This window comes from Rhodococcus sp. YH3-3 (assembly GCF_001653035.1).
GTDB classification, from domain to species: Bacteria; Actinomycetota; Actinomycetes; order Mycobacteriales; family Mycobacteriaceae; genus Rhodococcus_F; species Rhodococcus_F qingshengii.
This window is the reverse complement of the sequence record NZ_BCWH01000001.1, coordinates 1,659,786-1,823,516: the sequence shown is the minus strand read 5'-3', so window position 1 is coordinate 1,823,516 and position 163,731 is coordinate 1,659,786. Positions and strand designations below refer to the sequence as shown.

The following is a 163,731-nucleotide window of genomic DNA, read 5'->3' as shown; positions in this document are numbered from 1 at the left end:
CGGACGCACCGGCGTTGACGATCGCGGACAGGTCGGCGCCACCACCGGCAAAGAGTCCGGACTCGGCGACCAGCGGAGCGACCGCGACGATGTCGGCGGGGCTGACCAGCGGACGCACCGGCGTTGACGATCGCGGACAGGTCGGCGCCACCACCGGCAAAGAGTCCGGACTCGGCGACCAGCGGAGCGACCGCGACGATGTCGGCGGGGCTGACGTCGCACAGACCGGCAGCATCGAGTGCCGCGGTCGGGTTGGCGCAGTAGTTGGCAGCTGCCTCGTCGTCACGAAGTAGCCCGAGGATGAATTCGAGTACGGCGTTCGTTGCCATGGCGGGTTCTCCTGAAGTTCGTTGACCGGGTTGTTGCCGGTGGGTAGTTGCCGGTGGTCCGGAAACTGGTGCGCTGCCAGAGGTAGCGAGTGGAATCAACGCTAAGAACTTTTGCGACTGGGGCCAACGGGGAGCACCCCCCTCTTCTCCAGGGACAGGTGGGGAAGCCCCCCCATTGGGCTACGCCCGGTCGGAATAGGGGATTTGCCCCGATTAGGGGATCGGTCCCCTACTTCGTCGCGACGCCTCCGATCCGGTAACGATCTAGGTCCTGAAACCGACATCGCAGACAACCGCGACAGTCCTTCTGTCGCCCACGACCAGGGGAGTTCGTTCATGGCGGCAGGGCTCGGCATCAGCATCGGTTCGGCCACTCTCGTAGCTGTCACCGACGGCTCGACCGGTGAAACGCAACAGGTCCGCTTACCCAGTGCGCTGCAATTGGACGACGGATCCGTCATCACCGGATTTGTCGAGCGCGTCGGAGACCCGATTCCGATACTTGCGGCCGACGGTACCGAGTACCGCGGCGAGGCTCTCGCGGCGACAGCGGTCGGCGCACTGGTAGACCAGGCAGGCGGTAACGAAGGGCCAACTGTCGTCCTGGCTCACCCGGTGGGGTGGAACCGCCACACGGCACGCACCATGGAGTCCGCTCTGGACCACGTCGGAATTCACGGGGCGACTCTCGTCGCCGAACCCGCAGCCGTCATGGCGTGGCTCGCCGCTTCCGGAACTGTCGTCAGCGACGGTCTGACCGTCGTCTACGACCTCGGTGCTCGCTCGCTCGACGTCACGATGATGTCCACGACCGACGGACGAAGCGAGATCTTCGGTAAGCCGCTGCGCAGCGAGGACATCGGCGGCGACGAATTCGATCACCTCGTCACCGTTCACCTGCTCGATGCGGTTTCCGACCAGTTCGCAACCCTTGATCCCTTTGCACCCGAGACGATTGCAGCGCTGGAAACTCTGCGCGAGCATGCCCGCGCAGCCAAGGAGGAACTTTCCACCGAGACGGAAACCGTTGCCCGCGTGGCGCTTCCCGGTGCCGTCAGCGACGTTCGACTCGTTCGTTCCGAACTCGAAGATCTGATCCGGCCCGCCCTCACCGAATCGGTGGCATTGGTTCGCGAAAGCCTGCGATCTGCCGGCGTCGAGTCCAGTGACGTCAATCAGGTTGTCCTGGCCGGCGGAAGCTCGTCCATTCCCCTTGTCGCCGAACTACTGTCCGCGGAGCTTCGTGTCCCGGTGATCGCCGACGCCGATCCAGCGTCGTGCGCGGCGTCCGGCGCCGCGGCCCTCGCACTCGACGCCAGAGACTCGCAAGTGCCGGCCGCTGCCACTGCAGTGATTCCCGCCGAGCCGTCTCGCAAGCCCGCACCGGTTCCCGCCTTCTCCACTCCGTTGCTTGCCGAGCCGACCGAAGAAGAGAACACGGCGACTCGACGCTCGTCGAGGGTCGGCGTAGTTGCTGCAGTGGTGGGAGCATTCATCGTGCTCGCCGCAGGCGGGCTCGGAATCGGAACTGCCATGGACAAGATCAACGTTCCGTCCAGTTCGGCGAACACCACCAGCGAGTCCACCTCCTCGACCGCATCGACCACCGCGGGCTCTACTCCCGGCAGCACCACGGCAGCGGAAGCGGCAGGCACCGGATCCACGACTGCGAACAACGGCACTCGAAGCAATCAGCCCGGTTCTCCTGCTGCCGCAGGCGGCTCTACGACGGCGCCGGGGGCAGTTCCGGTTGCCGGCGCACCGGCACCAGCACCCGCACCCGCGCCTGGAGCCGGCGTCGGGACCGGTGTCGGTGACGCTGCGACCGGCATCGGAAACGGAGTCGGCGGTCTGGTCGACGGTGTCGGCAACGGAGTCGGCGGCGTGGTCGGAGGTCTCGGTAACGTCGTCGGTGGTGTCGGAAACGTGGTCGGTGGTGTCGTCGGCGGCGTCACCGCACCGATCCGCTGACCGGCGGTCTTTCGATGAACCGTGACAACGGCACCGAATCGTCGTTCATCGCAGGACTTTTGCGCGACGTCGACCTGACTGCATCGCCACTGCGCCTGTTCGTCACCGGGACCGATGCCAGCGCTCGGCCCCAAGTGACGAGGGTTGTACGGAAGCGAATCGAATCGGGTGACAAGCCCGTGGTCACCGCAGTCACGCATGACGTCCCCGCCGACGCGATTGTGTTGATCGCGGACACGCAAGCTCTGACCTCCGATGAAATCCGTGCCCTGAAAGAGCTTGTCCAACGTGACGACCTCGGAGTTGTCATCGCCTCCGATCGGATCGATCCACCACTCGCACCGATCTACTCGAACATCTCGAGTTTCGGCACCGTGTTGCATCTGAACCCGTTGAACCGAAACGATATTCGGAAGATCGCGGCCGAGCGAAGAGTCCCGCTCGACGACCGCGCCGTGGTGGCGCTCGAGCATCTGTCCGGTGGTTCCTTCGGGGCGATCGAAGCGTACTTCGCCGCCGCCTCGGCAGGCCGCCCGGAAATGCCGAACGCCATACGCACACACATCCTCCACCAGGTCACCGCTCTGCATCCGATCGAGCGCGAGATCCTCGAAGTTTCACTCGCCATCCCGGACATCGACGCCTTCGAGCTCGATCTGGGACAGGAGAAGTTCAGCCTCACAGCTGCATTCGACCGGGCACTGGCGACCGGACTGTTCGGTTCGCGATCACCACTCGTCGCGAGCGTGCTCGCCGAGTCGACGAGCACCGGGCGTATCCGCAGCGAGCTGATCAGAATCGTCGAATCACGCGCACACACGAGAACCCTCGATATCGACACAGCACGAAGACTTTTCGACTCCGGCATCCGCCACCGCGATCTCACGGGTGTACTACGAGACGCCGTCGAGGCGAGCACGCCGGCGGTCGCGGCAGATCTCTTTCGCCGCGTGAATTCGATCGAGCCTCTCGGCGTGGCCGACACGCTGCTGTACGCCCAGGTCTCGGCTCGCAGTGGTGACCTCGACACTGCCTGCCGTCTGGCCGATTCCGTCATCGCCGCACCCGATCTCGACGACGCGAGATTGGCTGCGGCGGTGCGAATCCGCGCAGCTTCGTCCGCAGCATGCGGCCAACTCGGCGCCGCTGCAGATCTCTACACCTGGCTGGGGCCAGGGCGCACCGGAAACGAATCCCCCTTCGCCGCAATCACTTTCCTCGGCATCGGCAAGGTCGATGACGCGAACGCGGCGCTCACCGGGCACACCGGATCACCGTCGAGCTCGACGGTCGGCGCTACCACACTGGCCAACGGACTGATGCAATCGGTCACCGGGAGCGCACCGAGTGCGCTCAACACGATGTCGCGCGCACTCTCGCTCCCCGGCGGAGCCGACACATCTGAATTCCAGCCTGATTCCGCCCCGGCGCTGGTAGCTCTCGCACTCCTGCACAACGGCGCCCATGAACGGGCCGCCGCTGTCGTCACGTCCGCGATCGCCGCCGACGACGCAAGCAGTCACACGTGGGCACGACTTCACCTTCTCGGCGCCTGGATCGCGATGGTCCGCGGGCAGGACGCGATTCTCGAAGACCTACCGCAGGAGGTAGTCTGCGGCCCCCTCCGTGAGCGTGACGCACTGTTTCTGCATGCTCTGATCGTGGGTCTCGCTCGGCGTTCCGGCGATCTCGCCCAGCTGCGTCGAGCTTGGTCGGGCGCGGCAGGCACCCTCTCGTCCTGCAGCGTTGATCTGTTCAATCTGCTTCCCATCGGCGAACTGTGGCTCGCGGCAGTACGGCTCGAGGAGACCGAGCAGGTCGAGCATCTCGTCGACGACGCGCGCTCACTCCTCCGCGCGCTCGGCGAGCCGCCGCTGTGGTCGTCGCCGCTGCATTGGTACGGCGTCCAGGCGTCGATCCTCTCGCAGTCGCCGGCCGATCTCCTCCCACACGCCCATACACTCGCCGAATCAGCCAAAACTCACACTTACGCAGCCGGTTTGGCGATCGCCGGACGCCAGTGGCTCCTACTCATGCAAGGCAACGTCGACGCAGACGATGTCGAAGCCGCCGCACGAACGCTCAGTCGGATCGGACTCCCGTGGGACGCCGCTCGCCTCGCCGGCGAAGCAGCGCTGCGCACCCCGGACACCAAATCGGCCACGGCACTGCTCCACGTTGCGCGCTCGCTACGCACAACGTCGACGGCCGAGACAAGTGCAACCGATACCGCCACAAGTGCGGCGCCACCGTCGGTGTTGACCGAGCGCGAACAAGAAGTTGCCGAACTCGTCGTCGTCGGACTGACGTATCGGGAAATCGGCGAACGCCTCTACATCTCCGCTAAAACCGTCGAGCACCATGTCGCACGCATCAAGCGGCGCGTCGGGGCGCAGTCTCGTTCGGAACTGCTCACCATCCTTCGCAGCATGACACCGTCGAACAAGTAGTTAGCTGCATATTGTCCATAGGGTTGCTTATATCCGTTTAAGTGATAGTTTTCACAGGAATCAGGACATGCCTGCCGAGCAAAGTTCGGTAACTGTGAAACGGGGATCGCTATGAAGTGGGGAGTCGGACTCGCCGTCGGCAACAAACGAAGCATTGCTGCGATCGCGAGACCTGACTCGGAGCTGGTGACCCTCGAACGCGAATCGGTTCTGCACCACGCCCCCGACGGCACCGTGCAGCTAGGCGGAACCGCGGCGGGGTCCACCGGGTTGCGCGGGTTCCTCGACAGGGTCGGCACCGACGATACCGACAACTTCTCCGAGCACATGACGCGAGGGGAGGAACTGGTAGCGACAGCGATGTATTGCCTGGTCAAGGAAGTCCGAACACTCACCGATCAGAACCTGAACATCTCTGCGGTGATCCCCGCGGGTTGGTCGAGCGATTCCGTCGACGTACTGCGCGGCGCACTCGACAGCATGAATCTCGACGGCGTCGAACTGATTTCAGAAGATGAAGCCTCTGCGGCTTGGCTCGCGGATCCTGACGCCGACGACCGTGCTGCTCGCGGAGCCGCAGCGTTGGCCGCACCCTTCTCGATCACCTCTACCTGTCCCGAACCCCAGCCAACCGATTTTGCCGAGCCAGAGGACACCCCCGAAGAGTTTCCGCCGTTCGTTCTGATCGAACCGGAGCCGGAATCCGGCGTGGAGGCACCGGTCACGAAAGAACCGAGCATCGACGGTTGGCTGAATCGCCAGTGGCGGTCGGAGCGCCGACCGATCATCGCCGCAGCAGCCGCCGCAGTCTTTCTGACGGTGTCGGGTTGCGCGGCCGCGGTCATCATCGGACACACTCCGACCATTTCAGCACCCAGGATTCTCGACGCACAATCTTCCCTGTCCCCCGGGACGGACACAGCTGCCACCCCGACGAGTTCATCCGGGACAGGCACGCAATCAGCGACCTCACCTCCACCGGAAGTACCCGCTCTCGGCGCGCAGCCGACGGCGCAGTCGTGGGCATCCGAAGCAGAATCGACCTCATCCGAATCCCAGCCCATTCCGGTGAGTCCGGGCACCGGTACAGAGAAATCCACTACGGCGAACGTCCCCGCGCAACAGGGATCGCCGATCACCATCCAGATCGATCCCCTTCGGATCGAGAACCTGCCGCCGGTCGTCGGACCGCTGGATCCGGTCGATCCGGATACCCCGGACACTCCCGCCGTGACCGACCCCACTGATACACAGACAACGCCGACGCAGCCGTCCAACGCGACCGACACAACCGATCCGGTGGTTCCGAATCCCGACATGCCCGTCATGCCATCGGCCCCGAGACCCGGAATGCCAAGTTAGACAGAATAATTCGACTTGCCGACAACAGGCACATATTCCTCGTCGAAACTTTTCCCCTATGGTGGGTGCGGTACCTACCGGCTCGGTGCCGGGGACTTGAAGGGATTTCATGCGTAACTCGTTGGCGATCCGCACCGCTGTGGTCGGCGCCTCGGCACTACTGCTCGCAGCTCCATTCACCACGACGGCATCGGCAGAGCCCGCCTCCGACACGCATGTCGAACAGCTCGGGGCAGATCAGCTTCCGGCTGAGCTGATCGAGGCGATCACACGCGATCTGAAGATCTCCCCACAGGAGTATCTGGACCGCGCTGCCAAAGCTCAGGAACTCGGTGCATACGCCCAGGAATTCAAGTCCGAGCGCCCTGGCGACTACGCCGGCTCGTGGATGGGACTCGACGGTCAACCCGTCGTAGCCGTCACCACCACCGAAGCTGCACGCATCGCGGCCGACGACGGTTACCGCACGCACGTCGCCCCCGTCTCCGCCGACACCCTCGAGAAGACGCTGGCCGACGTCAACGGATGGATTGCCGGGCTGCCCAAGGAAATCTCACGCGCAGTCAATTCGGCGACTATCGACGTCCTGAACAACCAGGTCGTCATCGACGTCGCGAACAGCCCCGTCGGGCAGGCGCTCAATCTTCCGACCCTGCTCGAGAACACCAAGATCGTTCTCAGCCCGGACGGTGGCGGATCGGTTGATCCCGGAGCACTCGGCGGCGACACCTACATCACGTCGACAGGCCCCATTCGCGAGACACCGACCGAGAACATCTCGGTCTGCTCGTTCGGGTTCAACGCCGTCGACGATCAGAACAATACTCTCAATATCAGTGCCGGACACTGCAATCCGGCCGAGGGTTCGAAGTCGCCCGTCTACCTGCCGAATCACGCGAACGTCGACGACAGTCAGTTGATCGGAGCATTCTCACAGTCTTCCGTCGGCAACAACGCCGGCGATCTCGATTACTCGGTCATCAAGTTCGACCAGTCCGGCATCGACGCGGGCCTCGACCGTGCTGCCGTCCGCGGTGCCAACGGGACCACCCTCGCGATCACCGGAACGGCACGTCCCGTGATCGGCGCTCCCATCTGCAAGTCCGGCCAGACGTCGTCCTTCACCTGTGGTGTCGTGGCAGCCGATCGCGTCGAAACTCAACTGGTCATGGCGGACGGTGATTCACGAACCGTTCGCGGATTCGCCGGCACCGCGTGCACCCTCGCCGGGGACAGTGGCGGCGCCATCGTCTCCGGAACCTTGGCTCTGGGCATCACCAGCGGCTCCAACAGCAGCGGAGCACCCAGTTGCAACGAAGCGAACCTGGTACTGGCGACCTCCGGTGGAACCTCGAATCTGGGTATTCCGGTCGGAGACATCCTCGACGCGGCAGATCGCGCTTCCGGTGGCGGTGTCGGTGCCGGAATCCGCGTCCGCACTGCAGGTTGACCAACCACTGATTCACGCACTGTGCCCGCCGATCCGTTTCGCGATCGGCGGGCACAGTGCTGTTGTCGGTCGGGGGCAGCGCTGTCTGCTCATGTAACGGGTGGGAATAGCGCGTTCGAACCCATATAGTCATGGTCGACTGTGATCGGCTCACCACAAGTCCGTGAGCCGTATCCGTGTGCTCCCAGGGGGGTGGTACGCGGTCAACGAAGTGGAAAGGCCCACATGCGAAGCTCCATCGCACGTCGCGCCGCAGTGTTCGGTTCGGCCGCGCTGCTGCTCCTCGGACCGATTACCGCGGTCGCGAACGCAGAACCGAACGAATCCGGGGTATCCGATCAGGCAGCCCATCTGCCCGTCGAACTCGCCGAAGCCCTACAGCACGACTTGGCGCTGACGCCCGACCAGTTCGTCTCGCGTTCCGAACTCGCGCAGAAGCTCGCGGAGTTCGCCGCCATCGCGCGCGTCCAGTTTCCCGACTCTTTTGCCGGAGTGTGGCTCGACGACCTCGGCAAGGGCATCGTCGCTCTCGCCGACGGTCGCGACAAGGATGCTGCCCGCGAGGCCGCCGAGAAGGCCGGTTTCGAGGTCAAGGACGTCGCGCAGAGCGAGCAGGCTCTGCAAGGTCAACTCTCGGCACTCAACACCTGGCTCGATTCGCAGCCTGCCGAGGTCGCAGACCTCGTGCGTGGCATCGCCGTCGACGTCGTCGGCAACGGAGTCGCCCTCACGGCCGATCCTGCCGCCGGCATCGAATTGCCTGAATTCCTGAAGCGGACCGTCGTCCATACCGCTGCTCCGCTACTGGTTCCCCCGATCGTCGCGGACCTCATCCCCGCAACCGGATCCGCAACCGGCGACGCTGCACTGGGCGGAGACGCCTTCGGCGCAACCTCCGGTAACACAGGACTGCGTTGTTCATTCGGCTTCAACGGCACCGACGGTTCAGGACGCACAGTCAACATCAGCGCCGGTCACTGCGATCCCAACCGTGCCGCTGCCGGCACCTCGAACTCCAGCCAGGTCTTCCCGATGGTGAACAACCAGACCGGGCCCCGCGTCGGGTACTTCGCCAAGAGCAGCTTCGACGGGCGCGACTACTCGATCATCAACATCGACGACAACGCGAAGTACCGCTTCGAGAACAACAGCGTGCGGGTCCCGTTCAACCGCTCGGTCAACATCACCGGTACCGCCGATCCTGTCGTGGGCGCCCCGGTCTGCAAGGCAGGATCGACCACAGGCTTCAGCTGCGGCGTCGTCACTGGCGTCAACCGCGTCGCAAAGGTTTTGGATCACACCCTCGACAACGGCTTCACCACCAACATCTGCGTCCTGCAGGGTGACAGCGGTGGCCCGATCGTCTCCGGAACGTTGGCAGTGGGCATCACGAGTGCGTCCAACGTCGCCACCTCTCCCCTGTGCGAGATCGCTCAGGCAGAGACACTGTTCGGGCAAGAAGCCCCGACCCAGTACGCGACGCCGATCAACGACATCCTCGCCGCCAACCCAGGCCTGAAGGTTCGCGACTTCTGATCACACGCATTCCTCGAGACAGCAAAACGGGCGCCACACCTTCTGAAGGTGTGGCGCCCGTTTCGGCGTTCGTGACGTTCTACTGGAAGAGAGTTGTTCCAGCCGGAGCGTTCAGAACCTTGATCAGGTCCAAGCCCGCGACGACGGCGGTTCCGCCGCCGGCGAGGATGGTACCGGCGACTCCACCGATACCGGCCCCTGTGACAAAGCCGGGCAGGCAGCCGACGACCAGGCCGGCCAGACCCACGATGCAACCGATGACCGCCCCGACGATCGTGCCGGTGAGGCTACCGATCTGCGTGGCAAGCCCGAGCTGTGACTGGAACTTCTCGATTGCCTTCTGATCCTCGTCAGGCGAAGCAACCGGGGTGAACTCGGCAGCGACCGGCTTCGGCTTGGAGCTGGCCGGGTCCAGGTTCGGCTTGAGGGTGAGGGTCTTGCCGTCCTCACTGACGGTCTCGTCGAACGGGAACTGAACGTCGCCGAGGTTGAACGCGAGCGGAAGGCTCACGAGAGTTGCGCCCTGGCTGTTCTGCAAGTCGACGTGAGTTCCGTCGCCCGAGACCCGGAATGCTCCGGCGTCGATGGTGGTGACAACGGCCTGGTCGACGACCTCGGCGGTGTACGAAACGTCGGGTGACGTCTCCGGAGCTGCGTAAGAAGTACCTGCAGCGATGCCCGTAGCGGCAATGGTCATCGCTGCGACGGCCGCAGCTTTTCGAATGAACATTTTTGATCCTCCCCGGGATCGGGCGGGCGTCAGTCGATGACTCACACCACCCGTTTCCCCTGTGCGTGACGGGCGTAACGATAACAGCCGGTCGGTTGTTCTCACCTGCTCAGAACCCGAGTTAGGGCTGCCTGACAGATGGACACCTGACGGGCACCGCCTAACGTGACGACCAGACATGTCTGCGTCTGGCCCAGCCCGTCCGACGCAGAAGATTGATCTCTCCAGGCCACGAGCGGTTACCAGCCGGTACCTATAGGCTGGTAATGCTAGTTACTGGCGGGTAACATAACGCAGGTTAGTATCAGTGGGCTGTCCCGAGGTGGCCGACGCGTCGCCCTGAAACGAAAGGCCGCGACATGAATGCCCTGACGATTACGTTGGGCACGATTGGTGCTCTGCTGAGCTTGGTGTGTTGGTACATCTTCCTCTCAGGCGCGCTGAGGATGTTCAACACCGTGCGCATCGGCCAGTCGGCACCCGATCGATGGCGCCCGTTCTTCCCTCGCTTCAAGCAGATGATCATCGAGTTCATCGCGCACACGCGCATGAACAAGTTCCGCAGCGTCGGCTGGGCCCACTGGCTCGTCATGGTCGGCTTCCTCGGTGGGTTCCTGCTGTGGTTCGAGGCCTACGGCCAGACGTTCAACCCCGAGTTCCACTGGCCCATCTTCGGTAACACGTGGGCGTGGCACCTGTGGGACGAGATCCTCGGCCTGGGCACCGTCATCGGTATCACCACGCTGATCGTGATCCGTCAGCTCAACCACCCGCGTCTGCCCGCGCGCCTGTCCCGTTTCGGCGGCTCCAACTTCAAGGCTGCCTACGTCATCGAAGGCATCGTCCTGCTCGAGGGCCTGGGCATGATCATGGTCAAGGCAGGCAAGATCGCGACCTACGGTCACGCCAACCCGTGGACCGACTTCTTCACCATGCAGGTCGCGAAACTGCTTCCCGCCAGCCCCGTCATGATCTCGGTGTTCGCATTCGTGAAGCTGATGACCGGCATGATCTGGCTCGCGATCGTGGGCCGCAACATCACCTGGGGCGTCGCGTGGCACCGCTTCTCGGCGTTCTTCAACATCTACTTCAAGCGTGAAGACGACGGCACCGTCGCGCTCGGCGCGGCAAAGCCCATGATGTCCAAGGGCAAAGTCCTGACGATGGAGAACGTCGACCCCGACACCGACACTCTCGGCGCCGGAAACATCGAAGACTTCTCCTGGAAGGGCTGGCTGGACTTCACCACCTGCACCGAGTGCGGGCGTTGCCAGTCCCAGTGCCCTGCTTGGAACACCGGAAAGCCGCTCTCGCCCAAGCTGCTCATCATGTCGCTGCGTGACCACGGCTACGCCAAGGCCCCGTACCTGCTCGCTGGTGGACGCAAGGACATGGGCGGCGACGAGATCGGTCTCGTCGACAGCGAAGGCAATATCAAGGAAGCCGCACTCGCAGCCATCCCCGAGGCCGCACGTCTCGAGGCCGACCGCAAGCTCGTCGGTGAAACCGTCGAAGGTGAGATGGCCCCGGTCATCGACGCCGAAACCTTGTGGAGCTGCACCAACTGCGGTGCCTGCGTCGAACAGTGCCCCGTCGACATCGAACACGTCGACCACATCATCGACATGCGTCGCTACCAGGTCCTGATCGAATCGGAGTTCCCCTCCGAGCTCGCCGGCCTGTTCAAGAACCTCGAGAACAAGGGCAACCCCTGGGGTCAGAACTCCAAGGACCGTCTCAACTGGATCAACGAGATGGACTTCGAGATCCCTGTCTTCGGCAAGGACGCCGACAGCTTCGAGGACTACGAGTACCTCTTCTGGGTCGGCTGCGCCGGCGCCTACGAAGACCGTGCCAAGAAGACCACCAAGGCTGTCGCCGAACTCCTCGCCACCGCGGGAGTGAAGTTCATGGTCCTCGGCGCCGACGAAACCTGCACCGGCGACTCCGCACGTCGTGCCGGCAACGAGTTCTTGTTCCAGCAGCTCGCGATGCAGAACATCGAGATGCTCAATTCGGTCTTCGACGGTATCGAGCAGAAGAAGCGCAAGATCGTCGTCACCTGTGCGCACTGCTTCAACGCCCTCGGCAACGAGTACCCGGAGGTGGGCGGCGACTACGAGGTCGTGCACCACACTCAGCTGCTCAACCGTCTGGTGCGCCAGAAGAAGCTGATCCCGGTTGCGTCCGTGAGCGAAGACGTCACCTACCACGACCCGTGCTTCCTCGGACGCCACAACAAGGTTTACGACGCTCCCCGTGAACTCATGGAAGCCTCAGGCTCCAAGCTCGTCGAAATGCCGCGTCACGGCGAACGTTCCATGTGCTGTGGTGCCGGTGGTGCTCGCATGTGGATGGAAGAGAACATCGGCAAGCGCATCAACGTCGACCGCGTCGACGAAGCGCTCTCCACCAACCCCAAGAAGATCGCCACGGGTTGCCCGTTCTGCCGCGTCATGCTCACCGACGGCGTCACTGCCCGCCAGGAGCAAGGCCAGGGCGAAGGCGTCGAGGTCGTCGACGTCGCGCAGCTGATGCTGAACTCCGTCACTCGTCTCGATCCCGCCCAGCTCGGCGAGAACATCAAGGTGATCCCACGCGAGAAGGCACCGGTCGCTGCTGAGGCAAAGGCCGAGACCGTCGAGCAGGATCGGGTCGCCGAAGTCGAGGAAGCTGCCGCGACTCCGGAAGCCAAGGCTGCACCGGCAGGCAAGGGTCTGGCCATGAAGGGCCTCGCCAAAGCACCAGGTGCAAAAGCTCCCGGTGCCAAGGCACCCGGCAAGGGGCTCGGAATGGCCGGCGGGGCAAAGGCTCCCGGCGCCAAGAAAGCGGCTCCCGCCGCAAGCGCGGAAGCTCCCGCTGACGAAGCTGCTGCACCGGCAGCACCTGTCGCAAAGCCCAAGGGTCTCGGCTTGGCAGGCGGGGCCAAGGCTCCCGGCGGCAAGGGACTGCAGATGAAGGGTGGGGCCAAGGCTCCTGGTGCAAAGGCTGCTCCTGCTTCTGAAGCACCTGCTGCTGCTCCGGCAGAGGCTCTGGCAGAGGCTCCGGCTGCACCGGCAGAGGCTCCGGCCGCCGAGGCGGAAGCCCCGAAGGCTCCGCCTGCTGCCAAGGCCGGCGGACTCGGATTCAAGTCGGGCGCAAAGGCTCCCGGTGCCCGGAAGGCAGCTCCCGCTGCGGCCCCGGCGCCGGCTGCAGAGGCCCCGGCTCCCGAGGCCGAACCTGTGAAGGCAGAACCCGCTGAAGCGCCTGCTGAGGCGTCCGCACCCGCGGAAGCTCCGGCGCCTGCTGCCGCGCCGCCCGCCCCCAAGGCAGGCGGACTCGGATTCAAGGCCGGCGCGAAGGCTCCTGGCCGCAAGAAGTAAGCGCACCACACGCGAATGCCCTCACCGTCACGGTGAGGGCATTCGTGTTTGTGCGGGAGCCTTTGCCGACCGAGCACCCTTTCCCTCGACCCGACACACCGTCCAGCACACGGAAACCGGTGCTCGCCCTGTGCAAGTGGTGCTCACTCCCCCGCCAACTCGAGGCCGGCGTGTCAATCGGCGACAAGCATCACCGCACCGCGCGCACGCCCGACGCCCCTTTCCTGCTGCCGGCCGATGACGTATCGTCCCGGAGCGATGCCGGTCGCGCCGTGCTCCGGGTGGATGAGGTACGCGGTCACTCGGGTGTCGAGCATGCCGAGTGCAAGGCCCCGAGCATCTTTCACCGGCGTCGACCACGTGCACTCCCCTTCGTCTGCAACCAGACTGTGGGGGTTCCCTCCCGCCGCACTTCGCAGCAGTTCCACGCCGGAGAGCGGCACTCTCACAGAGCGTGTCCATGGCAGAGGCGCCACGATATTTGCGAGCAGCGAAAACGGGATCCCGATGAGATCGCCTTGCGCCTGAAGTCCGTCGATCACAGGAATGGACACTTCCTGGTCCAGGTAGTCGAAGACATCGAGGCCGGTGAGGCTGGTGAGAGCGGACAAGGTCATGTTCGAGTTCATAAGTATCACCCAGGGTTTGAGGATTGAGGGTAGAGGGTTCGAGATTCAGGTTCGACGAACGAGACGGGAATAGTCGGTACCGGTGATGCCGTAAGTCCATCCGGCGGCATCCAACGCGGAGGTAAACCATCCGGGTACGTGAAGGCCGTATCGACGCCGATGCCCGTCGCGTTCGAGAGAACCGTTGACCGCGAGGAGAATCCGTCCACTTCGATCCCAGCCCTCCGGCGACGCGTAGAGCTGCAGGAGGCAACCGGCGTTACCGGGATCGTCGGTTTGGTCGACCAGTGTCAGGTCCGCCAGCTCGATGTAGGAATCCCACCCGATCCGCTCGATTGCACATCGACGGATCTCGACGTTGCGCTCGTGTGCGATGCGTTCGGCGGTGGGATCGAGCACCACCCAGTCGGGAACGATCGCTCCGTGTAGAACGAACGCCTTTGTACCGTCTACGAATTCGATTGCGGGGGAATCAGAATGATGCAAGCGTCGTGCCCCCTGCGCGCTGCCCGGTATCGGTTCGGCATGTAAGGCGGTGGGTCGTTCCGCCATGATGCATGCGTCGTCGAACGCCCACCACCACCCGGTCGAGTCAGCCAGTGCGGTCTGCACGTCGAGGAGTTCACGGTCTTCCGAGCGGAAGGTCGCAAGACCGAATCGATGGCATGTGTCGTAGTACGCGATTCGATGTGCGTCCTGCTGCCCGTACCAGGTCACTTCCCCGGCCACCGGGGTCAACATCGTTCGTATCGCAGCTGCGACGCCGTCGAACAGCGTGGTGTGCAACGATTCCCAAATGGACGCCCTGATCAGGCGCTCCCCCTGCCGGCGTTCCATCTGCCAGCCAGTTCTCCGACATTCGATTCGCGCGTCCATGCGTCGGCGCGAAGCCGCAAACATGCTCGCGATATACCCGGAAGCGCAGTCGAGGCCGGTGCCGTCCAATGACATCTTGGTCGACAGTCCTTCGGTGACGATCAGGTCCGAACCAGCAGACGGCGACGGGACCCAGACGAACTCCGGTTTCGGGAGCCCGGAGCGTCGATACAGTTGCGCGACAGAGGCTTCTGCGGTGTTTCGATCAGCAGGACGAGTACACAATCCGCGTTCGAGCCACACGTCGCGGATCTTTTCCAGGGCCAGACTGTCTTCATCGAAGAGATTGAAGTTCTCGGGCAATGTCGCTCGATGTGATGCCGACGAGCGAATCGGTGCGGCGCTCACGCGACGGTGGCGGAGTCCGCCTTTCCTGTAGTCATAGTTGAACAGCCTGGCACGCGAACGCTCCGGACGCAAGGGTTTCCTAGAGCGCGACACCGGGAACCTGCCACCGTTTCCCCATACCGAACACCCCCTCCAGCGACGCGAAACCGGTTCGAACTGTGGACAAGTGGTGTTCACTCACGGCTATCCACACCCCCGGGGTCACGGCTTCCTTTCCAGCGCCGGGCGCAGCAAGATCGATCGACATGGGGGAACAGACACATATCATCCGCAGGCCGGACCAACTGTCGATCGGTCGCACCGATGCCGAGATCCGACAGGCCTGCGCTAGTGGAACCTGGGCCAGAATCCATCGTGGTGCGTACGTGGACAGCGGCCACCTGTCCCGCCTCGACGCATACGGACGACATCGATTGCGGGCAGAGGCCGTGGCCTGCGCCGCTTCACCCGGTGCCACTGTCAGCCACGTCTCGGCTGCGGTTCTGCACGGTTTCGAACTCTGGAACACTCCGCTCGACGTCGTTCACCTGTCCCGGAACCGGCGAGGTGGTGGCCGAAAGTCCGCTCGACGTCATGTGCACTCGACATGGCTGGCGGACAACGAGATCACCGAAGTCGATGGGCTGCGCGTCACGACTCCGGCACGAACTGTTGCGGATCTCGCGAGGACACTCACTTTCGAACAGGCTCTCGTCGTGGGCAATTCAGCGTTGCACCGTTCAAGGTTGACCAAGGACGCGGTTGCAGCCTCGCTGGCACTCAGCCCGAACCATCCGCGCCATCGACATGCGCTCCACGCGCTCACCGCGATGGACTCCCGTATCGAAAGCGTCGGTGAATCACGGAGCCTCGCATTGTTCCTGCACGAACCCCTGCCGCTCCCCGAACCCCAGGTCGACATCCACGACGCTCGAGGGTTTGCCGGCCGCGTCGACTTCCTGTGGCGTGAGCAGCGCACCATCGGAGAGTTCGACGGCCGCATCAAGTACGGCCGACTGGTGCCCGCCGGTCGCAGCCCCGAGGACGCGCTCTGGAACGAGAAGCTCCGCGAAGACCGACTCCGTGACGCAGGGTGGGAGGTCGCGAGGTGGACGTGGGCCGACCTGTCGACCCCGTCACTGGTGGCAAGCCGGATCCTGGCGGCCTTCGCGCGCAGCCACGGGGCCGTCAGCTACTGATCGCAGGCTTCCACAGCTCGAGCGTCGGAATGCCGGGTGGAGTGAATCCGAGCACCTGCCCGTAGAAGGACAGCTCGGCGTTGCGTGAGCTGATGATGGTCGACTGCTTGCGGAATCCGTGAGATTCACCCTCGTAGGCCAGGTACGCGTGCGGAATGCCCTTGGCCACCAGAGCATCCCGGAATCGCTCCGCCTGCGAGGGTGGCACGATCGGATCGTCGAGACCCTGGAGAAGCAACACCGGGCAGTTCAACCCGTCGACGTTGTTGAGTGGAGCACGTTCCGCGTACAGGTCGGCAGATTCCGGCAGCGGGCCGATCAAACCGTCGACGTAACGCGATTCGAAATCGTGAGTTTCCTGCACGAACAGGTCCAGTTCAGCCACGCCGAAATAGGAAGCACCACAAGCGAACACGTCGGACGTCGTCAGTGCGGCCAGAACGGTCCAACCACCGGCGGATCCGCCTTCGATGGCAAGGCGGGCCGGATCGGCAAGCCCCTGCTCGGCCAACCCGTTGACGGCGGTGACGACGTCCTGCACGTCGACGACACCCCACTGACCACGCAATCGATTACGGTACTCACGTCCGTAACCGGTCGACCCGCCGTAGTTCACGTCGACGACGCCGATTCCGCGGCTGGTGAAGAAGGCGTAGACGAGGTTGAGGGCCGGTGCGACGTGCGCCGTCGGCCCACCGTGAACAAACGCGACATACGGCGGCAGTTCATCGTCGGGCCCTTTGTATCGCGGACTGCGCGGCGGATAAGCAACGGCGTGAACTTCTCGCCCGTGTCCGTGAGCCACGACGGCTCGCGCTTCCGGAAGATAGGCAGACTCGGGCAATTCTTCGACCGACGAACGGATTTCGGTGAGTTCGCCGGTACCGAGGTCCAGTTCACGTAGCGCGCCCGCCAGTTTCGCGCCTCCCGAGATGAGCAGTAACCGATCTCCGCGAACCTGCATGAGGCCGATGCTGGTGACACCCGGGGTCGCGATGTCGCGCAGTTCCCCCGACGCCGGGTCGAGTACCGCCAGCGTGTCGGTTCCGACGGTGCGTGCGGTGAGAAGGTGCCCGTTGCCGAGTTCGACGAACCAGCGCCCACCGAAGCGCCACTGCGGGCCACCGAAATCCGCGTTCACCGGGCAAATCGGGCTGATCTTGCCGCCGACGCGATAGATGTTCCACCAGCCGCTGCGATCGCTGATTGCGTAGAGTTCGTCGTCGGTGATCCACTCCGGCTGCAGGACGGACTCTTCAAGTCCGCCGATCAGCACGGAATACGCCTGAGCGACGCCGTCGACGAGTGGAGCTACCCTCAGTTCGGTACCGTCCCAGGGCATTTGCGGATGGTTCCATGCGATCCAGGCGATCTTGGTTCCACTCGGCGAAAGCCTCGGTGACGAGAGGAAGTCCGAGCCGCCGACGATCGAGCGGATGTTGCCGGAACCGTCCAGCGGAATCGCGCAGATATCGCGAGTGATCGCCCCGTCCTCCGCGTGCGCTTCCCGAACCGCCCACACCTCGCCGTTCACGATCTGCAGGTCTGCGTATCGCAATGCGGCCGGCGACGCCGGTTCGGGCGTCAGAGCCCGTGGAGTGACTCCTTCGAGGATGTACACCCGCTGATCGGAGAATTCACTGAAGACCAGTTTTCCGGACTCGGTGACCGTCCAGGCGCCACCGCCGTACTCGTGAACCCTGGTACGCGCGTTCCACGGCGCGGGGAGGATGTCGACGGGTTGGTTGTCGAGACCAGATCGACGGATCGAGGTCCGACCACCCTCGGTCGGACGAAGTTCAGCCCACCAGATCTCGTCACCGACGTATCGTCCACCCTCGACAGGGTGCCCACCTGCAGCCAGATCAGCTGCTCCGATCGGAGAAGTCCACGATCCGTACGGGGCTGCAATCTGCTCGCTGGGGGTCATCGCTCGACAATAGCCAACGGGGCGTGCGACACGGTCCCCGACAATGCACTTGCACAGTGGTGGAATCATGTAACTCGTGAGCACACCAGAACCCGTCCGCCACCGTCAGCCGCAGCGCGAGCTGGAGCAGTCGTCGAAGCTCCAGAACGTCCTGTACGAAATCCGTGGACCGGTGCACGCGCATGCCGCCCGGTTGGAGGCGGAAGGACACCGGATCCTCAAGCTCAACATCGGCAACCCGGCACCGTTCGGATTCGACGCCCCCGATGTGATCATGCGGGACATGATCGCCGCCCTGCCCTATGCACAGGGCTATTCGGAGTCGAAGGGCATTCTGTCGGCGCGGCGCGCAATCGTGACGCGTTACGAGCTGGTTCCCGGCTTCCCCGAGCTCGACGTCGACGACATCTACCTCGGCAACGGTGTTTCCGAGCTGATCACGATGACCATGCAGGCCCTCCTCAACAACGGCGACGAGGTTCTGATCCCAGCACCGGACTACCCCCTGTGGACTGCGATGACGAGCTTGTCCGGAGGGACGCCCGTCCACTATCTCTGCGACGAGGCCAACGACTGGAATCCCGATATCGCCGATATCGAATCCAAGATCACCGACAAGACCAAGGCTCTCCTCGTCATCAACCCGAACAACCCCACGGGTGCGGTGTACTCGATGGAGGTTCTGCAGCAGTTGGTCGATCTGGCACGCAAGCATCAGCTTCTGCTGCTCGCCGACGAGATCTACGACAAGATCCTCTACGACGACGCCAAGCACATCTCGCTGGCAACACTTGCCCCTGATCTGCTGTGCCTGACGTTCAACGGCCTCTCGAAGGCCTACCGCGTCGCCGGCTACCGCTCCGGCTGGGTGGCGATCACGGGCCCGAAGGATCACGCGGCCGGCTTCCTCGAGGGACTCGATCTCTTGGCGTCGACCCGTCTGTGCCCCAACGTCCCCGGACAGCACGCCATTCAGGTCGCCCTCGGCGGTCACCAGAGCATCGAAGACCTGATCCTGCCCGGCGGCCGCCTGCTCGAGCAGCGCGACGTCGCTTGGGAGCGATTGAACATGATTCCGGGCGTTTCGTGTGTGAAGCCTCGCGGCGCGCTCTACGCGTTCCCTCGTCTGGATCCGAACGTCTACGAGATCCACGACGACGAGAAATTGGTTCAGGACCTGCTTCTCCAGGAGAAGATCCTGATGGTTCAAGGCACCGGGTTCAATTGGCCGAATCACGATCACCTTCGGATCGTCACCCTTCCGTGGGCCCGAGATCTCGCCGTGGCCATCGAGCGATTCGGCAACTTCCTCACCAGTTACAAACAGTAGATTCTCACGCTGAATCCGGCTGAAATCGAGTAAACAATTCGTTGTACAAATGCCCCGTAAACGTAAAACTGCGGGGCATTTGTGCGACCTTGGTCACATTTTTCGCAAACCAGGCGGTTTGATTGACTCTTTAACTATTTAGTGACCTGCCCCGATGTGAAAACGGTCCAACCGGTACGTGATTCGTTGTGAAATTGGTAGTTGGACAACGCGCCAAATCGGTTTGAAATTGGGTACATTAGTTAGCAGCACTTCGGTGCCGCGAGCACCTGGTATCCCTCCCCCCCCTGTGGATACCAGGTTGGTGGCGGGGACAACCCCCCCTGTTCCCCGCCACCCAGCTCGACCAATCCCAGTTTCACAACCCCTCATCGGTAGCACCGGTTTTCGCCGACTCTGCCTTGCAGCGACACTGCCTTTCACCGACACTGCCGTCAGAAGCTGACCATTCGCTTCGGAGCCGATAACATTGCACCGGTGCAAATCCCCAGTCCGACACTCAGTTTCCGATGAGTCACGGCCATGGCCACGGTGGCCCCATTCAGATCGGCCCCACCGCATCACGCGTCGTCATCGGGTTGCTCGTCGTCATCGGCATGGTCGTCGTCGCGGCAGCTGTCGCACTGTGGCCGGACAAGAACACCATTCCCGTCCCACTCCCCTTCCAGAATGCCGACGGCAGCTCGGTGGAAACCGAGGCGGGCACCGTCACGATGCAGGATCTCGGTGACTGCGGAAGTTCCTCTGCCGGAAGGGTATTCGTCGGTGCCCCGCAACCGCCGCCTACCTCCGCCTACCAGTGCCAGCGAAGTATCGTCGATATCGAATCCGGGCCGAATGCCGGAACGAAGACATTGCTCGAGGTCATTCCGGGCGCCGGTCAGCCGGACCTTCGCGTGGGTGACCACATTCGCCTGGTGCGTCAGACCGACCCGAACGGAAACACGCAGTACTCCTTCGAAGACTATTCGCGTGGGCTCCCGCTGGCGTTGATCGTCATCGCGTTCGCCGTCGTCATCATCGCAGTCGCACGGTGGAGAGGGCTGCGCGCACTCGTCGGCCTGGTGATCGCCTTCGGCGTAGTCGTCGGGTTTCTCCTACCCGCTCTGCTCGACGGCAAGCCTGCGATACCGGTTGCGCTGGTCGCCGGGGCGGTGATCTTGTACGCGGTTCTCTATCTGGCGCACGGGGTCTCACTCAAGACCAGTTCTGCTTTGCTCGGCACCCTTGCCGCCATGGTGCTCGCCGCGGTTCTCTCCTACCTCTGCATTGAACTGACACACCTCACCGGTTTGTCTGAAGAGCAGAACACCAATGTTCAGACCTATATCGAGCACATAGACATCACCGGCCTGCTGCTGGCGGGCTTCATCATCGGCTCGCTCGGCGTTCTCAACGACGTCACCATCACCCAGGCATCCTCGGCATTCGAGTTGGCCGAACTCGACAAGCATGCGTCCCGTCGAAAAGTCTTCGGCGGTGCGATGCGGGTCGGACGTGATCACATCGCCAGCACGGTCTACACCTTGGTTCTCGCGTACGCGGGTGGGGCGCTGCCACTGCTACTGCTCTTCAGCGTCAGCGGGCGCCCTCTTCAGGACGTCCTGGTCGGTGACGCCGTCGCAATCGAGATCGTAAGGTCCGCTGTCGGCGGAATAGCCCTGGCGCTTTCGGTTCCACTCACCACTGCCATCGCCGTGATTCTCGCCCGTCCGCCCGGTAGCGCGGTCAAGGCCGGCCCCACGTCAGGTGGCCGACACTCCAAACGCTGAAAGCGAGCCTCAGAGTCCGGGAATCGGTGGGAGGACCGGCAGCAGAATCGGCGGAAGCCCCGGGATGTAGATCGCCGGCGGTGGCGGCGCGGGCGCGGGCGCGGGAGGCACGTAAGTGTCCTGCACGACTGGCGGAGCCTCGACGACCGGAGGGGCTTCCTCCGTCGTCGTCGGGGGCGGGGTCGTTGTGGTCGTAGGCGGCGGAGTAGTCGTGGTCGTCGGTGCCGTCGTGGTCACCTCGGTTGCCACGGGTCCGGCGTCCTCGGAATCGAAGACCTTTCCTCCGTAGCCCAATCCCAGCCCCACGATCACGATCGCCGCGATCACACCGGCGCCGAGGCCCGCGAACCGTAGCGGGTTTCTCGGCTCTTTGGATGTCGATTCAACGGGTTGTGTCCCGGCGAGCCAGGACGGGTGTGCGGTTCCTGCCCCGGGTCCCTCGCCTTCGTACATCGCCGAGTACGCCTGGGCGTCAACCATCACGGCCTCGGTGTCGGCGTCACGTTCTGTGCCGAATCCGTCCGTGGCCGGGTCGCTGTCGGCGACCACGAGATCTGCGGCCGGATCGAATCGTTGCTCGTGTCGGTTCGGTCGCGGCTGAGGCAGTTCCGCCGCGTAAGGGCTCGGCACCTGTTCCTGCGGAACGGACTTCGTACCGGAAGCGGCTTCGGACAAGGCATTCGGCCGCTCCGATTCCGCGAGCGTTGCCACCCCTCCGTGGCTGAACGCCTGAACCGGAACGGGTACCTCCGCCGGGGTGTGGATCGGATACGGCGCAAAGATCGGCGCTACAGCCGGAACCTGAACCGGGGCAGATACCGCGCGCGCCGATGGCGTCATCGACGACTCCGCGATCAGCGCAGCGCCTTGCGCAGTCACGAGTTCCGGCTGCTCGGGCGCGATGAGGGGGCACTCCAGCCACGCGGCGAGGGTCGCCCGCACGATCGGAATGCGTGCACCGCCACCGATCAGGAGAATCGCGTCGGGGTTACGGCCGGACGTTGCGATGACCTCTCGTATCTCGCGTGCGAAGGCCTCCACCGACGTGACGACCAACGAATCGAAAACTTCCCGCGACAGCAGGAGAAGCCCGCCGGGGCCGGGCAGGCACACCGCACTTCGTGAGGACAGCTGTTCCTTCGCGAGTCGGCATCGCGCCTGCAGTTCGGCATCGCCGCCCGGGTCGGCCGGCGTAGCTATACGGCGACGCACGGTCTGATCCGAGTAGACGAGCTCGTCGAAGTGATCTCCACTGACCCGCGTCGACCGGGCGGTGACGACGGTAGACCGCATCTGCCTGTCCACGATGCTGATCGTCGATCCAGAACTACCGATGTCGACGACGACGAGTGTGCTCTGGTCGGTCAACGCACCGGACTCCTCGAGCATTCGAAGCGTCGCGACTACTTCGGGAACCAGCTCGAAGTTGTCGATGCCTTTCTGTTCGAACGCTGCTTGGAGTGCTCCGGCCTGTGCTTGATCCCGGTAGGCGACGACCGTATTGCTGCCGAGGTCGGCATTCTCGGTCAAGGCCACGCCGGTTGCCTCCGCTGCGACTTCCTCCGGAATCTCGCGGCCTCGATCGACCGCTCTGGATCGGAACACCGGACCACTGTGGTCGGGCGTCCCCGGGCGCGCCAAACGCACAGCGCTGGCTCCCACCGTCACACCCAAAACCAAGTTCATGATCCACCTTCGTCGACCGTCGACGGGTTCCGTCACCAGACCCCGTCATTCCCCGGCCGGAAGTCTACCCACTGGGCATGGTCTGCGAGGTTCGCGCATCTCACCTAAGGCCTTCTCGCAGCTATTTTTTCGCTACCTGGACGTTCGACCTACCGCCCCAATCCGCGATAGTTCCAACCGGCGGCGCGCCACAGGTCCGGATCGAGGCAATTTCTGGCGTCAACGATCACCCGCCGCCGAACGAGCGGTTCCAAATCGCCGGGCACGAGTGAGGCGAACTCGTCCCATTCAGTGGCGATCAAGACCACATCAGCATTCCTGCAAGCTTCTGACGTGGAGGTTGCGTAGTGAAGGGTGGGAAACAGTCGGCGAGAATTATCCATTGCCTTCGGATCGAAAACGGTGACCGCCGCCCCGTGCAACTGCATCATTCCTGCAACGTTGAGCGCAGGCGAATCGCGCACATCGTCGGATTCGGGTTTGAACGCGGCTCCCAGCACCGACACGTTAGCTCCCAGCAAACTGCCATCGCAGGCTGCCGTCACCAGTTCCACAGCTTTTGTCCGTCGTCGCATGTTTATGCTGTCGACCTCGCGGAGGAAGTACAGCGCCTGGTCGACACCCAACTCCCCGGCGCGTGCCATGAACGCCCGAATGTCCTTCGGCAGGCAACCACCGCCGAACCCCAAGCCCGCATTGAGGAACCGTCTACCGATCCGAGCGTCGTACCCGAGAGCGTCGGCCAACATCGTGACGTCGGCCCCGGTCGCCTCGCACACCTCCGCAATCGCATTGATGAAGGACACCTTGGTCGCGAGAAACGCATTCGCAGATCCTTTGACCAACTCGGACGTCGCCAGATCGGTCACGAGGAAGGGCACCCCCGCGTCCAGTATCTCGGCATACACCTCGCGAAGAACGCCTTCGGCGTTTCCCGGCCGGTCACGATCGATCCCCAGAACCAACCGGTCAGGGCTCAAGGTGTCCGCGATCGCGTGTCCTTCACGCAGGAACTCCGGATTCCAGGCCACCTCTACCGAGCCACCCGCCGGCGCAGTCGCTCGGAGTCGCTCGCCGAGAGCCGCTGCCGTGCCTACCGGCACCGTCGACTTCCCGACTATCAGCGAAGGCTTTCGCAACAACGGCGCCAACATGTCGATCACCGAATGAACATGACTCAGATCTGCGGCGTACTCCCCCTTCTTCTGGGGCGTCCCCACACCGACGAAATGGATGTCCGCAAAATCCGCGGCATCGGAGTAGGAAGTCGTGAACTGCAGCCGACCCGACGCCAGATTCTTCTCCAGCATGTCGGTCAGACCCGGCTCGAAGAACGGGACCTCCCCACGAGACAACTTGTCGACCTTGGACTGGTCGATGTCGACTCCCAGCACGTCGTGGCCAAGTTCGGCCATACACACTGCGTGGGTCGCCCCCAGGTATCCCGTTCCGAACACGGTCATCTTCATGTGTTGTTGGTATGCGTCCGAACTTTCCGAAACGCGTACGCCAGGTGGGCGCGAAACCAACATCGGGCGTACGACGAGTGCGTCGCGTGTGCAACCTATGCTTCTGCCATGCACGTTCTCTTCGTTTGTACGGGAAACATCTGCCGATCACCCACGGGCGAACGCCTTGCACGTGCTTATGCCGCCGAAGCCGGGGTCACCGGATTCACCGCGTCGAGTGCCGGAACCCGGGCGATGGTCGGACACCCGATCGAGCCGACTGCTGCGAGGGTTCTCGCGGGGCTCGGCGGCGACCCCACGGAGTTTCAAGCCCGACGCATGACAACAGCGCTGGCCTCGGACGCCGACCTCATTCTCACGATGACCGAAAGTCAGCGAGACAAAGTCCTGGCGATGGCTCCGGCGCGGCTCAAGCGCACGTTCACACTTCGAGAAGCCGCACGGTTGGGCTCGCTCGCAGATGCAGGAACTGTCGAGGACCTCGCCGCCGCCAGACCCCGATTTCGTGCCACCGAACCCGAGGACGTCATGGATCCGATGGGTAAGGAAGAGAACGTGTTTCACGAGATCGGACTCGAGATCGCCGATCTCCTCGGCCCGCTGCTCAGCCGACTTCGCTTCGGTGAGCGTTGAGCGCGGGCACCGCGGTCAACTGCGGTAGCGACTTGTCCGACTCGTAGTAGTAGCTGTACTCGTACGCATTGCCTCCGCGAGACGGCGTCATCGTGATGACAGTGCCCAGGACGTGCGCACCCACACTCTGTAGGTTTCCGACCGCGCGCGCCAGTTGATCGCGTTTCGTGGAGCCGTGTCGGGCGATCACCAGGGCACCGTCCGACATCGCGGCCAGGACCGCGGCATCCGTGACGGGTAGCAACGGCGAGGCGTCGATGATGACGTAGTCGTATCGCGCCCGCAGTTCCTCGAGAACATGTTTGGCCGTGTCCGTGCCGAGTAGTTCGCTCGGGTTCGGCGGGATCGGTCCGGAGGCGAGCACTGTCAGCCCGTCGAACTCGGTCGGCTGAAGCACATCGTCCAGCGTCGCTTGACCGGAGAGCACCGAACTGACGCCGACACTTCCGAGCAATCCCAAATACTTCGATACTCGCGGCTTCCGGAGGTCGCCTTCCATCAGGCACACTGATTTGCCGGCCTCCGCCAAGACGAGAGCGATGTTCACGGCCGTGGTCGTCTTACCTTCGGAGGGAAGCGAACTCGTGACGACGATGACACGCGGTGGATGGTCCACCTCGAGGAACTGAAGGTTGGTGCGCAACTCACGGAAGGCTTCGGCACTCACGGAACTTCCGTCACTGAAAGCGATCGCGTGATTGACTTCGACGTCCTTGTCGAACGGGATCGTGCCCACCATCGCCGAACCCGCGATCTCTTCTACAGTTCGACGATCTTTCACCGTGTTGTCGAGTCGATCACGAATCAACGCAAGCGCGATCCCCACAACCAGTCCCGCCACCGCGCCGAGCGCGAGGTTGCGCGAAGTCTTGGGTGACACCGGAACAGTCGGCTGTTGAGCCTGCTGTTCGACGACCACACGTGCAGGCGGTGTTCCGCCGTTCTCGGGTGTCTCCAGTTCCTTTGCCAATGCCACGAATTCGGATGAGAGAGTGTTCGCGATCTCGCGTGCGAGTTCCGGTGACGCGTCCTTGACTGCGAGGTCGATCAACACAGTGTCGGGCGCCGACGTCGCAGTGACCTTGGAGGCCAACTCGTCAGCCGACATCCCGCCGACCACCCTCCGTCCCAGTTCGTCGATCGTCCGCTGTGCGAGTGTTCGGCCGGTCAGGAGTTTTGTATAGGACAGAACTCGCTGCTGTGAAAGTTGACTGCCCTGTAGTGCCTCGTTGACCGAGGTACCCGCCGACGTCGAAACGAACAGCCTCGTCGAGGCCTGGTAAACGGGCGTCGAAAGAAGAGAAGCGCAAAGGGCTCCCAGGATTCCGAGCACGGTTACAGCAGCGACTATTCGCCATCTGGCTTGCAATATCTTCAGGTAGTCGACAATTTCCATCTTGATGTCTCCTTCGGCTCACGCATGTCCACTGCGGGTCTGAGCGGTCTTTGCCGGTCGGACCGCGAGGGCGAACCGGGCTTTCTCATTTCGATATAGATCAGCTGCGACGGACGAGACGTCCTGTGCTCACGGGCGTCCCAGTCCGCGGTAGTTCCAACCTGCGCCTCGCCACTCGTCGTGGGAAAGGCAATTGCGCCCGTCGACGATCACTTTCTTGCGAACCACCGAATCGAGATCGGACGGCTGCAACTTCAAGAATTCGGGCCACTCGGTCAATACCAGGACGACATCGGCACCTTCGCAGGCCTCCAATGCATTTGCCGAGTAGGTCAGCGTCGGGAACAGCGCGCGCGAATTGTCCATGGCCTTTGGGTCGTACACGTTCACTGCAGCACCTTGGAGCTGAATCTGACCCGCGACGTTGAGCGCCGGCGAATCACGAACGTCGTCCGAGTCCGGTTTGAACGCGGCACCCAGAACTGCGACTCTCGCACCGAGAAGCGATCCGCATGCCTCCCGCGCCAGTTCGACCATGCGTGTACGTCTGCGCATATTGATGTTGTCGACTTCGCGCAGGAACGTCAGTGCTTGATCGGCACCGAGTTCACCGGCGCGAGCCATGAAGGCGCGGATGTCCTTCGGCAAACACCCTCCGCCGAAACCAATTCCCGCGTTGAGGAATCGACGTCCGATCCGAACGTCGTGCCCGATCGCGTCGGCAAGCACTGTGACGTCGGCGCCAGCGGCCTCGCACACTTCGGAGATGGCGTTGATGAACGAGATCTTGGTGGCCAGGAAAGCGTTCGCTGACGCTTTCACCAACTCCGCCGTCGCAAGGTCCGTGACGAGAAACGGAATCTCCGCATCGATGAGCTCTGCATAAACTTCGCGCGCAACAGATTCCGCTCGACCGCGGACATTTCGATCGACTCCGAGCACAAGTCGGTCCGGGTGCAACGTGTCCTGGACGGCAAATCCTTCACGCAGAAACTCGGGATTCCACGCGACTTCGACGCTGTCACCGATCGGTGCCAGTTCCCGCGCGCGCTTACCGAGCCGTTCCGCGGTTCCCACCGGTACCGTGGACTTGCCGAAGATGACCGCGGGCTTGGTGAGCAGCGGCGCCAAAGTCTCGATCACGGCATCCACGTAGACCATGTCCGCGGCGAACTCACCCTTCTTCTGCGGCGTCCCGACCCCGAGGAAGAACACGTCCGCAAATTCTGCGGCTTCCTCGTACGACGACGTGAACTTCAGTCGCCCTCGATCGATGTTGTTTCGTAGGACCTCGCCCAACCCTGGCTCGTAGAACGGAACTTCACCTGCTGCCAGTTTCTCCAGCTTTGCCGCATCGACATCCACTCCGAGGACCTCGTGACCGAGTTCGGCCATACAGGCCGCGTGTGTCGCGCCCAGGTATCCCGTGCCGAATACTGCTATGCGAGTGCTCATGTTGCTCGATCTGCTTTCTCGAGAGTGTGCGAAGTGTGTTGATGGGAAAAGTGATTCAGGTACGTACGGCACCGATGTTGTCGCGGTACCACGAGATCGTCGACGCGATTCCTTCGCGCAATCCGATTGTCGGCCGCCATCCGAGTTTCCGAATCATGCTCACGTCCAGCAGTTTCTGCATCGTTCCGTCCGGCTTCGAGGTGTCCCACCGCGTCTCTCCGGTGTATCCGACCTCCGTGGCGACTATCGAAGCGATCTCACGAATTGTGTGGTCCTCGCCGGTTCCGACGTTGACATGCGATGCACCGTCGTAGTTGTCGAGCAGATGCAGACACGCCGACGCCAAGTCGTCGACATGCAGGAATTCACGTCGCGGATTGCCACTCCCCCAGTTGACAACCGACTGGACTGCCGACGACTGCGCCTCGTCGTAACGCCGAACGAGGGCGGGAAGTACGTGCGATCCGTGCGGCGAAAAATTGTCTCCCGGGCCGTACAGGTTGGTGGGCATAGCTGAGATCCAGGGGCGACCATGCTGCCGCCTGGCAGCTTGAACATGGAGTATTCCCGCGATCTTTGCTATTGCATAGGCGTCGTTGGTCGGCTCGAGATGCCCGGTGAGCAGGTATTCCTCCTTGATCGGTTGCGGTGCCAATTTCGGGTAGATGCAAGATGATCCGAGGAACAGGAGACGCTCGACGCCGTGTGCGAGGGCAGCGTCGAGCACGTTCACCTGGATGCGCAGATTCTCCGACAGGAAGTCGACGAGGAAAGTGCTGTTCGCCGCAATCCCCCCAACTTTTGCTGCTGCGAGGATCACGTTGGTCGGCTTTTCGCGGGCGAAGAAATCGAAAGCAGCTTCCCGGTCACGTAGATCGAGTTCGGCCGACGTCTTTCCGAGCAACCTGGTGAAGCCCGCAGATTCCAGGTGTCGCCACACCGAAGAGCCGACCAGACCTCGGTGGCCGGCCACGTAGAACGGTGCGCCTCGATCGAGTGGTCGCGCTGCGAATGAATCACTCATCGCGTCGCCGACCAGTCGGGAAGTGCCGGAGTGTCGATCCACGGTCGCCCTTCGTGTTCGAGCGCTTCGATGTCTGCCTCGACCATGATCCGGGCCAGTTCGGGTGTGTGCACGCCGGCCTTCCAACCGAGTTTGCGCTCGGCATGACTCGGATCCCCGATCAGTGCGTCCACCTCGGTCGGCCGAAGATACCGTTCGTCGAATCGAACGTGGTTTTCCCAGTTCAGACCTGCATGTTCGAACGCGACGGTCAGGAAGTCGCGCACCGAGTAGTTGCCACCGGTGGCGAGCACAAAATCCTCAGGCTCGTCGACCTGCAGCATGCGCCACATTCCCTCCACGTACTCCGGCGCATATCCCCAGTCGCGAATCGCATCGAGATTGCCCATGTACAGATGATCCTCGATACCTGCCTGGATGCGTGCGACCGCGCGCGTGATCTTCCGCGTCACGAATGTCTCACCACGCCTCGGGGATTCGTGATTGAACAGAATTCCGTTCACAGCGAAGATCCCGTATGCCTCACGATAGTTCTTGGTGATCCAGTACGAGTACACCTTCGCTGCACCGTAGGGCGAACGTGGGTAGAACGGTGTCTCCTCGTTCTGCGGTGGCGGTGTGGCACCGAACATCTCGGAACTCGACGCCTGGTAGAACCGGCAGTCGAGTCCGGCCATCCGAACCGCTTCGAGTAGTCGGATCGACCCGACGCCAGTGGTGTTCCCGGTGTGTTCGGGTTCGTCGAAGCTGACCCTGACGTGAGACTGCGCAGCGAGGTTGTACACCTCGTCCGGCTTGATCTGCGCGAGTAGTGTCACCAGGCGCGCTCCGTCACTGAGGTCACCGTAGTGAAGAAAAAGTCGAGCATCCGCATCGTGCGGGTCAACGTAGATGTGGTTGATCCTCGAAGTGTTGAACGTCGAGGATCGACGGATCAGTCCGTGAACCTCGTAGCCTTTGGAGAGCAGCAACTCGGCAAGGTAAGAGCCGTCCTGCCCCGTGATTCCGGTAATCAGTGCGCGTTTCATCCTGCGTTCCTTCCGTTGCGGGACAGCCCGCCTGATAGTTGCGAAACCACGGTTGTGGTCCGTAGTCCTCCGAATCGCTCGGCAGTCTTGATCTCGCTCATGCGCGTCCCCCCAAACGGCCGAAGACTTTTCGTATGTCACGTGATGCCAGCCGTATGAATGTCGAGTTACCGAACAGGTAGCGCCGCCACAGACGTTTGGGTTCGGATACAAGTCGATACAACCACTCGAAACCCGAGTTCTGGACGAAAGATGGTGCCTCCGAAACAGTTCCGGCCAAGAAGTCGAAGGCCGCGCCGACACCGACGGCCACGTAGTCGGTTCGATCCGCTATCGCCTTCGTAACAAAGTCCTGCTTCGGCGCACCCAGACCGACCCACACGATGTCCGGTGACGTCGGATCGACCTTCGTGATGATGTCGTCGACGAACTCCTTGCTGAACCCGGCAAACGGCGGGGCATATGTGCCGGCCACCTTGATTCCCGGGTATAACTCCTCGACTCGATCCGTCAAGAGACTCAACGTCTCTTCTGTCGTGCCGACAAAATGGTGACGAAGGCTGTAGCGGCGTCCCTTGTCCAGGGTGGCCTCGAAGAACGACGGACCCCGGACTGGTCGAACACCGACGTGATCGGCGGTGCCGCCGATCAGGCGCATCACCCAGCTGACCGGGGTTCCGTCTGCGAAGTTCACACCGGGACCCTTCAAAACCGCGGAGTAGTCGCGATCACTGTGCGCCGCCGACACGCAGTAGGAATTCGACAACCTCACGGAGACTCCGGTTCCGGCTCCCTCTCGTCTGTCGTTGACCACCCAATCGGTAGCTCTCTCGAGATTGGTCGCGGCAAACGGAATGCCACCCACCTCGATGACCTCGAACGGACTGCTCATCTGTCTCACCACTTTTCCGAGTTCGTTTGTCGACGTTCATTGCACTGGCCGTAGCTGCGCGACAAGACCGATGTCAACCGGGACCGAGTCCAATCACGTTGCGGTTCAAAGAGAGAAAGCTCGGTCTCGACAATCGATCGAGCGATACGAGAGGCGAGAGTCGACGCCGGAGCAACCGGGATCGTCACGGCGTTCCTACCTGCCAGTGTCGGCACACCGCCGAGATCCAAACAGACCACCGGCAGGCCCACCGCAGCCGCTTCGGCCGCCACCCAGCCGCCCGAATCGTGCATGCTCGGGAAGAGCAGAGCGGAGGAGGCCCCCATCTCGCCCACCACTTCCGATCTGTCGCGCCATCCGCGAAGCGTGATCTGACCGCGCCGATACGGAAGCGACTTCTCGATCCGCCCGCGGGCGGGTCCCTCCCCGACAAAGGTCATGGACCACTCGGTACCCAGCTGCTCGAGCGCATCCAGAATCAGGTCGATTCCTTTGTATTGCAACAGTCTTCCTACGAACAAGAGTCTTCGTTTCGGTCTGGGTACCGCTTGCTTCTCGATTCCGTCGTAGCCCAGAACACAATTGGGTTGGACGACGACGTTGCGTGCCCGCGGTGCGCCACGTCCGCTGTCGGAGTTCATCGCGATGAAAGTGTCAACTCGTCCGGACATGAAGATGTGTGTCAGTGACCGAACGGCTTTCGTCGAGCAGGTTCGAACTACCGTGGATGCCAGATACCGCATACCGATGCGCTTGGCGAGCCGCATCGGCGGGTAGGTGTTGCCCCCAGCAGGCCCCCATACCAGTCGTACTCCGCCGGCTCCACCGAACAGCACCGGTGGGGGCAGCCAGTCGGAGGCGAAAGTTGCATGGTGCAGGACGTCGAAGTTTGCCGCTTCACGCCGAACGAACAGTGAAGTGTGCCAGAGCCATCGGAGGTATCGACCGTACGATCCGGCTTCTTCCGCGGGCAAAGTCGCTATTCGCACGACACGAACTTCGCAACCGAGCTGTTCACACTCTGATTCCAATGCGGGAGCCTCACCGGAGCGAGTCACCACCGTGATCGACTCACACAGTTCGGAAGCTGCCGAGAGAAGCGCCCAACCCGCACCGGACTCACTCCCCTGATTCGGATCGCAGGCGTATGCCGTCATCAACAACCGTGTCATCGCGCTACCACCAGCCTCTGTGCGCGCGGCGTCCGAGAATCGCTGCGGCTGAATCGCTCTGAGAACCAACCGATGTTGCGTGCACCGTTGTCGAGAACCACGCGCTTGATCCGTGGACTGATCAAGGCAACGGGGATCAACGTCGCCGACGCGAGGACGAGCAGAGCGCGTTTGGCACTCTGAGCCGCCAACAGTGGCAGCTCGAGCTGTCCCTGACAGACCGCGAGGATTCGTCCGTTGTTGACATACCGGGCGAAGAGCCAGGAATCCCGACGCCGATCCTCGCCTACGGGTTCGTACGCAAGCGCCTCGTCGCACCACAACAACCGGACACCGCCGGCGCTCATCCTGAGCGTGAACTCGGTGTCCTCGCCGCCAGGTAGATCCCAGTCGTCACTGAAGTTCAAGCCGTTCAAAGCCTTCAGGTCCAACAACAGATTTCCAGCGCCTGCAGACGCAACCGGGGTGCCGGTCGAATGGCGAACGCGAGTGTGCAATGGAAGTTCCGAGGCAGGCAGACCCACCGGAATCACAGGACCGGCCACAGCACCTGCGTCGAAATCTGCTGCGCAGGTGAGGAGATTCGACAGCCAGTCGACATCGACGTACTCGTCGTCGTCGACGAAGACGATGTAACGACGATCTCGTGCACGGGCGAGATCGACGAACGCACGTCGCGCCGGAGATACCCCGCCGAATCCGAGATGCAGTCGTTCGATCCCGTCGGCAACACACGTCGGCGTGGTGGATTCCGGATCGTTGTCGCCTACTACGACCTGGGCGGAGGCACCGGAAGCCTGGATCGATGCCCGGACGCTGTCGATGCAGACAGCCAGTTCCGATTCACGACGGAAGGTCAGAATCGCCACTACGACGCCGCTGGGATTCTTCATGAGAGGTCAACTTTCGGTCGGGCGTCACGGTTCATCGAAACCAGAAGTGCGACGCTCGCGCTGACGCACGCCGACGCGGCCAATGCTCCTGCGACGGGTACGGCGCTGTCGGTCAGTCCCGCCCCGAGAACGATCAGAAACTGCAGAGGTAACAGCAAGGCGCGAAATCTGTTGAGGTTTCCCGTCTTGTCCACGACGCGGATCGACGTGCCGACTCCCAGCAGAATCCCGTTGAACGCCACCGCCAACCCGCACAGCAGAATGACCGGTATCAAGTTCGGAAAGTGCGACCCGACCAGATGATCCATCAATCGCACTCCCGAGAATCGAATCTCGAGCGTAAGACAGATCAGCGAAACGCAGATGATCGAAACCCAGAAGATCTGCAAGCCCACTCGGCGGCCGAGTGCCATGCACTCGCTCGGGCTCATCGCTTCGACACCACTGCCGAACTTACGCATCAGAATTGGCGAGATGCCCGCGAACATCAAGGACAGCGGACCGAGCAGTGTCTGGGCAGTTCTGATCTCACCGATCATCGAGATCGACGCCACCACAGTGAGTATCAAGAACATCGCCTGCTGCGCAGCTGATCCCATCAATATCTCGATCGCAAACGGCACGGATCTATATCGGTGAGTGCGCGAGTACCTGATCGACGGTACCGGCGGTACCAGACGCATGGATGCGTGACCGAGAGCGAGCGCGACGAAGACACCGACCGTATAGGTCACGAGTGCAAGTGTCAGATTCTCGACCAGGAAAGCTGCAATAAGGACGAACGAGAGTGTCACGATCTGTATCGACACAGAGATCCAACTCGCACCGTCGTGCATCAGCATCGTGCGTATCACGTCCAACACCACGAAACCAGCTGCAGCCAAGGCGTATACCGTGAGATTCATCGAGTCCGAGCCGGCGATCACGAACAGTGCCCACACCGATGTCACCGATACCGCCGCCAGCACGATCGTGGGCGCCAACGCCGGTCCACGCTCGTCAGACCCCGCCCCTCGCGACAGCCAGACGTCGACGCCGATCGCTCTCCCCAGTGCCAGTGCCAACAGACCCGCCGATTGAATCACGGCAACCTGGCCGACTTCGATCGGACCACCGAGTCGTGCCACCGAGGTGAGAACGACAAAAGTGAGGACGCTCGAAAGCCCTTGATCGGCCATGAATGTCACATGCCGAGTGCGATCTTTCACGATCTCACCTCGTCGATGAGCTCACGCATCGACGTCGCCGCTTTGCGCGATGTGAAGCGATTCGAGTAGTGACGATAAGCGGATCTGCGTATCGCCGATCGATCGTCCGCTCCGAAGATTCGATCGAGGGCCTCGCGTATCGACGACTCTTCCAAGGTATTGAGAGGCGTTCCGCCCGGTCCGACGATGTCCGCGAGTGCACCGTTGGTTGCGTAGATGACCGGGGTGCCAACCGACATCGATTCGATCGCAACGCGTCCGAACGGTTCTGCCCATTGAGACGGCACCACGGACGCCGCACTGTCGCGAAGTATCTCGATCACATCTTCGTGCGAAGTGAATCCGGCCAGCGTGACGTTGTCGAGAGCTGCGCTTATGCTGGAGATCTCGCCGTACTGCGGTCCGTCACCGAGAACTGTGAGCGAGGGACTTCCAGCGCCCTGCGGCCAGTTGCGCACCAAATCCAGGACGCCCTTCTCCGGTGTCAGTCGGCTGACGCACACAACCGAATCAGTGCTCCGAAACTCGGGTTCATTTTCTTCGAATCCGAAGTTCGGACGAACCACGACGCGGCCAGAACTGATCAGTCGTCCTTCGACCAGACGTGCTGTCATCGCGCTCGTTGCGACGAACCTGTGCTGCTTCCACCCCAAGACGCTCAGCTTGACCGCCGTAGCGCTCAGGTAGCAGACAAGGCTCTGCAGTCGGCTGTTTCCGTAGCATCCGTTGCGGACACAACTCGTGAAGTATTTGGTGGAACCGCATTCGGTGCACGTGCCATCTGCGCGCAACTTGGCTGACGGTGTGGCGAGGCGATAGTTTCGAACCGCCTGCAACGTAGGAATTGCGGCGGCTCTTGCGGCCACGAGCAACGAAGCCGAGAACGCCGGCCAGAGATTGTTCACGTAGATGACGTCGGGGCGCTCCGAACGGATGATGCGCAACGCATCGACGAGTACGCGAGGACTGAACACTGCGGTGACTGCCGCCCACGGTCCCCGGGAGATCTTGGAATTCTCGGTGGTGCACTGAACCGTCTCGTATCCGATCGATTTCAGGAGCTTGGATTCGTTGGCGAAGCTCTGCTCCTCACCACCCGGATTCCGATAGATCGCATGGAACATCAAGGCTTTCGGCGGCGTGAATCCACCGGCGGACGTCGGGTTCACTTCGGGCTTCGAACGCGCTACATCGAACGACTTGTACATCTCAGTGACCTCCTCTTCGCTCCGGAGCGAACCTGTACGCGTCGTTCTTGTCGGCACGAACCCCACGGATCGACAACTCGGCGTTGCCCGCATTGTGGGAGCGGCGGGTCGAGGGTCCGTACGGCGCCAGGAAGACCCATGCGATCAGCCACATGGCGCCGAAGAAGAGCGTCGACTCCGTCAAGTCCATCGAGAAGACGAGAACCATGATCGCGACGACGGCGATGTACTCCGTTCTGCTGCGGGCTCGCCCGAGCGCCGTGCTCAGAAGCAGGTAATAGCCGGCCAACAGCAGCAGGAATCCGATCCAACCGATCTGCAGCCGAATGTCGAGCATTCCGTTGTGTGCGCTGGTCGCCGGAAAGGACAGCTTTGACCGAATCATCTGCCCCACTGCACTGTCCGGCGCCCACACCGAGCCGAAGCCCCATCCGAGCAGAGGCCGCTGTTCGGCGTAGTAGTCGGATACCGTCCAGAGATGTAACCGGCCGGTCAGCGTGACATCTCGCGAGAGTAGCGCCGCGACATCGGGTCCGAGCACCTTCATCGCGCCGGACACCCCGAGGTACAGGCCGATGATCACAGTCGAGGCGAGGTGAGCGTTCGGTGTCCGTCGAAAGCACCTCAGAGCAACCATTGTCGCCAGCGCAATCCCCGCAGCAACGAGACCGGTCTGGCTCCGGGCCTCGAACAACACGATGCCGGCGACAGCCAGCGCCGCCACCCACGGAATACGCTTGACGTCGGGAAGCATGAGCATGACACCGACAAGTACAACTTCGATGGCAGCCATTCGTCCCAAAGTGTTCTTGTGCGTGAAGATTCCGCGATAAGCAACGGCGCGGGTGTCCACGTCGATGCCAGTCGAAGGATCGAGGAACACGACCATCAACGACAGCACGAGAAGTACCAGCAAGGTGAGGGCAACAGTCCGCACTCGCACCGCGAAGGTCAACTCACGGGCGACGATGATTCCCGTGATCGCCAGGCACACGACGACGATGCCGGCGACGGCGGAGTTCCGGGGCAGTGTCGACCAGTACCAGCTGGTTGCCGGGACGCCGGCCGAGATCATAAGCGTGAAGACAGGCCACGTCGTATTGCGTGAGTATCGCCGGTCGAGGAAGTAGACCAACGCAAGTGTCGCCGAAAGAACGGCCGAACCGTGTACGAGCAACGATCCGAGCGCTGTCCTCTGCGTGTACGCCTGAAAGGCTCCGCTCGCGCCGATGACCGCGATCACCAATGCCGTTCGCAAGATCAGCGGATTGTTCGGCGCCTCATTTTCGCAAGGCGCCGGTACCGCCTTCTTGTCAGTAGGCGCCATCACTTCCCACCACCGCCTTGAGCGTCTTCGCGACGATCATGACGTCACCCATCATCGACCAGTTGTCGACGTAGGAAAGGTCCAGGCGGACAGTGTCTTCCCACGAAAGATCAGAACGTCCACTGACCTGCCACAGGCCGGTGACACCGGGCTTGACCAGTAGCCGACGACTGACCGCGTCGTCGTACATCTCGACCTCGCGCCGAAGCGGTGGCCGCGGTCCTACAACACTCATCTCTCGCCGGAGGACATTGACGAACTGGGGCAACTCGTCGATCGAGTATCGGCGCATGAATCGACCTACCGTCGTCACACGCGGATCGTCTCGCATCTTGAAAAGCACTCCGGCGCCTTCGTTCTCCTTCATCAGTGCCGTGACCTGTGAATCCGCATTCTGGACCATCGAGCGGAACTTGAGCATGGGGAACGGCTGACCGTCCAACCCCATCCGCTCCGACTTGTACAGAACCGGACCCTTGCTCGTGAGCTTGACGGCGATCGCAGCCGCCAGAAGCACCGGACTGATCACGGCCAGCACGAGCGCCGCGAAAGCAACGTCGAAGGTCGTCTTCGAGAACTTCTGTGCGCCGTGATAGCGCGGACGCTCGACATGAATCAGCGGAAATCCTGCGACCGGGCGCATCGAGAGCCTCGGCCCGGACACATCCAGAATCCCCGGTGCGACAACAAGGTCCACATGATCGCGCTCGAGATCCCAGGCCAGCTTGCGCAGCCCTTCCGGTCCGAGTCGCTCCGACGCCGTCACCGCCACCGTGTCGGCACCGACCTGTTCGAGTGCGTCGGTGACACTGTGCTCGTCTCCGAGCACCGGAATGTCCCGACCGTTCACTGTGACAACTTCGCCCACGTCTCCTCCGTAGCCGGGTACGCAGACTCCGACAACTCGGTATCCATGGGCATCGTCGCGCTCGAGGTTGCGTGCAAGATCGACAACCGCCCCTCGCACACCGACCACAAGTACGGCAGTTCGAAATTCACCTCGGGCTCGCTCACGAGCAATCACCCGTCGCCAGATCCAACGACTCGCGATCAAGGCGGTCAATCCCATCGGAAACGCCACGGCAAGGTACAGGCGCGCGATCTCCAGGTGAAGGAGAAGGCTGGCGATCGCAATCAGTCCGAACAGGCGGAGCGTTCCGACAGCGATCAATCGGTACTCTTCAGGGCCGCTTCCGATCACACGAGGAGATCTGGTCCGAAATACCCTCAGTACGGCAAACCAGCCGATAATCAGGGCGAAAGACAGTGCGGTGTAGCTGAAATGGCCGAATGCTTCACCGTCGACGACATCCGCGTCGCTACCGAATCGCCACCATTGAGCCAGAAACACAACTGCCGCAACGATGATCGTGTCGGTGATCGCCAGACGACGAAGATACGCAGATTGCCATTTCCTGCGTGCGGAAACTCCACCGGCCCTCTCCGGCGTTACTCGTCGGTGTTGTTGTGGCCGCTCTTTCGTGGGCGCGGCCATCTCGAGAACCGTCATGTGTTCAGAAACCTTTCCCCATGCACAGAATTCGGCCTGAAGATGTTCACCGGCCGAGGTCCATCGGACCGCCTTGCCGATTCCCGAAACTTCGACAGCGAAGCAACTGCTCCGCATTGCTGCGTTCAGTGCGTATGGTCGCATTACGTGCGCCTTGCAGTTAACCCGGCGACTATTATCAGGCCTCGGCCCAACTGTCGATTATTGCGGCATTGCCGCAGCTCACACCCCATGATTGAAGCAGAGTCCACTAACAACCCAAACACAGGACGATCGGCGATTTCTCCTCGCCCGCTGACGTCGCCGGCCTCGATATTGCCAGGACTCACATCATGGCAACTCTTCGGCTAGCTGGTCAGTACCAGTGAGGAGTTTGCCACATTCCGGACAGCGTGGCAATAGCGCTTTCCGAAGTTCTTCCCGACGCCAGCATTGACGTCAGTTATTCACCCTCCGACAAGAAGGAGTGAACATTGCTCACCATTACCATTGCGTACCTATAGTTTTCATCGCCTAGCCCATTTGGGCTCCGCGTTTGGACGGAAACCAGCACGCGGTTGGTAAACACTCTGCAATCCATACTTTGATGCGCTCAGCGTCGACTCAGCCCTGGACGATTGTTCGACACTTCGCCTCTGGGCGTCTTACCTACTCCTGGCCGGCATTGCGCGAACCTACGATCGGGCGACACCGAGAGTTCAGACATGCAAAAGGAGGAGTGTGGACCGCCAGCGATCGCCGGTGATGTCCTGAAATAGTTGCAGCACAGCCCAATTAGGGACATGCGAGTTGCGCAGCCGCTCGGCTGCAAAGCGGGGCGACTGCTACCGATGGCTATGGCTATGGCTATGGCAAACGTGTGTGGCCGTGTAGGGTCAACGGACGCTCGACACGCTCGTTCGCACCCAGTAGCGGAGCGTGTCTCTCGAACAACCGACATTGCGGGACAACTGATCAGCTGGGCGCACGCTCTCGAGTAAACCCCCGCACGCTTCGATTGCCTTACGCGAAACCGGGTTCCTTTCGTCGCAGGTAACCAGGACGCGACTGAGCCCCACCGGGTCGCCGACATACGCGAGCGCCTCACCCAGAGCAGTCGACGCTATCCCTTTCCGGCCCTCCGACCGACGGACCCGTGGCCGATATGACCACCGACATCGGCCAAGAACTCGTTCATGCTGAGTCGCAGCTGGCCGACAACCCCCGCACCCGCTGTCCAAATCCATCGAGGGATGCCAGATCGACATCTAGGCGTTGCGAAACTCTCGAGGCCGAATCGGGCTGGTCCGCCTGCGGTCCGCCACACTCGCTACGCGATTCCAACCAAGACGCCCAAGGCCCCGTCGGGCGCAACCAGATCGACAGTCATAGAGGCACTGGTCAAGCAGGGACAGCTCAGACCGCAGCGTCACATCCCGCATGCCCGTGCCTACCCAATTACTGCGACGGCCGATGAACCCGTATTCCGCACTGCGCGTCGCAGACTCAGAGGACCCGACTAGAGAATTGCGTCCGATTCACCACACAGAGAAGGGCCCTCGAGCATTGCTCGAGGGCCCTGTGAGGCGTCGGGATTTACCGTACGACCAGGTCAGATGACTGTCGACGTGACCTTTCGTTCGCCGACTGGATTGCTGTCCACGGACCCTTCCACGGCCACGTCAGCGACAACCGGATCGGAATCGTAGTAGTACTTGTACTCGTAGACACCACGACCGTTCAGCGGGGTCATCGTGATGACAGTACCGAGAATCGTCGCGCCCACACTGTGGAGATTGCCGACCGCCCTGCTCAGCTGTTCCCTCTTCGTCGTGCCGTGACGAGCAATCACTAGCGCACCGTCCGCCAGCGCTGAAAGAACTGCAGCATCCGTAACCGGAAGCAACGGCGAGGCGTCGATGATGACGTAGTCGAACCTTCTGCGGAGATCGGTAAAGACCGCATGGGCAGTGTCAGTGCCCAGAAGTTCGCTCGGGTTCGGGGGAATCGGACCTGAGGCAAGAACCGTCAGGTCAGCATTGCTCGTGACTTGAAGTACGTCGTCGAGATCTGCTTGCCCGGCCAGGACCGAGCTCAGACCAACGCTTCCGATAAGTCCCAGATACTTCGAAACGCGAGGCTTACGGAGGTCACCTTCGACGAGACACACCTTCTTGCCTGCCTCGGCTAACACGAGTGCGATGTTCACCGCAGTCGTGGTCTTTCCCTCGGAGGGAAGAGAACTCGTAACGACGATGACACTCGGTGGGCGATCCACGGCCAGGAACTGCAGATTGGTTCGCAGCTCGCGGTACGCCTCGGCACTTGCGGAGTTGCCCTCGTGGAAGTTGATCGCTTGATGAACTTCGCGTTCCTTGTCGAACGGAATTGTTCCCACCATCGCCGCGCCGGCGATGTCTTCGACCACCTTGCGCTCTTTGACGGTGTTGTCCAGGCGATCACGCACCACAGCCAACCCGATCCCCAGCAGAAGCCCGATCGCGGCACCGAGCGCCACGTTCCGCGAAGTCTTCGGCGACACCGGTTCCGCGGGAGTTTGTGCTCGCTGTTCGACAACGACGCGCGCAGGTGCTGTGCCACCATTTGCGGGCGTACCCAGATCTTTGACCATCACGACAAACTCGTCCGAGAGCGCATTTGCGATTTCACGTGCCAGTTCAGGCGACGCATCTTGCACGCTCAAATCGAGCAGTACTGTATCCGGCGCCGATGTGGCGGTCACCTTGGACGAAATCTCCGCAGCGGAAAGCCCGCCGAGTCGATCGGGCCCGACTGAATCGATCGTTCTCTGTGCCAGTGTCTCGCCGGTAAGGAGCTTGGCGTAGGAAGTGACCAACTGCTGTGAGAGCTGGTTACCTTGGTAAGCCTCGTTCACGGTTGTTCCGGTAGAAGTCGACACGAACAGGCGCGTGGAAGCCTGGTAGATCGGCGTGGCAATCAACGAGGCGCCCAATGCGCCCAAGATCACGACCACAGTGACGACAGCGACTATCTTCCACCGTGCCTGCAAAATCTTCAGGTAGTCCCGTACATCCATCGTCGAATCTCCTTCGGCTCGAACACGTATCACGTCTTCGAGTAGTAATCGACAGCCGCTGTCGAGCCGCTGCACTCAATGCAGGCTGAACGAGGCAGCCAATCTTCTATCGCGTGTCCCTGCGTCACAGCGCGAGGTATTTGCCGAAACAGCCAGGGGGGAGAGGCCTTCACGGCATCTCACACATCTCACTTCCTGGCCGATGCATGATCGGGAAGTGGCGAACACGCGACACTGACAAACCCGCGACACTGACATCGGGCCCACTCACACATCGCGCAGAGCAGACACAACGTGCAGCCAGGCTGAACTCTACTGCGTCATTGGTCTTTTCACCACCGCAACGGAGCCTCGAAACTTCCTAGACATCGTCAGTCGACTGTGCCGACCATGAAAGGGTCACATACCACAGCGGGCCGTAGGACCAACGTCCGTCGACGACCAACTACGCAACTTGCCGCCGGAAGTTGATGCATACCAACCGAACAAGGCAACATGCCCCTCACCCTGTGATGCACGAGCGGCTATCCCAGCATCTCCCCCGGCCACAGCTCGCTCGCTGACGGACTTTGGTCCCGGGCACACGGCCACTTCCCCTCGATGCCTACAACACCCACCCTCCGTGAAGGTTTCACCGGTTTACGGCCTTCCGAGACCTCGGTAGGTCCACCCTGCGTCGCGCCAGGTGGTCGGTTCCAGACAGTTACGTCCGTCGATGATGACCTTCTTGCGGACGACAGGTTCGAGGTCCGACGGCAACAACTTTCGAAACTCGGCCCACTCGGTCAGAACCAAGACGACATCAGCGCCTGCACACGCTTCAAGTGCGCTCGAAGTGTAAGTGAGGGTGGGGAACAACGCCTTCGAGTTTCCCATCGCCTTCGGGTCATAGACATTGACGGCAGCGCCTTGCAGCTGAATCTGCCCGGCAACGTTCAGCGCAGGTGAGTCGCGCACGTCGTCGGAGTCAGGCTTGAAGGCTGCACCGAGAACCGCCACATTGGCTCCGAGTAGAGAACCACACGCTTCTCGAGCCAGTTCGACCATCCGAGTACGACGACGCATGTTGATATTGTCGACTTCGCGTAGGAATGTGAGTGCTTGATCTGCTCCCAGCTCACCAGCACGTGCCATGAAAGCACGGATGTCCTTCGGTAAGCAGCCCCCACCGAAACCGATTCCGGCGTTGAGGAATCGCCTACCAATTCTCTCGTCATGGCCGATGGCATCGGCAAGAACGGTCACATCCGCACCTGAAGCCTCGCACACCTCCGAGATCGCATTGATGAACGAGATCTTCGTTGCCAGAAATGCATTGGCTGATGCTTTGACCAACTCCGAAGTCGCAAGGTCGGTCACAACAAAGGGAATACCTTCGTTCAAGAGTTGCTCGTACACTTCACGCGCAATCGATTCCGCACGTCCGGGTCGATTGCGGTCGACCCCGAGCACAAGCCGGTCCGGGTGAAGCGTGTCTTTCACCGCGTAGCCTTCCCGGAGAAATTCCGGGTTCCACGCCACCTCCACGTCTTGTCCGGCAGGCGCCAGTTCCCGTGCCCGCGCACCCAATCGCTCTGCTGTACCGACTGGCACAGTTGATTTCCCGAAGATTACGGTCGGCCTGGTCAAGAGGGGTGCGAGTGTCTCGATCACCGAATCGACAAAACGCATGTCGGCCGCGAACTCCCCCTTCTTCTGCGGCGTACCGACGCCGAGGAAGTGGATGTCGGCGAACTCTGCGGCCTCCTCGTAGGAAGCCGTGAATCGAAGACGTCCCGCGGCTATGTTGCGGCGCAGTACTTCCTCGAGTCCCGGTTCGTAGAAAGGAACCTCCCCAGCTTCGAGCATAGCGAGCTTGTTCGGATCAACATCCACCCCGAGAACCTCGTGACCCAACTCGGCCATGCAAGCTGCGTGTGTCGCCCCGAGGTAGCCTGTGCCGAATACCGCAATACGAGAAGTCATAACGATGTCTGCCTGTCGAAGTCGAGTTTACGTCGAATAATGCTGTAGTACTTCATGTCCTGATCGAATCGACGTTCTGTCGATACCACTCCACGGTCGATGCGATCCCCGCACGAAGATCAATCTTGGGCTGCCACCCCAAATCTCGAAGCTTCCCGATGTCAAGCAACTTCCGCGGCGTCCCGTCAGGTTTCGAATGATCCCATTCGATCTCGCCGTCGAACCCGATCTCGTCCGCCACGATCGCAGAGATCTCCGCGATGCTCTGGTCCTCGCCTGTACCAACATTGACGTGTTCTGCTCCGTCATAGTGGTCGAGCAAATGAAGGCAGGCATCCGCCATGTCGTCGACGTGGAGAAACTCGCGCCTCGGCGTCCCGCTGCCCCAGTTCACGACTGAAGCAGCTCCATCACGGCGCGCGTCGTCGAAGCGTCTGATGAGGGCTGGCAGCACATGAGAGCCCTTGGCAGAGAAGTTGTCACCCGGGCCGTAGAGATTGGTCGGCATCGCGGAGATCCACGGACGCCCGAACTGCTTTCGAACAGCCTGTACCTGCAGGATTCCCGCGATCTTGGCGATGGCATATGCATCGTTCGTCGGTTCCAAATGACCGGTCAGCAAATATTCTTCGCGAATCGGTTGAGGAGCGAATTTCGGGTAGATGCAGGATGATCCGAGGAACAGCAGGCGATCTACGTCGAACTCGGCCGCCGCGTCCATCACGTTCACCTGGATGCGAAGGTTGTCGGAGATGAAGTCCACCGGCAGTGTGCTGTTCGCCAGTATCCCGCCCACCTTGGCTGCCGCGAGGACCACGTTCTTCGGCCTCTCGGCGGCGAAGAACTCGAACACGGCACCGCGGTCGCGAAGATCGAGTTCGGCGGACGTGCGACCGACAAGGCGATTGAAACCGTCGGCCTCCAAACGACGCCAGATCGCTGAACCCACGAGTCCACGATGGCCCGCGACGTACACCGCATCGTTCCGATCGAGGGACTTCTGCGCGTACTCCCCCGTCATCGAGCGTGCTCCCAATCCACCAGGTTCGGGCGGTCGATCCAGGGCTTGCCCTCACACTTCAGAGCCTCGATGTCCGCATCGACCATGATTCGAGCCAGCTCGGGAGTATGTACAGTCGCCTTCCAGCCGAGCTTCTGCTCCGCCTTACCTGCATCTCCGATCAACGCATCTACTTCCGTCGGCCGCAGATAGCGCTCGTCGAAGCGCACATGATCTTCCCAGTTCAAACCGGCGTGCTCGAAGGCCACCGTCAGGAAATCCTTGACCGAGTAGTTACCGCCTGTCGCGAGCACGTAATCGTCCGGCTCGTCGGCCTGAAGCATCCTCCACATTCCCTCCACGTACTCCGGCGCGTAGCCCCAGTCGCGGATTGCATCGAGATTACCCATGTACAAATCGTTTTCCAGGCCGGCCTTGATCCGCGCCACCGCTCGCGTGATCTTGCGAGTTACGAATGTTTCGCCTCGCCGCGGAGATTCGTGGTTGAACAGAATTCCGTTCACGGCAAAGATCCCGTACGCCTCGCGGTAGTTCTTGGTGATCCAGTACGAGTACACCTTCGCCGCACCGTACGGCGATCGCGGATAGAAGGGAGTCTGCTCGTCCTGCGGAGGCGGTGTCGCACCGAACATCTCGGAGCTGGACGCCTGGTAGAACCTGCATTCGAGACCAGCCATCCGGACTGCTTCGAGCAGCCTGATCGACCCGATTCCCGTCGTGTCACCGGTATGTTCGGGCTCGTCGAAACTTACCCGTACATGGGACTGCGCTGCGAGGTTGTAGACCTCGTCCGGGCGTATCTGTGCGAGAAGAGTGACCAAACGCGCCCCGTCGCTGAGATCTCCGTAATGAAGGAACAGTTTTGCATCCGGCGTGTGGGGATCCACATACATGTGATCGATTCGAGCCGTATTGAACGTGGACGATCTACGAATAAGTCCGTGGACCTCGTATCCCTTGCTCAACAACAGCTCGGCCAGGTATGAACCGTCTTGGCCTGTAATTCCGGTAATCAGTGCACGTTTCACTTGAAACTCCGTCCTCGAAGCAGATACTTGTCTGCGAGTAGTCATCGGCCGAATTGTGTTGTGTGGGAGCAGCGAACCCACAACCAGAACTGAGAAACCCTCACGGCATTACTGCCTCCTTGATCCGCGATCTCAGATCCTCCAGTTCCGCGGCAGCGGAGTCCATTCCGCGAGAGATTCGGGTAGATTCGTCGTGCCCTAGATTCAAGCTGCCACCCGTCGCATCGTCCATCCAGGAGGCCTGCGGTGCGAGTACCGGTTCCAGCGAATCCCTCAGCTTCGGTACCGAACTACTACCCGACATCACCGGTATCGATCCGCCTCGAGCGCTCAGGATCAAAACATGGAGGCGGTCACTGACGGTTACGGCGGCGCGCTCGTACAGGGCGCGGACAGCCGACTCCTGTTGCCGATGGGTCGTGTCATCGTCCCATCCCACGTAGGGAATACCCAGCGTCGCAGCAACTTCGCGGTTGTGGCTGTCGTCCTCGACAACCTGGCAACAGGCCATCAAATCCAAACCATTTGCCGAGAACTGACTTTGGATCGACCGAAGGGACGCGTAGTTCACCGGTCGGTCATGCCGAAGTGAAAGCAAGGCTATTTCTCGGCGCGCAGATTCTCGGCCAGCAGACTTCGCTCCGTCGGATACACCGGCCCCGAACGCGAGATCGGGATAGAACCGACTCTTACCTCGCAGGTACTCACACGTCCTTTTGTCACGTGCCGCGTAGACGTCGGCTACGCCGACGAGGATCTTCTCGGGTACTGCCGCCATTGGGCTTCGTACCTCGATCGACCGTCCCAAAACGAGGACTCGTGTACCGAACATGCGAAGCACCGCAAAGACTGTCACCAACAACGAGTGCTTGACGACGCTTGCTGCTGATGCCCCCAGAACCGCCGGCCCAGGTGCCATCACGATCACTGCCCGCTTTCGGCGCACTGTATCGGACAAAATCGCTCGCCAGAAGTTGATACCCGAATCCATCACCTCGTCGGTTGGTTCCCAATCGAAGGCATCGACGTACTCCGCGCTCATACTGCCCGAAAATACAACGGGTCTGAACCCCAGTTCACGCATGTAGTCGACTGCTGTTCGGCGTATCTCGATGTCACCCAGATTGCCCTGAGCTGCTGCGATACTCATGAAGAACCTACGCATGGGGATCCCTCCTCATTGCAACGACAACGACACAGGTCAGCAATGCGGTTTGAAGTACATAGCTGAGCGAGAGCGACCACCCCGCTCCGAGCGCCCCGTAACGGGGGGCAGCCAGCACGATTCCGACGAGGCAGATCGAGGTGCTCACAACCGTTATGTAGGAGACGATTTCAACTCTGCCCGTACCTTGCAGGATCGCATTCAATTGGGACGAGATCGCTGCGAAGATCAAACTGAAGCAGACGACCTGCATTACCGGTACCGCGTCTACGTACGCATCGCCCAAAATCGGTGGAACGAGTACAGGGATGACAGCTGCGATCACACCGAAGATCACCGCGCTTGCGATGCATACGTACATCGCGGGTCGCAGAATGCCCTGGGTGATTCGCCCGGTCGTCGAGCGCGCCGCCGCAGGCATGAGAACTGCCGCAAACGATGTGGGAATCAGCCGCAACGGAGTGGTGATACGACTCGTCACGCCGTAGATTCCGGAGACGGCCGGTGACGTGACAAGTCCAACCAGCAGTACGTCGAAGTTGCGCGTCTGAGTAGCAACGGAATTCAACCAGAAGTGCGAGGACTTGCCGATGATCGACTTGTACGAGCGTCTCGATCTGACACGAGTGATCGCCGGTCCGAGCCGAATGGCCACGAAGACAGCGATCATCGAAGAGAACGCGAGGCCCACGGAATACCAGAACACTGCGTCGACTCCTGCGAGCCAAGCGGCCGCAACAAAAACGAGAGCAAGTGCTCGCCGGAGGAGCAACGACACCGCGTTCTGCCAGGTATTCCCGTCAGCGAGTGGTAGCGAGAGCAGCGTCTCGACGTAATTGTCCAGAACAACCCAAGCTGTCAACGGCACTACGAACCAAAGCTTCGGCTCGAAGACCGCGGCTACCGCCGCGGTAAATGCCAGCAATGCACCGACGGCCAGGTTGGCGCGGCGCGAGAACTCCAAGGTCGACGCGATGAGGGGTTCCTGGTCACCCAACGCACGGATCCGAACCAGAAATGGGGTGAACCCGAAGTTCAGAATGGTCTGAAGCACCAGTCCGACACCATAAGCCGCAGCGAAGATTCCAAAGCCGGACGGACCGGAGATACGCGCGAGTAGGACCATACTCAGTGCCTGAATCAACGCACCGACAAGACGTCCGCCGGCGATTCCCGTGAACTGAACCACCAAGGGGTTCGTCATCACCTTCATGTTCCACCACCCGGGCACTCGAACGCGTGCGGAACCCCGGCGCAGCGCGGTCGTGCGCCCTTCATGGTCGTCCGATCGACGAAACCGGGGCGCGGACGATCGAACTCGCCGGAACATCGGATGTAACAAGGCAATTTGCGCCGATAACCGAGTGGTCACCGACCGACGTGCCGCGGAGAATTGTGGACCTGGCCGCAATCCACACTCCGTTGCCGATGACGATCGGTCCGTTGTCGAACTCGAAAGTCCGTGACTGTCTGCTGTGACTGCCCGCGCACAGAAAGACGTCCTGCGAGACACAACTGTTCGACCCGATACTCACCGGTTCGAGATTGAGGATCCATGCTCCCTCACCCACCCAAGTGTTATCACCGATCGACAGTTTCCACGGCCAATGGATCTTCACGCCGTGCCGAATCAGGACTCCATCACCGATCTCAGCGCCGAACAGTCTGAGAATGGCAACTCGTATGCGTGCCGGCACGAACCAGGCCCGGAACAGTGGTGCCACCGCGAGCCAGGCGACCTGCACTGATGCCGGACGTCCCTTGTCGTATCCTGCCCCGGTGAATTCGCCGAGGGAGAGCTGCGGGTGTGTCATCGCGCTCGGGCTTGCGTCGGTCGAGTCGGCAAACTGTCTCGATTGATGAGTCCGTCGAAGAGGTCACCGAACGCGGTGGTGGCAGAGCCGGGAGACAAGGTTTCGTGCACGTACTCCCCCCCGTTTCGCGCGAGTTGAGCGGCACGGACGGGGTCGGAAACCAGCATCTCTATTTCACGTACCAATGCTTCCGGATTTCCGGCGTCAACACGTACTCCCGCCCCGGACAGGGCGATCTCCTCGCCGGAGGCACTGTCCGAAGATGTAGCCGCGACGACAGGTACCCCTGAAGCGAAATACGATGTAAGTTTGCTCGGAACGGCCATACTGCGAAGATCGGCCAACTCGTTGAGAAGTAATGCGTCCGCTGCTCGCAGCACATCGGTGAAGTCCTCGCCGCCAACAGGATCCATGAATTCGATCCCGGTGCATCCCTCGGACAGCTCTTCGAGATGGGCCCGCTGATTCCCATCCCCCATCAGTACGAATTTGATGTCGGACTGGCGCGGCCCAAGTAAATGCGCGGCGTTCACCACGTTCTCGAGCCCTTGCTTTGCACCCATATTGCCGGCATGCAGAACTATCTTCTGTTCCGGCCCCCAGCCCAATCGCTTTCGCGAATCTTCTCGGGTGCAGGCAGACTGGGAGAGATCCAGGTGGGTCCAGTTCCTGATGACTGTGACGCTGCTCGAGTCGACTCCGAGGTTGTCCTGCGCATGCTTCGCGAACCGCGGGTGGATCACGACGACGTGATCGGACTTTCGCAAGATCCAGGATTCGGCTCGATCGACGAGAGACGACAGGCCTCCGCTCAGCTGACCGGTCTCGGACGCGCCCAGTCCGTAGAAGTCCTGCACCCACAGCACCACGGGTGTGCGCGATCGAAGGAGCCTGGTCCTGATGACAAATGCCGCCGAGGACAAAAGTGTAGGACTTAAACACAGTATGAGGTCTGCTCGATGGAAAAGAGTCGCCCAGGTCGCCCTCAAAGCGAAACTTGCCTCCATCAGAATTCTTCGCAGGAAGCTGGGATTCCGGGGGATGTAATGACGAAGTCTTTGAACCGTCAGATTTTCTGACTGCTCTACGGAAGACAGACCTGAGAAGCCATCCATCTTTCGCCAGAATGGATAGTGCGGATACCCTGTCACTACCCTGACGTCAGCACCGGCATCCGCTATCGCATTTGCCAAACCCTCCGTGTACGGAGCGATACCGGTTGGCTCAGGAGAATAGTTGATTCCCACGATCAGGATTTTATTTCCCTGATTATCCATCGTGCTCATTTCCCTTTTCAGCTAACTCAGGACGGCAGTCCGTGCACAGCTTGCAGGTGTGCACTTCTCTGCGTGTCACTCTCGAATCGTTCGGCGACTTTCCGTGCCGGAACTCCGACATTCACCGAGAAACTCTCGACGTCGTTCGTCACGACCGAACCGGCTCCGATAACCGCACCGTCACCGATCTTCACACCGCTCAATATCACCGAACAGGCGCCTATCCATACGTCTGTTCCAATTTCGACAGAATCGCGTGCACCAGACTGACGGTCCCCCACCCACGTCGACGCGAGCATCGGAATACCCACCTCGTCGATCGCGTGGTCTTCGCGCCCCACGATGTAGACGTTCATTCCGATCATGACGTGGGATCCGATGGAGCCGTCTACCTGAATAACGGTTCGGGGTCCGACGCTGACATTATCGCCGATATTCAGCCGGTGAGGCGCACTGATGATGGCTCCACGGCCGGCGTTGAAGTCGCGCCCTACTGAAACATTCCCGTTCGATATTGCGAGTCCATTCATTATTCCGCGAAGGGCTCGCCTGACACCTGACGGTAGGCGTGATCGGTTGCTCATCGTACGACCATCTCCTTGGGCCATCCCTCATTGTCGAATTCGACGACCTGACCTCGCAACGCAGCAGAGATCCCCGATGCCATGGTTTCGGCGGAATAGAGATCCCCTACCTTCGCTGAAACTTTCTCCGCTGGAACGGGATTGGAGACAAGATGCAAGAAGTAGTCTCGCAGCGCCGCAGCCAGCGACTCCTCGGTCGTCGGTGAGTAACTCTGCATAGGACCGACAGCAGCAAGTTCGATCTCGGGGGCGTGCGGGGCGTCCTCGGGGTACAGCATCGGGACTCCGAATCCCAAACTCTGAGTGACACTCAACCCGACGTATCCGGGAGAGATCGACATGATTGAGCGTGCGTAGATTTCAGCAAGTTCGATCGGACGTTCAATGCGTCCGTGTACCACAACGGACTCTTCCAGACCTAAATCGAGAATTTGCCGTTCTATCGTTTCCACCGCATTGCCGAAACCCACGATTTCCAACACGGCACCCTCGTCGACGAGGCCTGATTGGTGGAAAGCCGGAACCAATTGATCGACGTTCTTCTCGGCAACCAATCGGCCGACATAGACAATTGATTTACGCGATTCACCGGTGTTACCAGCGTTGATGTCAGCGCGTTTGTACAAAGAATTGGGTGCAACCCAAACTGGTTGGCCTGGAACCTCGAGCTTGGCTGGGACCACACTGGCGTACCCGTAAAGAATGGTCCCCTGAGACAAGCGGCGCATCGTTCTCCGAAGGAAAGCCGTCTTCGACGAAGAACCTTGCCTGGGATGCAAATGGCCCCAAAGAAGAGTACGGCGACGCGCTATTCGTCGAAGGACCAAAATACTCCACGATGTGAGACTACGGGGGTTCAAATCCAGGATAGTCACGGACGCTGAAAGCGGATTTTTCCAAGAACCCACCTGAAGAAGAACCTTGTCACCGAAGATTCCGATCCGTCGAACGCGGTCGTAGAAATCCGTGTCGATGCCAGTTCGTACCGTGGAATCCAACCCGTAGTCCGAAGCCAGAATATCGAGATTTCCTTCCTCCATCTCACGCAACACCTCGATGCACGGATTCCGATACGTTGGAATCACCGCCAAATACATCGAGTATTTTTTTGATGACATCGAGCCTGCTCCCCCAAAGTTCTCATCGAGCACCACCGATTGGCCAGTGTGCATTGCGCAGTTCCCTTACTTCGGATCCCAGGCAGGGTTCGCCGGGAATGGCGAATCGGATTCGCGATACGAATACGAAAGACTGACTGACTGACTGACTGAACGGATCAGTATGCGCCGTCACTAGCCATTACGGCTTTGAGCGTCTTCACGACGATCATCACGTCCCCGACCATCGACCAGTTGTCGACATAGGACAGATCCAGCCGAACGGTTTCTTCCCACGAAAGATCCGAGCGCCCGCTCACCTGCCACAAACCGGTGATACCCGGTTTGACCAGCAGTCGCCTTTTCACGGCCCCGTCGTATGCCTCTACCTCACGCCTCAACGGCGGTCTCGGACCAACTACGCTCATCTCGCGCCGGAGCACATTGACGAACTGAGGCAACTCGTCAATCGAAAACTTTCGAATGACGCGCCCCACCTTGGTAACCCGAGGATCGTCACGCATCTTGAACAGGACACCGGCGCCCTCGTTATCCGACAGCAGGCTGTCGACCTGCGTATCTGCGTTCTGAACCATCGATCGGAACTTCAGCATCGGAAAGGGAACCCCGTCCAATCCCATTCGCTCCGACCGATAGAGCACAGGACCCCGACTGGTGAACTTGACTGCCAACGCCGTCACGATCAAAACGGGACTGATCAAAATGAGAATTACAGATGCGAAAACGACGTCGAAGGCTGTCTTGGCGAACCGTTGAGCACCGTGGTATCGCGGACGTTCGACGTGAATCAGTGGAAGGCCCGCCACCGGCCGCATCGACAGTCGCGGACCGGAAACATCCAGGATTCCCGGTGCCACAACAAGATCGACGTCCTTACACTCCAGATCCCAGGCCAGTTTCCGCATACCGTCGTAGCCGAGGTGTTCCGTCGCCGTAACCGCCACCGCATCGGCTCCGACCAAGTCGAGTGCGTCGGTCACATCGTGCTCGTCCCCGAGGACCGGTATTTCGTTGCCGTCGACCACGATGACTCTGTCGCGACGACCTAGTTGACTGGGTTGGCAGACGCCCACGACCCGGTACCCGTCACCGGGAGCTCGTTCGAAGGTTTGGGCCATTTTCTTGACTGCAACCGGGCTTCCCACGACTAAGACGGACGTCTGGAAATCGCCGCGCGAGCGCTTCCTCGCAATCACCTTTCGCCAGATCCAGCGGCTCGCCATCAGCGCGGTCAGACCGACAGGAAATGCGAAGGCCAGATAGAGCCGCGCGATGTCCAACTGCAACAGCAAGCTGACAATCGCAATGAGTCCGAAGAGGCGAACTGTCGCGACGAAGATTCGCCTGTACTCTTCGGGTCCGCTGCCGATCACACGAATCGAGCGAGTGCGAAAGATCCCCAACGACGATAACCACATCGCCGCCAATGCAATTGACACACCGGTGTAGCTGAGTTGCCCGAGGATTCCGGGGCTCACTGCGCGGCTGTCTCCACCGAATCGCAGCCATTGAGCCAGGAAAACCGTCGCCACGATGATCACCGAATCGCCCAGGAACAGCCTTCTGCGGTACGCCGTTTCCCATTCCCTCCGAGAAGTCGATCCGCGGCGGAGGTCGGGCACTGCGCGGGGAAGCGTGTGCTTGGTCTTGCCCAGTGTGGACACGTCGAGCGCCGTCACGTGATCAGTCCCTTCCTCATTCGTGGAATCCGTGTGTCGTTGAATCCGTGTGTCGTTGACAGGTGTTGAGCGTGATTCACCAGATTTGAGCAATCCACTGGAACAGCAAATTGCTCGCTTCGATCCGAAGAGTGCAATTGTTCGAGAATCGGAACGCTCTCACGCTCCGAGTGGATTACATTTCAGCACTGTCCGCGCGCAGGATCAAACGCAAAGTCGCCCCAGTTCAGGCCTGTAGTCGCCCGCACCCCTACCTATTCCAATGTGGCCGCAACGCAAGCGCTTTGCCTCTCACCGTTCGGAGGCGGAGCGCCTGGAACAACAGAACGAAAGATCGATTCAGAGGCAACTATCGCGTTACTTCGACGAAAGTGCGGCAAAGCGAAGGACCTTACTCGTCAGTAGGCGGTTGCCACAGGGCAACGCATTACCGATACGGCCTGAATAGAGGATCATTTCCATTGGTAACCAACGCAATGACTTTCGCCGACATAAGGTGCCTGCGCCGTTGGGGACCTACGTCCCCGGCAGGGATCTTGGTCCCTATTGCCGATTCGATGTGCAATTCGAAGGCGAATAGCCCTACAGCCCTTGCTGATACAGGCTTCAACATCGAAACAAGATCAGGTCACTCGTCCAGTTCGCAACAAGCAAGCTCCGAAAAGAAAATTTTCCTTCGTCTCAATATGTGGGATTTCTGCCCCGCTTCGGCCGTTCCGCAGCGGCCGGTGCTCGGATTCGCACCTTGTGATCGATCACGTAAGGTCGACCAAAGTCGGGTTCGCTGACACAACCTCGCTGCAGCCGACACAGCCGGAGTGGACGACCAGTTCGAATAGGACTACATATCTTGAAGATTCGCGACCTACGCACGCAGTCGGGAATTATCCCCCGCCTCACAGTACGTTGGCTGATGATTGCAGCCGCGACAATCTTTGCTTTCTGGCCCACCTGGACCAATTTGTGGAGGAGCACCGCGAGCGGTACCGCCATCGGATACGTTTTTGTCCTCCCTTTGCTCTGCCTGATAGCCGCCGTCGGAACAGATTTGCGACGCGGCCCGGACCTTCCGATCCACGACCGTGAGACGGACAAGATTGTCGGTGGTATCGGCTTACTTGTTTCTCTGGGTTTACAGGCACTCCTCATGCCACGTTTTGCCGAGAACTATGAATTGATGCATATCGATGTAATCGCGGCATGGGTATTTGTCTGGAGCGCAGCGGTTCTCATGTTCGGGCTGCGTCCGGTGAACCGCTACTGGGCAATCTGGGTTGTTCCGATCGTCCTGGCGCCGCTCATCTACCGCACGCTGGCGACCGAACTCGGCGGCACGCGATTCGACTACAGCATCATCATGGTGCTGGTCGCCTCGGCCGCAACGACGATCGCCGTCAGTAGGACCTGGAGACGGGGATTCGCCGGGTTCGTCGCTTCGTCCGTCCTGGGTGCTGCCTTGGTCTACTACCTCTCGCGGCAGTACCCGACTGCACCCTTGTTCAGCGTCCAGCTGCTACCAGCAATAGGTAGTGCGTTACTGGTAGGCGGGTTCTTCTACCTGTACGAGCGACGTGGAAGGTCATGGAAGCCGTTCGACCGTCCGCTCCGGAATCCCTCGACGTCAACCAGCAACTGGACGATCCTGGTGGTGTTCGCCGCGGCAATCGTGATGTTTTTTACGCCAGTGCCCACCACTCAGGGCGTTCCGGTCTCAGTAGGTCCGCCGGCGACTGCTGATCCACGCCTCATCGTCCCCGCCGGTTGGCGTGAGATCTCAACCGACGAATACGATTGGCCGAGAAAATACTTCGGTTCCACCTCGGCACTCACTCGCCAGACAATTCGTGCTGACACACCCAACCCTGCCTGGGACACCCAGATGCGACCACGCACCGTCCAAATGGACGTTGTTCAAGTGCGTCGCCCGTCTACTCTGTCTGTCTATCCGAGCAATACAACCTATGATCTCCAGAACGCACGTGTCAGCCCCACCGTACGAGTTGAGTTGACTCGTGGAGTTGTCGCGGAAATGTACACAGTTGTCGACGACTCCCTCCTACTCACCTGGAGCAACCTCAATTTCGTGTGGACACGCGGCGACGGTGCCGCACAACGCGTCACACTCTTGACAGTGGACAATCATGAACCGAATGCCTTGTTCCCCGAACCGAAACCATCGATGGCTTCGAATGGAAGCAACACCTTGGCAGTTCTACTCAGAGGCAGGATATCTACTGTCGACAGCGAATCTCAGTACAAGGATCTAGGTATGCTCCAGTCCCTCGGAAGGCTTGTCGTGGAGGCACAGAAGTGGTAGATCCCGATCTCTCGGTTGAGGACGAAAGCTCGGAAGAATTCAAACGAGTTGCACTTCACGATGCTGTGAACGGACTGCGTGAACGTAAACCGATTTCGTCGGCATCAGTTGCGTTCTATCCGTGGCAGCGCAACATCCTGTTCCTGATTCTCGTGATCACCGTTGTGTGTCTGGTCTTCTTCCTTACTCCCACGCTCATCGTTCTCACATTGGCATGCACGCTCGGGTACGTATGGGCGATGGTGGATCGCCTAGTGCTGTTCACACGAGGTCTGGATGCCTCCTCGATCGTGACGATCAGCGATCAGGAGGCAAGCTCGCTTTCCGATGAAGAACTACCGCACTACACAATCCTTGTGCCGGCGTACAACGAGCCGGAAGTAGTCGGAGACCTGATTTCCGCTATGCGTGCGATCGACTACCCCTCGAACAAATTGCAGGTGCTGTTGCTCCTCGAAGAGGATGACACCGTCACCATCGACGCGGCGACTGCCGCCGGAGTCGATGCCGTGGTGAGTATCTTGAAGGTCCCTGCTGCAGATCCGCGCACCAAACCCAAAGCCTGCAACTACGGATTGCACTTCTCTACGGGCGAGATAATCACCATCTACGACGCCGAGGACTCACCGGATCCGCTCCAGTTACGCCGTGTGGTGGCAACCTTCGCGAAGCTTCCATCGAATACCGCGTGCGTTCAGGCGAAACTCGCATTTCACAACGGGACTCAGAATTTGTTGACCGCGTGGTTCACGGCCGACTACGCCCTCTGGTTCAATTTCATCCTCCCAGGACTGATGCGCAGTCAGTCACCGATTCCCTTGGGAGGCACGTCCAATCACCTTCGACGAAGTGTGCTCGACGAGATCGGCGCCTGGGACCCCTTCAACGTCACGGAGGACGCAGATCTCGGAGTTCGCATCGCGGAGAGCGGCTACCGGACCGCTGTTCTGAACTCGACGACGCTGGAGGAGGCCAACAGCGACACGATCAACTGGATCCGACAACGCTCACGCTGGTACAAGGGTTACCTGCAGACTTGGTTGGTTCACATGCGTCAACCTGTGAAACTGTGGCGCGGACTCGGCACGGTCGGATTTCTACGCTTCACCATCTTGATGGCGGGGACACCCATTGTGGCGACACTGAACATGGCGTTCTGGCTGATCAGTCTGGGTTGGATTCTCGGCCAGCCCGAGGTCATCCACGACGTGTTTCCCAACTACGTCTATTTTCCCGCCCTCGTGTCACTCGTATTCGGTAACGCCGCAGTCCTTTACATGAACCTGGTGGCATGCCGAGAGACGCGAAATCCTATGCTGCTGATAGCTTGCCTGACCGCTCCGCTTTACTGGGTCTTGATGAGCATCGCAGCCATCAAAGGCACATATCAGTTGATACGCAACCCGTCTTACTGGGAGAAGACCTTCCATGGCTTGAACACGTAAGCTCAATTCCCGATCAACTCTTGTTGCGCGGGTGAGCTTTGAAGCTTGCGGTCCGATCACTGCCGGCCGAAAGACATGCAAACGCGAGTACGACCGGTAGCCAGTAGTACGCCTGCTCGAAAAATGCCGAGGTCAGTGCGAATGTCATCATCGCGACCAGCACGCCGGCCGCGGCGGCGTTCTTGCCGGACTTCATCGATCTGAACGCAACCAATGCCGTCGCGCAGATGATGAGTCCCACAGCCAGGGCAAGCACCACCCCGCCTTGGTACCAAGACCGTAGAAACACATTGTGGACGACTGTGACGTTGTCGAACGAGGCCGCATTGGCAGCGTTCAGACCCACCCCGGACAGCGGATGCGCGCGAATAGCATCCCAAGCGAATCCGTAAGTGTCGTTACGGATCTCGAGTGTGCTGACGGCTTTGGTCTGCCCTGTGACCTGAAGGTATCGATCGGCCGGCGTCTCCAGGTGCTTTCCGAACTCGGTGTAGGTGATTGCGACCCAGAAGAGAACAGAGGCGCCGACAAAACTCTTGACGATGGTGGTGATCTTCACTCGCGAAGAAATCGCCACGACGATCAATCCGATCGCGCATGCCGACAACGAACTCAAACTACCGGTTGCCAGCAGTCCCACCGCGTTCACAATCGATATCAGCACCAGAACGACCCGATTTCCTACCTTTCGCACTGCAGCCCCCAGGCACAGAATCAGCGCAAGCGAGGACATGATGCCCAGAACGTTCGGGTGACCTGCCAGACCTGGAGCACGACCGTTCACAACACCGAAACCGAAGACGGATGAACCGGCCAATTGGATAGCGGCGGCCAGAGCAGAAACCGATTGGCTTGCTATGAACGCAATGCATACACGCCTGACAAAACCCGGATCACGCCGGACATTGGCGACCATCACAAATATTCCGAGCCCGAGAACTATGAAAAGTTGGATTCCAACATAAAGATTTCCGCCGATATCATTGCCACGCGTCGCTGTTACCGTTGCGACGAGAGCGGCGTAGCCGGCGGTCAACCAGACGCCGACAAACTGCGGCCGAGCAACTCGTCCCAGCGCTACTGACGCCACGATGACCGCAAGCACTGCCATCGCCCACAACTGCGTGACGGCGCCGGGCAACGAGCGGTATATCGGAACTGCGATCGCGATCGCCATCCACACAGCGGTAGTCGGCGACAAAGGAATTCTGCCTGTTCGCCCTGCCGTCGAAGCGGCATCATTCCGAAGACCTTGAGGTCTGACTTGACTCGGCGTTGTCATTGAGTTCCTGCTTCCGACAATCGAATTTTTTGCATTTCACCCTCGATTTCACCCTTCGCCGACGCCGGGCTGAATAATCCCCGCTCAGCGCAGAAGTCATCCTCTGTCGGCAACGTCGCGTAACTGCAAATAAGCGAATCGTCGACGCAAAACTTTGCCACGACATGGCAGATATCCAATTGTCCTCGACTCGTGGCCGAAAGGAAGTGGCATATACGTCTCGGCTCAGGCAATATGACCGCTATGAGTGGTTTCTCCGCATGGGTCGAGAATCAACTGGAACTTCGCTCGTTCGGCGACATCCAGGAAGCTGCGCGTGCGCTGAAGATTCGACCTTCCGAGCTGAGTCGATGGCTGTCGGCTAAACGCCCTCCCACGCAGGACACGATGCGGACGGCATGTCAGGTCTTCGACGCTCCGATCATGGAGGTCCTCGTAGCCGCCGGTTATCTGACCTCTGAGGAAGCGGAGCCGGGGATGACTCCACCGTCGATCGTCGCGACGATTTCGACACAGTCCCTGGTGGACGAACTCACCCGACGCGGTATCGACCGACAAAGTGAATGAATCCGGGCTACCGACATTCACATACGCGCTAGCCGAACATGGTGCAGATTCTCGTGCACCAAAACATATTTCGACCTCAGCTGTCATGGACGGCATTATTCAGTACGTCAACTGCGGATCCGGCTGATCCAATCGTTCCTTGAGCCAGACTCGCAACTCCGGTCCGTACTCGGTGCGACTGAGCGCATGGTCGAGAGATGCTCGCAGAAAGCCTCCCGGGTTACCAAGATCGTGGCGGGTTCCGTGATGGACGACGACGTGAACCGGATGCCCCTCCGCGATCAACAGCGCTATCGCATCCGTCAGTTGTAGTTCGCCACCCTGCCCGGGTGAGATTCGTCTGAGCGCGTCGAACACGGCGCGATCGAGAAGGTATCGTCCGGCCGCGGCGAGAGTGGACGGAGCATCCTCAGGAGCCGGCTTCTCGACCATGCCGACGACGGCAAGTACATCGGGATCGCTGCCCTCCACAGGTGTTTGGACGTCGAATACTCCGTAGGCCCCAACACGATCGGGCGCGACGTCGAACGCGCACAGCACAGAACCACCACGCTCGACACGTACCTTCGCCATCGCGTCGAGAATGCCGCAGGGGTGGACCAGATCGTCGGGAAGCAGCACCGCGAACGAGTCCTCGTCCGCATCCAGCACCGATTCGACCAGACCGACAGCGTGTCCCAATCCCAGCGGAGACTCTTGCACAACCGGCTCCACCGAGATCAGGCCCGGGGCCCGACGCACACGCTCGAGTAGATGGTGCTTCCCGCTGGCGGCGAGCTTGCCCTCGAGCACCAGGTCCTCGACGAAATGCCCGACGACCGATGCCTTGCCCGGCGCAGTGACAATTACCAGACGTTCCGCGCCTGCTTGCGCCGCTTCGCTTGCGACCAGCTCGATCCCGGGTGTATCGACCACGGGGAGCAACTCTTTCGGAACCGTCTTGGTGGCCGGGAGGAAACGAGTCCCCATCCCGGCAGCCGGCACCACAGCAGTCTTGAAAGGCCGTTCAGCGCACCCAGTCATCGTTCACCTCTCCGCTCACACGATGCTCCACACACTTACCGTTACGCGCATGCAGCGGTCGTCCCCTCATTTCGACGACCGAAAGCTCACATCGCATGTACAGCCTGCGCACAAGGTCTACCGGGCGGCCGATGCCGCCGCAAGTTGACTCGAACTCGGAATTCGTTGCGCGCGAGAGCTACACACCACCCCTCGATGTCACTTCCACGAGGGGCACGCCGCACTCCGCGCACTACCCGTTACCGCGGCGAACGGTTGTGATCGTATTTCGACGTTGACCACGGCGGGACGTAGCAACTGGCCAAAGAGACAGGTACGACACAACTTCCGAACTCAGCACCTCAACCGGACCGTCCCCAGCCGACCCGGACGAAGGTCCTGGAAGCGTCGCATCGATGGTCCCGTGCGACTTCACCCGTCTTCAAGTTCGGTTATCCACAGGTGAATGCCACTGAATACCATTGAATACGAACGAAATACGGTCATCACGCCACAACACCAGATTCAGGTTGTTATCAAATCGTGACCATACTCCCACTGGATGGAACTCCCAGTGGACTACTAGCAGTGTCCTAACTTGCCAGTGAAGCAATCACGTCGAAGAGTGGATCGTCAGGCCCGATATCCATTGTGCATTCGTTCGGCCGTGGATCCGGCACGAATGCCCACAGGAGAGCTCCGGCCGTACCGGCCACCTTCTGCCCCGTCAGCTTCGTCTCGATATTCGTGGCTCTGGTCGCCAGTGATTCACAACTGCCTGCCAATTCGCCTGTCTCGGCGACCAACAACGGCTTCCCGACGTTCGCGGCCTGTTCGATGCGACGCGCCAGTCCGTTCCACTGGTCGCCCGGAAGCGGAACCCCGTCTGCTCCGTAGTCGTGATACTGCAGAACGTCGACGAAGTCGGACTCGCTCACGTACTGGTAGTCGTCACCCGCAGTGCCGCACTGACCGCCCCCGACGTATCCGGCCGTGATCAGGGTGTTCGGATCGATCGCCCGAAGTTCGGCGCCTGCCGTGTCGAAGAACTCCCGCAACACCTGCGCGGAATCAGACGGGCACGTTCTTGTCCACCAATTGCAGGCGGCATCGGTACACAGGCTCGGTTCCGGCTCCCCCACCAATTCCCACGCCGCGACGGAAGGCTCGTTCTTCCAACGGTCGACGGCGGTGTGCATCCAGTCCTGGAAGCTCATGGTGGCTCGACCTGGGATCAGGTTCGCGACCTTCCACTCGTCGGTGTACCAGTCCCTGGATTTGAACAGCCCGTCATCACACCCGCTGTCCTGGGGTGAGAGCACCGGAATCGTGAACTGATTGTGTCGCGCCGCAGCGTCGAACACCGCGTCCATCGGGCCGAAATCCATCTCCCCGGACACCTTGTTCACCGCGAGCGCCTGGAACGCGTTGAAACGCGTGACGGAGTTCGGTGGCAGAGAACCGAAGTAGGCATCGAGATCGACCATGGCGCCACAGCCGAAGTTCACCGACCAATCAGTGGCCAGTTGATAAGCATTCAGCCCGGTAGGCCACCATGGCTGTCCGTCGAGCGTCAGTCCGCTCGACGACGCTCCCACCCGAACCGTCTTGGGCGAATCGGCAACCACCGGCGTCGTGAACATTCCTGTCACCACCGCGACGGTTGCAAAGCTGACTACAGCGGCAGCGATACGGCGACGCACTGTGCCAGGCACACGCGGACGCACTTCTTCAGAAGACATCTACAACCATCCACGTCATACGGACAATCCTCCCACACGAATTGCCTCATCGACCCGTTTGCCGTTCACCGGTGACGCGATACAAACGCCAGGCCGAAGGGTCCATGCCGCCGTCGTTGGGAACCTCGAGTACCAGCGCTCCCACACCGCCGGCCCCGGTGTCGTACATCGTCGGATAGCGCCGATTGACCGCGTCCGACACACCGCGACCGGTGTTCGGCACCGACAGGATGTATTCGACGTGATGTTCGGCGGGGTTGTTCAGTACGCGCACGAAGTCCGCATCGGAAGGCACGACGAATTGCCGAGGGTTGTTCGACGACGCCACGACGGCATAGCTCTGCACGGTGTCGAGCAGAACCGACCCCTCCGGCAGAGCCAAGTCGTCCAGGTATCTGGCGATGCGACGCTCGGCCGCAAACGTGCGCAGATTCGTCTGCTCCTCCAGGTTCTGCCGGCCCGGAATGATCGCACTGGCAATGGAATGCTCGAGCACTGCGATCCGCGCATTACCCATCGCGACAAACGTGACCAGCGTCGACCCGACCAGCAAGCACAGAGAGATCACAAGGGGCAGAGAGGGTCCCGACTGCTCGGGGTACGTCGATACCGAGCGTGACGCAGCAGCCCCCGGTCGACGCGTGACGACCGGCGCTCCGCGAGGTGCGATCAGGACGACCAACACGAAACACAGCGGAATGATCGAAATGTAGAAGCGCAGAAGGGGAAACGTCGATCCCATCACGTAGAGCAAGGTTTGGGCACCGAGGATGGCGCCGAACAACACAAGAGGCACGACCACTTCGGTGTCGCGCCGCCGAAGTGCGTAGATGATTGCAAGGACCGCGAGCACCGGGAGCGCCGGGCCGAGTACGGCCATTTCGGTAATCGAGAACGCAAGACGGGCGATCGGTGAGTCGGTTCCGGCACCAGCCTGCTCCAGGATGGAACTGTTCCCGTAGACCGACGAGAACTGTTGGAACGCTTGACCTGTGATGAGCCAACTGGCAAACGACCACAAGGCGAAGGCAAGGAATCCCGGCATCAGCACTACGGCACCGTCGAGGGCTGCTGCCCAGAGCCGCAAGCCAGGCCCCGCGCCCTCGCCGCGCTCCTCAGCAGTCGGGCGGAAACGAAGCCAACTCACCACGGTCACCAGCACCACCGCGACGAACAGCGGGGCCAATGCGTCGTATCTGGTGAGGTACGCCAGAGCGAAAGCGAGGCCGGCACCGATGAGGTCGTGTACGTCGTCGCTTCGCATCCACCGAATCAATCGACGTGTCGCCCACAGAACGAAGAAGAGGAACGGAGCTTCGCTCATTCCGCTCGCCGCGTACATGACGATCATCGGGTTGACAGCGAACAGCACGGTCAGGACGACGGTGACCCATCGCGCACACCCACGGTCGCGGCTGATCCCACGTACCTGAATCACAGCACCAGCCATGAAGGCCGCGGACATCACGACCGCAGTGATGTTCCACCGCAGCAGATCCGGCCACCAATGACCCATCAGGCCCATCGGAATCTGGACTGCCGCCGTCAACGGGGTGAACACGAACCCGATCGCCGCGAAGTGCGGATCACGGCTGAGCAGCATCGCCGACACCGCGGCGACGCGGCTGAGCGAATCAGTGAAGATGAACCCGATACCCGCGTTCATCCACACGCCCAACGCGGTGTAGACCGCGAAGAGCGCGACGAACATCCGCCATGGCTTGCGGCCCGGTAGATCGTGGACCGCGACGGACAGGGCCGGGCGATCGGTGACGGTCACTGTCCGCGACGCCGAGCCACGAGCACACCACCGACGGCAACAGCGATCAGAACCACGGTCCCGAATCCGATCCAGCCGATCGTGACCGCGCTCAGTCCGGTCTCCTCTTCGGCCGAGGTCGCGGTGCCCAACGGGGCGACGTTGACTCCGACATCGAAGGGCTCACCTCCCCGAGGCGCGACCAGGAGATCGCCGGTCAGTTCTGCGAACCGGTCCTTCCCACTTTCCAACCAGTTGAGCAGACCGTCGGCATCGGCCGCATCACCCTCAGAGGTCAGCGCCACCACTTCGTTGTGCGAACCCGAAACCACCTGCAAGGCACCGTATTGTCCACCGAATTCCAGACCCTGCAAGCGCAGGAGCCCTTGATCTGCTGTGTCCATGGGTAGGGCCACCGGAGTGGGGAGCGTCCCGTCCGCCGCGATCAACAACGCCGGCAGAGAACTGGTCGCCGCGTCGCCGAACGGGAGCACACGCGGTTGCAGCGGCAGATAGCTCAACCGCTGCATCGCCACAACGAGGCGCTGCGCTCGAACGAGATCTGCGAAATCACCGTGACTCAAACCGACATCGAGTGTGGGCAGCATCGACTGCGGTAATGCCTGGAAGCCTCCAGGCGTCGGCGGGAATCCGGTAGTGGACGTGATGGTGCTTGCCGGATCGACAGTGAGCGAAGACGGGCTACTGGTGCCGCATTGGAAGTCGCCGGTCACATCCATCGAGACCTCGAAGGTCAGGTCGCGACGCAGGAGTTCGTTCGGAACATCGACGCCGATGTCGAAGCGCCCTGTCTCGTTCACCGTCTGCGAAGCAAGCCGTGAGTCCCCCAGCGAAATCGACAGTTCTCCGTTGCGTGAATTCGGCAGCGGTACATAGGATCCGATCATTCGGATCGACACGTCCTTCATCGGACGCCCCAGTTGCGACTGGCTGAACGGGACGTCGACCTCGATGTGATTGAGACCGGAAGCCGTCAACGTTCCGAGCTTCAGCTCACCGACGGTGATGGCGTCCTGGGAAATCTGGGCAACTGTGTTGTCCGGTGACGCGAGCGCCCTGCTCGCCGCCCAGTAGCCGTCGAAGTTCGCCGCCAACAGACTGACCTGAGGAACGAGGGTCTTGTCGTCCCCTGAAATTCGCAGCACTGGTGCACCATTCGGAGCAGCCGCGAGATCGATGCCGGCGTCCCCACTGTTGCCGAGTACTACAGCTCTCTCGAACAGTCCCGGCTCAGCGGACGGCAGACTCTGGCCGTTCGGCAGTTGTTCCACCACCACGGCGTCAGGCTGACTTCCGTACTTGTTGACAATCGCTGCACTCAGCTGCAGAGCCGCACTCTGCTGTGACCGTGACGAACCATCCGTGACGTAGATGGTTGCCTTCCTCAAAATCGGCGGAAAGAAGGTTGCAACAGTCGTGGGCTGCTGCTCGGCACCGTCGTAGGCGACAAAGGCATCCCGGAGCGCAAGGGGCTGGTATCTCGTTCGGTCGTAGCAGCGGTCGTCGACGGGAACGAGGTGAGCGATCATCGACACGGTCACGCTCCGGTCGACCACTTCGAGACCTTGCAACGGAACCGAAATCGGTAGGCCGGTTCCGGCCTGCCCGGCGTCGAAGTCGACGCGGCTCACCAATCTGCCGTCCGCAGTCACTTCGAGCCAACCCCTACTGAAGTCGGTCGGGGCAGTCAGGATTCCGGTCACGGCTGTTGCGGTGAGTCCGTCCGGCACCGGCACGGTCACCAAGACGGGTGCGTCATCGGAGGAGAACACGATGTCTGTTCCTCGTCCGAGTTCGGTGAAGGAGATCGGAGTTGTGGCTGCGGCGGCCACCGAAGTATCTGCGTCGTCCTCGAAATCCTGGGCGGAGGCGACACTGCCGAGCGGAAGCAACAAAGTGACCGCGACAGCCACCGGCATTGCCAGCGCGCGCGTCAGCCAGGTTCGAGAGTGGCCCATCAGCGTGTCTCCTCGACATTTCTTGTTTCCGCGCAATCACCAAACACAAATCACGAGTAGCAATCTCGCCAGTTCGCGACGGTCGCAGGTCCGATCGCACCGTTACGGACAAACAAACCATAACGACCAATTTATGCGTTTGGCTAATTATCCCGGCGGGCGAGACTTTTGTTACGGCATGTCACATGATTAGCAATCACCACCACTGGGAAGTCGAAAGACGCCACTGAAAAGCCCGTCAATACGCCTGAACGTCCGTCCAGTCCGGGCGCTTCACGGGCGGAGAATTCTCAGATAAAGGAAGCTGTGACGATCAATTCGATCATCCCCGCCGGCAAGAGTGCGATCGGGAAGCTGGTCGGTGCGCCGTTCCACTTCGCATCATCGCTGCGCATGGCCAGGGTTTTTCACCCTCACGGGATCGAGCTGAAGGGAACATTGAAGCCGGCCACCCCATGGTGGCCGGTATCGGAGTCGTCGACGATTACCGTCACCGCTCGAATGTCGAAAGCCCTCGGAACACCCGGAGACCTACCCGACGTACTCGGCCTGGCGCTTCGGTTGCACGATGTCGGCGCAGATGAAAACCCGTGGGACATTCTTCTCGCAACATCAGGACTTTCTACCTTCTCGAAAATGTTTCCAGCTCCGGCTTTCTCGTGGAACGGCGCGAGATACAGCACACTGGTTCCTTACTCACGCGCGGGCGGTGCCGCGGCGTGGCTGATCGTGACACCGCGCGGTGTCCATCCGGCCGGCACTTCTTTGTCTGCATTGAAAGCTGCGGTCGATCATTCCCCGCTGCACTTCTCCGTGTACCTCGCGAGAATTCAACTTCAGTTGATACCGATCGGGCATCTCTGTCTCGACGAAGTCGAGGACCACCCGGATTGCCTCCAGCCGTCCTTCGATCCGATTCTGAACACACCGGCCCACATGCGCATGCTTCCGGAGTGGCTCGCAGAAACGCGCAAGTTCGCGTATCGCGGTAGCCGCAACGGCCGGGGAGGCACACAAAAGCGCGGTTGACCGGACGTGCCGATCAACCGCGCTGAAGCTCACTCAGCTTGTGAACTTGTCCTTGATATCCGAGACCTTGTCACTGACAGTGTCTCCGGCCTTCTTGACCTTCGCCTCGCCCTGATCGGCAACACCCTCGGCAGCCAGATCATCGTTGCCCGTGGCGTTTCCGAACTTTTCCTTCGCCTCGCCGATGAGATCCTCAGCGCGGTGCTTTGCCTTGTCGATGAAGTCAGACATGTATTTCTCCTTCTTGGGTTCGGTCGTGCGTTCGGCCGTGGAATTCGGTCGTGGATTCAGTCGAACTCGAACTGCGTGGACAAATGTGTCAGCGTTTTCCGGTGACTGCCTTGACCAGGAACAGCAAGATGACAGCGCCGAGGAGGCAAGTGAGGAAGCTGAAGATCCAGCCCGCGCCCTCGACATCGACGCCGAAGACTCGAAGCAGGAAACCACCGATCAGGCCGCCGATCACACCGACAACGATGTTGAGGAAGATCCCCTGCTGCGCATCGGTTTTCATGATCTTGCTGCCGATCCAACCCGCTAGTCCACCGATGATGATCCAGGCGATGATTCCGAGTGAGAGCATTGTGACTCCTTGAGGTAAGGGACGGCGCAATGAGAGACTGCCGGTGAAGGGAGAGTTCCGAGCGATCGGCCCGCGCAACTAGACCGTGATCGCGGGTTGTGTTTGCACACAACCGGACTCTCCGCCGCACGACGCGGGGGATCGTGCACTCAGTAGCAGCCACATTGTCTGCTTACCTTTCTATCAGGTGTTCACGACAGAACCAAAATGACTGGCGATTCACCACATACGAGAAACGACACTCACCGACGCGCACATGATCAGCGTCACTACGATCGCGATCGCCATCGAAGTGACGGTCGCAAGGAGCACCGTGACGCACAGTGCCACAGCAACATCCATGACTCTGTGCACGATCGGGAGGTCTACCAATACCCGGCCGTCGGGAGGCTCAAACCTCGATTGATCAGAGAGTTCTCGGCTCATCGCGTTTCGCGCTTTCCACGGCGATGTGAGTTCTGGTCGCGACGGATGGATCACCGACCACCGCAGCGACTTGATCCCCCGTGTCAGTGACGCGAGAAATCAACTCGGACAACGTTTCCGATCCGGATACGACGCTACGTCTCAATGTCACTCGCAAATCGATCGTGCGAACTCCACGATCGAGCACCGCTTTTCCTCGGACACGCGACACTTCGTCGAAGTCCTCCAGTGATGCGCTCGCCCCTTCCGCCACCGCACCCAGATCCGCGGTGATGGAATTGTGCGAGTTCGACCCAGGGACCGTGATCTCCTTCACCCGACGCAGCGGCACATGCGCGATCAACCACCGCAACGCGAGGAGGACTAGCAATACTCCCCCAGCTCCGACAGCCCATGGCCACCACGAGTGATCGACAAGATCTTCAGCCCACGGGATCTCGATACGCGCCGGGAAATCCTTGATCACGTCGCGATTCCACAGGATCGCTGCAACTCCCACCGCTATCGCGAGCATCCCCACGACGCATGTCGCCACGCGATCCATCGCCGTCGCCGTCCGAGTCATGACAGCGATCCCGTCTGGATACGAACCTTGATTCGCGGCGATGGTGACAGCGACCCGGCCAAGTCCCCCAGCACCGCACGGATTTCCGATTCAGCGGTGGCGGCTCCATCGGGCGTGACCGAGGCCTTCACTTCCAGCTTGCGCCGGGTCGCGTGTGACGAAGCGGATCGAACCTGGGCCAGTGACTCGACGCGAACAGACGCTATCGCCGCTACATCGGCGGGATCGATCCACGTATTCGCGACTCCGACCAAGGCATTGGCAGTCTTTCGTCGCGGTTTGAGTCCGAGGATGACGAACCACAGGCCGAGAACGACGGCTGCGATCCCCGCCGGGAACATCCAACCCTGGTACGCGAGCCCGTCCACATATGCGGCAGCACTTGGTATCCACTGCGACCCGGTGATCACGCCGGTATCCACCAGCGCGTCGCGGACGCCGACCACGCCGAGCGCAAGTAGCGCCGCGGCGATGAGGAATCCCGTGACGGCCGATCCGGGCGCCGCAAGGGGAACAGGAGCAGCAGCCCTCGAGGCAGTGGGTGGTGCGACCTTGTCGGCGGTCATCGCACTTTCCTTCCCGCGTCACGCGTGGTCGATGCCAAGAGAACGCTCACGATCGCCACGTCCACGCCGTCTACGTCCAGGCCCGATACAGACTGCAACTGGGTTGTCACGTTCTCTCGCACCGCGGTACCGATGACCGACAAGGATCCGGGCCACTCGATCGCGATGTCCACCTTGGCCCGTACCCGCTTGCCGGATACCAGCACTCGCGCCCTCGGCAGTTCACGCCCGGTCAGTTTGTCCATGCCGCCGGCGTGATGACGCACCCCCGGGGTCCCGCGCGTCGCCTCGAGAACCAACTTCTGCGCGACTCTGTCTCGAATCGTCAGCGTTCCGCGATCGCCCGGCTCGGCAAGCACAGACGACTCCGGTCGAGCTGTCTCAGCCACGTCCGCGACCCTTCAGCATCACACCGAGATCGAACTCGCCGTCACGCTGACCACCGACGAGGTATCCGATCACACCGAGAACCAGAGCGATGAGGAATCCGGTGAAACCGCCTGCAGCAGCTGCGACTCCGAGAAGTAGTCCTGCCAGTAGGCCGACAGTCGAGGTGGTCATGTGAATCCTCCGTTGTGGATGATGTTCGTTGGTGCCTGTCAGATCTCGGTGTAGGTCTTTGCACCCGGAAACCGAGCGCGCAAACGCGTGTACTGGGTCCGAGCGGGTTTCGCTATCTGCCGCATCGTGCCGCGCAGTGTCCTGCGCACACCCACACCGATCGGGGACGCGAAGTCCCGGTCGACGCGTTCGAGCGCTCGATTGAGCGCGTCGGCAGATCCGCCCACGTCGGGGTGGTAGCTCCTGATCGCCTCTCGGCGTGCGGATCGGCGATCAGGAACTGGACCACGAGAGTGCTCAGGCATCGTGCGCACGACCGACTACGTCTTCCACTGTCACGTTCACGGGGCCTGTAACGATTCCTGAAACCGCTTGGCGGATACGTAAAGCCGTATCTCGAACGGCGGCGTCGGCGAAGATGCACACATGGATGTCTGTCGACGACTCCGTCACCCGCACGCCGACGACGCGGCGGCCGGGGAGGTACGTGCCAACCTCGCCGAACATTCCGGCATGAAGCGAGGCGACCCCAGGTATCCCCGTCACAGCCGCCGCGATGGTGTCGGCGATTTCGGAACTCACTGCACCCGTGCAGTCTTGGGCTCGCCGGTTTCGTCGTCACTGCCCTCGTCGAGGTGAACGTCGTGAACCGTGATGTTCACCTCGGTCACTTCGAGACCCGTCATCCGTTCGAGCGCCGCAATGACGTTGCGGCGAATGCCGGTGGCCAGATCGGCGAGCGATACGCCGTACTCGGCCACGATGTCGATGTCGACCGCTGCCTGCTTTTCGCCGACCTCGACCGATACTCCCTGGGAGTGGTTGACACTCGCGCCGGGGATCCGCTCGCGCAGTGCCCCGACAACCCGCGACGCTCCGCCGCCGACGTCGTACACGCCGCTCACCTCTCGCGTGGCGATGCCGGCAATCTTCGAGACAACGGTGTCGGCGATCGACGTCTTTCCTTGCGAACTCACGAGAGCCGAGTCGTTCGATGATGCAACATCCTTCGTAGATGCTGTCGCAACCTGCGTGCTGACCATTGTCATCTCCTCCTGTTGATCGATCTACCTGTGTAGTCGTCACTCGAAGGCAAAACCGAATGCCCCAGTCAGGTGACGTGCATCACTGACACTTGTTAGTTACTGTCCGTAACATTCAACGCCCCGGCCGGGCGAACAATCTTCGAACGCAGCCGAGTTTTCCGCATTTCCGCGAGAGGAGCGACTGTGGCGTTACCGCATACACAGGGGCTCACCGAAGCACCTGACGGTTTGGACACCGCGACAGTGAACGCTGCGATACTCGGCGACCGAGAAGCATTCGAGTCACTGGTGCACTACTACGGACCTGCACTTCACCGCTATGCGCGTCGCATGCTCGCAGACGAAGGTGACATTCTCGAGGTAGTCCAGGACACCTTCGTGGCCGCCTGGCGTCGACTCGATTCGTTTCGTGGCGAATCGTCGATGCGAACATGGCTTTTCGCGATCTGTTCCCGAAAGATCGTGGACAGCTATCGAATCAAGAGAGCTCAACCGATCGACGACAGATTGCTCGATCCTCTCGTGCCGTCTCCCGAGGCCGGCCCGTTCGACACGACCTCGAACTCCGCGTTCCTCGAGGCACTGGAAGAAGCGTTGGGTGAACTGCCTTATCGCCAGCGTGCGGCATGGACGCTGCGAGAGGTGGAGATGCTCACGTTCGTTCAAATCGGCAAGATTCTAAGACTCACCCCGGATGCGGTGCGCGGGCATCACCATCGTGCACGGGCTAACCTGAGTGAACGAATGACGAGGTGGCGATGACTGAATCACGAACCGACGCATTGATGGCGCACGCATCCGACGTCCTGCGGAACGCTCCCGAGCCGGGCTGGGATCGAATCAGCGACAAGGTGATCCGGGCGCTACGGTCGACCTCGGCGTCCGGTTGGCCGCTCGACGCACACGCGTCGGAAGGTCCACGTCTAGGCACTGTGTCGGTGAGCGATCACGTACTCCGCACCCACTTGGCCGCCGAGATACGTTCTCGGCACCACTGCTCGCCGAGCAGCATCGAGTTCTTCGTCGACGGCCACGAAATACGTTCACTACGTATCGAACTGGCAGCGCCATACGGAGTGGATCTGGCCGAACTGTCGGACCGGGTTCGGTTCACCGTCGTGGACGTCGTTCACCTGATCCTCGGCGACACGGACCCACCGGTCTCTGCAGAGAGCATCCACGTCGCCGTAGTCGACATCGTAGATGATCTACCTGCCGAAGGGAACACCAAAAGCCACTCCGAACACTAGGTGTTTGTTCGGCAAGTGTTTGGGAACCCGGCACTCATGACCACTCCCCCACCACCGGATCCGGGCCCCGCCCCCGACCCGGGGCCGCCGACACCACCGGCGCCGACACCACCCGATCCGATGAATCCGCCGCCCGTGCCACCGACTCCGACGCCACCGAACCCGTACCCTCCGGATCCGATCCCGCAGATCTGACGTCGGCTGCCCCGAACTTCGGAGTTCAACCGCCGAGTTCGGCGATCATCTCGCTCAACGATTCTGCGGCGATACGTAGTTCACCTTCGTCGGGATTGTCGGGTGAGGACGGTAGACGTTCGGCCAACTGCTCGCGAGTGACAAGCGAGATACCCTCGAGACCGAACCCTTCTTCATCGGGGACGTAGATCTCGATCTCGCCCCCGACCGCTACCAGTTCCGAATGGGGGCCACTGCCCAGCAGTGCACGCAGGTGTTCGGTCGTCACGGTCATATGGTTCACGTGAAATCTCCTGCTTCGGTGACAGCTGACTTTGCCGGTATGGACTCGACGTGACGTACTGGCTCGACGTGACGCACTACCCCCTACTGAGTACCCCTCGCGGGTGAGCAGGAAACGACAAGTACATGAACAACGACTTCCCGAAGGAAACGCGCACCATGAGTGAACAGAATTCCACCGACCGCACGGATCAGACGGACGAGCCGCAGACCACCGGCACCGACCACGGTCCGGGAACCGGCTCCGACACCGCACCCAAGGACGTTCAGACCGATCCGTCGGGCGAACGTACGTGGGCCGACGAGGGCGGAGCCTCGAGCACCGGCCCGGCGACTGACACCGACTGATCCCGGAAGGTCTGAACCATCGGGACCAAGGTCCCGTGGGCCGACGCTCACGGGACCTTGAAATCCGTACGGATCTAACGCTTTTCACCTGGGTTTTCGCGATGCGGTAAGGTAGGCACTCAGCACGGTTGAGTACCCAGCCGTTGAAGACGAGCACGGTTCGTGCGTTGCTTCCCGTGCCGTTTCCCGGTTTCGAACGAAACCGTTTCGAACCAGACCGTTCGAACGAACCGTTTCGAGCAATCCGTCAGGAGTTTCGATGAACGAGTTTTCGAGAACTACAGATGAGCGTACGGACAGTCCCCCCACCTTCACGACGACCTGTGCCGAAAACATTCAGTCGCTCGTGGTCAGCGGCGAGATCGACGTCCGGTCCCGAGCTGATTTCGCTGCCTGCGTCGACGACCTGATCGGTGAGCGACACCCGTTCGTACTCGACTGCTCGGACGTCCAGTTCATCTCCGTCGGAGGTCTTTCCATCATCGAGACTCTGTCGGCCAAGGCACGGAGGCTCGGCGTGCCTTGGCCGCTCGTCGCAGCGCACCCTGTCAGGCGTCCGCTGTCTCTTCTGAAGATGGACACCGACATCGTGTACACCGACTCGACAGCCGATGCAGTCGCGTACCTGTCCTCGACCTCCGTCCTGGACGAGACCCTGGCGGAGCCGATGTCGGCGTGAGTACCGATCTCGAAAATCTCTCCGAATTCGTCGTCGTCGCAAACCGACTGCCGGTCGATCTCGAAACCGACGAAGACGGAAGCAAGAACTGGAAGCGAAGTCCGGGTGGGCTCGTCACTGCGCTCGAACCCATCCTCCGACAGCGGGATGGCGCCTGGGTCGGCTGGCCGGGGGTCGCGGACGAGAAGGTCGATCCGATAGTGGTTGACGGCCTTCGTCTGTTTCCCGTCGAGCTGACCTCTCAGGACCTCGCCGAGTACTACGAGGGGTTCTCCAACGACACGTTGTGGCCGCTCTACCACGACGTTCTGGTGGCTCCGACGTTCGAGCGGTCGTGGTGGCACACCTACGTCGCAGTCAACCAGCGGTTCGCCGAGGAAACCGCGCGTTGCGCCGCGGACGGAGCGACTGTCTGGGTGCAGGACTATCAGTTGCAACTTGTGCCGGCGATGCTGCGCGAGCTGCGGCCAGATCTGACGATCGGGTTCTTTCTTCATATCCCGTTCCCTCCGGTCGAGCTCTTCATGCAGCTTCCGTGGCGCAAGGAGATCGTCAGGGGAATGCTGGGCGCCGATCTGATCGGCTTCCACTTACCTGGTGGCGCAAACAATTTCCTGTTCTTGGCCCGCAAACTTCTCGGCCTCAAGACGACGACCGCGGGCGTCGGTGTTCGAAGTGCGCTCGGGCATGTGGATTTCGATTCTCGCGTCGTCAAGGTGGGCGCCTTTCCCATCTCCGTCGATTCTGCCGAACTCGAGCGCCAGTCGAAAAGCGATTCGGTCCTGCGTCGCGCGCGCGAATTGAAGGAAGAGCTGGGAAATCCCGAGAAAATCCTGCTGGGAGTCGACCGGCTGGACTACACCAAGGGTATCGACCTGCGGCTTCAAGCCTTGAAGGAACTCCTCGACGAGGATCGTCTGGATCCGGAGAAGTACACGATGGTGCAGCTCGCGACGCCCAGTCGTGAACGCGTGCAGCACTACATCGACCTGCGTAGCGTCATCGAAGAGCAGGTGGGCCGCATCAACGGTGACCACAGTCAGATCGGCCGCCCCGTCGTACACTACCTGTATCAGCCGGTCGACCGTGAAGAACTGATCGCACTGTTCGTCGCTGCCGACGTCATGCTCGTGACGCCGATGCGCGACGGGATGAATCTGGTGGCCAAGGAGTACGTGGCCTGTCGTGGCGACCTCGGAGGTGCTCTCGTTCTCAGCGAGTTCACCGGTGCCGCAATGGAATTACGACAGTCATACCTGGTCAACCCGCACGATTTGGACGGCGTGAAGAATACGATCCTGACCGCGGTTCATCAGGATCCGAAGGAAGGCCGTCGCCGTATGGCTGCGCTGCATCGACAGGTCATGACACACGATGTGCATCAGTGGGCCGAGTCGTTCCTGACTGCGCTTGCCCCACCCGGACCGCTTCCGGACGATCAGTTCGTCACGGAGCGTGAGTCGAACTTTGCGCGCAACAACTGACCCTCACGGGCTTGCGTCAGTGCGCTCGGAGACTCGAGCTAGGATTGGTTTCAGTTCATCGTCAAGCAGCGGCTGCGAACTGATCTCCTCGACATAGCCGTGCAATGCTGCATCGGCCCAGAAAGACAGGCCGACCATGCCCCTCACGATGAAGTACTCCGAAACCTACAACGACGCTCTCATTGCGCTCGCTGCCGCTACTCATCGGCCGGCCAACGTGGTGAACCTGTTCGGCGAGTACGCCATTCGTGTTGACCTCGAATACAACCGGTTCCTTCTGGCGACCAATACCGCGGCTGGACTCTCCGATCGACCCGACAACGGAGAATCATGGCTGGTGCGGTTCTTCCAATCCGAGAACACCGACACTCCGGATCGCCTCCTCGCGGAGGCGTCGCATCAATGGTTGGTCGATGCGTTGGACGCCGCGCTCGAACAGATCGCAGCGGCAGGGAACAAAATCTCCGCCGACGCGGACTTCGGCGACCCTACCCGCACCGAAACTCCATCCTGAACGGCATCGTCTCGAGCAGCACCACTAGTCCCCCTCGGCGGTCAACTGGCTGATTCGAGCCGCTAAGACTGCATTCTCGGCCTCGAGGGACAGAATCAGACGAATACCGACGAGATTGACTCCGTCGTCGATCAGCGCGGTGATTCGTCCGAGCGTATCCAGGTCGGCCTCGCTGTACCGGCGCGTACCGCCATCGGTGCGGGTTGGTGTGAGCAAGCCCCTTCGCTCGTAAAGGCGCAGCGTCTGAGGTCCTACCCCGGACAGTTCAGACATCACTGAGATCCCGTACACGCCGCGCAGCGCCCGGGTCTGGGATTCCGACGTCACTGGAACCTCCTAGTTCGGTGTGGGCTGTCTCAATCGGCGTCACCCGACCTTAGCACCATCACGCAGTGAATCTGACGCCCAGGACATAGATTCAAGCGTGTCCAGGACCACTGACAACAAGAATCGTCGAGCAGAAAAGGCGTGAAATGGCAGATCAAAGCCGATTTCGACAAGATTGCACAATGCGCTTCCTTCGCCCGCGTATCGAAGTAGCCTTGCCAATTATCTACATCGGCTGATATAGATTTTGTAGCACCTGAAAGCGCCATAACTGGAGCTCGAAGGCGCAGAACACCCAGACGTCGGAGTCGGTGGTTCAGCCGACTCCCTCACGGCACACTCTTCACCGGGAGCAAGATGACGACGATCGACATCCCGCCCACACAGGGCGAGAGCACCACCGGCATCGGAATCACTGTCGCAAGTGCGACTTTGACAACCGAAGAGGTCAAGCGCCGAATCGCGATGATGTACGGCGACCCGGTGACAGAGGAGCCAGTAGCACTCGCGCACTGAACCTGACCGACACGCGATCCGATTGACGATGGCGCGAGACCGCCCCACTGGAGGGCGATCCCCATCAAGACGAGAGGAAAACATATGTCCGAGTTCACCGTACCGGGACTGAGCAGCGCAGACGGTTCGTCCGTCGCCGATATTCTGCAGGAACGCCTCAGCGCCTACAACGATCTTCACCTCACGCTCAAGCACGTTCACTGGAACGTCGTGGGCCCCAACTTCATCGGCGTGCACGAGATGATCGACCCTCAGGTGGAGTTGGTTCGCGGCTACGCCGACGATGTGGCCGAACGTATCGCGGCACTGGGTAACTCACCCAAGGGCACCGCGGGAGCAATCGAGCGCGATCGAACGTGGGACGACTACTCCGTCGGCCGCGACGACGCTCGTGCGCACCTCGCTGCGCTCGACCTCGTCTACACCGGGATCATCACCGACAGTCGCACCGCAATCGACAGTGTCGGCAAGATCGATCCGATCACCGAGGACATGTTGATCGGCCAGACGGCGCAGTTGGAAAAGTTCCAGTGGTTCGTTCGTGCTCACCTCGAGAACTCGGGTGGCAGCCTCGTACACGAAGGCGCGTCCACCGAGCAGGATGCCGCAAATGAGGCGCGTCAGAACTGATGCACCGTCCGCGGTTTCGGCCGATCGGGGGTCGGCCGAAACCGCACTCCCCACAACAGGAAAGGGCAAGAGCATGTCTGCGGACTCGCGCGGCACCTCGACACAAACACGTCGCGAGTATCAGATGTTCGTGTTGCAGCAGCGTTTGTTGTTCGGATCGATCCTGGCAGGCACCGCCCTTGGAGTTCTCGCGATCACCTACTTCTGAAATATCAGGGGCCGCAACCGTCGAAGACAGGACAGAAACGACACAATCATGAGTTCGAGCACTCTCCGCTCGATCGTTCGTAGCGATCGATTTGCGGCAAGCAGTTCTTCTCTTCTGCTCGTGGACAGCGATTTTCGTATCCAGGGCGCAAACGACGAATACCTTGCCGTATCCGGTCGCAGCCTCGATCAATTGCACCGAGTGGAAGTGTTCGAAGCCTTCCCCGACAATCCCGACGACTCGTTTGCCGATGGAATCTTCTCGTTGACAGCGTCATTCGAGCGCACGATGCGGTCCCGAACTCGGGACACACTGCCGACTCAGCGTTACGACGTGCGCGACGAGCGCGGGAGCGGGATGTTTGTCACCCGATATTGGAATACGGTGAATTCCGCCGTCACCGATGATGACGGCAGAGTCATCGGTGTGCTTCATCGTGTATACGAGGTTCAACGACCGCTGGCTCAGCAGTCCAGTTCGGCGTCAGACGTCCTCACCCGCCTTCGCGCGGAAAATGACGAACTGAGAAGAGCTTTGGATTCTCGGCCCTTGATCGAGCAGGCCAAGGGATTACTGATGGCCGAGCGTGAGTGCTCGGCCGACCAAGCCTTCGACTTTCTGGTCCAGATGTCGCAGGAATGGAACGTCAAGGTGCGCGACATCGCCGGTGGTCTTGTCGCCGCAGCAGAACGACGTGCCGTGGATCAAAAGAATTCCTGACGACCGGGATTCAAAAGTTGTACGGCTGGGTAATGACCGACCAGAGGTACCCCCGAAATCTTCCCCCTCGAGGGAGGAGCCTCGAAGGTCCCGCCGGTTCAGGCCGGCGGGACCGAGCTTTGCCTTAACACCCGACCTGGATCCGCGATCCGAGTCGAGTTCGTCACGCAGCGAAGGGAACGTCCATGTTCATGCGCTCCTACACATCTCCCAGGCCCCTTGCCGACGAGTGGGATTGGCAACTGTCCGGCACCTGCCGCGACACCGACCCCGCTCTGTTCTACGACGACACGAACGAGCGCGGCTCCAGGCGAGCGAAGCGCGAGAGTTCGGCGAAGCTGGTGTGCGCCAGATGCCCTGTCGTGCAGAGATGCCTGGTGCACGCCATCCAGACCGGGGAACCCCACGGTATCTGGGGCGGCATGACGGCGACCGAGCGAGAATCGTTGCGCAAAGCTCGAACTGAACCACTGATCAGTGCCGCGACGAGCTCACGAGAGTAGACAGGAACCTCAGGGCCTGGCCTCGTGGTGCCGCAAACCGTGCGTGCGGCGTCGCTCCTTCATCTCGGCTTCGAAGAGGTGCGGCACTCCGCCTGCCAGCTTGTCGCGCACCACTTTCTCGCATTCACGAAAAAACGACCAGTAGTTCTCGTCGAACTCTTCGACCAACTGGAAAGTCCAGCGCCCCTCGACCACGTTCCGGCCCATCAACTCGCCCTCGACCTGATCGGCCAGGTCGTCGTTGCCGCTGGATCGCAGTAGCTCGACGACCTCGTCGAGCATCAGATCGGCATGCCCTATCAGCTGATGGAAGTCGTACAGAGCACCGCGTGCCCGTTCCACCGTTTCAAGGGCGTTCGACAGCACTCCTGCCGCCTTCACCTCGTCATCAGTGACACCTTCCGGTCGTATGTGTACGGGGATCTGTCTGTCCGAATGGGTGTCCATGAAGCGGCTGTACCCGAACGACGCGAAAATGAAAGATGAGGATTCGGTACGTCCGCACCACAGGTGATGTGTCTCACAATTCATCCTCTAGTTCGGGTAAAGAGGGTTAGTTCGCCGGGCGAAGGGTAATCCAAGGCCATGAATACTTCCGGGGTAGAGATGGCTGGCACGCACGGCCGGTACCGGTCCTTGCCTCGGTCCGCCGGAATTACGCCACATCTACCTACAGGAAGCCCCTTGATCCCTCTGTCGAGTCCGACCGAAACCGAACTAACTCACGACTCCATCGCCTCGCTCCGCGTCCGCGCGTCGTACTCTCAACTTCCCACTCTGCGCGGAATCACCCGAACGGTTGCCAACAACACCGGACTCGATGTCGACGGAACAGCCGACCTTGCTCTGGCGATGGACGAAGTCGCGAGCATCCTCATCGGCCACGCGATACCGTCCAGCGACTTGACCTGCCGATTCGACACCGTCGGCCGCACACTTCGGACCGTCGTGTCCGTGATCGCGCACTCCGAGATACCCGACAAGTCGCACAGCTTCGGATGGTTCGTTCTCGAAGCGCTGGTCGATTCCGTCCGCTTGGAACAGTCGGAAATCGACGCGGACGGTCACATCACCCTGACGATGACGCTTGAAAAGGGCTTGCCCCAGGAGCGTGCGTGACCGCTGTCCCACCGGACAAGAAGGACCAGTACGAAACAGCTGTCGAACTGTTCGTCTCGATGGCCTCGCTTCCGCCGAATGATCCCAGCCGAGAAAAGATCACCACCTCGATCATCGAACTGTGCCTACCCCTGGCCACACACGTCGCTCGCCGGTACCAGGGGCGTGGCCAGCCTTTCGAGGACTTGGAGCAAGTTGCTCGCGTCGGGCTCATACAGGCCGTGCAGCGATTCGACGTCGACAAAGGATCGGATTTCCTGTCGTTCGCCGTCCCGACCGTCATGGGTGAGGTTCGCAAGCATTTTCGCGATCACGGCTGGTCCGTGCGAGTGCCTCGTAGCCTTCAGGAACGGCACCTTGCCCTCAACCGGGCGCTCACGACTTTGTCCCAGACGCTCGGCCGTGCACCGACAGTCGCGGAACTCGCCAAGGAACTCGACATCGAACCGGACGAGGTCGAACAAGGTTTGACCGCCGGTAATTCGTACCGAACCACACCGCTCGACACCGCGTCCGCCGGCGACGGGAGTGGTCTGACTCTGATAGACACTTTGGGACAGTACGACGAAGCGATCAGTCGGATCGACAATCACGAAACCCTGCGGCCCGCGCTCCTGGCACTACCGGAGCGCGAGCGCACGATCGTCGTTCTCAGATTCTTCGGCCATCTCACCCAATCCCAGATTGCCGAAAAGGTCGGCATCTCTCAGATGCATGTATCCAGAATCCTCACTCAGTCACTGAAGCAGCTACGCACCGAGATGGGTGAAATCTTCTGAAGGTACGTCTCGAGGATCAGATGTATTCCTGTGCAAGACGTTCCAGCTCGTCTCGATCGATGAGACCGGGCTGGCCGATGTCGAGGGCCTCGAGATACTTGTTGGCGAGGCGGTAATCGTGCCCCCACCGGCCGTGCTCGCCGTCCTGCTCGGTGCGCTGCACACTGGAACCGGGCGGAACCTCGTCCCGCAAACCGTTGGTCTCCGCGCCGATCAGTGTGTCGAGCTTGGTCGAGATGGCCGTGAGTGCATCGCGGTCGTTCATCTGATTCCCTTCGTCCGGTGACGCTGATCTTCCACCATACCGAAGCGTCGAGCCAAAAACATTGCACCGCTTAATATTCGACCTCTCACCTGGACCGATTCACGCCCTCGAGCTACACTGAACGGTACCGAGGTTGAGAATACAGCCGGGGTTGAAGCCACTGGCGCTCGGTTCGCATCAAGGCTCTGGATCAGGTGAGCATTTCCTGCGCACATCTGTACTGTTCATTTCCATTGAGCTCTAAAGCTTTCCACGCCTGGACGCATTAACTTTCCGCGCCGCCAGATCGGTCGTCAGCCTTTCGATGAAAGCACACAGACCGGATCTGCCATGAATCTGAATGAACTCGACCACACACCGATCGATTCCATCGATCCCTCAACACAATTGGGGCCGATCGTGGAAACGCATGGTTTCGCGGCCTGGCGGATAGCGCCCTCGACAGTCCTGATCCAGGTCGAGGTCGACCTCGACAAACTCTCCGCCCCAGCACTACGAGAACTTCTCAACTCGTACGCTGCGGAGTGGTCTCGCGTCATTCTGGACTTGTCCAACTCACTGTTCGTCGGTGCGGTCTGCCTCGAACTGTTCGCCGAGCTGAACTCCCGTTCGCGAGCCAACGACTTCCAGTGGGCCGCGATCGGGTCACACCCGCTTCGACGCTTGCTTCGCGCGGCGCGGGCGGAAGAGGAATTCCCGGTCACCAACTCTGTCGAGGGAGCAATGCGCGCGCTCGACGAAGCAGAGAAGTCACTCGAAGCCTCCTGACGCGACGGCTGCACCGGCGTCGAGCGCCGGGCGCTCGCAGCGACTAAGGTTCGTCGGGCTGTCCGACGAGCTGAGAGAGACCGAGAATGACAATCGCCAAGCGCCTCGATGCCTTGCAACAGAAGCATCCGGCCCTGGGGTTCCCGATAGCGGTCCTCTACAAGTTCCTCGACGATCAAGGTGTTTATCTAGCCGCGCTGATCGCTTACTACGGCTTCGTCTCGCTCTTTCCTCTTCTTCTGTTGCTCTCGACCATTCTCGGCTTCGTGCTGTCGGGCAACCCTGAGCTTCAGCAACAGATCTTGGACTCCGCGCTGCATCAGTTTCCGGTGATCGGTGACGACCTGGGCAATGCGCAACAGATCGGCGGCGGTGTCACGGGTCTGGTGATCGGAATCGTCGGTGGTCTCTACGGTGGCCTCGGTGTCGCTCTGGCTTGCCAGAACGCGATGAACACGGTGTGGTCGGTGCCCCGAAACATGCGACCGGATCCCATCCGCGGGCGTCTCCAAGGGCTACTACTCCTCGGCACGATCGGTCTCGCGATCTTGGGGACCACCGCTGTCTCCAACATCGGCGGTGCGCTTCATCTGGGCGGTTCGTTCAGCTTCCTGCTGACCCTTGCGGTAGTCGTCTTGAATGCGGGCATCTTCATCGTCGCTTTCCGGCTCACCTGCGCCCGCCCGCTCTCGGTAGCCGATGTGGCACCTGGAGCGATCGCCGCTGCTGTTCTCTGGCAAGCACTTCAGTCCTTCGGTGCCCTCTATGTGACCTCTGTGGTGCGGGGTGCCTCCACCACCAATGGCGTCTTTGCCATCGTTCTGGGTTTGTTGGCCTTCTTGTTCCTCGCTGCAGCCTCGATCGTCATGTGTGCGGAAATCAACGTCGTGCGAGTCGACAAACTCCATCCGCGGGCGTTGTTGGCTCCGTTCACCGACAACACCGAACTCATCGAAGGCGATCGGCGCACCTTCGCCGATCAAGCAAAAGCACAACGCGCGGTTCCCCACGAGAACATCCATGTGACGTTCGACGGGCACACCAAACCCGACGATTCGGACTGATCTCGACCCCGATCGAGTTGGGTATTTGGTCCCCTCCTCGGTATCGGGGTGGCATTCTGCGCCGCGAATCCAGATTTAACACAGGTGTTGTCATTTCGCGCTGCATCGAAGGGACGAATACATCACAGCAGGTAAACGCGCATAGTTGAACAATCACCTGCTTCCGACGTGGTCCCGGAACGGGACAAAGCCGTCAAATACTGCAACTCGCCATGCATCTAATTGGAGACAGAAAAAGAAGAGCATGGCAGGATCAGGTGTGAGACCGGACTCTCGATGGGAGGGCTCGGCTCGATGGATCCAGGAGAATTTGGTTATGGCTCAGGGCAGTGTCAAGTGGTTCAACGGTGAAAAGGGCTTCGGATTCATCGAGCAGGAAGGTGGCGGACCGGATGTGTTCGTTCACTACTCGGAGATCCAGGGCAGCGGCTACAAGTCCCTCGACGAGGGCCAGAAGGTCGAGTTCGAGATCGGACAGGGCCAGAAGGGCCCCCAGGCTCAGAATGTTCGCGCCATCTGAGTTCGATCCCAGTCTGACTTCAGACTGAAAAGGCTGGACGCTGCACCGCATGGTGCCGGCATCCAGCCTTTTCTTGGTTTCCGGGTCGTCTCGGTTCACGGGTCGGGCTTGTTCCGAATATTGGCACCGGTTACGTCGCTCGCGCCCGCTTCTTCTTGTGGGAGCTGTCGCAGAACGGCGCGATGCCGGTCCGCCCACATCGACACAATGCAACCGTAGAGCGCTTGTTCTCTATCGGAGTGCCGTCGTCACGGAGCAACTCGAAGTCACCACGCACCAGCAGCGGGCCGTCCGTGCAGGCGGTTATGGTGGTGTTGTTACCGGGAACACTCGGTGTTTCGGCAGATGACGATTCGGGAAACGCGGTCATATGTCCTCTTCAGTTCTCGATTCGGCCACTGGTGTGCCCACTTCCATGCCTGTTCCACAGGCCCGCGGCCCACTGAGCGCCACTCTCGTTTCCATTCTGCGCTCCTCGGCCGATCCGAGGGAGATTACGGCTGCCGCTGACGCGTACGAGGATGCACAGTCCACCGACCTCACCTACGACATTCTTCGTGACGACGACGCTCAGCTGACCCTGACGCTCCTCTACGAGCTTCATTTGCAGGGAATCGAGAACGTCTCGGACAAATGGGAGTGGAATCCGGACCTGCTCGCGGTGCGGTCTCGGCTCGAGGAGCGTTTCGAGTCCGCCATCGCGCAACTCGTGGGGACAGTGGAGTCGTCTGGCGACGTCGTGGCCGACCTCTGGTCGATGACCGCCCCCAGTGCAGGCCCAGGTCTTGCGTCCTTCATGGCGAAAGATGCAACGATCGATCAGTTCTCGGAGGTGCTGATTCACCGTTCGCTCAATCAGCTCCGCGAGGCGGATGTGCACACCCTCGGAATTTCGCGCCTCTCCGGTGCCGTCAAGGCCGCCCTCGTCGAAGTGCAGAGCGACGAGTACGGAGGCGGCCGCGCAGAGCGAATGCATTCGCGTCTTTTTGCCGACACCATGCGGGCTGTGGGTCTTTCGGACCGCTACGGCCACTACATCGATTCTGTTCCCGCGGTAACGTTGGCGTCGTTGAATGCTCTCTCGCTCTTCGGTTTTCATCGCCGCCATCTCGGAACGCTGGTCGGGCACCTGTGCGCTGTCGAGACCACGTCTGCGCTGCCGAGCAAACGATACAGCGCAGGACTGCGCCGACTCGGATTCGGTTCGGGCGCGACACTGTTCTACGACGAGCACGTGGAAGCGGATTCCGTTCACGAACAGATCGCCGTTCGGGATCTTGCCGGCGGTCTCGCTTCTTCGCAGCCGCACCGCACTGATGACATCTTGTTCGGCGCCGCAGCGTGCCTGGCGTTCGACGATCTTCTCGGCGATCACCTCACATCGAGTTGGGAGAAGGGCAAGACTTCGTTGCGCGAATGATCACGAGTTGTTCGATTTCCTGACCGGTGGTGATCAACCCTCGTGCCTCGAGCATGGTGCGCCTCTCGCGCATCACGGGCCCGAAGGGAACGTACTTCCGGGCTGAAATCTCTACGGCCATACCGTGTTCTTCGAGTATCGCCTCGGTCTTGTCGACCCCACACAGCACCGATTGCAAGAGAAGCAGTGTGCCGCCCGGGACGAGCACCTCGTGCACGGTGGCTGCGATCCTGTCGATGAGGGCGCGTCCGTCCTTTCCTGCGTCCCAAGCACGTTCGATTCCAGCGGTAGGGAGATCATCTGCAAGAGCAGGGACGTACGGCGGGTTGGAGATCACCAGATCGAAGAGTTCGCCGTGCACCGCCTCGGTGAGGTCGCCACGACGGGAGTCGATCGAGGTTCCGTTGAGGATCCCGTTGAGACGAGCATTGGCACACGCGCGGCGAGATATGTCGACCGCGACGACGTGGCCTGCGCCTGCCGCGGATGCCGCGACAGCGAGGGCGCCGGTCCCCGTGCACAGATCCAGCACCCGACTGCGAGCGGTGAGGCGCTCGAACAGCAGCGCATCCGCCAGTAACGACGTGTCGTGTTGCGGTGGATACACACCAGGTAAACGCAGGATCATCATCGGCTCCTCTTTTTCAGGCGACATCGCACATCGCTGCGTGCGGCTACCCAAGAACCTCGGATTTCATGCAACATCGAAGCAAAGACCGCCTGGAACGGTTACATCGCCGCACTTTGCGGAGTAGACCTGAATCATGACAGGCAATGCGGACACCCCACAGGGAGCCGCGGCGTTTGCTTCCGCAGCAGATTCGCTCGACACCCTCGCCGAAGCGATTGCCGGACTCCGGTCCACTCTGAACACGGACGCGCATCTCGACTCCATGCTCCAACGTCTGGCCGAGACGGCGGTCAAAGCGCTGCCGGATGCCGATGCTGTCAGCGTGACGGTGCTGTCCGCCGATGGCCCACGAACTGCTGCATCTACCGCGGACTACCTTTCCGCGATAGACGATGCCCAGCATTCCGCCGATCGTGGTCCGTGCGTTGACGCCGCGCGCACCATGTCGTCGGTTCGGTCGAAGGTGGGTGATCACGACGACAAATGGCCGGAATTCACCGCCGAGGCCCGGAAACAAGGTGTCCGGTCCTACTTGTCCGTGCCGCTCACCATGGGCGAAGGAAGCACCGAACTTCTCGGCGCGTTCAACGTCTACGGATTCGCCTCGACAGAGTTCAAGCCCTTCGACGAAGAGTTGATGAAATTGTTCACCGCCGGTGCGGGCGCGGCGATCGCAGATTCACGACGCTGGCGTCAGGCACACGAGCACATCGAACAGTTGCACTGCGCCATGGAATCTCGTGCCGAGATCGAACAAGCCAAGGGCGTGCTGATCGCCATCCACGGCATCGACGCCGAAGAAGCATTCAGCCGACTCGTTCAGCAATCGCAGCACACCAACGTGAAACTGCACGAGGTGGCCCGGATGCTCGTCGATTCGGTGCGCCACCGCCGGTTCTGAAGATTCTTCGGTGCAAAACCCCGTTTTGCACCCGAAAGCACAGTCGCAAAACCCCGTCTTGTACCCCGCCGGCACATCTCTCAAACGTATCCAGAGATGTTTCACCGAAACAGTTTTCGACCTGCACGGCTGCTGGCGGTCGCGCGGCGGCACCCGTCCGAAATGTGGTTATCTGTTGAGAACCGGGACGAAAGAAGACCCGACCGTACCAGGGTGAGGAAAGGATCGTCACTGTGCCAATCGACCAGGTTCTTGTCGTAGTTCCCGCCCACAACGAAGCCGAAGACCTCCCCAATTGCCTTCGTGCACTCGCAACAGCGGCGTCGGCTTGCGTTGTCCCCGTCCGAGTGGTTGCCGTCCTCGACAACTGTTCGGACGGAACCGCGGGGGTCATCCCCGACGGGGTGGAAGTACTCCGCGTCGAGCATCAGAACGTCGGCCGTTCGCGAGCGACGGGTTTCTCTGCGTTCGGCTCGGATTTGGGGGCCTCAGCGTGGTTCGCCACGACCGATGCCGATTCGGTGGTCGGCCCCACCTGGATTGCGCGCCAATTGGAGTATGCGCGTACTGCGGACGTCGTCGCGGGCACCGTTCGCATCGCGGACTGGGAAGGCCATCCGCACTCCGTTCGCGAACGGTACGAACGTATGTACCACGCACATCCCTATGGTCGACACGGTCACGTCCACGGTGCCAACCTCGGTGTCCGCGCCGATATGTACTGGGACGTCGGAGGATTCTGCGATCTCGAAGAAGACGAGGATGTCGATCTCGTCCGGCGGTTGAGCGAGGCCGGTGCCTGTATCGCGTGGGCAGAGGACATTGCGGTCACCACGTCTGCGCGTCTCGACGGCCGAACCCCGGGCGGCTTTGCCGGACATATCCGTAACCTGGGTGGTACGACCGCCGATAACGAAGAAGCGGAGCTGGCACGATGAAACGACTACACACACTCCTGGACGCAGGTGGACTGTACTTGCCGCTGCCCGGCGGCGGCGCGACGGCCGCACGGTGGACCTCCCTGGCAGAGCTCACACGGGAGAATGTGGTTCTCGGCCGGATGGCTGAGGCTCACACCGATGCCGTCGCGATACTCACCGAACTCGACGGACCGGATCCCGAACCCGGGCAGCTGTGGGGAGTGTGGGCGGCCGAGCCACCCCAACCTGTGGTGAATGCGTCTGAGCACGTGGGGATCTGGACGCTCACCGGTCGCAAGTTGTGGTGTTCCGGCGCCAACACCTGCACGCATGCACTGATCACCGCCTTGGTCGACGGTGTCCCCTCCCTCTTCGCGGTCGAGCTCGGACTACCTGGGGTGCATCCCGTTCCCGATTCGTGGAAGGCCGTCGGTATGGCCGAAAGCGACTCCAGCGCGGTCGACTTCGACATGGTTCCGGCCATACCGGTCGGGACGGCAGGCGACTACCTGAGCCGCCCGGGGTTCTGGCACGGCGCGATCGGCGTGGCTGCATGCTGGTACGGCGGCGCCTGCGGCGTCGCTGATCCGTTGTACGACAAGGCTGCAAGCAGCGAAGACCCCTACGTACTCGCACACCTCGGTGCGGTCGATGCAGCGCTCGCCGCAGCGCGCAACGCGCTCGCAGTCGCGGCGGCCGAGGTCGATGCGGATCCCTTCGACGAAAATGCCGAGGCCATGCAGCGGGCACTCCGTGTGCGCGCAATTGTCGAGCGCGCCGCTACCGAGACCCTGGATCGGGTGGGACGCGCTCTCGGCGCCGCACCGCTCTGCATGGACGCCGCGCACGCCGCACGGGTAGCCGATCTCACCGTCTACTTGCGGCAGAGTCACGCCGAGAAGGATCTCGCCGAGCTGGGCCGGATTGCAGCCAAGGGGAAACGGCCGTGGTGAACTCGAAACTGTTCGCGCAGAAGCCTGTCGACGACGGCGGTACTCCCGAATCGACATGGCGGGAGTGGGGAAGAAGTTTTCCGGAACTGGATCTCACCGGATGCTCACGATTGATCATCGTCGCTCCCCATCCCGACGACGAAATACTCGGTCTGGGCGGAACCGCTCTTCTGGCAATACTTTCCGGCATCAGTGTTCAGGTCGTATCTGTCACCGACGGCGGAGCTTCGCATCCCGATTCACCGACCGTGACTCAGCCCGAGATGGAACGCCGTCGACGGTCCGAGTCGGATCGGGCAGCGCGTGTCCTCGGAATTCCCACACCGGTTCGATTGAGCATCCCGGACGGAAAGATCGGCGAGAACCGACAGGAGTTGACCGACCGCCTCAGCTCGATTCTCGGTGATTCCTCGGCGGATACCTGGTGCGCCTCCACGTGGCGCGGGGACGGCCACCCGGACCACGAAGCCACCGGAGACGCGGCGGCGAGGGCGTGCGCGGACACTGGATCGCGCTTGATCGAGTATCCCATCTGGGCGTGGCATTGGGCCGCGCCGGATCATGCGGCAGTCCCATGGGAAAGAGCACGAAAGGTGACCTTGCCCTCCGACGTTCAGGCTGCGAAATCTGCTGCCACCAATGAGTTCACTTCACAGATCGCTCCGCTTTCCGATCATCCCGCGGATGCACCCATCCTCCCCCGCCACGCGATGGAACGACTACTGAGGCCGTACGAGACGGTGTTCGTATGAGCGATCGTGAACTCCCCGCGGATTACTTCGCCAAGATGTATGCCGCACAGTCCGACCCATGGGATTTCGAATCCCGCTGGTACGAGCAGCGGAAGTACGCACTCAGTGTCGCTATGCTCCCGAAACCTCGATACCGTCGCGCATTCGAACCGGGGTGCTCGATCGGGGTTCTCACCGAGAAGTTGTCCGAGCGCTGCGACAGCGTTCTCGCCACCGACATCGTCCCGACCGCACTCGAGAGCGCTCGTGCGAGGCTTACCGGACATGACTCCGAATTTCGGCTCTGGGCGTTGGGTGACGACTGGTCCGACGAAACCTTCGACCTCGTCGTCATCAGCGAAGTCGGCTACTACCTGACCTTCGAAAAGCTCATCGAGGCAATGCTGCAGGTCGTCGAGCATCTCGAGCCTGGCGGAACGCTGCTGTGCGCCCATTGGCGTCACGTCGTACCGGAGTATCCGCAAAACGGTGACGCTGTTCATTCGGCTGTGCGCCAGACCCCGGGGTTGGCGCAGTTCGCGTCGTACCAGGACGAGGACGTGCTGATCGATGTCTTCGTGAAGGGTCCGCCGTCACCACCGTCGGTAGCTCGTTCCGAAGGTCTGATCTAGTAGACCTGTGCGCGGTTGAGGAGTGTGGGGACTCCTCGACCGCGCACGGGGGTCAGTCTCGCTGCTCCAACGCGAGGTCCGTATCCGACTGCAGTTCACCGACTTCGGACTTCAGGATCCGCATCGACCTGCCGAGGCCCCGGGCCGCGTCGGGCAGCTTCTTCGAACCGAACAGCACCACGAGCACTACTGCGACGATCGCCCAGTGAGTCGGGCTGAGCGCGCCCATCAGGCGGGTTCCTTGCCGTCGGGGTACACCGCATCGACCTCTACCTCGACGAGCCAACCGGCAACGGGCAGTCCGGCAACCTCGAGGGCGAAGCGGGTGGGCCGGGCGCTGTTTCGCTCGATCGGAGCGATCGGCTCGGCCGTGCCCATCGGCACCAACTCGGTGTCACCCGTGTCGAGATTGGTGTTGGCGAAGAACTGCCGGTACGCGCGATTCCATCCGGTGTAGTCGGCCTTGTCCGATCCCGGCGCGTTGTCGAGGAAGACGCGCATCGTCACGACGTCTTCGAGACTCAATCCCTGAGCTTCGAGGTTGTCGCGGATCTTCTTGAGTACATTGATGCCCTGCGCCTCGGTGACGGTGACACCGGTCGGCAGAACACCGCCGGAGAACTGACCGTCGATGTACGACTCCGGCGAACCTTCCGGCGCCGCCTTGTTTCCTGCCGACGGACCGATGCCGCTGGTCTTGTAGATTGCGGTGTCGCCGCCGATCGCGACTCCCTGAGCGATCATCGGGTTTGCCTGCCCCGCTTCGAGAATCGATTTCGAGACGAACGAACTCGATGTGGTCTCGGCGTCCGCCTCGTCAGACGAGCAGGCAGTGGCGAAGCCCAGTAGCGTGGTGGCGGCGAATGCCGCTGCAAGGACCTTGGTGCTGCGAGATTTCATGATTAGACCTCCAGAAAAAGTGATGGGAAACGAAGCACGTCAGGCAGTTTGCGCAACACGCTGATGCAGGTGGGTCACGACGTCCTGCGCGGACGTGAAGGCCCCGTGCTGCCAGGCGATGGCGTTGGAGAGGTGATCGCCGGCGAAGTAGATCCGGTCGACGGGTTCGAGCAGCTTGGTGTACTCGGGAGTTGCCATGCCGCCGTGGGAATCTCCCGCGCCGGCCCATGATGCCCAGGCGGATTCCGAATACTTGGTGCGACGCCAGCTTCCGGAGAAGGACGACGAGATGTCGCGAGTGTATTTGTCGCCGTGAATTTCTGCGCCTTCGGCGATGGCCTTTGCCAGCCGCTGACGGTGGGTGAGCGATTCGAAAGCCTGTTGACGCTTACCCGAGCTGTAGTACGCGACGACGACGCCGCGGTCGGAGTTGTAGTGATCGTAGGGGAACATGATCTGGGAGATGTCGCGGTCGGTGTTGGACGCGCCACCGTAGATGCGGTCCTCGGTCTCCCACCACCGACGCGAGTATTCGATACCGAGCTTGCCCGACGACGACGGCTTGGCTGCATCCAACGCGAGCAGGATGTCGGAGGGCAGATTGTTGTTCAGCCGCTTGATCAAGTGCGGCGGGATCGTGCAGATTGCGTAGTCGGCGGTGATCGACTTGGATTTGCCGTCGACGACGTAGTCGACGGTGACGCCGTCCGGCACGTTCTTCATGCCGCTGACCTCGGCGCCGAACTCGATGTTGTCCATCCCGATCGCGTCCTGGAACTTGTAGTAGATCCGGTCCATGCCACCGACGGGGGTCATCATCGTCATGGCCTGGTCGTAACCGAACTCGAAGGAGAATGCACGCCCGATGCCGCCCTGGATGACATCGCTCATCCCGAATGGTTCGATCTCGGTTCCGAAGTTGAGGCCGGCGCCCGGCTCCGCGGAGTGCCCTCGACGCGAGGATCCGACATAGCGGCCGTCGCTGGAGAGATCGCCGAAGTCGGTGAGGAAGGACGAGAGTGCTTCTTTGTCTTCCTTGCTCAAGACCTGGTCGAGAGCGCCCTGATTGGTGGCCTTCTGCAGCAGCTCGGACATGTATCCGTAGGTGTCGGCTTTGGCTGCTCGGTAGGTGATCGACTGATTCGCCAGCGGCTTGTTGCCGGTGTAGTTGACGAAGGTGTTCGCGTTCTGGTTTCCGAACATCTGCAGTTCGACGCCCAGTTCGCGGCAGTAGTCGATGGTGTTGTGATTTTGCGGAATACGCGTCGCACCGAGGTTGTAGAAGTGCCCCTCGGAGAACGAACAGGTCTGTGTCTCACCGTTCAGGTCGGTTTCTTCGGTGCCGTTGCGGATCGACCACACCCGACCACCCGGGCGGTTGCGTGCTTCGAGGACGGTGACCTTGTATCCGGCCTTCTGCAGTTCGTAGGCAGAGCACAGCCCGGACGGTCCGCCGCCGAGGATCACGACGGAGTGATTTCCCTTGACCTTTCCGATCAGGTCACCCGCAGCAGGTGCCTGAAATCGCCTCGGCGTCGACGCCACTGCCGGCGCCAGGCCGATGGACGACATAGCACCGAGTGCCAGGCCGGCGCCGCCGGTGATTCCCAGGCTGCGCATGAAAGATCTACGTGTGTATGGCATTCGAGCTCCCCAGTGTGCTCCCGGTGACCCGGGTGGTTGGTGTTGAACACAGACTTCAGGAGCGTTGGGTCCGGAACTTGACGCGCAGGAAACAGTCGGTGGGGACCGAGTGAGAAACGTGCGAGCGTTCGCATCTTGCTCTCTCACCCGAGTGCGATCAGCGGAAGCATGCCCGCAATATCGGCGTTACAGAACCGGACTAGCGTGACGCGACATGTCCGCTCTCACCGAAGCCATCGCGCGGTCCTTCACCACGCGCGAGAAGCAGCCCCCGGCGCGATCACCGCTGCGGGCGTTGGGCCGTCGGCAACTCTCGGGCGCCGAAGTGCTGGCCCAGTCGGTGGCAACCACTGCCCCTGCTGTGTCGATGGTCGTTCTGCCCGTCACCATGCTGACACACGGCCGATTGTTGAGCGGGATGATCACCATCATCGCGGCCACCGTGCTGGTGACGCTCATAGCCTTCTGCGTTTCGCAGTTCACTCGCCGAATGGCTGCGTCGGGCGGATTGCACAGCTTCGTCTTTCGTGGCCTGGGCACCCGGGCAGCATTGACCACCGGCATCGCCATGCTGGTCAAGTACGTCGGCAGCGCGGTGATGACGCTCTATCACGGCGGACAGGCCGCAATCGCATTGCTCGGCTTCGCGGGTGTGCACGTGGACAAGACTTTTCACGTCATCGCGCTCTATCTGGGGATAGCCTTGCTGATTCTCGGCGCTCTCGTGCGAAGTGTCAGATTTGCCGCGCTCGCGATCCTCGTCGTCGAAAGCTGTTCACTTCTGTTCATCGTCGGGCTCATGATCCTGGGCGGTTCCGGAAGTCAACAAGCACAGATCGTTCCACCCACCTCCGGCCACGGGTTGTTACTCACCGCCCTGGCTGCCGTGTTCGCTCTCGCCGGATTCGAGAGCGCGGCCTTCTTCGGCCCCGAGGCCCGTCGTCCGCTGGTAACCGTCACCCGCACAGTCCTTCTCACTCCGGTCATCTGTGGATCGCTCTTCATCTTCGCGGGCTGGGCCGCTTGGTCCGGGCGCAGTGACACCCTCGTCAACGCCTATCTCCACGGAACGGCGACGGGCGTGAGCCCCGGTGTCGTGATCGCGCTCAACGTCGGTCTGGGGTGCTCGTGGCTGGCGTCCTCGATGGCGTCGTCCAATGCTGCGTCACGCCTGGTCTATTCGTTCGGTGTCGAGCGCCTACTCCCCCGCCGGTTCGCCTCGGTTCACAGTGCCTTCCGTACGCCCTACTTCGCATTGACTACCGTGGTCTGCACCGTCCTGCTGGGCGGCGGAACCTTTGCCGTTCTCGGGCGCGGAGAAATCTTCGACGACGTTCGACTGACTGTTCGCGGCGCCGTCATCGTGGCCTATGCACTGACGGCTATCGCATCCGTTGTCTTCCTGACACGGATCGGCGAGCACACTCCCGGAGTTCTCGCGGCCGCGTCGTGTGGCAGTGGTGCCGGAGCGATAGTCCTCGGTTACCTGGTTTATGCCAACACGATCGACCACGCGTACGTTGCACCGATCGCCGTGCTCGTGATCCTGACTTCGGGCACACTCTGGCAGTTCTACCTGCGACGCCGAAGCCCCGAAAGTCTGCTGCACGTCGGAGCTTTCGACAGTCCCGAAACCGAGGACGTACTACCAGGAGCTGGGGTGTTCGCCACCGACGCAGCCGGAAACATCGTGCTGGTGGGCGAGCCGACTGCCGGCGCCCGCTGATGGTGGGCCGACCACGCGACCTCGGTGGGCACGAACCCCGAGCGGTTCAGCGCGCCCTTGCCCTCCTCGAGTCGGCGGCCAGGCTCGGATCGGGAGCCACCGCCAAGGACATTGCCGCCCTGGCCGACATCCCACCTGCCACTGCGTATCGGTTACTCAACATCCTTGTCGCCGACGGTTACCTGGTTCGGATCGCCGACCTCTCCGGCTTCGCACTAGGCCGACGCACCCGTGAATTAGCCGGGGCTGCCGCCGAACCCACACCCATCGACAATTCGGTGCTCCTCGAAGAACTCCGCGAACAGCTACGGTTCGGCGTCTACCTCGCGTCGTTTGCAGAAAACAGAATTCGGCTCGTCGATCGCGATCCCGACCACGAACTCAGTGGTGAACGGACACTGGTCACAGCCGTTCACGCGTCGGCTATCGGGAAGCTGCTCCTCGCCAACCGACCCGAATTGGCCGAGGCCCCACTGCGAAAGGTCACCGCACACACCATCACTGACGGCGACGCGTTGGAACTCGAGCTCTCGCGGATCCGGCGCGGTGAGGCCGCCCGTGAGGTCGACGAGATTCGTGTCGGACGCTCCGCCGTCGCCGTCCCGATCCACGACGCGGAAAGGTGTGTCGTCGGTGCCTTGGCTGCGATAGGTCCGACCGGCAGACTTTCCGTCGACGACGCAGACCTGGTGGCACTGCTGCGGGAGTACGCGGAACGCATCGTTGCACCGACGATGTCGAAGGCAAGCTGAAAGTCAGAGGCCGAACACACGTTTGGCAAAGCCGAGATGCTCGTCGGCCCAGCCGATGACGCCGAGCGTGGAATCGAGATTCTGCGGCGGAGTGCGCACCAAGGTGTCGCGTCGGACGAGTCGGTCGAAATCGATCTGAGCGCGGTCGAACTGGACCCCTGCCGTGACCATGATGTTCGCCAGTTCTTGCGCCATCACCCCGTACGCGACTGTCGTGGGATGAACGCCGTCGAGCGAGAAGAGGCCGCCCGAAGCGCGGCCGCCGCGACCGTCGGCGGAGAGGAACAGCGAGTCCGGCACGGGTTGCAAGTCGGTCAGCGCCTTGGGAAGGGGGTACGGCGTCCACCATGACGGCCGCGCATTGACGTCGGTGACGTAGCGCCGTGAGGCCACGCGCTCGAGCAACCCGGCAATATCGCAGAGGTACCAGTCCTTCCCCACCCGACGGGCATTCGCGACGGCTTGCTCGATTCCGTCGTTGTACATGTCGATTGCGGTGTCGACGGCCCACGCCTGCGCGCCGGTGATGTGCTGATCGCGTTGTGGGTCGAAGTCGGTGTCGCGCACCCACGGTCGTGCGTAGTACGGGAAGTAGCGGGATCCGATTTCGATCTTCCCCCCGAGCCCGTGGGCGATCGGTGCGATGGTCACGTGTGGGACGGTGCAGAGGATGACGTGCTGGGCGTTGATCTTGCGGATCGCGGCCAGCACCTCGGCGTACTCCGACGCGAAGTGCTCAGGCCGCCACACCGTGTAGTCGCGCTTGCCGCCCGGATCACGGAAGTTGTTGCCGCTCCACTCGACTCGAAGTTCGGTGACGGTGCGGAGCGCGTTGTTGGCACCGAGGAAGACGATCAGAGTTTCGATGCCTTCCTTGCCCAACTCCGCTGCTGCGTCGAACGCGGTCATACGCTTCTCGGCGTCGGAGCCTCGCGGCAGAACTCGCAGTGCGGCGCGCTCACCGTTGTTCTCGACGATCTGGCTGATCAAATCGTCGTGCGGTTGGTGAAGAGCGTCCTCACAGCCCTGCGCCGTCTTGGTCAGAGCGTCACGAAGATCCCACCCGTACACCGAGAGGTTGTGGGTGATTGCCGAGAACGTCGGCGCTTCGCTGCCCGGTCCGCGTTCCCAGTAGTCCTCTACCTGATCCATGAACGCACGTGCAGCAAAGAGTGCGAGCGGAACCTCCCAGAGGTCGAGCCGTGGGCCGAAGCGCTCCTCGAGGGTGCGGAGCAACAGTTCGATGTTGAGCGGAAGCCCGCCCGGGCCGCCGTAACGGGGAAAGCGGAACTGGTCGAGCCGGCCCAGCTGGTGAGCAATGATCGCCGGATACGACAGATCGGTATTGAAGATCGCCCCGCTCTGGAATCCCTGCGACAGCGAATCGCCGATGACCACCAACCGGTGGGGAGCATCTCCCCCTGGCGGAACTACCGGAATCCCCACTGTGGGATCGAACTGCGGAACCCTTGGTCCGCCGGCGGCCGCGGCCACGACGTCGTCGGGAGTATCGGATGGAAGTTCCATGCCCACTCACCTCCGGAAAAGTCCAGCTGGTCAGCTTATCAGTGGTGGCTTACGCCGATCGGAATTGTCCTGCTCCGATTGCTTCTCGATCGACCTGACAACCTCGTCGGCCCACTGTTGATTTCGCCCGTCGAATTCCGCGCGGTCCCGACGCGCGATACCCCGCCCCACCAGGATGGCAATCGGAATGGAACACACGACCCATACGAGTAGTACGCCTCCGACAATCCACCACATAACCAGTAATTGTGCCCGATTCGACGACTGTTGTGCTCCAGGTCGAAACATCTGTCCGAATCGTGGCGGTCAATCCAGGTGAGCGCGCAGGTCAGAAACGATCTGCGTCGACGGTTTCACGGGCTTTGCGAACCTGATTCCAACCACGAGCGGCGATGCCGAAGGCAACAAGCGACATCAGATCCGAGACCGTCAGACCGTGTTCTCTGTTCAACGACCACAAGACCTGACCTTCCAGCGGTCCATTGAAGAACAGCCACGCCACCCCTGCACAGACGGTCGCAACAACACTGGCTTTGGACGGCTTCATCAAACACACGGTGCTGGTCACGAACAACAAGTTCATGAAAACCAGACCGTAGAAAATTCCGATCATGCGACTCCCCCCGAAGTTCGTTCGTTCAGCCGCGGTTGAAGTTCAGGTACGCCTTCGACGGTGTCGGGCCGCGCTGGCCCTGGTATTTGGATCCGGCCTCGGAGCTTCCGTAGGGGAACTCTGCAGCGCTCGAGAGCTTGAGCAGGCAGAGCTGTCCGATCTTCATTCCCGGCCAGAGCGTGATCGGCAGGTTTGCGACATTGGACAGCTCCAGTGTGATGTGGCCGCTGAAACCCGGGTCGATGAAGCCGGCGGTGGAGTGCGTCAAAAGGCCCAGGCGCCCGAGGCTCGACTTACCTTCGAGGCGGCCGGCGAGGTCGTTCGGCAGTGAGCACACTTCGAGAGTCGAACCGAGAACGAACTCGCCGGGATGAAGCACAAACGGCTCGCCCTCTGCCGGTTCGACCAGGCTGGTCAGCTCGTCCTGGCGCAGTGCCGGGTCGATGTGCGTGTACCGCGTGTTGTTGAAAACCCGAAAAAGACCGTCGAGGCGCACGTCGACGCTCGACGGTTGCACCATGGAATCGTCGAAAGGGTCGATACCCAGACGTCCAACGGAGATTTCGGCACGGATGTCACGATCGGAGAGCAGCACAGGTAGAGGTTACCGGTTCTGCGGGCAGTGCCGGCCCATCGCCGGGGCGATCACACTGTGGTTACCGAACACGATGCGCGGGTTCTGGACTCCCACGGGAGAGCCCAGCCCCACCTGTCTCAAGTTCTCCATGCCGAAAGGCTTTCCCGCGCAGAACTTGTGGGCAAATCATTTACCGATGGCGCCGACTTCCACACGCCTGTGTTGATCAATGACGGCCGGGGACACCGCTGCTTGAAAGCTCGTCTGATAATGTTCGGAAAGCACGTTGATCGGCGGTGAAAACACGTCCGGTCGGCTGCGACGCCGATGTAGTTCAATGGTAGAACATCAGCTTCCCAAGCTGAATACGCGGGTTCGATTCCCGTCATCGGCTCCACAGATTTTCCGCAGTTCAGAGCCCTTTTGGGGCAGTCGAACTTCGCTTGTTTGGGTCCCAATCCTGTGACAGGTACACGGCAGGTACACAACCCCCTCCATTCAGTGATCAGTCAATGTGAATCCAACGAAAATGGGGGTGCTAGAGGACCGCGTCTCGGAATTCTGCAGTTCATCGATGCCGTCCGACTGGTCGTGCCCCGGCCTGAATCGGTGTCCATTGCGCGCACTGTCAGGAGAGTGCTGTCGACCTCGAAGCCGATGGTCGCCGGTACCTCGGTTCGTTTGCCGTCCATCAGTGATTCGAGCGCGACTACCAACAAATGGGTTTGGAAACTGTCTCCGCTCGGACTCCGCGCAGCTTGTCAGTTGAATATTGCAAAAACGATCTGCCGTAGCGCACCCATACGCCGAGGACCACAACTCACGCACGAATGCAGGTCTTCTCACAATCACAACTGTGAAAGGACCCAAGTGCGTCAAAAATCACCTTCGAAAAGAATCAAGTACGTATTCTTCCTAAGTATCGGACGCCCTAACCGTAAGTGCCAATGTAAGACCATCGCTCTGCACGGATCCGGAGAGCCGGATAAAGCTCGAAGAAATACCCCAGTTTCGAGGAATGTCACATTAGCGTCGTGCTACCTTCCCGACAATCTTTAGAAACCGGCAGATTGGCCCCAATTGGATAGAAGGCCGTAGGTGTCCAGAGTCGAAACCTTATTCCCCGCAAGCATCGCAGCGCCTTCCCTGGTTATGACGTTCGGAGCTACGGCTTCTCACGCAACTCCCAAACCGGGCAACTTTGGCGCAGGTGCTTCTGGTGGACCTTGGTTGGTGGACTACAACTCCTCGAATCGCCTCGGATATATCAGGACAGTCACCTCATTCGGTCCAGGCTCGCCCGCTTACATTGCAGGTCCCAATTTCGATAGCAGGACATCTGCCCTGTATGCAGTAGCGAATCTTGCCGGGCCCTAGACGGAGCGAGGAGGTGAATTCAAATGGATAACGTCCTCTTTGCTATCGTCAACATGATCGTGGCGATGGCGAACGGTTCCACGATCCCCTTCTCATTAGAAGGCGCAGGGCCACTAACCGCTCCCGACTTGTAGAGAAGATCGGCCGACCGCATGTGGATGACATTTTCAGCTCTGCCTGAAACCTGCATATCAGAAGATGCGTGGATCGTGCGGTGGTCACAAACATAAGCTCCCCTACCTGGCCAGGAAGGGGAGCTTATGTTTGACAGGTCTCAAATAGTCGGTCGAGGCCGCCCCGAATAGGATCAGCAACCGAATGTCACAGCGCCGACTGGTTTGATCACGCGAGTGTGCACCGTGAGCAGAATTCACACAGAGGTCGATTAATGTGCATCTGCTGAATCAGCCTTCTCAGCTCCGTTTGATCGAATACGTCTGCTGGCTCGAGTGCCCTTGCCACGGTGAGGCAAGCTACCAATCTCGGACGCGGGCGGGCGCTGTCTCTTGATGTTGATGTTGACCACGATGGACCTGTACCTAGTTGGCACTGACCAATTTAGGTCGTCGAACAGGTAGCCGGTGGAAGCGCTTCGGTCTTCGGCCTGATCACGAGCGGCCGCTATGTGGTGAGAATTGGTCGGTCTCCTCTTGAAATGTAGTCGGCGAATCGTTCAATTCCTGCTTGTGAGAAGCTTCCTCGACCTGCGCGTCTAAGTGCGGCTTCGACGAATGGTAGCGGTTTCCTGCGGTACGTGCGGTAGATGCTGTCTAGTACTGGTTGCAGTGCCCGGCGTGCGAGGTCTGCTGTTTCCGGGTCTGAACCCCCGAATTTCACTGTCACATTCGGCATAGATACCCCTGCTGGTCGAGTGTCCGATTCCCTGGCCGGAAGCGTACGTATCGGGATTGCAAATCAGTACAGAAACACCAAAACGGGGCGCTAAGTCCCTACTTGCGGTGGATACGACTCCGTCTTTGGGTTGACGAAAAGGGGCCCGACCGCGGCGTGCGGTCCGGCTTCTGTTCTACGACTGCGGGTTGCGACCGGAAGCCGAGGCTTCTGGTTTCTCCGGCTTCACGTTGGGTGGCGAACTGCCGATGCTTACTGGCGTTTGCGTCAACGCATAGCGAACTCCCATCTACAACGTCCATGCAGAATGTCCCCCGCTACATAGTTGCCGCCTTCGACGAGGTGGCCGAATTCATTGAGGCGATATCTGCCGGCCACCCGAAGGTGCCCCGTCCCGTGGTCGACCACCTAGATCGGCGGTTCCATGGTTCCGAAGAAGCTCAATGCCTGTGCGCAACGCCCCGGGATCTGGAAGTCGTAGCCGGTCTGCATCCAAGCTGTTCCATCAGCCTCTGCGATGAATGTCCCGATAGGCAGCGCTCGGAGACCCAAGTCATCGGTGCCAGATTCCGCGATCTCATTGCCAACATGCCCCACGACGTTCTATGGTTCATTACATGAGTAATGAACCAGTGAACATCGGGCGTCGATCATCGTGATCGACGACGGACGACCACTGTTCCAGCAGATCGCCGAGCAGATCGAAGGCTCGATCATCGACGGCTCCCTGCCGGAAGACGGGCAGGTGCCCTCAACCAACGAACTGGCGGCGTTCCACCGAATCAATCCGGCGACGGCAGCCAAGGGCCTCAATCAGCTCGTAGGCGAGGGGATCCTCTACAAGAAACGGGGAATCGGAATGTTCGTCACGGTCGGTGCCCGCGACGCACTCAGGTTCAGACGCCGAGAAGCGTTCGCGCGCCAGTACATCGAGCCGCTGGTCGCGGAGGCCGACCGGCTCCAGATTTCCCTCGGCGAACTCAAATCCATGCTGGACGACAGGAAGGCGGACCGATGAACGCAAGCACGACAACGACCGAGTCGCACGTCAGGCGTTTCGACGAAACTGAACTTGTCGCCTCGATGCGCTCCGTGGACAGAAAGTACGGGGATGTCGACGCGCTCGCGGACGTCTCGTTCGAGATCAGCCGCAACAAGATCTACGGCCTACTCGGCCGTAACGGCGCAGGCAAGACGACGATCATGCAGATACTGACCGGGCAGGACCTGCACACCCGCGGCGACGTCGAGGTATTCGGCGCTGCCCCTTTCGAAAATGCCGACGTCCTGGCAAACGTGTGCTTCGTCAAGGAAAGCCAGACGTACCCCGAAGACCTCAAGGTCAAGCACGTACTCGTCGCCGCCGGCCATCTACTCCCGAATTGGGACCACGCGTTCGCCGAGACACTGCTCGACGACTTCCAACTTCCCCTCTGTCGCAAGGTGAAGAAGCTTTCACGCGGCATGCGGTCGGCATTGGGGGTGATCATCGGACTCGCCTCCCGCGCGCCCCTGACGCTTTTCGACGAGCCGTATCTCGGTCTCGATGCCGTTGCACGCCAACTGTTCTACGATCGCCTGCTTGCGGACTACGCCGAACATCCTCGCACTGTGGTGCTTTCGACTCATCTGATCGACGAGGTAGCCAATCTACTCGAGCACGTGATTGTCGTCGACGGCGGCCGGATTGTCGTCGACGCAGACGCGGATGCACTGCGTAGCCGCGCCGTGGTGGTATCCGGTCCCATTGATGCGGTGGATGCCGTTGCTGCGTCCGGCAGGGTCCTGCGCCGGGAGACACTGGGCGCCCACAGCCGAATCATGTTGCAGGCCGATGTGACAGAGACCGAGCGAAACCGACTGCGGGAGGCTGGAGTCCAAGTGGAACCGGCATCTTTGCAGGAACTTGTCATCGCGACTTCGACGCAGCGCAAGGAGATCACCGTATGAGTATCGCAACGACAGAGCCACGGACGGTCCCGAAGACGCCCGCTCGGTCCAGGATCGGTGCCGTCCTACAACTGCACACGGTCGCGTGGCCGTTGCTGATCGCCTGGCCGGTGGGCATCCTGTTGATCTCGTTCCTGATCAGCTTCACTATCTACGCGATCGTCGGGAACGAGGAGGGTGAAGGATTCACCGGCAGTGTGTTCTCGGTCTACGGTTTCGTGCTGGCGTTCTACCTCCAGTCGATGACGCAGACGTTCCCATTCGCGCTCGGACTGAGCGTGACCCGCCGCGAGTTCTTCACTGCCACCACGGTTATGGCGCTGGCACAGTCCGCAGTCTTCGCAATCGCGCTGCAACTGCTGTCCGTGCTGGAGTCCGCCACCAACGGCTGGGGTGTGCACATGCGCATGTTCGGCATCGCACGCTATTTCACCGACAACACCGCCGTACAGTTGCTCGCACTGTTCGCGACGCTGCTGCTGACCAGTTCGATCGCAATGCTGGCAGGTGCTATCTACCAGCGGTGGAGGATCACCGGTCTACTCGCCTCCCTCACCGGGCTTTTCGGCTTGCTCGGCTTGTCAGCGATCGCGATCACCTGGGCTGGGTGGTGGCCGGCGATCGGTTCGTGGTTTGTCGATACTCCCCGAGTGGTACCGATGGCGCTACTCCCTCTGGCCCTTGCCATCGCGTGCATCGCCGGAGCCTGGGCGACGTTGCGTCGAGCAACGCCGTGACCGCGCAATCATGTGCGACGCCACATGTCGCGTCGTTTCGAAGTGCTCGTCGGATCAAACCCGTCTAGACAGCTCGTCCCCCTCCCTGAGTCAGGAAGGGGGACGAACGTCGCAACAGGGTGCTACCTCGTCCCCGATTTGGTCCGCTCTACTGCCGAGCCACCCGCTCGACAAAACTCGAAGCCCGCAGCACCAGTTCATCTTTCCGGTTCTGGCGCGCAGCGGCGGCATCGTAGCCGGCATACGGGAGCGGGGGGTCGTTACGAACATTGGACGAGCACTGGAAGTCTCGGCAGATCAGTGTTCCGACCGTGCTGCCACGTCGACCGGCGGGCCCGGCCAACTTGGCGCCGTAGAAGACGACCTCGTTGGGGAGTCGCGTGTCGCGGCACCAGGAGCACTGGGCGCGCGATCGCGGAGTGGCCTCGGCTTGAACGAGCAAGACTCCGATGGTCTCCCCGTCGAGTGTCGGGACGATCGCGTAGGCGCGTCGGCCCATTTTCGGATCTCGCCAGCCCAGGTAGTCGAGAGCGTCGAAGTCGATGGTGCCGAAGCCGTCCGGCAGGGTGAGATCGGACTTCTCCTTACGACTCGCGTTGACGAGGCTGGAACGAATAGATGTATCGGTCAAAATGATCATGGGTGTATACCAATCGTGGCTCGGTGAAGGTGGGTACAGCTCATGGCCCGATCAGCACCAAGTGCTGTCGGGTCCGAAATGCGCTATCTGTCGCCGGCGAAGACGACGCCGACAACCCCCTCACGCCCATGGGGCGTCACCGTGTACGTATCCACACCGCGATGGTAGCTACAGGCCTGCGTTACAGGCCACTCGATTTGTCAGTCACGCCATACCGCCGTGAACTCGTACCAAGGTCCGCCGAGGTGAGTTGCGGAGAAATCATCGAACCCCGATGGTGGGCCGCTGGGCGAGTACACCCACCCACTCGAGGTGATGAACATGCTGTCGTTGTCGATGAAGTAGACCTCATCCGGCCGCACGACATGGGCACTACTGATATCGAACTGGCCGATCTCGAGCTCTTCCACGGTCGATTCAGGCTGCTCCAAAAGACCAATCGCGATGGTCTCGAACTCTCCGCTCTTGTCGAGGAAAGTTGCCGGCGGCATCAACAACACCAGAGCTACTGCAGCGATGACGGCGATCGGGGAGGACAGAATCCACCACGACCACCGCCGGTCCTGGCCAAGGACATAGAGGGTGCGGATCGCCCACACCAGACCGACCACGATCAAGATGAGCAGAGCCGCGGCGCTGACGAGGAAGGGATCCAACCATCTGTACTCCCCGAACGGCGAAGGCCACCAACCGTAATGCCGGCAGACCAACGCAATGAGCGGAACAACGGTGAATGCCAAAAGAATCGGCCCCGGTGGCTTGGACGACTCCGGAGGGTCAGCTACCAACCATTCACCCAGCGACTTCGGCCTTCTCATCACCCCACCGTATCTGCAGGTCATGGCAAACTCAGCTACACGGCGAATCCCTTTGCAGTACAATCACTCTCGTTCCACTCACAACAACCAACGCAGCGATCGGCACTCTCGCCGCAACCGACACAGATGGACAAACCTCACAATTCTCAGATTCAACGTGCCGATCATGCGACAATCGGACGGTGAACGAGACCGCGAGTGGAGTTTCGCACCCGCACCGACCGCGACTGCTGAGCGTCGGCGTCCTACTCTCCGCCGCCCTCCTGTGGTCCACTCCCCTCGCCGCTGCCGCGCCCACCGAACCTGGGCCGGCCAGTTGCATATCATTCGGAACCGCCCAACTGCCACCAGGTGCGCCCTCCGGTGGAGGTCGAGTCGGGTTGGCAAACCTACCGACATTCACCGGTTCGACCGCCCCCAGCTCGGTCCAGATCCGCACGCCAACTACGCAATTCAATCGTTTCTGGGACTTCGCGCTAGTCGACCACGACTTACTCGCTCGGCCGCGAGAGACAGGCGCATCAACGGCTCAACCGTGGCGTTTCGTGCCGATGCCCGAGTGCCTGCGTGGACGACTGGTCGGGATATCACTGGACGACGACGAACTCGTCGCGGTCGACGACAACGGCTGGATCTACACGATGGACAACGCATCCCAGGATCCGCTGGTGTGGAATTGGACCTCGGCATGGGGCGCACCGCTGTGGAGCGGTCCCGGCCGACAACTCCCCGGAGACCACCCGAACGGGTGGGCACTGAGCGTCTCGTCGCCTTGGGACAACCAAACTTTCACCGACGTCGCAGGACGGATTCACTTCGTCGGACTCGCCAAGATGACGATGATCCCCACGTTGACCGGGGACGGCAGCCGGATAACCTACGCGGACCCGTGGCTGCCCAACGACGACAGCTACGAGATCGGCGGCCCGCTCGGCGGGCGATTCCAGGCGGACTCGCTGTCGGCGGCCGGATCAACCACTTTCGTGATGAACAAGTACGGCGACATATACACCCGCACATTTGATTTCGATTCTTCGGGATCGGACTCGATCTTCTTCCGCTACAGCTGGGAAGATCAGTCGGACAAGCCGTCGGCACCCAACCTCGTGGCCGAAACACTCGACCGCAGCACCGCCGCGATCCGACTTCCGGCCCCAGACTGGGTGCACCAGCCCAAAATTCCCGGTGAAGTCACATCCGCGATCAGTGTGCACTCACTCGGTCCCGGCCCGAACCGGCGGGAGTTGCGCGTCGAGGGTCTCCGCGGCGCCGAATCCGGCTTCTGGCACAAGGATCTCGTCGGGGATGCCTGGGAGTTCACGCCGACCGGCGCGTCCCTCCTCGGCACACTGATCGAAAACGCGCCGACAGACCGGTCGACGGATACCCTGTCCCCCGCTGCCCCCTGGCACTTGTCCACGACCCTGCCCGCCCGCGACGGTGCCATCGACGGTCAGACTCTGATCGACATCGGGTTTCCGTACTCTGTGGTGGATCCGCGCATGCTCGACGCGATCGGCCAGCACGCACAACCGTCCGGATACCGACTGGGCGTGGACCATTTCGACCCGGTCGCCACCACGCGGACCGCGACCGTGACTGCACCGGATGGCACGGTTCTTCCGGTCGTCCTGCACACCGCCGACGGACTACGGATGGCTCCCCGCGCATCCGGCCTCGATGCCGATCCGCGCCACCTCGTCGGGGCAATCGAGATCCCGTCGGACGCGTACGCGGATCGGGCATCGAACCCCGCTCTGGACGCGTTCGTGCAGGACTGGATGCGCGGAAACCCCATTGCCGCGATCACGCTCAGCGCCACCGACCACGACTTGGTGATCCGCTAGCCGAAACCAGCGCCGTCCACCGTGTCGCCTCGATTAGGCTCAGCAGATGGTCGACACCACACCCGACGTGCCGATATCACCCGTCGACGCTGCGAGCCTCCAGCTCGGTGTGCACGTCCAGCCCTACCTGGTCACTATTGCCGGACTGCTCGCTCCTGGTGGCTTCGTCGATCGAGACGGTCGACCTGATCTAGTGCGACTTCACCGCACTCTCGCCGCTCACATCGCGCAGGAGCCGTTACTGCGGCAGCGACCGATCATGCGGAACGGGTCATGGTGGTGGACGGAAAACGACATCGACTTCGACCTCCATCTCTCGCTTGACGAACGCGGGCCTACAGAACCCGACTTCGAATCCGTCTGTGGTCGACTCGTGATGCAACCCCTCGACACCACCCGACCGTTGTGGCACATCGCCTTCGTTCCTGCAGCTCGACCGGGTCTGTGCGGCATTGTGATCCGAGTGCATCACGCGGTTCTCGACGGCGCCAGAGCCAGCGACCTTTTCGAGCGCTTGTTCGCCTCACCTGATTCGAAAAGTACCGACCCGGGCGCTCCCGTGCCGAACATCCCTCCGAAGGCCGCCGGTTCCCTCGACCTCCTCCGATTTCGAATCGGTACTTTCCTGCACCGGCCAATCCGATCACGGGTGTTACTGGGCGCCATTGGTCCCACGAGATCGATCTCGTCCGTCAACGTCCGCACCTCTCTGATCGAGCATGCCGCGCAGCAAGCGGGAGGCACTTTGAACGATGCCTATCTCGTTGCGGTGGGCGGCGGACTACGATTCATCCTCCAAGAATGCGGCGAGCCCATCCCCAAGTCGATTGCGGTATCGGTACCCGTCGCAGTCACAGCGATCGGTAGCGCACGCAATGCCGTCGGGTTCATGATCATCGACCTTCCACTTCGTGAAACCGACCCACAACGCACAGTCGCGATCGTCGCGAAGCAAACCGCTGCGGCCAAACCTTCCGCACGCGCTGCGGGAACAACCTTTCGGTCACCGCGTATCGCCGGCGTTTTCGACAAGCTCGCAAAGCGGCAGCACATGATCGGTGCAGTCGTGTCCAACGTCCATGGACCGCGCGGCCCGCTCACGCTCGACGGGGCAGCGCTAGTCGAACTCTGGCCTCTGGGCCCGTTGGCGGGCAATGTCCGCGTCGGCTTCACCGCAGCGTCCTACAACGACACATTCTGGATCGGAATCCAGGCCGATGCCGAGCATCTCCCACCTGCAAGCAAGATCGCCCGAGCCGTCGAACGGACTCTCGACGAAATAGCCGGCACTGCACACTGACTGGATCTACTGCCACTATCCGATGCACCTCGCCGCTTGGGCAACGGATACTGTCGAGACGTCTCGACAACATCTCCACTGATTCGAGCCTGCAAGCCGGTGTCGTCACGACACGATCGTCACGAGGAAGGCGAAAGATGTTCACACCTGCAGAATTCGGCAAGGTCTCGGTACTGGTTCCTGAGAACGGTGGTGCCGTCCCCTACGGGAACACCGTGGTAGTGCACGGATCTGAAAGCACGCTCGTGATCGACCCTTCGCTCTCCCTCGACCGCGATCCCGTCGGCGCAGACCTCGTATTCGTCAGCCACGGGCACGAGGACCACATCGCCGGACTACGCCATTTCGACACCCCGGCCTATGCGCACCATCTCGACGCACCCGCAGTCGCATCCCTCGACACGATGCTCACCAATTACGGCCTTCCTCCGAACGAACGAGTCGAGGTCCAGCAGTCGATCGCTACGCAATACGGCATACCCCCGACCCACGAGAACGTGTCGGGGATCGCGGGCGGCCACGTCTTCGACCTCGGCGACCGCACTGCGACAGTCATTCATTTGCCAGGGCACACCCGCGGACACTGCGGGGTCCTCGTCGAACCCGACGGCTTCTTCTACGTCGCCGACATCGACCTCACCTCCTTCGGCCCGATGTACGGCGACCTGGGTAGCAGCGTCAACGACTTCCTCGACTCCATCGACCACGTCGCAACGATCGACGCACGCTGGTACGGAACATTCCATCAGAAGGGCGTGGTCGAGGGCAGCGACGAGTTCCGTCGCCGGTTGTCCGCATACCGCGACAAATTACTGAGCCGCGAAGACCGTCTCATCCAATTCCTCGGCGAACCAAAACTCTTGGAAGACATAGTCGCTCATCGACTCGTCTACCGCCCCCACGTATCGGCCCCGTACGTCGACGCCGTCGAACGACGGACAGCTCAGCTACACCTCGAACGACTCATCGCATCCGGTGCCGTCACAGTCGACGAAGACAAGGTGTTTCGCCGGACCCTCTGACATCCCTGGCGAACTGATCGCGCCATTTCGGATACTTCCGAAAATCGGACCGAAGTTCACCGAAAAAATCTGGCACTCGAGGTTGCAGAGTGCCAGTTTGGCTGGTTATCATGTTCTCGCACAGTAAGTTCGGTCGCCGTCGAGGTGACGGTGACCTTTCTTAGACGATACGGGAGGTGTGTTGCTGTGCTTCGTTTCGATCCTTTCACCGACATCGACGCGATCACCAAGTCCCTGCTTGCCACCGGAACCGGCAGCAGCCGAAGTCCACGCTTCATGCCGATGGACCTCTACAAGATCGATGACCACTACGTCCTTCACGCCGATCTTCCCGGCGTCGACCCAGGATCAGTGGACGTACAGGTAGACGGCTCGACCCTCACCCTGACCGCGCACCGCAGCGCCATTTCCGAAGAGGGAGTGACGTGGCTGGCCGGTGAGCGTTTCACAGGAACATACAGAAGGCAGCTGTCCATCAGTGAGGACATCGATTCCGAACGGATCGTCGCCTCATACGACAACGGCCTGTTGACCGTGACCTTACCGATCGCAGAGAAGGCGAAACCGCGGCGGATCGAAATCTCGTCGGGGCCGCCGTCCCGCACCGCAAACTCCGAGGTGAAAACCCAAGGACAGATCGAAGCCTGACCTGAACGGCTTGGCACGAAATCGACTGTACGAGAGCCTTTCATCCAGGAGGTCCACTATGCTCGCGCCAATCATGGCCCCCGCCGCAGCTCTGGCTGAACCGGTCGTCTGGAACGAAGACCCGCAGCGGCAAGGCTGGTGGAAGCGCATCCTCGCGGCCACCCCGCCCGAGAACCCCACCAACGAAGAATTTCAACCCTGACAAAACCAGACCGTGTTCGCCGAATACGGTCACCCACAAATGAATTGATGCCTTCCGTCCGTCCACCGAGGCGGACGGACGGCATTTACAGGCGCTCTACACACGTTCAGCTCGATGAAGCATTCCGGCCGAACCGAAGAGCCATCACCTGCAGCAGGTCAGGAACCGCCCGAAATGGGCGAAGCAGGACGAAACACTCACACAACAAGGACGAAGCTCGCCGCCACCTGCCAACCGTGACTCGTACGGTTGAAATGTAGACGTCAGTGACTGCGCTGACGCTTACCGACCTCGTCGGTCCCCTGAATTGTGTGGCCGTCGAGGTCGTCTCATGTCTATACCCAAACTGAAAGTGGTCAGCCCTCAACCCTCGTCGGAGGAGATGCCGTCGCCAGACCCTCCAGAAGGATTGCCAGACCGCGCTCGAGTTCGTCCTGCCCGTCGTAGTGAGCCATGATCGTAGCCATCGACCGCAGTCTCGGAAACTCGGCAAGCGCAAGCCGATGCAGACCGAGCCGCAAGAGATCGTCCGTCTCCTCGGGATTTTCGACTATTTCCTGAAGCTCGTTGAGAATGTGCCCGTTGAGGAAGCCGAACACTGCTCGGTAGATGTGTAATGCGTCTTCAGGAGTGAAACCGGCCCGTATCAGCAGTTCGAGAATCGCTTCGACGTAGCGCAACGTCCCGGGAGGACGCAATCCGAGCGGGGTGGACAGCGGCCGAGTGACCAGCAAAGGAACCACGTTGGGGTGCGCGAGCGCGAGGCGGCGATACCCGTACGCAACTGCGTGCAGCTGCCCCCTCCAGTCGCGATCGGACGGGTCGACGACCAGTTGTTCGAGCACGGTCTCGACGACCCCGTCCAGCAGGGCCGCCTTGTTGGCCGCGTACCTGTAGAGAGTCATCGGATTTCTGTCGAGCGCTTTGCCCAGTCGGCGCATGGAGAGGCCGTCGGCACCTTCCTCGTCGATGATCGCCAACGCCGTCGAGAGTACGAGCGCCCTGGTGAGGGGCTCCTCGCGGTCCGCGACGGGAATCAAACCCTTAGTGCGATCTGGCGAGTGTCCGGTCATTCACAAAACATACATCGTATGCCTACGCGTTGACAGAACAGTACGGCTGGTTTACTGTTCGGATACGCCCTATGCATACAACGTATACACACATCGTATACCCGGAATGTCCGGATTTACGTGGGCGCTCATCGATACGTCCCGGCGCCGGAGTCGGCGCGGACGTACGGACTCACTTTCGTCGCATGAGTCCCTTCTTCAAAGGATCGAAGATGAACAGAACATGACAGCACCCACCGCAACACGACGCTCGCGGTTCTTTCAATTCTCGGGTATTGCAACGATTTCCGTTTTCTCCGTCGGCATTCTCGTCTTGCCGGCCGGCACTGCCGGCGCGGAAGCGACTGCTGTCGGACTCGGCACCGCTGAGCCCTTTGCAGTCCTTGCCGGAGCAGGAATCACCAACACCGGACCGACAACCCTCGGCGGCGATATCGGCACGTATCCGACTCCAACCATCACCGGTGTATCGGACCTGACGATTACCGGCACCAATCATGGTGGCGACGCGGTATCGCAGGGAGCGAAACCCGACGTGTTGACTGCCTACAACACTCTTGCCGGTCAGGGACCCACACAACCGACGGGAGCCGACTTGACCGGTCGGACACTGGTTTCGGGTGTCTACAACTCCGGTTCGTCGATCGCACTGTCGGGAACCGTCACCCTCGACGCGCAAGGTGACCCCGATGCAGTCTTCGTCTTCCAAGCGGGATCAACGCTGATCACATCGTCGTCCAGCACCGTTGCACTGATCAACGGAACGCAGGCGTGCAATGTTTTCTGGCAGGTTGGAAGTTCCGCCACCCTGGGTACAAACTCCGTCTTCCGAGGAAACCTCTTGGCGCTGACAGACATTACTGCCACAACCGAGGCAACCGTCGAGGGTCGACTGTTGGCGATCAATGGCGCGGTCACTCTGGATACGAACACCGTTACGATCCCGACCTGTACGCCTCCTGTCACGACCACGACTCCGACCACTACGACGACTACAATCCCGCCTGACACCGCGACGACTACCACCACGACTGTGGTCCCGCCGGTGGTGACTACAACCACGACGGTCGTCCCGCCGGAGGTGACTACAACCACGACGGTCGTCCCGCCGGAGGTGACTACAACCACGACTGGTACACCGGTGGAAGCGACGACCACCACACCAGGGCCGAACGGCACGACTACAACCACTGTGGACGTACCGCCGATCATCACGACCAGCCGAAACATTCCGTCCATACCCGAGATTCCCGGTCTCCCACCACTGCCGGGAATACCTCCCACCGTTCCCGGGACGGTAACCGTCCCGTCTCGGGTGCCGACGACGTCAGCTTCTCGAACGGGTACCCCGACCACTCAACCGGTAGGCCCGGAATCCCCGAATGTTCGAGCCCCTCAGGTGCAGCAGGTACCACGAGGGTCGGTCGACACCGGTGACGGAAGCACACAATCCCAACGCGGCGGACAGTCCAGTGGAGGGTGGATCGCCCTGCTCGTCGGCTTCTTCAGCGTCGTGGCTATGTCGGCCCTCGTCATCCGTCGGACAAGTCGATAGATGAAAGACGAAAACTCCGTGATGGCTCCGCGAACTCGCCGAGCCATCACGGCTCTCGCCCTTACTGTTTCAGTACTCGTAACGGTGGTCGGATGCGCCGGTGGACAATCCGACAGCGGAAATTCACAACCACACTCGTCGCCTCGACAAGACACCACATCCGCGCCACGCGCCACTGACTCTGCACTGCCCGAAAGGGCGCCGGTAACTGCTGAACACCGCCCCGCGCGCCTCGAAATCCCGTCCATCGGCGTCGACACCGACATCATCGATCTCGGACTCGATACCGATGGAGCACTCGAGGTCCCACCGGATGGGAAGGACGCAGGGTGGTACACCGGCGCTCCCGCACCCGGTGAGGTCGGACCGGCAATCATCGCCGGCCACGTCGACTGGCAAGGCACCGACGGGGTCTTCTTCGATCTGCGGAATCTCGAAACAGGAGCCGACATCATCGTCACCCGCGAAGACGGAAGTCGCGCAGTGTTCACCGCTACCAGTGTCGAACACTTCCCCAAAGAGGACTTTCCCACCGACGTCGTATACGGCGACATCGACCACCCCGGACTCCGGATCATCACGTGCGGTGGATCCTTCGACGAAACCGCACGCAGTTACAACGACAACATCATCGCATTCGCCGACCTGGCCTAACCGCCTGAGACGCCGCAGCACACCACTTCGAAAGTCCGCACGAACCGTTGGAGAGCAATGACCGTATTCCACTTTCCCGTGCTCGAGAAGTTTCGATGACAGACACCGACGACATTCGAGCGAGCGCCGAAGCAGGTGTCGACGCTCCTGCATGGCGGGATCGGAAGCGTTACTGGTGGCCGTTGGGATTGCTGATCCCGCTGAGTCCCTTCCTGTCCTGGCTGCTGGTCGAATATTTGCACCTCGGCCTGTTCTGGGCGACCGGTGCCTGGATCCTGATTCTCGTCATCCCGATCGTCGACGTCGCAGTCGGCGCAGATGGCCGCAGCCCACCCGACAACGTGATCGCGGCATTGCAGGACGACCGCTACTACCGCTGGTGTACCTACCTGTTCGTGCCACTTCAATACGCTGGCCTCGTCTTCGCCGCATGGTGTTGGGCGCACGCCCCGATGGCAACCGGAGAGAAGATCGCACTGGCGATGACCGTCGGCGTCGTTGCGGGCGTCGGTATCAATGCCGCACACGAACTAGGCCACAAGAGCAGCCGCCTCGAGCGGCGGTTGGCGAAAATTGTGCTCGCTCAATCGTTCTACGGGCACTTCTACATCGAGCACAATCACGGTCACCACGTCAACGTTGCGACGCCGCGCGATCCCGCCAGTGCTCGTTTCGGGGAATCGTTCTGGATATTCCTGCCCCGCAGCGTATTCGGAGGTCTGAAATCGGGCTGGCGGATCGAATCAGCACGCCTGCGCCGGCAGGGTTCACCCGCACTGTCGCCTCGAAACAACATCTTGCAGGCATGGTCGCTGAGCGCCGCACTGTTCGGGACGTTGATCACCTTATTCGGGTGGCAGATACTGCCCTGGCTGCTCCTGCAAGCCTTGGCCGGGATCACGTTCCTCGAGGCCGCAAACTACCTCGAACACTACGGATTGCTCCGTGCGCGAAGACAAGACGGCAGCTTTGTCAAAGCCCGGCCCGAAGACAGTTGGAACAGTGATCATCTCTTGTCCAATTTGTTCCTGTACCAATTACAACGACACAGTGACCATCACGCGAATCCGCGTCTGCGCTACCAATCTCTGCGCAGCGCTCCAACCGCTCCGCAACTCCCTGCCGGATACGCGGTGATGATCGTCTGCGCTGCCGTACCACCACTGTGGCGGCGGATGATGGATCACCGTGTCCTCGGCTACTACAACGGCAACGTCGAGCTCATTCACACCAAGGCGACGATATGAATGACAATGCCCGAGACGACGACCACAGCGACGGGCACTACACGGCCACCGGGCCGACCAAACACGCCAGAGCTGCGTACCAGCCGGCGCGCACCCGGCTCAGACGAGCCGCACCGAGCCTGGACGTCGTCGCTGCCGCGGAGTACCTGTTGACCCAGCCCGACGCATACCTCTATCGCCGCCGATACCTCGACCTGATCACTCAAACCCCCGGGCCCGACGGAACATCGATCACCGACTACGCCGCAGCTGAACGCTACCTACTTGTCACCGCTACCGCGCACCGCAGAACTCATAGTGAGGTTCGTCCATTGCCGGCACCCGGCGATTTTCTGTGAAGTGGTCACCGCAGTGTTTGATGCCAGAGAGTGACAACAGCCTGACGAATTCGGGAGCGCAGCATTTGTCATTTGCCATCACAGCTTTGATTCGCGCTCGCCAATGTCATCGAGGATCAAGAACTCGATCTTCGCTCGCTCCCCGTCCGCATCGAAGTCGTTGTCGCGGTCTGAGACACGCGTGATCAGTTCCGTCAGTGCCGCATGGATCGTCGTGTACAGAAATGCACGCGGGTCGGGCACCCCCATCACGTCGTCAGTGTTCATCTGTACCTGCGCCGTAGCGGTACGCCTGCCCAGAAATACACGCGGAAGCCGGATCCCGGTCGGATCGGTCACCACGGAGATGTCGCCACCAACGACAACAAACAGATCGAAGTCGTACTGCATCGCGATGCCCCTCAGCCGGTGTCTGAGCCGAGTCAACTCCTCGATGAAGTCAAGCGGCACCGACGGTCCACCGAATACTGTCCTGAACGTGACCCCGCGAGTCATCGATCTGCCCCCTTTACGAATCATCCATTTCAGGATCGAGGGCCATACCCTCTGTGTCCCCCACGCCAAGTGCTCGGGCATATCGACCGGCATACCGCTCCAGTGCGACTGCTGAATCGGCCTCACCTTCCCATTGATCCGGAATCGCGGTGCCGTCACACGTTGTTCGCGACACTTGCGCCTCGGAGAACTCGACAGCGGTCCGGGTGAAGGAACACCGCACAAAACTCGTGGCCGCCGAGAATCGTGCGCCGCCGAAAGTGCACTCCACGAATGAGGTATCGGCGAACTGCGCACCAGTCAGGTCTGTGTCGTCGAATGCGCATCGTTCGAACACAGTATTGGGCACGGAGCGGAGCCCGCGTGCTTTGGCTCCAGTGAAATCGCAATCGACGACCCTCGGTCCGAGCGCCAGACGAGAGAGCGTCGCACCCCGGAAACTGCACCGTTCGAATCGGCGATTGAAACGGGGCTGTCCGGTCAGTGCCACGAAATCGAAACGGCAGTCGAATAATTCGGATTCGAAGACGGAGATCGGACCCCGAGCGAAACTCAGATCAATCCGTTCCAACGTGAGATACCGGATGTCCAATCCAGCGCTACCCGCTGTCAGGCCACGCACATCGATCAGCCCGTCATCGGTCTCCGCCCATGGGGAGACGAGAGTGTGGGGCGGCTTGACGATCCGCGACTGATCGAGCAGCTGCGCCCGTAAATTATCGACGCCCTCATCTGACCAACGTCGACGTAGGGAGGTGATCGCGGACCGGTTCACGGGCTCAATAGTATCGGCAAGATCCCCAGCGATTGGCCGTGGCTGCCCAAGAAGCGAACCACCACACATCAGTACTTCGGTAGGAATCACTTCTCGGAGCGCGCAAAACAGCCGGACCGTGAAATGCGCGGCCCGGCTGCAGCGCTTACGCGCACGAAGTGGAACTCGGAGTCAACTGGGGTACTGAAACCGGTCGTGTACGAGCCGTTGACTCACCCCCGGATCAGTATCGAATTATCAACTCTCACAAGTTGATCACGTCGCCCACAAGGATCTGATCGGGATTGACGATCTGCGGATTCATGTCCCACACCTGCTGCCAGGTGAGACCTCGTTCTGTCGCGAGGTCGAACAATGTATCACCGGCTGCAACGACTACCTCTGAGCCGGGCGCTGGAGTCTCCGACTCCGGAATGCTTTCTACCGGTACAGATTCGGATGCCTCAGAGTAGACAACGGGAGCAGGCGCCGGTTCCGGTGCAAATTCGGGTGCTACGTCCTGTGCCGGCGCGGGCGCGGGAACAATACTCGACCCGGTATCGCACGCCCCGATCGAACTCAGGAAGGACATGGGATCGACGGCGCCTCCACTGTGAATGCGGAGATGCAGATGTGGGCCGGTGGAGCTACCGGTGTTACCCGTTGCCCCGATCTCGTCGCCTACCTCGACGTGTTGCCCCACACCGACCCATGTTTCGGAGAGGTGGCCCATCTGAATCTGCTCGCCACTGTCCGCTTCCAACTGGATGTACGTTCCATATCCACCCGGATCATTGGGTCCGGCAACAGAAATCGTGCCCGATGTGGGCGCGTGGAGCGCGGTGCCGACGTTGACAGCGAAGTCGACTCCGTCATGTCCCGCGTGGTAACCCTGCGAAAGTGATCCGCTTACCGGCCACTCCCAATTGCAACTCGCCGACCAGCCCTGCGCACCGGCGGTACCTGCATTGGCTACTGCTCCGGCCCCCACAAGGGCGCCCAGTCCCGCAGTTACGGCGATGAATCGTTTTGTGCTGGAAGGCTTGTGTTTTCTGTGCTTACTCATGTTTTCCTTGACTGATGTGCTCGGAGCAGGTGCAGGCTCTACCCGCAGACAGCACTCAATACGTGCTGAGCTACTCGGTGTATCGCACCAAGACTCCGTTGGAGTTAGATGTTCGGATCGCGCCATGGAGAGAGGTACGGTGACCGCTCTCGAACGCGAGCGCGCGCATAGACCCGCAGGTCTGCATCTCCTGGTGACAGCACAGGAGATACGGGTTCTACATCGAGGCAGTGCCTGAATCGATCGTTGATCGAGGACTACGAATGCCGGAACAAACCGAAGGCTTCTCATTCGAAGATCGACAGGGTGGGTGTCTACCCGGATGGTCGGAAAGGGGGTGGAACATGGAGATCCTTGCGTTGCGGATGAGGAATCACCTCATACGCTGTCGCTTCACGACGCTCCACACCACGGTTGAATTACCTGGGTACATACCTGTTTTTGCGCATTCGACCCGACCGGTCGATATCAGGCGCGCCTTCGGTAGATGGCATCTGGTCGCACAATCGCCAGTGCCCCATGTCACTTCTGGAGACGATACCGCGTCTTGGTCACCTGGCGCGTCAGCGTTACCGAGATGGGACATACAGGTGGCATTGCTCCTACAAGCCGAACGGGAGACCAGTGCACGTTCCCGGCATCGGAAACGCGTGCTGATCTCCCGTTCGGCGATCTGTTGCCTAGTGGATCTACTGCTGAGTCGAAGCTACTTTCTCGGCTGCGTGGTGGGCGGCAATGTATCCGTAAACCAGCCCCTGGCCGATCGTCGCACCGGCGCCCGGGTAGGTGTGACCGAATGCGTTGGCCGCAGTATTGCCGATCGCGTACAGGCCGTCGATCACGCTGCCGTCCTCACGAAGCACGCGTGCATGCTCGTCCGCCTGCACACCGCCGCAGGTGCCGAGGTCGCTGAGCGTCATCTTCACCGCGTAGAGGGCACTCGTGTCGAGCTTCCTCAGGTTCGGGTTCGGGGACACTGTCGGGTCGCCGTAGTACCGATCGTATGCACTTCCGCCGCGACCAAATTCCGCATCGCTACCGGCAGCAGCGGCCTCGTTGAACTTCTCGAAGGACTCGGCAAAAGCCTCCTCGGGAAGACCGACCTTGCGGGCAAGCTCGACCGGACTGCTCGCCTTGTGCGCGATGCCGGAGTCGAAGAATGCCTGCGGAAGCGGCTGACGAGGGAAGATACCGCCTGCGAACACGTAGCTGTTGCGGTACTCCTGGTCGAAAACAAACCACATCGACTCGGCCGGATCTCCGGCCTTTTCCCGTTCGAGCACGCGCTGGCCGAACGACATGTAGTCCGTCGCCTCGTTCACGAATCGACGACCGGTCTGGTCGACGATGAACGAGCCTGGCAGCGCACGCTCTGCGAGCATCACCATCGGCGGGCGGCCCTTGATGCTTGCCACCGCCGGGAACCACCACGACTGATCCATCGATCCGATACCTGCGCCGAGCTCTTGTGCTGCCTCGATCGCTTCGCCGGTGTTGCCCTCTGCGCCCAGGCTCTCGTGCTCACCGAGGCTCTCCGACTGGTACTTGTGGCGCCACTCCATGTTGTGGTCGAACCCGCCGGCTGCCAGAACGACACCACGCCGAGCCGTCACCGTCACTTCACGTCCGTCTTGCACTACAACTGCACCCGTTACGCGGCCATCTTCGGTGATGAGCCGAACCAACGACGTTTCCGTCCACACCGGGATACCGGCCTGGACCACACCTGCGAACAGGCCGGCGGCGAGCGCCTGACCGCCTGCGATGTATTCACGCTTGAGTACGTACTTGCCGTAAACGCCCTGCGCCAGGCGGCGGATGATGCGAGGGAAAGCCTTGCTCGGCTTCTTCACCATCAGGTTCATCCACTTGTAGTCCGCACCTGTCACCGGCATCGGCAGTCCGGCTTCCATCAAACCGGGCCGCAGGCGACCGCGTTCCGCGCCGAGTACCGACGCGTCGAACGGCACGCACTCGCAGGTACGTCCGGCGGCGCTACCTCCCGGCAGTTCGGGGTGGTAATCGGAGTATTCCTTGGCCCAGAAGAACTTCATGGGCGTCGTGCGGTAAAGCATGTCGACGGTGGCCGCACCGTTGTCGACGAATGCCTCCCCACGTTGGGCAGGGGCAGTATCACCGACCACCGAACGCACGTATGTCTTCGCGCGCTCAACGGTGTCGCCCGCACCGGCTTTCGCCAGGATCGGGTTGGCAGGCATCCAGAACGCTCCACCGGACCGCGCCGTCGAACCGCCAACGTACTGCGTCTTCTCCACGATCAGCGTGGACAAGCCGAGCTCGTTCGCGGTGAGGGCGGCAGCCATGCCGGTACCGGACCCGATCACCAGTAGATCGACAACGATGTCCTTGGCTTGTGTCGCGGGGGGTGCCTGATTCTTCGCCATTGAACAAATCCCTTCACGTGGTTATCGACGTAGAACGCTAAGGCAGTCGCGGCGCAGAAGGTTCCGGATGCCCAGTCAGCGGGACATTGCGAGTGGATTGGCGAAGAACGGCTCCTGCCACGGTTCGGGCGTTGTGCCCGCCCCAGCAGAATCGCGGCTTGCCTTCTTCGATGTCTACGCTGCTCACGTGAGGACAAATCCCAGCTTCGGCATCGTCGACGAAACGCTCGGCACCCTTGCACGCGGCATGCTTCCCCGCCTACGCCACGTCTTCGAGCAGCACCAGGCTCTTCACCGTCTGGCCGTCGAAGCGATTGTCAACGTCTGACAGACTCGTGCGGTTTGCATTTCATGGACGGGTACTGGCCGGCAGTTCGCTTCAACGGCGACGATGGCGTCGTCGAGGTGACTGTCGAATCCTGACCGCGATCCTCGTCTCGGGCTGTCGGCTGATGTTCCTCGGCACTGATGAAGAATAATCATCTACATGAAATGGAACACCCCTACAGAGACCGGCTGGTTCGTCAACCTCGCCGAAGGTGGTTCGGCCGTATCGATATTCGATCCGTCGGGGAACGTTCAAGGCGAACTGATTCCCGCATCCGACGACGGATCTGAGAGCGTTGCCGGCGGGCGGAAGAGGAAATCGTCAACAGCCGAGCAGGATCGATCCAGGCTCACATTCCGTAAAGGCCGACCTGCATCACTTCGATTGTCCGACGGAACGATCGGGACCCTGATCGACCAGAAGCCCAAGGCCATGCGCCGCAAGAACAAGCTGTGCGAAGTCGATATCGCGGGCAGAACATACCTCTTCGTTCATTCATCGGGCCGAAAGGCAACAGCCCGGCGTGACGGAATCGCATTGGCACACATGGAACGTGGCCGATGGTCCGCTAGAAGCACCGTCGCCAGAAGAACCCTCACGGCAACGGACGCCCTTGACGAATGTGTCCTGACACTGTTTCAGAAGGTAGTGACACCTGGACGTACCGGCGCCTTCGATCAGGTACTGACCGACCTCAGCAACATATGACGTACGCCATATTCGGTGGATCTCAACCGCACTCGAGATACTGACTTTCAACTCTCAGGTCCACGGACATGCCTTGGACACAATGAGTTTCACATCTCGGAGCGGAAGGCTGAAACCAGATCATGGTCAATGTCGACGCTTTGAACACGCTCGCCCAGCGATTGTCGCCAGGTGCGATGATCACAGATCCAGATCTACTCCAGTCCTATCGGCAGGACTGGAGTTTCGATCCCGCAGCCGGAACACCGGTTGCCGTAGTACGTGCTTCGACGACGGCAGAGGCGGTTCGACGGACGGCATCTGAGGCCGCCACATGTAGCGAATAGCGACGAGTACCTGAATTCTCCTGTGCAACCGGATATGGTGAGGCTGTCGTCTTCAATGCGGCGATGCAAGAAGGGAAGCTACGACCAAAACGTTACGTCGGGGAAGACAAGCAAATCACCTGGACATGGCTGGAGGCCTCCGTGATGAATCTCGTTCGCCGACTGAGCGTCTGCACATCCGTCGTGATCGCTTCTACTCTGACGTCGGTAGCGCTCGCATCCGCCGCGGTGACCATTCCATTCCAGATCAACCCTGCGCCGTACGGCAACCCGAACGGCAGCTTCGACGCGCCGGCCGTCCGCTGCGTAGCTGTCGTCGGTGAACAACCCGGCACGGTGACGATCACCGGAGGCCAGGAAGGCCGGTGGGGATGCCTGCTCTCGTCCGAAGTGCGCTGGCTGAACCTTTCGACCGGGGCCTCCGGCTCCGCTCGGCTCTCGGACGGTCTCAACGGAGTCCCAGCAGAGGCGATCGTGCAGACCGGGACCGGTCAAGTCGCTGTTGCCGTGCTGTCCGTGGCCGGATCCATCATCACCCCAGGTGTCACATCGTTCTACGTGCCGTAGCACCAGACTCCGCATCACCGGCACCGTGGGACCTAAGGTCCTGTTTACCGACCCGTCATCCCGGTTAGCCTGAAAAGACGCTACCGAGAGGACACTCATGACCTCGTCAGTGCACGAAACGATCGCCGTGGATCTGGATTTGATCGACCTGTACAAGGACCTCCACAGCCATCCGGAACTGGGGTTTCACGAGCAACGAACATCCAGTCTGGTGGAAAGACATTTAACAGCACTTGGATTCGACACCACCACCGGTGTCGGGACTACCGGAGTCGTCGGAGTCCTGAAGAACGGAGCGGGCCCCACAGCGCTGCTGCGTGCGGATATGGACGCCCTCCCGGTTCGGGAAGAAACCGGATTGGACTACGCCAGTACCGTGACAACGACCGACGATCAGGGAAAGACCGTCTCGGTCAGCCACGCGTGCGGCCATGACCTGCATACGACCTGCTTACTCGGTGCGGCCCGGATCCTCTCTCAGGATACGACGACCTGGTCTGGCACTCTTGTCCTCGTCTTCCAACCGGCTGAGGAACTTGGCGCGGGTGCGCAAGCCATGGTCGACGACGGACTGTTCGAGCGATTCCCGAGGCCCGACATCGTTCTCGGACAACATGTATCGCCGCTACCGGCAGGCACGATCGCCGGGCACGCCGGCCCCTCGTATGCGGGATCGGACTCACTTCGTGTGAGACTGGTCGGAAAGGGCGCCCACGGATCTATGCCGGAGAACTCGGTCGATCCCGTGGTCATGGCAGCCGAAACCGTGTTGCGTTTGCAAACTGTCATCTCACGCGAGGTCCCGAGCACTGCAACAGCTGTCCTCACCGTCGGCTCCATCCATGCTGGAGATGCCGCCAACGTCATTCCCGGCGAAGCAGAACTGCAACTCAACATCCGCAGCTACGACGCAGGTGTGCGTCAGCGCATCCTGGACAGCGTCGACCGCATCGTCCGGGGCGAAGCGGCCACCGCCGGTGCACCCACCTCACCGACCATCACCGAGACGGAGCACTTTCCGATCGTCGTCAATGATCCGGCAGCGCTGGACAAGACACTCGATGCGTTTGCCGAATGGTTGGGGACGAACAAGATTCTCGATCCCGGTGCGGGAGCAGGTAGTGAAGACGTCGGCATTCTCGCGACCAGTGCCGGTGCGCCACTGTCGTACTGGCTGTTGGGCGGTACCGACCCTTCACTGTTCACGACAGGTGACATGACTGATCCGGCTTTGCGAACCGTGCCGTCGAACCACTCTCCGCACTACGCTCCCGTGATCGAGCCGACCCTGACCATCGGTGTGAACGCCTTGGTCGTCGCGGCCAGGACGTGGCTCCCAACTCCCTAGAGTGTTGCGGGTCCGCAATCGATCGATCGTCCATGCGATCAAGGCTGCAAACGCGTAGGCGCCGCCGAGAATACTTGCAGCGCCCCACCCTGCCGCGTCGAAAACCATAGTGGTGGAAACCGCCCCAGCCGCGCTGCCCAACGAATAGAACACCATGTAACTACCGATGATCTGCCCCGACGATTCCGGTGTGTTCGCGACGATCAGATTCTGGCTCGTGACATGAACAGCCTGCACGGCGAAGTCCAACGCAACAACACCGACAACGAGTAACACCAGCGAGTGCGTCGCCTGCGCGTTGAATACCCACGACAGCAAGAGAACGACTAACGACGCCCCGGTGACGCGTTGCGCTTTGCCTTGATCGGCCCACCGACCGGCACCGACCGCGCCCAATGCTCCGACCAATCCTGCGATTCCGAAGAGCCCGATCTGTGTGGTCGACAACCGCCATGGTTCCTCACTCAACGGCAGGGCCATTCCGCTCCACAAAGCACCAAAGGACGCGAAAAGGAACAAGGCGATCAGGGCCCGGGTGCGAAACAGTCGGTTCGTAAGCGTCAACGTCACGACAGACCCCATTGCACGCACGTACGAACGCCTATCGGGTTGCAAACGAGGATCTTTCGGCAGCATCGTCAGCGCGACGGCCGCGACCAGTACCGAAATGAAAGTGGATCCCGCGTAGACCGCCCGCCAGCCTGCCAGATCCGCAACTGCGCCGGCGACAGTCCGAGCGAGGATGATGCCGACGACAACGCCGCTGGTGATGACACCGATGTTTGCGCCCCGCTCGTCCGGGTCACTGATTGCCGCACCATAGGCAACTATGACTTGAACAACTACCGAGAACGTGCCTGCGACCGCCATCCCGATCAACAGCTGCAGATTCGTGGTGGCCAGAGCAACAAGCATCGTTCCCGTTGCAGCAGCGACGATCTGGATTGCGATCAATTTCTTTCGATTCACGAGATCGCTCAATGGCACCAACACGATCAACCCCACCACATAACCGAGTTGGGCGAGTGCGACTACGAAACCGAGGCCGGCCGGAGGAATGGAAAGATCCGAGCCTATTTGCCCGAGGAGCGGCTGTGCGTAGTAGATGTTGGCTACCGAGACCCCGCAGAGCACTGCGAGCAATAGGCGAAGTCCGCGAGACATTTTCAACTTGCCCCGCGCGTTCTCGACAGCATGACGTGCAGTCACTTCCACCTCAACTTGGTTGCGTTTTGATACCATTTGGAGGTTACGTCAATACAGTTTCAAAACGCAACCAATGAGGAACTCGATGCCGGATCGCGCACAATGGACGGACCCGCACTGCCCGACGGCCCGAGCGGCCGACATCATCGGCGACAGATGGTCGCTGCTGATCGTGCGTGACGCCTTCGACGGGTCATCGAGATTCAGTCAGTTTCAACGAAACCTGGGCATCGCAAAGAACATTCTCACGGACAGGCTCAAAGTCCTTGTCGAGCAGGGAATCTTCGAAGTCCAACCGAACGCGCAAGGTACCCGCAACGAGTACATCCTGACCGAACGCGGTATGGATCTGTTCATCGTGATCATTAGCCTGCGACAGTGGGGAGAGCGCCACGCCTTCGATGACGGTGAGCCACACTCGATCTTGATCGACGACACCACGGGCGATCCGGTTCCCAGGCTTCGACTGATCAACACACGGAATATCGACCTGGACCCTACAAGTACACATGTGGAGAAGGTCGAGGAAGGTTGACCCGCAACTCGCCAGATTGACAGATGGGCGCACATGATTCGAAGTACGCGCATACTCCGACCATGACTGTCGATCTCGAGTTCTCCTGGCCGCAGTTTCTCTGGATTGCATTCATCTTCGTCGGCGTGCCCGCAACTATCGGCGCGAGCATCATCTGGACAATCTGGCGTTCGGAACGAACTGGCCTGGAGCACTCCACGACCGCCCTCGGCGGCGGGCACACGGGATCGGGCTCACTCGGACTGTGGAGCACCGGCCTGTTGGCCTTTGCACTGGGCTTTCTGTCTTGCGTGGGCTGGCTCAGCTGGTCAGCCGACTACAAAGGCGGATTCCGCGGCCCCGGCCTGCCTGCCCCGACACAGTTCCCCACCTGGCAGGTCGTCGCCTGTGGACTGACAGTGATTCTGGCGTGTTTCGGTTCCGCCCATTGCTCGCGATGGATGAAGGCCGGCGGTATGACGGCCGCTGCCGGCACTGCTGCAGGATTCACCACCGCATTCAGCATCGACGCCAGTACTGATGTCACCGGACAGGCAGGCGTGGGCGTCGCACTGTCCACGATCGGATGGGGCCTCACCCTTACCGCACTGATGCTTCTGCGCGGCAAGTGGTCGCGACGAGGATGAATCATTACCGGATCATCCATACTCCGAGTAAAGAATTCGATAAGCGGACCTAACACGTTTTGAAATTCATTAAGAAGAAAATCGATTCCAGATACAGGATCGCCTGATTGCCGAACCTCCACGAGATCCTCGAAAAATATGAGACAGAAGCCTTATCGCTTCCGTGCCAACCCTTTGACGCATGCGGATCATAATATTCTTCGAACATCACGCGGAAGTGCACACAAGTCTGTGACTCACGGCATTATCCGATTTATCACGGGAAATCGTGATAAATCATCACCGTCTCTGAACTGCAACAACGCCTTAAGTTACAGATTCAACTAGTTCCAAACCATAGGGTTTCTTCCTTTTTCTCGGCGTCTCGATTCCGTAATGCTTGACATCGAATTGTCTTTCGTTCTCAATGAGCGATGTCAACTGACGATGATGCATCTCAGTGCATCAACGCAGTAATTCCGCTATCGAATCCAGTGAAGGGACCAGCCGCGAAATGACGGTTGCCGAGAGCTTGAAAGATAGGAATCTGTACTCCAACCTCAGGCGTGCTGCTGATTTGAGCAACCCATTCTGGGATCGCGCAGTCAGTGAGGGTCTGGCCGATATCACCGCCGATCGCGTCGCAGGTTTCGAACACCGGACGATCCAAGGATACGAATTCGAGAACTTCTCCACGTACTCGTATCTGGGGCTCGACACCGACGACCGAATTCGTTCGGGTGCGATCGCCGCTCTCGAGCGCGAACGAACGTTGAACAGTTCCATCTCGCGGATGAGAGTCCACTCCAGCCTTCTCGACGACACAGAGGCCGCGTTGAGCGAACTGCTTGACGCACATGTGCTCACCCTCGGATCCGCCGCAAACGCTGCGTGGAGCTTGCTCCCCCTCGTCGCGTCCGGGTTGCTCACCGGCGGTGAACCTCCCCTCATGGTGTTCGACAAGAACGCACACTTCTGCCTCAATGCCATGAAGGCGAGCGTCGCCGACGAAACGACGATCGTGACCATTCGGCACGACGACGTCGATGAACTCGAAAGTCTTTGCCGAACAAATTCTCAGGTGGCATACGTGGCGGACACCGTCTACAGCACAGGCGGGAAGGCGCCCCTGAACGAACTGTTTGCATTACAGGCCAAATACGGACTGATTCTCGTTCTCGACGAGGCGCACAGCACCTCGGTCATCGGACACAACGGGCGTGGCGCGGTCCTGGATCTCATCGGCAGCCTCAATGATCGAACATTCTTGCTGACATCACTGAACAAGGGATTCGGTGCTTCCGGCGGTGCGATCGCACTCGGCCGCAACGGGGGCAGTCGAAATCGTGATCTCGCACTTCGCTACGGCGGCCCGTTGACGTGGTCGCAGCGTGTGAACGTAGCCGGGCTGGGTGCTATTGCGGCCTCCGTGGAGCTCCACCGCAGCGGAGAGGTCGACAAGCGGCAGCGGCAACTCCGCACGGTTGTCGAACTGTTCGATTCGCTCGTCGACACGCCGGCATCGGGCGATGGACTCCCGATCCGCTTCGTCACGCTCCACGAGGAAGAACAAACCATCACCGCAGCACAGAAACTGCTGGCTAGCGGTTTCTACACATCGGCGGTCTTCTTCCCTGTCATCGGCCGGGGCAAAGCCGGGCTGAGACTGATGCTTCGGGCGGACCTTCCACATGCAACGATCGAGCGCTTCGCCGACGTCCTACGAAGTGTCACGGAATGAGCGACGACCGCACTGTCGCAGTGACACCGCTGGCTTGTGCCGTCGTGTTGACAGCACAAATGGCCACGACCATCTACCTCCCTTCACTGCCGAAGATCGCGACGGATCTGGGCATCGAAGATTCCGTGGTGAAGTGGTCGGTGACACTCTTCGTGATCAGTGCCGCACTTCCGGTGGTCGTGTGGGGGCGGTTGGCAGATCGACTCGGACGCAGGACGGCACTGTTGTCCAGCTTGGTATTGTTCGTGATCGCCTGCATTGCATTGGCTTTGGTCCAGAGCGCCGCCGTACTACTGATCGGCCGGATCGTTCAAGGCATCGGAGCAGGAGGTGCGGCCATCATCGTGCGAATGATGGTGAAGGACAAGTTCACCGGTTCGGAGTTGGCTAGCCGCTTGTCGCTGTTGTCGATGGCATTTGTGGTGGCACTGGGCGGTGGCCAACTGATCGGCGGCGCTCTTGCGTCGTTCACCTCGTGGCGAACCGGCTTCGGCGTGCTCGGAGTACTCGGAGCAGCACTCGCTGCGGTGGCACTGAGGACCGAGAACACCACAGTCCGCGACAACAACGAACGCGTTGTTCGGTGGAATGCCATAGTCCTGACACCCCGGTTCTACAAACCAGCCATTGCGGGGGGCCTGGGTTTCGGCGCGATAGTCCTTGTGCAGCAATCGAGCCCCTTCCTGTTCAGCGATCGATTCGACTTGCAACCGTGGGCATTCGGAGCCTTCGGAATCCTCTACGGAACCGCCTACTTCAGCGGCGCGCTTTACGTCAATCGAAGGGCCACAACCGTCGGTTCAGAGAAGTTGATGCGTCGAGGTGCGCTGTGCATGCTGCTTGCCGGCCTCGTCCTCATGCTCTGCTGGTATCCCCCACTCGGTTCCACGCCGTTGCTCGCGGTCTTCCTGCTCGGATACATCGCATTGACATTTGGGCAATCGCTTCTCTTCCCGAACTCGGCAGCATCAGCAGTGACGCATTTTGCTGAAGGCGGAGCCATCGCCGTCGCGTACTGCGGACTCGTACAGCAGGGAATTGCCGGCTTCGCCTCTGTAGTCGGACCTCTCGCATCCGATGAACGCGTGTGGTCAGCAATCGTCGCACTGATCACTGCAGCAGCGACTGCGCTCGTATTCTCCCTCCGCACAGCTTCCTCCGAACCGACAGTAGGTACGTCCCATGCCCGTCATTGAACGCACCGCACAACTCGACCCCGGTACCCGCGAGCAAAACTTACTGGCATACAAGGAAATTCGCGAGCGAGTTGCGGACGCGCAACACTTGTCCGTTCACGGGGCACCCGAGCGGTCGGTTGCCAAGCACCGGGCTCGCGGCAAATTGCCCGCTCGCGAACGCATCGATGCTCTTCTCGACGTGCAGTCCCCGTTCTTCGAGATCGGACAACTGGCCGGATTCGAGGTGTACGACGAGCAACTCCCGTCGGCTGGTCTGGTCACGGGCGTAGGGCTCATCCGCGGCTCACTCTGCGCCGTCTTCGCGAACGACGCCACCGTCAAGGGCGGCACCTACTACCCGCTGACCGTCAAGAAGCAACTGCGATTGCAATCCGTCGCTCGTCGGCTGAGGCTGCCGTGTGTCTATCTCGTCGATTCCGGAGGTGTTTTCCTTCCGATGCAGGACGAGATCTTCCCCGACGAGCACCATTTCGGCGAGATGTTCAAGAACATCGCCGAAATGTCGGCAGACGGCATCGTTCAGATCGCAGCAGTCATGGGTTCCTGCACGGCTGGAGGTGCATACATCCCAGCGATGTGCGACGAGACCGTCATCGTCCGCGGTACCGGCACCGTCTATCTGGGCGGCCCTCAGTTGGTCAAGGCTGCAACCGGTGTCGACGTCGAACCGCAAGAGCTCGGCGGCGCCGACGTGCACGGGGTGATCAGCGGCGTCGTCGATCACATCGCCAACGACGACATCGAGGCTCTGAGCATGATCGCCGACATCGTCGCCCGCGGTCATCGACGGGAGGTACGGGCGCCGTCACGATCTCCGCGACCACCTCTTCACTCCCCCGAGCAGCTCGACACGGTGATCCCGGCTTCCTCGAAAACCCCGATCGTCGCGCGCGACGTTCTGGCCCACCTGCTCGATGCCAGCGAATTAGTCGAGTACCGAGCGAATTACGGCCGAACCATCGTCTGCGGGACCGGCCACATCGAGGGGTACACCGTCGGGGTCATCATGAACGACGGTGTGCTCTTTTCGGAGGACTCCCTCAAGGCCGCGAACTTCGTCGAACTGTGCTCACAACGAGACATCCCATTGTTGTTCCTGCACAACGTCAACGGATTCATGGTCGGGAAGCAGTACGAGGCGGAAGGTATCGCCAAACACGGCGCGAAACTGGTCAATGCCGTTGCCTGCGCCAGGGTTCCCAAGCTCAGCATCGTCATCGGCGGAAGCTACGGGGCGGGAAATCTCGCGATGTGCGGACGCTCGATAGGTCCTGACTTCATGGCCGTGTGGCCGAACGCGAAGACCACCGTGGTCGGTTCCGAGCAAGCAGCGTCGGTGATGGCATTGATGAAGATCGAATCTGCGCGCACACGCGGAACTCCGCTCACGGAAGAGGAAATCGAGGAAATCAAACGGCCGATACGCGAAGGTTACGACCGGCAGGGCGAGTCGGTGTACGTCGCATCCAGGCTATGGGTTGACGCGATCGTCGACCCGGTCGACACGCGATCCTGGGTTTCACTCGCGCTGTCCATGCTTCCCCGCAATCACGGAACAACGCGCTTCGGCGTCTTCAGGATGTGAGAACATGACTCGACTTCTCATCGCCAATCGGGGTGAAATCGTCACGCGCATCGCGCGCACGGCCCGTCGTCTCGGCATGTCGGTAGTGACGATCTCCTCCCCCGTCGATTCACACGCACAGTGGCATCGCCTCGCCGATCACACCGTGCTTCTGGACGGAGACATCCCCTCGGAGTCCTACACCAATTCGGATCAAATCATTGCGGCCGCGCTGGCCGCGGATTGCGATGCCGTGCACCCGGGTTACGGATTCCTCTCCGAAGACTCCGATTTCGCTGAAGCCGTCGTCGCTGCAGGTCTGACATTCGTCGGTCCGGCCGCTGAATCCATCGCTCTACTCGGAGACAAGGCAAGAGCGAAGAAGGCCGCCGCTGACGCCGGCATCCCGACTCTCACCGCGTGGGGCGAGGCAAGCGCCGATCCCGATACCGTCCTCGGTCACGTTCGATCTCTCGACGTGCCGGTGCTGCTGAAACCGGTGTTCGGGGGCGGCGGCAAGGGGATGGTTCGACTACATCCGGGTGATGACGCACGAGAGGTCATCACCTCTGCAATCGGTTTGAACGAAAGGAACTTCGGCCGCGGCGACCTGATGATCGAAACGCTGGTGGAGCGTCCGCGTCACATCGAAGTTCAGGTCCTCTTCGATTCCTTCGGTACAGGAGTTCACTTCTTCACCCGTGAATGCTCCCTACAGCGTCGGAACCAGAAGATAATCGAGCAGGCACCGGCAAGTTCTGTCCCCGAATCGGTCCTGGGAGCCATGCAGCACGACGCTCTGCGACTACTCGGAGGCGTCGGCTACGCGAATGCGGCAACCGTCGAATTTCTGGTTGACGCCGAAAACCGCTACTACTTTCTCGAAGTCAACACGCGCCTACAAGTCGAACACACGGTCACCGAGGAAGTGACCGGCGTCGATCTCGTCGAACTGCAACTCGACATCGCCCTCGGCGCCCGTTTGCCGTTACAGCAGCGCCATATCGCGCTGCGGGGTTTCGCGGTGCAAGCCAGAATCTACGCCGAGGATCCGTCGAACGGGTTTCGGCCCGCACCTTCACATTCCGTGGACATAGCCTGGCCGTCGGGGGTTCGCATCGACAGTGCTTTCGAGGGTGCCGGCAGCATTCCGCCGTTCTACGATCCGATGATCGCAAAGGTCATAGCAAGCGGTCCGACGCGGTCAACCGCACTGGAATCATTGGACCGAGCTTTGGCCGACTCGAGTTACTTCGGTGGAACCTCGAATATCGGTTTCCTCCGACTTCTCTTGGCGACACCGGCTGTGCGCGCGGATGACATTCACACTTCCTTCGTCGACGAGCACCTCACTCGGTTGATCCCGGATTCTGCAGAGCTCCAGGCCACCGCCGCTGCTGTTGCGATGGTGTGGACTTCCGTCGAGGAACAATCGCCGGTCACCGGGTCGTCGTGGACCGGCCCCCACGGACTACATCGAGAGACATTGCGCAAGTTGGGATCCGACCCGATCGGACGCGAACTCATTGCCGACGGCCGCGTCGTGCCGACAACCGTCATCTCACAACGAAGCAACCACTGGATTGTCGCCGCCGACGGCCGGAACATTTCGGTGGTCGTCAGAAGTGGAACCGACGAGGTGACACTCAGTCTGGTCGCCGATGGTTTGACAACCACCGCTGGGCGCCTCGGAGTCGGCACCGGTACATGGGTGTGCGTTGGTGGCTGGACCGTGAAGGTGGACGAGAAAGTCTATACAGCAAAGGATTCCGATCTCAGCGACGGAGAGATCACATCGAAGATGCCGGGAACCGTGCTGGCAGTGCTGCAGACTGGAACGCGGGTGTCGGAAGGTGATGTCGTCGCGGTCGTAGAAGCAATGAAGATGGAGACTGCCCTTCGTGCTTCCTCACCCGGAATCGTCTCGGCGGTGACAGTAACGGTGGGAGATGTCATCGATGCCGGACAAGTGCTGGCAGCCGTGGCGCCATGAGTAAAGATTGCCACGATCTTATCTCTTTCTTGACTGAAGCAATTGTTACACAATATCTTTCATGTCAGAAGCAGGGGGAATCGAGCGTCGCGCAGTCATTGTTTCCGCAACCGAACTCCGCGAACTCATTCGTTCCGATCGGACGCTCGTCGTCGTCAACGTGGTGCGAGACAACAGCGAGGGCGGAGCCGGAATCATTACTGCGCCGCAGTCCATCACATTGTCGATCAACAACTTTCAAAGCAGTGGAGGCGGGACTGACGGGAATCGACCGCTGCCAGACCTCGACGCATTCGGAAGAACACTGAACGATCTGAAAGTATCCGCCGATGCTCACATCGTGGTCTACAGTTCGGACAGCCCCCTGCTTGCGGCCCGCGCGTGGTTCACGCTTCGCTGGGCAGGACGTTCAGTGCGGTACTTGGACGGCGGATCGTCCGGATGGGTTACAGCCCGGAAACGCACATCGACAAACGATTCGATTCCCGTACCACCTTCCACCACTAGCACGACACTCGCCGACGCAGAAGACGCCCTGCGCGCGGCATCGGCCGGCAGATTGCTCGACGCCCGAGGATCGAGCAGTTTCCGCGCCGGCCACATCCCCGGATCTATCTCAGCGCCGGCAACTGACCTACTCGACGACAACGGATTCCTACTTCCCGACCGCGAGTTACGAGAATACTTCCACCAGTTCGGAATAGAGCGTGGTGCCACCGTCGTGTCCTATTGCGGCGGCGGAGTTGCCGCGTCGCACAACGCACTGGCGCTTGCAGCGGTCGGCATCAGCTCCGCGGTCTACGTCGCGTCGTGGTCGGGGTGGAGCGCCGACCCCGAACGACCCGTCTCCACTGACATCCATCACACACCAAGGAATCCGGACCAGCGATGACACGACAGATGATCCTCGGCGCCTACATGGTCTTTCCGAGTATGCACAGTGCCGGAATGTGGCGGCATTCGTACTCGGAGAATGCCTTCGAGGACAGAGCGCTCTACGAGCGATACGCGCAAGCAGCGGAACGAGCAAAATTCGATCTGATACTGATACCTGAGCGTGTGCACTACGTCGACGGCCACACCAAATACGGTCTGCTGACCGGCTTTCAACATGATCCGACGCAGTTGGCTGCAGTGGTGGCCGGCGCAACAAATCGTATCGGTCTCGGCGTAACCCTTTCGGCAAGCTTCAACAGCCCGTACAACCTGGCGAGAACTCTGGGCAGTCTCGACATACTCAGCGGTGGGCGCGCGGCCTGGAACATCGTGATGACGGCACCCGGTCCGGCTAACGACAACTTTCCCGAAGTCGATCGGCTTCCGAGAGAAGAACTGTACGAGCGCGGCGACGAAGTTCTCGAAGCAACCACCGCACTCTGGTCGTCGTGGGACGGCGACGCCGTATCGGCCGATCGCGACAGCGGAATCTACGCAGACACAAGCAAGATTCACGCGGCCGACTACAAGGGCAAATACTTGTCGGTGCAGGGTCCACTGACCTTGCCACAATCACCTCAGGGCCGCCCGGTCTTCATCCAGGCAGGTGAATCTGTGAGAGGGCGCGAATTCGGTGGGCGGTGGGCAGATCTGGTCTTTGCGATCGACCCGTTGGAGGAAGATCTTCGAGCGAAGCGCAAGGCAATTCGCGGCTACGCGGAAGAGGCCGGACGCGACCCTGATTCGGTGCGCCTCGTCGCCGCTGTGCAACCGATAGTCGGCGAGACGACGAGTATCGCGAAGGAACGGCAGGAGTACCTGCGATCCTTGATCCATCCGGATGCGGCAATCGAGTGGGTCTCCCACTCCGCAGGACTAGACTTGTCGCAGTTCGATCCGTCCACTCCGATCGCCGAAGTTCTCAACCGCGGTAGTGGCCCCTCGCGTCGATTGGCACGCCTGATCGAATCCCGAAATCTCACCATCGCCGAAACCGCAGAGTTGTTCGCGCGCAATGATCTCACTCCCGAGATTGTCGGCTCGCCGCAAGAAGTGGCGGACGAGTTGACGCACCTCTTCGAATCGGGAGCAGCTGACGGTTTCATCCTGACCGCTACCCACTTCCCCAGGGGGCTCGACGACTTCGCGAGTTCCGTCGTGCCACTTCTGCAAGATCGGGGCGTGTTCCGGCGCGAATACACCGGAACGACCCTGCGGTCCCACATCTTCGACACCACTCGCACTTCCCCACGATGAACGGAACTCAGCCCATGACGACGTTGCGGCTTTCATCCATACCGATCCGAGTCGCCATCCTGGCGTCGACGCTTGCAGTTGCAGCCGGCTGCAGCACTGCAACGCCAGCTGCGAGCGCCGACTCCGAGCCCGTGTCAGGGGGCGATCTGACCTTTGCGATCAATACGTTTCCACCGTGCATCGACAAGACCCTGAACGGTCAAACTGCTACGGCATTCCATCCACTCTACGACAAACTCGTCGACCAGAACCTCGAGACCGGGGAGATCGTGCCTTGGTTGGCGACGTCCTGGGAGGTCCGGAACGACGGTCGACGATTCGTCTTCGCTCTGCGGGACGGCGTGACCTTCAGCAACGGCGAGCGTCTGGATGCGCAGGTTGTCGCGGACAACTTCGAAAGCCAGAAGAGACTGGGAGACAGTGGCTTCGCGACCACTGCGAAGTCACATCTCGCAAACTTCACTGGAGCGGAGGTACTCGACGCTTCCACTGTCGCACTCAATTTCTCGGAACCGTCAGCGGGCTTCCTTCAAGCCGCCCGCTCCGACACGCTCGCCATCATCGCACCGGAATCGTTGAAGAAGACGCCCGAAGAACGCTGCGCCCAGGGCGTTATCGCTTCCGGCCCGTTCGTACAGAAAGAACTGGAGACCAACGCGAAGGTCGTACTCGCTCGTCGGGACGGGTACCACTGGGGATCCTCACTCAACAAGAACAAGGGAGAGGCCTATCTGGATTCGATCACCTTTTTGGTGGTCCCCGAATCCTCGGTGCGAATCGGCGGTTTGACGTCAGGACAACTGGACGCCGCGATCGACATTCCGAGCACAGACGTCGACCGGGCAGAAGGCGCCGGACTCACTGTCATCCCGTCCCTTGCTGCCGGCATCAACGACTCGCTCTTGCTCAACCCCACGTTCGCGCCGGTACTTGCGGACCTGAACGTGCGGCGTGCTTTGGTGAAGGGCATCGATACCCAGCAGATCATCGACACCACCTACACACCGAGTGACGAGAAAGCGCGAAGCATCTTGTCGGTGAAAGCGCCCGGCTACACCGATCTGTCGTCCGAGTACACCTATGACCCGTCGGGTGCGAAGTCACTGCTGGACGCCAGTGGATGGACAGTCGGCGGTGACGGATTCCGAACCAAGGACGGTGAGAAACTGACCGTCGAATTGGCCTACCGCAACCACCTCCCCCAATCGCAGTTCGAACTGATCCAATCTCAGCTGCGCGACATCGGAGTTGCAGTGAACTTGCAACCTCGCTCGACTGCCGAGGACAACGCCGCGAGAACCGACGGCACATGGGAATCGATCTACTTCCAGAGCTTGCGCGCCGACGGTGACGTACTGCTGGTGTTCAGTCCCACTCTCGGCTCGACCAAAGGCATCGCCTCGACTCCGGAGCTGAATGCATTGCTGGTCAAACAATCTCAGACCGTAGACGTCGATGCGAGAAACGGGGTGTTGAAGGAGATTCAGGAACTGATTGCCGATCAGGCACTGGCGATCCCGTTGCACGCCTCTTCGCTGATCTACGCGACGACTCCCGCGGTTCACGACCTGCGCATCCAAGCCGATCTCTACTCGGTGGACTTCGTGGATGCGTGGAAGAGCTAGCCCACACTTCGTGATCTCGACAACCTGCTTCGACAAACCCTCTTTCCGGAAGGAACCCGATGTTCACCCGTCCTCGCACCGCAACGCTTCTGATCTCTACCCTGGCCACAGTTACTCTCCTGGGTACCGCTTGCGGAAGCCCAGATGAAGAATCGACCGGGCAACACTCCGGTGCAACAACATCCAGTATCAACTTGTCGGCCGAGCAGAACCGCATCAGCACCGACAAGGTTGATTCGATCGCAGCGAAGGTCCCTCAGGAGTTCCGCGACCGGGGCACGATCCGAATCACCGGCAACGCTGGAACCGCTCCACCGTTGCGCTTCTATGCCGACGACGACAAGACTGTCATCGGTTCCGAGACCGACTTCGCGTATTTGATTGCAGAGGTGCTCGGGCTGAAAATCGACCTTCAGGTCGCGGATTGGGCGCAGAATTCGGTGCGGATCGATTCGGGAGACGCAGATGCGTTCATCTCCAACGTGACGGTCACCGAAGAGCGCAAAGAGAAATACGACTTCGCGACGTACCGCCTCGACACTCTCGCGTTCGAGGTCAGAAAGGACAGGAATCTCTCACTCGAGAAGCCGGAAGACATCGCCGGACTGAAGATCGGAGTGGGCGCTGCCACCAATCAGGAGGCGTTGCTGGTGAAGTGGAATGAGGACAACCTCGCAGCTGGGCGTGCTCCCGCTGAAATCACCGTGTACCAGAAGACCACTGACTACTACCTGCCGCTGTCTTCCGGTCGAATCGACGCTTACTTCGGCCCCAACCCGTCATCGCAGTTTCACGCTGCACAGACTGGCGAGAACGAAGTGATCGGTCAGTTCTCCGGAGCCGGTGAGGCCGCGTTGGGCCAGATCGGTGTACTGGTCAAGAAAGACAACGGCTTGGTACAACCGATCAGCGAGGCGATAGATCATCTCATCGAAAACGGCACATACGAGCAAGTTCTCGAGCGATGGAAGATCACCAACGAGGCAGTCGACAAGTCGCTGGTCAATCCCCCTGGCCTCCCGAAGACGAACAAATAGGAAAGGCGCACTCTAACTCGTCGCGGGGCGACTATTTCAGTCTGAACCGCGAGATCGACGGCGGACCATCGTATGCCTCGCCCGCCCCGTCGACCCGAGACCGTGCGCAGCGTGCTCCACCGGCTGCATCGCTTCATCGAAGGACACGCAGCACCAGCTGTCTCCAAGATGATTCGAATGCTGAACTGGGAAGAACGGAGCAAGACAATGGAATCCGACCCAGGTTGTCAACCGAGTGCTAGCTTGGAGTTCCCGATTCAGGTCAGAGCAGGAGCTTCATCCATGAAACTGGCAGAGGCACTGGCGCTACGCAGTGACACCACTCGCAAGGTTGCGCACTTGCGCGAGCGGATCGTCGACAATGCACGCCACCAGGAGGGAGAAGTTCCCGCCGAAGACGCCGCCGTCCTTCTCGAAGAGCTGACGTCAACTCTGAGCGAACTCGAACGGTTGATGCGCGCGATCAATCGAACCAATGCGCAGGCGATCCTCGGAAACGGCACTGTCACAGATGCACTCGCCCATCGAGATGTGCTGCGTCTGAGACACTCTGCAGTCAATGCCGCTGCGGACGCCGCGTCCGGGCGCGAAGAGCGAGGTTACGGTCGTCAACTCCGATCAGAATTGGTCTATGTCGCGGCAGTCCCCGTCACCGAACTTCGGGCAATCGCGGACGACCTCGCCCGCGAGATTCGCGAGGTCGATACACAGATTCAACGAACGAATTGGGAGGTGGATCTGATCGAGTAAGCACGGCAGCGTTGGAGCAGGTAGTCGTTCGGCGAAGCGAGCACACACCGCGACCGGCGGTCTATCCGGTCACCTCTGAGCGCGGCGGGCAGCGCACCTACACATTGCAGCCCTGCACGTCGTACAGGTAAAAGTGCACTACGCACACATCACCACCACGTGCTGATCGTCGATAGACGAGGGCGGGTTCGGGGCATCCAGCACTGTCGGCGACTACAGGTCGGTGCGTCTCCGATTGGGATGCAGGATGCACCTCAGTAGCGCGAATAGTGCTGCATCTCCTCGCGATCTGCAGCGCAGATGCACTTTCGATCGAGACCGCGGTCGGCAGTCACTGCGCAGAAGCGAACCCCGAGCGGATCGTGGGATTCCATACTGTGCTGACACGCCGGGCAGATCGACGGTGTTTTCTGATCCTCGTCAGTCGACTCGGATTGCCCTCGTGCATTCGACACATCGGACGGGTTCGACGCCATACAGGCGCTCCAGTTCTCGGCCGTTCGACCACAGACCGGGTTGGCGTCGAGGACGACATGGCTTGACCGCGCATATTCGAATGACCCTCGACGTACCCCACGCTACTCGCTTCGGCACACCGGTTTGTACCAATTTCTGCCCACGCGACAATCCCGGTCGAGCAGGATAGAACTACTGCACGCACCATTTCCGTGCAGGATTCGAATTCGTGCAGCATTCGTCGTGAAAGGGCTTCTCGTGAACACTTTCCAACGTGTATCCGCCGCCGTGAACGTAGTGGTCCAACCACTGATCGGCGCTCCGATCGTAGGCAAACTACTGGGCCGTTCCATGACCGTCATCACCTACGTCGGACGCAAGTCCGGTCGCACCTTCAGCGCGCCCGTGTCCTACAAACGAAAAGGCGACCATGTGACGATCGGCGTTGCCATGCCGGACAAGAAGAGTTGGTGGCGCAATTTCTACCCGGAACAAGGTCCGATCGTTCTCCAACTGGACGGTATCGATCGCCCCGGCGAGGCACTCGCACACCGAAAAGGCAAGGGTGTCTACGTCTCCGTCGAACTCGCTCCCGTCGACTGAGCGGATCGAACAGCCACCGGTGCAATCACATTCAGCTCACACCCACCGCCTCACGAGATCTGGGTGATTCAGATCTCGTGACGGTCGGGACCTTTGACTCTGTGCAATCGAGACTCGGTCTCGCACCCTTCGACGCGGGTTTTTTGTCGACCATCGGTCGGACAACCCGATCCTGTCGGGACATTACCGTCCGGTAACATCGACGGCAGGCGTGAGCTGGAAGAGGTGACCACCGTGACGATCGGCATCTATCTGGTCGACGACCACGAGATCGTCCGTCGTGGATTGGCAGACCTGTTGAATCAGGTACCGGGATTCAACGTTGTTGGCGAGGCGTCGTGTGTTCGCGAAGCCTCGGCCGGAATACCCGAATGCCGACCCGACGTGGTTGTCATGGACGTCAGACTTCCCGACGGTAACGGCGTGGAACTGTGCCGAGAACTGGCGTCGACCTACCCGAGCGCCGCCACTTTGATGCTCACGTCGTACTCCGACGACGACGCACTGCTCGACGCCCTGATCGCCGGCGCACGAGGATTCGTCCTCAAGAACATCCGCGGCCACGACCTGGTGTCGGCGATCCGCACGGTTGCTACCGGCAAGTCGCTGTTGAACACCCAGGCGGTGATCGGTTTGGTCCGGCGCATCCGCTCCGAACAGGAGTCGGGTACTGCGGCAGCCCTGTTGACCGATCAGGAGCTCTTGATCTTCGAGTTGATCGGCAAGGGACTGAGCAATCGAGAGATCAGCTCGCACGCAGAACTCTCGGAGAAAACAGTCAAGAACTACGTCTCACGCATCCTCGAGAAACTGGGTCTCGAACGTCGAACGCAGGCCGCAGTTCTGGCGACAAAGCTTCGTGCGGGCACTTCGCACCCGGATCCTTCGGGCCAGGCGACCACTCACCTACTGACGCCGTCCGGCTCGCCCTTCTCCGCCACCACGGGCACGCACCATGCCAGGTAGCCGCGACGCGCTCATGCTCAGCCTTTTCGGCGACATCGCCGGAAGCGCAGAGCTGACTGCTCTCAACCCGACTGCAATTCCCAAACTGCTCAGTGCCGTGTTGACCGTCGGGTCCACACTCCAGCTCGACGAAACCCTGCAACAGATAGTCGACGTCGCGCGACATCTCCTCGAAGCGGACTACGGCGCGCTCGGCGTGAAATCCCCCGACGGACGCTTGTCCCGATTCATCCACTCCGGTTTGACTCAAGGGCAGGTTGCCAAGATCGGGCATCTTCCCGAAGGACACGGCCTGCTGGGCCTGGTCGTTCGAGAACCGTGCCCGGTTCGAACCGACCGAATCTCCTCGCATCCGTCCTCGGCAGGGTTTCCGACCAATCACCCGCCGATGGACACGTTTCTCGGTGTTCCGATCTTCGTCAGGGGCGAGGTGTTCGGCAGCATCTACCTCGCGGACAGCTCGGAACGGACTGCATTCGACGACCGCGACGAGGCTGTACTCCAGATTCTGGCAAATGCTGCGAGCATCGCCATCGACAATGCGCGTCTGTTCGAGGAATCCCGGACGCGAGAAGCCTGGCTCAAGGCCGTCGCCGCCGTCAATGCACGTCTGCTCAGCGGCGGATCCCGCGACGAGACGCTGGCGGAACTGGTTCGGACGACGCGGCACCTCACGGATGGAAATCTTGTGTGCGTCGTTCGCTACGACCTCGGCAGAGAGCCGGTAGTCCACGTCGCCGATGCTGCTGATTCCCAGCCTGTCCCCGCGACCGGATCAGCCGTCGATCTGTCCGGGACCGTGATCGACGACGCTGCGCGGAGCCGGCGGCCGATCTCTGCACCACATGGCAGTTCCGTTCCGGCACTGAATGTTTCCGGCGACGAATCAGTGGTCGCACTCCCCCTCTCCGGGACCTCGTTCGGCGGCGGTGTTCTCTTCGCGTCACGCCGCAGCAACCGCCCGTGGGGAGTGGACGAGATCGAGCAACTGACGGCGATGGCAGACATCGCTTCTGTCACTGTCGAATTCGCAGAACAGCAACGGAAAGAAAGACTGGTCGACGTCCTCGAAGATCGCGACCGAATCGCGCGGGATCTCCATGACCACGTCATCCAACAGCTGTTCGCCACCGGGTTGAGTTTGCAGGGGGTGCTGCAACGTCCAGGCGACGAGGACACCGTTCGAACCGTATTGGACACCTCTGTCGATCAACTCGATCGAACAGTCCGTGAAATCCGCACCGCAGTCTTCGACCTCCATACGAGCGAGATGTCTACTCCCACAAGCCTGCGGCGGCGACTACTCGATGCCGTCAACGGTCTGTCCGGCCACTCGTCGATCACTCCCAGCGTCACTTTCGAGGGAACCATCGACAGTTCCGTCCCGTCTCGACTTGCCCCGCATGCCGAAGCCGTTGTGCGCGAGGGCTTGAGCAACGCTCTGCGGCATGCACATGCCGATGCCATCGACGTCACCATCCGGGCCACCGAGGAGCTTGTCATCAGCATCGTCGACGACGGTGTGGGAATCGACCAGGCAACCAGAATCCACGGTCTCGACAACCTGGCGACCCGCGCTCGTCAGTGCGGAGGCTCGAGCAACATCACCAGCGAGAACGGTGTCACCGAACTGGTGTGGCGTGTTCCGCTGAGCCCCAGGCGAAGTCCGTTGCCGATCCAGCATCGTTGAGCGTCAGAGCGGATCCAGTTGGGCCTTGAGCAGGCAGAACTCGTTACCTTCCGGATCGGCCAGGACATGCCATTGTTCGTGTCCTGTCTGGCCGATGTCGGCCGGCCGCGCACCAAGACTCAACAGGCGTTCCAGTTCGGCCTCCTGATCGCGATCGGTGGCGTTGACGTCGATATGCAGGCGGGGCTTGCCCTTCTCCGGTTCGTCTCTGCGACTGAGGATGATCGTCGGCTGCGGACCGCCGAACCCTTCGCGTGGGCCGATCTCCAACGAACCGTCGTCCATTCGATCGAGCACGACGAAGTCCAGGACCTCGCACCAGAACCGGCCCAGCACCTCGGGTTCCCGGCAACCGAGCACCAGTTCACTGATACGACATGCCATGACCATCTCGCTTTCTTTCGGCTCGTGAAGACAACTCTCTCGACCGTACCGGACCACGTGATCTACGCCATGCCTCTGTTCCGATCCTAGGGACCTTTTCCCCTCGTCCGAGTTCCCGGTCGCCACGATCATTGCGTTATGTTCCACAGTCCCAGGCATTCTCGGTCTTTCGTCACGTCGATGTGCGTAGGCGGCCGTCGTGGTTGATCTCGCGCCCCGGCCGGTCGGTGAGGTCGATTCCCCCGCCGATGCAATTCCCCGAACCGCTCCGAAGGGTTCGAAACTGGTCGAGATCCTCAGGACCACCGATCACAAGATGATCGGTCTGATGTACATCGTGACATCGTTTGCCTTCTTCTTGATCGGCGGACTGATGGCACTACTCATGCGCATGGAATTGACCGTTCCGGGAATGCAATTCCTGTCCAACGAGCAGTACAACCAGTTGTTCACCATGCACGGCACGATCATGCTCCTGCTGTACGCGACCCCGGTGTTCTTCGGATTCGCCAACTACCTCATGCCACTGCAGATCGGGTCGCCGGACGTGTGTTTCCCGCGACTCAACGCCTTCAGCTACTGGCTCTATCTCTTCGGCGGCCTGATCGCGTCCGCCGGATTCGTAACACCTGGTGGTGCGGCAGATTTCGGCTGGACCGCCTACGTACCGCTCACCAGCGAACTCCACTCCCCCGGCATGGGCGCCGACCTGTGGATCATCGGTCTCGCTCTCGGCGGCGTCGGCACCATCCTCGGCGCAGTCAACATCGTTTCGACGATCGTCTGCCTGCGCGCCCCGGGTATGACGATGTTCCGCATGCCGATCTTCACGTGGAATGCGCTGGTCGCCAGCATGCTGATCCTCCTCGTTTTTCCGCTGCTCGCTGCTGCCTTGATCGGACTGTGGGTGGACCGGCACCTGGGAGCGCACCTGTTCGACCCCGCCACCGGTGGAGTCATGTTGTGGCAGCACCTGTTCTGGTTCTTCGGCCATCCCGAGGTCTACATTCTGGCGCTGCCGTTCTTCGGCATAGTCTCGGAGATCTTCCCCGTCTTCAGCCGCAAGCCGATCTTCGGATACACCGGATTGGTCTACGCAACATTGGGAATTGCTGCACTGTCGATCGCTGTGTGGGCGCACCACATGTACGCAACCGGCGCCGTTCTCCTCCCCTACTTCTCGTTCATGACCTTCCTGATCGCAGTTCCCACCGGAGTCAAGTTCTTCAACTGGATCGGCACCATGTGGAAGGGGCAGTTGACTTTCGAATCGCCCATGCTGTTCTCCGTCGGCTTCCTGGTCACATTCCTGTTCGGCGGACTCTCCGGCGTCATCCTTGCCAGCCCGCCCTTGGACTTTCATGTCACCGACTCGTACTTTGTTGTCGCGCATTTCCATTACGTCCTCTTCGGGACAATCGCGTTCGCGACATACGCCGGAATCTACTTCTGGTTCCCGAAAATGACCGGCCGGATGTTGGACGAGAAGCTCGCCAAGATCCATTTCTGGTTGACCCTGATCGGCTTTCACGCAACATTTCTCGTCCAGCATTGGCTCGGCGCCCAGGGCATGCCTCGGCGGTACGCGGACTACCTGCCGTCGGACAATTTCACTCTTCTCAACACGATCTCGACCATCGGCGCGTTTGTGCTCGGAGCCTCGACGATTCCGTTCATCTGGAACGTTTTCAAGAGCTACCGGTACGGCCGAATTGTGACCGTCGACGATCCTTGGGGCTTCGGAAACTCGCTCGAATGGGCGACGTCCTGCCCACCACCGCGACACAACTTCACCGAACTCCCCCGAATCCGCAGTGAGCGGCCGGCATTCGAACTGCACTACCCCCACATGGTCGAAAGAATGCGCGACGAGGCGCATGTCGGACTGCTTGGTCACAAGTCGGTTTCCGACGTGAGAACTGAGGTGAAACAACATGAATGACGGCACGAAGCACCGAGCCTGGGCAGAAAAGCAGCACCACGAACGCCGAGCGAAACCCGGCCATCTCCTCGCCCCGTTGCTCGTACTCATGTTCGCTGTCACGACGCTCGTGTGGTTGCCCCTGACGACTGCCGCGTGCTCGATAATCGTCGCAGGATTGCTGTTCGGCACTGTCCTGCAAGCTAGTTCGCATTCAACAGACACAGCCCGAGGAGTTCACGATGAAGCCCGAACTATCGACTGATCTCATCACCTCGGAGTGGTCCGCGGACGGAGCGGTGGTCGTGTGCATCGACGGATCCCCGGTGCGCCCCGACGTGATCACGTGGGCGGCTGAGTTCGCACATCGCCACGGTCTCTGGATGCGAATCGTTTTCGTAGCTCCGAGCGCCGATCTGAACACCTCGGCATCGCCGACCGGCCTGTTCATGGAGGCCATTCAGATCGCCGAGTCGGTGTCGCCAGATCTTCGGATCCGGACCGATCTGATCTCCGGGGAGAACACCGCAATCCTCACCGCGTTGACGTCCGAGGCCGCCTTGATCGTCGCAACACAGGACGATCCCGCCGCACCTGGACCGACATGTTCGTTCGCAAGAGTCGGAACACCGCGTGAAAGCAGCGCTGCGGCAGCCTTGCCGGTTGTCGTCGGTTTGGACGGAAGCGCCTACAGCGAAAGCGCTCTGGCCATCGCATTCAAGGAAGCAGAGGCAGCGAACACCGAACTGGTCGTCGTGCACGCAGCGCCGCCAGAGGCCGAGCTGCGTCGAGACTTCGCATCCGGGCACTCGCCCCAGCACTCGACGCCGCTGACGTGGCAACTGTCGGGTTGGGCCACGCTCTACCCTGGCGTCGCGATCCGTCAGATCGAGTTCGACGGCCCCTCGGTTGCCATTCTTGAACAACTCTCCACCGAGGCACGGCTTCTCGTCGTGGGCCGGCGCGGACGAGGTTCGTTCGACGACACCGCTCTCGGCACCACGAGCAGTGCGATGATTCGAAAAGCACACTGCCCGGTCATCGTTGCCAGCGAAGCCTGAATCAGATCCTCACCCGGTCAGAAGCCGTAACTGTGGATGGGTGCGAGCTGACCGGAGTGATGGGCTTCGATTACGAAACGCTCGTGGTCGACCAACTTCTCCGGAAGTTCGTCAACCGGCCACCACCGCAGATCTGCAGATTTCAACGGCTCCATCCGGCGTGGTTCACCCGACCACGTGCGGCATTCGTAGAAGAAGTCCACTCGATGATCCACCGGTTCGCTCCCGTCCGCGTGGCGGCGATGCAACACGGTCAGCGGCTTCAGTTCCGAGGAAAGCAACTCGACACCAAGTTCTTCCGCAGCCTCCCGAACGGCAGCGTCGATCGCCGACTCCCCCAGTTCGACGTGGCCCGCAGCAGCGTGAGCCCAGTATCCGTCCATGAATCCCGTGCCCTCGCGCAATTGCAGCAGCACCTCGCGCCGTTGTACCGGGTTGCTTCGACAGAACATCACGTACACCGCTGGTACCAGCGCAAATTGATCGGCCACACGACCACGCTATCGTGCGCGTGAAATGTCGGCGCCCCGCGAGAACAAGCTCGCGGGGCGCCGTCGACGATCTGCTGGATCAGTTCACGTCGAACCGGTCGAGGTCCATCACCTTGGTCCAGGCTGCGGCGAAGTCCTCGGCGAACTTCTGCTTGGCGTCTGCGCTGGCGTACACCTCGGCGAGTGCACGCAGTTGCGAATTCGATCCGAAAACGAGATCGACCGCAGTTGCCGTGTACTTCGGATCGCCCGTCACGCGATCAACACCGTCGTAGACGTTTTCGTCCGTCTTCGACGGCTTCCACTCTGTACCCATGTCGAGAAGGTCGACGAAGAAATCGTTGGTCAACGTCTCGGGACGATCGGTGAACACCCCGTGACGGGTATTGCCGAAGTTCGCGTTCAGCGCGCGAAGTCCGCCGACCAGCACTGTCACCTCGGGCGGGGTCAGCGACAGCATGTACGCGCGGTCGACCAACAGAATCTCTGCCGGAATCTTCTCGCCTCCCTTGAGGTAGTTCCGGAATCCGTCGGCCCGGGGTTCGAGTACCTCGAACGAGTCGACGTCTGTCTGCTCCTGCGTTGCGTCCGTACGTCCCGGAGTGAACGAGACCGTGATGTCCTGTCCGGCGTTCTTCGCAGCCTGTTCGACGGCCGCTGTACCACCCAGAACGATCAGGTCGGCGAGAGAAACCTTGGCTCCACCAGCCTGGTTGAAGTCCTGCTGAACCCGCTCGAGAGTCTGAAGCACCGCGGAGAGAGCTGCGGGCTCGTTGACTTCCCAATTCTTCTGCGGCTCCAGTCGGATTCGCGCACCGTTGGCGCCGCCGCGCATGTCCGTGCTGCGGAAGCTCGCGGCAGACGCCCACGCCGTCGATACCAACTGCGAAATGGACAGCCCGGAGTCGAGAAGTCGACTCTTGAGGATCGCGATGTCTGCGTCCCCGATCAGTTGATCATCGGCCGAGGGAACCGGGTCCTGCCACAGCTGCGGCTCGGGAACCCAAGGTCCCAGGTAGCGCGTGACCGGTCCCATGTCACGGTGAAGGAGCTTGTACCAAGCCTTGGCGAACTCTTCGGCGAATTCTTCCGGATGATCGAGCCAGCGCCGGGTGATCTTCTCGTACGTCGGATCCAGGCGTAGGGACAGGTCGGTCGTCAGCATCGTCGGGGTGCGTCCGGCCGACGAATCGAACGGATCCGGGATGGTGCCCGCCCCCGCGCCGTCCTTCGGAATCCACTGCCACGCACCCGCCGGACTCTTGGTCAGCTCCCAGTCGTAGCCGTACAGAATCTCCAAGAAGGTGTTGTCCCACTTCGTCGGAGTGGGAGTCCACACGACTTCGAGACCACTGGTGATCGCGTCCTTACCCACACCCGTGCCGAAGGCACTCTTCCAGCCCAGTCCCTGCTGCTCGATGGGAGCACCTTCCGGTTCCGGTCCGACGAGGTCGGCCGGTCCGGCTCCGTGCGTCTTGCCGAAGGTGTGACCGCCGGCGATCAGCGCAGCTGTCTCCACGTCGTTCATCGCCATGCGGGCGAACGTTTCTCGGATGTCGCGGGCGGCCGCTACCGGATCCGGTTGCCCGTTGGGTCCTTCGGGATTGACGTAGATCAGGCCCATCTGCACGGCTCCGAGCGGTCCGGACAGCTCACGGTCTCCGCTGTAACGCTCGTCGCCGAGCCAGGTGTCCTCGGGACCCCAGTAGATCTCCTCGGGCTCCCAGATGTCTTCTCGGCCGAATCCGAAGCCGAAGGTCTTGAACCCCATCGACTCCAGGGCGCAGTTGCCCGCGAACACCAGCAGGTCGGCCCAGGAAACCTGCTTTCCGTACTTCTGCTTCACGGGCCAAAGCAGGCGCCGGGCCTTGTCGAGGCTGGCGTTGTCCGGCCAACTGTTGAGCGGGGCGAAACGCTGAGCACCTTGGCCGCCACCGCCGCGGCCGTCTGCAATGCGATAGGTGCCGGCAGCATGCCAGCTCATACGCACGAAGAGTCCGCCGTAGTGCCCGTAGTCGGCCGGCCACCAATCCTGCGACGCCGTCATCAACGCGATGACGTCGCGCTTTAGCGCCTCGACATCGAGCTTGGCGAATTCCTGGGCGTAATCGAAGTCGGCACCCATCGGATTCGACTTCGACGAATGTGAATGCAAGACAGAGAGATCCGGCTGATTCGGCCACCAGTCGCTGTTTGTTCTCGGACGATTCCCGGTAGGCGTCGGAGACGGGATTGCGGGGTTTTCACTTTCGCTGGTGCTCTCGGTGTTTCCGTCGTGAGCAACCGGGCAACTATCGGACACGATAATCCCTCCATGAGCGAGTAGAACGGACTTCGATCACGTTTGTGATCGCAAACTCTGAGTTGTCGAGCAGTCGGGACACAGGCCCCAGTAAATGACCTCGGCTTCGTCGAGAACGAAACCGTTGTGCGCCGACGGCGTCAAACACGGTGCCTCTCCGACTGCGCAGTCGACATCTGAAACGACCCCACAGGACCGGCAGACGACGTGATGATGGTTGTCGCCGACGCGTGACTCGTACAGCGCCACCGATCCGGACGGTTGGATCCGCCTGATCAGCCCGGCGTCGGTGAGAGCGTGCAACACGTCGTAGACCGCCTGCCGCGACACCCCCGGCAGAACAGCCCGCACAGCATCGAAGACAGTCTCGGTGGCTGCGTGTGGGCGTGCATGCACAACCTCGAGCACCGTGACTCTGGGACGAGTCACGCGAAGCTCAGCGTTACGCAGTTGGGCTGCATAATCCGGCGTCGAAGGCACCTTTCCACTATTGCGCAATCTTCTGGACTGAACCCAGACTTTCGCGAAAATCATCGCGGACAGGGCCCTCCCGACCGATTCGTCCGTGCTGGAAGTGAGCCGGATTCCTCGCTGTTTCTCACGCCCCCAACAGCGCCTTCAGGTTTGTTGCGCGTCGACGCGTCCTGCTGTGTGGTTCCACAAACTCCGACAATCTCCCCTTCGTCCAACTACCGTGAAAGGGAGAATCCGCCGAGGTCAGGAGTGCTCGTGCCCAAACTGGAGATCAAGAGGAAGTCAGAACTCTCACGGCAGGAAGTCGCCGACCGACTCATCGCCCTCGGTCAAGCCCTCGCCAGTGGATCGGAAGTGGAGCTGGGGTCGGGTGGGGACTCGATCGAAATCAGTGTTCCGGAACAGGTTCGGTGGGAACTCGAGATCGAAGTCGACGGCAACGAAGTCGAGATAGAAATCGAGATTCACTGGCGCGACGACCCTCAGGAAGAATCGGAAGAGAAGTCTCCGCCTCGCACCAAAGCAGTTCGTCGCAGCCGACCACGCAAGAGCACTTCCACATAGGCCGACTCGAATACGGTTGTTCGGCACTTACGGAGACGCCGACACCTCGAGAGACACGACGCGCAGCAGTGCTCGGAGATCACTTTCGATCCGTCGAAACAGTTGATACACAACGATGAATCCGGCGATACCGCCCAAACACAGCGCACGGACTGTTGCGTTGAGTTCCTCACCGGCACCCGAACCGACAAAACTGAGCCCCGCGATTCCCACCAGTGGAACCGACGCCGCGACTGCGAGGTAACGCGTGCTGCTGCGACCCAGTGAACGTATATCGCGGCCGTCGTCGCTTCGTAACTCGCCGTGTGACAACAAGATCGGATACAGACATCGAACCGAGTAGTACGTCAGGATGAAGAACGGATACGCGACTGCGACGGCGCCGCACACCGCCAGCGACGACATCAGGTGCACGTAGGCTCGCTGCGGAATTCCGCCGGCGGCAATCTGCAATGCGACCGGATATGCGATACCGGCCAGAACCCACAGACCGAATGCGATCACGACCGCGCGATGTCCGACATTCAGCGTCGCGGTACGCGCTTTGTTCAAGACCTCCGCGCTGTACGTCTGACCGTTGCGCAGTCCGTGAGGCACGGTGAGTGCAAGCCGACACCAATACAGGATCGCTGCGGCACCGAGAGAGAACGCAGCCACCCCGATGACCAGATGAACCTGCTCGAGATGCTGCTGAGCCTGCGGCGAGAGACCCGAGATGATCAGCATCTTGTTGTAATAGTAGTTGTAGCCCGCCGCAAGAAGATTCGGAATTCCGATCGCGGCAAGCACTATCGGCAGCGCCCACTTCCACAACGACGAACGTGGACTCCCTTCCGGTGGGTCCACCAGATTGCGAGCAGACCGGTCCAGACACAGTGCGAACTGACGAGCCAACTTTCGGCCGCCAGACCACCTTCCGTCTCTCTCCGGCGAAAGAGACTTGACCAGAACTCGGCGCAGCGCCGGTGGACAGTCGTCCGGTAGCCGTGCCTCGGCTGCGGGATCCACCCCGCGCCGGCGGGCCTCGAGCGCCTTCTTGGGCGACGGTGGGCTCTCCCCCGTACCGTCGTCCGTGAAAGGCCTACTCCCGGTGAGGAGTTCCCACAACATCACGCCCAGTGCATAGATGTCGCTACGGGTGTCGAGTGTGCCAGGCGCCCCCACCGCACAGGCCTCCAATTGCTCCGGAGACATGTAGGCAAGCGAGCCTCCGACAAAACATGCAGCGTCCTCGGTCGAGACCTCCTCACTCGAGCTGACGTTGAAGTCGGCGAGCTTGGGGATGCCTTCGACGCTGAGCAGGACATTCGCCGGCTTGATGTCCCGATGTAATACGCCGTGCTCACGCGCATACTCGAGGGCATCGGCCAGTCGCATCCCCATCCAGGCCACGGTCTCCGGCCACGACATCGCAGCGATCTCGCTCCTCAGGCTCGTCTCGCTGGGCTTCATCTCTCCCTTCTTCGCCAGGGTCTTGTCGATGGCGTCGAGAAGTAGTTGTCCGGACCGCTGCGCCTGCGGTGTCACGCGGACAAGTTTGACCACGTCGAGCAGGGTCCCACCCGGCACATATTCCATGAACAGGACTCGCAGTGCGCGTTCCTCGAGCAGCCGTTGATCGAAGACCCGGACGATGTTGGGATGGTCGAGCTGGGCGAGAGTCTGCGGCTCGACTCCGACGTTGCGCGAGATTTTCAACGCAACCCACCGCTGCATCGAGAGTTGCCGAGCGAGGAACACTCGGGCGAATGCGCCGTGCCCGAGTTCCAACACCAGCTCGAAATCGTCCAGGTGCTGCCCGATTTCGAACTCGTCGAAACCCGACAGTCCCAACATCATCACGTCTTCGCGACCGGCCATCGAATCACGGTCGAACATCTGCTCGAAACTCTCTGCCTGCAAGGGAAACTCGCTGAGGTACTCGGCTGCTGCGACGTCCTCCCCACCCTGCTTCCGCAGCCGGAACTCCTCGTACAGGAGCTCGGCCGGTAATGGTTCTTCGAGTAATTCGGGATACTCGGCACAGTAATCCGTGAGCCGTTTCGGGCAATCATTTTTCAGCCAGCGGTACTCCATGTCGATTCCGACCAGTTCGATCAGCGCCGCCCGACGAATCTTGGCTGGATCAGGCAGATAGTCGCTCAGGTCGGACGGGGTTCGTCCCTCCTCCCAATCCGCCACAAGGCGGCCGAGGCCGTCTGCACCGTTCTGGCCGTCACGCACCACCGGCAGCGTTGAAGGGCGCAACTCGGTGACGGTGCCCCGTTCGGTCAGGGGCCCGCTCGCGATTGTCGCGTCACTGGCCTGCGCACCACGTTCATTCATGACACTTCTGTTCCGCACCTCGATCACAATGAATCGGAGTGACTCACTTCAGCGTAACCCCGGTGGTACTCCAGACCCCAGCGAATCTATTCGGCGTGAACTGCCGACTCCGTGCCGATGCGAACGAGTTCGTCGCGCTCTTTGATTTTGATCCGATCACGCCCATGCTTCACACCGAGGGCACGTTCGGCGGCATCGATGCGAAGCCATCCGTCCCAATCGACGGGCACCACTCTGCCGGCCCCGAGGACCTCCGCGATCCGGCCGTGACCGGCTCGACGCTCGTATGCCGAATCAAGTTGGTGCAGCATCGTTTCGACTGTCTGGCGAGCGTCTGGCCGCGCCGCACCGATCAGCCCCGCGGCACCTCGCTTCATCCAGCCCGTCACGAACAAGCCCGCGATCGGTAGACCGCTCTCGTCGACCGCTGCGCCGCCCTGGTGCGCAACATTGCCGCGTCCGTGATCGAAAGGCACCCCGGCAAGTGGCGTCCCGAGAAATCCGATTGCCCGGTACACAGCTTGAACCGGATAGTCGGTACAGATACCCGAAGCGGTGACGTGACCATATCCGTCCGGGTCTGTCCGCTCGACGCGGAGTCCTTCGACTTTCCCGCTGCCGAGAATCTGCGCCGGCTGTCGGTAGAAGTGCAGGTGAACTCGGCGCCGGGAAGTCCGATCGGCAGAAGCAGCGTCCGCGAAACCACGGAGTGTCTCGACTGTCAGTCGGGTGTGCGCCAACTGTTTGGTCATCCGCTCGACATGCCGGTCCGGTACGACATCGACAGAATCGACGACAACATCTACGCCGGGTAGTTCACCGAGAGCGCGCAACTCGTTCGGGGAGAAGCGAGCGTCGGCTGGTCCGCGCCGGACAAAGATGTGTACTTCGCGAACTCGACTGCCGGCGATCCCTTCCCGAACTTGGTCGGAGACGTCCGTGGCCTGCAGCGATTGCGCCTCGGCGAGGAGCATACGGGTGACGTCGAGTGCGACGTTGCCACCTCCGATCACTGCGACCGATTCCGCGTTCAGCGGCCACTGCGGCGAGCTGTCCGGGTGATCGTTGTACCAACCGACAAACTCGGCGCCACCGAAAGAACCTGGAAGCTCGACGCCGGGAATGTCGAGAGGTGCATCCCGCGGCGCACCGGTTGCAATGATCACGGCATCGTAGGACGAACGTAGGTCATCGACGGAAAGGTCCTTTCCGATCTCCACGTTGCAGAACAGCCGGAACTCACTGGCGACCAGCGTGGTGTGCAGAGAATGGGCGAACTTTTCGGACTCGGGGTGCCCTGGTGCGAGACCGTAGCGCACCAGTCCGTACGGCGTCGGTAGACGCTCGAACACGTCTGTCTTGGTGCCGGGCGCAAGTTCGGCGAGAGCGCCGGCGGCGTGGATTCCCGCCGGCCCCGCTCCGACGATCGCGACACTGAGCGGTGGTGAGAAGAATCGGGGCGCCGCAGGCGGGGATACCGCTGGACCTCTGGCGTTGATCATCCCCCGAGGCTAGGACCTCAACTGCGCTGGAGATCAAGTCCGCTTTCAGCAGCCCGCTTTTCAGTAACCCTGCTCTGCAGGCTTGTGCTCGGTTGTGTAGCGGTAGAAGTCCGCTAGTTGGAGTTCGCCGGCAGCTGCCTCGTCGACTATGACGGTCACGTGTGGATGCAGCTGCAGCACCGACGCCGGGCAGAATGCCGAGACCGGACCTTCGACCGCGGCCCGGACGGCGGGCGCTTTGCGGGCGCCGTCCGCGATCAGGACGAGATGCCGTGCATCACTGATGGTTCCGAGCCCTTGCGTGATCACATGATGCGGTACGTCGGCTGGGTCTGCGAAGAACCGTGCATTGTCGGCGCGGGTCCTCTCGGTCAAGGTCTTCACTCGGGTGCGCGATGCAAGCGAGGAGGAGGGCTCGTTGAAACCGATGTGTCCGTTCAGGCCGATGCCGAGGATCTGCACGTCGATGGGACCGTTTTCGGCGATGGCAGCGTCGTAACGCCGGGCAGCGTCACTGGGATCCGCGGCCCCGCCGTCGGGGCTGAACACTCGCGCATTGTCGATGTCGAGGTGATCCACGAGTTCCGTGCGGATGGTGTGCGCGTAGGACTGCGGCTGATCGGACGTGAGACCTACATACTCGTCGAGAAGATACGCGCTCATCGCCGCGAACGACACTCCCGATTCTCGATGCCTCTTGATCAGCTCTCGATACGTGTGCAGCGGTGACGATCCGGTCGCGAGGCCGAGCGTCCGCGCTCCGTTTTCGATTGCGCCGCACACGATATCGGCAGCGATTCGCCCGCCGTCCTCAGGACTGGGAACTATGACGATTTCCATTCAGACTTCCTCACTGCTCTTGCCGGCTCCGACGATGGCCTCACGTACCGAACCCGAAGCGCGGTCCAACAGTTCGGTTGCTTCGGCGAAGTCGCATTCGGCCAACAACATGACGACCGCTGCCTTCACATGACCATCGGCATCGTCGATGGTCTCCGCAGCGATCTCGGTATCGACTCCGGTGGCTGCCGCGACGATCCGGTTCGCACGATCGACAAGCTTGGCATTGGTCGGCCGAAGATCGACCATCAGATTGTGGAATGCCTTCCCGGAGCGAACCATACTCGCCGTGGAGAGCATGTTGCACACCATCTTCTGCGCAGTTCCGGCCTTGAGCCTCGTCGATCCGGTGAGGATCTCGGGGCCGGTCTCCACTTCGATGGCCACGCCGGCGTGAGAACTCATTGCCGCGTTCCGGTTGCACGAGACTGCCACTGTTGCAGCGCCGAGTTCGCGGGCGTGATCGAGTCCCCCGATGACGTAGGGGGTACGACCGCTGGCAGCCAGACCCACCACGACGTCGTTGGCGTTCAACGAGATTGCGTCGAGATCGACCCCAGCCGCTCGCGGATCGTCCTCTGCCCCCTCGACGGCGTTCAGAAACGCTCCTGGGCCACCGGCGATGATGCCGATCACCTCGCCCGGATCGGTCCCGAACGTCGGAGGGCATTCCACTGCGTCGAGAACTCCCAGACGCCCACTTGTCCCCGCTCCCAGGTAGATCAGTCGACCACCTTGTGCTCGGGCCGCGACGATCAAGTCGACTGCGGCTTCGATGGCGGGTAGTACCGCTGCCACCGCGCCGGCCACGATTGCGTCCTGTTGATTCATCACCGTCAGCAGACCAGACACCGACATGACATCGAGATCGCGGGTCAGAGGGTTGGGTCTCTCGGTGGAGAGCATTTCCAATTGCATTGTGGCGAGTCCTCCTCGATCGATATTCATTACGACGACTCCTCGTCAGTACTCACAGCGACGACTCCTCGTCAGTACTCACAGCGACGACTCCTCGTCAGTGCCGCTTCGAAGCAATGGCATCATGGCTTCGTTGCAGAGCAGAGAGTGCGCTGGGCAGCGAGTGCGCCACCATCGCAAAAATTGTGTCGACTACCAACAGCTGACCGGTGCGGCTTGCCATCGCAGCCGATCGGAAACCGAATTCTCTACCGGCAGTGAGCAGAACGTGATGTGACTGCACGGCGAGCGTCGATCGTACCCCTCCGGTGATCGCAGCCGTCGACGCCCCGGTTCGACGCGCAAGGGCAAGTGGTTCCACGACATCCGAAGTCTCACCCGAATGTGAGATCCCCACTGCGATGTCGTCCGGTCCGAGCAAGCTGGCGCTGACCATGGCCGCGTCTCGGTCGAGATGAACCCGGCAGTTGACGTCGATGCGAGACAGCTTCAACGTGAGGTCTTGCGCGACGATGCCAGAGGCGCCGATGCCGTAGACCTCGACGCGGCGGGCGGATCGAATCCGGGACACAACTTCTTCGAGCGCAGCAGGATCTGTCAATTGCGCCGTGCCCTTGAGTTGTTCGGATTCGAACTCGGCGAGCTTGGCCATCACCTCACCGGCCGAGTCGGCAGCAACGATGTCCACACCGAGCGGAATCGTGTTCTCTGTACCGGACCCGCTGATCGCCGCCAGCGCGAGACGAAGCTGTGGATAACCCTCGAAACCGAGTCGTTTGGCTGTGCGGACCACTGTCGCCGTGCTTGTCGACGCTCGTTCGGCGAGGTCGTTGACCGTCAGGGTGGAGGCCAGACTGGGGTCGGCTTCGATGATTTCGGCGATCCGCAGCTCGGCAGGCGAGAGGCTACTCAGTGATGCACGAATACGAGCAAGCAGGTCGACGGACGCCGGAGCACTCCGGTCCAAAGTCATAACGCCTCGATTCGCATCGTTTTCGGAGCTGACGGCACCGATGTGATTCTAGGCAGCCCACGGCTTCCTGGCGTCAGAGATCCGAGCACACTGGCGTGACGCGCACCGGTGCACGAAGCAATGCTTCCAGGCAATCCGTGTGCGGTGAGATAGCCGAGAACCGCGAAAGCCAATGCTTCCTTGATGTCGGAAGTGACGCCGAGCTCGTCCGAAGAGACAAGCGCGATGTCGCCCAGTTCGTCACGGAGCATCGCCATCAACGTCGGGTTCTTGGTGCCACCGCCTGACACCACCACTTCGGTAGCCGCCAGCGCTTTGACGGAATCGGCGACGGTCCGGGCGGTCAGTGCAGTCAGTGTCGCGACGATGTCGGCCAGAGACAAGGATTCGTAGCCCCGCAGTGCGGCGAGTAGGTAGTCCCGATGGAACAATTCCTTGCCTGTGCTCTTGGGAGCGGGCTGCGCGTAATACGGTTCGCTCAGTAGTTGTGCGAGCAGATCGACGTTCGGTGTGCCCGCTGCGCCCAGAGCACCTCCGAGATCGAACCACTGCTCCCCCGCGGTGAATTCGCTTACCGCAGCGTCGATCAGCGCATTTGCGGGGCCGGTGTCGAAGGCAATCGGTACTGCGGCACCATCTGCCGTCGATGTCGGGACGCCACCCGGAGCAGTGACGTTCGCGATGCCACCGAGATTGAGCGCGACGGAACCCGAAGTTCTTCCGTTGAGCCACAATACGTCGAATGCGCTGACAAGTGGTGCGCCCTGACCACCCGTCGCCACGTCGCGAGAGCGCAGGTCCGACACGACCGTGCATCCGGTCTTCTCGGCTATCCAGGCCGGCTGCCCGAGCTGGAGAGTGCCTTTTACTTGCGCTCCTTCGACCCAGTGGAACATCGTCTGACCATGTGAGGAGATCAATTCCGCACTGCCACCGCACAGTTCCTCGTTCGCCCGCGCAGCGACGGCCGCAAATGCCTGTCCGATCTCGGTGTCAAGTTGGCAGATCTGACCGACAGTGGTGGACGCCGGCGGGACCGCAGCCGCCACCGCAGCCCGCAACTCACCGGAATACGGTTCGCTGACCATGCCCAGTGGGGTGAGCACAAGAGTGTCCCCGTCGATCCGGATGTCTGCTGCGGCAGCATCGATAGCGTCGTACGAAGTACCGGACATCAAGCCGATGACTCTCATGAAATATCCCTTACTCGGATCGTTTCGGCATTCGGAAAAGCTGCGGTCAGTCGACGAGTGCCCGCTTGTGGGCATTTCCTCGCAAGGTACTCAAGGCGATCGCACTGACGGCGCACGTTGCCATCACGAAGTAGGCCGGAATATCGAGATTGGAAGTTTCCTTGATCAGCCACGTGATGATCAAACCGGCGCAGCCCGAAAAGACCGCGTTGGACAGGGAGTATGCGAGTCCCAATCCGGTGTACCGAACCGAGGTGGGGAACATCTCGGAGAGCATGGCGGGTCCGGGTCCGGCAACAAGTCCCACTGCGGCGCCGGCGGCAAACACTGCAAATCCCTTGGCTGTCAAAGACGTCTGCTCGTTCTGCAGGACGTTGAGCAGCGGCAGAGCCAAGACCAGAATTATCACGGTGCCGGTGAGCATGACCGCGCGTCGTCCGATGCGATCGCTGAGTCCACCCGCGGATGCTCTCCTGAGAGTCAAGCTGCTTTTCGATGGTGTCGGGTGTTCGGGGTGATGGTCTGCGGTCCAGGGTTGAGGAGGTAGTAGACCTCGCGAGCCAGGTAGCGTTTCAGGCACCGAATGGTTTCCAGTTTCGAGTGGCCTTCGCTGGTTTTCTTCTCTACGTAGGCCTGGGTTTTCGGGTCGAGTCGAATGCGGCCGATGACGGCCAGATGCAAGGCTCGGTTGGCTTGGCGGTCACCGCCGCGATTGAGGCGGTGGCGTTGGGTCATGCCAGAAGATGCGGGTAGCGGCGCGACACCGCATAGCATCGCGAACGCGGCTTCGGATTTCATTCGATCGGAATTGTCGCCGGCGGTGACAAGCATTTGTCCGGCGACTTCGATACCGATTCCGACGCGCTCGAGTAGTTGAGGTGCGAGGGCTTTCACGATCGGGTTGATCAGTTCGTCGAGATCGGCGATCTCGTCGGTCAATTCGAGATAGCGGCGAGCCAGGGATTTCAGCGAAACCCGGTAGGCGGTCACAGGATCGGTAGCGTTCGAGACATCCGGCCGCCACGCGGCGAGGAGGCGTATCAGCTGCATCCGCGTCAGATCGCGGACCTGCTCGCGCAGCTCGTCGGGAGCGGAGATGATCGTCATCCGCAATAGTTGCAGCGCACTGCGCCGCTCTCGTACCGAATGGGCTCGGGTCACCCTCAACACACGAAGTGACTCGACGGCACCGTCTTTCGATTTCGGGGTGGTGGTGCGCCGGTTGGTTTTGGCTGCACGCGCTGCGTTAATGGCATCGAGGTCGTCGTTTTTGCCCTTACGGCGGCGGTCCGAGCGATCGGGGCGGTCCACCTCGAGTACCGTCACGCCGGCTTTCGCGAGGTGGCGGGTCAGCCCAGCTCCGTAGGAGCCAGTGCCCTCAATACCGATCCGGATCAGATTGCCGTACTCGCCGATCCAGGTCAGCATGGTTCGATACCCGTTTCGGGTGGTCGGAAAACTGCGAGTTCCGAGGACGTTGTCGTCGGTATCGATCACCGCGGCGACGTGCAGTTCTTTGTGGGTATCGACTCCGGCGAACACTTCCCGGTCTTGATCGAGATCGGCTTTGTCAGGCATCCTTGTCATGTCGCTTTCCTCTCCGTTGACCGATGAGCAAGGCGGCGCCGCGCATCGACCGAACCGGCGGACAAGACAGTGATGAGCACCTGGTGGTGCAGGCTCTCCTCAGGTCACCCCGACGGTGAGGCGTAGCGCCTCACCGGGGGTTCCCAGGAACCGACAAATCCAAGGAAAGACATACGATCGTCGATCGGAGTGCGGGTCAGGAACACTGGGAACTCCCGGCACCAGCATTCTCTCGTCTCCATGCGTTAACGGTCAGGAAATCCGAAAACACCGGCACAAACAGTCTCACTATCGGAATGGTCACCGCGAAGCCCGCATTGGCGAGCACGGAAGCAACAAGTGCCTGATGGAAAGTCGCGTTGAGCGAACTCTGAAGATAAGTCGGCATCACTACGAGGAACGTGTAACCGGCAGCAGACCACCCCATCAACCGCCCGATTCCGAGCAGAATCGCCTTGGCTGTCTCTCCGACAGTCGGCTGCACTACAGGCGCCGCTGCATCAGCTGTCGGTTCGGACTGGACTGATCGAGCACGCTCGAACGACGGCGTTTCTTCGAGGCGGAGCCTGAGCCACAGAGCAACCAGACCCATCGGAAGTGCAAGGAGGAACGGAATGCGCCAGCCCCAGTCACCGAGCTGTCCCGAGTCGAGGACAGTAGCGAGGAGTGCTGCGATCCCCGCACCGGCGAGCAGTCCGAGTGCGACGGTGAACGACTGCCACGAGCCGTACAGCCCACGTCGTCCGGGCGGAGCGAACTCGGTCATCACCGACACTGCACCGCCGAACTCACCACCGGCCGACAATCCCTGCAGAATTCGAAGGACCGTCAAGAGCAGCGGTGCCAGAATTCCGACGCTCTCGTAGGTGGGCAGCACACCGATCAGGGTCGTCGCACCCGACATCAGCAGAAGAACGATCACCAAGGTGGGGCGTCGGCCGATGCGGTCACCGAGTCGACCGAACAGCGCGGCCCCCACTGGGCGGAAGAAGAAGGCCAGCGCAAACGACGCGTAGGTCTTGATCAGGCTTTCGAGGTCACCGGAGCCGTCGGCGCTGAAGAAGTTCGACGCGATGATCGTCGCGAAGAACCCGTACACACCGAACTCGTACCACTCGATGAAATTTCCGACGGAGCCGGCGACGAGCGCCCTGCGCCGTTTGAGCTGCGCACCATCGTTCCGTGTCTGCACTGTGATGCCCATGCCGTCCTCCGTTGACGAAACCCGAATATGCAACAAAGTTTCATCTGAACGGAGTAGAAATGTCAAGAAGTTTCACGATTGGATTTTTACTACGCCCCGAAGCCTTATGCTCCCGCGAACGTGAATGCCTCCGCCCGTTCGAACTGGTCAGTGGAGTCACCGGAATAGACGGTGCTCTCGTTCGGTCCGAGTCCGAGCCTTCGGACGGGTGTCCCTTCCGCGAGATCCATCGACGCCACGTCCACCCAGAAGGTATTGGGCGTCATCGCCGACTCGAAGAAATAGAGCGTGCGTTTGTGATCGACGACGGTGCGCCAACGGGTCGATGAGATGTTGGGCTCATCGGGAGTCGAAATTCCCAGGGGCACCGACACATTCCGAATAACACTGAAGGTGGACGCCAACGCCGCCCGCGGATCGTCCGTCTGCGGTATCGCATCGACATAGAACGACGCCCGAGCGAATCTGTCAGCGGCACGGTTTGTTCCGGGCAGCATGACGGTCCCGTTGATCTGCTTCCAGTACTCGTTGACGGCGAGTTGCTGATCGAAGATCGGCGAATTGGTCATCACCTGGTACTCACGGCTGTGATGAATCGTCGGGCGTCCACCGACGTACTCGATGATCGCGCTGTCTCCCCCGGCGTCCGAGAGCGACATGTGCAGCGTTGCGAGGCGGTCTTCGCCGGGAACGGCAGCGGTCACTACCGTGAACGGTTCCGACGCGAGTACTTCGACCGCTTCCTGAACTGTCGCAAAGCGATCCAGGACGTATTGCGCCCACGCCGCGATCGACAATCCCGGGGTCGAACCGTCATACGTCGGGTACTCGGACTCGACCAACCACAAGAGATTGGCAGACAGTCCAGCCTCGTTGACCCCGTCGGTCGTGCACATGTCGTAGGCCGTCGCGACAACACTTCCGTATTTCGACGTCCACTGTATCGAGTTCGGACCTGCGCAGCCCCCTCTGGTCATGCCGCGCGGGAAAGCCCAGAGGTTTGTTCCGAGATCGACCTTCCAATCCATCGATCGAGCAGTGATCACAGTGTCGTTGGGCCCCAAGTAGACCAAGCGTGTACACATCGAAAACTATCCCTTCGTTACGGCGTGACGATATTGAAACTGGGATCGAAGGTATCGAGCAACCCTCCCAGCGTCTCGAGCGCTGATTCGTCTCCGTCGAGCGAAATCTGCCCGGCCTTGGCCAGTTCGGCGGCCGCGCCCGGTTGCAGAAGCGCTCCCACGAGCGCCGCCTTCGGGCCCGAGACCGTCAGTTGTGTGTTCGGTGACGCACCCTTACGTGCATTGAGGACACCGCGCTTGACCCACGCAGTCCATGCCTCGTCGCCGCGATCGGTGAACACGAAATCGATCCGCAGTTCCGCGTCGGTGGCCTTGTCGCCGATGAGATGTATTGCAACGAAGTCGAAGAGGATGTCGATGGGCATCGCGAGGACACTGTCCTGACTTGCCGTGACGTACGGGGCAGGCTGGGCGCCTTCACGGAGTTCCAATGCGGCCGAGAGATAGATCCCACGCCACTGCGGCCCCTCGGCTTGATAACCCATCTGCTCGTAGACGTCGGCTTGCAGATTCCTCGCTTCGGTGTTCTCCGGTTGCGCGAACACCAACTTGTGCAGGATCTCTGCCGCCCATCGGTAGTCCGCGGCGTCGAATGCCCGCTTACCCTCGTCCAGGATCTTCTGCGCGCCAAGGAGATCGACGAACCTCTTCGCCGATTCGACCGGCGGATGCGGATGAAGCGACACCGGATCGCCGTCCCACATTCCCAGTTCCTTGGTGTACACGGCGCGAACGTCGTGGTGCAGAGTGCCGTGATATCCGCGGTTGTACCACTTGCGCCCGAGTTCGTCCGGCAGTTCGATCACCTCGGCAGCTTCGAGCGGCGTGTACCCCTTGTTCGCGAGACGGAGCGCCTGGTCGTGAATGTACTTGTAAGTGTCCCTTTGCGATTCGATGAACGGCACCAGGTTCTCGTTACCCCACACCGGCCACGTGTGCGGTCCGTAGTGAACAGCCGCGTCGTCTCCCCACCGCTCTAGAGTCTCGTCCAGATACCGCGCGAAGTTCCGAGCGTCGCGAGTGCGCGCACCTCTTAAGGTCTGGATGTTGTGGAGCGAATGATTGGCATTCTCCGCACAGGTCAGCGCGGCGAGTTCGGGGATCCAGATGTGCATTTCCTCCGGGGCCTCGGTATCCGGCGCGTAGAGGAACTCGAATTCCAGACCGGCGATCTCACGCTTCGTTCCGGTCTCCGTGATGCTGTCAGTGGGGGAAATATACGAGACAAGTGGACCTTTCGTGCTGATCGTGCCGATGCCGCAGGTAACCATCCCTTTGGCATCGAGATCGAGCAATCCACCGAAGGCGTAGAAGGACCGTCTCGCCATGGCATTTCCGGCGACGACGTTTTCCCCGATCGCGAACTTGTCGAACGACGCGATCGTGCCCGGTGCGATGATCGGAACTCGCCCGGACGTCACGTCGTCCAGATCGACGATCCCTTTGACTCCGCCGTAGTGGTCGATGTGGGTGTGCGTGTAGATGATCGCCGAAACTGGCTTGTCGCTGACGTGCTCACGAATCATCTTCATACCCTGGCGCGCCGATTCGACCCCCGCCATACAGTCGATGACGATCAGTCCCTCGCCACCTTCGACAACCGTCAAATTTGCCAGGTCGTTGTTCCGTACCTGGTAAAGGCGATCCGTCACCTGATACAGACCACCTCGGCGCATCAGTTGTCCTTGACGCCACAGGCTCGGATTGACTGTCTCCGGCGCGGCAACATCGTCACCGAGGTATGCCATCGCATCAGGATCGAAGACCGTATGCCCGTCATCGGCGACAACCTTGCCCGGCAACGGAGCGATCAACCCTCGATCCGCGTCGGCAAAATCCTGCCGGTCGTCCATGGCATACCGTGCGACTGCCTCGCGATTCGCCGTGACTGTGGCCGGTGTTGCGCCCTTCGGTGTCTGGCACATGGCACTCCCCGCTCGGATACGACGATCTGATACCCCATCATCTGTATCGGTTGGGCACGCGCTTGGAATCACCCGCGCAGGGTGAAGCTCGCACGAACACGCGAGGTGATCAGCCGGGGAGTTCCTCGGAATTCCGAGATGCGAGTGCAATCACCAGGACCGCGATCCCACATCCGGCAACCAGGATCCATCCCGACCTCGATGCCTGCGCGACATCCACCGATGCACTGCCGCCGATGATGCCACCGGCCAGCGCCACACCGAGAGCAGCACCGAATTGGCGTGCACTGGAGGTTATTCCACCAGCAAGCCCCGCCTGCGATCTCGGCAGCCCGTTGACGGCGGTGTTGGTGATCGGGGCATTCGAGAACCCGAATCCGATACCGAGGAACAGGTAAGCGGCCAAGAGCATCGGAATCGCCGTGTTGTTGTCGAGCGAGACCAGGCACAGCCCGCCGAGCGTCGTGAAACTACCGGCGATCAGCAGCGGTCGCCGCGGGCCGAAGCGTCCGACGAGTATTCCGGACAACGGCGCGCAGACCGTTGCCGCAACAGCCATCGGGAGGGTGATCGCGCCGGCCAGGGCCGGACTCATACCGCGGGAGTGCTGCAAGTAGAACGTGCCGAGCAGTAGCGTCGCGTTCAACGCCACGAACACCACGACAGCGCCGACCACAGCCGACGAGAACGTTCTGCGGCGAAAGAGTGCCAGATCCATCAGTGGCTCGCGCTTGCGTGATTCGACGCGGATGAATGCGGCCAACGCTGCAGCAACAACGACATACCCTGCCGTCGCCGCGGCAGAGAACCATCCGATTCGCGGACCCTCGATCAGAAGGGCAACCGCCCCGCCGACAAGAATCACCAGTAGCAACTGACCGGGAAGGTCGAGACGTCGCGACTGCTGCGCTCGGGACTCCGGTACAAACACAGCAGTCAGGGCGAGCACGGCCAAGATCACCGGCACGTTGATCCAGAAAACCGATCGCCAGCCGAAACTTTCGATGAGCACACCGCCGACGATCGGCCCTGCCGCCATACTCAGGCCGAAGACCGCGGCCCACACCCCGATCGCCTTGGCCCGCTCCTTCGGGTCGGTCATCACGTTGACCACGATCGCCAAGGCAACCGGACTGAGCATCGACCCACCGACGCCTTGGACGATCCGCGCCGCGATCAGCACCTCCACGGACGGAGCGAGTGCGCAGGCAATCGACGCCACCCCGAAAACGACAAGCCCGATCTGAAAGACTCGTCTCCTGCCGAATCGATCGGCCACCGCTCCGGACGAGATCAGCAAGCTGGCCAGGACGAGTGTGTACGCGTTGACGACCCATTCCAGACCACGGGTTCCGACGCGAAATCCCTCACCGATCGTCGGCAGGGCTACGTTGACGATGGTCGTGTCCAACCCGACGACGAACAGGCTCGTGCAGCAGATCGCCAGGATGCCCCATCGCCGCCGTGCATCAAGTCCGATCACTTGCGGTTCGATCCCGCTCGAAGGTTTCATGGTCGGACTCCATCTCTCGAAGTGCTCTGCCGTACTCGACTGTCGAAAGGATCGTTGCTCTCCAGAGTCCGAAGTCGGTAAGAATTTTGCGGAAACTGCAAAGATGGACGGCATGGATGCTGAATTCGAGCAGTTGATCACCGATATCGGACCGAGGCTGCGCACGCTTCGACGCGATCGCGGATTGACTCTCGAGGCGCTGTCCGAGGCCACCGGCGTCTCCGTCAGCGCACTCTCACGCCTCGAATCGGGTAAGCGTCGTCCCACCCTCGATCTGTTGTTGCCGCTTGCACGAGCGCACCGGGTCGCGCTGGACCAACTCGTCGGCGCCCCCGCTACGGGCGATCCTCGGGTCCATCTCACCCCGAGCCGACGCAAGAACGGCAGTGCCGTCGTTCCGTTGACGCGCTATCCCGGCCGCGTGCAGGTCTTCAAGCAGGTGATCGGTCCGCGTCCACCGAAGCTCGTCACCCACGCCGGCTACGAATGGCTCTACGTCCTCGCCGGGGATCTGCGTCTCATCCTGGGGGCGAACGAGGTTCTCCTACACCCCGGGGAAGTCGCGGAGTTCGACACTGCCGAGCCCCACTGGTTCGGGCCTGCCGATGAACAGGTGGTGGAAATCTTGCATCTTTTCGGCCCGCAAGGCGAGAAGGCACATGTGCGCACGAAGGCAAAAACTACTACTGCACAAGACCTGGTTCCCGAAAGTTAGTTCACTGCATGCGTTTTCAATCGGTTCGACAGTGTGTGAGCGTGCTCGAGGAGCAGCGTTCCCAACTCGGCATGACGCGCGGGCCGGAAGCGAGTTTCCACTCCGGTCAGGCTCAACGCCCAGGCCGGGCGACCGTTGCGGTCGAACACCGCGGCACCCATCCCCCAGCTTCCCTCGACGATGAGGGCTGGATTGACGGCGTAGCCGGTGACCCGCGTCGACTCGATTCGCTCTCGAATCGATGTCTCACTGTGGATCTCACCCCACTCCGAATCCAGATTCACCCGGGCGAAATAGTCGTCGACGTCCCGCGCCGGTAGGTGGCTCAAGATGGCAAGCCCCGCCGACGCGACCCCCAACGGGAATCGCTTCCCCTCGTGCAGCACGTGAGATCGCAGTGGAAAACTGCCTTCCTGGCTCAGGATGCAGACGGTCTCGTCACCGCGGCGTGCCGACAGGAAGGCGCTCTCCCCCGTGACCCGGGCAAGTTCGTCGACGACGTCGCGAGCCCGGTCGGTGATGTCGTACCGATTTCCGGCCGCCGCCCCCAGGAGGTACAACTCCGGGCCGAGAGACCACCGACCGGTTCGTGCGTCACGGTCGACCAGTCCTTCGGCAGCCAGGGACGTGAGCAGTCGGTGCGCAGTGGGCCGAGCGAGGCCGGTGACCTTGCCCAATTCCGTGGTGGAAGTGCCCGTTGGTTCGGACGCGCCGAGGGCTCGCAGAAGTGCAGCCACCCGCGCGACCATGGCCGGCGATTGCCCGTGAGTTGGCATGCAGCCATCCTAGCGTCCATTCAATGAACGAAATTCCTTCAGACGATCAGTAGTCGATCAGTTCTCGGTTGATGTTCGAGATTCCTTGAACCTGTGAACTGGAGATAGTTCACTGGATATCGAAGTGAGTGAGTGTCTACTCAATGAACGCTTGGCAGGGAGAGAACATGACAGCAAAGGTGTACGAGTCCGCAGCGGAGGCGGTCGCCGACATCGTCGACGGCGCAACGCTGGCCGTCGGCGGATTCGGCTTGTGCGGCATCCCCGACGTGTTGATCGACGCGATCGCAGCTACGAGTGCAACCGACCTCGAGGTGTTCTCCAACAACTGCGGCGTCGACGATCACGGTCTCGGCATCTTGCTGAGCGCCGGCCGTATCCGACGAGTGACCGCGTCGTACGTCGGTGAGAACAAGGAGTTCGCCCGGCAGTACCTGGCCGGCGAACTCGAAGTGGAACTGACGCCGCAGGGCACGCTCGCCGAGCGTCTGCGCGCCGGCGGAACCGGAATCCCCGCATTCTTCACACCGGCCGGAGTGGGTAGCCCCATCTCCGACGGCGGAATGCCATGGCGCTACGACGCCGACGGCTCGATCGCTATTGCATCGCCTCCGAAGGAGACTCGCGTCTTCGGAACCAAGCGTTACGTGATGGAAGAGGCGATCAACGCCGACTACGCACTCGTGCACGCCGTTCTCGGTGACACCGACGGCAACCTCGTGTTCGACAAGACCGCGATGAACTTCAACCCTCTCGCTGCCATGGCCGGTCGCATCACCATCGCGCAGGTGGAACGCCTCGTCGAACCCGGCGAAATCGATCCGGCGTCAGTGCATCTACCTGGGGTCTTCGTCCAGCGCGTAGTCCACACCGGACCTCAGAACAAGCGAATCGAAAAGCGAACCGTCAGCGCTTCGGAAGGAACCACACGATGACCGCACCAGTGACAGTGACGGGTTGGACGCGCCAGCAGATGGCAGCGCGGGCGGCCGCAGAGATGATCGACGGCGAGTACGTCAACCTCGGAATCGGCCTTCCCACACTGATTCCCGGATACCTGGGCTCGGACGTTCGTGTGGTCCTGCACTCGGAGAACGGAATTCTCGGCACCGGACCGTATCCCACCGAGGACAACGTCGATCCTGACCTCATCAACGCCGGCAAAGAGACCGTGACCGTCAATCCCGGTGCAGCATATTTTGATTCGGCCCTCTCGTTCGGGATGATCCGAGGCGGCCACATCGACACCGCAGTCCTCGGCGGTATGCAGGTGTCGAAGACGGGCGACCTCGCAAACTGGATGGTCCCCGGGAAGATGGTCAAGGGCATGGGCGGCGCGATGGACCTGGTCCACGGAGCCCGACGCGTCATCGTCGTCATGGAGCACAACGACCGCGACGGCAACCCCAAGATCGTTGACGCCTGCACCCTGCCGCTCACCGGCCAGGGCGTGGTGAATCGGATCATCACCAACCTCGCCGTCATCGACGTGAGCGAAGAAGGTCCACTCGTCCTGCGTGAACTCGCCCCCGATGTCAGCGTCGAAGACGTAGTCGCCGCAACCGGCACCGAACTGAAAGTTGAACTGGCATGACCGACACGACCACTGTGATTGTTGCGGGAGCTCGTACCCCGATGGGTCGACTCCTCGGATCGTTGAAAGACCTCTCCGGGTCCGACCTCGGCGGCATCGCCATCAAAGGCGCCCTCGACAAGTCCTCAGTCGCACCCGAACAGGTCGACTACGTC

The 163,731-nt window shown here is 61.0% G+C and carries 158 protein-coding genes, 1 tRNA gene and 1 pseudogene (1 of these 160 cut by a window edge); 77 read left to right on the top strand and 83 right to left on the bottom strand.

The window, feature by feature from the left end; translation table 11 throughout:
* The coding region (locus tag YH3_RS35540) for an IniB N-terminal domain-containing protein (protein ID WP_193777151.1) at nucleotides 1-329 on the bottom strand (329 nt) is incomplete at its 3' end.
* 336 nt (nucleotides 330-665) lie between these two features.
* On the opposite strand from YH3_RS35540, the gene YH3_RS08490 reads away from it, so the two are divergent.
* From YH3_RS08490 to YH3_RS08470, 5 genes are all read left to right on the top strand, one after another.
* The gene (locus tag YH3_RS08490) at nucleotides 666-2,300 is read left to right on the top strand and encodes an Hsp70 family protein (protein ID WP_064443255.1); all 1,635 of its coding nucleotides are present in this window, start codon (nucleotides 666-668) and stop codon (nucleotides 2,298-2,300) included.
* A gap of 14 nt (nucleotides 2,301-2,314) precedes the next feature.
* Nucleotides 2,315-4,750: a LuxR C-terminal-related transcriptional regulator gene (locus YH3_RS08485; RefSeq protein ID WP_082920551.1), complete on the top strand. Its 2,436-nt coding sequence runs from the start codon at nucleotides 2,315-2,317 to the stop codon at nucleotides 4,748-4,750.
* Nucleotides 4,751-4,861: 111 nt separating this feature from the next.
* Nucleotides 4,862-6,112: a hypothetical protein gene (locus YH3_RS08480; protein ID WP_064443254.1), complete on the top strand. Its 1,251-nt coding sequence runs from the start codon at nucleotides 4,862-4,864 to the stop codon at nucleotides 6,110-6,112.
* A gap of 109 nt (nucleotides 6,113-6,221) precedes the next feature.
* Nucleotides 6,222-7,562, top strand: coding sequence for a S1 family peptidase (locus YH3_RS08475; protein WP_064443253.1), 1,341 nt, complete (start codon nucleotides 6,222-6,224; stop codon nucleotides 7,560-7,562).
* Between the two features lie 225 nt (nucleotides 7,563-7,787).
* Nucleotides 7,788-9,098 (top strand): S1 family peptidase, encoded by a 1,311-nt coding sequence (locus tag YH3_RS08470; RefSeq protein WP_064443252.1) that lies wholly within the window; start codon nucleotides 7,788-7,790, stop codon nucleotides 9,096-9,098.
* Between the two features lie 79 nt (nucleotides 9,099-9,177).
* Here the strand turns inward: YH3_RS08470 and YH3_RS08465 are convergent, their stop codons facing one another.
* Nucleotides 9,178-9,828, bottom strand: coding sequence for a glycine zipper family protein (locus YH3_RS08465; RefSeq protein WP_064443251.1), 651 nt, complete (start codon nucleotides 9,826-9,828; stop codon nucleotides 9,178-9,180).
* Nucleotides 9,829-10,187: 359 nt separating this feature from the next.
* Between YH3_RS08465 and YH3_RS08460 the strand changes: the two genes are divergently transcribed.
* Complete coding sequence (locus YH3_RS08460; protein WP_064443250.1) at nucleotides 10,188-13,190, top strand: (Fe-S)-binding protein; 3,003 nt, start codon at nucleotides 10,188-10,190, stop codon at nucleotides 13,188-13,190.
* A 173-nt stretch (nucleotides 13,191-13,363) separates the two neighbouring features.
* Here YH3_RS08460 and YH3_RS08455 read toward each other — a convergent pair whose 3' ends face one another.
* Entirely contained in the window at nucleotides 13,364-13,819 is a 456-nt protein-coding gene (locus tag YH3_RS08455) for a hypothetical protein (RefSeq protein ID WP_064443249.1), read from the bottom strand.
* A 45-nt stretch (nucleotides 13,820-13,864) separates the two neighbouring features.
* Entirely contained in the window at nucleotides 13,865-15,043 is a 1,179-nt protein-coding gene (locus YH3_RS08450) for a DUF6745 domain-containing protein (protein ID WP_064443248.1), read from the bottom strand.
* A 245-nt stretch (nucleotides 15,044-15,288) separates the two neighbouring features.
* Between YH3_RS08450 and YH3_RS08445 the strand changes: the two genes are divergently transcribed.
* A complete protein-coding gene (locus YH3_RS08445; RefSeq protein WP_064443247.1) occupies nucleotides 15,289-16,221 on the top strand; it encodes a hypothetical protein in 933 nt (310 codons plus the stop codon).
* On the opposite strand, the gene YH3_RS08440 is transcribed toward YH3_RS08445, so the two are convergent.
* Entirely contained in the window at nucleotides 16,211-18,151 is a 1,941-nt protein-coding gene (locus YH3_RS08440; protein ID WP_064443246.1) for a prolyl oligopeptidase family serine peptidase, read from the bottom strand. The two genes, YH3_RS08445 and YH3_RS08440, sit on opposite strands and share 11 nt — an antisense overlap.
* A gap of 76 nt (nucleotides 18,152-18,227) precedes the next feature.
* Here YH3_RS08440 and YH3_RS08435 point away from each other — a divergent pair, with 76 nt between their 5' ends.
* The gene (locus YH3_RS08435) at nucleotides 18,228-19,481 is read left to right on the top strand and encodes a pyridoxal phosphate-dependent aminotransferase (RefSeq protein ID WP_003943683.1); all 1,254 of its coding nucleotides are present in this window, start codon (nucleotides 18,228-18,230) and stop codon (nucleotides 19,479-19,481) included.
* A 509-nt stretch (nucleotides 19,482-19,990) separates the two neighbouring features.
* Nucleotides 19,991-21,253 carry a YibE/F family protein gene (locus YH3_RS08430; protein WP_003943628.1) on the top strand — a complete coding sequence of 421 codons (1,263 nt, stop codon included), beginning with the start codon at nucleotides 19,991-19,993 and terminating at the stop codon, nucleotides 21,251-21,253.
* Between the two features lie 9 nt (nucleotides 21,254-21,262).
* On the opposite strand, the gene YH3_RS08425 is transcribed toward YH3_RS08430, so the two are convergent.
* Together YH3_RS08425 and YH3_RS08420 are read right to left on the bottom strand one after the other, a co-directional pair.
* Nucleotides 21,263-22,939 (bottom strand): Hsp70 family protein, encoded by a 1,677-nt coding sequence (locus YH3_RS08425; protein ID WP_233405664.1) that lies wholly within the window; start codon nucleotides 22,937-22,939, stop codon nucleotides 21,263-21,265.
* A 149-nt stretch (nucleotides 22,940-23,088) separates the two neighbouring features.
* Complete coding sequence (locus tag YH3_RS08420; protein ID WP_064443245.1) at nucleotides 23,089-24,408, bottom strand: UDP-glucose/GDP-mannose dehydrogenase family protein; 1,320 nt, start codon at nucleotides 24,406-24,408, stop codon at nucleotides 23,089-23,091.
* A gap of 108 nt (nucleotides 24,409-24,516) precedes the next feature.
* Here YH3_RS08420 and YH3_RS08415 point away from each other — a divergent pair, with 108 nt between their 5' ends.
* Complete coding sequence (locus YH3_RS08415; protein WP_058038968.1) at nucleotides 24,517-25,041, top strand: protein-tyrosine-phosphatase; 525 nt, start codon at nucleotides 24,517-24,519, stop codon at nucleotides 25,039-25,041.
* On the opposite strand, the gene YH3_RS08410 is transcribed toward YH3_RS08415, so the two are convergent.
* The 23 genes from YH3_RS08410 to YH3_RS08300 all read right to left on the bottom strand — a co-directional run bounded on the left by YH3_RS08410 (nucleotide 25,013) and on the right by YH3_RS08300 (nucleotide 52,842).
* Entirely contained in the window at nucleotides 25,013-26,437 is a 1,425-nt protein-coding gene (locus YH3_RS08410) for a polysaccharide biosynthesis tyrosine autokinase (RefSeq protein ID WP_064443244.1), read from the bottom strand. The genes YH3_RS08415 and YH3_RS08410 overlap by 29 nt on opposite strands.
* Nucleotides 26,438-26,566: 129 nt before the next feature.
* Complete coding sequence (locus tag YH3_RS08405; protein WP_064443243.1) at nucleotides 26,567-27,892, bottom strand: UDP-glucose/GDP-mannose dehydrogenase family protein; 1,326 nt, start codon at nucleotides 27,890-27,892, stop codon at nucleotides 26,567-26,569.
* Nucleotides 27,893-27,947: 55 nt separating this feature from the next.
* Entirely contained in the window at nucleotides 27,948-28,916 is a 969-nt protein-coding gene (locus tag YH3_RS08400; protein ID WP_054187595.1) for a GDP-L-fucose synthase, read from the bottom strand.
* Nucleotides 28,913-29,944 carry a GDP-mannose 4,6-dehydratase gene (gmd, locus tag YH3_RS08395; protein ID WP_007726640.1) on the bottom strand — a complete coding sequence of 344 codons (1,032 nt, stop codon included), beginning with the start codon at nucleotides 29,942-29,944 and terminating at the stop codon, nucleotides 28,913-28,915. Before gmd (YH3_RS08395) ends, YH3_RS08400 begins: the two co-directional genes overlap by 4 nt.
* A 97-nt stretch (nucleotides 29,945-30,041) precedes the next feature.
* Entirely contained in the window at nucleotides 30,042-30,836 is a 795-nt protein-coding gene (locus YH3_RS08390; protein WP_064443242.1) for a WecB/TagA/CpsF family glycosyltransferase, read from the bottom strand.
* Between the two features lie 5 nt (nucleotides 30,837-30,841).
* Nucleotides 30,842-32,008, bottom strand: a complete 1,167-nt coding sequence (locus YH3_RS08385; RefSeq protein ID WP_054187550.1) for a glycosyltransferase family 4 protein — start codon at nucleotides 32,006-32,008, stop codon at nucleotides 30,842-30,844.
* Nucleotides 32,005-32,901: a glycosyltransferase family 2 protein gene (locus YH3_RS08380; protein WP_064443241.1), complete on the bottom strand. Its 897-nt coding sequence runs from the start codon at nucleotides 32,899-32,901 to the stop codon at nucleotides 32,005-32,007. Before YH3_RS08380 ends, YH3_RS08385 begins: the two co-directional genes overlap by 4 nt.
* Nucleotides 32,898-34,109: a hypothetical protein gene (locus tag YH3_RS08375; RefSeq protein WP_058038963.1), complete on the bottom strand. Its 1,212-nt coding sequence runs from the start codon at nucleotides 34,107-34,109 to the stop codon at nucleotides 32,898-32,900. Before YH3_RS08375 ends, YH3_RS08380 begins: the two co-directional genes overlap by 4 nt.
* Nucleotides 34,106-35,317, bottom strand: coding sequence for a glycosyltransferase family 4 protein (locus YH3_RS08370; RefSeq protein ID WP_007726630.1), 1,212 nt, complete (start codon nucleotides 35,315-35,317; stop codon nucleotides 34,106-34,108). The genes YH3_RS08375 and YH3_RS08370 overlap by 4 nt, the downstream gene beginning before the upstream one ends.
* A 1-nt stretch (nucleotide 35,318) precedes the next feature.
* The gene (locus YH3_RS08365) at nucleotides 35,319-36,644 is read right to left on the bottom strand and encodes an O-antigen ligase (protein ID WP_064443240.1); all 1,326 of its coding nucleotides are present in this window, start codon (nucleotides 36,642-36,644) and stop codon (nucleotides 35,319-35,321) included.
* Nucleotides 36,631-38,154, bottom strand: a complete 1,524-nt coding sequence (locus tag YH3_RS08360) for a sugar transferase (RefSeq protein ID WP_047269061.1) — start codon at nucleotides 38,152-38,154, stop codon at nucleotides 36,631-36,633. Before YH3_RS08360 ends, YH3_RS08365 begins: the two co-directional genes overlap by 14 nt.
* Before the next feature lie 875 nt (nucleotides 38,155-39,029).
* The gene (locus YH3_RS37280) at nucleotides 39,030-39,380 is read right to left on the bottom strand and encodes a GNAT family N-acetyltransferase (protein WP_075832471.1); all 351 of its coding nucleotides are present in this window, start codon (nucleotides 39,378-39,380) and stop codon (nucleotides 39,030-39,032) included.
* Nucleotides 39,381-39,745: 365 nt separating this feature from the next.
* Nucleotides 39,746-41,191, bottom strand: a complete 1,446-nt coding sequence (locus YH3_RS08355) for a polysaccharide biosynthesis tyrosine autokinase (protein WP_007726623.1) — start codon at nucleotides 41,189-41,191, stop codon at nucleotides 39,746-39,748.
* A 639-nt stretch (nucleotides 41,192-41,830) separates the two neighbouring features.
* The gene (locus YH3_RS08350) at nucleotides 41,831-43,156 is read right to left on the bottom strand and encodes a UDP-glucose/GDP-mannose dehydrogenase family protein (RefSeq protein ID WP_007726621.1); all 1,326 of its coding nucleotides are present in this window, start codon (nucleotides 43,154-43,156) and stop codon (nucleotides 41,831-41,833) included.
* 52 nt (nucleotides 43,157-43,208) lie between these two features.
* Nucleotides 43,209-44,177: a GDP-L-fucose synthase gene (locus tag YH3_RS08345; protein WP_054187555.1), complete on the bottom strand. Its 969-nt coding sequence runs from the start codon at nucleotides 44,175-44,177 to the stop codon at nucleotides 43,209-43,211.
* Complete coding sequence (gmd, locus tag YH3_RS08340; RefSeq protein ID WP_181991934.1) at nucleotides 44,174-45,205, bottom strand: GDP-mannose 4,6-dehydratase; 1,032 nt, start codon at nucleotides 45,203-45,205, stop codon at nucleotides 44,174-44,176. The genes YH3_RS08345 and gmd (YH3_RS08340) overlap by 4 nt, the downstream gene beginning before the upstream one ends.
* Nucleotides 45,206-45,305: 100 nt before the next feature.
* Nucleotides 45,306-46,370, bottom strand: coding sequence for a polysaccharide pyruvyl transferase family protein (locus tag YH3_RS08335; RefSeq protein WP_064443238.1), 1,065 nt, complete (start codon nucleotides 46,368-46,370; stop codon nucleotides 45,306-45,308).
* Nucleotides 46,363-47,574, bottom strand: a complete 1,212-nt coding sequence (locus tag YH3_RS08330; RefSeq protein ID WP_193777150.1) for a lipopolysaccharide biosynthesis protein — start codon at nucleotides 47,572-47,574, stop codon at nucleotides 46,363-46,365. Before YH3_RS08330 ends, YH3_RS08335 begins: the two co-directional genes overlap by 8 nt.
* A gap of 70 nt (nucleotides 47,575-47,644) precedes the next feature.
* A complete protein-coding gene (locus YH3_RS08325) occupies nucleotides 47,645-48,184 on the bottom strand; it encodes a DapH/DapD/GlmU-related protein (protein WP_064443236.1) in 540 nt (179 codons plus the stop codon).
* The gene (locus YH3_RS08320; protein WP_164490553.1) at nucleotides 48,181-49,461 is read right to left on the bottom strand and encodes a glycosyltransferase; all 1,281 of its coding nucleotides are present in this window, start codon (nucleotides 49,459-49,461) and stop codon (nucleotides 48,181-48,183) included. Before YH3_RS08320 ends, YH3_RS08325 begins: the two co-directional genes overlap by 4 nt.
* Before the next feature lie 26 nt (nucleotides 49,462-49,487).
* Nucleotides 49,488-50,045, bottom strand: a complete 558-nt coding sequence (locus YH3_RS37125; protein ID WP_274522678.1) for a DapH/DapD/GlmU-related protein — start codon at nucleotides 50,043-50,045, stop codon at nucleotides 49,488-49,490.
* Nucleotides 50,042-51,199 (bottom strand): glycosyltransferase, encoded by a 1,158-nt coding sequence (locus YH3_RS08310; protein ID WP_193777149.1) that lies wholly within the window; start codon nucleotides 51,197-51,199, stop codon nucleotides 50,042-50,044. The genes YH3_RS37125 and YH3_RS08310 overlap by 4 nt, the downstream gene beginning before the upstream one ends.
* Nucleotides 51,200-51,321: 122 nt before the next feature.
* The gene (locus YH3_RS08300) at nucleotides 51,322-52,842 is read right to left on the bottom strand and encodes a sugar transferase (RefSeq protein WP_064443494.1); all 1,521 of its coding nucleotides are present in this window, start codon (nucleotides 52,840-52,842) and stop codon (nucleotides 51,322-51,324) included.
* Between the two features lie 850 nt (nucleotides 52,843-53,692).
* On the opposite strand from YH3_RS08300, the gene YH3_RS08295 reads away from it, so the two are divergent.
* The gene (locus tag YH3_RS08295; protein WP_238592546.1) at nucleotides 53,693-55,159 is read left to right on the top strand and encodes a hypothetical protein; all 1,467 of its coding nucleotides are present in this window, start codon (nucleotides 53,693-53,695) and stop codon (nucleotides 55,157-55,159) included.
* Nucleotides 55,153-56,604 carry a glycosyltransferase gene (locus tag YH3_RS08290; RefSeq protein ID WP_058038950.1) on the top strand — a complete coding sequence of 484 codons (1,452 nt, stop codon included), beginning with the start codon at nucleotides 55,153-55,155 and terminating at the stop codon, nucleotides 56,602-56,604. The genes YH3_RS08295 and YH3_RS08290 overlap by 7 nt, the downstream gene beginning before the upstream one ends.
* Nucleotides 56,605-56,617: 13 nt before the next feature.
* Here the strand turns inward: YH3_RS08290 and YH3_RS08285 are convergent, their stop codons facing one another.
* On the bottom strand, nucleotides 56,618-57,781 hold the full coding sequence (locus YH3_RS08285) for an O-antigen ligase (protein ID WP_064443233.1): 1,164 nt from the start codon (nucleotides 57,779-57,781) through the stop codon (nucleotides 56,618-56,620).
* Nucleotides 57,782-58,129: 348 nt separating this feature from the next.
* On the opposite strand from YH3_RS08285, the gene YH3_RS08280 reads away from it, so the two are divergent.
* A complete protein-coding gene (locus YH3_RS08280; RefSeq protein ID WP_223304618.1) occupies nucleotides 58,130-58,453 on the top strand; it encodes a helix-turn-helix transcriptional regulator in 324 nt (107 codons plus the stop codon).
* Nucleotides 58,454-58,552: 99 nt separating this feature from the next.
* Here YH3_RS08280 and YH3_RS08275 read toward each other — a convergent pair whose 3' ends face one another.
* From YH3_RS08275 to YH3_RS08260, 4 genes are all read right to left on the bottom strand, one after another.
* A complete protein-coding gene (locus YH3_RS08275) occupies nucleotides 58,553-59,476 on the bottom strand; it encodes a UTP--glucose-1-phosphate uridylyltransferase (RefSeq protein WP_058038947.1) in 924 nt (307 codons plus the stop codon).
* A gap of 572 nt (nucleotides 59,477-60,048) precedes the next feature.
* A complete protein-coding gene (locus YH3_RS08270; RefSeq protein WP_054187559.1) occupies nucleotides 60,049-61,197 on the bottom strand; it encodes a cellulase family glycosylhydrolase in 1,149 nt (382 codons plus the stop codon).
* Between the two features lie 46 nt (nucleotides 61,198-61,243).
* Nucleotides 61,244-62,977 (bottom strand): glycosyltransferase family 39 protein, encoded by a 1,734-nt coding sequence (locus YH3_RS08265; protein ID WP_064443232.1) that lies wholly within the window; start codon nucleotides 62,975-62,977, stop codon nucleotides 61,244-61,246.
* Nucleotides 62,974-64,935 (bottom strand): hypothetical protein, encoded by a 1,962-nt coding sequence (locus YH3_RS08260; protein WP_064443231.1) that lies wholly within the window; start codon nucleotides 64,933-64,935, stop codon nucleotides 62,974-62,976. Before YH3_RS08260 ends, YH3_RS08265 begins: the two co-directional genes overlap by 4 nt.
* Before the next feature lie 306 nt (nucleotides 64,936-65,241).
* On the opposite strand from YH3_RS08260, the gene YH3_RS08255 reads away from it, so the two are divergent.
* On the top strand, nucleotides 65,242-65,964 hold the full coding sequence (locus YH3_RS08255; protein ID WP_003943634.1) for a hypothetical protein: 723 nt from the start codon (nucleotides 65,242-65,244) through the stop codon (nucleotides 65,962-65,964).
* A 33-nt stretch (nucleotides 65,965-65,997) separates the two neighbouring features.
* On the opposite strand, the gene YH3_RS08250 is transcribed toward YH3_RS08255, so the two are convergent.
* The 10 genes from YH3_RS08250 to YH3_RS08210 form a co-directional block, all read right to left on the bottom strand.
* Complete coding sequence (locus YH3_RS08250) at nucleotides 65,998-66,195, bottom strand: CsbD family protein (protein ID WP_007726588.1); 198 nt, start codon at nucleotides 66,193-66,195, stop codon at nucleotides 65,998-66,000.
* An 88-nt stretch (nucleotides 66,196-66,283) separates the two neighbouring features.
* Nucleotides 66,284-66,547, bottom strand: a complete 264-nt coding sequence (locus tag YH3_RS08245; protein WP_047890188.1) for a GlsB/YeaQ/YmgE family stress response membrane protein — start codon at nucleotides 66,545-66,547, stop codon at nucleotides 66,284-66,286.
* Nucleotides 66,548-66,766: 219 nt separating this feature from the next.
* Nucleotides 66,767-66,889, bottom strand: coding sequence for a hypothetical protein (locus YH3_RS37120; protein WP_003943707.1), 123 nt, complete (start codon nucleotides 66,887-66,889; stop codon nucleotides 66,767-66,769).
* A gap of 64 nt (nucleotides 66,890-66,953) precedes the next feature.
* Nucleotides 66,954-67,538, bottom strand: coding sequence for a hypothetical protein (locus tag YH3_RS08240; RefSeq protein ID WP_064443230.1), 585 nt, complete (start codon nucleotides 67,536-67,538; stop codon nucleotides 66,954-66,956).
* Entirely contained in the window at nucleotides 67,535-68,104 is a 570-nt protein-coding gene (locus YH3_RS08235; RefSeq protein ID WP_054187563.1) for a DUF6286 domain-containing protein, read from the bottom strand. The genes YH3_RS08240 and YH3_RS08235 overlap by 4 nt, the downstream gene beginning before the upstream one ends.
* Nucleotides 68,101-68,493, bottom strand: coding sequence for an Asp23/Gls24 family envelope stress response protein (locus tag YH3_RS08230; protein ID WP_054187564.1), 393 nt, complete (start codon nucleotides 68,491-68,493; stop codon nucleotides 68,101-68,103). The genes YH3_RS08235 and YH3_RS08230 overlap by 4 nt, the downstream gene beginning before the upstream one ends.
* On the bottom strand, nucleotides 68,486-68,665 hold the full coding sequence (locus YH3_RS08225) for a hypothetical protein (protein ID WP_003943629.1): 180 nt from the start codon (nucleotides 68,663-68,665) through the stop codon (nucleotides 68,486-68,488). The genes YH3_RS08230 and YH3_RS08225 overlap by 8 nt, the downstream gene beginning before the upstream one ends.
* A 38-nt stretch (nucleotides 68,666-68,703) precedes the next feature.
* Nucleotides 68,704-68,892: a hypothetical protein gene (locus tag YH3_RS08220; protein ID WP_007726577.1), complete on the bottom strand. Its 189-nt coding sequence runs from the start codon at nucleotides 68,890-68,892 to the stop codon at nucleotides 68,704-68,706.
* 70 nt (nucleotides 68,893-68,962) lie between these two features.
* Nucleotides 68,963-69,247 carry a hypothetical protein gene (locus YH3_RS08215; RefSeq protein ID WP_007726575.1) on the bottom strand — a complete coding sequence of 95 codons (285 nt, stop codon included), beginning with the start codon at nucleotides 69,245-69,247 and terminating at the stop codon, nucleotides 68,963-68,965.
* Nucleotides 69,244-69,708 carry an Asp23/Gls24 family envelope stress response protein gene (locus tag YH3_RS08210; protein ID WP_003943699.1) on the bottom strand — a complete coding sequence of 155 codons (465 nt, stop codon included), beginning with the start codon at nucleotides 69,706-69,708 and terminating at the stop codon, nucleotides 69,244-69,246. Before YH3_RS08210 ends, YH3_RS08215 begins: the two co-directional genes overlap by 4 nt.
* A 186-nt stretch (nucleotides 69,709-69,894) precedes the next feature.
* Here YH3_RS08210 and YH3_RS08205 point away from each other — a divergent pair, with 186 nt between their 5' ends.
* A complete protein-coding gene (locus YH3_RS08205) occupies nucleotides 69,895-70,473 on the top strand; it encodes an RNA polymerase sigma factor (RefSeq protein WP_007726571.1) in 579 nt (192 codons plus the stop codon).
* Nucleotides 70,470-70,961: a hypothetical protein gene (locus tag YH3_RS08200; protein ID WP_218960345.1), complete on the top strand. Its 492-nt coding sequence runs from the start codon at nucleotides 70,470-70,472 to the stop codon at nucleotides 70,959-70,961. Before YH3_RS08205 ends, YH3_RS08200 begins: the two co-directional genes overlap by 4 nt.
* 220 nt (nucleotides 70,962-71,181) lie before the next feature.
* On the opposite strand, the gene YH3_RS08190 is transcribed toward YH3_RS08200, so the two are convergent.
* Entirely contained in the window at nucleotides 71,182-71,430 is a 249-nt protein-coding gene (locus YH3_RS08190) for a hypothetical protein (protein ID WP_007726566.1), read from the bottom strand.
* A 167-nt stretch (nucleotides 71,431-71,597) separates the two neighbouring features.
* On the opposite strand from YH3_RS08190, the gene YH3_RS08185 reads away from it, so the two are divergent.
* The 4 genes from YH3_RS08185 (at nucleotide 71,598) to YH3_RS08170 (ending at nucleotide 74,463) form a co-directional block, all read left to right on the top strand.
* Complete coding sequence (locus YH3_RS08185; RefSeq protein WP_136472457.1) at nucleotides 71,598-71,786, top strand: PI-type proteinase; 189 nt, start codon at nucleotides 71,598-71,600, stop codon at nucleotides 71,784-71,786.
* 259 nt (nucleotides 71,787-72,045) lie between these two features.
* A complete protein-coding gene (locus tag YH3_RS08180) occupies nucleotides 72,046-72,465 on the top strand; it encodes an STAS domain-containing protein (RefSeq protein ID WP_064443229.1) in 420 nt (139 codons plus the stop codon).
* Nucleotides 72,462-73,949: a trehalose-6-phosphate synthase gene (locus tag YH3_RS08175; protein ID WP_007726561.1), complete on the top strand. Its 1,488-nt coding sequence runs from the start codon at nucleotides 72,462-72,464 to the stop codon at nucleotides 73,947-73,949. Before YH3_RS08180 ends, YH3_RS08175 begins: the two co-directional genes overlap by 4 nt.
* Nucleotides 73,950-74,085: 136 nt before the next feature.
* Entirely contained in the window at nucleotides 74,086-74,463 is a 378-nt protein-coding gene (locus tag YH3_RS08170; protein ID WP_007726560.1) for a hypothetical protein, read from the top strand.
* A gap of 24 nt (nucleotides 74,464-74,487) precedes the next feature.
* Here the strand turns inward: YH3_RS08170 and YH3_RS08165 are convergent, their stop codons facing one another.
* Nucleotides 74,488-74,790, bottom strand: coding sequence for a MerR family transcriptional regulator (locus YH3_RS08165; RefSeq protein ID WP_003943719.1), 303 nt, complete (start codon nucleotides 74,788-74,790; stop codon nucleotides 74,488-74,490).
* Nucleotides 74,791-75,147: 357 nt separating this feature from the next.
* On the opposite strand from YH3_RS08165, the gene YH3_RS36010 reads away from it, so the two are divergent.
* The 5 genes from YH3_RS36010 (at nucleotide 75,148) to YH3_RS08145 (ending at nucleotide 77,367) form a co-directional block, all read left to right on the top strand.
* Nucleotides 75,148-75,306 carry a hypothetical protein gene (locus YH3_RS36010; protein ID WP_003943664.1) on the top strand — a complete coding sequence of 53 codons (159 nt, stop codon included), beginning with the start codon at nucleotides 75,148-75,150 and terminating at the stop codon, nucleotides 75,304-75,306.
* A gap of 84 nt (nucleotides 75,307-75,390) precedes the next feature.
* Complete coding sequence (locus YH3_RS08160; protein WP_003943731.1) at nucleotides 75,391-75,936, top strand: Dps family protein; 546 nt, start codon at nucleotides 75,391-75,393, stop codon at nucleotides 75,934-75,936.
* A gap of 73 nt (nucleotides 75,937-76,009) precedes the next feature.
* A complete protein-coding gene (locus tag YH3_RS37115) occupies nucleotides 76,010-76,144 on the top strand; it encodes a hypothetical protein (RefSeq protein WP_256261806.1) in 135 nt (44 codons plus the stop codon).
* A gap of 48 nt (nucleotides 76,145-76,192) precedes the next feature.
* Entirely contained in the window at nucleotides 76,193-76,864 is a 672-nt protein-coding gene (locus tag YH3_RS08150; RefSeq protein WP_007726556.1) for an ANTAR domain-containing protein, read from the top strand.
* Between the two features lie 185 nt (nucleotides 76,865-77,049).
* Nucleotides 77,050-77,367 carry a WhiB family transcriptional regulator gene (locus YH3_RS08145; RefSeq protein WP_003943622.1) on the top strand — a complete coding sequence of 106 codons (318 nt, stop codon included), beginning with the start codon at nucleotides 77,050-77,052 and terminating at the stop codon, nucleotides 77,365-77,367.
* 9 nt (nucleotides 77,368-77,376) lie between these two features.
* Here YH3_RS08145 and YH3_RS08140 read toward each other — a convergent pair whose 3' ends face one another.
* On the bottom strand, nucleotides 77,377-77,814 hold the full coding sequence (locus tag YH3_RS08140) for a hypothetical protein (RefSeq protein WP_039972685.1): 438 nt from the start codon (nucleotides 77,812-77,814) through the stop codon (nucleotides 77,377-77,379).
* A gap of 237 nt (nucleotides 77,815-78,051) precedes the next feature.
* On the opposite strand from YH3_RS08140, the gene YH3_RS08135 reads away from it, so the two are divergent.
* Nucleotides 78,052-78,486 carry an anti-sigma factor gene (locus YH3_RS08135; RefSeq protein WP_003943620.1) on the top strand — a complete coding sequence of 145 codons (435 nt, stop codon included), beginning with the start codon at nucleotides 78,052-78,054 and terminating at the stop codon, nucleotides 78,484-78,486.
* Nucleotides 78,483-79,265, top strand: coding sequence for a SigB/SigF/SigG family RNA polymerase sigma factor (locus YH3_RS08130; protein WP_003943639.1), 783 nt, complete (start codon nucleotides 78,483-78,485; stop codon nucleotides 79,263-79,265). The genes YH3_RS08135 and YH3_RS08130 overlap by 4 nt, the downstream gene beginning before the upstream one ends.
* Nucleotides 79,266-79,281: 16 nt before the next feature.
* Here YH3_RS08130 and YH3_RS08125 read toward each other — a convergent pair whose 3' ends face one another.
* Nucleotides 79,282-79,530 (bottom strand): hypothetical protein, encoded by a 249-nt coding sequence (locus YH3_RS08125; protein WP_003943680.1) that lies wholly within the window; start codon nucleotides 79,528-79,530, stop codon nucleotides 79,282-79,284.
* Between the two features lie 330 nt (nucleotides 79,531-79,860).
* On the opposite strand from YH3_RS08125, the gene YH3_RS08120 reads away from it, so the two are divergent.
* The 3 genes from YH3_RS08120 (at nucleotide 79,861) to YH3_RS08110 (ending at nucleotide 81,882) form a co-directional block, all read left to right on the top strand.
* Nucleotides 79,861-80,298, top strand: a complete 438-nt coding sequence (locus YH3_RS08120) for an STAS domain-containing protein (RefSeq protein ID WP_054187566.1) — start codon at nucleotides 79,861-79,863, stop codon at nucleotides 80,296-80,298.
* A gap of 86 nt (nucleotides 80,299-80,384) precedes the next feature.
* Nucleotides 80,385-81,362: a YihY/virulence factor BrkB family protein gene (locus YH3_RS08115; RefSeq protein ID WP_003943713.1), complete on the top strand. Its 978-nt coding sequence runs from the start codon at nucleotides 80,385-80,387 to the stop codon at nucleotides 81,360-81,362.
* Between the two features lie 316 nt (nucleotides 81,363-81,678).
* Nucleotides 81,679-81,882 (top strand): cold-shock protein, encoded by a 204-nt coding sequence (locus tag YH3_RS08110; RefSeq protein ID WP_003943666.1) that lies wholly within the window; start codon nucleotides 81,679-81,681, stop codon nucleotides 81,880-81,882.
* Between the two features lie 130 nt (nucleotides 81,883-82,012).
* On the opposite strand, the gene YH3_RS08105 is transcribed toward YH3_RS08110, so the two are convergent.
* Nucleotides 82,013-82,252: a CDGSH iron-sulfur domain-containing protein gene (locus YH3_RS08105; protein WP_003943717.1), complete on the bottom strand. Its 240-nt coding sequence runs from the start codon at nucleotides 82,250-82,252 to the stop codon at nucleotides 82,013-82,015.
* On the opposite strand from YH3_RS08105, the gene YH3_RS08100 reads away from it, so the two are divergent.
* A complete protein-coding gene (locus YH3_RS08100; protein ID WP_007726547.1) occupies nucleotides 82,253-83,302 on the top strand; it encodes an iron-containing redox enzyme family protein in 1,050 nt (349 codons plus the stop codon).
* On the opposite strand, the gene YH3_RS08095 is transcribed toward YH3_RS08100, so the two are convergent.
* Entirely contained in the window at nucleotides 83,259-83,957 is a 699-nt protein-coding gene (locus tag YH3_RS08095) for a HemK2/MTQ2 family protein methyltransferase (RefSeq protein ID WP_037131016.1), read from the bottom strand. The two genes, YH3_RS08100 and YH3_RS08095, sit on opposite strands and share 44 nt — an antisense overlap.
* 109 nt (nucleotides 83,958-84,066) lie before the next feature.
* Between YH3_RS08095 and YH3_RS08090 the strand changes: the two genes are divergently transcribed.
* The 5 genes from YH3_RS08090 (at nucleotide 84,067) to YH3_RS08070 (ending at nucleotide 88,070) form a co-directional block, all read left to right on the top strand.
* On the top strand, nucleotides 84,067-84,834 hold the full coding sequence (locus tag YH3_RS08090) for a GAF and ANTAR domain-containing protein (protein ID WP_054826874.1): 768 nt from the start codon (nucleotides 84,067-84,069) through the stop codon (nucleotides 84,832-84,834).
* 233 nt (nucleotides 84,835-85,067) lie between these two features.
* A complete protein-coding gene (locus YH3_RS08085; RefSeq protein ID WP_042452319.1) occupies nucleotides 85,068-85,772 on the top strand; it encodes a glycosyltransferase family 2 protein in 705 nt (234 codons plus the stop codon).
* Nucleotides 85,769-86,707 carry an acyl-CoA dehydrogenase gene (locus YH3_RS08080; protein ID WP_054826873.1) on the top strand — a complete coding sequence of 313 codons (939 nt, stop codon included), beginning with the start codon at nucleotides 85,769-85,771 and terminating at the stop codon, nucleotides 86,705-86,707. The genes YH3_RS08085 and YH3_RS08080 overlap by 4 nt, the downstream gene beginning before the upstream one ends.
* Complete coding sequence (locus YH3_RS08075; protein WP_003943643.1) at nucleotides 86,701-87,459, top strand: PIG-L deacetylase family protein; 759 nt, start codon at nucleotides 86,701-86,703, stop codon at nucleotides 87,457-87,459. Before YH3_RS08080 ends, YH3_RS08075 begins: the two co-directional genes overlap by 7 nt.
* The gene (locus YH3_RS08070; protein ID WP_042926398.1) at nucleotides 87,456-88,070 is read left to right on the top strand and encodes a class I SAM-dependent methyltransferase; all 615 of its coding nucleotides are present in this window, start codon (nucleotides 87,456-87,458) and stop codon (nucleotides 88,068-88,070) included. The genes YH3_RS08075 and YH3_RS08070 overlap by 4 nt, the downstream gene beginning before the upstream one ends.
* Before the next feature lie 52 nt (nucleotides 88,071-88,122).
* On the opposite strand, the gene tatA is transcribed toward YH3_RS08070, so the two are convergent.
* From tatA to YH3_RS08055, 3 genes are read right to left on the bottom strand one after another with little or no spacing between them, the layout of a single operon-like run.
* Nucleotides 88,123-88,299 carry a Sec-independent protein translocase subunit TatA gene (gene tatA, locus YH3_RS08065; protein ID WP_003943732.1) on the bottom strand — a complete coding sequence of 59 codons (177 nt, stop codon included), beginning with the start codon at nucleotides 88,297-88,299 and terminating at the stop codon, nucleotides 88,123-88,125.
* Nucleotides 88,299-88,970 carry a Rid family hydrolase gene (locus YH3_RS08060; RefSeq protein WP_007726540.1) on the bottom strand — a complete coding sequence of 224 codons (672 nt, stop codon included), beginning with the start codon at nucleotides 88,968-88,970 and terminating at the stop codon, nucleotides 88,299-88,301. Before YH3_RS08060 ends, tatA begins: the two co-directional genes overlap by 1 nt.
* 39 nt (nucleotides 88,971-89,009) lie before the next feature.
* On the bottom strand, nucleotides 89,010-90,590 hold the full coding sequence (locus YH3_RS08055; protein WP_064443228.1) for an FAD-dependent oxidoreductase: 1,581 nt from the start codon (nucleotides 90,588-90,590) through the stop codon (nucleotides 89,010-89,012).
* Nucleotides 90,591-90,828: 238 nt separating this feature from the next.
* Here YH3_RS08055 and YH3_RS08050 point away from each other — a divergent pair, with 238 nt between their 5' ends.
* Nucleotides 90,829-92,340, top strand: coding sequence for an APC family permease (locus YH3_RS08050; protein WP_064443227.1), 1,512 nt, complete (start codon nucleotides 90,829-90,831; stop codon nucleotides 92,338-92,340).
* Complete coding sequence (locus tag YH3_RS08045; protein ID WP_007726535.1) at nucleotides 92,340-93,092, top strand: IclR family transcriptional regulator; 753 nt, start codon at nucleotides 92,340-92,342, stop codon at nucleotides 93,090-93,092. The genes YH3_RS08050 and YH3_RS08045 overlap by 1 nt, the downstream gene beginning before the upstream one ends.
* A gap of 3 nt (nucleotides 93,093-93,095) precedes the next feature.
* On the opposite strand, the gene YH3_RS08040 is transcribed toward YH3_RS08045, so the two are convergent.
* The 3 genes from YH3_RS08040 to dcd form a co-directional block, all read right to left on the bottom strand.
* Complete coding sequence (locus YH3_RS08040; protein WP_064443226.1) at nucleotides 93,096-94,619, bottom strand: hypothetical protein; 1,524 nt, start codon at nucleotides 94,617-94,619, stop codon at nucleotides 93,096-93,098.
* Between the two features lie 328 nt (nucleotides 94,620-94,947).
* Complete coding sequence (locus tag YH3_RS08030) at nucleotides 94,948-95,232, bottom strand: hypothetical protein (RefSeq protein WP_058038931.1); 285 nt, start codon at nucleotides 95,230-95,232, stop codon at nucleotides 94,948-94,950.
* A gap of 25 nt (nucleotides 95,233-95,257) precedes the next feature.
* A complete protein-coding gene (gene dcd, locus YH3_RS08025) occupies nucleotides 95,258-95,827 on the bottom strand; it encodes a dCTP deaminase (RefSeq protein WP_003943702.1) in 570 nt (189 codons plus the stop codon).
* Between the two features lie 305 nt (nucleotides 95,828-96,132).
* Here dcd and YH3_RS08020 point away from each other — a divergent pair.
* From YH3_RS08020 to YH3_RS07995, 4 genes are all read left to right on the top strand, one after another.
* A tRNA-Gly gene (locus YH3_RS08020) sits at nucleotides 96,133-96,206 on the top strand.
* Nucleotides 96,207-98,693: 2,487 nt separating this feature from the next.
* A complete protein-coding gene (locus tag YH3_RS08005) occupies nucleotides 98,694-99,056 on the top strand; it encodes a GntR family transcriptional regulator (protein ID WP_007726518.1) in 363 nt (120 codons plus the stop codon).
* Nucleotides 99,053-99,988: an ABC transporter ATP-binding protein gene (locus YH3_RS08000; protein ID WP_007726516.1), complete on the top strand. Its 936-nt coding sequence runs from the start codon at nucleotides 99,053-99,055 to the stop codon at nucleotides 99,986-99,988. The genes YH3_RS08005 and YH3_RS08000 overlap by 4 nt, the downstream gene beginning before the upstream one ends.
* Nucleotides 99,985-100,725, top strand: coding sequence for a hypothetical protein (locus YH3_RS07995; protein WP_007726514.1), 741 nt, complete (start codon nucleotides 99,985-99,987; stop codon nucleotides 100,723-100,725). The genes YH3_RS08000 and YH3_RS07995 overlap by 4 nt, the downstream gene beginning before the upstream one ends.
* Before the next feature lie 148 nt (nucleotides 100,726-100,873).
* Here YH3_RS07995 and YH3_RS07990 read toward each other — a convergent pair whose 3' ends face one another.
* Together YH3_RS07990 and YH3_RS07985 are read right to left on the bottom strand one after the other, a co-directional pair.
* Complete coding sequence (locus YH3_RS07990) at nucleotides 100,874-101,365, bottom strand: FBP domain-containing protein (protein WP_007726512.1); 492 nt, start codon at nucleotides 101,363-101,365, stop codon at nucleotides 100,874-100,876.
* A 200-nt stretch (nucleotides 101,366-101,565) separates the two neighbouring features.
* On the bottom strand, nucleotides 101,566-102,183 hold the full coding sequence (locus YH3_RS07985) for a DUF1109 domain-containing protein (RefSeq protein WP_042452341.1): 618 nt from the start codon (nucleotides 102,181-102,183) through the stop codon (nucleotides 101,566-101,568).
* Nucleotides 102,184-102,365: 182 nt separating this feature from the next.
* On the opposite strand from YH3_RS07985, the gene YH3_RS07980 reads away from it, so the two are divergent.
* The 5 genes from YH3_RS07980 to YH3_RS36005 all read left to right on the top strand — a co-directional run bounded on the left by YH3_RS07980 (nucleotide 102,366) and on the right by YH3_RS36005 (nucleotide 107,202).
* Nucleotides 102,366-104,030 carry a hypothetical protein gene (locus tag YH3_RS07980; protein WP_233272368.1) on the top strand — a complete coding sequence of 555 codons (1,665 nt, stop codon included), beginning with the start codon at nucleotides 102,366-102,368 and terminating at the stop codon, nucleotides 104,028-104,030.
* 46 nt (nucleotides 104,031-104,076) lie between these two features.
* A complete protein-coding gene (locus YH3_RS07975) occupies nucleotides 104,077-105,330 on the top strand; it encodes a wax ester/triacylglycerol synthase domain-containing protein (protein WP_007726506.1) in 1,254 nt (417 codons plus the stop codon).
* A 137-nt stretch (nucleotides 105,331-105,467) separates the two neighbouring features.
* Nucleotides 105,468-106,352, top strand: coding sequence for an MBL fold metallo-hydrolase (locus YH3_RS07970; protein WP_042452347.1), 885 nt, complete (start codon nucleotides 105,468-105,470; stop codon nucleotides 106,350-106,352).
* Between the two features lie 186 nt (nucleotides 106,353-106,538).
* On the top strand, nucleotides 106,539-107,000 hold the full coding sequence (locus YH3_RS07965; RefSeq protein ID WP_064443224.1) for an Hsp20/alpha crystallin family protein: 462 nt from the start codon (nucleotides 106,539-106,541) through the stop codon (nucleotides 106,998-107,000).
* 58 nt (nucleotides 107,001-107,058) lie between these two features.
* Nucleotides 107,059-107,202, top strand: a complete 144-nt coding sequence (locus YH3_RS36005) for a hypothetical protein (RefSeq protein ID WP_193595562.1) — start codon at nucleotides 107,059-107,061, stop codon at nucleotides 107,200-107,202.
* A 356-nt stretch (nucleotides 107,203-107,558) separates the two neighbouring features.
* Here the strand turns inward: YH3_RS36005 and YH3_RS07960 are convergent, their stop codons facing one another.
* Nucleotides 107,559-108,275: a TetR/AcrR family transcriptional regulator C-terminal domain-containing protein gene (locus YH3_RS07960; protein WP_064443223.1), complete on the bottom strand. Its 717-nt coding sequence runs from the start codon at nucleotides 108,273-108,275 to the stop codon at nucleotides 107,559-107,561.
* 223 nt (nucleotides 108,276-108,498) lie between these two features.
* Here YH3_RS07960 and YH3_RS07955 point away from each other — a divergent pair, with 223 nt between their 5' ends.
* The 4 genes from YH3_RS07955 to YH3_RS07940 all read left to right on the top strand — a co-directional run bounded on the left by YH3_RS07955 (nucleotide 108,499) and on the right by YH3_RS07940 (nucleotide 112,069).
* Complete coding sequence (locus tag YH3_RS07955) at nucleotides 108,499-109,830, top strand: ice-binding family protein (protein WP_064443222.1); 1,332 nt, start codon at nucleotides 108,499-108,501, stop codon at nucleotides 109,828-109,830.
* Nucleotides 109,831-110,484 (top strand): class F sortase, encoded by a 654-nt coding sequence (locus YH3_RS07950; protein ID WP_003943710.1) that lies wholly within the window; start codon nucleotides 109,831-109,833, stop codon nucleotides 110,482-110,484. It abuts the gene before it with no gap.
* A gap of 95 nt (nucleotides 110,485-110,579) precedes the next feature.
* A complete protein-coding gene (locus tag YH3_RS07945) occupies nucleotides 110,580-111,731 on the top strand; it encodes an alkane 1-monooxygenase (protein WP_054826870.1) in 1,152 nt (383 codons plus the stop codon).
* Complete coding sequence (locus YH3_RS07940; protein ID WP_003943650.1) at nucleotides 111,728-112,069, top strand: hypothetical protein; 342 nt, start codon at nucleotides 111,728-111,730, stop codon at nucleotides 112,067-112,069. The genes YH3_RS07945 and YH3_RS07940 overlap by 4 nt, the downstream gene beginning before the upstream one ends.
* A gap of 78 nt (nucleotides 112,070-112,147) precedes the next feature.
* On the opposite strand, the gene YH3_RS07935 is transcribed toward YH3_RS07940, so the two are convergent.
* The 4 genes from YH3_RS07935 to YH3_RS07920 all read right to left on the bottom strand — a co-directional run bounded on the left by YH3_RS07935 (nucleotide 112,148) and on the right by YH3_RS07920 (nucleotide 116,789).
* Nucleotides 112,148-112,564 carry a hypothetical protein gene (locus tag YH3_RS07935; protein ID WP_042452357.1) on the bottom strand — a complete coding sequence of 139 codons (417 nt, stop codon included), beginning with the start codon at nucleotides 112,562-112,564 and terminating at the stop codon, nucleotides 112,148-112,150.
* A 13-nt stretch (nucleotides 112,565-112,577) separates the two neighbouring features.
* The gene (locus tag YH3_RS07930; RefSeq protein WP_064443221.1) at nucleotides 112,578-113,339 is read right to left on the bottom strand and encodes a pentapeptide repeat-containing protein; all 762 of its coding nucleotides are present in this window, start codon (nucleotides 113,337-113,339) and stop codon (nucleotides 112,578-112,580) included.
* Between the two features lie 244 nt (nucleotides 113,340-113,583).
* Entirely contained in the window at nucleotides 113,584-114,384 is an 801-nt protein-coding gene (locus YH3_RS07925; protein WP_231917217.1) for a peptidoglycan DD-metalloendopeptidase family protein, read from the bottom strand.
* A 689-nt stretch (nucleotides 114,385-115,073) separates the two neighbouring features.
* The gene (locus tag YH3_RS07920) at nucleotides 115,074-116,789 is read right to left on the bottom strand and encodes a 3-ketosteroid-delta-1-dehydrogenase (RefSeq protein WP_064443220.1); all 1,716 of its coding nucleotides are present in this window, start codon (nucleotides 116,787-116,789) and stop codon (nucleotides 115,074-115,076) included.
* Between the two features lie 187 nt (nucleotides 116,790-116,976).
* On the opposite strand from YH3_RS07920, the gene YH3_RS36000 reads away from it, so the two are divergent.
* The 4 genes from YH3_RS36000 to YH3_RS07895 all read left to right on the top strand — a co-directional run bounded on the left by YH3_RS36000 (nucleotide 116,977) and on the right by YH3_RS07895 (nucleotide 120,066).
* Nucleotides 116,977-117,117 (top strand): hypothetical protein, encoded by a 141-nt coding sequence (locus YH3_RS36000; protein WP_156423194.1) that lies wholly within the window; start codon nucleotides 116,977-116,979, stop codon nucleotides 117,115-117,117.
* Nucleotides 117,118-117,276: 159 nt separating this feature from the next.
* Entirely contained in the window at nucleotides 117,277-117,825 is a 549-nt protein-coding gene (locus YH3_RS07910; protein WP_064443219.1) for a hypothetical protein, read from the top strand.
* Between the two features lie 470 nt (nucleotides 117,826-118,295).
* A complete protein-coding gene (locus YH3_RS07900) occupies nucleotides 118,296-118,718 on the top strand; it encodes a hypothetical protein (protein ID WP_064443492.1) in 423 nt (140 codons plus the stop codon).
* A 97-nt stretch (nucleotides 118,719-118,815) separates the two neighbouring features.
* Nucleotides 118,816-120,066 carry an amidohydrolase gene (locus tag YH3_RS07895; RefSeq protein ID WP_042452366.1) on the top strand — a complete coding sequence of 417 codons (1,251 nt, stop codon included), beginning with the start codon at nucleotides 118,816-118,818 and terminating at the stop codon, nucleotides 120,064-120,066.
* A gap of 66 nt (nucleotides 120,067-120,132) precedes the next feature.
* On the opposite strand, the pseudogene YH3_RS34875 reads toward YH3_RS07895, so the two are convergent.
* A pseudogene (locus YH3_RS34875) lies at nucleotides 120,133-121,230 on the bottom strand (MFS transporter); the annotation flags it as partial.
* A gap of 127 nt (nucleotides 121,231-121,357) precedes the next feature.
* Here YH3_RS34875 and YH3_RS07890 point away from each other — a divergent pair.
* The 11 genes from YH3_RS07890 to YH3_RS07840 all read left to right on the top strand — a co-directional run bounded on the left by YH3_RS07890 (nucleotide 121,358) and on the right by YH3_RS07840 (nucleotide 134,514).
* Nucleotides 121,358-121,807, top strand: a complete 450-nt coding sequence (locus YH3_RS07890; protein WP_007726458.1) for a helix-turn-helix domain-containing protein — start codon at nucleotides 121,358-121,360, stop codon at nucleotides 121,805-121,807.
* Nucleotides 121,808-121,830: 23 nt separating this feature from the next.
* Nucleotides 121,831-122,433, top strand: coding sequence for a hypothetical protein (locus YH3_RS07885; protein WP_007726456.1), 603 nt, complete (start codon nucleotides 121,831-121,833; stop codon nucleotides 122,431-122,433).
* Between the two features lie 493 nt (nucleotides 122,434-122,926).
* Nucleotides 122,927-124,153 (top strand): aminotransferase class I/II-fold pyridoxal phosphate-dependent enzyme, encoded by a 1,227-nt coding sequence (locus tag YH3_RS07880; protein WP_007726454.1) that lies wholly within the window; start codon nucleotides 122,927-122,929, stop codon nucleotides 124,151-124,153.
* On the top strand, nucleotides 124,150-125,349 hold the full coding sequence (locus YH3_RS07875) for an MFS transporter (RefSeq protein ID WP_007726452.1): 1,200 nt from the start codon (nucleotides 124,150-124,152) through the stop codon (nucleotides 125,347-125,349). Before YH3_RS07880 ends, YH3_RS07875 begins: the two co-directional genes overlap by 4 nt.
* Nucleotides 125,336-126,937, top strand: a complete 1,602-nt coding sequence (locus tag YH3_RS07870; protein WP_064443218.1) for a carboxyl transferase domain-containing protein — start codon at nucleotides 125,336-125,338, stop codon at nucleotides 126,935-126,937. The genes YH3_RS07875 and YH3_RS07870 overlap by 14 nt, the downstream gene beginning before the upstream one ends.
* Before the next feature lie 4 nt (nucleotides 126,938-126,941).
* Entirely contained in the window at nucleotides 126,942-128,909 is a 1,968-nt protein-coding gene (locus tag YH3_RS07865) for a biotin carboxylase N-terminal domain-containing protein (protein WP_064443217.1), read from the top strand.
* A gap of 61 nt (nucleotides 128,910-128,970) precedes the next feature.
* Nucleotides 128,971-129,801: a sulfurtransferase gene (locus YH3_RS07860; protein ID WP_064443216.1), complete on the top strand. Its 831-nt coding sequence runs from the start codon at nucleotides 128,971-128,973 to the stop codon at nucleotides 129,799-129,801.
* Nucleotides 129,798-131,102: an NtaA/DmoA family FMN-dependent monooxygenase gene (locus YH3_RS07855; RefSeq protein ID WP_007726446.1), complete on the top strand. Its 1,305-nt coding sequence runs from the start codon at nucleotides 129,798-129,800 to the stop codon at nucleotides 131,100-131,102. Before YH3_RS07860 ends, YH3_RS07855 begins: the two co-directional genes overlap by 4 nt.
* 14 nt (nucleotides 131,103-131,116) lie before the next feature.
* Nucleotides 131,117-132,727 carry an ABC transporter substrate-binding protein gene (locus tag YH3_RS07850; protein ID WP_158170327.1) on the top strand — a complete coding sequence of 537 codons (1,611 nt, stop codon included), beginning with the start codon at nucleotides 131,117-131,119 and terminating at the stop codon, nucleotides 132,725-132,727.
* A gap of 59 nt (nucleotides 132,728-132,786) precedes the next feature.
* Nucleotides 132,787-133,764, top strand: coding sequence for an ABC transporter substrate-binding protein (locus YH3_RS07845; RefSeq protein WP_007726443.1), 978 nt, complete (start codon nucleotides 132,787-132,789; stop codon nucleotides 133,762-133,764).
* Nucleotides 133,765-134,046: 282 nt separating this feature from the next.
* Nucleotides 134,047-134,514: a DIP1984 family protein gene (locus YH3_RS07840; protein ID WP_037129592.1), complete on the top strand. Its 468-nt coding sequence runs from the start codon at nucleotides 134,047-134,049 to the stop codon at nucleotides 134,512-134,514.
* A gap of 254 nt (nucleotides 134,515-134,768) precedes the next feature.
* Here the strand turns inward: YH3_RS07840 and YH3_RS36410 are convergent, their stop codons facing one another.
* Nucleotides 134,769-134,990 (bottom strand): RGCVC family protein, encoded by a 222-nt coding sequence (locus YH3_RS36410; protein ID WP_003941442.1) that lies wholly within the window; start codon nucleotides 134,988-134,990, stop codon nucleotides 134,769-134,771.
* 238 nt (nucleotides 134,991-135,228) lie between these two features.
* Here YH3_RS36410 and YH3_RS07830 point away from each other — a divergent pair, with 238 nt between their 5' ends.
* The 3 genes from YH3_RS07830 to YH3_RS07820 all read left to right on the top strand — a co-directional run bounded on the left by YH3_RS07830 (nucleotide 135,229) and on the right by YH3_RS07820 (nucleotide 138,229).
* Entirely contained in the window at nucleotides 135,229-135,573 is a 345-nt protein-coding gene (locus YH3_RS07830) for a nitroreductase/quinone reductase family protein (RefSeq protein WP_037129595.1), read from the top strand.
* A 234-nt stretch (nucleotides 135,574-135,807) separates the two neighbouring features.
* Nucleotides 135,808-136,539: a response regulator transcription factor gene (locus YH3_RS07825; protein WP_042925689.1), complete on the top strand. Its 732-nt coding sequence runs from the start codon at nucleotides 135,808-135,810 to the stop codon at nucleotides 136,537-136,539.
* Nucleotides 136,529-138,229 carry a GAF domain-containing protein gene (locus tag YH3_RS07820; protein WP_042452382.1) on the top strand — a complete coding sequence of 567 codons (1,701 nt, stop codon included), beginning with the start codon at nucleotides 136,529-136,531 and terminating at the stop codon, nucleotides 138,227-138,229. The genes YH3_RS07825 and YH3_RS07820 overlap by 11 nt, the downstream gene beginning before the upstream one ends.
* Nucleotides 138,230-138,232: 3 nt before the next feature.
* Here YH3_RS07820 and YH3_RS07815 read toward each other — a convergent pair whose 3' ends face one another.
* Nucleotides 138,233-138,613 (bottom strand): VOC family protein, encoded by a 381-nt coding sequence (locus tag YH3_RS07815; protein WP_007726436.1) that lies wholly within the window; start codon nucleotides 138,611-138,613, stop codon nucleotides 138,233-138,235.
* Nucleotides 138,614-138,812: 199 nt separating this feature from the next.
* Between YH3_RS07815 and ctaD the strand changes: the two genes are divergently transcribed.
* The 3 genes from ctaD to YH3_RS07800 are packed head-to-tail and all read left to right on the top strand — an operon-like array spanning nucleotide 138,813 to nucleotide 141,595.
* Nucleotides 138,813-140,555, top strand: a complete 1,743-nt coding sequence (gene ctaD, locus YH3_RS07810; RefSeq protein WP_007726434.1) for a cytochrome c oxidase subunit I — start codon at nucleotides 138,813-138,815, stop codon at nucleotides 140,553-140,555.
* Nucleotides 140,548-140,799, top strand: a complete 252-nt coding sequence (locus YH3_RS07805; RefSeq protein ID WP_054826859.1) for a hypothetical protein — start codon at nucleotides 140,548-140,550, stop codon at nucleotides 140,797-140,799. The genes ctaD and YH3_RS07805 overlap by 8 nt, the downstream gene beginning before the upstream one ends.
* Nucleotides 140,777-141,595: a universal stress protein gene (locus tag YH3_RS07800; RefSeq protein ID WP_064114278.1), complete on the top strand. Its 819-nt coding sequence runs from the start codon at nucleotides 140,777-140,779 to the stop codon at nucleotides 141,593-141,595. The genes YH3_RS07805 and YH3_RS07800 overlap by 23 nt, the downstream gene beginning before the upstream one ends.
* A gap of 17 nt (nucleotides 141,596-141,612) precedes the next feature.
* Here the strand turns inward: YH3_RS07800 and YH3_RS07795 are convergent, their stop codons facing one another.
* The 3 genes from YH3_RS07795 to YH3_RS07785 form a co-directional block, all read right to left on the bottom strand.
* Nucleotides 141,613-142,086: an NUDIX domain-containing protein gene (locus YH3_RS07795; RefSeq protein WP_003941446.1), complete on the bottom strand. Its 474-nt coding sequence runs from the start codon at nucleotides 142,084-142,086 to the stop codon at nucleotides 141,613-141,615.
* 79 nt (nucleotides 142,087-142,165) lie between these two features.
* Nucleotides 142,166-144,388, bottom strand: a complete 2,223-nt coding sequence (gene katG / locus YH3_RS07790) for a catalase/peroxidase HPI (protein WP_064443214.1) — start codon at nucleotides 144,386-144,388, stop codon at nucleotides 142,166-142,168.
* A gap of 36 nt (nucleotides 144,389-144,424) precedes the next feature.
* On the bottom strand, nucleotides 144,425-144,868 hold the full coding sequence (locus YH3_RS07785; protein ID WP_064443491.1) for a Fur family transcriptional regulator: 444 nt from the start codon (nucleotides 144,866-144,868) through the stop codon (nucleotides 144,425-144,427).
* A 249-nt stretch (nucleotides 144,869-145,117) separates the two neighbouring features.
* Between YH3_RS07785 and YH3_RS07780 the strand changes: the two genes are divergently transcribed.
* Entirely contained in the window at nucleotides 145,118-145,426 is a 309-nt protein-coding gene (locus tag YH3_RS07780) for an amphi-Trp domain-containing protein (RefSeq protein ID WP_037129603.1), read from the top strand.
* 27 nt (nucleotides 145,427-145,453) lie between these two features.
* Here YH3_RS07780 and YH3_RS07775 read toward each other — a convergent pair whose 3' ends face one another.
* From YH3_RS07775 to YH3_RS07720, 12 genes are all read right to left on the bottom strand, one after another.
* Nucleotides 145,454-147,751, bottom strand: a complete 2,298-nt coding sequence (locus tag YH3_RS07775; protein WP_064443213.1) for a serine/threonine-protein kinase — start codon at nucleotides 147,749-147,751, stop codon at nucleotides 145,454-145,456.
* An 86-nt stretch (nucleotides 147,752-147,837) separates the two neighbouring features.
* Nucleotides 147,838-149,253, bottom strand: coding sequence for an FAD-dependent oxidoreductase (locus YH3_RS07770; protein ID WP_064443212.1), 1,416 nt, complete (start codon nucleotides 149,251-149,253; stop codon nucleotides 147,838-147,840).
* Between the two features lie 60 nt (nucleotides 149,254-149,313).
* On the bottom strand, nucleotides 149,314-150,093 hold the full coding sequence (gene nagB / locus YH3_RS07765; RefSeq protein ID WP_003941456.1) for a glucosamine-6-phosphate deaminase: 780 nt from the start codon (nucleotides 150,091-150,093) through the stop codon (nucleotides 149,314-149,316).
* Nucleotides 150,094-151,011: an N-acetylmuramic acid 6-phosphate etherase gene (gene murQ / locus YH3_RS07760; RefSeq protein ID WP_047269010.1), complete on the bottom strand. Its 918-nt coding sequence runs from the start codon at nucleotides 151,009-151,011 to the stop codon at nucleotides 150,094-150,096.
* A 97-nt stretch (nucleotides 151,012-151,108) separates the two neighbouring features.
* Nucleotides 151,109-151,984 (bottom strand): MurR/RpiR family transcriptional regulator, encoded by an 876-nt coding sequence (locus tag YH3_RS07755; protein WP_047269009.1) that lies wholly within the window; start codon nucleotides 151,982-151,984, stop codon nucleotides 151,109-151,111.
* Nucleotides 151,981-153,177, bottom strand: coding sequence for an anhydro-N-acetylmuramic acid kinase (locus tag YH3_RS07750; RefSeq protein WP_007726417.1), 1,197 nt, complete (start codon nucleotides 153,175-153,177; stop codon nucleotides 151,981-151,983). The genes YH3_RS07755 and YH3_RS07750 overlap by 4 nt, the downstream gene beginning before the upstream one ends.
* Nucleotides 153,178-153,223: 46 nt before the next feature.
* A complete protein-coding gene (locus YH3_RS07745) occupies nucleotides 153,224-153,661 on the bottom strand; it encodes an MFS transporter (protein WP_238592544.1) in 438 nt (145 codons plus the stop codon).
* The gene (locus YH3_RS07740) at nucleotides 153,658-154,764 is read right to left on the bottom strand and encodes an IS110 family transposase (protein WP_082920510.1); all 1,107 of its coding nucleotides are present in this window, start codon (nucleotides 154,762-154,764) and stop codon (nucleotides 153,658-153,660) included. Before YH3_RS07740 ends, YH3_RS07745 begins: the two co-directional genes overlap by 4 nt.
* Nucleotides 154,765-154,960: 196 nt before the next feature.
* Nucleotides 154,961-155,968 carry an MFS transporter gene (locus YH3_RS07735; RefSeq protein ID WP_238592542.1) on the bottom strand — a complete coding sequence of 336 codons (1,008 nt, stop codon included), beginning with the start codon at nucleotides 155,966-155,968 and terminating at the stop codon, nucleotides 154,961-154,963.
* 104 nt (nucleotides 155,969-156,072) lie between these two features.
* Nucleotides 156,073-157,053, bottom strand: coding sequence for a linear amide C-N hydrolase (locus tag YH3_RS07730; RefSeq protein ID WP_007726413.1), 981 nt, complete (start codon nucleotides 157,051-157,053; stop codon nucleotides 156,073-156,075).
* A 17-nt stretch (nucleotides 157,054-157,070) separates the two neighbouring features.
* Nucleotides 157,071-158,978, bottom strand: a complete 1,908-nt coding sequence (locus tag YH3_RS07725; RefSeq protein WP_007726405.1) for an alkyl/aryl-sulfatase — start codon at nucleotides 158,976-158,978, stop codon at nucleotides 157,071-157,073.
* A gap of 109 nt (nucleotides 158,979-159,087) precedes the next feature.
* Nucleotides 159,088-160,491 carry an MFS transporter gene (locus YH3_RS07720; protein WP_064443210.1) on the bottom strand — a complete coding sequence of 468 codons (1,404 nt, stop codon included), beginning with the start codon at nucleotides 160,489-160,491 and terminating at the stop codon, nucleotides 159,088-159,090.
* A 112-nt stretch (nucleotides 160,492-160,603) separates the two neighbouring features.
* Here YH3_RS07720 and YH3_RS07715 point away from each other — a divergent pair, with 112 nt between their 5' ends.
* On the top strand, nucleotides 160,604-161,206 hold the full coding sequence (locus YH3_RS07715) for a helix-turn-helix domain-containing protein (protein ID WP_039972716.1): 603 nt from the start codon (nucleotides 160,604-160,606) through the stop codon (nucleotides 161,204-161,206).
* On the opposite strand, the gene YH3_RS07710 is transcribed toward YH3_RS07715, so the two are convergent.
* Nucleotides 161,203-161,982 (bottom strand): IclR family transcriptional regulator, encoded by a 780-nt coding sequence (locus YH3_RS07710; protein ID WP_007726402.1) that lies wholly within the window; start codon nucleotides 161,980-161,982, stop codon nucleotides 161,203-161,205. The genes YH3_RS07715 and YH3_RS07710 overlap by 4 nt on opposite strands.
* A 167-nt stretch (nucleotides 161,983-162,149) precedes the next feature.
* On the opposite strand from YH3_RS07710, the gene YH3_RS07705 reads away from it, so the two are divergent.
* The 3 genes in view from YH3_RS07705 to YH3_RS07695 are tightly spaced (each overlapping or abutting the next) and all read left to right on the top strand, a layout consistent with a single transcriptional unit that may run on beyond the window.
* A complete protein-coding gene (locus tag YH3_RS07705; RefSeq protein ID WP_007726398.1) occupies nucleotides 162,150-162,917 on the top strand; it encodes a CoA transferase subunit A in 768 nt (255 codons plus the stop codon).
* Complete coding sequence (locus YH3_RS07700; RefSeq protein WP_007726396.1) at nucleotides 162,914-163,576, top strand: 3-oxoacid CoA-transferase subunit B; 663 nt, start codon at nucleotides 162,914-162,916, stop codon at nucleotides 163,574-163,576. The genes YH3_RS07705 and YH3_RS07700 overlap by 4 nt, the downstream gene beginning before the upstream one ends.
* Nucleotides 163,573-163,731, top strand: the beginning of a protein-coding gene (locus YH3_RS07695; protein WP_064443209.1) for an acetyl-CoA C-acetyltransferase. It continues 942 nt past the right edge of the window; only the first 159 of its 1,101 coding nucleotides appear in the window; its start codon is at nucleotides 163,573-163,575; the stop codon falls past the right edge of the window. The genes YH3_RS07700 and YH3_RS07695 overlap by 4 nt, the downstream gene beginning before the upstream one ends.

Bases quoted from the DNA above. Each gene is read 5' to 3' on its own strand.
- YH3_RS08490 (WP_064443255.1), top strand. From the start codon at position 666: ATGGCGGCAGGGCTCGGCATCAGCATCGGTTCGGCCACTCTCGTAGCT.
- YH3_RS08485 (WP_082920551.1), top strand. From the start codon at position 2,315: ATGAACCGTGACAACGGCACCGAATCGTCGTTCATCGCAGGACTTTTG.
- YH3_RS08480 (WP_064443254.1), top strand. From the start codon at position 4,862: ATGAAGTGGGGAGTCGGACTCGCCGTCGGCAACAAACGAAGCATTGCT.
- YH3_RS08475 (WP_064443253.1), top strand. From the start codon at position 6,222: ATGCGTAACTCGTTGGCGATCCGCACCGCTGTGGTCGGCGCCTCGGCA.
- YH3_RS08470 (WP_064443252.1), top strand. From the start codon at position 7,788: ATGCGAAGCTCCATCGCACGTCGCGCCGCAGTGTTCGGTTCGGCCGCG.
- YH3_RS08465 (WP_064443251.1), bottom strand. From the start codon at position 9,828: ATGTTCATTCGAAAAGCTGCGGCCGTCGCAGCGATGACCATTGCCGCT.
- YH3_RS08460 (WP_064443250.1), top strand. From the start codon at position 10,188: ATGAATGCCCTGACGATTACGTTGGGCACGATTGGTGCTCTGCTGAGC.
- YH3_RS08455 (WP_064443249.1), bottom strand. From the start codon at position 13,819: ATGAACTCGAACATGACCTTGTCCGCTCTCACCAGCCTCACCGGCCTC.
- YH3_RS08445 (WP_064443247.1), top strand. From the start codon at position 15,289: ATGGGGGAACAGACACATATCATCCGCAGGCCGGACCAACTGTCGATC.
- YH3_RS08440 (WP_064443246.1), bottom strand. From the start codon at position 18,151: ATGACCCCCAGCGAGCAGATTGCAGCCCCGTACGGATCGTGGACTTCT.
- YH3_RS08430 (WP_003943628.1), top strand. From the start codon at position 19,991: ATGAGTCACGGCCATGGCCACGGTGGCCCCATTCAGATCGGCCCCACC.
- YH3_RS08425 (WP_233405664.1), bottom strand. From the start codon at position 22,939: ATGAACTTGGTTTTGGGTGTGACGGTGGGAGCCAGCGCTGTGCGTTTG.
- YH3_RS08420 (WP_064443245.1), bottom strand. From the start codon at position 24,408: ATGAAGATGACCGTGTTCGGAACGGGATACCTGGGGGCGACCCACGCA.
- YH3_RS08415 (WP_058038968.1), top strand. From the start codon at position 24,517: ATGCACGTTCTCTTCGTTTGTACGGGAAACATCTGCCGATCACCCACG.
- YH3_RS08410 (WP_064443244.1), bottom strand. From the start codon at position 26,437: ATGGAAATTGTCGACTACCTGAAGATATTGCAAGCCAGATGGCGAATA.
- YH3_RS08405 (WP_064443243.1), bottom strand. From the start codon at position 27,892: ATGAGCACTCGCATAGCAGTATTCGGCACGGGATACCTGGGCGCGACA.
- YH3_RS08400 (WP_054187595.1), bottom strand. From the start codon at position 28,916: ATGAGTGATTCATTCGCAGCGCGACCACTCGATCGAGGCGCACCGTTC.
- gmd (WP_007726640.1), bottom strand. From the start codon at position 29,944: ATGAAACGCGCACTGATTACCGGAATCACGGGGCAGGACGGCTCTTAC.
- YH3_RS08390 (WP_064443242.1), bottom strand. From the start codon at position 30,836: ATGAGCAGTCCGTTCGAGGTCATCGAGGTGGGTGGCATTCCGTTTGCC.
- YH3_RS08385 (WP_054187550.1), bottom strand. From the start codon at position 32,008: ATGACACGGTTGTTGATGACGGCATACGCCTGCGATCCGAATCAGGGG.
- YH3_RS08380 (WP_064443241.1), bottom strand. From the start codon at position 32,901: ATGAAGAATCCCAGCGGCGTCGTAGTGGCGATTCTGACCTTCCGTCGT.
- YH3_RS08370 (WP_007726630.1), bottom strand. From the start codon at position 35,317: ATGTACAAGTCGTTCGATGTAGCGCGTTCGAAGCCCGAAGTGAACCCG.
- YH3_RS08365 (WP_064443240.1), bottom strand. From the start codon at position 36,644: ATGGCGCCTACTGACAAGAAGGCGGTACCGGCGCCTTGCGAAAATGAG.
- YH3_RS08360 (WP_047269061.1), bottom strand. From the start codon at position 38,154: ATGACGGTTCTCGAGATGGCCGCGCCCACGAAAGAGCGGCCACAACAA.
- YH3_RS37280 (WP_075832471.1), bottom strand. From the start codon at position 39,380: ATGGATTTGGACAGCGGGTGCGGGGGTTGTCGGCCAGCTGCGACTCAG.
- YH3_RS08355 (WP_007726623.1), bottom strand. From the start codon at position 41,191: ATGGATGTACGGGACTACCTGAAGATTTTGCAGGCACGGTGGAAGATA.
- YH3_RS08350 (WP_007726621.1), bottom strand. From the start codon at position 43,156: ATGACTTCTCGTATTGCGGTATTCGGCACAGGCTACCTCGGGGCGACA.
- YH3_RS08345 (WP_054187555.1), bottom strand. From the start codon at position 44,177: ATGACGGGGGAGTACGCGCAGAAGTCCCTCGATCGGAACGATGCGGTG.
- YH3_RS08335 (WP_064443238.1), bottom strand. From the start codon at position 46,370: ATGCGTAGGTTCTTCATGAGTATCGCAGCAGCTCAGGGCAATCTGGGT.
- YH3_RS08330 (WP_193777150.1), bottom strand. From the start codon at position 47,574: ATGACGAACCCCTTGGTGGTTCAGTTCACGGGAATCGCCGGCGGACGT.
- YH3_RS08325 (WP_064443236.1), bottom strand. From the start codon at position 48,184: ATGACACACCCGCAGCTCTCCCTCGGCGAATTCACCGGGGCAGGATAC.
- YH3_RS08320 (WP_164490553.1), bottom strand. From the start codon at position 49,461: ATGGATAATCAGGGAAATAAAATCCTGATCGTGGGAATCAACTATTCT.
- YH3_RS37125 (WP_274522678.1), bottom strand. From the start codon at position 50,045: ATGAGCAACCGATCACGCCTACCGTCAGGTGTCAGGCGAGCCCTTCGC.
- YH3_RS08285 (WP_064443233.1), bottom strand. From the start codon at position 57,781: ATGGCGATCGCGATCGCAGTTCCGATATACCGCTCGTTGCCCGGCGCC.
- YH3_RS08280 (WP_223304618.1), top strand. From the start codon at position 58,130: ATGAGTGGTTTCTCCGCATGGGTCGAGAATCAACTGGAACTTCGCTCG.
- YH3_RS08275 (WP_058038947.1), bottom strand. From the start codon at position 59,476: ATGACTGGGTGCGCTGAACGGCCTTTCAAGACTGCTGTGGTGCCGGCT.
- YH3_RS08270 (WP_054187559.1), bottom strand. From the start codon at position 61,197: ATGTCTTCTGAAGAAGTGCGTCCGCGTGTGCCTGGCACAGTGCGTCGC.
- YH3_RS08260 (WP_064443231.1), bottom strand. From the start codon at position 64,935: ATGGGCCACTCTCGAACCTGGCTGACGCGCGCGCTGGCAATGCCGGTG.
- YH3_RS08250 (WP_007726588.1), bottom strand. From the start codon at position 66,195: ATGTCTGACTTCATCGACAAGGCAAAGCACCGCGCTGAGGATCTCATC.
- YH3_RS08245 (WP_047890188.1), bottom strand. From the start codon at position 66,547: ATGCTCTCACTCGGAATCATCGCCTGGATCATCATCGGTGGACTAGCG.
- YH3_RS37120 (WP_003943707.1), bottom strand. From the start codon at position 66,889: ATGGATGTTGCTGTGGCACTGTGCGTCACGGTGCTCCTTGCGACCGTC.
- YH3_RS08240 (WP_064443230.1), bottom strand. From the start codon at position 67,538: ATGACTCGGACGGCGACGGCGATGGATCGCGTGGCGACATGCGTCGTG.
- YH3_RS08235 (WP_054187563.1), bottom strand. From the start codon at position 68,104: ATGACCGCCGACAAGGTCGCACCACCCACTGCCTCGAGGGCTGCTGCT.
- YH3_RS08225 (WP_003943629.1), bottom strand. From the start codon at position 68,665: ATGACCACCTCGACTGTCGGCCTACTGGCAGGACTACTTCTCGGAGTC.
- YH3_RS08210 (WP_003943699.1), bottom strand. From the start codon at position 69,708: ATGGTCAGCACGCAGGTTGCGACAGCATCTACGAAGGATGTTGCATCA.
- YH3_RS08200 (WP_218960345.1), top strand. From the start codon at position 70,470: ATGACTGAATCACGAACCGACGCATTGATGGCGCACGCATCCGACGTC.
- YH3_RS08190 (WP_007726566.1), bottom strand. From the start codon at position 71,430: ATGACCGTGACGACCGAACACCTGCGTGCACTGCTGGGCAGTGGCCCC.
- YH3_RS08185 (WP_136472457.1), top strand. From the start codon at position 71,598: ATGAGTGAACAGAATTCCACCGACCGCACGGATCAGACGGACGAGCCG.
- YH3_RS08180 (WP_064443229.1), top strand. From the start codon at position 72,046: ATGAACGAGTTTTCGAGAACTACAGATGAGCGTACGGACAGTCCCCCC.
- YH3_RS08170 (WP_007726560.1), top strand. From the start codon at position 74,086: ATGCCCCTCACGATGAAGTACTCCGAAACCTACAACGACGCTCTCATT.
- YH3_RS36010 (WP_003943664.1), top strand. From the start codon at position 75,148: ATGACGACGATCGACATCCCGCCCACACAGGGCGAGAGCACCACCGGC.
- YH3_RS08160 (WP_003943731.1), top strand. From the start codon at position 75,391: ATGTCCGAGTTCACCGTACCGGGACTGAGCAGCGCAGACGGTTCGTCC.
- YH3_RS37115 (WP_256261806.1), top strand. From the start codon at position 76,010: ATGTCTGCGGACTCGCGCGGCACCTCGACACAAACACGTCGCGAGTAT.
- YH3_RS08150 (WP_007726556.1), top strand. From the start codon at position 76,193: ATGAGTTCGAGCACTCTCCGCTCGATCGTTCGTAGCGATCGATTTGCG.
- YH3_RS08145 (WP_003943622.1), top strand. From the start codon at position 77,050: ATGTTCATGCGCTCCTACACATCTCCCAGGCCCCTTGCCGACGAGTGG.
- YH3_RS08140 (WP_039972685.1), bottom strand. From the start codon at position 77,814: ATGGACACCCATTCGGACAGACAGATCCCCGTACACATACGACCGGAA.
- YH3_RS08125 (WP_003943680.1), bottom strand. From the start codon at position 79,530: ATGAACGACCGCGATGCACTCACGGCCATCTCGACCAAGCTCGACACA.
- YH3_RS08120 (WP_054187566.1), top strand. From the start codon at position 79,861: ATGAATCTGAATGAACTCGACCACACACCGATCGATTCCATCGATCCC.
- YH3_RS08115 (WP_003943713.1), top strand. From the start codon at position 80,385: ATGACAATCGCCAAGCGCCTCGATGCCTTGCAACAGAAGCATCCGGCC.
- YH3_RS08110 (WP_003943666.1), top strand. From the start codon at position 81,679: ATGGCTCAGGGCAGTGTCAAGTGGTTCAACGGTGAAAAGGGCTTCGGA.
- YH3_RS08105 (WP_003943717.1), bottom strand. From the start codon at position 82,252: ATGACCGCGTTTCCCGAATCGTCATCTGCCGAAACACCGAGTGTTCCC.
- YH3_RS08100 (WP_007726547.1), top strand. From the start codon at position 82,253: ATGTCCTCTTCAGTTCTCGATTCGGCCACTGGTGTGCCCACTTCCATG.
- YH3_RS08095 (WP_037131016.1), bottom strand. From the start codon at position 83,957: ATGTCGCCTGAAAAAGAGGAGCCGATGATGATCCTGCGTTTACCTGGT.
- YH3_RS08090 (WP_054826874.1), top strand. From the start codon at position 84,067: ATGACAGGCAATGCGGACACCCCACAGGGAGCCGCGGCGTTTGCTTCC.
- YH3_RS08080 (WP_054826873.1), top strand. From the start codon at position 85,769: ATGAAACGACTACACACACTCCTGGACGCAGGTGGACTGTACTTGCCG.
- YH3_RS08070 (WP_042926398.1), top strand. From the start codon at position 87,456: ATGAGCGATCGTGAACTCCCCGCGGATTACTTCGCCAAGATGTATGCC.
- tatA (WP_003943732.1), bottom strand. From the start codon at position 88,299: ATGGGCGCGCTCAGCCCGACTCACTGGGCGATCGTCGCAGTAGTGCTC.
- YH3_RS08060 (WP_007726540.1), bottom strand. From the start codon at position 88,970: ATGAAATCTCGCAGCACCAAGGTCCTTGCAGCGGCATTCGCCGCCACC.
- YH3_RS08055 (WP_064443228.1), bottom strand. From the start codon at position 90,590: ATGCGCAGCCTGGGAATCACCGGCGGCGCCGGCCTGGCACTCGGTGCT.
- YH3_RS08050 (WP_064443227.1), top strand. From the start codon at position 90,829: ATGTCCGCTCTCACCGAAGCCATCGCGCGGTCCTTCACCACGCGCGAG.
- YH3_RS08045 (WP_007726535.1), top strand. From the start codon at position 92,340: ATGGTGGGCCGACCACGCGACCTCGGTGGGCACGAACCCCGAGCGGTT.
- YH3_RS08040 (WP_064443226.1), bottom strand. From the start codon at position 94,619: ATGGAACTTCCATCCGATACTCCCGACGACGTCGTGGCCGCGGCCGCC.
- YH3_RS08030 (WP_058038931.1), bottom strand. From the start codon at position 95,232: ATGATCGGAATTTTCTACGGTCTGGTTTTCATGAACTTGTTGTTCGTG.
- YH3_RS08000 (WP_007726516.1), top strand. From the start codon at position 99,053: ATGAACGCAAGCACGACAACGACCGAGTCGCACGTCAGGCGTTTCGAC.
- YH3_RS07995 (WP_007726514.1), top strand. From the start codon at position 99,985: ATGAGTATCGCAACGACAGAGCCACGGACGGTCCCGAAGACGCCCGCT.
- YH3_RS07990 (WP_007726512.1), bottom strand. From the start codon at position 101,365: ATGATCATTTTGACCGATACATCTATTCGTTCCAGCCTCGTCAACGCG.
- YH3_RS07985 (WP_042452341.1), bottom strand. From the start codon at position 102,183: ATGAGAAGGCCGAAGTCGCTGGGTGAATGGTTGGTAGCTGACCCTCCG.
- YH3_RS07975 (WP_007726506.1), top strand. From the start codon at position 104,077: ATGGTCGACACCACACCCGACGTGCCGATATCACCCGTCGACGCTGCG.
- YH3_RS07970 (WP_042452347.1), top strand. From the start codon at position 105,468: ATGTTCACACCTGCAGAATTCGGCAAGGTCTCGGTACTGGTTCCTGAG.
- YH3_RS36005 (WP_193595562.1), top strand. From the start codon at position 107,059: ATGCTCGCGCCAATCATGGCCCCCGCCGCAGCTCTGGCTGAACCGGTC.
- YH3_RS07960 (WP_064443223.1), bottom strand. From the start codon at position 108,275: ATGACCGGACACTCGCCAGATCGCACTAAGGGTTTGATTCCCGTCGCG.
- YH3_RS07955 (WP_064443222.1), top strand. From the start codon at position 108,499: ATGACAGCACCCACCGCAACACGACGCTCGCGGTTCTTTCAATTCTCG.
- YH3_RS07950 (WP_003943710.1), top strand. From the start codon at position 109,831: ATGAAAGACGAAAACTCCGTGATGGCTCCGCGAACTCGCCGAGCCATC.
- YH3_RS07945 (WP_054826870.1), top strand. From the start codon at position 110,580: ATGACAGACACCGACGACATTCGAGCGAGCGCCGAAGCAGGTGTCGAC.
- YH3_RS07940 (WP_003943650.1), top strand. From the start codon at position 111,728: ATGAATGACAATGCCCGAGACGACGACCACAGCGACGGGCACTACACG.
- YH3_RS07935 (WP_042452357.1), bottom strand. From the start codon at position 112,564: ATGACTCGCGGGGTCACGTTCAGGACAGTATTCGGTGGACCGTCGGTG.
- YH3_RS07925 (WP_231917217.1), bottom strand. From the start codon at position 114,384: ATGAGTAAGCACAGAAAACACAAGCCTTCCAGCACAAAACGATTCATC.
- YH3_RS07920 (WP_064443220.1), bottom strand. From the start codon at position 116,789: ATGGCGAAGAATCAGGCACCCCCCGCGACACAAGCCAAGGACATCGTT.
- YH3_RS07910 (WP_064443219.1), top strand. From the start codon at position 117,277: ATGAAATGGAACACCCCTACAGAGACCGGCTGGTTCGTCAACCTCGCC.
- YH3_RS07900 (WP_064443492.1), top strand. From the start codon at position 118,296: ATGAATCTCGTTCGCCGACTGAGCGTCTGCACATCCGTCGTGATCGCT.
- YH3_RS07895 (WP_042452366.1), top strand. From the start codon at position 118,816: ATGACCTCGTCAGTGCACGAAACGATCGCCGTGGATCTGGATTTGATC.
- YH3_RS07890 (WP_007726458.1), top strand. From the start codon at position 121,358: ATGCCGGATCGCGCACAATGGACGGACCCGCACTGCCCGACGGCCCGA.
- YH3_RS07885 (WP_007726456.1), top strand. From the start codon at position 121,831: ATGGGCGCACATGATTCGAAGTACGCGCATACTCCGACCATGACTGTC.
- YH3_RS07880 (WP_007726454.1), top strand. From the start codon at position 122,927: ATGACGGTTGCCGAGAGCTTGAAAGATAGGAATCTGTACTCCAACCTC.
- YH3_RS07875 (WP_007726452.1), top strand. From the start codon at position 124,150: ATGAGCGACGACCGCACTGTCGCAGTGACACCGCTGGCTTGTGCCGTC.
- YH3_RS07870 (WP_064443218.1), top strand. From the start codon at position 125,336: ATGCCCGTCATTGAACGCACCGCACAACTCGACCCCGGTACCCGCGAG.
- YH3_RS07865 (WP_064443217.1), top strand. From the start codon at position 126,942: ATGACTCGACTTCTCATCGCCAATCGGGGTGAAATCGTCACGCGCATC.
- YH3_RS07860 (WP_064443216.1), top strand. From the start codon at position 128,971: ATGTCAGAAGCAGGGGGAATCGAGCGTCGCGCAGTCATTGTTTCCGCA.
- YH3_RS07855 (WP_007726446.1), top strand. From the start codon at position 129,798: ATGACACGACAGATGATCCTCGGCGCCTACATGGTCTTTCCGAGTATG.
- YH3_RS07850 (WP_158170327.1), top strand. From the start codon at position 131,117: ATGACGACGTTGCGGCTTTCATCCATACCGATCCGAGTCGCCATCCTG.
- YH3_RS07845 (WP_007726443.1), top strand. From the start codon at position 132,787: ATGTTCACCCGTCCTCGCACCGCAACGCTTCTGATCTCTACCCTGGCC.
- YH3_RS07840 (WP_037129592.1), top strand. From the start codon at position 134,047: ATGAAACTGGCAGAGGCACTGGCGCTACGCAGTGACACCACTCGCAAG.
- YH3_RS36410 (WP_003941442.1), bottom strand. From the start codon at position 134,990: ATGGCGTCGAACCCGTCCGATGTGTCGAATGCACGAGGGCAATCCGAG.
- YH3_RS07820 (WP_042452382.1), top strand. From the start codon at position 136,529: ATGCCAGGTAGCCGCGACGCGCTCATGCTCAGCCTTTTCGGCGACATC.
- YH3_RS07815 (WP_007726436.1), bottom strand. From the start codon at position 138,613: ATGGCATGTCGTATCAGTGAACTGGTGCTCGGTTGCCGGGAACCCGAG.
- YH3_RS07805 (WP_054826859.1), top strand. From the start codon at position 140,548: ATGAATGACGGCACGAAGCACCGAGCCTGGGCAGAAAAGCAGCACCAC.
- YH3_RS07800 (WP_064114278.1), top strand. From the start codon at position 140,777: ATGAAGCCCGAACTATCGACTGATCTCATCACCTCGGAGTGGTCCGCG.
- YH3_RS07775 (WP_064443213.1), bottom strand. From the start codon at position 147,751: ATGAATGAACGTGGTGCGCAGGCCAGTGACGCGACAATCGCGAGCGGG.
- YH3_RS07770 (WP_064443212.1), bottom strand. From the start codon at position 149,253: ATGATCAACGCCAGAGGTCCAGCGGTATCCCCGCCTGCGGCGCCCCGA.
- nagB (WP_003941456.1), bottom strand. From the start codon at position 150,093: ATGGAAATCGTCATAGTTCCCAGTCCTGAGGACGGCGGGCGAATCGCT.
- murQ (WP_047269010.1), bottom strand. From the start codon at position 151,011: ATGCAATTGGAAATGCTCTCCACCGAGAGACCCAACCCTCTGACCCGC.
- YH3_RS07755 (WP_047269009.1), bottom strand. From the start codon at position 151,984: ATGACTTTGGACCGGAGTGCTCCGGCGTCCGTCGACCTGCTTGCTCGT.
- YH3_RS07750 (WP_007726417.1), bottom strand. From the start codon at position 153,177: ATGAGAGTCATCGGCTTGATGTCCGGTACTTCGTACGACGCTATCGAT.
- YH3_RS07740 (WP_082920510.1), bottom strand. From the start codon at position 154,764: ATGACAAGGATGCCTGACAAAGCCGATCTCGATCAAGACCGGGAAGTG.
- YH3_RS07735 (WP_238592542.1), bottom strand. From the start codon at position 155,968: ATGGGCATCACAGTGCAGACACGGAACGATGGTGCGCAGCTCAAACGG.
- YH3_RS07730 (WP_007726413.1), bottom strand. From the start codon at position 157,053: ATGTGTACACGCTTGGTCTACTTGGGGCCCAACGACACTGTGATCACT.
- YH3_RS07725 (WP_007726405.1), bottom strand. From the start codon at position 158,978: ATGTGCCAGACACCGAAGGGCGCAACACCGGCCACAGTCACGGCGAAT.
- YH3_RS07720 (WP_064443210.1), bottom strand. From the start codon at position 160,491: ATGAAACCTTCGAGCGGGATCGAACCGCAAGTGATCGGACTTGATGCA.
- YH3_RS07715 (WP_039972716.1), top strand. From the start codon at position 160,604: ATGGATGCTGAATTCGAGCAGTTGATCACCGATATCGGACCGAGGCTG.
- YH3_RS07710 (WP_007726402.1), bottom strand. From the start codon at position 161,982: ATGCCAACTCACGGGCAATCGCCGGCCATGGTCGCGCGGGTGGCTGCA.
- YH3_RS07705 (WP_007726398.1), top strand. From the start codon at position 162,150: ATGACAGCAAAGGTGTACGAGTCCGCAGCGGAGGCGGTCGCCGACATC.
- YH3_RS07700 (WP_007726396.1), top strand. From the start codon at position 162,914: ATGACCGCACCAGTGACAGTGACGGGTTGGACGCGCCAGCAGATGGCA.